Annotated in this window: 123 protein-coding genes and 7 pseudogenes; 57 read left to right on the forward strand and 73 right to left on the reverse strand. The window is 37.9% G+C overall.

What is annotated here, in order from left to right:
- Positions 1–511: 511 nt before the first annotated feature.
- Both AAHB12_RS08925 and AAHB12_RS08930 read right to left on the reverse strand, forming a co-directional pair.
- Positions 512–1,372, reverse strand: coding sequence for a VOC family protein (locus AAHB12_RS08925; RefSeq protein WP_342045036.1), 861 nt, complete (start codon positions 1,370–1,372; stop codon positions 512–514).
- 294 nt (positions 1,373–1,666) lie between these two features.
- Positions 1,667–3,238, reverse strand: a complete 1,572-nt coding sequence (locus tag AAHB12_RS08930) for a PTS transporter subunit EIIC (protein WP_342045037.1) — start codon at positions 3,236–3,238, stop codon at positions 1,667–1,669.
- Positions 3,239–4,504: 1,266 nt separating this feature from the next.
- On the opposite strand from AAHB12_RS08930, the gene AAHB12_RS08935 reads away from it, so the two are divergent.
- The 8 genes from AAHB12_RS08935 (at position 4,505) to pssA (ending at position 13,121) form a co-directional block, all read left to right on the forward strand.
- On the forward strand, positions 4,505–5,263 hold the full coding sequence (locus AAHB12_RS08935) for a MurR/RpiR family transcriptional regulator (protein WP_342045038.1): 759 nt from the start codon (positions 4,505–4,507) through the stop codon (positions 5,261–5,263).
- A gap of 37 nt (positions 5,264–5,300) precedes the next feature.
- A complete protein-coding gene (locus AAHB12_RS08940) occupies positions 5,301–5,798 on the forward strand; it encodes a PTS sugar transporter subunit IIA (protein ID WP_342045039.1) in 498 nt (165 codons plus the stop codon).
- Between the two features lie 194 nt (positions 5,799–5,992).
- Positions 5,993–6,994 (forward strand): carbohydrate kinase family protein, encoded by a 1,002-nt coding sequence (locus AAHB12_RS08945; RefSeq protein WP_342045040.1) that lies wholly within the window; start codon positions 5,993–5,995, stop codon positions 6,992–6,994.
- Positions 6,995–7,022: 28 nt separating this feature from the next.
- A complete protein-coding gene (locus tag AAHB12_RS08950; RefSeq protein WP_342045041.1) occupies positions 7,023–7,817 on the forward strand; it encodes an endonuclease/exonuclease/phosphatase family protein in 795 nt (264 codons plus the stop codon).
- A gap of 85 nt (positions 7,818–7,902) precedes the next feature.
- On the forward strand, positions 7,903–9,579 hold the full coding sequence (locus AAHB12_RS08955) for a glycoside hydrolase family 13 protein (RefSeq protein WP_342045042.1): 1,677 nt from the start codon (positions 7,903–7,905) through the stop codon (positions 9,577–9,579).
- A 403-nt stretch (positions 9,580–9,982) separates the two neighbouring features.
- Positions 9,983–11,410 (forward strand): IS4 family transposase, encoded by a 1,428-nt coding sequence (locus AAHB12_RS08960; RefSeq protein ID WP_342045043.1) that lies wholly within the window; start codon positions 9,983–9,985, stop codon positions 11,408–11,410.
- Between the two features lie 106 nt (positions 11,411–11,516).
- Positions 11,517–12,365 (forward strand): sensor histidine kinase, encoded by an 849-nt coding sequence (locus tag AAHB12_RS08965; protein ID WP_342045044.1) that lies wholly within the window; start codon positions 11,517–11,519, stop codon positions 12,363–12,365.
- A gap of 264 nt (positions 12,366–12,629) precedes the next feature.
- Complete coding sequence (gene pssA, locus AAHB12_RS08970; RefSeq protein WP_342045045.1) at positions 12,630–13,121, forward strand: CDP-diacylglycerol--serine O-phosphatidyltransferase; 492 nt, start codon at positions 12,630–12,632, stop codon at positions 13,119–13,121.
- Between the two features lie 437 nt (positions 13,122–13,558).
- Here the strand turns inward: pssA and AAHB12_RS08975 are convergent, their stop codons facing one another.
- Positions 13,559–14,722, reverse strand: coding sequence for an MFS transporter (locus tag AAHB12_RS08975; RefSeq protein WP_342045046.1), 1,164 nt, complete (start codon positions 14,720–14,722; stop codon positions 13,559–13,561).
- A 152-nt stretch (positions 14,723–14,874) separates the two neighbouring features.
- On the opposite strand from AAHB12_RS08975, the gene AAHB12_RS08980 reads away from it, so the two are divergent.
- The 6 genes and pseudogenes from AAHB12_RS08980 to AAHB12_RS09000 all read left to right on the forward strand — a co-directional run bounded on the left by AAHB12_RS08980 (position 14,875) and on the right by AAHB12_RS09000 (position 19,105).
- Positions 14,875–15,231 carry an MmcQ/YjbR family DNA-binding protein gene (locus AAHB12_RS08980; protein ID WP_342045047.1) on the forward strand — a complete coding sequence of 119 codons (357 nt, stop codon included), beginning with the start codon at positions 14,875–14,877 and terminating at the stop codon, positions 15,229–15,231.
- A gap of 158 nt (positions 15,232–15,389) precedes the next feature.
- A pseudogene (locus AAHB12_RS31710) lies at positions 15,390–15,914 on the forward strand (GntR family transcriptional regulator); the annotation flags it as partial.
- 21 nt (positions 15,915–15,935) lie between these two features.
- Positions 15,936–16,205: pseudogene (locus tag AAHB12_RS31715) on the forward strand (SMI1/KNR4 family protein); the annotation flags it as partial.
- A gap of 390 nt (positions 16,206–16,595) precedes the next feature.
- Positions 16,596–17,594, forward strand: a complete 999-nt coding sequence (locus tag AAHB12_RS08990) for a DUF3231 family protein (protein WP_342045049.1) — start codon at positions 16,596–16,598, stop codon at positions 17,592–17,594.
- Positions 17,595–17,812: 218 nt separating this feature from the next.
- The gene (locus tag AAHB12_RS31720; protein ID WP_129730436.1) at positions 17,813–18,130 is read left to right on the forward strand and encodes a sigma factor; all 318 of its coding nucleotides are present in this window, start codon (positions 17,813–17,815) and stop codon (positions 18,128–18,130) included.
- 177 nt (positions 18,131–18,307) lie between these two features.
- Positions 18,308–19,105: an HAD family hydrolase gene (locus AAHB12_RS09000; protein ID WP_342045050.1), complete on the forward strand. Its 798-nt coding sequence runs from the start codon at positions 18,308–18,310 to the stop codon at positions 19,103–19,105.
- A gap of 569 nt (positions 19,106–19,674) precedes the next feature.
- Here AAHB12_RS09000 and AAHB12_RS09005 read toward each other — a convergent pair.
- The gene (locus AAHB12_RS09005; protein WP_342045051.1) at positions 19,675–20,148 is read right to left on the reverse strand and encodes a CBO0543 family protein; all 474 of its coding nucleotides are present in this window, start codon (positions 20,146–20,148) and stop codon (positions 19,675–19,677) included.
- Complete coding sequence (locus AAHB12_RS09010) at positions 20,138–20,632, reverse strand: CBO0543 family protein (protein WP_342045052.1); 495 nt, start codon at positions 20,630–20,632, stop codon at positions 20,138–20,140. The genes AAHB12_RS09005 and AAHB12_RS09010 overlap by 11 nt, the downstream gene beginning before the upstream one ends.
- Positions 20,633–20,838: 206 nt before the next feature.
- Between AAHB12_RS09010 and AAHB12_RS09015 the strand changes: the two genes are divergently transcribed.
- From AAHB12_RS09015 to AAHB12_RS09035, 5 genes are all read left to right on the forward strand, one after another.
- Entirely contained in the window at positions 20,839–21,246 is a 408-nt protein-coding gene (locus AAHB12_RS09015; protein WP_129730428.1) for an NUDIX hydrolase, read from the forward strand.
- A gap of 259 nt (positions 21,247–21,505) precedes the next feature.
- Positions 21,506–21,865: a hypothetical protein gene (locus tag AAHB12_RS09020; protein ID WP_342045053.1), complete on the forward strand. Its 360-nt coding sequence runs from the start codon at positions 21,506–21,508 to the stop codon at positions 21,863–21,865.
- Entirely contained in the window at positions 21,856–22,431 is a 576-nt protein-coding gene (locus AAHB12_RS09025) for a hypothetical protein (protein ID WP_342045054.1), read from the forward strand. Before AAHB12_RS09020 ends, AAHB12_RS09025 begins: the two co-directional genes overlap by 10 nt.
- A 52-nt stretch (positions 22,432–22,483) precedes the next feature.
- The gene (locus tag AAHB12_RS09030; RefSeq protein ID WP_342045055.1) at positions 22,484–22,900 is read left to right on the forward strand and encodes a hypothetical protein; all 417 of its coding nucleotides are present in this window, start codon (positions 22,484–22,486) and stop codon (positions 22,898–22,900) included.
- Positions 22,901–23,262: 362 nt separating this feature from the next.
- Positions 23,263–24,450 carry a styrene monooxygenase/indole monooxygenase family protein gene (locus tag AAHB12_RS09035; protein WP_342045056.1) on the forward strand — a complete coding sequence of 396 codons (1,188 nt, stop codon included), beginning with the start codon at positions 23,263–23,265 and terminating at the stop codon, positions 24,448–24,450.
- Between the two features lie 560 nt (positions 24,451–25,010).
- Here AAHB12_RS09035 and AAHB12_RS09040 read toward each other — a convergent pair.
- Positions 25,011–26,243, reverse strand: coding sequence for a cytochrome P450 (locus AAHB12_RS09040; protein WP_342045139.1), 1,233 nt, complete (start codon positions 26,241–26,243; stop codon positions 25,011–25,013).
- Between the two features lie 396 nt (positions 26,244–26,639).
- On the opposite strand from AAHB12_RS09040, the gene AAHB12_RS09045 reads away from it, so the two are divergent.
- Positions 26,640–27,239, forward strand: a complete 600-nt coding sequence (locus AAHB12_RS09045) for a TetR/AcrR family transcriptional regulator (RefSeq protein ID WP_342045057.1) — start codon at positions 26,640–26,642, stop codon at positions 27,237–27,239.
- Positions 27,240–28,368: 1,129 nt separating this feature from the next.
- On the opposite strand, the gene AAHB12_RS09050 is transcribed toward AAHB12_RS09045, so the two are convergent.
- The 4 genes from AAHB12_RS09050 to AAHB12_RS09065 form a co-directional block, all read right to left on the reverse strand.
- Positions 28,369–28,638 carry a hypothetical protein gene (locus tag AAHB12_RS09050; RefSeq protein WP_342045058.1) on the reverse strand — a complete coding sequence of 90 codons (270 nt, stop codon included), beginning with the start codon at positions 28,636–28,638 and terminating at the stop codon, positions 28,369–28,371.
- A gap of 420 nt (positions 28,639–29,058) precedes the next feature.
- Positions 29,059–29,973: an ABC transporter substrate-binding protein gene (locus AAHB12_RS09055; protein WP_342045059.1), complete on the reverse strand. Its 915-nt coding sequence runs from the start codon at positions 29,971–29,973 to the stop codon at positions 29,059–29,061.
- Between the two features lie 22 nt (positions 29,974–29,995).
- Positions 29,996–31,012 carry a FecCD family ABC transporter permease gene (locus tag AAHB12_RS09060; RefSeq protein ID WP_446715531.1) on the reverse strand — a complete coding sequence of 339 codons (1,017 nt, stop codon included), beginning with the start codon at positions 31,010–31,012 and terminating at the stop codon, positions 29,996–29,998.
- Entirely contained in the window at positions 31,013–32,038 is a 1,026-nt protein-coding gene (locus AAHB12_RS09065; RefSeq protein ID WP_446715533.1) for a FecCD family ABC transporter permease, read from the reverse strand. It abuts the gene before it with no gap.
- 349 nt (positions 32,039–32,387) lie between these two features.
- On the opposite strand from AAHB12_RS09065, the gene AAHB12_RS09070 reads away from it, so the two are divergent.
- Positions 32,388–33,260 (forward strand): AraC family transcriptional regulator, encoded by an 873-nt coding sequence (locus AAHB12_RS09070; protein ID WP_342045060.1) that lies wholly within the window; start codon positions 32,388–32,390, stop codon positions 33,258–33,260.
- A gap of 204 nt (positions 33,261–33,464) precedes the next feature.
- Here AAHB12_RS09070 and AAHB12_RS09075 read toward each other — a convergent pair whose 3' ends face one another.
- Entirely contained in the window at positions 33,465–34,340 is an 876-nt protein-coding gene (locus tag AAHB12_RS09075; protein ID WP_342045061.1) for a LysR family transcriptional regulator, read from the reverse strand.
- Positions 34,341–35,024: 684 nt separating this feature from the next.
- Here AAHB12_RS09075 and iscB (AAHB12_RS09080) point away from each other — a divergent pair.
- From iscB (AAHB12_RS09080) to AAHB12_RS09110, 7 genes are all read left to right on the forward strand, one after another.
- Positions 35,025–36,362, forward strand: coding sequence for an RNA-guided endonuclease IscB (gene iscB, locus AAHB12_RS09080; protein WP_342045062.1), 1,338 nt, complete (start codon positions 35,025–35,027; stop codon positions 36,360–36,362).
- Positions 36,363–36,471: 109 nt separating this feature from the next.
- Positions 36,472–36,708, forward strand: a complete 237-nt coding sequence (locus AAHB12_RS09085) for a DUF2798 domain-containing protein (protein WP_129732131.1) — start codon at positions 36,472–36,474, stop codon at positions 36,706–36,708.
- Between the two features lie 299 nt (positions 36,709–37,007).
- Positions 37,008–37,346 carry an ArsR/SmtB family transcription factor gene (locus AAHB12_RS09090; RefSeq protein WP_129732129.1) on the forward strand — a complete coding sequence of 113 codons (339 nt, stop codon included), beginning with the start codon at positions 37,008–37,010 and terminating at the stop codon, positions 37,344–37,346.
- A gap of 20 nt (positions 37,347–37,366) precedes the next feature.
- Positions 37,367–37,876, forward strand: a complete 510-nt coding sequence (locus AAHB12_RS09095; RefSeq protein ID WP_342045063.1) for an SRPBCC domain-containing protein — start codon at positions 37,367–37,369, stop codon at positions 37,874–37,876.
- Positions 37,877–38,579: 703 nt separating this feature from the next.
- Positions 38,580–39,608: a glyceraldehyde-3-phosphate dehydrogenase gene (locus AAHB12_RS09100; RefSeq protein WP_342045064.1), complete on the forward strand. Its 1,029-nt coding sequence runs from the start codon at positions 38,580–38,582 to the stop codon at positions 39,606–39,608.
- 61 nt (positions 39,609–39,669) lie between these two features.
- Complete coding sequence (gene pckA, locus AAHB12_RS09105) at positions 39,670–41,259, forward strand: phosphoenolpyruvate carboxykinase (ATP) (RefSeq protein WP_342045065.1); 1,590 nt, start codon at positions 39,670–39,672, stop codon at positions 41,257–41,259.
- Positions 41,260–41,892: 633 nt separating this feature from the next.
- The gene (locus tag AAHB12_RS09110) at positions 41,893–43,395 is read left to right on the forward strand and encodes a malate:quinone oxidoreductase (RefSeq protein ID WP_342045066.1); all 1,503 of its coding nucleotides are present in this window, start codon (positions 41,893–41,895) and stop codon (positions 43,393–43,395) included.
- A 403-nt stretch (positions 43,396–43,798) separates the two neighbouring features.
- Here the strand turns inward: AAHB12_RS09110 and AAHB12_RS09115 are convergent, their stop codons facing one another.
- Positions 43,799–43,963 (reverse strand): hypothetical protein, encoded by a 165-nt coding sequence (locus tag AAHB12_RS09115; protein WP_342045067.1) that lies wholly within the window; start codon positions 43,961–43,963, stop codon positions 43,799–43,801.
- Positions 43,964–44,360: 397 nt separating this feature from the next.
- Entirely contained in the window at positions 44,361–45,203 is an 843-nt protein-coding gene (locus tag AAHB12_RS09120) for a helix-turn-helix domain-containing protein (RefSeq protein WP_342045068.1), read from the reverse strand.
- Between the two features lie 127 nt (positions 45,204–45,330).
- On the opposite strand from AAHB12_RS09120, the gene AAHB12_RS09125 reads away from it, so the two are divergent.
- The 8 genes from AAHB12_RS09125 (at position 45,331) to xerS (ending at position 55,016) form a co-directional block, all read left to right on the forward strand.
- Positions 45,331–46,326 (forward strand): Gfo/Idh/MocA family protein, encoded by a 996-nt coding sequence (locus tag AAHB12_RS09125; RefSeq protein WP_342045069.1) that lies wholly within the window; start codon positions 45,331–45,333, stop codon positions 46,324–46,326.
- A 20-nt stretch (positions 46,327–46,346) separates the two neighbouring features.
- Positions 46,347–47,288, forward strand: a complete 942-nt coding sequence (locus AAHB12_RS09130) for an aldo/keto reductase (protein ID WP_342045070.1) — start codon at positions 46,347–46,349, stop codon at positions 47,286–47,288.
- Between the two features lie 1,016 nt (positions 47,289–48,304).
- Positions 48,305–48,505: a cold-shock protein gene (locus AAHB12_RS09135; RefSeq protein ID WP_342045071.1), complete on the forward strand. Its 201-nt coding sequence runs from the start codon at positions 48,305–48,307 to the stop codon at positions 48,503–48,505.
- Between the two features lie 194 nt (positions 48,506–48,699).
- On the forward strand, positions 48,700–49,650 hold the full coding sequence (locus AAHB12_RS09140; RefSeq protein WP_446715534.1) for a TRM11 family SAM-dependent methyltransferase: 951 nt from the start codon (positions 48,700–48,702) through the stop codon (positions 49,648–49,650).
- A gap of 335 nt (positions 49,651–49,985) precedes the next feature.
- Positions 49,986–52,007 (forward strand): YhgE/Pip domain-containing protein, encoded by a 2,022-nt coding sequence (locus AAHB12_RS09145; RefSeq protein ID WP_342045073.1) that lies wholly within the window; start codon positions 49,986–49,988, stop codon positions 52,005–52,007.
- Positions 52,008–52,674: 667 nt separating this feature from the next.
- Positions 52,675–53,076, forward strand: a complete 402-nt coding sequence (locus AAHB12_RS09150) for a nucleotidyltransferase substrate binding protein (RefSeq protein WP_342045074.1) — start codon at positions 52,675–52,677, stop codon at positions 53,074–53,076.
- 14 nt (positions 53,077–53,090) lie between these two features.
- Positions 53,091–53,381, forward strand: a complete 291-nt coding sequence (locus AAHB12_RS09155) for a nucleotidyltransferase domain-containing protein (protein ID WP_342045075.1) — start codon at positions 53,091–53,093, stop codon at positions 53,379–53,381.
- Positions 53,382–53,918: 537 nt separating this feature from the next.
- Positions 53,919–55,016 (forward strand): tyrosine recombinase XerS, encoded by a 1,098-nt coding sequence (gene xerS / locus AAHB12_RS09160; protein WP_342045076.1) that lies wholly within the window; start codon positions 53,919–53,921, stop codon positions 55,014–55,016.
- A 606-nt stretch (positions 55,017–55,622) separates the two neighbouring features.
- Here the strand turns inward: xerS and gltP are convergent.
- Complete coding sequence (gltP, locus tag AAHB12_RS09165) at positions 55,623–56,888, reverse strand: glutamate/aspartate:proton symporter GltP (RefSeq protein ID WP_342045077.1); 1,266 nt, start codon at positions 56,886–56,888, stop codon at positions 55,623–55,625.
- Positions 56,889–57,343: 455 nt separating this feature from the next.
- On the opposite strand from gltP, the gene AAHB12_RS09170 reads away from it, so the two are divergent.
- The gene (locus tag AAHB12_RS09170; protein ID WP_342045078.1) at positions 57,344–57,700 is read left to right on the forward strand and encodes a tyrosine-type recombinase/integrase; all 357 of its coding nucleotides are present in this window, start codon (positions 57,344–57,346) and stop codon (positions 57,698–57,700) included.
- A 530-nt stretch (positions 57,701–58,230) separates the two neighbouring features.
- Here AAHB12_RS09170 and AAHB12_RS31725 read toward each other — a convergent pair.
- From AAHB12_RS31725 to AAHB12_RS09200, 7 genes and pseudogenes are all read right to left on the reverse strand, one after another.
- A pseudogene (locus AAHB12_RS31725) lies at positions 58,231–58,428 on the reverse strand (hypothetical protein); the annotation flags it as partial.
- A gap of 51 nt (positions 58,429–58,479) precedes the next feature.
- Positions 58,480–61,005, reverse strand: a complete 2,526-nt coding sequence (locus AAHB12_RS09175) for a GH32 C-terminal domain-containing protein (protein WP_342045079.1) — start codon at positions 61,003–61,005, stop codon at positions 58,480–58,482.
- Positions 61,006–61,302: 297 nt separating this feature from the next.
- The gene (locus tag AAHB12_RS09180; RefSeq protein WP_342045080.1) at positions 61,303–62,277 is read right to left on the reverse strand and encodes an ABC transporter permease; all 975 of its coding nucleotides are present in this window, start codon (positions 62,275–62,277) and stop codon (positions 61,303–61,305) included.
- Positions 62,274–63,821: a sugar ABC transporter ATP-binding protein gene (locus AAHB12_RS09185; RefSeq protein ID WP_342045081.1), complete on the reverse strand. Its 1,548-nt coding sequence runs from the start codon at positions 63,819–63,821 to the stop codon at positions 62,274–62,276. The genes AAHB12_RS09180 and AAHB12_RS09185 overlap by 4 nt, the downstream gene beginning before the upstream one ends.
- A gap of 63 nt (positions 63,822–63,884) precedes the next feature.
- The gene (locus tag AAHB12_RS09190) at positions 63,885–64,871 is read right to left on the reverse strand and encodes an ABC transporter substrate-binding protein (protein ID WP_342045082.1); all 987 of its coding nucleotides are present in this window, start codon (positions 64,869–64,871) and stop codon (positions 63,885–63,887) included.
- Between the two features lie 807 nt (positions 64,872–65,678).
- A pseudogene (locus AAHB12_RS09195) lies at positions 65,679–65,880 on the reverse strand (DDE-type integrase/transposase/recombinase); the annotation flags it as partial.
- Between the two features lie 46 nt (positions 65,881–65,926).
- On the reverse strand, positions 65,927–66,922 hold the full coding sequence (locus AAHB12_RS09200; protein ID WP_342045083.1) for a sugar ABC transporter substrate-binding protein: 996 nt from the start codon (positions 66,920–66,922) through the stop codon (positions 65,927–65,929).
- 914 nt (positions 66,923–67,836) lie between these two features.
- Here AAHB12_RS09200 and AAHB12_RS09205 point away from each other — a divergent pair.
- Complete coding sequence (locus AAHB12_RS09205) at positions 67,837–68,934, forward strand: ABC transporter ATP-binding protein (RefSeq protein ID WP_342045084.1); 1,098 nt, start codon at positions 67,837–67,839, stop codon at positions 68,932–68,934.
- Positions 68,935–69,192: 258 nt separating this feature from the next.
- Here AAHB12_RS09205 and pyk read toward each other — a convergent pair.
- The 14 genes and pseudogenes from pyk to AAHB12_RS09275 all read right to left on the reverse strand — a co-directional run.
- A pseudogene (pyk, locus tag AAHB12_RS09210) lies at positions 69,193–70,614 on the reverse strand (pyruvate kinase); the annotation flags it as partial.
- Positions 70,615–70,905: 291 nt separating this feature from the next.
- Positions 70,906–71,172 (reverse strand): phosphocarrier protein HPr, encoded by a 267-nt coding sequence (locus tag AAHB12_RS09215; protein WP_342045085.1) that lies wholly within the window; start codon positions 71,170–71,172, stop codon positions 70,906–70,908.
- A 130-nt stretch (positions 71,173–71,302) separates the two neighbouring features.
- Positions 71,303–73,087, reverse strand: coding sequence for an ABC transporter ATP-binding protein (locus AAHB12_RS09220; RefSeq protein WP_342045086.1), 1,785 nt, complete (start codon positions 73,085–73,087; stop codon positions 71,303–71,305).
- Positions 73,068–74,840: an ABC transporter ATP-binding protein gene (locus tag AAHB12_RS09225; protein ID WP_342045087.1), complete on the reverse strand. Its 1,773-nt coding sequence runs from the start codon at positions 74,838–74,840 to the stop codon at positions 73,068–73,070. Before AAHB12_RS09225 ends, AAHB12_RS09220 begins: the two co-directional genes overlap by 20 nt.
- A 175-nt stretch (positions 74,841–75,015) precedes the next feature.
- Positions 75,016–76,131, reverse strand: coding sequence for a Gfo/Idh/MocA family protein (locus AAHB12_RS09230; protein WP_342045088.1), 1,116 nt, complete (start codon positions 76,129–76,131; stop codon positions 75,016–75,018).
- A 15-nt stretch (positions 76,132–76,146) separates the two neighbouring features.
- Complete coding sequence (locus AAHB12_RS09235; protein ID WP_342045142.1) at positions 76,147–77,121, reverse strand: carbohydrate kinase family protein; 975 nt, start codon at positions 77,119–77,121, stop codon at positions 76,147–76,149.
- 151 nt (positions 77,122–77,272) lie between these two features.
- Positions 77,273–78,754, reverse strand: coding sequence for a glycoside hydrolase family 32 protein (locus tag AAHB12_RS09240; protein WP_342045089.1), 1,482 nt, complete (start codon positions 78,752–78,754; stop codon positions 77,273–77,275).
- A gap of 102 nt (positions 78,755–78,856) precedes the next feature.
- Positions 78,857–80,479, reverse strand: coding sequence for an ABC transporter substrate-binding protein (locus AAHB12_RS09245; protein ID WP_342045090.1), 1,623 nt, complete (start codon positions 80,477–80,479; stop codon positions 78,857–78,859).
- A 58-nt stretch (positions 80,480–80,537) separates the two neighbouring features.
- On the reverse strand, positions 80,538–81,419 hold the full coding sequence (locus tag AAHB12_RS09250; RefSeq protein WP_342045091.1) for a carbohydrate ABC transporter permease: 882 nt from the start codon (positions 81,417–81,419) through the stop codon (positions 80,538–80,540).
- 17 nt (positions 81,420–81,436) lie between these two features.
- The gene (locus AAHB12_RS09255; RefSeq protein WP_446715535.1) at positions 81,437–82,342 is read right to left on the reverse strand and encodes an ABC transporter permease; all 906 of its coding nucleotides are present in this window, start codon (positions 82,340–82,342) and stop codon (positions 81,437–81,439) included.
- A 568-nt stretch (positions 82,343–82,910) separates the two neighbouring features.
- A complete protein-coding gene (locus tag AAHB12_RS09260) occupies positions 82,911–84,245 on the reverse strand; it encodes an ABC transporter substrate-binding protein (RefSeq protein ID WP_342045093.1) in 1,335 nt (444 codons plus the stop codon).
- Positions 84,246–84,276: 31 nt separating this feature from the next.
- Positions 84,277–85,875: a response regulator transcription factor gene (locus AAHB12_RS09265; protein WP_342045094.1), complete on the reverse strand. Its 1,599-nt coding sequence runs from the start codon at positions 85,873–85,875 to the stop codon at positions 84,277–84,279.
- Positions 85,850–87,646, reverse strand: a complete 1,797-nt coding sequence (locus AAHB12_RS09270; RefSeq protein ID WP_342045095.1) for a cache domain-containing sensor histidine kinase — start codon at positions 87,644–87,646, stop codon at positions 85,850–85,852. The genes AAHB12_RS09265 and AAHB12_RS09270 overlap by 26 nt, the downstream gene beginning before the upstream one ends.
- A 284-nt stretch (positions 87,647–87,930) precedes the next feature.
- Positions 87,931–91,737 (reverse strand): GH32 C-terminal domain-containing protein, encoded by a 3,807-nt coding sequence (locus tag AAHB12_RS09275; RefSeq protein ID WP_342045096.1) that lies wholly within the window; start codon positions 91,735–91,737, stop codon positions 87,931–87,933.
- Positions 91,738–92,416: 679 nt separating this feature from the next.
- Between AAHB12_RS09275 and AAHB12_RS09280 the strand changes: the two genes are divergently transcribed.
- Positions 92,417–93,457, forward strand: coding sequence for a LacI family DNA-binding transcriptional regulator (locus AAHB12_RS09280; protein ID WP_342045097.1), 1,041 nt, complete (start codon positions 92,417–92,419; stop codon positions 93,455–93,457).
- Positions 93,458–93,474: 17 nt separating this feature from the next.
- A pseudogene (locus tag AAHB12_RS09285) lies at positions 93,475–93,805 on the forward strand (IS5/IS1182 family transposase); the annotation flags it as partial.
- 1,262 nt (positions 93,806–95,067) lie between these two features.
- Here the strand turns inward: AAHB12_RS09285 and AAHB12_RS09290 are convergent.
- Positions 95,068–103,401, reverse strand: a complete 8,334-nt coding sequence (locus tag AAHB12_RS09290; RefSeq protein ID WP_342045098.1) for a GH36-type glycosyl hydrolase domain-containing protein — start codon at positions 103,399–103,401, stop codon at positions 95,068–95,070.
- A 185-nt stretch (positions 103,402–103,586) separates the two neighbouring features.
- A complete protein-coding gene (gene dacB / locus AAHB12_RS09295) occupies positions 103,587–105,041 on the reverse strand; it encodes a D-alanyl-D-alanine carboxypeptidase/D-alanyl-D-alanine endopeptidase (protein ID WP_446715536.1) in 1,455 nt (484 codons plus the stop codon).
- A gap of 301 nt (positions 105,042–105,342) precedes the next feature.
- Here dacB and AAHB12_RS09300 point away from each other — a divergent pair, with 301 nt between their 5' ends.
- The 4 genes from AAHB12_RS09300 (at position 105,343) to AAHB12_RS09315 (ending at position 109,190) form a co-directional block, all read left to right on the forward strand.
- Positions 105,343–106,125, forward strand: a complete 783-nt coding sequence (locus AAHB12_RS09300; protein WP_129728329.1) for an amino acid ABC transporter substrate-binding protein — start codon at positions 105,343–105,345, stop codon at positions 106,123–106,125.
- 65 nt (positions 106,126–106,190) lie between these two features.
- Positions 106,191–106,850, forward strand: a complete 660-nt coding sequence (locus AAHB12_RS09305) for an amino acid ABC transporter permease (RefSeq protein ID WP_342045100.1) — start codon at positions 106,191–106,193, stop codon at positions 106,848–106,850.
- A 15-nt stretch (positions 106,851–106,865) separates the two neighbouring features.
- A complete protein-coding gene (locus tag AAHB12_RS09310) occupies positions 106,866–107,612 on the forward strand; it encodes an amino acid ABC transporter ATP-binding protein (protein WP_342045101.1) in 747 nt (248 codons plus the stop codon).
- A gap of 384 nt (positions 107,613–107,996) precedes the next feature.
- On the forward strand, positions 107,997–109,190 hold the full coding sequence (locus tag AAHB12_RS09315) for a hypothetical protein (RefSeq protein WP_129728326.1): 1,194 nt from the start codon (positions 107,997–107,999) through the stop codon (positions 109,188–109,190).
- Positions 109,191–109,407: 217 nt separating this feature from the next.
- Here the strand turns inward: AAHB12_RS09315 and AAHB12_RS09320 are convergent, their stop codons facing one another.
- The 9 genes from AAHB12_RS09320 to AAHB12_RS09360 all read right to left on the reverse strand — a co-directional run bounded on the left by AAHB12_RS09320 (position 109,408) and on the right by AAHB12_RS09360 (position 120,366).
- Positions 109,408–110,448, reverse strand: a complete 1,041-nt coding sequence (locus tag AAHB12_RS09320) for a Gfo/Idh/MocA family protein (RefSeq protein WP_342045102.1) — start codon at positions 110,446–110,448, stop codon at positions 109,408–109,410.
- Between the two features lie 15 nt (positions 110,449–110,463).
- Positions 110,464–111,204, reverse strand: coding sequence for an amino acid ABC transporter ATP-binding protein (locus AAHB12_RS09325; RefSeq protein ID WP_342045103.1), 741 nt, complete (start codon positions 111,202–111,204; stop codon positions 110,464–110,466).
- 15 nt (positions 111,205–111,219) lie between these two features.
- Complete coding sequence (locus tag AAHB12_RS09330) at positions 111,220–111,927, reverse strand: amino acid ABC transporter permease (RefSeq protein WP_342045104.1); 708 nt, start codon at positions 111,925–111,927, stop codon at positions 111,220–111,222.
- A gap of 15 nt (positions 111,928–111,942) precedes the next feature.
- Positions 111,943–112,644 (reverse strand): amino acid ABC transporter permease, encoded by a 702-nt coding sequence (locus tag AAHB12_RS09335; protein WP_342045105.1) that lies wholly within the window; start codon positions 112,642–112,644, stop codon positions 111,943–111,945.
- A 96-nt stretch (positions 112,645–112,740) separates the two neighbouring features.
- Complete coding sequence (locus tag AAHB12_RS09340; protein WP_342045106.1) at positions 112,741–113,604, reverse strand: transporter substrate-binding domain-containing protein; 864 nt, start codon at positions 113,602–113,604, stop codon at positions 112,741–112,743.
- A gap of 527 nt (positions 113,605–114,131) precedes the next feature.
- Positions 114,132–114,722, reverse strand: a complete 591-nt coding sequence (locus AAHB12_RS09345; RefSeq protein WP_342045107.1) for a hypothetical protein — start codon at positions 114,720–114,722, stop codon at positions 114,132–114,134.
- A gap of 516 nt (positions 114,723–115,238) precedes the next feature.
- A complete protein-coding gene (locus AAHB12_RS09350) occupies positions 115,239–116,192 on the reverse strand; it encodes a sugar ABC transporter substrate-binding protein (protein ID WP_342045108.1) in 954 nt (317 codons plus the stop codon).
- An 866-nt stretch (positions 116,193–117,058) separates the two neighbouring features.
- On the reverse strand, positions 117,059–118,834 hold the full coding sequence (locus tag AAHB12_RS09355; RefSeq protein ID WP_129728319.1) for a PhoX family protein: 1,776 nt from the start codon (positions 118,832–118,834) through the stop codon (positions 117,059–117,061).
- A 371-nt stretch (positions 118,835–119,205) separates the two neighbouring features.
- Positions 119,206–120,366, reverse strand: coding sequence for a tyrosine-type recombinase/integrase (locus tag AAHB12_RS09360; RefSeq protein ID WP_342045143.1), 1,161 nt, complete (start codon positions 120,364–120,366; stop codon positions 119,206–119,208).
- 497 nt (positions 120,367–120,863) lie between these two features.
- Between AAHB12_RS09360 and AAHB12_RS09365 the strand changes: the two genes are divergently transcribed.
- The gene (locus AAHB12_RS09365) at positions 120,864–121,859 is read left to right on the forward strand and encodes a helix-turn-helix domain-containing protein (protein WP_129728317.1); all 996 of its coding nucleotides are present in this window, start codon (positions 120,864–120,866) and stop codon (positions 121,857–121,859) included.
- A gap of 113 nt (positions 121,860–121,972) precedes the next feature.
- On the opposite strand, the gene AAHB12_RS09370 is transcribed toward AAHB12_RS09365, so the two are convergent.
- The 3 genes from AAHB12_RS09370 to AAHB12_RS09380 form a co-directional block, all read right to left on the reverse strand.
- Positions 121,973–122,116: a hypothetical protein gene (locus tag AAHB12_RS09370; protein WP_342045109.1), complete on the reverse strand. Its 144-nt coding sequence runs from the start codon at positions 122,114–122,116 to the stop codon at positions 121,973–121,975.
- A 104-nt stretch (positions 122,117–122,220) separates the two neighbouring features.
- Positions 122,221–123,654 carry a 4-hydroxyphenylacetate 3-hydroxylase family protein gene (locus AAHB12_RS09375; RefSeq protein ID WP_129728316.1) on the reverse strand — a complete coding sequence of 478 codons (1,434 nt, stop codon included), beginning with the start codon at positions 123,652–123,654 and terminating at the stop codon, positions 122,221–122,223.
- Positions 123,651–124,154: a cysteine dioxygenase gene (locus tag AAHB12_RS09380; protein ID WP_342045110.1), complete on the reverse strand. Its 504-nt coding sequence runs from the start codon at positions 124,152–124,154 to the stop codon at positions 123,651–123,653. Before AAHB12_RS09380 ends, AAHB12_RS09375 begins: the two co-directional genes overlap by 4 nt.
- Positions 124,155–124,372: 218 nt before the next feature.
- Here AAHB12_RS09380 and AAHB12_RS09385 point away from each other — a divergent pair, with 218 nt between their 5' ends.
- Positions 124,373–124,795, forward strand: a complete 423-nt coding sequence (locus AAHB12_RS09385; RefSeq protein ID WP_129728314.1) for an RrF2 family transcriptional regulator — start codon at positions 124,373–124,375, stop codon at positions 124,793–124,795.
- A gap of 583 nt (positions 124,796–125,378) precedes the next feature.
- Here the strand turns inward: AAHB12_RS09385 and AAHB12_RS09390 are convergent.
- Together AAHB12_RS09390 and AAHB12_RS09395 are read right to left on the reverse strand one after the other, a co-directional pair.
- Positions 125,379–125,525 carry a YjcZ family sporulation protein gene (locus AAHB12_RS09390; protein WP_129728313.1) on the reverse strand — a complete coding sequence of 49 codons (147 nt, stop codon included), beginning with the start codon at positions 125,523–125,525 and terminating at the stop codon, positions 125,379–125,381.
- A gap of 348 nt (positions 125,526–125,873) precedes the next feature.
- On the reverse strand, positions 125,874–126,743 hold the full coding sequence (locus AAHB12_RS09395) for a LysR family transcriptional regulator (protein WP_342045111.1): 870 nt from the start codon (positions 126,741–126,743) through the stop codon (positions 125,874–125,876).
- Between the two features lie 111 nt (positions 126,744–126,854).
- On the opposite strand from AAHB12_RS09395, the gene AAHB12_RS09400 reads away from it, so the two are divergent.
- Positions 126,855–127,571, forward strand: a complete 717-nt coding sequence (locus AAHB12_RS09400; protein WP_342045112.1) for an AzlC family ABC transporter permease — start codon at positions 126,855–126,857, stop codon at positions 127,569–127,571.
- Positions 127,564–127,869: an AzlD domain-containing protein gene (locus AAHB12_RS09405; RefSeq protein WP_342045113.1), complete on the forward strand. Its 306-nt coding sequence runs from the start codon at positions 127,564–127,566 to the stop codon at positions 127,867–127,869. Before AAHB12_RS09400 ends, AAHB12_RS09405 begins: the two co-directional genes overlap by 8 nt.
- Positions 127,870–128,295: 426 nt before the next feature.
- Here the strand turns inward: AAHB12_RS09405 and AAHB12_RS09410 are convergent, their stop codons facing one another.
- From AAHB12_RS09410 to AAHB12_RS09435, 6 genes are all read right to left on the reverse strand, one after another.
- Positions 128,296–129,387 carry an MBL fold metallo-hydrolase gene (locus AAHB12_RS09410; protein ID WP_342045114.1) on the reverse strand — a complete coding sequence of 364 codons (1,092 nt, stop codon included), beginning with the start codon at positions 129,385–129,387 and terminating at the stop codon, positions 128,296–128,298.
- 644 nt (positions 129,388–130,031) lie between these two features.
- On the reverse strand, positions 130,032–133,808 hold the full coding sequence (locus AAHB12_RS09415; protein WP_342045115.1) for an AAA domain-containing protein: 3,777 nt from the start codon (positions 133,806–133,808) through the stop codon (positions 130,032–130,034).
- 1,462 nt (positions 133,809–135,270) lie between these two features.
- Positions 135,271–136,176, reverse strand: coding sequence for a class A beta-lactamase (bla, locus tag AAHB12_RS09420; protein WP_446715537.1), 906 nt, complete (start codon positions 136,174–136,176; stop codon positions 135,271–135,273).
- Between the two features lie 313 nt (positions 136,177–136,489).
- Positions 136,490–137,827 carry an RNA-guided endonuclease IscB gene (gene iscB, locus AAHB12_RS09425; protein WP_342045117.1) on the reverse strand — a complete coding sequence of 446 codons (1,338 nt, stop codon included), beginning with the start codon at positions 137,825–137,827 and terminating at the stop codon, positions 136,490–136,492.
- Between the two features lie 531 nt (positions 137,828–138,358).
- Positions 138,359–138,751 (reverse strand): hypothetical protein, encoded by a 393-nt coding sequence (locus tag AAHB12_RS09430; protein ID WP_342045118.1) that lies wholly within the window; start codon positions 138,749–138,751, stop codon positions 138,359–138,361.
- Between the two features lie 834 nt (positions 138,752–139,585).
- Positions 139,586–140,920: a cytochrome P450 gene (locus AAHB12_RS09435; protein WP_342045119.1), complete on the reverse strand. Its 1,335-nt coding sequence runs from the start codon at positions 140,918–140,920 to the stop codon at positions 139,586–139,588.
- A 413-nt stretch (positions 140,921–141,333) separates the two neighbouring features.
- Here AAHB12_RS09435 and AAHB12_RS09440 point away from each other — a divergent pair, with 413 nt between their 5' ends.
- Positions 141,334–141,513: a small acid-soluble spore protein H gene (locus tag AAHB12_RS09440; RefSeq protein ID WP_129728305.1), complete on the forward strand. Its 180-nt coding sequence runs from the start codon at positions 141,334–141,336 to the stop codon at positions 141,511–141,513.
- A 186-nt stretch (positions 141,514–141,699) separates the two neighbouring features.
- On the opposite strand, the gene AAHB12_RS09445 is transcribed toward AAHB12_RS09440, so the two are convergent.
- The 3 genes from AAHB12_RS09445 to AAHB12_RS09455 form a co-directional block, all read right to left on the reverse strand.
- On the reverse strand, positions 141,700–142,386 hold the full coding sequence (locus AAHB12_RS09445; RefSeq protein WP_342045120.1) for a hypothetical protein: 687 nt from the start codon (positions 142,384–142,386) through the stop codon (positions 141,700–141,702).
- Between the two features lie 262 nt (positions 142,387–142,648).
- Complete coding sequence (locus AAHB12_RS09450; RefSeq protein WP_129728303.1) at positions 142,649–143,881, reverse strand: MFS transporter; 1,233 nt, start codon at positions 143,879–143,881, stop codon at positions 142,649–142,651.
- A 53-nt stretch (positions 143,882–143,934) separates the two neighbouring features.
- The gene (locus tag AAHB12_RS09455) at positions 143,935–144,969 is read right to left on the reverse strand and encodes an ROK family protein (RefSeq protein ID WP_446715532.1); all 1,035 of its coding nucleotides are present in this window, start codon (positions 144,967–144,969) and stop codon (positions 143,935–143,937) included.
- Between the two features lie 362 nt (positions 144,970–145,331).
- Here AAHB12_RS09455 and AAHB12_RS09460 point away from each other — a divergent pair, with 362 nt between their 5' ends.
- Positions 145,332–146,126, forward strand: a complete 795-nt coding sequence (locus AAHB12_RS09460) for an HAD family hydrolase (RefSeq protein ID WP_342045121.1) — start codon at positions 145,332–145,334, stop codon at positions 146,124–146,126.
- A 126-nt stretch (positions 146,127–146,252) separates the two neighbouring features.
- On the opposite strand, the gene pfkA is transcribed toward AAHB12_RS09460, so the two are convergent.
- The 3 genes from pfkA to AAHB12_RS09475 form a co-directional block, all read right to left on the reverse strand.
- Entirely contained in the window at positions 146,253–147,212 is a 960-nt protein-coding gene (gene pfkA, locus AAHB12_RS09465; protein WP_342045122.1) for a 6-phosphofructokinase, read from the reverse strand.
- Positions 147,213–147,342: 130 nt separating this feature from the next.
- The gene (locus tag AAHB12_RS09470; protein WP_342045123.1) at positions 147,343–148,785 is read right to left on the reverse strand and encodes a glycoside hydrolase family 1 protein; all 1,443 of its coding nucleotides are present in this window, start codon (positions 148,783–148,785) and stop codon (positions 147,343–147,345) included.
- 139 nt (positions 148,786–148,924) lie between these two features.
- Entirely contained in the window at positions 148,925–150,760 is a 1,836-nt protein-coding gene (locus AAHB12_RS09475; protein ID WP_342045124.1) for a beta-glucoside-specific PTS transporter subunit IIABC, read from the reverse strand.
- Positions 150,761–151,225: 465 nt separating this feature from the next.
- On the opposite strand from AAHB12_RS09475, the gene AAHB12_RS09480 reads away from it, so the two are divergent.
- Entirely contained in the window at positions 151,226–151,570 is a 345-nt protein-coding gene (locus AAHB12_RS09480) for a Gfo/Idh/MocA family oxidoreductase (RefSeq protein WP_342045145.1), read from the forward strand.
- Between the two features lie 265 nt (positions 151,571–151,835).
- Here the strand turns inward: AAHB12_RS09480 and AAHB12_RS09485 are convergent, their stop codons facing one another.
- The 6 genes and pseudogenes from AAHB12_RS09485 to AAHB12_RS09510 form a co-directional block, all read right to left on the reverse strand.
- Entirely contained in the window at positions 151,836–153,068 is a 1,233-nt protein-coding gene (locus AAHB12_RS09485) for an NAD(P)/FAD-dependent oxidoreductase (protein ID WP_342045125.1), read from the reverse strand.
- A 72-nt stretch (positions 153,069–153,140) separates the two neighbouring features.
- Positions 153,141–153,332: pseudogene (locus tag AAHB12_RS09490) on the reverse strand (L-dopachrome tautomerase-related protein); the annotation flags it as partial.
- An 86-nt stretch (positions 153,333–153,418) separates the two neighbouring features.
- A complete protein-coding gene (locus AAHB12_RS09495) occupies positions 153,419–154,186 on the reverse strand; it encodes an SDR family oxidoreductase (protein WP_342045126.1) in 768 nt (255 codons plus the stop codon).
- A 902-nt stretch (positions 154,187–155,088) separates the two neighbouring features.
- Complete coding sequence (locus AAHB12_RS09500; RefSeq protein ID WP_342045127.1) at positions 155,089–156,138, reverse strand: HupE/UreJ family protein; 1,050 nt, start codon at positions 156,136–156,138, stop codon at positions 155,089–155,091.
- Positions 156,139–156,242: 104 nt separating this feature from the next.
- Entirely contained in the window at positions 156,243–157,742 is a 1,500-nt protein-coding gene (locus AAHB12_RS09505; protein WP_342045128.1) for a phosphoesterase, read from the reverse strand.
- 999 nt (positions 157,743–158,741) lie between these two features.
- The gene (locus AAHB12_RS09510; protein WP_129731730.1) at positions 158,742–158,954 is read right to left on the reverse strand and encodes a hypothetical protein; all 213 of its coding nucleotides are present in this window, start codon (positions 158,952–158,954) and stop codon (positions 158,742–158,744) included.
- Between the two features lie 681 nt (positions 158,955–159,635).
- On the opposite strand from AAHB12_RS09510, the gene AAHB12_RS09515 reads away from it, so the two are divergent.
- Both AAHB12_RS09515 and AAHB12_RS09520 read left to right on the forward strand, forming a co-directional pair.
- Positions 159,636–159,830: a hypothetical protein gene (locus AAHB12_RS09515; protein ID WP_342045129.1), complete on the forward strand. Its 195-nt coding sequence runs from the start codon at positions 159,636–159,638 to the stop codon at positions 159,828–159,830.
- A gap of 191 nt (positions 159,831–160,021) precedes the next feature.
- The gene (locus tag AAHB12_RS09520) at positions 160,022–160,507 is read left to right on the forward strand and encodes a hypothetical protein (RefSeq protein WP_342045130.1); all 486 of its coding nucleotides are present in this window, start codon (positions 160,022–160,024) and stop codon (positions 160,505–160,507) included.
- A 244-nt stretch (positions 160,508–160,751) separates the two neighbouring features.
- On the opposite strand, the gene AAHB12_RS09525 is transcribed toward AAHB12_RS09520, so the two are convergent.
- The 3 genes from AAHB12_RS09525 to AAHB12_RS09535 all read right to left on the reverse strand — a co-directional run bounded on the left by AAHB12_RS09525 (position 160,752) and on the right by AAHB12_RS09535 (position 164,679).
- Positions 160,752–161,840 (reverse strand): GerAB/ArcD/ProY family transporter, encoded by a 1,089-nt coding sequence (locus AAHB12_RS09525; RefSeq protein ID WP_342045131.1) that lies wholly within the window; start codon positions 161,838–161,840, stop codon positions 160,752–160,754.
- An 85-nt stretch (positions 161,841–161,925) separates the two neighbouring features.
- A complete protein-coding gene (locus AAHB12_RS09530; RefSeq protein WP_342045132.1) occupies positions 161,926–163,101 on the reverse strand; it encodes a Ger(x)C family spore germination protein in 1,176 nt (391 codons plus the stop codon).
- 57 nt (positions 163,102–163,158) lie between these two features.
- Complete coding sequence (locus AAHB12_RS09535; protein ID WP_342045133.1) at positions 163,159–164,679, reverse strand: spore germination protein; 1,521 nt, start codon at positions 164,677–164,679, stop codon at positions 163,159–163,161.
- Between the two features lie 650 nt (positions 164,680–165,329).
- Between AAHB12_RS09535 and AAHB12_RS09540 the strand changes: the two genes are divergently transcribed.
- From AAHB12_RS09540 to AAHB12_RS09550, 3 genes are all read left to right on the forward strand, one after another.
- Positions 165,330–166,478 (forward strand): Gfo/Idh/MocA family protein, encoded by a 1,149-nt coding sequence (locus AAHB12_RS09540; protein ID WP_342045134.1) that lies wholly within the window; start codon positions 165,330–165,332, stop codon positions 166,476–166,478.
- Positions 166,479–166,493: 15 nt separating this feature from the next.
- Positions 166,494–167,375, forward strand: coding sequence for a sugar phosphate isomerase/epimerase family protein (locus tag AAHB12_RS09545; protein ID WP_342045135.1), 882 nt, complete (start codon positions 166,494–166,496; stop codon positions 167,373–167,375).
- 422 nt (positions 167,376–167,797) lie between these two features.
- Positions 167,798–169,216: a sugar porter family MFS transporter gene (locus tag AAHB12_RS09550; protein ID WP_342045136.1), complete on the forward strand. Its 1,419-nt coding sequence runs from the start codon at positions 167,798–167,800 to the stop codon at positions 169,214–169,216.
- Between the two features lie 344 nt (positions 169,217–169,560).
- On the opposite strand, the gene AAHB12_RS09555 is transcribed toward AAHB12_RS09550, so the two are convergent.
- On the reverse strand, positions 169,561–170,643 hold the full coding sequence (locus AAHB12_RS09555) for a DNA alkylation repair protein (RefSeq protein WP_342045137.1): 1,083 nt from the start codon (positions 170,641–170,643) through the stop codon (positions 169,561–169,563).
- Between the two features lie 294 nt (positions 170,644–170,937).
- On the opposite strand from AAHB12_RS09555, the gene AAHB12_RS09560 reads away from it, so the two are divergent.
- Positions 170,938–171,970 (forward strand): GIY-YIG nuclease family protein (locus tag AAHB12_RS09560; protein ID WP_342045138.1); only part of this gene is annotated, 1,033 nt, incomplete at its 3' end.

A 171,970-nucleotide genomic window follows, 5' to 3' on the forward strand; every position in this document is an offset into this window, starting at 1 on the left:
GGAGTGGTGCATTAAAAACCTTAAGAAAATAATCTAATATCTAATTGAACTATAATTCGAATATCAGATACTACCTAAAAATAGTGTTTGATATTCGTTTTTTATTTCCAGTGCCAGTATGCTCGATGTAAAGATTGTGAATGATTGCACTTAAATTAAAGGGTGTATTAGTTCAACAAGTTATGAGCGATTTTAGGACTAAGCCTATATTTTAGTTATTCAATTAAATGGCGCAATTGTTGAATAATTAAATCCCAATCTCTCATTTATATCACTGAGAGATTGGGATTTTAGTACTGGAATATCCTTAACGTTGTAAATCCACGTCTTGCTGGTAATACCCCATGCCCATCAACCTAACAGAAATAAATTACCCCAAAACGAGAAAATTGAGCAATTTGCACAAAATCTTTGTTTTGAGGTAATTCTAAATTCTTAACTTGATGGGTATGCGTCAGGGTCCCTAACAGATCATATTTGCACCAGAACCGAGAATACTCACTTAAGTATATTATTTAAATGTTTTTTGATTAAATTCTATTTTTTCATTATCGGGTCCTTTAACATGAAAAAACCTTACTTCAAAATCTCCAAAATCGATAAAACTAGGAACAGTCTCTTCAATAGTATAATTTGCTTCCCGCAACTCATTAAAAGCTTGATCAACATCAAGCACATCTAATGCAATATGATCAATATGTCCATCTGCCCTTGTTTTTATTTCCTCCAGATCTTCTCCAAACAGCTGATATAACTCTATGTGAAAACCGTTCAAATCCATAAAAGCAGCTTTGATAATTCCCTCTTCTCTTTTTACCTCTGCATTCATCACTTCAATAAACCCTAAATCCTTATAAAAACTTTTTGATTTGTTAATGTCAGTAACAGGTATGCCAAGATGAGACCATCCTTTTAACACGGTTTTATTTATACAATCTTCTGATGCTAAATTTTGACTCAACTCTACCGTTTCACCATTAGGCCCAACAAAATTTAGATATTTGACGCCCTTAGAGAAAAAATTCTCTAACAAAACAGGACCGTTTATGGTCGATGAATCTAATTGGGCCCCTTTTAAAAGAAATTCTTCCAGTGAATACTCAATATCTACTGTATCAATAGCTAAATGATCAATGTGCCCCTTGGATCTAAATTTTATTTCTTCATAATCCTTTTCAGAAGGCTGATAAGCTTCAATAACTAAATTTCCCAACTCCATAAATGTAACACTAACTTTTCCGTGATAATCAATAACTGTTTTATAAATTGTTTTGAAGCCGACAATTGTTTCATACCATTCAATTGTTTTATTCAAATCAATTGTAGGGATTCCCAAGTGTTGAACACCTGTTAGATTTCCTTTAAGCAGCATAATAACATCTCTCCTGTACCAATAATTATTTGCTTTTTCCAATGTCTCGGGCTGTGGGCAGTAAACAAAATTTGTATTCTTATATTCCTAGACAAGATTTTATTAATCATGGAATATAGCATAACCTCCTCTATATAAGATTACTGAAGAGGAGGTTATGAACAGGTATATCTAGAATACATATAAGTTAAATTTTGAATATTTAACTTGTTACTAAGATTTTATTACGCTTTCATTAATATTCGAAACACTCTAGGTTTAACTGCATTGTATTACTAATCATTTATATAATCATTAATTTAAACCAGCTAGATATCTATCAACAGAGTTCCTAACTCCATTTACCTTAGGTCCGTATACAACTTGAATATTCTCACCGTTCTTTATTACTCCTGCTGCACCTGTGCCTTTTAAAGTTGATTCATCAACTATAACAGCATCTTTAACCTTTACTCTTAAACGTGAAAAGCAATTATCAACAGATTCTATATTTTCCTTACCGCCAAGTCCTTGAACTATTTCAGCAGCTAAGTCTAAACCTTTTCCTGCTTCTCCTGAACGGTTGGACATTTTTTCTTTATAATCTTTTTTAGTGAATAATTTAACTTCATTATCTTCTCTACCAGGAGTCTTAAGTTTTAATTTTTCAATTAAAGCTTTAAAAACAACAAAATATACTCCCACTTGAACGAGTCCTACAGCTATATATATAGGCCATCTGGTTCTTGCAATTCCAGCGGGTAGATTATAAGATAAAAATTCTATAAGTCCACCTGCTCCATACGTTCTCACTCCAAGTAGTACCGCAATAGTTTCAAACAAACCATCCATTACAGAATGAACTAGCCATAATAATGGTGATACAAATAAGAATGTAAATTCTAAAGGTTCTGTAATACCAGCCAAAACTGATGTTGCTACTGCTGGTATTAAAAGTGCTTTTAGTTTAGTTTTATTTTCTGGCTTAGCTGTTTTATAGAACGCTAAAGCAGCTCCTACTAGACCAAATATTTTAACCATACCATACTGTAAATATTTTGCCGATGGATCGAATATCTTTATAGATGGATCAGTTAGCTGAGCTAAGAATATATTTGTAGCTCCATAATATGTTTTTCCATGTATAGTTAATTTCCCACCAATATCAGAATAGAGGAATGGTGTATTAACTAAGTGATGCAAGCCAGTTGGAATTAAAAATCTATTTAGGAATCCGTATAAAAATACACCTATAGCTCCTGCCTTATTTATGAAAGTTGTCAATGCTGAAATACCACTTGCAACAACAGGCCAAACATAACTTAATACGATTGCTAAGGTTAATAAAATTGGAATTAATACAATAAATACTAGTTTAGTGTTTCCATATGCCCCAAATGCCCCTGGAAACTCCTTATTATAAAATTTGTTATGAACAAGTGCTACTACTACTCCAAGAATCATTCCTAGGAAAACTCCCATATCAACTACTTGAAAGCCTAAAATGATTGTTTGTCCAGTTCCGGTTAAATCAGAAGCAACTTTATATTTTATTAATTTTCCTGTTAAGGCAAGCCACTGGTTGTTAGCTCCTAAAAAAACCAAAAAGGAAAATAATGCTATAAGTGCAGCCTCTGCTTTCTTTTCTTTAGCCATCCCCATAGCTATTCCCACACAGAACACAATCCCTAAATTCATTAAAATAGGCCAAAGACCACTGCCAATGTATTTACCTACATTGAGTACAAAACCTCCATTTCCCACAATAGTTGGGTTAGTAAGGATAGCGGAAAGTGCTAAAATTATACCTACAACAGGTAAGTATAAGACTGGAACCACTACTGCTCTAGCAAAAATCTGCATGCTGTTTAAAATCTTGTCTTTCATTGTAATCCTCCTGATCATATTGTTGTTCCATTCTTGTAAGCGATTTATTATTGTTGTTTTTCACCTCCCAACTTACTGTTAACGTTTACAGCATATTTATAGCATATTAAAAAAAGAGCAACAATAAGGTCCAGACATTATGGGCTCAATCACTGTTTTTGTTCCTTTTCTCATCTTCTGAGAATTTTCACATCACTTATTTATGCATGAAGTATCAGCCTGAAATAATCATATTAGCAATGAAATGATATTTACGAGACAAACTCAATTTTAGAAATCGGGGTGAAAGGTCAGGCTGTGTTCCATCAATCGTTTATAAAACGATGATGTATTGAGCGCACAAATGTGGATTACAATTAGATGAACACTTTCGTTGTCATATAAAGCAAACGAATGATTCATGGAGAAGTGAATTGTTAGATGCCACAGTAAACGGGAATCCAGTGTCTTCATAAATAAAGGATAAGAATAATGTGTCTAAAGGCATACAGACAGACGATATCTGAATATTTTTTTTATAGGATTAGTATTTGATTAAGAAAAAATTCCTTTCCATATGAGGACCTGAATTATTATTGTGGTCAGATATATTTATTCTAGGTGATATGGGATACACATAACTAAAAAACAACAGATGCTGCTTGTCTAACAAGCAGTTGGATTTCTTTAAAGTGGTATCATATTCTGTAATGTACAAGCCTCTGTATATTCCAAGCTTTTATAGGATGATTTTTACCTAGGAGCAAGAACAGTCATTAGATTGCTATTTCATATATATGTGGTCACATTTATGCCCCTTAAATGGATAATTCAAGAAATTCATTCTGGTGAATGTATAAATCATGAGAAAATTCTTACGGGATGTGAAAAAGAACAAAGAGTGTGATTGATACCATAATGCTTGCATATTATTGTTGCTGTTTTTTCTATATGATATAACTTGTGTTGTAAACGTTATTTTGCTATCCGAATTAGTCTGGAGTCCTGCAAATAAATATTGTTCCTTGCTTATTATGGAATTAATCGCTTTAGCTAGTAGACAGACATTTATTCATGATAAGGATAGAAGTAATTAGATGTTAAAGTTGAAAGTCATGTCAGCCTGCACAATTATGATGGAGGTTTCGGAATCTGTTTAGATTAATTAAGGAGTGAGAAATTAAAATTTTTTGTACCTTTTGCTCTGTTTCCTCTACCTAGTACATTGAAAAAGGTTTTATGGATAGACTAAACTAAACTAAAAAGAACTAGGAAGAGATGGGGAAAATGAAGATTGAAGAGTTAATTAATAAACATTATAATCAGCTGCATGAAAATGACTTTCATATTTTAAAGTACATTCTCAATAACAAAAGCTTATGTTATCAGCTAGGAATCAATGATTTAGCGGATAAGTGCAATGTTTCCCGTTCATCCGTTCTGCGTTTAGCACAAAAATTGGGGTTTAGTGGCTACAGTGAATTCCGTGTGTATTTAAAATGGCAGGATCAGGAACATGTGGATAGGGAAGTAAACAGTGTTGAAAATTTGTATGCAGATATACAGGAAACGGTAAAATATACAAAAACAAAAGATTTTCATGATATATGTAAGTTAATAGACCGATCCGAGCGAATATTTGTTTACGGAACAGGTAGCTTACAATTGAACTGTGCTGATGAGTTACAAAGAATGTTTCTTATATTACAACGACATTTATATGTTATAAGAGCATCAAAAGAATTCGAAATATTACTCCAAAGTTTAACAGATAAGGATCTTGTAATTATTATCTCCTTTTCAGGTGATACACCGGTAATATTTCCTGCCGTGCAATCATTAATCGCAAAAGGGGTACCATTTATTTCTATAACAAATCTCAAAAGTAATAAGTTAGCAACCTTGACTCCTTATAACTTATATGCAAATAGCTCAGAAATTCAGATAAGTGATGGAGTTCCCATTCATACATTTTCTTCTTTCTTTATTATTGGAGAGACGTTGGTCCGACACTATATTGAGTATCAACGTGCTATAAAGTCTTGAGTATACATTCCACTAACCAAAATAGGAGCTGATAGTAATGTTTAAAAATTTATTTCAAAAAAAAGCAAAAACTCAAATAGAAGAAATATATTCTCCTCTTACTGGAGAGATTATACCACTAGAAGAAGTCCCTGATCCGGTCTTTTCACAAAAAATGATGGGAGACGGTATCGCAATCATACCAAAAGAAGGGAAACTTGTTTCCCCAGTTGATGGTGAGATCGTGCAGGTTTTTCCCACTAAACATGCGATAGGGATTAAATCTGTGAAAGGTTTGGAGATTCTAATTCACGTAGGGTTAGAGACTGTTGAACTTAAAGGTGAAGGATTTGAAGTATTTGTAAAAGAAGGGCAATCTGTAAAAGCAGGTGATGTATTATCAAACTTTGATATACAATTTTTAGAGAGTAAAAATAAAGAGATTGTTACCCCTATTATTATTACAAATACGCAGGAAAAATTAGGTGATATGGAGCAAATCTCTACTTCAGAAGTGGCAAGACAAGAGTTAATTTTAAAGTGTAATTTAAAATAATGCATTTTAAATAATGAAACGGATTAAAAAGCTTAGATAAAACAATTTGTTTTTCCTAAAGCAGATTTAAGATTATTTAATTTTAATATTTTCACAAAAAGATTTATGTATTCCAGGTTGTAAAACATCAAAATTTTGACGCTATCTCAATATAAGAGCTAGCACGATGAAACGGAAAAAGTAGGGTGATACCATTGGGAAAATTATATTGTATAGGCGAAGCACTAATTGATATGGTTCCAGTCCAAAAAGGACTGGATTTAAAGGAAGTAGAATCTTTTACACGCGTACCAGGGGGAGCGCCAGCTAATGTAGCTGCTACTGTTACAAAATATGGTGGACGAGCATCCCTTATCACGAAATTAGGTACAGATGCATTTGGTGAATTTCTCATAGATACACTCAAGGATGTTGGGGTAAATACAGAGATGGTGTATCGTACAGACGAGGCAAATACAGGCTTGGCATTTGTATCTCTAAGAAAAGATGGGGAACGCGATTTTAGCTTTTATCGAAACCCTTCAGCAGATTTACTATTAACAAAAGATGAAATAAAAGAAGAGTGGTTTACGAGTGACGATCTGCTTCATTTTTGTTCTGTGGATTTAGTAGAAAGCCCTATGAAGTACGCACATATCAAAGCAATCGAGTACATCAAAGAAAAGGGAGGTATTGTGAGCTTTGACCCGAATGTACGCCTGCCACTATGGGAAAATGCTGAAACATGCCGACAAACGATTTTAGAATTTATTCTAAGAGCGCACATCATTAAGATTTCTGACGATGAGTTAACGTTTATTACAGGAATCGAACAAGAACAAGAAGCCATTCAATCGTTGTTCCAAGGTGATGTGGAAGTGATTGTATTTACAAAGGGAGCACACGGGGCTGCTGTATATACGAAACAAAACCAGTATATGTCACAAGGATACAAAGTGGAAGTTGTTGATACAACAGGAGCGGGCGATGCGTTTATTGGCGGTCTTTTATATCAATTACTACGTAATGGAGTGACACAAAGCAACCTACTATCTATCCTTCAAGCGAAACATGAGGAAATTCTTCAGTTTGCAAACGCAAGCGGGGCGTTGACTACTACAGGAAAAGGGGCCATTAGCTCTATTCCCACAAAGGAAGATATAAAGACATTAATTGGTACATCACATGTTCAAACCGCTGAAAGGTTTTTCACCTAATTCAAAGTTACTTGGAGGCATTGTACAAATGAAGTTGTTAACGTTAAACTGTCATTCCTGGCAAGAGGAGAATCAGATAGAGAAGATCAGATACTTGGCTCGGACGATTAAAGAAAACTCATATGATGTTATCGCATTGCAAGAGGTAAGCCAATTGATGGAAGAAGAACATGTATACAGTAACATTAAAAAAAATAATTTTGGACTTGTATTATTACAAGAACTTCAAAAAATTGGTGTCACTGAGTATTCGTTTGTTTGGGATCTCTCTCATATAGGATTCGAAGTCTACGAAGAGGGTTTAGCTATTTTAACAAAGCACCCCATTGTAGAAGATTACTCATTCTTTGTTTCCAAAGGTACGGATACTAACTATTGGAAAACACGAAAAATTGTTGGGGCTAAAATTAACTATAATAATACACCTATCTCCTTCTACTCATGTCATATGGGGTGGTGGCAGGATGAAGAGGAACCTTTTAAGTATCAAGCAGACACCCTTCTCGGGCATGTAAATAAAGATGAGTTGTTCTTTCTTTTGGGCGACTTTAACAACAGTGCTTCTCTCGAAGGAGAGGGCTATGAGTACTTATTAAGCCAAGGTCTTTATGATACGTACCATCTAGCAGAGGAAAAAGATGAAGGGATTACAGTCAAAGGAAAAATTGCAGGTTGGAGTAACAACAAGCAAGATTTACGAATTGATTTGATTTTGACGAACCATCCTGTTCAGATTGAATCTTCAAATGTAATCTTTAATAATATCAATAAATCAGTTGTATCCGATCATTTTGGTATAGAAATTAAAATAGGAATGCTGTGAGAAATGAGGAATGAATCTAACTCTTACTAATTAATAATTGTCAGAAATGCTTTAGAAAATATGAAAGTAAGAAGGGAAGATAGATATGGAGAAAAAATGGTGGAAAGAAAGTGTTGTCTATCAAATTTATCCTCGTAGCTTTATGGATAGTAATGGTGATGGGATTGGCGATCTACGCGGAATTACTTCAAAACTTGATTACTTAAAAGAATTAGGCGTAGATGTTATTTGGCTTTCACCTGTTTATAAATCTCCAAACGATGATAACGGGTATGATGTTAGTGATTATCAAGATATTATGGATGAGTTCGGTACTATGAATGATTTAGATGAACTTTTAGAAGGGTTGCATTCACGAGGGATGAAACTTATGATGGACCTTGTTGTCAATCACTCATCAGATGAACATAAATGGTTCATCGAATCCCGTAAATCAAAGGATAACCCTTACCGAGATTACTACATTTGGCGCCCGGGTGAGGATGGAAAAGAACCAAACAACTGGATATCATTCTTTAGTGGATCAGCTTGGAGATATGATCCAGAGACAGACGAATACTTTATGCACTTATTCAGCAAAAAACAACCAGATTTAAACTGGGAAAATCCAAGACTTCGTAGAGAAGTGTATGACATGATGACATGGTGGCTTGAAAAAGGAGTAGACGGCTTCCGTTTGGATGTAATCAATATGATTTCAAAAGTAGAAGAATTACCTGATGTGAAAGATATCCATGACTATGAATCACGAGGGGAACATTTTTTAAACGGTCCGCGCGTTCATGAATTTTTACAGGAAATGAACCGTGAAGTACTATCAAAATATGATGTGATGACGGTTGGTGAATGCCCAGGAACAACAACGGAAGATGCTAATCAATATGCTAACAGTGAAGGTACGGAGTTAAATATGATTTTTACATTTGAGCATATGGATATAGACTCGGAACCAAGTGGTAAATGGGATGTAAAGCCTTGGAAACTTTCGGATTTAAAAGAAGTGATGACTAAATGGCAAAAAGGCCTAGAAGGAAAAGGTTGGAATAGCCTTTACTTAAATAATCATGATCAGCCAAGAATGGTTTCTCGTTTTGGGAATGATACGTCTTACCGTGTGGAATCTGCAAAAATGCTTGGAACATTTCTTCATATGATGCAAGGAACACCTTATATTTATCAAGGTGAAGAAATAGGTATGACCAATGTTAAATTTGACATTAGTGAGTATAATGATCTTGAGATTCATAATATATATCGTGAAAGGGTACTTGAAGGTGAAGAGGATCACGATAAAGTAATGGAAAGCATCTACATTAAAGGACGTGACAACGCGAGAACCCCCATGCAATGGGATGATAGCGAAAATGCTGGATTCACAACAGGTACGCCTTGGCTAAAAGTGAACCCAAATTATAAAGAGATCAATGCAAAGGAATCACTAGAAGATTCAAATTCTATTTTCCGTTATTATCGAAATCTTATCAAGTTACGTAAAGAGCATGAGGTTATTGTATACGGCGATTATAATCTCATTTTAGAAGATCATGACCAAATTTATGCCTATATTCGTGTATTAGACAATGAAACATTGCTCGTAATTACAAATTTCTCCAGTGAAACTCCAGAGTTCCAATTGCCTGGTCATATTCAATATAATTCGAAACATTTATTAATTAACAACTATGAAGTAGACAAAAACGAAGATAATATCTCTTCTATCCGTTTAAAACCTTATGAAGCAAGAGTATATCTTCTGAAGTGAATCATGCAAAGACTCCGTTATTGAACGGGGTCTTTATTTATAGTTCTGGTGCAAAGACAATAAACGTAGGACATTCCTGCAAGATTACGGATTATGATGTATTACCGATTCTTTTAATGTTTGAATCACCAGTATCGGATCTCTTTAAAATCTACTGCACGATATAGATACATTCCAATTTCATTTTAGTCTTTCATTTCTGGAGATTTGACAGTATGACCTGTAACCCCACTCCTGCTTTTAACGCCTCACTAATGGTCTCTGAGGTGTACCACTCAATGTTGGGAGTTGGTTCTAAAATGCTTGCAGCCTCTCCCTTGGAAAACAAAATAAAACCACGCAGACGCGATTCCCTTCCTCTCGCAAAGAAACTCAAAAATTATTGATAAGGATGGCGTTTTTTATGGAGGCTTCATTACGCGAACAACTGCAACTCTTTGCCCAGGAATTATACCGTAATTTATCCCCTGAAATCCTTCATAGACTCGCAAAAGATGTAGGATTTGTCCGTCGGACAAGTAAATACAGTGGGCAAGACCTTGTGTCACTGTGTGTCTGGCTCAGTCAAGAGGTTGCATCTGCGTCTCTCAACCAACTATGCAGTGTATTAGAGGCTGCGACAGAGATACTCATCAGTCCGCAAGGACTGAATGAGCGATTCAATTCTGCCGCTGTCCAACTCCTGCATGACATTCTCACTGAACTGCTTCAAAAGAAGATTGCGGCACAACCCGCCATTTCCGGTGTTCATACAGAGCATTTTCGTCGTATTCGTGTACTGGATTCCACTGTATTTCAGTTACCCGATATATTTGCAGATAAATATGGAGGTGCTGGAGGCAGTGCTCATACTGCTGGTGTGAAAATTCAGTTCGAGTGTGATTTATTAACCGGAGACGTACTTCATCTGTATATAGGGGAAGGTAAAGAAAATGACCAAGTGTACGGCTCCCAGTGCATAGATTCCTTGGAAGAAGGTGACGTTCGTATTGGTGATCTTGGTTACTTCTCCTTAGAGGACTTCCGAACAATTTCTGAAAAAGAAGCTTACTTCCTTTCTAGGCTTAAACTCAATACACGAGTCTATTACAAGAATCCCAATCCAGAAATTTTTCGGAATGGTACAATCAAGAAGCATTCGGAGTACATTCAAATAGATCTTGAACAGCTCCTTGATACATTACAGCCCGGCGAAACAAAGGAATTGTCGGACGTATATGTGGGTATGTATGAAAAGTTGCCGGTCAGGGTCATCGTTTACCGGCTGACAGAACAGCTACGAAATCGAGAAGAGGATATGGCAAAGAAAGAGAAGAAAAAAGGTATCACCTACAAGGAAAGAAGCAAGCGCTTGAGTGCCATGAATCTGTACTGCACTAATATTCCTGCGGAATATGTGGAAGCAAGCCGGATTCATGATTTCTACTCCCTCCGCTGGCAGATTGAGATTTTGTTTAAAACATGGAAGTCCCTCTTCTCTATCCATGTATGCAAGAAAATAAAACTAGAGAGGTTAGAGTGTCATATCTATGGTCAACTTATCCGTATCCTTATCTGTTCGTCCACCATGTTTCAAATGAGGGAGTTACTTTTGCGGAAAAAGAAAAAAGAGCTTAGCGAGTATAAGGCAATGTATATGATAAAGGACTATCTGCCCCTCTTACACAAAGCCATACTACAAAATACCGAGCATCTCACGAAGGCATTTTTGCGTCTTTACACCCTTTTAGAAAAGAATGGACGGAAGTCTCACAGGTACGAGAAGAAAACGGTTTTTGATATTCTGGGAGTTGTGTACGAACGAACTAAGAGTACAAAACAAGTTGCATAAGCAAAAAAAACGTCCAATTTAGACGTTTCTTTGTCATGCCTATTTTTAAGCTAAACGTTTAGTTGTTCTTAAAGAATGGTTTTTCATCTGCCTACTAGCATTGTCGTTGCTGGGGGGAAGATGGTTATCAAATATTATTATGCGGCCTATCGCGAATATGATTCAAACCATGGAAGATATTGAACGCAGTGGCGTTCCAAAAACAATCATGATTCATAATCGAACAAGAGATGAACTTGAAAAGCTAGCTACAACATTCAATCTCATGATTAAGAGGCTACAGGAAAATTCAGAAAAACAAAAACAGTTTATTTCGGATGCCTCTCACGAACTAAAAACTCCGCTTACAGTCATTAGGAGTTATGCCAACTTACTAAGAAGACGCGGCATACAAAACGAAGAAATAACAGTAGAAGCAATTGAGGCAATTCATGCAGAAGCAACTCGAATGCAAAGAATGGCAGAAGCATTACTGGATTTAGCCGCGTCAGAAAAAGAAATGGTTTTAGAAATAAAATCATTGGATTTGATATCATTATGCCAAAGCATTCTACAACAATTTAGAAATGTGTATAAAAGAGAATTTATATTTCATTACAGTCAAGATCCTATTATTGTTAAGGCAGATGAGCTAAAGATAAAACAAGTCATCATCATATTGCTCGATAATGCCATTAAATATAGTTCTGACAAAATTGAAATGTTTTTGGAACAGAATGAAGACGATGTTGTGATACGAGTAAAAGATTATGGTATTGGTATACCTAATAAGGAAATACAACATATTTTTGAACGATTTTACCGAGTAGATAAAGCAAGAAGTCGAGAAACAGGAGGGACGGGATTGGGACTGGCTATCGCAAAAAATATTATGAAACAACATAAGGGAGAAATTAAGATACGAAGTGAAGAAGGCAAAGGAACAGAAGTGGAATTGTTTATACCCGCTTCCTAGTATAAAACAATCGAGCGGCAAGGTTCCAATATTATGGATTTTTTGAGTATCATGACTGGTATCTATGGCAGACATTTGGATCTATGGTTGCTTTCGGTACGAGTAGTGCGATTGCTGTAATCGCTGCCCTATTTTTTTCTTGTCGAAATTTGTGCAGGGAGAACAAAATTTTTTCATTCTATATTATGTATTTTAAGAATAACGGAAGAATATATAGAAAATGCTACATAAATGGGAAGTTTGATCAACTTAGGGGGGGCAACCTTGTTCAATCAGATAGTAAAAGCTGTACCCAATTTATTTACGATCGGAAATTTATTATGCGGCGTTTTTTCAATTACCTTGAATATGAGTGGGCTTTTAGAGTTGTCATCCATTTTTATTTTCTTTTCGGCTGTTTTAGATCTTCTGGACGGAAGGATTGCGAGAAAATTAAAAGTGAACAGTGAGTTTGGCGTAGAATTGGATTCCTTAGCAGATATTGTTAGTTTCGGAGTTGCTCCTGCACTTCTATTTCATTCGATAGCAGCACCATCTATTTTTACTTCTTTGGCATTTATCCTTTTCCCAACGATGGGGGCTTTAAGATTAGCTAAATTTAGTGTTAAACCAACCATTGGATATTTTAAGGGATTACCTATTCCAGCTGCTGGATTACCATTGGCTGGTATGGGGTTTTTTTCATATAGCAATGCATGGATTACCTTAATCCTCGCTCTCCTAATGGTAAGTCCAATTAGGTTTAAAAAACTTTAATTGGGGTCCCGCCTTCATGCCTATCAAGACTTTATGTAACTTGGTTGGAAGGGATCCCCTAAACCAAAAGAATAAAAATCATATAAAGAGTAAATATAATTTCAATGAGGAATTGCTAAAACATATTTCACCACTGGGATGAGAGCATATAAACTTTCTTGGAGAATATCGATTTAATGTAAACGATATGATAACATTGGAATTTCTTCGTCCATTGCAATCAACTTAGCAAAGTAAGAGCCGATTTTTTCTTAGAGTAAGAAAATCGGCTTTTTTAGAATATCCTTTTTACCCTCGTACACTATTCGGTTATCTTTATTCAGCTTATTAGTTAGTCTTATTAAGATTATACTATCCATAAACGTGAAACGTTTTATGTATTACGGCATACAAGGATAGCCTCGTATATGTAAACATGCTACTCCATTATTTATGTTCTATGTTGCTTTTCTTACGTTAAAAGAGAGCGTTCTAAATAACAAAATAGATGCAATGATAGCGATGACTCCATTTATAATGAATGAAACTTCAGCACCAAATATCTGCCATAACCAACCTGTAAGCAAAGAGGCCGGAAATAGACCAATACCCGTAATCATAGCATAAAAACCAAGTGCAGTTCCTTTATTTTCTGGATTTGCTAAATCAGCAACTAACGCCTTCTCAACCCCTTTAGTAAAAGCTGAATACAGCCCATAAAACGCAAAGAGAATAATGAGGCCAATCGTTGTATTTGCTTCTGCAAAGCCAATATATACAAATCCATATAACGCATAACCTACAGTTAGTAGACCTCTTCGACCGAATCGGTCTGACAATACTCCAGAAATATATGAAAAAGAAGACGCGATAAGATGAAAGAGTAGATATAATAATAGGACATGATTAGTAGAAACCCCTAAATCTGCTGCTCTTAGTAAAAGAAACGAATTTGATGAATTAACAATGGTGAAGAGAAATACAATAAACATTAATTTTTTTACATTCGGATTTAAAAGTTTCCAGTCAAGTTTAGGAATTGTGGTGGTTGGAATTTCCTTTACTACCGGTTCGTGTTTTCTTTCCTTGATACCCCATAGCAGTACCCAACCAATAATTACAGGAATTAAGGAATAAAGGAAAACATCATTAAAGTTCTGATTTGCATTGACTTGTAATATAAAATAAGCAGCTCCAATTCCGATAGAAGCACCTAACATATCCATCATTTGATGGAATCCAAAAGCCCTTCCTTGCTTTTTTGTTCCTCCAGCTTCAGATATAAGTGCATCTCTTGGAGCTGTTCGAATGCCTTTTCCAGTACGATCGATCAGTTTCCATATGAAAACACTGACCCAAGAGCTTGAAATAATTAAGAATATTCTTCCTAAACCGGATAAACCATACCCAACTACAGCAAGGCCTTTTCTATTTTTCAGAAAATCTGAACGCCGACCAGAGAAAAATTTCAAAACACTTGCTAGGCTCTCTGATAATCCATCAATCATCCCAATAATAAAAGGCCCTGATGAGGAAAGGAGAATTGGGATTAAAGGAGTTACCATATAGGTTCCCATATCTGTAAAAAAGCTAACCAGACTCAATATCCAAATGTTTTTCATGTTTCAATCGCCTCCTGAAAGTAATTTAATGTTAAAATAGCTGGAGATTGTGAAGGAATGTACCTAAATGAATCGGATCAGTGCAATAAAGAGTTCAAGGATTATAATTTAGGATGCAGCTTTATTCATTTATGTTAGAGAAGAGGTAAATAATGAAAAAGAGAGAGGAAGCTATCAGTTACTGTTTAAGAATGGGTAACACATATGAAGATTATCCATTTCGTGATAAGAATTGGACATTAATGCGACACATAGAAAGCAAAAAAGTGTTTGCGTGGATCTTTGAAAAAGATGACCGTATTTGGATCAATGTGAAGTGTGAACCCGGTTTTCTAGATTACTGGCGTCAGATTTATACTTCGGTAGTTCCAGCATTTCATCTTAATAAGGACCATTGGAATTCAATCATTCTTGACGGTACTGTTCCAGAGGAAGAAATTTACGAAATGATAAGACAAAGTTATATGTTAACTAAAAAAAGTAAGAGTAAAGTTAATTTCAATAAGTGAAGGCATTGATTCGGCAGTAAGGATCAATGCTTTTTTTGTGGAACTTACTATTATAAATGCGGTAGTGAGATAGAGAGCAAAGGTCAGCGGAATAAAGAAAATTATAATTGTTTTAGAAATGACACAATCATAAAATTGTATGAAAAAGGATGCGTATTATGCCGATTAATTCTTTTGAAAACTATCCGATGAGCTGGAAGCCGTCAATTGATAAAACTAAAAAGCCAATTTATCAAGCAATTGCAGGGCAATTGGAACAGGATATTTTAAACGGAGTTTTATTACCTGGAACAAAACTTCCCCCACAGCGAGAACTGGCCGATTATTTAGATTTAAATTTGAGTACTATTTCAAAAGCGTTTAAAGTGTGTGAGTTAAAGGGATTGTTAAGTGCATCTGTGGGGAGTGGCACATTTGTATCGTATGATGCGTTATCGAATGCGTATTTACTTGAAGATACAAAGCCGAAGCATTTAATTGAAATGGGAGCGACACTACCAGATAATGCTTCATATGAGCCACTACTACTCCAATTGAAAAATATGCTGCAAGAGACAGATTATGAAAAATGGTTTGGTTATGGTCGAGCAGGCGAAAGCCTTTGGCAAAAGGATGCAGCTATCAAGCTAATCCGAAGAGGTGGGGAACTAAACTTTCCTTATTTTTTGATAGCTGAGTTAGGTACAGAAAAACAAGAACTTCCTAGCATTGAGCCTATTCATTTTGAGGAAAACGATTTGAGCATACTATCATTAAAAGAGTTATTAGAGGCTACAAGTCTTCCAAAAGAGTTTATTGTACTGTGGACTGATTGTCATTTCTGGGTGGTGTTCGGTTATCGAAATCGAAAAGATAACCCACCAGTAATATATATATCCGAAAACTTTTTAGCTTCAACCCACAATACCACTGAATGGGAGTATTTCAAGATAGCAGATTCCTTTGATGATTTTTTAAAGCAATTATTTCGTTAACCTCATACTTCTGAGACTTGAATCTTATATCAACAAGTAGCCCTGAAAGGTCTTTCTACTTAGAAAGGCTTTTTTACACTGTAGGAAAGTATAAATTGCCAGCTAGAAGTGAATTCGACGTAGTCGGAAATTTTAGGAATACAGTATAAGTGCAACTACGCCTCTGTCTTCGCCCAAGAGCAGGGCTCGCCAGTCGGCGAGTTTTCTTTATTTTGCCGACAGAGAAGCTCCAGACGAATCGTTCGCATGTCTAAAACTTATCAATTTTGGATTTCCTCTTTAGAAAATGATATAAACAAGCTAAGCCTTTTTTAGCTTAATTGCGTTCATACATAATATTTGGAAAACGGATGACAATAAACTTAAATTACGACATCCTAAGGTGAAAAAATGAATCAAAACAACGATAGATTAACCTCATCAGAAATTGCGAATTTATGGACTCATTATATACGTGAGACTATGGGGATCTGCATGAGCAAGTACATGTTAAAGATCGTTCAAGATCCTGAGATACATAAAATTTTTCAAACTGCTCATGAGCTTTCTGAAAAGCATATAAACAAATTGAAGGAGTGGTTTCATCAAGAAAACTTTCCAGTACCTAAAGGGTTTAGTGAAGAAGATGTTAATTTGGATGCGCCCCCTTTATTTACTGATCTTTTTTGCTTAAATTATATTCACATTATGACTATGCATGGAGGACAGGCTTACAGCTTGGCATTGACTGTTTCGATTCGTCAAGACATTAGAGATTTTTATTACCAATGTAATATTGACAGTATGAACTTATATAACCAATCAATTGAGATTCTCATGGCAAAAAAACTTTTCGATAAACCACCACTCTATTCAACACCAGACAAAATTCATTTCATCAACACTCTTGATTATGTGACTGATGTGTTTGGTAACCATAGAACCATGAATGCTATTGAATGTGGTAATGTATATTTTAATTTGAAAAAAAGTTTGCTCACCAAAGGGTGTCTTATTGCCTTTAAACAAGTATGTACAGATAAAGGAGTAAATAAGTTTTTAGAAAAATGTATTAATGTAGCGAATAAACATATTGGGACATTTACAACATTATTACTTAAAGAAGACCTTCATTTACCTCATACGTTTGAATCAGAAATAACGAACTCAAATGTTGCACCCTTTTCTGATAAACTTATGTTGTTTCATTCAGGCTTTTTATTTGCTGCCGCAATATCTTATTACGGTTCTGCTGCGATTGCTAGTATGAGAGCAGATATTGCACTACAATGTGAAAAAGCAATTTTAGATGATTTACTGGTTTACGGTAGTTTCGGTAAATTAATTATTAAAAAAAATTGGATGGAGCAACCCCCTAATGCGGATGATAGGAAAATCATAAATAAATGAATATTGAGTTATAATGTAACTTCCGCTTTTTGATTTTATGTTAACCAGCTCTAGAATAGGAGCTGGTTTTTCCTTTCTTGGCATAAGAACAGTAAGGACCTCTCTTCCAACAACTATTTTAATGCTTCATATTTTGTTATTGGGACTTCTAACAAAAAATCGAACGATATTTTCCTTTCTAACCAATATATAGTATAAAGCACAAGGAGGGATCATTGGTGAAGAACCAAAATGAATATGACCAGCTCATTCAGCTCACTTTATCAGGTAAGAAAGAGGCATATGGTGAGCTGTATGAAAGAACAATTCAAGATGTTTATAAAACTGTCCATTTTCTCATAGAAGAACGGACAGATGTAGATGATTTGGTTCAGGATATTTATATCGAGGTATACCAATCCCTAAATCAATTTGACAGGAATAAACCATTACCTGTTGAAGTGGGGAGACTCCCTAAAGAGCTGCAAGGGGAATTTCAACAAGCAAGAGATTTTATAGACTATGTAAATAACAAACAGCAAGCAGTAAAGGAATAAGAATATATGTTTCAGAAATAGCTATCACAAAAACCAGTTAATGGCATAACATTTTTATCTTGCAGAGAACTGTCTTTTGCTTCCCGATAAACTTCATTCAATCTATACACTGAGTTTACGGTGATTTAATATTCAGATGATAGGATTGATTTAACAACGAATGAGGAGGCAGTAAAAATGAATGTGCGTGCAATATTTATTGATATGGATGGTACATTACTAAAAGCCTCAAACTACATTTCCCGCCGAAATATGGAAGCCATTTATAGGCTCATTAATCAGGGAGTCAAAGTTTTTCTAGCCACTGGTCGACACTATGAAGTAACCGCTCCCTACCATAAAGAAATTGGATTACAAACTCCGATGATCTGTTTGAATGGTGCCGCTATTCACGATGCAGAGACAGGAAGAGTTATGCAAATGAAAACCGTCCGATTGAACGAAGAACGATTTCACCATCTGACCGCTGAAAGTTCTTGTAATGTTATTATTCATACAGCAAACGGGCTTTATTGTAAGGAAACAAATGAAGAAATCGATTATTGGACAAAAGTGGGACAAGTTCCGCCACGGTATATTGGAGATTTAAGACAGGCAAATTATCAAGATGTTCTTAAATATAGTGTTCGAACAGGTGCACCACGTCCTGAATTATCTGCTTTGTTTGAAAAGGAAGCAGAAGTCATCGATTGGAATGACGGGTTTGAGATGGTTGCTCCAAATGTGTCCAAATGGTCTGGTATAAAAAGCCTACTTACCGAATTTCGAATTAGTCCAAATGAAGTCGTAGCCATTGGAGACGGACCCAATGATATAGAGATGCTTCGCCATGTCGGTATTGGTGTGGCAATGGGGAATGCTAGCGAAAAGGTTAAAGCAGCGGCTAATTTTGTTACAGGACACCACGAAAATGATGGACTAGCTGAGTTTATAGAACGTTATCTTCTTAAATCGTATGAATCATATGTGATTTAGGTTTTTTTATAATATCAACTGCTTCAACATTACTAATTACTTCTAATTTTTAATGTTCGCACACTTAATGCAATCACAAAATAGCTTCTATGTAGCTTTAGTAAAAAAGCACTCCTTCTTATTGTAGATAAGTCCTCGTTTACTTTAAGGGCATTACTTCACAAAAATTTAATCAAAAACGTTGATTTAACACTATAGCACCATTTCATTTTTGGTCATGGAACATCAGCTGCTGCAGTTGGTTGAACAACTTCGAGAAAGGAGCGTAGGCTCCTTTTTTATTTTATCGGTATACCGGTAAGAAGATCCTTCTTTCTTAGTAAAACCCCATTTTAAAATAATGGCAACAAATAAAACACAATTATTATAATTTGTTTTTTTATACTTTTATTATAATGATATCCAGCACAAAAACAGTTTTATGGTCCGAGAATGAGAGAAACCCGGTGTTGGCGCGGGTGCCCCAGGGAATCCACTTCCGAATAATGTGGGATTATGTTAACTTCTCATGTATACGATATACATTGTTCCTTGTTCATCAAACGTTACAGGATAGTGGTAATAGCATGTTAGTCCTTATTTAAATCTAACTTAAAGAACCATTTATAAAATATCCAAGCTAAAAATAATGTTGCATAAACGGAAAGCCATGTATAATACCATTCCCAATTAACATACGTAATAAGATTTGTATATTTTTCAATACATATTTCAGGTACGGTTAATCCAGTAGAAAACAAACTTACATATAAAAACTTTTTCAACTTTGACTTGGATTTTGGATAATAGATACAAAAAAAGATTGTAATGACGGGGTATTGAAAAAATTCATATAAAAAGCTGGTGCCGTTTACTTCTGCTAGTTCCCGAACAGGATATTCTAATAATTTCAAACCAACTGCAACAATCCCTAAAAACCATGTAATAGCTTGTTGAAATAAGAAGATTATGCTGGCATTCCTTAATTTTTCTTTTGGTATAAATGCTAAAGAAATCAAAGTAGACGCATATAGAATATATAAAATCAATTGGTCAACCTTCAATTGTTTCAAACCTTTCATAGTCGGGAGAGTTCATAAACCACAAAATATATTTACGGCATAACCATAATTCGATAATAAAATTAAAAAAGCTCCGTATAAGGCTTTCAATATTACTATTTACAATGTTACTGATTGTCCCTAACAAGAGCATAGCTGATAAAATGCAGCCCACCCAAAACAAGTAATGTAACAAACGTTTGATAAAGTGTGCTTCTTTTGGAAATCTAAGTTGGAATAGAACAGCAAAAAAAGGGAAAACTAAATATTCCATAGTCCAATTAATTTTAGTCGCATTTCCGAAAATCCTAAATGGAGGTTCGTATAAGCCAAAATAAATAAGGAAAATACTTAACAACCACGTTAACATCTGAAAAAATAACAGGGTAGCAATTGCTTCTCTAAGTCGATTTCGAGGGATGATTTTCCAAAGAACAAAAGGTAATATTATCCATAATAAGAGTATCAAATATAAATCTGAATTCATATTGGTTCCCCCTTTTTTGAACTAGTTTGTGATATAGCAGAAAAAAATATCCAATTTGTGAAATGTTGAGTAAGAAATGAAAAACTTTTAACTTCCGCTTTCGTTTGTTATGTCAACTATAAAACAAAAACTCATCATACATAGTCTATTCTCTTTAAAAAATAAATTAAATAAACTATTTAGTTCTAAGGAAGGGAGATCAAGATATGCCTTCACCAAAACATAGTATTTCAGCAGCTGCTATCGTTTTAAATGAGAAAGGGGAAATTTTGTTAATTAAAGGGCCTCGCAGAGGGTGGGAGATGCCAGGTGGACAAGTTGAAGAAGGGGAATCATTAAAAGATGCAGCAATTAGAGAAACAAAAGAAGAATGTGGCCTAGATATCATGATTACTAAGTTTTGTGGAGTGTTTCAAAATGTAGAGAGGTCTAAATGTAAGACATTATTTCTAGGTAAACCTATTGGTGGAGAATTAATAACCACACCAGAAAGCTTAGAATCTGGATTTTTCCCACTTGAAAAAGCACTACAGATGGTTACGTGGAAAAATTTTAAACAAAGAATTGAATACTGTTTAGACGAAAGATATCACCCTTTTTACATTGAGTTTTAATAGGCACTTATAGAACTTCCGTGTTCGAAAATCATGTAAACAAGCAATGTCCTCCAGCTAAGTGACCTGGAAGGCTTTTTTTTATAGGATTCTAGATACATTGATTCCCGATAATGCAGGATTATATAAACATGACATGTATAAGATATACATTGTTCACTGTTCAAGTAACGGGACAGAAGGTTTAACTTAGATTTTACAGATAATGAGATTTATATCGTATCACGGACAATAATAAGAACTTTTAGGAGTGATTTTATTGAAAACATTTGAGGCCTTAGAATGGCTTGAAAATAATAATAACCCCTCAGCATTAGCAACAGATAGGTTTGGCGAAACCATTCATGCAATCAAATTTGTTGAAAAACTATATGAACTTGAGGCGCTTAGAGTATGTGTTATTGGTATTCTAGATGAACCAGAACGAGTAGAGGAGGAGGGTGGATCATACGCTTCTTCTCTTTTTATAGAGTTACCGCAAGACAACAAAAAACGTAATCAGATTTTAGAATTCTATAAAAAAGAAATGAAGGACCATGGAATCGAAGAAGGAGAAGGTATTTTGGAATGGAATGAAAGTAAACTGCACGAAGGAAAACTGATTTTCGGTTGGAGTTAGTTTTGCTCCTACTCTCCCATAATGCTCCTTTAGAACGGGAAGGAACTTGCTGTTTAAGGAAAAGGATGAGGTGCAGAGAGATGTATTCTTGGAGAATAACGAAATACAATCCAGCCAAGAGAAACGAGAGTGGGCATTATACTGATTTGGATGAATGGACGTGCTTTTCTGAAATCGGAAAAAAGCTAACCATGGACGAATACTTGGATATTGAAAAAAGATATATTGATGCAATTATGATAGTTATGGACGAAATGAATATAGATAGCCTTTTTATAGAGAGCTTAGAACTATATCCTGAAGAGATAACAGTTCAGGATGCAAGGGAGTTCATATCAAAATTATGGGTAGGAAAAAAGATAAATAAATTAGAGATACAAGGTATTGCACAATTAACATTACGAAATGCAGTGTGGTGTAAATTAAGGTTGAGGAACCGATTTTTTGTTCATTTTGGTTATGACTATTATATGTTTATAGGTGTGTCTGACAGTTGTTCGAAAGCTTTGGAAAAGATAAAATCCATAGGCTTATATGTGGAGGATTATGATTCACCATATCTATAAACAGCTTTCTATATTGCAAATTATGATAATTAACTGTGTAGGGGAGGAACAAATGAAAGATTCATGGGAAGGATTACTGGACATATTAGAATTAAGTCAAGATGTAAGAGTGAAGGCAGAATTAAATGTATTACTGGAATTCCCTTTAGGATACCCAAAGAAACAGCTGTTGCTAAAATTATATGGGTCAGATGATTATTTTAGTATTGTCTGGTTCAAGCAATCGGCACATAATCCTAATATTTCTTATCTGAATAAAAAAGTGGTTAGTAAAAATGAGACAAAGTTTATTGAGAATATATGGTTAACATTAGCAGGGAATTATATTTTGTTTTTACCAAAATCATTCGATAGTAATAAAATTGGAAGCGGAGATGAGGAAGAACTTATCGGAAAAATACTAAGTACATATGGTCAATTGTTTTTAAAAACACCCGACGGAAATGAAATATTACTTATAACATGTTAACTTCCGCTTTCGAATCTTACGTCAGCCAGTCTAGTCATAGGGATGGGTTTTTACTCGTAAATAGAAGCATTTTTCACATAAAAAAGCCGGCTCACGTTTTTATGTTCATGAATCGGCTAGTGAATGTTATGATAAGAAGAAGTCATTATGATTTACTCCTTGTTTTTGATAACCTAAATTAAGCAACTTGTTTACAACCAAGTCCGGGCCTTTCCGTATGTCTCCATTACTTTTCCGTACTCTTCCATTGCTGAAGCGACTAAATTTAAAAGTTTTTTCATTTGAATTACCTCCTTAATGTATTGATTAATGGTAAAATTTACAATAGAATCTGAAAGAAAGATTTCAAGAAAAATAGGGGAGTGAGAGGTTTGAAAAGGCGTATCTGTATTGTAGGTAGTGGTACAGCAGGACTACAACTGGCTTATGCTCTTAAGGAAGAATTTGATGTAACAGTTATTCACCATCGCTCATTAGAGCAAATCAGAAATGGACGAGTCAGGTCTACTCAGGTTCACTTTGGAACAACAAGAATGAATGAAAATCGCTTTGCTATGCCAAAATGGGATGAACAAACTCTTATCGAAAGTATCCATATTAGTATTGGAGATCAAAAGCTATTTACGGGAATGCTGAAGGAACCAGCATTATCCGTTGATCAACGTTTATATTTCTCACGTTGCATGGAGGATCTTGCAGAGAAAGGGGTCTCTTTTCAGTTAAAAAAGGTAGTTAGAGAAGATATAGAAGCATTAACAGATGAATTTGATTTAATCATTGATTGTACTGGAAAATCAGGACCTCTTATGTCATTTCCTATTGAGGAAGAGTTATCTCCTTTTCAAACACCTCAGAGAAAATGTATCGTTGGTTACTTTTTAGGCATAAAACCAAATACTCCTCAGGGAATAGGCGTAACGGTTCTTCCTGAACTAGGTGAAATGTTTGAAATACCTGCTATAACAGAACATGGCCCTGTTACTATCTTATTTATTATGTCAATCCCAAACAGTGACTTAGACGTATTTCAAGGAATAAGAAAAGCAGAAGAGTTTACTCTCAAAATGAGAACCACTACACAGAAATTTTTTCCTGAAATTCACAAGCGAATAGAGGAAAGAAAGTTTGCTTTATGTGACGAACATGGCTTTCTTCAAACTGCTGTTACACCGGTTATTCGAAAACCATATCTTACCGTTAAAAATAAGTTAGTAGTTGGATGTGGGGATAGCGTATTTCTAAATGATCCTATTACCGGCCAAGGATGTAATCTGTCTTCTTATTGTGCAGAAAAATTGTATGAAACTCTTATTGAATGTAAGGATTCGGCATGGAATATACAGGTAGGGGAGTCCTATTGGAGTCGAACGAAACAGTTCGTAAAAGAGGTAACAGAATGGACAAACGCCATGACTTTACCATTACCTGAACATATTATTCAATTGTTACTTCAGGGTGCCCAGTCCCAAACCAAAGCGAATGACATTGCCGAATGGTTCGCTGATCCAAGAAAAGCCTATCAAGCTTTCTCTCTTACAACAACAATTTAGAAGGTATAACTCGCCCGTAAAAGCTTGATAAGCTCAACTAATCATCAGTGGGGGATGAAGGATTCCCCCACTAAGTAATTATTTACAATAGTGATGATTGATAATGAGGGAAGGGAAATTAGGATGCTTGCAAACAGAGTTAGAGAATTACAGGTACGATTTAAGAGGGCATAGCAAGAAAAGAGGATTATTCCTCATCAGTAACACTGGTGTTGAAATTTCACTTCCTGAACTTATTAACAAAACAATTTAACAGAGATAACGAGATGACTCAAAATAAAAAAAACAGTAAAATTAATATTGATAATATAAATTGAGTTAAATATATTAAATAGATGTTTAAAATTTCACTTACCGTAATTATTGTATAAAAACACAACAAAATTAAATAAGGAATAGTGTTTACTTGAAGGACCATATTAAGGCCAAGAATTGCAAATTTGCTGTTAGTAAGAGTAACTAATAAAACATTATTTTTAAAAGAAATAATAAAAAAGAGAACAATAGACGTAATCTAGAGTTCTCAAATTCATTAACATATCTGATTGATTTTTAAATCCTTACTTATAAACCTTCATTGGTAGATAAGTTAAGGACTGTCCCGTAGCTGAAGCAGTTAAATTTCTTTCTAATTGAAATTCTTCTACTGGTTCGATACGAGAAAACTTTTGTACGAATACCTCTAGTGCAATTTTCATTTCTAATCGTGCAAGAGGTGCACCCAAACAGAAGTGTGGACCATTTCCGAATGTTAAATGCTTTTTATTATTCGGACGACGGATGTCTATAGAGAAAGGATTATCAAACATATTTTCATCCATATTAGATGCACTCATCCACGCAATGACAACATCTCCTTTTTTCAACTGAGTGCCTAATAAATTATTGTCTTGTTTAACAGTACGATCCCTTCTTGACATATGAAAACGATATCGGAGCATTTCTTCGACTGCGTTTGGCACTAATTCCACATGATTTCTTAGTTCTCCATATAACGATTGATCATCATAGAGCAATGAATAGAAAGTATTGGCTATCGCATGGCTTGTTGTTTCAACCCCTGCGCCTAAAAGCAGCATTGTAGTTTGGACAATCTCCTCATCTGTAAATCTCTGACCTTCTACTTCAGCTCGAATTAAATCAGAAATAATATCATCGGAAAGGCTCAAACGTTTTTGAACGACAATTGGGTAAAGATATTGGAAATACTCTTTGGCAGCATTTTGTTTTGCTAGCTCAATGTCTTCCAGCCTTTCTTTGTCATAAGGTTGGAAAAGGATATCAACCCACTTTTTGAATTGATACCTATCTTGTACTGGTACCCCAAATAAATCCGTTATGACTAGACTAGGCAATGGGCCAGCTAAGGCTTCAACAATATTAACAATAGAGTTTTCTTGTATGGCTTCCACAAGTTCGGTTGCAATCTGTTGAATACGCGGTTCCCAGTTTTTTAAACTGCGGGGAGTGAAAGCTGCAGCTAACAAGGAACGTGCCTTTCGGTGCTGAGGTGGATCTAAGAGTGTAATATTCATAATAGGTGAAGTTTTTTCATGCTTGTTCTTAGCTCCAACAAAAATTGTTGTTCTAGGGCCCTCACTTGAAAAGAATTCATAGTTGCTTAACACCTGTTTAACATCTTCATATTTAAACACATTCCATGTATTCGTTTTTTCATGAAAATAAACAGGATGATTGTGAAGCATTTCTTTATACCAATTAATAGGAAAAAATTCTTCTGCACGTGATTGAAAATTAGTGATTTCATTCATTGGGATTACTTCTTTATTCATCATACTCTCATTCCTCCCTCAAAATAGATATATACAACCTACTTTGTATTGTCCTCTACTTTCGTCTTAAGCCCCTTTGGTAAATATTCTTGTTTTGATAATAGTCTTATTTAGATTATCATCTGAATTTTCCTCGGAGATTTGTTCCACACGTTTAATAAACCTTCACTGCCGGCTCGGTTGAAACCGTATATGGATTTATTTTACAATATGTAAGATAATTAACACTGTATAAAACAGATTATAGTTAGGGATTACTACTCTTGCAATTTACAATAAAACGAAAAATGTAAATTAGTTTGCATTAAACCTAATTGTGTTAATTAGTTAGAGAATACAGTACATTCTTGAAGAAATTGTATATTTTTATACCAAAGAGAAAGGAAAAGGGACATAATGGATAATTACAAGGGTCATATAGACCCCCGAATTCTTCGTACACGACATTTAATAAAAGAGGCTTTTGTTGATTTATTACAGGAAATGGATATTGAGAAAATGTCTGTTAGCCGTATAGCAGAGCGCGCTACAATTAGCCGTGTTACGTTTTACCTCCATTATCGGGATATGCCAGATATGTTAGAAAAGATGGCTGATGATATGATTGAAGATATTCAGCGCGCCGTGAACAGTCAGCCTGTGAACGAGGATTCCACCGACGATACGGATTTGGTAATGCTAGTGCGGTTGCTTGAGCATATTGCTGAACACGCTAAATTTTATAAGGTGATATTAGGTTCGAAGAGGGTACCTATCTTTACTGAACGCTTGTTAAATATGCTAACTGAAACGATAAATATAAGGTTAGAGGTTTTGGGGAATGATTCTTTCTTTTATAAAGCAGGAATTCAAAAAGAGATAGCTATTTGGCACGGATCTTCAGCTTTGATCGGCACTATAGTTTCTTGGCTGCGAAACGACATGCCCTACACACCTCATTTTCTCGCAAAACAGCACTACTTGCTCTATCATTATCAGGATAAAAGTTATAATTAACTAGATGTGGATGCTGGTGCTGGGTATATAGCTAAGGCTAAAGGGCATATCAATTGGGGTATAGCCTCAGGAACGATTGGTTGGTACTAATCTGCGAAGAAATTTTGTGTCCTTCAGCAAAATGAGATTTAGAAATCATAGCTCTGATAATCCATATATATTTTGTCTTGCTGTATAATCGGGCGCAATTGTTGAATACTTAAATCCCAATTTCTTATTTATATCACTGAGAGATTGGGATTTTTAATACTGAAATATCCTTAATGTTATAAAGTTGCATTTTGCTAGTGATACCCCGGATTTACTATGTTAGAGGTAACATGCCTGTTGTTAATTCACAAAACTCTAATACTACCAAATGGAAACAAATGTATCAGAAGGAAAATCGCCTATTTATTCTGCCATAAATCCAGTTATTCCTGGTTCAAAAAACTTACCAAAAGTTATTGCTATGCACGAAACTAGAAGTTTTTTATCTTCTTTCGAAGACGTGTGCCCACAGGATTGCACACTAGGGGACCGTTCTCGATCAGTCAATAAGGGCTATTCTTGTTCCTTATTACATTAATAAAGAAACTCAACTGAGATGACTCAAAATGAAAAGTAGTAAAATTAATATTGATAATGTAAATTTGAGTTAGATATATTAAACAGGATTTTAAAATTTCAATCACTGTATTTATATTAAAATTAAAAACATAACAAAAACTAAAGTAAGCAACACTCTAGTAGGCTTCTTTAGTCTTTTTCTTGATAAAGACTTACAATCCTTAGTCTCCCAAATAGAAGTCGTACTCTACATAGTATCAGTCACGAGTAAACTACAAGACAAAAAAGACATCGGAAACTTGGTACAGTAGGGGTAGCTGTGTTTCAGAAGGATAAATTAGTAGGGTGGTTGTTAAATCACTAAGAGGGACAGGACGAGGACTATTTATTGTGGTTTCGAAATGAACTGAAAACTTTCCTAACATTTTGAGTTATTATCTATTTTTTTGACAAAGGTCTTTGATCCTTTTTTGTTAGAAGAAGCCAGCTCTACAGGGTCTTGATTTAGTAACCTTCGAGCTAGCCTCTTTATTTATGTTTGACTAAGGACATGAGCGATATTGGCAGTCTGGTACAGCTCTCACGAAGGCGTTTCTTCATGTACATCAGGGTTGTCATGCGGCGGATGGGCGCCAGGGTATTTTCGGTCAGTCTCTTCGTGGGCATTTTTATCTGGGTAGTTAAATGCGCTATATGTTCTTTGATCCTCTTCCCAAGGAGTCGATTTTCCAAGCTCCTCATTGATTGGAGAACCGTAAGGACCTTCAGGCAGCTCTTCAGGAATGATATATCGGTGTCTTGCTTCAACAGTGGAAAAATCGGTATATTCCTTATTCGTTTTTTTAGGCAACAAAACCGCCCCCTTCAAGTGATATTTTAGAATATAGTTGTGCTCCCTTTTAATATGCTCAAAAAGACGATAAATCACCTAAAATGTCTGTTTTTTGTTCCACTGTAAGAAAGGATAAATTTCCAGCTAGACGCGACTTCGACGTAGTCGGAAATTTTAGGACTACGCCTCTGTCTTCGCCTAGGAGCAGGGCTCGCCAGTCGGCGAGTTTTCTTTATACTTTAAGAAATTTTAGAAATACAGTATAAGGGCAACTACACCTCTGTCTTCGCCCGGGGGGCAGGGCTCGCCAATCGGTGAGTTTTCTTTATAAAAGCCTATGGAATCTTTGTTCCATAGGCTTTACCATTGCAAGTTTTATGATACTATCAGAGGTGTTCATTAGATATGGTGAAAAATCTGAAAGTATTTTTCTGTTATTTATTTGGAAAAGATTTCTTTGGCCTGATCCATTGCCATTTTATTTCCTAATGCTGAATAGTCAAGCCATGGCTGATCTGAAATTACGTAAACATGGTTGCCTTTAACTGCTTTTAGCCCTTTCCAAAGAGGGGACTCTTCTAACTGTTTAAAAGCTGTTTGCGCTTCATCGTCGCTATTGACAACAACAAATATAGCATCAGCATCAAAATCGGGAAGAATTTCTTGAGAAATCACTTCGTAAGGCTGATTTGAGTCAAGCTCCTCAATGCCTTTAGCTGGTTTTAAGCCTAAATCTTCGAATAAAATTGGACCCATTGGACGCTTTGTACTAAATACTCGTAACTCTTTTGCTGTAACACGGATGGCCATTACTTTACTATCTTCACCAAGTTTATTCTTAATTAAGGTTTTCACTTCTTGTGATTGTTTTTCGTAATCTTTAATAAATTGCTCTGCTTGCGGTTCGCGGTCAACTAGTTTACCTATCGCTTTTAAATGATCTCTCCATGTCCCTTTATTAAGGTCAAATACTTCAGTGGGTGCAATTTTTTCATATTTTGATACATCTTGTCCAGCGAATTCCTCATCAAGGTAGATTACAGAAGGATGTAATTCAATCAATGCTTCCATGTCGGGATCCTTAACAGGTCCAAGTTTTTTCGTATCTTTCAATTGATCCTTTACGTGAGGAAGAAAGTCTTTCAGATCTCCGCCAATGACGGAACCAATGGGCTTGATGCCTAAGGCAAGTAAATCATTTGTTAAGTGAATAGAGAGGGATGCGATTTTAGTTTCTTTATTATCGCTTTTTCCTTCACTAGTCGACTTAGCTTCATTTGAAGCGGTTTGTCCGCAAGCTGACAATACAAGTAACAATAGAATACTGAATAAAATGGTAAGTTGCTTTTTCATGATTTTCTCCTTGTTGAAAAACTTATTTTGTTTTAGTTAGTAAGTAAAGAAAATAAGGGGCTCCTATGGCTGCAACGATTACACCCGCTGGAATAGCATTGGGCTGGAAAATAGAACGGCCCACTGTATCTGCAAGTACTAAAATCACCATCCCTATGAGTCCTGCGACTGGGAGAAAACCTTGGTACATAGGACCGACGAGACGACGTGCAAGATGCGGAGCAACTAGACCAATAAACCCAATGCCACCTACCATTGCTACACTTGCACAGGATAAACCAACAGCGGTTGCCATCATTAGCAGGCGCTGACTTTGAACGGAAGTACCAAGGCCGGCTGCCACTTCATCACCTAAGGATAAGGCATTTAAAGTCCTAGACTGAAACCAAGCAAAAGGTGCCAATACAAGAATCCAAGGAAAAAGTGCAGTGACATGTATCCAATCTCTTCCCCAAACATTTCCCACTAGCCATCTTGAAGCAAATGTGTAAGTTTCTTCATTAAGACGAAGGGATAAGAAAAGCGTAACTGCACTAAAACCGGCTGAAACAGCAATGCCTGTGAGAATAAGCCGGATAGGCAGTAAACCCTTGGTACGCTCATACGTAAGTAAAATAATAATGAAAGCCGTTAATAAACCGCCTAAAAAAGTAAATAACGGGATCAGAATGGCTGCATATTCATCTAAAGAATGAAAATATGTGACAAAAATAATCAGACCAAAGGCTGCACCCGAATGTAACCCTAAGATTCCTGGGTCTGCCAAAGGGTTACGGGATAATCCTTGTAATATCGCTCCAGAAATCCCCAGACCGATCCCGCCCAACATAGTAATCAGGATTCGAGGCATACGGTATTCATACAACACTAAAGAGCTTGTATAATCACCGTAACCAAAAAGAGTTTGGATCACTTGTAATGGAGCAATTTGAAAAGACCCCGTATTCAAACTGATTAATACGATACCAATACTAATCAGAATTAAGATAAGGGAAACAGTATAGGTTCTCTCGTTGTCTTTATTGACTTGGTATTTCACCTATAAATCCCTCCCAGTTTTACGAGCAATATAAAGAAAAAAAGGAACTCCTACGAGGGCTACCAATATACCAATTGCCAATTCACGAGGCGGGTTTATTGTTCTAGCTCCTAAATCAGCTATCATCAATAAGATTGAACCTAATAATGCTGACATTGGAATGATAAGTTTATAGTCTACCCCAACCAGCTTTCGAGAAATATGTGGAATAACTAACCCAATAAAACCTATTGATCCAACAGCTGAAACAGAAACTCCTGCCAAAATGACCGCAATGATAATAGAAAGTACTTTTATGAGAATTACGTTCATTCCAAGATTTCGTGCAATATCATCTCCTAAGGAAATAAGAGAAACAGAACGCCCCATCGCTATTGCCCAAATAATGGTGATGAGAATAACCGGAACCAACACCTTTAAATGATCCCACTTAATTCCCGCAACCCCTCCCGCGTACCAAAAAGCTAAGTCTTGGCTCAAATCAAAGTAAATCGCTACACCTGCACTAAGTGAATGTAGGAGTGCTGCTATTACTGCACCTGAAATAGTCAGCCGTATTGGTGTTATTCCACCTGGGGAAGAAGATCCGATGATAAAAATGAGTAAAGTACTAAGTACTGCTCCAATAAAAGAAAAAATCATCAGTAAAGAATACGGAATCCCTGGAAAAAAAGCAAAGCAAAGAGTTACAGTAAACATTGCTCCAGCATTAATTCCAAGAATCCCTGCATCAGCTAACGGATTACGGGTTACTCCTTGCATTAAACACCCCGCAACTGCAAAAGCTGCTCCGACGATTGCAGCACCTATCACCCGTGGAAGCCGCAGTTCATGGATAATCTGTTGCTCAGTTAATAGAGGATTATAATTAAAAATTGCTGACAAAACTGTATTGAAAGTAATTTCTTTTGCTCCAAGAGAAATAGCCAAAATTATGCATCCTAATACTCCAAAAATAGCAAAAATAAATAAAAACAGTATCAGAAAAGCATTTGAACGATCTTTCATGCACTTTTGAGAAGGGATATGTAACATCTTTAACTCAGCCTTTTTTCATAATTTATAATATTGATAATCATTATCATTTTGATATTATATTTCATAACTGTGTTTTGAAGCAATCTATTTTTTATGTAAAATTAAAAAAGGTTTTTAATACATACAAGTAAAACGCCCTTGAAGAAGCTAACTAAAACAGTCAATCTCTTAAAACTCACTTTGAAATATTGGCGATATTTCGTCAAGGAAAGAAGAAAAAGGGACATACGGAAGAACAGTTTAGTGGAGAAAGCATACATCCTGCATTATGGTGCACAAAATGTCGGGTGGAAAGCTTCGGCTCCTGTTATTCTATTGATATAAGGAGGGCATGACAGTGGATTTGCTTCAAAATATGAATAATGCAATGAAATTTATTGAGGAAAATCTTACGAATGACATTGATTTTAAGGAAGTAGCAAGACTTGCCTGTTGCTCGGAATATCACTTTAAAAGGATGTTTTCCTTTCTTGCGGGTATTACAATGTCTGAATATATACGCCGCAGGCGACTTACGCTTGCTGCTTTTGAGCTTAGAAATCATCAAGTAAAGGTCATTGACGTTGCGGTAAAGTACACATATAATTCGCCTGACTCGTTTACAAGAGCCTTTCAGAACCTACACGGTATCACACCTTCAGAGGCAAGAAATAATGGGAGCTCCCTTAAAGCCTATCCACCGATGACCTTCCAATTATCCATTCAAGGGGGCGATGAGATGAACTATCGAATCGAAGAAAAAGCAGCATTTCGTATTGTTGGAATTTACAAAAGAGTTCCGATCCTGTTTAAAGGGATTAATCCCGAGATTGCTTCTATGTGGAAAAGTTTAGATGAGAACAAAATATATGAGCTTAAAAAATTATCCAATACTGAGCCAATGGGGTTACTCAGTGCATCTGCGAATTTTTCTGAAGGCAGGATGGAGGAAAAAGGTGAGCTGGATCACTATATTGGCGTAGCAACAACGAAAGAGTGTCCCAATCATCTAACATCTCTTGAAGTGGCAGCATCTACATGGGCGGTATTTGAGGTAGTTGGACCGTTTCCTGATACACTGCAAAATGTATGGGGACGCATTTATTCTGAATGGTTTCCATCCTCGAACTATGAACAAACAAAAGGACCAGAAATCCTTTGGAATGAAAATAAGGATATTACTTCACCAACTTTTAAAAGCGAAATATGGATTCCGGTTTTGAAAAAGTAAGAATAGCCGCAAAATGGATTTAACTATGGATACTCATGTTGAATAGGCCAACTTTTGTTTTCGAGAAGTATGTGAATATAATGAGAGCCCTCCAGATCAGCTTAGCTAGAGGGCTCTCATTATAGGCTTCTAGATACATTGACTCCCAATGTTAACATTTTACTGTAGCTCTTTATTTTTTTATACAGCAAGTTTCATTAGATTTCATACAGGTTCATTTTTACTATACCTTTCAATGATAAAATCAATAAAATATCTACTTGCTATCGGCAATACTCTTTTATCCTTATATGTCAGACTAATTGTCCGAACAATAGCTGGGGAGATCGCTTTCGTGACAATAGTATACGGACATCTATTTAGGACAAGTTTCGGTAAAATAGAAATGCCAAGCCCTTGTTCGATCATGGACATAATCCAATACGCATCATGTACTCGGTATTGTATATTAGGTTCAAAGTTATTTTGTTTAAAAATAGTTAATGGTTCACTTATTTCTCCCTCATCTAAAAGTATGTAAGGTCCATTTGTTAATTCCTTCAATGGGACTTTACTGTGCGCAGCTAAAGGATGATCTACTGGCAATACGGCAAGCATTTCATCTTCTTGCAAGGGAGTGGTAGTTAGATTTGATACGGCTTTTGGATTTACAAAGCCAAAGTCTACGCTTCCTTCTTTAATCCAATTAGAGATATCCGTATAATTGCCTTGGTGTAATTCGAAATGAACAGCTGGGTACTGTTCCTTGAAATCTTTGATCAATCCGGGTAGCCAATGACATGCAACGCTAGAAAATGTGCCAATTCGAATAAGCCCACTTTGTAGTCCTTCCATCTCTTTGAGTTTTTCTATGAGCTCCCTATGTGAATTACAAATATTCTTAATATATGGCAAAAATTCCTCACCATCAGGTGTCAGTGTAATACCTTTTCGAGAGCGTAAAATAAGAGTGGTAGAAAGCTCTTCCTCTAATGAATGCACCATTTGGCTAATAGCGGATTGAGTATAGCCAAGTTCTTCAGCCGCTTTGGTAAAACTTCCTGTTTCTACGGCTTTGATAAAAGCATAATAAGAATTCACCCTCACTAGCTCCTTTGTATTAGGATTTCTAATAGTTTCATTATAAATATTCATTTTACTAATGTAAATGCAGGTGATACGATATAGCTACTGTTTTTGTGAATTGGGGCATCTTATGTTTTTATGAAACTTTCCATAGATACGGGATATGATTCAGCAATAATTTACAGCATGATGATTGGAAAGACTTGAAAAAGTTAACGGGGATATATCTGTTATTTCCATAAAATGAACATAGAGAAATGAGGCAACAAAAGAAACAAGGCTAAAGTGAGAAGGCTAAATGAAAAGATTTTGCTTTATGCTTTACTATGAGGTAGTAGAATTTGTTTTAATCTAATCCTCAGTGTAATAAATAAAATTAACCTTGGAATAGAGCGTGTAGTTAAAATTATTTGAGTCAACTACCCACCACTTAAACGTTAACACGTTTTTCCCATAAGGGGACTTCCGTTGGTCGAAAGTGGGGGCTTGTAAAAGCCTAGTTGTCTAGTCCCAGTCTCCGGTATATGGTGAGCCATAGCGAGTGACTACGTTGGGTAAGTCAATACGGCTTTGTGTGATTCCCAAGCACAATCTGTCGTTCAGGCTCTGTAACAGTTCTGAGAGGAGGAACGGTCAACCTGAGGCAAGAAGCTTATCCAACATGGACGAAGGGAAACAAACTCTAAGGAGGGACGAAACTTGCGAGTATTCGTCAGAAACTTACGAGGAGAGCCACTTACGCCTTGTTCGACTCGTAAGGCTAGAATTCTACTAAAAGAACAAAAAGCAATCATTGTAAGATATAACCCTTTTACAATTCAGTTATCATATCCAACTGGAGAAACAACACAAGAAACAAAATTAGGAATTGATTTAGGGGCAAAGCACATGAGAGCTGCCGTTGCATCCGATGAAAAGGTTCTTGGAAAAGCAGAAATAGAGCTACGTCAGGATGTAAAAAGCAACTTGGAAACAAAGAAAATCTATAGAAGAAGCAGAAGAAATCGTAAAACACGATACAGAAGGTCAAAATTCAGGTACAAAACAAAACGCGTGTATGTAGAAGGGAAAGGAAAAAAGAAAGGAGGATATCGTAAAATATCCATATCCTTCACTTTATCCCGTCCAAAGGGTTGGCTTCCACCTTCTATTCAGAGCAGAATACATAACACATTTCATTGGATAGATACCTTTTATTCATTCCTTCCAACATGTAAATTGCACATAGAAGTAGGAAAGTTTGACGTACAAAAGATGATGAATCCAGACATTCAGGGCAAGGAATATCAAGAAGGTGATACCTTTGGGTATTATGATGTACGATATTTTGTCTTTGCAAGAGACAACTACACTTGCCAAGTCTGCAAGAAAAAAGGCGGCATTTTACAAACGCACCATATCGTCTACAGAAGCCATGATGGTAGCAATGCAGCATCCAATTTGATTACGGTTTGCACAACTTGCCATACCCATGAGAATCATCAGGAAGGTAACATCCTTTGGAAGTGGATGGTTGAAAAGAAGAAAACCAAACGCTACAAAGAAGGACCCTTTATGAACATCTTTCGTAGAAGGGTATTTGATACGTACCCTGATGCTTACATTATATATGGCAGCATGACTACACCAAGAAGAAAAGAACTGCAACTCGAAAAAACACATTACAATGATGCCATTGCAATTACAGGGATAACCAACATCAAAGAAAATACAGCTCACGTTCTTTCCATCAAACAATTTAGGAAGAAAAAACGCTCTTTACATGAAGCAACCGCTAGAAAAGGCAGAAAAGAAAAAAATACACAATCCAAACGGAATGAAAAGAACACAAAAACAGTCGGTTCATGGTATTTGAATGATAAAGTTCGTGTGTTTGGACAAGTTGGCTGGATTAGTGGATTTAGTGGACAAACTTGTTATGTAAAAAACATACAAGGAGATTACATTACGGTTCCAGGCAAATCTTATAAACAGGTGAATTTGAGTCGTTTAGAATTGATTTGCCATAATAATAACTGGCAATTCTCAGTTTTGTAGGCTTGTGCCTACCGGAAATTCATCCCCCACCTACTCGTTGGGCTATGCCCTTCCCACTCCTTGAGGAGGGGGACTTCTTTCCGAAAAATCTGTTAAAAGGTGGAGAATAATGAATATTAATGCCAAATATAAAAATATTATTTTTGCATTTTTTATGGCTTTAAGTATGTCTCTTTTTGTTTCGTTTGTATTAGTCTCAATAAATTTTGGTTATAATCATACATTTTTTCATAACTGGTCAAAAATTTGGTCACAGGCTTTTATTTGTGCTTTCTTTGGCGCTTATTTTTTTCCAAGAGTAATCCAAAAAATAATGAGGAAAATTAAGTTCGTAGAAAAACCCTAGTAATGCAGAATGTTATTGCAGTGAGAGAAAAACCAAAAGATCATAAACAGTAGAGAATGAAAGTTATAAAATCCAAGGTGAACTTTAAAAGGGGTTAACAAGTATCTAGTAAGATGAATGTGTACGTGGGGGCGGAATACAGAGTAAACAAAGGGGGTGCTATGAGGCGCCCTGTATCGATTTCGTCTCTGTGCAGAACCTCTCTCGTTAATTTTATAGGGAGCAAAAATGGCGCTTGAATATTCCTTGACAGGAATATTCGTTTTGAGTTATATTTGGAGTGAAAGGAGAAAGCTTATATGGGTGTCAAAATCACAACAACTTTGAATGCACTTGCTGAGCCCAACCGACTAAACATTGTTGAGCTTTTGCGTAATGGTCCTCTTACTGTAGGGGAAATTGCTGAACAACTTAGTCTTCTCCAGCCACAAACTTCTAAACATCTCCGTGTACTTAGTGAAGCTGGATTCGTCGAGGTCCAAGCGATTGCTAATCGACGAATCTACAAGCTCCGGTCAGAGCCCTTCCAAGCACTGGATACTTGGCTTGAAACTTACCGCAGTGTTTGGGAGGAGAGACTAGACAATCTAGAGAATTATTTGCAGAAGCTACAATCCAAAGGGGACAAACAAAATTAAATATTTGGAGGGATTTTTTCATGCTAAACAAAATGATTTCCACGGTAGAGGGTCAGGAACTAATTCTGGAGCGTGTTTTTGATGCGCCGTGTGAGCTGGTATTCAAAGCATTCTCCGAGGCTGAGCATCTAAAGCACTGGTGGGGCCCTCGTGGATGGACGCTTACGGTTTGCAATATAGATTTTCGTCCAAGCGGCACTTGGCATTACTGCATGAAGTGCATTGATGAGAAACAAGGGGATTTTTACGGATACGAATCTTGGGGAAAAGCGGTATACCTGGAAATTGTAGAGGCAGAAAAAATCGTATATGTTGACTACTTCTCTGATGCTGAAGGCAATGAAGCGGAGAATATGCCTTCGAGCAAGAACACAATCACCTTTGTAGAGCATGAAGGCAAGACGAAGCTCGTCAGTCGGGCTCAATATGCTTCCACTGAAGCACTCAAGGCCGTCTTGGATATGGGAATGGAGCAAGGAATTACTGAAACTTGGGATCGTCTCGCTGAGCATTTGCAATCCCTTCAATAACAGCTTCATGATTGTTTAGAGAAAACTCGCCGATTGGCAAACTCCATCCTTGGACGAAGACAGAGGCGTAGTGTATCCCTGAAATTTCCCACTACGCCGAATTCACCTCAAGCTGGAATTGTATACTTTCCTGCAGTGTAAAAGGAATCTATCGACACTTCGCTAATAAAGTACGATTTAATCTAATAGAACTACGAGATCGTCAATTATATTATAATTATCTAATTCATTCTCATGTAAAAAAACACTGATATATATCCAGTGTTTTTTTACATGAAGAATAATCGGATTGAGTATTTTTATCATATAAAGAAATGGTAAGCAGCTATTTGGCTGCTTACTTTTTTTAATCACAAAAACCATTGCAAAAGTTACATAAGCTATGAATCTCCTCCAAAAACTACTAAGATAGGGTTACTAAAAAACAGGGGGATACATATTAAACTAACACAAGAAATGCAAACGCTTCCTTATGTGGGTATAAAGGAGACGACAGCTTGACTTTGTCAAAAAAAGAACTTCAAGTGGCATAGGGTACCTGCCATTCCTACCTGATTGGTAACATTTTTGAATGAAAATGCTCACTTTGAGTGAGTTATTAAAAAAAAATAAAATATTTAATGAATTTATTTTTAATTATGTTATACTATTTTCAGATCGAAAGAAAAATAGTATAACATAATAAAAGGTGGTATTTATTAATATGATCAATGTTGCTATTAACGGGTTTGGGCGTATTGGAAGAATGGTATTTCGTCAGGCAATCAAAGAAAGCTCATTTCAGGTGGTAGCCATTAATGCAAGCTATCCAGCAGAGACGTTAGCCCACCTGATTCAGTATGACACCGTACACGGGAAGTTTGACGGTACAATAGAGGTATTGCAAAATCACTTATTGGTGGATGGTAAGCTGGTTCAGCTTCTGAATCACCGTAATCCGCAGGAGCTTCCTTGGAAGGAACTCGGCGTAGATGTTGTGATTGAAGCAACAGGAAAATTTAATTCGAAAGAACAAGCAAGTCTCCACCTAGAGGCAGGGGCAAAGAAGGTCATTTTAACAGCTCCTGGTAAAAATGAAGATGTTACGATCGTAGTTGGTGTAAATGACAAGCAATTGGATCTGACAAAACATGATGTGATCTCAAATGCCTCCTGTACAACTAATTGTCTTGCTCCCGTCGTAAAGGTGTTAGATGAACAATTCGGCATTGAGAACGGCTTGATGACCACTGTACATGCATATACAAATGATCAGAATAACACCGATAATCCACATAAGGATTTACGTAGAGCTCGGGCTTGTGCACAATCGATTATTCCGACCACAACAGGTGCTGCTAAGGCATTAGCCAAGGTACTGCCACATTTGTCCGGCAAATTGCATGGGATGGCGCTACGCGTTCCGACTCCAAATGTATCGCTTGTAGACCTTGTAGTAGACGTAAAGTGTGATGTGACAGTGGAACAAGTGAATGATGCCCTCCATACTGCGGCGCAAGGATCGATGAAGGGGATTATAGAATTCTGCGATGCACCGCTTGTGTCTGTAGATTTTAATACAAATCCAAGTTCAGCCATTATTGATGGTTTATCAACAATCGTGATGGGAACCCGTAAGATCAAGGTTCTTGCTTGGTACGATAACGAGTGGGGCTATTCCTGCCGCGTAGTCGATCTTGTAAAGCTAGTAGCAGGTGAGTTGGCTGGCCGGAAACATATGCAACATATTTAAAGGGTTGACTCGATAACTATTGATAGAAATTTTTATAAAAAAGATAAAGGATGGTATAGATATGAGTACTGTGACTGCCCAAATAGAATTACATGAATTATTAAATAGAAGCAATGCACAGGTTCAATTAAGTGTTTCGCAGCTAATAGAAAAAGTATTAATGAGAGAAGAAGGAACATTAACTTCCACTGGTGCTGTTTCTGTTGCAACCGGTACATACACAGGTCGTTCTCCTAAAGATAAATTCATTGTAAAAGAAGCATCCACTGCAGATAAAATCGATTGGGGCCCTGTAAACCAACCGATTTCCCAACAGCATTTTGAACGTCTCTACACAAAGGTATTAGAATACTTACAAGAAAAAGAAGAACTCTTCGTATTTAAAGGTTTTGCTGGAGCGGATCCCAGCTGCCGTCTTCCTATTCAAGTGATCAATGAATATGCTTGGCATAACTTATTTGCCCACCAATTGTTTATTCGTCCGACAGAGGTGGAGCTCTCTAAACACGATGCACAATTTACAATCGTATCTGCCCCGACATTTAAAGCAGATCCAATTCTTGACGGCACAAATTCTGAAACGTTTATCATCGTTTCGTTTGAAAAGCGCATTGTACTGATCGGCGGTACTGAATATGCAGGTGAAATGAAGAAATCCATTTTCTCTGTGATGAACTACTTGTTGCCAGAACAAGACATTTTATCCATGCACTGTTCTGCAAATGTGGGTGAAGAGGGCGATGTAGCATTGTTCTTTGGCTTATCCGGAACAGGAAAGACAACGCTATCTGCAGATCCAGACCGCCAGCTAATCGGTGATGACGAGCATGGCTGGTCTGATGACGGTGTGTTTAATATTGAAGGCGGCTGCTACGCAAAATGTGTGAATCTATCTCGCGAGAAGGAGCCGCAAATCTTTGATGCGATTACATTCGGTTCTGTATTAGAAAATGTGAAGATTGACGAGAATACTAGACTTGCTAACTACGACGATATATCGCTAACTGAAAATACACGTGCCGCGTATCCCATTGACGCAATCGATAATATTATGCTTCCAAGCGTTGCCGGACATCCCAATACCATTGTGTTCTTAACAGCTGATGCGTTCGGCGTATTGCCTCCCATCAGCAAGTTATCCAAAGAGCAAGCCATGTACCATTTCTTAAGCGGTTACACGAGTAAGCTAGCCGGAACAGAGCGGGGGATTACTTCTCCACAAGTAACATTTTCGACATGCTTCGGTTCGCCATTCTTACCGCTTAACGCATCTCGTTATGCAGAAATGCTCGGAGAAAAAATTGAAAAACACAATGCAAACGTATTTTTAGTGAACACTGGCTGGACTGGTGGCGAATACGGCGTAGGTCAGCGTATGAATCTTTCCTACACACGCGCTATGGTAAAAGCAGCACTTAACGGTGAATTAGACAACGTGGAAACTGGAAAGGATGATATCTTCGGTCTGGAAATTCCGCTCCATGTTCCAGGTGTACCTGATGGTGTATTAATGCCAGAACAAACCTGGGCTGACAAAGAAGCTTATAAGGCCAAGGCATTAGATCTTGCCAGCAAGTTCAAAGAAAACTTCAAAAAGTTCACAGGCGTATCTGAAGAGATTGTTGAGCTCGGCGGACCTTTGAGCATATAAGCTGGACGGAAGCGACGAAGCTAATACAATAAAGCAAAAGAAAACATAGCAAGGAACTTTTTGTAAGCAGTCTATATAGACTGCTTACTTATTTTAGTTGCAAAGTACATTAATCAAATGTATTTGTTACACTGTAGCAACTACACCTTTGTCTTCGCCCACGGGCAGGAGGCACCAATCGGCGAGTTTTCTTTAAATTACAAAAGGTCTTAAAAAGTTACATATATATGAATCTTCAAGAAAAATCAACAACAGAAAAGCAATTAAAGAAGGTAACATCGAACAAAGGATTGATAGTGAAATTGACATCATACTAAGGATAATACTAAAGAGAGATTCAATTATTACATTGGGCAAACCAAAAGCCTTAACCTTTGTGAGAAGCTGAGTGCCTTGGTTTTTGTGTGTTTCTAGGGTTTTGTGGAGAGACTTCCCACTTCTTTACCGGCTTTAAATGGTTTATAATTATCAGATAATAGTAGATATTTTAATCTATAAATAATTATAATAGATTATGATGCAGTTATAATTGAGATCGAAAAGATGTGTTCCTAGGCGGCGCCTTACTGTTTGTAACAACTAAGCAGGAGTGCTTACTCTTTTTGCAAATATAGAGGATGAAGGAAGGTTATCATGAGCAACATACAGAAAAAAACAGACGTTATCTTAATTGGTGCGGGAGTCATGAGCGCGACTTTGGGATCATTACTGAAAGAATTAGCACCGGAATGGGAAATCAAGGTGTTTGAGAAACTCGCAAATGCAGGAGAAGAAAGCTCTAACGAATGGAATAATGCGGGTACAGGCCATGCTGCACTGTGCGAGCTTAACTATACATCCGAAAAATCTGACGGATCTATAGATATTAGCAAAGCTATAAAAATTAATGAACAGTTTCAGCTTTCAAGACAGTTTTGGTCTTATCTTGTAAACAACAATGTGATTCATAATCCGCAGGACTTTATCATGCCAATACCTCACATGAGTTTAGTACAAGGGGAAAAAAATGTAACGTTTTTGAAAAAACGTTTTGAAATGCTGTCAAACAATCCGCTGTTTCAAGGGATGGAGTTTTCCAATGATCCGGAAAAGCTAAAGGAATGGATTCCGCTTATCATGGAAGGCCGGACATCGAATGAACCGATAGCGGCAACAAAAATCGATTCCGGAACTGATATTAACTTTGGTGCTTTAACACGTATGTTGTTTGACCACTTAGAGAGTGAAAACGTCGAGATAAACTACAAGCATAGTGTTAAGGATATTAAACGTGCTAGCGACGGCTCGTGGGAAGTGAAAGTGCATGATATCGATAGCGGTAAAATTGAATACCATAGTGCAAAGTTCGTCTTTATCGGCGGTGGGGGCGGAAGTCTGCTTTTACTACAAAAAACTGGTATTCCTGAATCGAAAAATATTGGCGGATTCCCAGTAAGCGGACTATTTATGGTATGTAATAATCCAGAAGTTGCAGCACAGCATCATGCAAAAGTATACGGTAAAGCTAAGGTTGGTGCTCCTCCAATGTCTGTTCCGCATCTTGATACAAGATATATGGACAACGAAAAAACATTGCTGTTTGGACCGTTTGCCGGTTTCTCACCAAAGTTCTTAAAAACTGGTTCAAATTTTGATTTGATAAATTCCGTAAAACCGAATAATGTCTTCACTATGTTGGCGGCGGGTGCAAAAGAGATGTCATTAACAAAATACCTGATTCAGCAAGTTATGTTATCCAACGAAGATCGCATGGAAGAATTACGCGAGTTTATTCCGAACGCCAAAAGCGAGGATTGGGATATAGTGGTAGCGGGTCAACGTGTGCAAGTTATTAAAGATACTGAGGCCGGCGGTAAAGGAACACTTCAATTTGGTACGGAAGTTGTTAGTGCCGCTGATGGCTCGATAGCTGCATTACTCGGTGCTTCTCCGGGTGCTTCTACTGCCGTTCACGTTATGCTTGAGGTATTAGAAAGATGCTTCCCGCAACATATGAAAGGGTGGGAACCAAAAATAAAAGAAATGATTCCTTCTTTTGGCGTGTCGTTAGTGGAAAATCCAGAGCTTTTCCAAGAAATTCATACTTCAACAGCACAGACGCTAGGTCTAGACGAAAAAGAATTAGCCTATAGTTAATTCTTTGGATATAGAAACAAAGGCATTTTAATGAAACGTTTAAGCGACATTGAAAATAAAACATAGAACCTTTGATCTATCTTTGGATTGAAGGTTCTTTTTTCAATTGTGCAGTTAGAGAGGCTGTGGTGAATCCTGCCACAAATAACAGTGAAATATATAACATTGTACTTGAAATCATAGATCACATTACACCCATTATTATAACCAAGAACGTCTATTATAACCAAGAACACCTCTAGGGCAAATTAAATGACCAGTGTCCAGTGTCATAATAATGACTGTAATCTGAGAGCTTAGCCCATTCATTTGAACAAGAGGTTCACTAAAGCTAAACTTCCTGATTATGAAAAGAGAGAGAAACAGTTGTTTTGTATAGCGCTGCTAGCATCGACTGGGATTACTATTTCTTTTTCTCTTCTGTAACCGATAAGATATAAGCCCCTGCTCCATATTCTCCTCGAATGGTTTTTCTTGCGTCCACAGGTGTTCTCGCGGTGACTGACTTGATTTGCTTTTCTCCCTTTATCTCCATTTCAACAACAAAGCATTTTGATCCACATCTCATGAGGATCCCTCATTTCTTGGGCGTTCACCCCATTTTACATCATTGTAAACGAAATCCGTTTGAAAAGGAAATTCCTACGGTACCAGACTTTGGAATTCAAGTTCTGCCCTAAGGATCTTGAAAGAGGAGGTAACATCGGCATCGTGTGGGACAGTAACACTCAAACGTATATACTGAAATCGCAAGTGGATCTGAGTCAATAGAACAATGCTCAGTATTTTAAAGGATTAAACGAAAAAAGACAGTCTAACATTCAGAGGGAAATTCGAAAGGTGGACTGTCTTGAAGCTATTTATCACAAGTCATATAAATGGAAATCTGAATTTTTGATCATGTATAAAGAGTAATCAAATCGATACTAATATATAAGAAGAGGTAACAAAGTACCTTCCTATTTCTATGTTTTAAAAGGATACAGCTGGCGGTAGCTGGTAGGCGTCATTCCTTCGTGTTCTAAAAAACGTTTATTAAAATAACTTATACTCGGATAGCCCGCTTTTAGAGCAATTTCTTTAATGGTCATTTCTTTCTTATCCAGCAGCCATTGCTTGCTCATTTGAAGCCGGCATAATGTAATAAACGCCATTGGCGTCATTTGTGTAGCCCGTTTAAAAAGGCGGCAAAAATAATAAGTGCTCACACCTGCTTGGTCTGCCCAGAAATCCAATTCAAATGGTTCACAAGCTTTACTTTGCATTAAGGGTAGCAAAGATTGAATTCGATCGTCTAATTCCTGCCTTCGATCAGAAGTTCGAGGCACTACATTTGTAATAAACTCCATTAAGAAGGTATAGGTAAGAGTGGACAAACGGGACAAATGCAAAAAACTATTCTTCTCTGCTTCAAGGAGAAGCTGTTCATGTGCTTCTTCTAATGGCTGACTATGTTGAACATTCCAAAGCGAATGTCGATGAAACCCTTTTTCCGATAAAAATGGATTGAGGATACTTCCATAAAAATGAACCCACCGAATATTCCACGGGTCATGACGGCTGCTGTAATAACGCTGTTCCTGCATAGGAAAATACAGAAAAGCATCCCCGCGCTTCAAGGAAAATTGTTTTCCGTCAATTTCTACAAAACCAGATCCAGAGACAACAAAATGGATACTAAAATTATTAAGCGTTCCGACTTTCCGGTCTACCTGATGTTCGGGCTCATCCCAATACCATCCGATTGATTCTGGGAGTACCATATATTCATGATCATTAAGTGTGGGTAATAAATATTGTCTTTGCATTTGCTATCACTCTTTTCATAGCAATATTGTTTCATATGTAGGGCAAAAAGATGTTATTTTTATTTTATTATGAGTTTAATATAATGACAATATAGTATTACTTACATACATAGAGGAGAGGAACGTAATGAAAAAAATTCGTTGGGGTATTATCGGGTGCGCCGGAATTGCGAAACGCTCAGTTATACCAGGAATCCAGCAATCTGAAACAGGCGAAGTCGCTGCGATTGCTAGTCGCGGATTGGACAAGGCCAAGCAAACAGCTCAACAATTGGATATACCGATAGCTTATGGAAGTTATGAAGCATTGCTTACTGATCCTACTATTGAAGCCGTTTACATTCCGCTGCCTAACCATCTGCATAAAGAATGGGCTATTCGTGCAGCAGAAGCCGGCAAACATGTATTATGCGAGAAGCCATTAGCAATCAATGCAGATGAAGCACAAGAAATGGTCGAGGCTTGCGAAAACGCTGGCGTTGTATTTGCTGAAGCGTTTATGTACCGGTATCATCCGCGGTATACCACAATTTGCGACATTGTTAAATCGGGTGAAATAGGAGAGCTTCGCGGAATTCATAGTACATTTACCTTTAATAATTCAAAGGACATGAGCAATGTTCGTTATCAACAAGAGTGGGGCGGCGGCTCATTATATGATGTTGGTGTTTATCCGATTAGTGCAGCACGCATGTTGTTAAACGAAGAGCCGCAAGCTGCAACTGTTCACGCTTTATTTTCTGAAGAGCATGATCATGTAGATATGATGGCCTCTGGCATTTTGGAGTTTAATCGCGGTGTGGCCTTAACCTTTGATTGCGGAATGTGGGCAGATTTCAGAAATACGCTCGAAGTTTTGGGGACAGAAGGACGAATTGAAGTGCCTAGCGCTTTTGTAGTGAATCAGGATGAACGAGATAACTTTTTTGTATATACAAAGGATGGGCGCAGAGAAGTGGAAGTCCCTCGCTTGAACCAATATAGCCTGCAAGCGGACGCATTAGGAAGAAGCATTCGGAACGGAGAACCACTTCCTTTTCCAGCGACCGATGCCGTCCTAAATATGAAAGTTTTGAATGCTTGTTTAACATCAGCTAGAGAACGCCGCCGTGTTGAAATTTAATTATATTGGAGGTCAAAGTAATGAAAACGATTACGGTTACAGGTTTATCAAAACCAGTAACGACTCTGATTCAAGGCTCTGATTATTTTAGACCAAGCGTTTATGAAAAAGTTTGTAATGTGCTGGATCGTTATGTTGCAATAGGCGGGAATACGATTGATACTGCCCATATTTACTGTGGCGGGGAGAGTGAACTGGCAATTGGCCAATGGATGAAAGACCGAAACAATCGTGAGGACGTCGTCATTTTGACGAAAGGGGCTCATCATGATCAGAACGGTCCTCGCGTAAATCCTGAAGCAATTTCAAAGGATCTTGTTGAGAGCTTAGAAAGGCTTGGCACAGATTATATTGATTTATATGCGTTGCATCGTGATGACCAGAGTGTCCCGGTTAGCATCATTATTGATGCCTTAAATGAACATATTACCGCCGGAAGAATTAGGGCGATTGGTGGGTCGAATTGGACGGTTCAACGGTTGCAGGAAGCGAATGAATATGCGGCTGCTAATGGATTAGTTGGCTTTACTTTTAGTAGTCCAAATTTAAGTTTAGCCAAAGCGAATGAACCATTTTGGGAAGGTTGTGTATCAGCCGATGCCGCTGATTGTGAGTGGCATAAAAAATACCAGCTTCCAATTTTATCGTGGTCTTCCCAAGCAAGAGGTTTCTTTACAGGTCGCTTCACGCCAGAAGCTCACAGCAATGAAGATCTTGTTCGCGTTTTCTACAGTGATGACAACTGGGAACGTCTGCACCGTGCTGAACAATTGGCAAAAGAAAAAGATGTCAGCACAATTCAAATTGCTCTTGCCTATGTGCTTAATCAACCATTTCCAACATGCGCCCTTATCGGTGCGCAAAATGAAGTAGAGTTGATCTCTTGTTATGAAGGATCTAAAATTGTTTTAACACAAGCAGAGTTAAGATGGTTGGAGCACGTTGAAATAAGTGTGAGATAAACACTCATAGAATTATATAGCAAAAAGTCGGAGTTTCCAGGTTGCTTTTACCCTGAAAGACGAAAGGGGAATGTTCAAGTGTTAATGCTCCTGCGAAAACCAGGCATGGCCAAAAAGTTTATGTATATGAGTGCTTCTGTCGTATTAGGATTATCTCTATTCGCATCAAACTCTGCAAAAAAGAAAGAAAATACAGACAAATAATCTTGGCTACGGTTAATCGATAAAAACCTACAAAAAGACAAGGGGTAGAACTAGCTTCCATTCTACTCCTTGTCTTTTCTTATTAATTCAGGCATAAAATCCTTCCATCCACTTTTATGTAAGTGTTTAATATTTAAGTTTGATAAATATTAATTATATGAGATAATAAAGAAAACTAGTAGTAATATTCAGATTAATCTAAATCATCTAAGCCTATTTATAGTTCAAGTACAGCAAATATAGGTGACTTTATGTATCTACATTTTGCTGTGCTTTTTCTATTCACTTGTTTAGGAAGAATTCTAGATTTTATAACTAAACTTAAACATTTGTAGAAACTGAGAAGGTTCTATTGGAACATTAGGTATGAATATAAGGATAAATATTATCTGATTACCACAAATTCAAGGGAATGAGAGAGTTATCGAGCTGTAGTGATAAGTAAACTTACCTTAAAATGTTTATGCTTACATAAATAAGAGAGAGTAATGTCAAAAAGGACAAAACCTAGTGTAATTGTTGTTAGATGGATACTATCTGTTAACTGCACAAATATTGACACGTAATAGCGGGATCTATCAATTGAAAAATACATGAAGGAAATTATGCACCTTATCTTTTAAAAAATGTCAGGTTTAAGCTCTATTGATTTTCTTATTTGCTTTTCTACATTTTATCTGTTATGCTGAACAAGCATTATTTTTGTTCGGTCTGTAGAGATAGAATAAGTATTTAAACTTTTCGTCTTTGATATCTAATTGAGCAATTATAGTAATAAATCGTGGATTATATCCACACAGGAGGAAATACACATGCAACAAGGTACAGTAAAATGGTTTAACGCAGAAAAAGGTTTTGGTTTCATCGAAACTGAAGGTGGACAAGATGTATTCGTACATTTCTCAGCTATCCAAGGCGAAGGGTTTAAATCTTTAGATGAAGGTCAAAAGGTAAATTTTGACACTGAACAAGGTCAACGCGGACTTCAAGCTACTAACGTAAAGAAAGCTTAATGATGAAAGGGCTCTATATCATATTAGAGTCCTTTTTTATTTATAAAAAGCGGTTGATGATTTAAACACATATACTTTAGCTTATATCAACTTTAATGATACTCACAGTATCGTTCACCAGAGTTATGAACAAGAAAACATATTGTAAGTATCTAAAGAGAATGAATAGGGTGGATGGTGTTAAGATGGAGCCAATGTTACATATTTATAATTATGCATACCGAGAAGGAGAGGACGCTTTATGTGCTTTAGAGATGCGCTCTTTGTTTGGGAAAGATTCACAATCAAGTACATTGGAAAGTAACTTGAAAGTTGATCCAAGCCGAAGTCCATTTATAAGGGAAAGGATCGATGTAATCTACGAGGGTTATCATTTACAAGATATCATAAAGCAAGTACAAGACCTACCTATAATAGAAGCGACGTTTAAAGTTATTTTCATTCAAAATGGGAATCTTGCTGAATCCGAGAAAGTAGATTTTGAACAACGGCGTACGATTGAGCGGGAGATTGGCTTGCATATTCCTGGTGAACCAGACCTATTGAATCCGGAATTGTTATTTGGAATTATGAAGATAAATGGCCGATGGGTATTTGGTCATTATCACAAGAACAAGGCGGCCTGGTTACACCATCAGAAAAAGCCGCATAGTTATTCCACATCACTCAGTACACGTGTGGCCAGAGCAGTAGCTAACATTGCTGTTCCTGATCCAACTGGAATAAAAGCAATTGATCCTTGCTGCGGAATTGGAACAGTATTAGTCGAAGCATTGTCGATGGGAATTGACATTGTCGGTAGTGATATCAATCCCTTAGTACTTCCTGGAGCACGAGAGAATATAGCACATTTTGGCTTAGTAGGAGAAGTGACTCGTAAGGACATCCGAAGCATTTCCAGCAGTTATGATGTAGCAATTATTGATATGCCCTATAATGTATTTTCTGTAATAACACCTGAGGAGCAACTTGAAATGCTCGAAAGTGCCTGGGAATTTACGGATAAAGTGGTAATCGTAACACTTGAACCAATCGATTCCATAATAATAAAAGCTGGATTTGAAATCGTAGACCGCTGTGTTGTAAAAAAGGGGATGTTCACTCGGCAGATTATCGTTTGTGAAAAATCATCTGGTAAGATTTAATAGGATTCATTACCAATTCTCCCCAACGTACTGAGGCTTGGACACTCGTATCGAGCTATACTCCAATCATAATTAGAATATATAGTTCTTAGCGGATTTTTAAATATGCTAAGAGCTTTTTTATTTTTTTGTTGTTTAAAAACTCAAATAGCTTAGAAAACTTTGGGAGTTTAGATTATGCATTTAATAATACTGCCAACGATGAAATAACATTTGCTTATATAGCAGAGTTTATTCCTGCACGTCTTTATAAATATAGAGAAAGTGTTTAGAGAAGAATAAAGGGGGATAAGACAAACAGGAAGGCTATTTAAAACAAGAGTAGGAGGAGAGAGATGAAAAGCATTTGGTATATCTATAAAACAGATTTACAAAGTGTATTTACAACACCTAAATTGGCGTTATTAGTCGCAGCACTTATACTTCTCCCCTCTGCTTATGCATGGATTAATATTAAAGCTGTTTGGGATCCATATAGCAATACGGCTGGTATTCGAGTTGCTGTCAGTAATGACGATGAAGGAGCAGAGGTACAAGGGAAGGCTATCAATGTAGGGGAAGATACTGTTAAAAACCTCAAAAAAAATCCTAAGCTTGGTTGGGTCTTTGTCAGTCGTAAAGAGGCCGAGAGAGGGGTGAAGTATGGGGACTATTACGCATATTTGCTGATTCCAAAAGACTTCTCTAAGAAATTGACTAGTATTTTAGAAGTAAATCCCCAACAACCCGTCATTGAGTTTGGTGTGAATGAAAAAATAAATGCTGTTGCACCAAAGATTGCAAGCTCAGGGGCCTCCAGTATAACCTCACAAATTAGTCAGGCTTTTACCAAAACCGTTGGTGATGCTATTTTCTCTGGATTTCATACTGCCGGTGTAGAACTTCAACAGAAGTTGCCATCTATTCAGAATGCAGAAACACGCATTTTGGAGTTAGAACAAGCATTGCCGCAGATTGAAGAAATGGGGAACAAAGCAATTGAATTGGAGCAAAAGTTGCCGGACATTCGACAAAAAGCACAAAAAATTATTGGACTCAAACAAAGAATACCTGACATTCAAAAAGCAGGTGACAGCATTCTAAAGGTGGAAGCGAGCTTGCCACTCGTACAAGAAGCAGGCAATAAAATTGTAGAGTTGCAAGGGAAAGTGGCAGATATGCAGCGTACCACAGCAATCATGACAGAAGTAGAGACAAACTTGTCTGCTATTGAAGCAAATATAAAACAAGCAATTGAGAATGCAAAAGCAGCTAATGATTCACAAGCCGATACCTCAGGAAATCAAGAACAGTTGGCGCGTCTTCAAGAAGATCTTGTAAAGATTCATGATACGATACGAACAATCCGTGCAGACCTTCAACAAAGGGTAGATCAAGTTGTCAAAGGAATCAACGCGGCAGCAAGCTTTGTGGAAAATGATTTACCCGCCGTAGAACAAAAAATCCACCAGGCTGCTACGTTCGTACGAAATGATTTACCTAAGCTTGAAGACGATATTAGAAAAGCGGCAGATTTGGTTCAAGAAAAGCTTCCTGCATTTGAGGGCGCAGTTCATAAGGTCGCAGATTTTGCTCGAAACGACTTACCTAGTTTTGAACAGAAGATAAGAAACGCAGCAGATCAAATCCGCAAATTTCAGGGCAGTGTCAACATAGGTGATGTTATTTCTTTCCTTATGCACGACCCACAAAAAGAGAGCAGTTTCTTAGCGAATCCCATTTCATTGCATACAAAGCGAATATACCCGATTCCAAACTATGGTGCGGCTATGACGCCACTATATACGATGCTGGCATTATGGGTTGGGGGAACCATTTTAATTTCTTCTCTGCCCGTAGACGTACGGAACCCAGAACGTGTATACAGAAATCATCACATCTATTTCGGCAGGCTTTTGACGTTCCTTACTGTTGGTGTCTTCCAGGCAGTTATTATAGCATTGGGGAATTTGTTTTTACTCCATGTGTATATCGTGGATAAACTCTGGTTTGTATTGCTCGCAGTTTTCATTAGCATGGTGTTTGTCGTGATTACTTATACGTTACGTTCGGTATTTGGCAATATAGGGAATGGTATGGCGTTGATTTTCCTCGTCCTTCAAATATCTAGCTCAGGAGCAACCTTTCCGGTTAGCATGACATCTCCTTTCTTTCAGAAGATTAGTCCCTTTATGCCATTCACCCATGCGGTGAGTATGCTGCGTGAGGCAGTCGGCGGTATGATCCCCGAAATCGTGATACAAAATGCTTTAGCCCTTAGTGTATTTATTATCATTTGTTTTGGCATTGCTCTGTTGCTAAAACGATCTCTGAGTCAGGAAGTCGTACTAAACAGGGGGGATAGTAAACTGGATTGAAACATGGGGGTTCATAAAGTAAAAAGTCTTGGGAATACAGGGAGATATGCTCAATTACTTCATTTAATCTCCTGTACATTGAATCTTTTTACGCGATAAAAGAGAAGGGATCTAAGGAGTATTCATAAAAAACGCTATCCTTATCAGTGATTTCAACAAAAAGGATAGCGTGCTTTCACTACAATTTAGTAATAGTCGTTCGACTTCCAAATTGGTTACGAAAACAGGGGTAAACCAAATCGGGCTCTTAAATATGTCGAAACATTAAAATGGACTTATATAGATAAATAAAATACTTCTATAGAAAACTCCTTTAAGAACTACGGGTACGGTTCATCCATTAAACTGTTATTTTAACATTATACAGTGCTATATACAGATAATTAAGAAGTGTATAAATGTCTTTATTCCTTAGCAGGATATTTTCTAACTTGAGATAAAAGAGAAGGGAAAGATTATAGACATGAGGTTATAACTCAATCCTTTCCAATTTCGCATTAAATATTAATTTAACGCAGAATTAAAGTGATAAAAATAAAACAAAGTGGTATAATTGTATATATCTACCTACAATAACAATTTGCAAGCGTGAGCACCGATTGTTCTAGAAATCGGCACTTGTAGTAAAATACATTGCGAAACATAATGAGATGGTGAGGTGCAAAAAATGACAGAAAAACTAAGGTATAAACTAGAGAATTACGAAAAGGCACTTTATCGTTTAAAAGAAGCTGTCCAACTTCCGCTAGAACAATCTATTGTACTCGATGGAATCATTCAACGTTTCGAGTTTACATATGAAATGGCATGGAAGCTAATGAAATCTTTTTTAGAATATGAAGGCATTACGGAAGTGAATTCGCCACGCACTGTATTTAAAGAAGCTTACAGCGTTGGCCTGATTAACAGTGCGGACGATTGGCTTAGTATGATTACGGATCGTAACATGACATCCCATACATACGATGAACAGATGGCTTTCCTCGTATGTGAGCGTATTACAACGCAGCATGTACACGTTCTAGATGCATTATTTCACTCTTTAAAAGAAAGGTTACAATCTATATGATACAGGATAACGTAATGCAACAAGTTATTTCTTTGCTTACCTCATATCCAGGTGTAGAAGAAATATATCTATTTGGCTCTCGCTCTAATGGTACTGCTAGCGAACGATCTGATTATGATATTGCTATCAGAACAACTGGAATTTCTGATAAAGAGTTCAATCTACTAGCTCTACAGGTTCAGGAAGAAGTCTTTACTCTTCATAAAATTGACATCGTCCATCTCAACACCCTTAGCAACCCTGTATTGTTGGATAACATTATTCATAAAGGGCAACTTTTATTTAAACGAGTTCCACAATCCTAATTAATGGTGTCTTTCCTCTAGACGTATTGAAGAAGTAACAAAGGAAGTATGACTTCCCTTATTGGATAGCTGTTAACCTGTCCTGATGTAAACACCACTCGAAGGAAGGAAATTTGCAAGAATCTTTTGCACTTCTGGGCAGTTGACGCAGTATAATCATAATATGAACCTAAGCTATGTATCCCTATGGCTACTTTATAATTGGGGTGACCAACATGGCCACGTGTGAACAAGTAACACTCATAAAGGAGTTTTTAATTACAAAGCTTTCCCCATTTGTCAAACAGGTACTATCCTACGAAGCTTGAGTACAGGAACTGTTACAATTCAGGAGGAAAACACGGGGGCTTATGCTTGGGCCTGACTCCCCCTCCCTTCCTTCAAGTTTAAACCACATTTTCTTAAAATAGATTGTGTCTGTCTTAGAAAATATAGATAACCATAAATTTATTATGTAAACCATTATGCATTAAAATTGTATTTAATGCGAAGTTCGATATATTTCGAGAAAAATCGATTATATAAGGAGTGTCTATTTTGCGTAGAGAACAATCTATTCACCTAGAGCGTTTGCATGCCAATATGCAAGAGTTACCCTGGTACATCCAGGAGTACATTGACGCAAAGGAAGACTCGGCCTCCCCCTCTACCCTACTCGGGTATGTACATGATTATAAGCATTTTCTGCAATGGCTTATAGCAGAGGGGCTTACTGAGCAGCCAGTTATCGGTGATATTCCATACTCTGTTCTAGAGCTGTTACGTCGTAAAGACGTAGAAAACTATATAAAGCATCTCAATCGACGAAAGAAAATGAATTCGGATAAGGAGGATATTAAGAATCAAAAATTAAAAAAAGCAACTGTTCTCCGTTCTATATCAGCCTTAAAGTCCCTCTTTCATTACTTGACTACGATAACAGAAGATGAAAAGACTGGCGAACCATACTTCTATCGTAATGTTATGGCAAAAGTAGAAATAACAAAAGAGAAAGAAACCATTAATGCAAGAGCCAGTCGTATGCGCAGTAAAATACTACATAATGATGATGATCGCAAGCTATTGGAATTTGTAGCAACAGAGTATGAACAACTCATAGCTGGTACGAGAAAGGAAATCTATTATCGTAGAGATCGGGAACGTGATTTGGCCATCCTTTCCCTATTCCTTGGATCAGGAATACGTGTAGGAGAATTAGCTGACTTAAAATTAGATAAGATTAATGAAAATGAAAGACTCATATCTATCATTCGTAAAGGCGGTAAAGAAGATTCTATTTGGATCACCCCCTCTGCCCTTTCAGATTTACAGGCTTATCTACAGGTACGTAAAGAGCGATATAAAGCCACAGACGATGAGCAGTCTGTATTTCTAACATTACAGAACGGATCATGTCAAGCTATGTCCATACGCGCTATCCAAAATATGGTGGATAAATATACAAAAGCCTTTAACATCCGGCTTACCCCCCATAAGCTGCGGCATACATTTGCAACGAACTTCTACAACAAGGAAAAGGATTCCTTACAAGTGATGATGCAACTAGGACATTCTTCTACAGACACGACTGTATTATATACACAGCTAGGAAATGAAACATTAAAACAGTCATTAGAACGTTTGGATGAAGATTGAATTTCAACAGTTACTCACTACGTTCCGATAAAAAAATAAGAGGCAATTTAAGCCTCTTATTTTTTATCCAAAGGGAGAATTCAAGAACACAGTGCTATTACTCATTATATGATTGTATAAATGTCCAGAAGTAAGAAAAAAAACACAAAACAAAGGGGCAATCCATCCCTTTTTCATTATTCGCCCCCTCATGATGGTATCGATAGATGAAAGCTAGAAAGAACTTCAGTAAAGTATCTCGTATTAAGAAAATCTGAGGAATGACTTATCATAGCTGATTTTCCGTTAATGGTTTTAAAGATTTGTTCCAAATATCCTATCACGGTAGTACTCTAACAGCCCTCAGAAACTGGATTCAGCAACTGTCAGCTATCTATCTGTTTCCCACTATAACAAATTGCTCAGGATATAACATTTTAAATCTTTGGTTATAGATATTCAGTATTTTTAGTTTCCTTTAAACATTGAAAGGCGGTAACAAATAGAAAATAGAGCTCTCCAACACAACGCTTTCCATAATTTTTGGAAAGCTCATTGCGGAAGAACTCTAAATTATAAAGAGTACCTTAGATATCACTCATGAGCATTCATAAAACGTATTGATTATTAAGATACCTTTTGCGTTTCTCTTAAATACTCTTGGCCTTTTGTTTTGTTGTATTCGCCTTCCCACTTGGACATCACAACCGCTGCGAGAGAATTTCCCACTACGTTTACAGCTGTGCGAGCCATATCAAGAATACGGTCGATACCTGCAATAAACGCTAATCCTTCTGCAGGAATACCTACAGAGCCGAGTGTTGCTAATAATACAACGAAAGAAACGCCTGGTACACCAGCAATCCCTTTAGAAGTTACCATCAGCACAAGAAGAAGCGTAATTTGCTGGGAAATCGGCATATCAATACCATACATTTGCGCTAAGAAAATGGCTGCAATCGCTTGATATAGTGTTGATCCATCTAGGTTAAACGAGTAACCTGTCGGAATAACAAAGGATGAGATAGCCTTCGGACATCCGAATTTCTCCATCTTCTCCATGATTTTTGGTAGAACAGTCTCTGAACTCGCTGTAGAGTAGGCCAAAAGCAGTTCGTCTTTTAGAATTTTCAGGAACTGGAAGATATTGATTCCAGCTATTTTCGCTACGATGCCCAATACAACGACAACAAAGAAAATCATAGAACCGTATACTACTAGTACTAGTTTTCCTAAAGGGATAAGTGATCCAACGCCAAACTTAGAAACCGTTACACCAATCAGTGCAAATACACCAAATGGAGCGAACTTCATCACTTGATTTGTTACATAGAACATCGCATCTGCTACACCTTGGAAGAAATGAAGCACTGGCTTGCCTCTTTCTCCGATTACAGCTACGCCAAGTCCAAATAGAACAGAGAAGAAAATAATTGCAAGCATGTCGCCTTTTGCCAATGCATCCATAATATTTGTAGGAACAATCTTTACAAAAGTATCGGCCATAGAATGACTTTGTACTTGCTCACTTGTGCTCACATACGTAGAAATATCTGTTTTTTGCAATTGTTTCATATCTACGCCAGAACCAGGCTGGAATACATTTGCAACCAATAATCCTAGTGCAATTGCAATTGTTGTGATGATTTCGAAATATAATATTGTTTTACCGCCCAGTTTACCAAGCTTTTTCACATCGCCGACACCGGCAACACCTACTACGATACTTGACACAACGATTGGAACAACAATCATTTTAATAAGACGAATGAAGATATCGCCAATCGGCTGTAAATAGGTAGCAATTGCAGGATTTCCATAAAATATGGCACCTACAGCAATACCTACAATGAGACCAATTAAAATTTGCCAAGCCAACCCTATTTTTTTCATATTTGTCCCTTCTCCCTTCCTTACTACCTTGTGAATCTCCTATTCCTTCAGAAGCTCAGAAAAAATCTTACAGATGAATTTAAGCGCTTTCATTCATTGCTATTGCTCTAGAACAACATATCTTTAATGTATAATAAAAACTACATAAACAAACAAAAAACTACAAAAATAATATTTTAATTCTCTAATTATTTAAAATATTAAAACGAGGTTAGTGTTCGTCGTCATCAAGCTGAGGAAAAATGGCTCTGGTGCAAACCTGAATGTTGTCAAAATACAATGAAAATGCCAAGCATAATATTATTTTCCATCACAAAAATTCGCTATAAAGTGTTTAAGCACGAATATTATCTTCTATTTCTTGAACCGCGATATATTGAAATGTATTAAACAGATTGGATGCCGGAAAAGGCTAGTTATAAGCCAGCAACCATTGCGAGAAAGAGCATTGTCATTTGAGAAGCTTTTTACGCTGGTTACATAAAGAAGGATATCTCCAAACACCGCTGCACTCCTATTTTGTGAGTTCCGCTGTGAAGCAGAGACATACACCGAATCGGGATTTAACCTATGAGGAGGTAAAAATGTTGTTGGAGTATTGGAAACAGAAAAATCATCCGATCAACTACGCAATCCTTACACTATTAGCTACTACAGGACTAAGGATTCAGGAAGTATGTAAGGCTAAATGGTTGGAACTCTTTTATGATTCATCGACGGGGCATTACTTTTTATCCAGTAAGGAGAAAAATAAAAAGCATAGAGACGCACTTATCTTTCCTTATGTATTGGAGGCTCTTAAGAACTGGTAGAAGAAGGCGGAGACTGCCAGTTGAATTAAACAGATTAGATGAGACACCTCTTATTCCTACTAGGAATAAAGTTTTATGATTATACGTATCTAAGCCACTATGTAAAGAAAATTATTAAAGAAACGCAACTTCCCAAAACCTAGTGATATCACTCCACACTGGTTTCTCCATTTCTTTACGAATCATCATTAGATAATGGAGCCAATCTAGAATACATCAGACAAACATTAGGCTACTCCATGTTAAAAACGACATTAGGATACTTAAACAAAAATGTAGAGCGGAAAAATAACTCAGCATTAGTATGGAAGCAAAAGGAGTTTTAATAACCTTCTAACAAAAATAATTTACTCGTTCCCTAGAAGGTGGTTTGTTCGATAAGTGCTCATAAAGTTTGTATCCATTTTTAATCAAGTACAGAATTAATTATTTAATAGATCATTTATTTTCATTCTTTCGCTACCATTAAAGGATAGACAAAATACAGGCTATCGAATGAAACGACAGCCTGTATAGGTACTTGATTACTCTTATTGTTTTTTAGAATTATATTTAATCTGATTGAACACAGTTGTAGAGTGCCATACATTTAATCCCGTATAGCCTTCTTTAAATGCTTTGTCTACTGTATCAATAACAAGCTTGTTATCCAGGTAAACTTTAATACTTTCACCTTTTGTAACAACTTTCAGTTGGTAATCTGTGTTTGCTTTTAATTGTAGTTTTCCATTGTCATTGTAAGTAGTGAGATCGCTTCCTCTTCCATTAAATTATGCGGTCTAATCATTCCAGGCTGACCGCAACTGGTTCACTGTAAACGATTGGAGATGAGCGGTTCCCTCTGTTGCAAACACGGCCATTCCGTCGCTACTCGGATCCGGGAAGATCTGGTCTGTCAATACAACCTTACCATCCTCTGCGAACACCTCAATGGAGGACCAATCGACAAGTATTTTAAGATTTAGCTTACCATTGTTTATTGCGAGCGGGGCCCGTTGAATTCCTGGAAAGTCAGAACTAAAGTTCACATCACCAGATCGAGTTCTGTCAATGTAGACCTCTCCAGTGGCGCTATCGTAGCCTACTACTGTCTCTTGACCGTTTCCAGTCCGCAATTTCAAGCCATAAGTTTTGGCAGAACTCGCCTTGAAAGTTGCATTGATCTCGACAGCTTTTCCTTTTGCCGATAATGGGGTTGTACCCTCTGAAACTTTAAAGTTCTCAAGATGGACAGTTGGCCCTTGGCGAAGTTCATTTAGTTGATTAACAGGCTTTTGAACCAATTGCAATTTACCATTTTCCTCTTGGAGTTTCAGTTCACGCGGTACAGTCGTAGCACTACGCCATGGTGAGGTTGGAATGGAACCCGCATACTGCCAATTATTCATCCAGCCAATCATAATTCGCTTTCCACCGGGTGCATTGTTATACGTAACCGCAGCGTAGTTGTCCTTGCCAAAGTCGACCCAGTGCGCTCGCTCTAAGGCAGAAAGAGCTGGCTCATTAGCCATGGTAAACTGATCCGCAAGGATGTGCCCCCAACCGCTTGTATTTTGATCGGATATCTCGATGTGTGCTGTCTTACCTAATAAATCGTGGACATTCCAGTGGGTCCAATCCAAGCTTTCACTGTCTTGGCCCGTACTACTTTTCACGACTTTTCCATCTACTATCAGTTTTACTGAAGTATCCTGCGCCCATGGTGATGCTGGTTGGCTGGAGAAAGTGATTTGGTCAGTAAGAATATGGCCCCAGCCTCCTGAATTCTGATCTACAATCTGGATATTAGCTGTCTTCCCTTTGTAAGCGCTAACATCCCATGCCTTCCAGTTCAAAGACTCGCTATCCTTGCCAGTTGCAGTTTCCACGACTTTGCCGTCCACAACTAGATTAACACTGGTTGGGTTTTCCCCACCCCAAGGATGATTACCACCGCCAACTAGCAGGTTTATATATGGTTCGGTGATTGTGAACGAAGGTGAGGTAATGGTTCCGGTTGACGAATCTCCATTAAAAAATGTATTCACAAGTTTGTTGCCTAGGTAACTGCCAACTGTCTGCTGGCCAGGAAGTGTACCAGCAACCGGCTCAGTCCCGCTGAAGTCTCCTGTGGCTTTCCAACTATCCCCATACGTATTACCTTCAAAATCAGCAAAGATATTCCCAGTAGGGATAGCGCCGTTCACTACTGATCCTTGAACGTAGGGGTGATTGCCCCCGCTAATCAGAAAGTTGATGTAATCCTTATCTATAGTGAAATTGGATGAAGTCAAAGTTCCTGTTGATCCGTCATAATTATGAAAACTATTAACGAATCCTGATCCGACCCAACCATCCACAGGCGACTGTCCTGGCAAGTTCCCAGTAACTGGAACGTCACCGAATGCAGTTCCAGAAACAGTCCAATCATCAAATGTACCATTATCAAAGTTACCAAGCTTTTCGCCGGACGGTGGTGTATAAGGTTTGTCATCCGAAGTAAATGTCGTTCCATCGAAATCACCTATGAAGTACTGAACGCCTGAGCCGCCAGCGATCCCGCCTGGGCTTAGATTAACCATAAGAACCCACTTCTGTTTTCCCGGGTTACTAGGATCCGGTAGTGGGAACAGGTCTGGGCATTCCCATACGCCACCAGCCGCACCAGCAGGCCCAAAATCACTCAAGTGCTTCCAATTTTTAAGGTCCGGGGAGCTGTAAAAACTAACTTTGTGTTGATCTGATAGGGCTACAGTCATCAACCATTCATGACCAGGCTCGTACCAGAACACCTTGGGATCACGAAAGTTGGATGAGCCAATATCAAGCACTGGGTTACCTGCGTACTTTGTGAATGTTCGTCCTGCGTCTGTGCTATAAGCCAGCGACTGCGACTGCTTACCCGTTACCTTGTCAGCACTTGTATAGATTGCTACTAAGGCAGGGTTACCAGGTTTACCAAATCCGGTGGTGTTATTGGTATCAACAACGGCACTGCCGGAGAAGATCATCTCTTGCGCATCCTGAGGGATCGCAACGGGAAGTTCGGTCCAATGAACCGAGTCACGGCTTACTGCATGCCCCCAGGACATATTGCCCCAAGTATTTCCTGATGGATTATACTGGTAAAATAGATGGTACTCCCCATTGTAGTAAACCATTCCATTCGGATCATTCATCCAGTTAGCTTCTGGAGAAAAATGAAATTGGTTACGATAGTTTTCTTGGTAGTATCCCGGATCCTCTGCAAATGCGGGGACCGCTAATGATAAGGCAAAGAAAGATGACATCCCTACTGTTAACAGCTTTTTCACAGGTTTTTTCAAGTCGTTTCACTCCTTTAATTTTTTACATCACTCGACTTATGCTTGTTCAGATTGGTTTTGCAAACAATCAAGTAATACAGCGGCAATGATGACTCCACCTTTCACAACGAGCTGCCAGTAGTAGCCGACATCAAGCAGTGTTAAGCAGTACAGATTTTTAGCGTAAGCATAAGCATGTGTTAGAATGTTTCTCTCAAAAAACGCTTGCTACATTCTATTCCAAAAGCAAAGTGCTGTTGTTTTTGGTTGTATTATATAGCAGTCGACTTTCCACATTTTGCATTTTATAGTCTACGATTATTTAGATCGAAGTCGGTCTAAAAGAACGGCAAGAATGATGACTGCTCCTTTTATGACAAGCTGCCAATAATAGCTAACGTCCAACAAAGTAAGGCCGTTACTAAGCACTCCCATAATCAATGCCCCGATAATCGTTCCTTGAATCTTTCCGACGCCTCCAGTAAAGCTTGTTCCGCCGAGAATAACAGCGGCAATCGCATCCAGTTCAAAACCAACACCGGCTGTTGGCTGTCCGGAATACAGTCTGCCCGCAAGTACTACACCTGCAAGTCCCGATAAAAGACCACTGATTACATACACTTTAATGAGCGTAGCTCCTACTTTAATCCCAGTAAGACTGGCAGCTTCTTCATTTCCGCCGATCGCATAGACGTGACGTCCAAACATCGTATATTTTAAAACGAAGAAAGTAATGACATAAATAAAGGCCATAATGAAAATTGGTGTAGGAATACCTACAATGCCCCCCGCGCCAAAAAACTTAAATAATGGATCTGTCAATACAATTGGATATCCTGCACTGATTACATAAGCAAGCCCCCTGATGTATGTAAAGCTCCCTAATGTTACAATAAATGCCGGCAGCTTTACTTTAGCTGTTAGATAGCCATTTACAAATCCAGCCGCTACACCAACTGCCACGCCGGCTGCCATAGCGATAATAGCATTGACTCCCTGCTGCGAAAGCATAACAGATATAACACCGGACAATGCGACTGTAGAGCCGACGGATAAGTCGATACCGCCAGTCAAAATGACAAATGTCATTCCAGCTGCTAAAATAGCGATAATCGAAATTTGCTTTAAGACATTAAGAAGATTATTTACTTCTAGAAAATTAGGGGTAAGAACTGAAAGAACGACACTCATTAACACAAGAATTACGATCGTGCTATACTGATTCCATAGCTCTTTAACATTCCATTTTCCCTTTGCACGACTAGTCTGTAAAACCGGTACGTCTGTTTTCATGCTATCTCTCCTGTCGCATAATACATAATTTTTTCCTGAGTTGCTTCAGCTCTTGGCAAGTTCGCTCTGATTTTTCCTTCATGCATAACTAGAACCCGATCGCTTACACTCAATATTTCTGGAAGCTCGGAAGAAATCATAAGAATAGCCATTCCCGACTTCGCCAACTCATCAATAATTTTATAAATCTCAGCTTTGGCCCCTATGTCAACACCGCGAGTCGGTTCATCCAGAAGCAGCACTTTTGGCTGAATGAGAAGCCATTTTGCCAAAACAACCTTTTGTTGATTGCCGCCGCTTAAATTAATTACCTTTTGTTCAGGAGATGAAACTTTAATACGTAGCTTCTGAATATAATCTGCTGCCTCTTGCTGAATTTCTCTCCAATTTAAAATCCCTGAATGGCTATACTTTTGCATCATTGTCATTGCTATATTCTCTTTGACAGACAAATCGAGAAACAATCCTTGTTCCTTTCTGCTTTCTGGTACAAGGGCAATACCATTTTCAATTGCATCCCGGTGAGAAGCAATGTCTACCTGTTGCCCATTAATCAAAATGTCCCCTGATTTATTGGCAACAGATCCAAAGATGGTTCGAACAAGCTCGGTTCTTCCCGCCCCGACTAACCCGGCAAGTCCTACTACTTCCCCTGGATATACCTGCAGGTTAATCTTGTCTATCACTTTATTATCAGATAGCCCCTTAACTTCCAAAACAGGAACCTTCTCTGCTACCTCTACACTGCCATTCAGTTGTCGTTGGAATATATCCTTCGGTTCACGTCCTACCATTAATTTCACTAAATGATCCGGATTTGTCTCTTCAATAGGCAGACTGCTGACCCACTGGCCATCCCGAAATACAGTACAGCGGTCGGAAATTTTGAAAATCTCATCCATTCTGTGCGAAATATATACAATCGCTACACCTTTGGCTTTTAACTGATCAATAATAACAAATAACTTATCAATTTCTTTATCTGTAAGAGTTGCTGTTGGCTCGTCCATGATTAATACTTCTGCTTGAAACGAAAGTGCACGCGCAATTTCAACCATCTGCTGCTCCGCTATGCTCAAGGATGACACGAGCGTTCTGGAATCTAACGTTGAACCGATAGATTCCAGAACAACTGCCGCTTTCTCATATACTTCTGTCCATTTCACCATACCAAATTTATTTTTTGGTAAAACGGTTCCCATAAAAATGTTTTCAGCAATGGATAAGTTAGGAGATAACTTCAATTCCTGATGGACCACACTAATTCCATTCAATTTCGCTTCTAAAGTATCTTTCCACGTCACATTTCTATTCTTATACTCTATCATTCCGGAATCTGGCTGATACACGCCACATAAAATTTTCATCAAGGTAGATTTTCCTGCGCCGTTTTCCCCCATCAGCGCATGCACTTCCCCTTTATACAGCTCCAGCTGCACGTTATCAAGCGCCTTCACTCCAGGGAATGCTTTGCTTATACCCGACATTTTAAGAATAGAATTCCCTTTTGTCAGAGGACGAGCTGTCATTTCAGCCTGTTTCATAATATCCCTCCTTCTATATATTATTGCAGTGCGAATGCTCGGTAATCGCTAAGTTCCCTAATCTTACCAGCCTTTATAGCTGCTAACTGTCTCTTGTGTTACTAGTTCTACTGGTACCTTAACCTGAGATTCTACTTTGTCACCTTTAATAATTTTCATACCGATATCAACAGCTTTTTTTACAATTTCGTCAGGATGTTGTGCGGATGTAGCAACAAAGCTTTTGTTCTCTTTAAGAGCATCTACTGCTTCTGGAGCACCATCAACTCCAACGATAAAAAACTCTTTATCGCGTTTCGCTTGCTCAGCAGCAATTTTCACTCCGAGTGCTTCAGGGTCATTGATCGCAAATACTGCATCAATTTTTCCTGATGAATTCGCTTGTAAAATATTTTCCATTACTGTTAACGCTTTTTCTCTGTTACCTTCACCATTCTGCTTCGCTACAACCTTCACATCTGTTCCTTTAATTGCATCTTCGAATCCTTTAATACGGTCTATTACAGCAGTTACTGGAGGACCATCAATAATTGCGATATTCCCTTTGTTTTGTAAGCGTTTCAAAAGATATTCACCAGCAAGCTTCCCTGCTAAGTAATTATCAGAAGCTACAGTTGCGCTTACTCCGCCGTCTGCACCAACATCAACTGCGATAACTGGAATGCCTGCTGCCTTCGCTTGTTGTACAGCTGCTGCAATTCCTTTAGAGTCTACTGCGTTTAAAAGAATCATATCTACCTTTTTTGTAATAAAATCTTCTACCTGTGCCATTTGCTTCGATAAATCATAGTCAGCGCTTACAACAATCGCCTCGCCACCAAGTTCCTTTGCAGCCTCTTTAGCACCTTTTGACATAGAAACAAAGAATGGATTACTTAACGTACCTACTGTTAAACCTATTTTTAATTTTTCCCCGCCTTTACTCTTTTCAGAAGCTTTTGGACTGTTTGAGGCTTCTTTTCCTCCTGTATCAATTGCATTACAAGCGGTTAAAGCAGCCATAAATAACATGACAATCAAAATAAGTGAAGATTTGAGATAAGCTTTCATAAGTCCCCCCTGTTTGTTAAGTTTTTCCCCTTATTAAATGAAGTTTTAAATTAAAAAAGCCATCACCTCCTAAAATATTCATATTGTATTGTGTCTTTTAAAGCAGAGATTGCATTTGCTATATCAGATCCTTTAACAGTAGTTTTGATAATAGCATTAGGCTCCTAAAGACATAACACCCCTGATTGGTCCTTGATTAACATTTATATCCTATAAAACGTTTTCAAAAATGCTCAAATTAACCTTCATCTACCTTCCCAGCAGATAGTCTTTTCTCACCCGGCTTAAGGAATAAAACTAATACATCCGTTAGTTCATTTCCCGAAATTCCTTCAAAGACAACCCCCAGACAGCTTGTACTAGAAAAGATATAAATTCAATAAATGATTTTCCTAGAGCTATTGCCTCAAATATACTTGTTCCTTCTCATTAGCTAAAGCCCCCAAGGAAATCGCTTACATTCGCTTGTGAAGATTACTTTTCATAAATATCGCTTTTACACAAGATAAGTAGAAGCTACTAGCTTCCCTATTTCCATATATTTGTACTATCGACATTTTTTACTATAACAAACCAATTAGATATAAGATTTCAATATCTTTGGTTCTTAATGTTTAATATTTTTGGTTTTTTTAACACTAAGAATCGGTAACAACTATAAAATAGAGCTCTCCAACACAACGCTTTCCATGAATTTCAGAAAACGCAATGCTAGAGAGCTCTAAACAGTTCTGGTGCAAACATGATTTTTTAGAAACATAGAAACTCAATATCCTTTTCATCTGTGAATTAAGATACTACTCCAAATCATTTATGTATGAATTTAATCTCGCTTTGGATAGACTTCATCCCCCGCTGAAGTTGTCCCTTTTTCAGCATATACATCACTTCCACTCCGTATAGGGATCAGCTATTCGAAACGTTTTGAATCCTAGCATAGAACGGATTCGATTTTTATAAAACTATGATCTTGCTCTACCATGTTATTCAAGTATTTTTGTTGTCTAAGTTATATACCTTCTAACCTGTCAAAAAGAAATACCAATAGCTAGACTTCACCTCAACAATTGTTTCAGGAAGTCTAGCTTCAGTTTCGCATTATCCTTGGTGATAATATCTATACCAGTATCAATATTTTTTGCAACTTTTTCTCCTTTTATCACTCTCAATGCAGTTTCCACGCTTATATACCCCATATCATAAGGATTCTGTGCTATTGTACTAGTTAAAGTTCCATCTTTGATTAACTCAACCATGTCACTAGTTCCATCTGCTCCCATGACCGGCATGTTATACCCATGTTCCTTAATAACCTCTAGAGCACTTAGTGCCCTTATGTCATTTAAGGCAAATACACCTTTAACATCAGGATGCTTTCGTAAAATCGTTGTCATTACTTTTTTAACAGATAAAAGTTCATTGGGTAACGTTACTGTTTCTGTTTCTGTTGCAATTCTACTTCCTACATCATCTAAATTAAATTTATCAATTTTAATTCCTGCATCTTCTAAACTAAGTTTAGCTCCTTTGATCCGTTCACTGAAAACTGGATGGATTAAATCCCCATCAGAAAAGATAAAGGCCACTTCATCTCCAGGTTGTAACCCTGATGCTAGTAATTCCCCTGCTTTTTTGCCCAACTCAAAGTTATCGGTACCAATATAAGCCGTTTTATTTTTCAAAGGAGCATCTGTATCTACTAACAATACGGGAATATGATGTTTGTCAAACTCCTTTAAGATAGGAAGATTAGATGAAAGAATTGGAGAGACAATTAATACATCTGGTTTTTCTTTAAGAACAGTTTCTAATATCCTGTTCTGTTCTTCAACAAATCCGTCACGAGTTGCGATCACTTGACCATCTATACCAAAATCCCGAAACCCCTTTTCTGCCCCTGCTTTAATAACGTTCCAATACTGTGTGTTTAATTCATTTAAAACAACGACCACTTTAGGCTTATCATCTTCTTTAAGGAGCTTAACTGCATATCCTACTAAGGAAGCAAGAAAAAAAACACAAAGCAAAAGGATGATCCATCTCTTTTTCATTATTCACCCTCTCCTCATGGTGCTATAGACAAATGAGATATAGAAAGGATTTCATTAAACTATCGCGTATTAAGAAAACCTAGGAGATGACTTGTCGTAGCTGATTTTCCATTAATAGTTTCAAAAATCTATTCCAAATATCCCATCACATTGATAATAATAAGTACTATAAAGATCACCTATATTAGCTATTGGTATCCATAAAACCTATACGTATCCAAAAGAAACAATCACAGCCCCGATAATAACCCTTTTCCCAATAGAAGAGATCTTGGATAATATGACCAAAGGCTAAAAGGATACGGTAAGAACTGGGAGACTTTCACTAATCCCTAATAAAAATTGAATTCTAACAGCCCTCATCTACAGGATTCAGTAACTGCCAGCTATCTATCTGTTCCCCACTATAACAAATTACTTAAGATATAACGTTTCAAATCTTTGGTTATTGATATTCAATATTTTTAGTTTCTTTTAAACATTGAAAGGCGGTAACAAATGTAAAATAGAGCTCTCCAACACAACGCTTTTCATACCCTTCGGAAAACGCGGAACTGGAGAACTCTAAACCATGAAGAACCTTATATATATCACTCACGATTATTCATAAAATGTATTGATTAATAACTAATAATAAAACGTTTGGTTACTACCTCCGTCCAAAAATCCCACATTTAGGTATAAGTTGAAAATGGTTCAAAAAAACTTGTAAGAAGATATACTTTTAAAAAATCATATTTGCACTAGAACCGTATATATGACCTTACTTCTGCAAGATTCCTCCTCTTAAGTTTGTAAACGTTGCACAAATGAAAGCGGTTTTTTCATTCAATTTTCCTATTTCCAGCTTGGACCACTTGGGATACACTTAGTAATAAGGAAAACGATTTCAGTTTATGCAGGGGGCAATCAAAATGGCTGAATTAAAATTGGATCATATTTATAAAATTTACGATAATAATGTAACAGCAGTAACAGATTTCAATCTTCATATTGCAGATAAAGAATTCATCGTATTCGTAGGCCCATCTGGCTGCGGTAAGTCCACAACACTTCGCATGATCGCAGGTTTAGAAGAAATCTCTAAAGGCGATTTCTCTATTGATGGCAGACGTGTGAACGATGTAGCGCCAAAAGACCGTGACATCGCGATGGTATTCCAAAACTACGCGTTATATCCTCACATGAGCGTATATGATAATATGGCATTCGGTCTGAAACTTCGCAAATTTGATAAAGCGGAGATTGATAAACGAGTAAAAGAAGCAGCTCGTATCCTTGGACTTGAGCAATACTTAGATCGTAAACCAAAAGCTCTTTCCGGCGGTCAACGTCAGCGTGTTGCATTAGGACGCGCGATCGTTCGTGACGCAAAAGTATTCTTAATGGACGAGCCTTTATCTAACCTTGATGCAAAGCTTCGTGTATCCATGCGTGCAGAAATTTCTAAGCTTCACCAACGCTTAGGTACAACAACAATTTACGTAACGCATGACCAAACAGAAGCGATGACAATGGCAACTCGTCTTGTAGTTATGAAGGACGGACTCATTCAACAGGTCGGAACACCAAAAGAAGTGTACGAAAAGCCAGAAAATGTATTCGTAGGCGGGTTTATCGGTTCTCCTGCGATGAACTTCTTCCGTGGTGCATTAACAGACAAAGGCTTCAAGTTAGACAATGTTGTCTTATCTGTTCCAGAAGGTAAAATGAAAATGCTTCGTGAACAAGGCTATGTAGGACAAGAAGTAATTATGGGAATTCGTCCAGAGGACATTCATGATGAGCCTGTATTCATTAACGCAGCACAAGGCTCCGTTGTAAACGCAAAAATTGAGGTATCCGAGTTGCTAGGCGCAGAGTCTATGCTCTACTCCCAAATCGGCGGTCAAGATTTCGTAGCGCGCGTTGATGCACGTACGGATTTCAAACCTGGTCAAACAGTAACACTAGGCTTTAACATGAACAAAGTTCATTTCTTTGACGCTAACAGCGAGCAACGCATTCGATAAAATAACAATAACCCGTCTCTGAAAATGAGAGACGGGTTATTGTTATTTGCTGAACCTTAATAGAAAAATTTTGCTCACAGGCAGGACACATTGACATAGAAATCCTCCTGAAAAAGGACCCTATAGCTATTATTTATCCTTTTCGTCATTTATCTCCCTCCTAGAGGGGATATCATCAAGATTTTACGATTTTACAACGTTAAGGACAAACATGTCCCTGCATATGAGTATTTCCTCCTCAGTTTATTCGATGAGTTACTCGCTGATAACGTGAACCTTCATCAAGTTTGTAGCTCCTACTTCACCAACTGGTACGCCTGCTGTGATTACAACCGTATCACCAATGTCTATAATTCCTGCATCTATTCCTGTCTCGATTGCTGTTTCTAGTAGTTCATCTGTAGAAGTTACCTGTTTCTTCGCAAGATAAGTTTGTACCCCCCATACAAGAGCTAGCTTACGGCATACTCGTTCATCGAATGTAACTGCTACAATCGGGGATTTCGGACGATATTTCGCAACCATTTTTGCCGTATAGCCGCTCTCTGTTGGTGTTACAATCGCTGCTACATCTAATGTAATCGCTGTATGTGCTACAGATTCACTGATTGCATCTGTGACTGTAGGTTTTGCTTCTTTTAGGCGCTTGCGGAACACGTCTTGGTGTTGTAACGAACACTCTACACGAGACGCAATGGTCGCCATCATGTTTACGGATTCAACCGGGTAAAGCCCTGCAGCAGTTTCACCTGAAAGCATAATAGCATCGGTGCCATCAAAAATGGCATTTGCCACATCACTTGCTTCTGCACGGGTCGGACGCGGATTGCGCTGCATAGAATCCAGCATTTGCGTTGCTGTAATTACCGGTTTTCCTAATACATTGCACTTCTGAATTAAGCTTTTTTGCACAAGAGGCACTTCTTCTGGCGGGATTTCTACACCCATATCGCCGCGCGCTACCATTAAGCCATCCGATACTTCCAGGATAGAATCTATATTATCAATACCTTCTTGATTTTCAATCTTTGAAATGATTTGAATATGCTGTGCATTCTCCTCTTTCAATAATTCACGTATCTCTAAGATATCTGATGCCTTACGCACGAAAGAAGCAGCAATGAAGTCAACGCCTTGCGCAATACCAAAAATGATATCTTGGACATCCTTTTCTGTGATACCAGGAAGTTTAATGCTTACATTTGGTACATTTACCCCCTTTTTATTTTTTACCATACCGCTATTTAACACTTTCGTGCGAATTTCGCCGTTTGCTTTTTCAAGTACTTCTAATTCAATTAAACCGTCATCGATTAGGATGCGGGACCCAGCTTCTACATCATCGTAAAGTCCTTCATAAGAAACTGAGAATCTCTCTGCTGTTCCGAGTACCTGCTCTGTAGAAATCACAACTTCTGCGCCTGCTTTCAGTTCAGCTTGTCCACTTTCGAAGTCATGTGTACGAATTTCCGGACCTTTTGTATCCAGTAAGATTGCTACTGTCTTATTTGCTTGCTTTGCGGCTTCACGAATATTTTGAATGCGTACTGCATGCTCTTCATGGCTTCCATGTGAAAAATTCAGACGAGCTACGTCCATTCCAGCCTCAATTAACTGCACTAACTTCTCAACACTTTCACTTGCTGGACCAATTGTACATACAATCTTTGTTTTACACATAACATACCTCCATATATTTCTGGAAACGTTCCTAAATTTTTGGCACTAGTATATCTTTAAATTCATTTGTAATGACGTTATGAATGAATTTACTCCTAACTCGTTTACTTCAGCTACCAAAGGGCTATCCCTGACACCCACTTAAGATTATTTCTCGCCAAAACCTTAAACAGCATCACTCCTTGCTCAAAAGGAATTTTCCAGGACTACTAGAGCCCCACTAAGAGCTAGCTTTAAAGAGCTGTTTCTTTATTTGGACAGGAAAGACACTGCCCAACATTTCCTTTGTTATTATTCCACTAGACCTTCTTTTTGCATTATGTCTTGTAAAGCGGAGATTGCATCTGCTGCATCGGAGCCTTCGGCGGTAATTTTAATACTAGCATTTTTGGGGATTCCTAAAGACATAACACCCATAATTGATTTTAAGTTAACTGTTCTACCTTTGTACTCTAAGTTAATACCAGCGTGGAATTTGCTGGCTGCTTGTACCAATTTTGTTACTGGACGAGCATGAATTCCTGAATCTGCTATTACTACGAATTGTTGTTGTACCATGTTTACGAATCTCCTTTACTTACTTTAGTATATTTACAAGGTTGTCTTCGTCGAGAACGACTCAATTTTTCTTGAACACATTCCATATTTCATACATATCGTAATCTTTTTTTGTTTTTCATTTACACTTCTATGATCCTATCTCTAAAGAGTAGCTTTGAGAATTACACAGCTTCCAGTAATGACCCTTCTTTTTCGTTAACTCCTCGTGTGTTCCCTCTTCTAGAATTCTGCCCTTCTCAATAAATAAGATTTTGGTAGCCTTCTGGATAGTAGAGAGCCGGTGCGCAATAATAAAGGATGTTCTGCCTGAAAGTAAAGTCTCCAACCCCTTCTGCAAAGCAAGCTCCGTTTCTGTATCAATGCTTGATGTTGCTTCGTCTAGAATCAAAACTCTAGGATTAGCTAATAGTACTCTGGCAAATGAGATGAGCTGTCTTTGCCCGGAAGAAAGCCTTGTGCCTCTCTCGTTCACTTCAGTTTGATACCCATCCTTCATACGGCTGATAAATGTATGGGCCTGCACTGCTTTAGCTGCTTTGATTACTTCTTCATCGGTTGCATCAAGTCGACCATAGCGGATGTTATCCATGATAGTCCCTGAAAAAATAAATGGATCTTGAAGCATAATACCCATTTGCTTTCTAAGAGATGGGATGTTGACAGTCTTGATGTCAATCCCATCAATTTTTATTTGTCCGCTTTTCACATCGTAAAATCGGCTAATTAAACTAACAATGGTGGTTTTCCCAGATCCTGTCGCTCCAACAAGCGCAATTGTATCTCCCGGATTCACCTTAAAATGGGTATGGTCGAGAATCTTTTCTTCTCGTTCATAACCAAAAACAACATCCTCAAACTCTACCTTTCCTTTGATCGTTGGAAGTATAACAGCATGAGGATCATTTATCATAGCTGGTTTTTCATCAATCGTTTCAAAGATTCGTTCCAAGTAGGCCATCGCATTGATGATAGCATTATAAAAATTCCCTATATTAGCTAATGGCATCCAAAACATCCACATATACCCAACAAAGGCAATCAAAGACCCTACAGTAACCCCCTTCCCAATGGAGGATATCCCAATGATATAGATGAAGGATACGGTAAGAACTGAGATATTCTCAATCGACGGCGATAGCAGGAACTGGATTCTAACAGCCTTCATCCATGAGCTTCGGTAGCTGTCAGATACTTCATTGAAAATTTTCTTATTTTCTTCTTCCCTGATAAACGCTTGAGTAATCTTAATCCCATTGATACTTTCATGAATATATGCATTCATATTTGATTGCTTGTTGCTTAAATCCTGCCAAGCTCTCCGCTGAGCATTTTTGATGGCAAATATAATGATTGCAAGAATTGGAAATCCTGCCATTGCCATAAGCGTCAGTTTTACATCAATGACAATCATAAAACCAACAATAACAGTAAGACTAAAGAGATCAGTAATCAGGTTAATGATTCCATTGGAAAGTAAATCACTCAAGGAGTTCACATAATTTACCACCCTGACTAGAATCTTACCATGGGGCCGACTGTCATAATACGAAAAAGAAAGTTTCTGCAATTGGGTAAATAAATCTTCTCGAATATGCTGGATTACTCCCTGCCCGACTTGTGACATTATTCTAACCCTATACTTCATACACAGCCCGGTAACAATGATAGCTATTAAATAAATGCCTGCCAGCATAGCAAGACCCAATATATCATTACCTGGAATTTTTTCATCAATAGCAAGCTTAATCAAATACGGACCAATTAGGTTTGCCCCACTCGCCATGAGCATCAAGAAAACAGTGAGAATCATCTGTTTTTTGTGAGGGGTCAAATAACCTAGCAATCTTTTAAAATGAACGAGTCTAAAGGGAGACTCCAGCTCCTCGTCAACATCAAATTTGTTGCGTGCCATTTACGATCACTTCCTCCTCACGATGCATTCCATCAAAATTTCCATATTGGTTTTTATATACGTTATAGTAGTAGCCCTTTTTCATAAGCAATTCTGTATGCTTTCCTCTTTCGATGATTCTGCCGTTTTCCATTACCAAAATCAAATCTGCCTCTTTAACAGAAGAAATGCGATGTGCAATAATAAAGCAGGTTTTGCCCTGATTAAAGGTCCTCAGAGTTTTTTGGATACGAAGCTCCGTTTCCATATCAACACTGGAAGTTGTATCATCGAGGATCAGAATGGCCGGATCCTTTAACAGTGCCCGCGCAAGAGCAATCCGCTGTTTTTGCCCGCCTGAAAGACCCACTCCTCTTTCACCGATAATCGTGTCATATCCATCCGGCAAACGGGTAATGAATTCATGAGCTTCGGCCATTTTTGCCGCTGTTTGAACCGATTCAAAGGAGGCATCAGGAACTCCATAGGCAATATTGCCTTCAATCGTATCTGAAAAAAGAAAGATATCCTGCATAACCATCGCCATATTTTCTCGCAATTCTCGGATATTCCAATCCTTAACGTTATGTTCACCAACAAGAACTTCTCCCCTGTCAGTGTCATAAAATCGGCAAAGAAGGTTGATTACTGTCGATTTTCCAGCACCAGTCGGTCCAATCAGTGCTACTGTTTGCCCGGGCATTGCTTTAAAACTGATATCGGTTAATACCTGCTCTTCACCATAGCCAAAGCTAACATGATTAAATTCCACTACACCAAGAGAAGTGTTTATCTTTTTAGAATTAGCGGGATTTACTATTTGGGGTTCTGTGTTCATCAAGTCTTCAATTTTCTCTGCGGAGGCAATAAATCTTTGCACATCATTGATTAGCCAACCAGCCATACGCATTGGATTATTCAAGGCCCAAATAAGTGAATTAAACATAACTAGTTCCCCAATCGTAAGAGAACCTCGAATCACCATAATCCCGCCTGCGAAAATCATTAAAACTGTAAGCAATCCGGCAAGTGAGTCAAGAATCGGTAAATACTTTTCCCAAACTTTTGCGGACTCGAGATTTTTCTCCTTAAAAGCATCATTTTCTATAGAAAACTTTTCAATTTCATAATCTTCTCTGGCAAAAGCTTTTACAACCCGGTTTCCACTTATGTTTTCCTGTACAACCGAGTTTAATTTTGAAAACTGTTCTCGAATTGCCGAAAATGTAGGTTTAACGTCATACGATAGCCTATAAGCAAACAATCCAATGATAGGAGTAACAGTCAACAGTGTAAGTGCCAAGGGAACATGAATATAAAACATAAATCCAATAGCGAACAATAATGTGGTAATATTTTCAAATATTATATAAATGCTCCACGCAGTAAAATGTCGCACTGCCTCTATATCACCCGTCATTCGGGCCATAATATCTCCTGTTTTTGTCCTATCATAAAAGCTGAAATCTAATCGTTGGAGGCGATTATACAGCCGCTCCCTGATTTTGAATATCACACTTTGTGAGGCACTTTCGAACATCAGTTGATAACCGTAACGGATGGCAGCTTTACAAAACGTTACGCCAACCATTGCCCCTAGCAAAGGCCATAACAAATCTTCATTATGACCGTAGATGACCCTATCCACGATCTTCCCTGCAAAATAAGGATTAAGCATATTTAAGCCAGAAACGACCAAGACGAGTAAAAGTCCCATGAAATATCTAGCTTGAAATTTCTTAATATATCCCCATATCCATCGCAAGCTTTGCATTCTTCCATTCCTCCTTCCTTGGTGTATCAATCACATAAGTATAACTCTTCCACTATTAGGAGATTTCCGACACATAAGACGTGGTGATTAACACCACGTCTGTAGTTCACGTTCATCACCCACTTAGATTCCTTGAGTATAGCTCTTTCCTTTCATTGTCTATTCAGACGGAATACTATACTGGTAATTTCATCTCTTCAAAAACTGTATCTTCATAGGTATGTTTTTTACCATTTAGTATGTCTTGAACTTTAACCGGCTGACGGATCGTTGCCGATTCAAGCGCAGCAAATACAACACTTAATGCTTCTAGACCTTTCTCAGCACTCGAAATAGGTGTCTTATTTTCAGTAATTGCTTCCCATAATTCCACATAGGAATGAGCAAATGGATGTTCAACAATGTCCGGGGCATAACGTTCAATCAATTCTGACATCAGAATCTTGCTCCCGTCTTCAAGAGCTACATGTTGTCCTGGGCGGAGGCATCCTCTACTTCCATAAACCCACACTCCTCCGGTTCCTTCACCATGAGTTGATGTTGCACACATCCAATGTCCAAGTCCACCATTTTTAAATTTGAATACTGTCACTGCTGTGTCTTCTGCAGTAGGGTTAATTGTCACCTTCCCATTACTTAACTCTTTTTCAAAAACTTCTGTATAGGCGAACACCTCATCAATTGAACCATTGATTTCAGTAAAGAAATGAGTTCGATGAACACCATGATCATTAATCCATCCTGCTCCAGCTTGACCTTTCATATGCCGCCACGGCGTACCAGCAAAAAATCCTCGATTCAATGTGACAGTTGCATAATCCATAATTAAAGATACAGATCCTATCACACCTTCTTTTACGGCTCTTGCTATCGCAACATTTTCCGCCCCTAATACACTTGGTTCGGATAAAGTTAACACTCGATGGTACTTCTTTGCATCAGCGATCATTTTTCGACCAAAAGAAGGGGAAATAGCTAATGGCTTTTGCATTTGCACATGAACGCCTGCAGCAAAGCAATCTTCTGCTACTGTATGATGCAGGTCATGGTTAATCAAAACGGACACGGCATCTAATTGTTCTTTCTCCAACATCATACGATAATCCGTATATACAGCAGGGCGCTTACCTAATCGTTTTTCCACCTCTAAAGCAAAATTTTCAGCTCTTTCCTGCTGAATATCACAAACAGCTGACAATTCAAATGTTTCTAATCCTTTTCTCTTTAACTCCTCCAAGCCTTCAACATGTGCAATCGAAATAACACCACAACCAATAAAACCTAATTTCACGGAAATTTTCCCCTTTCAATTTTTAATTCCCTCTAATAAAACTTCCTCGATGTTTGGTATCGCAGAAATTGCGCCTATCTTCGTGCAAACCATTGCCCCTACTTTGTTACTAAAGTAGATGATTTGTTTTAGATGTTCAAAGTCTTCTAAAATTCTTTTTGGCTCTGTTTCTTTCGCCAACTGGTAAAGGGTAGCCCCTACGAAGGCGTCTCCAGCACCAGTAGAATCGATTGCCTCCACTTCAATACTAGGAACTGTTTCAAAGTTTTGCCCATTTGAGATAAATGTCCCTTTTTTTCCTAACGTTACAGCAACTGCCTTTGCTCCCGTTTTATGAAGAGCCTGAATTCCTTCTTCTAAATCATTCAACCCTGTTATAATTTTTAATTCATCATCACTCACTTTTACAAAATCAGCTAGAGCCACTCCCTTTTTAGCTAAATAAACAAAGCTATCCTCTCTTCCTTTCCAAAGATCACTTCGAAAGTTAGGATCAAACGATATAAACTTACCTTGTTCCTTTGCTATATGCATCAGCTTTAAATAGGTGGATTGAAATGGATTAGTTAATAGAGCAGTTGCTGAACCAAAATGAATAATGTGATGATTCATGATTTTTTCTTTATTCAGATCGTTTTCAGTTAAGAAGGCATCTGCGCCACGATTAAAAACAAAATCCCTCTCTCCACTTGCCTTTAACGAAACAAAAGCTAACGTAGTTGGATGCTCATCATCTAGCACAAGCATAGAGGTATCAATATTCAATTCATCTAGGGTTTTCTTTAAAAAATGCCCAAATGGATCATTGCCAACCTTACCACTGAATAGAGCACTACCCCCTAATTTCACAATCGCTGCACAAACGTTAGCAGGCGCGCCCCCTGCTTGTTTCTCAAAATTTTGACCTTCGACTAAATCAATATCCACATCTGTACAGAAAAAATCGATTAACAATTCTCCAATACAAACTACTGCTGAATTTGTGCTCATAACTCTCAACCGTCCTTTTAGATTATTCACTTTAAACATGCTCCTCTATATCAAGAGGATTCTCAGATATTAATTTAGAACATTTTCACAAAAACAAAGCTCTAACCAGATTATTTCGATTAGAGCTCTGCCTATTTTTTAAAAGAATGAATTACTTACTCCATATTGAATCAAGTTCAGTTAATGTGCATAAAGGCACATCTGTATTTCCTTCGTTTGAAAACAAAGTGATTGTTTCATATGGATGATTTGGGAACAATAAGCTCGTAACAGCTACCTTGCCATCATTCGCAAACACCTCTATGGATGAAGTATCAATAAAGATTTGAAGGCTGATCCTGCCATTTTCCATCTTCAATGAAGCTTCTTGTATTGCCGGAAATGACTCTGAAAAGCTATTTTCTCCAGAATTGGTTCGGTCAACTGATAATGTCTCCTTTACCACGTCATAACTAATAATCGTCTTTTCCGTTTCAGAACCTTGAATCACAATACCAAAGGAGCTTGCATTTAGTTTTTCGAATTCAACATTCACTTCCATTAACTGACTGAACATGTTAAAAGAAGAAGGATTGTTGGATTCAATTGTAAGATTTTGATAAGCTTCTGTAGCTTTTCGAATGGAAGCTATTTCTGATACAGGCTTCTGAACCAGACGAATTCCATCTTCACTAGAGGTTAAAGATAGTTCTCTTGGTAACGTCATCGCGCTTCGCCATTCTTGAGTTGGAACTTGATTCGCATAACGCCAGTTGCTCATCCAGCCAAGATAAATTCTTCTTCCATCTAGTGATGGTATGTCAGACCAGCTTACACCTGCATAATTATCCCTGCCATAATCCAACCAAAGGATTGTTTCATCAGGATTGTCATTTACAAAGGTAGTTCCATCAAAATCACCGATAAAATATTTTGTTCTTGATCCTTCTTTAGTTTTTGGATCATCACCAAGACTTAGAAACATCACCCATTTTTGATTGTTTTCATCACCATCTACTGACAATTTAAAGAGGTCTGGACACTCCCAAACACCGCCATGTGATCCAGCTTTATTTTTAAACTCACTTCCATATTCCCAGTCCCTTAGGTTAGGGGATGTATAAATGGTTATTGATTGTCCAGTAGCTAATACCATCACCCATTTATTCGTTTCATCATGCCAAAACACTTTTGGATCACGATAATCAGTAATATTCACATCAGAAAGCACAGGATTCCCTTCATACGTAACCCAAGTTCTCCCATTGTCTTTACTGTATGCAAGACTTTGTCTTTGACGCGGACGATCCGAGTCTGGATACGTACCAGCACTTGTATAAATGGCAACTAACCCAGGCTGATTATCAAAAAAGCCAGATGTATTGTTCCAATCCACTACCGCACTTCCTGAAAAAATGGCTCCATGCTCATCTGGATACAATGCAATCGGCAGTTGTTCCCAATGAATTAAGTCTTTACTAACCGCATGCCCCCAGTGCATTGGCCCCCAAGTTGTGCCGAATGGGTGGTATTGATAAAAAAGGTGGTACTCATCGTTAAAAAATACCATTCCGTTTGGGTCATTCATCCACTTTTCTTCTGGTGAAAAATGAAATTGGGGGCGATACTTTTCTTTATACAGTTCTGTCATCATTTTTTCTCCTTTTCATACGTTTTATATTAATGAAGGTACAAGCAGATTGAGGATGTACCTTTGTGCTGTATATCCCCAATCCAAGAGCCTTTTATGAATCTATTATTTTTTGTTTCTGTCGTATCCTGCTTGTTTAATTTGCAACCACTCTTTTAATCCTAATCGATCTAGTTCGGCTAGATAGCTTGACCATTCTTCATCCACTTTTCCATTTGTAATCCATTCAGCACGTTTTCGATTTACATAAGCAGTCAAATCTGCTTCGATAGTCGAAAGTTTCTTTAGTTCATCTAATGAGAAAAATACTTTTGGATAAATATTATCGGCTGTCATGTGAGGAACCATGACTTCTTTCATTAAACCTAATCTCCAAGCTGCATCATCTGGTTTAGTAGTAATGTTTCCGTAATATTCATCTAAAATCGCTAATGGTCCGCCGATACTCGTTTTTTGTCTTAACTCTACTGGTGCTGCCCCTTGTAAAGGTAAATGCTTTAACATTCCTGTAGCTTGATCTAATTCAAAGATATTTTGTTGCGTTTTATCTCCATAAGTACCCCAGTTATCTTGTACAGATTGATGCGGTTCATATAATTGATCAATCCATTTTGCAGTTAATTCAAGGTTTTTATCAGCACTCGTAATAACCGCTCGTCCTCTATCGAAGCCCATTCCATTTGTTCTCGTTACATTAACATGGCCATCTGGACCCGCTAGCGGCGACATTAGGTCATATTTGTCATTCATACCTGTGATATTCGCTTTATCCCATGTGAAATACAATCCATAACGCTCATCCTTACCCTTTGCAAGATACGTATTCCAGTCCTGGTCAAAAGCCTCAACATCGATTAAGCCTTCTTTATACAATTTATTAAAGAATTTAATTCCTTCTTTATATCCTGGATCTGCTGCTGTGTAGATGACTTTTCCATCATTGCTTACAACGGTGTGATCCCAGTTATCACCTAGACCAAAGGAGCCGAATAAAAAGGCTAGATCTTCTCCTCCCTTATTAATCATGAAGGACATTGGGATTTCATCAGCTTTCCCATTTCCATTTGGATCTTTTGTTTTAAAAGCAATTAATACTTTTTCTAATTCATCCGTAGTTGTAGGCATTTTTAATCCTAGCTTATTTAGCCATTCTACGTTAATCCAAGGAAAGCAGTCGACGGACTGTATGCTTTCTTTACCTGTCCCTAATTCTTCAATCCAAGGGAAGGAGTAAATATGTCCATCAGGAGCAGTCATCATCGATTTATACTCAGGTGCATCTTGTAGAACTTTCTTTAAGTTCGGCATGTATTTCTCGATTAAGTCTTCAACTGGAACAATAGTGCCATCTTTAGCTAATTTTAATAAATCATAATCACTATAGCCTGCATCTATAATTGCATCAGGTAGATCACCACTCGCAACTGCTAGGTTTCTTTTTTCAACGAAGGCATCAGATGTGTAGTTCTTCCAATTCACATGGATACCTGTTTGATCTTCTAGACGCTGATACACTAACTTTTTATTTGGATCAGAAGGAGCCAATGGCGAACTTTGTGTCATAAAGTTCAATGAAACCTTTTCCTTTAATGGAAAACTAACTTGTGATAGCTTATAATCTTTTGATGCTGCTTCTCCTTTGTTACTGTTCGTTTTACTATTGCTGCAGCCAGAAGCCACTAATATAGCAGCAAGCGAAGTAAACATTACCTTTTTTATATTTTTCATACAGCTTCCTCCTACGTGTTATTTGTAAGCATTTGCAAAAATAAATTTTATTCGTCCATTACTTCAAAGAACCAACCATAACACCTTTTTCAAAGTACTTTTGGAAGAACGGATACATGACAATTAGCGGTAAACTAGAAATTACAATAGATGAGTATTTAATCATTTCCGAAAGCTTTTTCAGTTCGGCCATTGCCAGTTGATCGCTAATCATCCCCGGACTTGCTTGGTTTTGAATTAATATCGATCTTAAAACGAGTTGTAGTGGATGCAAACTTGGATCTTCGAGATAAATCATTGCATCAAAATAAGAGTTCCATTGACCGACAAATGCGTACAATGCTAAAACGAAGATGATCGGTTTCGAAAGCGGTAACACTAATTTAAAAAAGATTAGCAAATCTGAGGCACCATCCACTCTGGCTGCTTCATACAATTCATTTGGAATTCCCTTAAAGAAAGTTCTAGCTAAAATAATATTCCAAACATTTATAGCGCCTGGCAGTAAAATGGCCCATACAGTATTTAGCATTCCTAAGTTTTTTACTACCAAGTATGTTGGAATTAAACCGCCGCCAAAGAACATCGTAATCACAAACATTGTCATAAAGACATTTTTTCCAACGAAACCATTAACTGATAAAGGATAGGCAGCACAAATGGAAACCATCACAGTTATAACAGCAAATCCTACCGAATACAGAATGGAATTCATAAAGCCTCGTACCATCGCAGGATTTGATAAAATGATCTTATAACCTTTGAGACTCCAATCTGAAACATTGAAGGATATACCTTTATTCAATAGCACTGTCGGATTCATAAATGATGCAATTACTATATAGACCAAGGGAACTAACACAATCAAAACCGCTAAGCATAGAAAGATATTATTAACACCCAATATCATTCGATCTACGCGAGAGTGCTTTATTTTCATATCAAGACTCCTTTACGTTAATATAAACCTTCTCCTTCATTCAATTTCTTCACGACCACATTCACCACAACGAGTAAGATAACGTTAATCACTGAATCGAATAAACCAATGGCTGATGAATAAGCGTAATCCCCTGCTTGTAAACCCTGCTTATATACATAGGTGGGTATAATTTCAGATGTTGGTAAATTCATTGCTGTTTGCATCAAATATGCTTTTTCAAAACCGATCGCCATAATACCGCCTGCACCTAAAATAAGCGTAATAGCCATTAATGGTTTCAGCGTCGGCAGGTCGATATGGATGATTCTTTGCAGAAGATTTGCTCCATCAATCGTAGCTGCGTTGTGTAATTCCGGATCAACATTAGCTAAAGCAGCTACGTAGATAATGGATGACCAACCTGCAGCTTGCCAAATTCCAGATAAAATATAGACTGTTCGGAAATATCCTGGGTCTGACATGAACATGATTGGTTCTCCTGTTATAGAGGTAACAATGTGATTAATTGGACCGTTTGGTGATAAGAAAATGAATGTCATACCAACAATAACTACTACAGATATAAAATTTGGTGCATATAACACGAGTTGAATATTCTTTTTAATAGCTGCTCTTCGTACTTGATTCAGCATGAGTGCTAATATAATTGGTACTGGAAAACCAAGTATGAGACCAAACAAACTAAGCTTGATCGTATTCATAAAAATCGGACCGAAGTTTGGTGAAGTAAGAAAGTCCTTGAAATGCTTGAGTCCAACCCAATCACTTCCTGTAATACCTTTCATTGGACTAAAATCTTTAAAAGCAATAATTGCCCCGTACATCGGCACATATTTAAAGATAATAGTAAGAATAACAGCTGGTGCAATGAGTAGATAAAGAAAATAATTCTTCTTTATATAATCAATTTGGCTCTTTATTTTCGATGCTGTTTTCTTTTCGACATTGGTTTGTTTTACCTTTAATAATTCTTGCAATCGCTTAACCTCCTATCTAATAACTTAAACAAAAATTTTATGCATTCACACATTAAGAATGGGAAAATCATGTTATAGGGTGTGTGCCTTTTATGAAAAAAGAACCGAGGAACATCTTCCTAGAAATCGGTTACATTTTCCCATGAATCCTTTTCCCTCTCTCGTTGTTGTTGCCCCCTTTCGTTGTTGTTGCTTAACATGTTTTGAGTATAACAAAATGATTAGAAGGAAGATTTCAATATCTTTGGTTAAGGATATTTAAAATTTTCGGCACTTGAAATCGGTTACAAAAAACTAACCTTGTCAAGCTTCACCCTGATGAATCAGTAAGAGATAAACCTTGAAACATAAAGTGTATCCAATTCGAACAACCTGGTTAGCAATTGCCAAGCTGCACTTATACCTTATTCTTAATACTCCCCTCCATGTCAAATTCATCCTAACTTAAAAAGTTATTATATTCCAAAAATACAAAAAACCCCCTAGTCACTTAACTAGAGGATTGCCTATATTAGGGTTTCTGAATTTCTTTTAGACCCATATTAATTTTTCTTACTGCTTCCTTCGCTGAAGCCGCTACATCTTTTCTACCAATTCCAACATCTTCAAATAATGTCTTGATTGCATCGCTTACAACAGGATAAGCGGGAGTGACCGGGCGATTTCTTGAAAACTGTTGTGCTTGTTGCAAAAATATATTTTTAGGGTATTCATTAAATTCAGGAAACTCTTTTGCTACAGAGTATCTTACAGGAATATCCCCAGTTGCCTTTACATATGTTTTTATTCCTTCATAGCTTGTAGCATATTTGACAAACTCCCAAGCCTCCTTTGGGTATTGGGACTTAGATGAGATTCCGAGCGACCATCCTCCGTTCGGAACAACCTGATATTTAGCCTTTGGTAAAGGAGCAATCCCAAAGTCCTCTCCTAGCTTAAGATTTGGATTATTATTTACCAAATCTGCTAATCCCCAAGAGCCAAGCACAGTCATAGCAAGCTTGCCAGTTTCAAAGGTGCGAGGAGGTAATTCAATTGCCGCAACTCCATCCTTATGATATAAATCTTGGTAAAATTGTAATGCCTCTAACGCTTCTTTTGAATCTAAATATCCACTTGCAGTGGTTCCATCAGGGCTTAAAACACTTGCGCCGAACTGCCAAAGGAGCGGCATTTTAAAATAAGCGGCAGTTTCCCCTTCGCCAAATCCCTGTGCTGGATCAATCCCATAAACTCCCTTATCTGGATTGTTTATTCTTTTGGCAATTGCCAATACCTCCTCCCATGTCAGAGGTTTGTTTGGATCCTCCGATGGAAAAGGAACTCCGGCCTCTCTGAAAAGATGCTTGTTGTAAAATAGAGCAACACTGGATTCAACAAGAGGAGCAAGGTAAATTTCTTCATGAAATCTCATTCCTCTTAGCGTAGATTCAGGAATATCCTCAATATTCCCTTCCTTTTTCATGTACTGGTCTAAAGACAATAGTGCTCCTGCATTTGCATAAAGAGCCAAGTTGGGACTATCTATAGCCATAATGTCAGGGGGAGTTCCAGCAGCAGATTCAGTTCGCAACTTTAATTCGTAGTCACCATAGGGTATGAGCTTCATATCAATCATGATGTTAGGATGCAGCGCTTCAAAAGCAGAAACTATATCTTCATATGCTTTATTTTCTGCCGGGTTTCCGTAATTTCGCCAGAAGGTCAATTGTACTTTGTTTGAAACACTCGTTTCATCATCGTCATCTTTTGGGTGGCTAGAGAATGTATTAAAAAACGACAATGCATACCCAGCGATACAAAATAAGATAAGGGCAAAAACACTTATTATTAACGATTTTTTCATCTACATTCCCTTCTTTCCAAGTTTCATTTCATCATTCAGCTGTATTTATGGAATTACGGAATTCAACAGGTGTTTGACCAAAGTGTTTTTTAAATACCGTACTAAAGTATCCGGAGTTAGAAAAACCAACTAAATTCGCTACATCAATTATTTTGAGTTCTTTATCTTTCAGAAATTGCTGAGCTTTATCCATTCGCAAATTAACAAGATAATCGCTAAAATTTTGTCCAACATAATTTTTAAAAGTCTCTGATAAGTACGCACTATTGATATGAAATAATTCAGATAACGAAGTAAGAGAGATTTCACTTGCATAATGCTGATCCAAGTAATGCCGAACATTATCAATGATTAATTTTCCATTCGAAAAACGGGTCAGACGCACCTTTTCAATAATGGACTGTGCTAATTGGATGAACTGCTCTATGACTTTACGTTGGGAATTGAGCCCCCAAATGCTCTGCTGACAACTCCACATCGTGTTCTGAATGTCTTTTGTTTCAGCATCATATTTTCTAGCCAGTGAGCCTAATAAAAATAGTACTCGATTAGCAACAAATGAAAAGGACAAAATGGATTGGTCTTCGGTGTTTCCTAGCGCATTGTGAATATTCTGTTTAAAAGCCTCAAAATTTACATTCTCAATCGCATTTGTTAACCTTTTCTCTAAATCAGGTGAAAACTTAAATAGTTCTTCCTTCATGACCGTCGCATCGATCACCTGTGATTTTGAGCCCAATTGACTTTGACTCCAGGAAAGTAAGCTTGAAATATAGCCATTTTTAAGCTCTGCAAGACCTGTCACAGCATTCCCAATTCCTATTGCCGTTTCTAGATTCAGAAAGGTTTTTACGTTTTGTTGAATCTTCTCGACTAAACTAGAAACACTATCCAGACCCCTAGAATCTACAAGATATAAAAAATGAACGACAAATGCATAGCTTGGGTCGTAAAACGAATATGTTCCTGTATGCTCTTTCGCTATTTCTTTGCATAACATCTGAAAAGGGAGCCAGAGTTCCTTTAATCTATTTGAACCCCCGTCACGCTCCCTAATTTCCACTGTTACAAACTGGACTGCAGCATTTTCGGTTGCAAGATTTTCTAGCTGCAGCTGATGCAATCTATCAATCACCATATTAAGCTGCAGCCACTCCCCTTTGACTAAATGCAGTAAATATTGCTCTTGTACTTGTTGCAACTGTGTGTGAACAAGCTGATGCAGCCGAGCTGATTCAGCCTGCTTTCTCTTTTCATCCTCAACTTCTGCACGGATTTTTCTCAACACCTCTACTAATTCATCAGGGGCAACAGGCTTTAATAAATAGTCTTTAACCCCTTCCTTCATCGAACCTCGCACATATTCAAAATCAGAGTATCCCGATAAAACAATTACTTTTACTTTTGGGAATTGCTCATGACAATGTTTAGCTAATTCAATACCATTCATAATAGGCATTCGCATATCTGTAATGACCACATCAACATCCATGCTTCGAAGCAATTCGAGGGCCTCTTGACCATCAGAAGCTTCTGCAACAATTTGAAAGCCCTCTTCCTCCCAATCCACCTTCATTCGTAAGCCCTTACGAATTTGAATCTCATCATCCGTTATTATGACTTTCATCATGGCTATCACCCCTATGCAAGTTTATGCGGAATGTAATCCTTGTTCCCATATTCTTTTCAGATTCAATCCCATACGAAAAATTTCGGCCATAGTAAAGCTGCAGTCTCCCGATTACATTTTTAAGCCCAATACTGCTTCCTTTACTCTCTAATACATTTCTGGTTTCATTATTCTTTTCTTGGTTCAATAAGTTTGCGATCACTTCTTCAGACATTCCTACACCATTATCTTCTACTAAAATAAATATTTGATTTCCAGCCTTCTCCGTTTTGATTTTTATTTCAACCTCTTTATTTCCTACAAAGCCATATTTAACCGCATTTTCCACGAGCGGCTGTAGAATAAATTTAATGATCGGAAGTTCTTTCGTTTCAGCATCTTCTTCAATCACGATAGAAATCGTATCCTCATAACGCAGCTTTAATATATTAGTGAAATTTCGGATATAATTGATTTCTTCTCCCAAATTCACTACATCACTTTGGGTATTCAATGAATATCTCATCATCCGGCCTAAATAAACACTCACATTCATTACATCCTTATTTTTTCCTTGGGCAGCCAATCCTCCAATAATCTCAAGAGTATTATTCAAAAAATGGGGATTGATTTGTAATAATAACGCTTTGTATTCTGCATCTTTTCTGCGAATATTTGCCTCATATTCCGTTTCTATCAAATGCTTTAATCGATCAATTGTATGACCAAACATTTTTATAACATACCCGACCTCATGATTATCAGATTTAATGGTAGGCATAAAGCGTTTGGCTCCAGCAAATTCACCGCGTTCAACAAATCTCATTGCCTTTGTAAGCTTGCCAAGAGGGCTTACGATATTGGAAGAAAGCATAAAGGAAGCTATGATTGTTAAAATAAAAATAACAGCGCTTATCAGCAACAAATCTCGTTGCAACTGCTCAATTTTTGAAAACAATTCAGACTTCGTTACTTCACTAATTAAAATCCAATCACCCACTCTTAACTTTTGAAAAAAAACGAGATGCTGCTCTCCTTTATAAGCAGTTTCTATTAAACCTTTTTCCCTCTTACCATTCGTTATTTCTGCCAAGCTTTTTTGTAATACATCCTTAGGAGTCTTTACCTGACCAAGTAATACATTTGTCCCCTGCTTGTCCAACAAATAAACGCGACCATTTTTTCCAAGAGTGATTTTATTTAACGCAGTTTGGAGCAAGGATGTGGGAACATTCACTTTAATCACTCCATACCTTTCAAATGTATACATATCAAACAACGGAAGAAGGTAGCTATTTTGCATACCTTGAAATGGCTGAAATGGATCTATATGTGCTTTTACCCATCGCTGGTCATGCTCTGTAAAATCTTTAAACCACCTCGTATTCTGCAGAGAAGGATTATTCCCCCAAATGCCTGTACCATCATTAAGAACGACGGAGATGGAAATTCCATTTGAATTATTAATCGTGATGGAGGATAACTGCTTTTTGAGTTGGTTTTTCGTTAACAAATTCTGTTCCTTAAGCGAACCAGCAGAATCCTTTTCTAGCTTCATCCAATCTTGCGTTGTTTGATTCACAAGAACCTGTTTTCCAAACTCTTCTGCTTGTGTCGTTACTGAATTAATATAAAGTGAGTACTGATCCATCATTTCTACGGTTGAATCCTGAACTTGCTCTTCCATAATAGATGTAAACCAATTTGGGATAATGATTGATAAAATAATAAATGGAATCGTTAACAGCAAGGTGAATATAAGCATTAAACGATTTCGTAAAGAAAAAAACATGTACCTCCCCCCAAACAATAAGAAACCCCCTGCATAATATAATCAAAAAAGAGATGACTACATTTTCAAATCAATATATTAATTGAAACATACACCTTCCTAACTTACTACGGAATTTTTCAGTATTAATTATTTCCAGCGCTGAGTCAAATAAGAATACCACAGTCAAACTGACCGTGGTAGACCAGGATTCTATACATTCTTATCTTTTTAAAAATGCCACATTGGTCATTAAGAATCAATACGTGCTTTTTAACAAACGATATTTTTTCTCATTTCCTTTGTTATTGTATATCAGACGAAAGTGTCCACTGCTGGCGCTCTAGATCAGGATTCACACCATTAAGTGCCAAAATTCCCTCTCCTGATATTTCGAGTGCCTTGCCATTATGAACAGAAGTGATTCTTACAGTTCCATTATCATTTTTGGTAATAATCCAGCGCTGATTATTATAGCCAAGATAGTTGTACAGCTGAATTTTATTTTGCCCTGAATCCAAATCAAGTGCTTTGCCGCCCTCTGTACGTATGGAATAAGAACCATACTCATCGCCTGTTGGAATTAAAATCCAGTTTGTAGCTTTATCTGCATCAGCCGCAGTCACAGGCTCACCGTTCTGAGAATTAGCAGTGTAAATTGCTTTGCCTGTTGTTACGTTCGTAAAGCTTGTTACGGCTAAGTTGGCTTCTGATACATTGCTGACATTGACATTCTGATAGGAAGCTTGACCTCCAAATACATTTAAACCAAAATGGCCTTCTGCAAAGGTTCCATCCCGTAAATCCATGATTTTCTGACCATCCACATAAATCTGGATGTGAGGACCTTTCGCTTCAATTTTCACCTTATATACCTTTCCAGGCTGAATAAAAGCAGGAACTTTTCCAATTACCATACGTTCCTCAAAGCCACCGTCAATCTTATAAAAAAGACGGAAAGCCTTCATATTCGGATCAAGGTTGAAATAATAGCCGCTTCTCCCATCTTCACTTGTCCGGAACAAAATGGAACCTGCTCCTCCTGTTTGTCCCAGTATCATATCCGCTTCATAAGTAAAGTCTCCTGCAGTTTCCTTTGCAATATAGTTTGCATCACTTGTATACGTACCACGAATTCCGTTTTCGGTAATTGTCCATTTGGAGGCAGAAAGATCTGATTTCCATCCAGTCAGATTAGTATAGAATTCACCTTCGTACACTCTTACAACTACACTTGCTGAGGCCTTTCCATTTGGTGTAGAGGCTGTAATTATCGCTTCTCCTTTACTTCCGGCTTTAAGTACCGCTTTGGAGTTAGTAGAGGAATCAACCTTCACCACACCCGAATTACTAGATTTCCATATAATTGGCTGAGTTCCCTTTCCTTTTCCATTCCCCGCGGAAGCAAATAATGTTAGAGCATCGCCAATACCCATCTCTCTTTGATTTGTATCCATTACAATGCTTGTATCCTCATCCGCGTTTTGGCTCCAGGTGTTTGCAAGGGAATGTACTTTCAATGATACAATATTCACATCGCCTCCCTTGGTGTAGAAGGTCATACTACGGCTTGAAGGATCAGGGAAAATAACATCAGAAAAAACAACTTTTCCATCATTCGCAAATATTTCAATGGACGAATCATCTACAAATATATTCATTTTAATACGTTTATTATCCGGTTTTAATGGAGCTTCATGTAGAGTGGTAAAAAGGCTGGAGAAATCAGTTTCTCCTGACCTAGCACGGTCAACAAATATTTGCTGATCTGCTGTTTTGTATCCAACGATTGTTTTTTGATCAGCACTTTCACGAACTTGAAAACCAAATTCGGTTATTGTGCTAGTAGAAGGAATTTCAACCTCAGCTTCTATTTCAAAGGCTCCTGAAGAGATTCCTTTCAACAAGTTTGAAGCATTATCCGGATTTACTATTTTGTTCTGTGTCTGGGAAATGGTACTGCGAATCGCCTGTAGTTCTTTAATTGGAACTTGTGCAAGTCTTATCCCTTCGTCCGTTTTCACCAATCTTACTTCCCTTGGAATGGTCAGTTCTCCCTTCCAGCCTGTAGTCGGGAAAGCGAATGGATAATCCCAGTTGGTCATCCATGCCATCATCACACGGCGGTTATCCGGCATATTAGAGAAGGACATTGCGGCGTAGAACTCTTTTCCGTAATCCGTTTTTAACACTTTACCTGCTGCATTATCATTGATGAATTTGCCATCAGCTGTCAAATGCCCTACAAAATACTCCGCATCGGATCCTTGCGTCTTCGGATTTGCCCCTGTGCTTATCATTAGGACCCATTTTTTCTCCTCTGTACCGTCTACCTGAAGTTCGAAGAGGTCAGGGCATTCCCATACACCGCCGCGAACATAATTTCCATAACCAAAATTATCAGTAAGCTTCCAATCAATTAGGTTAGTAGAAGTAAAGAAGCGAATGTGATCTCCTCCAGATACAACCATGACCCATCGATTGTTTGCATCATCTCGTACTACTTTAGGATCACGGAAGTCCCAACCTCCTGGATCTTCTCCATTCTTGCCTGGATTCTCAATGACAATTGGATGTTCCGTTGAATACTCCCAAGTACGTCCCTGATCAGAACTGTAAGCAAGACCAATACGCTGATTACCATTAGGTCCATCTGGATTAAAGGAAGTATAGTACGCAATAAGACCTTTACCACCAGAATTAGTGAATAAACCGGATGTATTATTCAGATCAGCTACAGCAGAACCGGACCAAACATGCCCGTGCTCATTCCATGGCAAAGCAATGGGGAGGCGTTTCCAATTCACCATATCTTTACTTACTGCATGAGCCCAAGTCCCCCCATCTTGATGGAATAAATGGTACTCGCCTTCGTAGTAGACTAGCCCGTTCGGATCACTTACAGAGCCACGGGCTGGAGTATAATGAAAATCTGGTCTATACTTTTCTTTGTAATAGCTGGATGTTGGGACAAGATAAATATCCTGGAAGTAAGCAGAACCCGATGTTACAGTAAACCCAGCAAATCCAGTTCCATAACTGATATCCGTAACCTTTACAGCTGCCTCAGAATATCCATCAACATAAAGCTCGATTTGATTGCCGTTTGTTATCACTTCAAGGTGGTGTTTGGTACCCTCTTGAGTTTTATAGGTGCGGTCGGATGTTTGGAGAACCGTACCGTCAGCCTTCTTCAATTGTGCTTTGACAGTGCTTCCTTCTTTAATAAGTGCGGCCTGGTAACCAGCTGTTCCTTGTTCATTCGTACGAAATGCAAGTGCTGCTTCCGATGAATTTTGATCGAACAAAACATTACCTTCAAGCACAAAGTCACTTGTACTAGTATTGTAGATTTGTTTGGCTTTCACACCATCAACAGCACTTCCCTTCAGACCTTTAATAGATGGTTCCCAGCTCCCTTCCTTATATAGGGATGAACCTAGGTTTGTTGAAAGTTCGCTCACTTTTACATTTTGAAACAATGCTGCTCCATCCCACACATTAAGGCCAAGAAATCCCTTCTTATATGTAGTATCATTAATATCAATAATTGGAGTATACTTATTCCCCCAATAAACTTTAATATTATCTCCTACCACCTTCACCTTCAGATGATAGATTCCGCCCTCTTGTAGCGTCACTTGGCGTTCCTCTTTTAATTTCTTGTCATCACGAGCGTCACGAAGACGAATGATTCCTGCATTTGGAACGATTTGCAGCATGTATGAGTCCCAGCCATCTTCACTAGAACGGAATACTAACGTGGCATCAGCATTCTTGTCTATTACTTTTACATCTGCTTCATAAATAAAATTTTCAGATATAACACTTGATATAGCCATGACATTCTCTTTCGGTTCTGAAGTAAGCAAAAGTCCCTGTTCCGTGTCCTCTAGCGTTCCTTTCTCTTTGATTTGCCAATCCGTTAGATTAGTAGTTGCTTTGGATACGCTTTCAAAAATGATCGATCCCTCCCTCATTTCTTTACTTACCGTGTCATTTGATTCAATTGCCCTGCCTGTCACAGGATGAATAAGAAGCGTTCCCACGGAGGCGATGATAAGTACGGTTGGCACAAATACAGAAGTCCATTTTGTCAAAGTTGATTTCATCCTCTACCCTCTCTTCCATAATAGGTTTATCCCAAAAATGGCCTCAGCAAAACTCCTTGATAGAGGAAGATCATAGAATTTTCTCTGATCTCACTTCATCAATCTTGTCAATATTTGTGCATTTATTCTTGTTCTTGGGGCGTAGGCTCCTGATTTGCTGGCCCAGCGCTTTTTGTATGATCCCGCAATTCAGCCCACTGTACGAGACAAGAAGCCACAATATATTCATCTCTTCGATGTGATTGCTATATCCATCTACAGCAAGGGAAATAAAGGGCTTTCATTTTTCCCCTTACTTGCTGCAATTACAATTTATCAAAGCTATGAAATTACGTCAACAAATTTTGTAAAATCTTTATTTTACATTTGTAAATATAAAATCTCACAAAACATCATCCTGTCATTATATTATTTATACACTAAATGTTTTTTTAGATTTTCAATAACAAATAATATAAAGAAAACTCCTGAAGAACACAGAAAACGTATTAACACTCCATAAAAAGAGGATCATTTTGATACTTTAAATTTTACATTTGTAAACTATATTATCTATTTGTAAAACTTCAGTTGCCATTTTTCACGATCTAATATACATTTGATATAGCAAAATAAGATTATGCTTATTGGAATCTTTACTTAATTAAAGACTATAAAAAGCAAGGGTGAACTTAGATACATGGCGAAGGAAAAAATAACTATTCAAGATATCGCCGATGCGCTTGGGATTTCCAGAAATACGGCTTCTAAAGCTTTAAACGGAAGCAACAATCTCCCTGAAGAAACACGAAACAAGGTCATAAAAAAAGCAATTGAGTTAAAATATAAGCAATTTGCTCTTATGGATAGCAGTACGCTACTCTCCAAGAATTCAGGGAATATCGCATTATTAACAGCAAATTTGCCTAACACATCTCATTTTGGTTCAAGATTGATAAGTGGGCTTGAAAAGCAAATTAGTTCTCAAGGATACAATCTGTCCTTTCATATTGTAAGAGATATTGACCAAAAGTCTTTGACTTTGCCTAACAATTTCGATGCGGCGAATGTTGACGGTATTATCTGTATTGAATTATTTGATTTAAACTATAGTAATCTCGTTATGAGTCTTGGTATCCCTACAATCTTTGTAGATTGTGCCGCAAACATTTGTTATCCTAAATTCAAAGCCGATTTGCTCTTAATGGAGAATCAGCACAGTACCTATCAACTTACCAAAAAACTAATTGAAAACGGATACTCAAGTTTTGGATTCATTGGAGATTATAGTCACTGTCTTAGTTTTAACGAGAGATGGCTCGGCTTTAACCGTGCTTTAATAGAGGCCGGAATCCCTCTGGAACTTTCACAATGTATAGTGGGGGATGATTCTCTCTTCTTTAGGCCTGACTGGATAGAAGATCGCCTGCAGAAGATTACAAACCTCCCTTCTGCTTTTGTCTGTGTCAATGATTTTATAGCAGTAAACATGATGAAGGCACTGAAAAACATGAACCTCTCTATCCCTAAAGATGTGGCCATCTGTGGCTTTGATAATGGACCAGAATCAGATATTGTAGAGCCACCTTTAACAAGTGTCCATATTTATAGTTATGAGATGGGGATTAAAGCAGCAGAAATGCTACTATCTAGAATTAATAATCCGGATCAACCCTACCAGGTTTCTCATATGTTCACAGAGCCAATCATTCGGGATTCAACACCCTTAATAAGCCGATAATACAAGCAATTGTATAGAATAAAGATGCTGGTATGTTTGTGTGTAAGGCCAGCATCTGGCAACCGGAAAGAACCCGACCCTTAGGTATTACTTTGATGTGAAGAAGTGCCAGACATGTCCGTTTCAAGAAGGGTGTTACAAAAAAGTAGCCAAAGGCAAAACGTATTCTGTATCCATCAAAAGTACGGAACAGGCAGGTCAGGAAGCGTTCCAGAACAGTGAGCTAAAACACCAGCACGGGTATAATGTTGCATCCTTCTCGACCTCCTTGGCATGGAATTACAGGGGGCCATGGTCATTTTCGCGGTGAACCTCAAGCGGATTGCGAAACTAATAGAGGGAGAATAAGCAGCAACAGGCTGCAGGTAAGCATAAAATAGACGACAGAAAGTGAATGAACTGCATCCACATTGTTAGTTGTCCAACTAGGAAGTTCTCATCCTCGCCCACATCCGCGCATTCCCCTGATATATAATATAGGGAATTTATTTTTTGATTTAAAATGCTCCACAAGAAATCCTTTATTCTTCCCCTCAGTCTTTCCTTTAAAAATAAAAAAGGTTGCTCCCTACACATGAAAACAACCTTACTTTTTCATCGTTATCTTTTAACTGCTTTTAATAGCCAGTCTCCTTTTTTCGTCTTGATAGTGCCGACGTTGAATTTTTTCCTTTTAGGAGAAGCTGACTTGCCTTTTGTAACTGTATTTTATTTATTTCACCCTAATTTGAATTTCTTTATACGTTCAATCATGTATTGGAACCCGTATAAGAAAAACGATTTATAAAAGAAATATAAGAAAAATTGAAAATGATTAATTCGAACTAAACGAGCAATTTTTATTTTTTCCAGTATTCTTATGTAAATAAAAGCGAAGAAAGCATGTGCAGCAGCATTAAGCAATAAAAACTTCTTAAAGTTTCCAAATGACGATCTTAATAACCATAAAGAACTTACTAGGAAAGGACCAATATTAAAGGGAAATTCTCCAGAAAGATATGAATGTGGTTTATTATAAAAAACCCACCATGCCTTTTTCTTTACAATCTGAACGTTGATTGCTTCAAAAAGGACAACTAGCAGTGATGCAGGAAGAAATCTTTTTATATTATGTTTACCCAAAAAAGGTAAGGATGACCATGAAAGTAAAATCATTGTAATGCTGACCAACCATTGTTTTTTCAATGATATATTAATGTAAACTCCTTTTCCCTTAAAGTTTCCTCTTGCTTTTTTTATATTCCCTTAAAATTAATTCATTTATGATAGCTCTCCTCCATCTCGGGTTCACCTTCATAATTAATGGCTATAAGTAAGCGATGTTCACCTTTAAATCACTGCATAGAGGTAAGTTGGTTAGATCAATGTCACGAACAACTGATAAGTGTAAATGTCCCTTTACCGTTTGCTGTGTGCAGTAGTAAATGAATCGACTGCTAATCAATCATTGGAGTTACCAATAAAAGTAGGAAAACGCTACCACCTATTCAAAGGAGAGGTCATTTACTCTCTGATGGCTATTAATTTGCGGTCAATTCCTTAACTAAAAGTGCTATTCAAATGAAAAAAAGCTAAGGAAATCAACTTTCCTTAGCTTTGATTAATCATTTCTACATTCTTAATTCCACATGATGATCGTGCCCATCATCCAGCAATTCCACATACGGTCCTGCAGAAGTGTCTTCTTCCGAAATCGGAACTTGCACACCATCAACAGTTAATCCACTTTCACCATCCGAATTATTCATGACGGTAATCCTATAATGAGTACCACCGAATCGGTAAGTTACTGAAAAACCTGGCCACTCGCTTGGTATACGTGGATCAAGATAAAGACGAGTTTCTCGTCGCCGAATCCCAAGTATCCACTCAATTCCAGCCTGATAGAACCATCCTGATGCCCCCGTATACCACGTCCACCCTGCATGTCCGTGATTTGGTTCTGCCGTATACACATCAGCAGCAATCGCATAAGGTTCACCCACATACCTTTTTACTTCTTGGTCGGTACGGGTATGAGTTATCGGATTAAGCATTGTAAACATCTCCATTGCTTTATCACCGTTGCCAAGCTGACACGAAGCAATGATGCCCCAAATAACTCCATGAGTATACTGGGCACCGTTCTCCCTAATTCCTGGCGGGTAGCCTTGAATGTACCCAGGGCTTGGCTCGGTCCGATCGAAAGCTGGGGTCAATAGCTTAATAATAGCCAGATCCTGTTCCACCAGCTCCCGGTCGAACGAATTCATTGCTTGGATAGCACGGTCCCTTGGTGCTGCTCCTGAGATAACTGACCATGATTGAGCAATAGCGTCAATTCGGCACTCCTCATTTTCAACTGAGCCGAGCCATTGTCCTGCATCGGTAAAAGCACGTCGGTACCACTGACCATCCCAACCGTGCTCGTTAAGAGATTCGGCTAACTGCTGGTACATTTCCTTAAATGCTTTCACACGTTCAACATCGCCGCGCTGACCGCAAATTTCAGTGAAACGGTTCAATACGTCACAAATAAACCAGCCAAGCCAGACGCTTTCGCCTCGTCCTTTCACGCCAACCTGATTCATGCCATCATTCCAATCTCCCACTCCGATTAATGGCAATCCATGCTCCCCAATCCGGCTTAAAGACCGATCAATTGCTCTTAGGCAGTGCTCATATACCGTGCCCGTTTCAGAAGAGCGTACGGTCGGTTCATAGCGTTCATGTTCATCCTCAGTAAGCGGTTCACTCGTTAGAAATGGTGCTACTTCGTCCAAAACCGTTCGATCACCAGTATGCTCGATATAACGTGACACCACATATGGCATCCATAATAAATCATCTGAAAATGTCGTTCGAATCCCACGTTCTGTTTCTTCATGCCACCAATGTTGCACATCGCCCTCTACATATTGATGGGATGCGTGGAGGATGATTTGTGACCTTGTTTTTTCCGGCATTGTATGCAAGAGCGCAAGTGAATCTTGCAATTGATCGCGAAAGCCAAATGCTCCTCCAGCTTGATAAAAAGCAGTTCTTGCCCATATTCGACAGGCGAGCGATTGATATAATAACCACCCGTTTAACAAAAAGTCTGTTTCCTTCGATGGTGTTGACACTTGAATTTGGCCTAAGTGATGGTCCCAAAAAGCAGAAACCTCCTCCATCGCTTGCTCACAAGCTGAAGGTTGACTGTATTTCTTAGCTAACTGTAAGACGTCCTCTTTAGAATCGTCACAGCCCAATAAAATATAGACAACCTGTTCCTCACCTGGCTGTAGGGTGAGCTTAGTCTGAACCGCACCACAAGATTCGTAATGCGTGCCTGTCCGACACGATAAGCCAACACGCCCCATTGCCGCTGGATGTTCCATACTGCCATTTCGTCCGATAAATTCCTCGCGGTCTGCCGTCCAGGTTAGCTTGTAAGAATGATCGGAAGCAGAAGCAGAACCACTTGCTTGCTCCGAAGCAGCCTCGGAACCTGTATCTGTATCTTGTTGTGGATAAATCCCCAAAAATGCGGTCGCATCCCGGAAAATTTCTTGATACATGTTTTTGGCTATCATAAGGCGCTCAGACTCAATCCATTCGGTCACAATAAATGGTGCATTTGCTTGGCGCTGTACTCCTAAAACCCACTCGGCATAATAGGTCAAAGAAATTTGCCTTTGCTCTGAGGTCTTGTTCTGCAGCGTCAGCCGGATGATTTTTACAGGATCTTTTAATGGCACGAATACAAGCATTTCATGTTTAATGCCGTTTCTTTCGTGGTCAAACTTTGTAAATCCTTTGCCATGCGTTACCTTATATGGCTCCTTTGAATGGACTGTGGATGGTGTGAAGGACCACACCGCACCACTTGCTTCATCCCTTAAATAACCTGTTTCCGTCGGTGGATCCAGAACGGGATCATTCGACCAAGGTGTTAGCTTGCATTCACGGCTGTTTCGCCACCATGTATAACCCGTTCCCATCTCGGAAATGAGGCAGCCAAAATTAGGATTGGCAAGGACATTAATCCACGGTGCCGGTAAATGATTTCCATTTTTTATCATGATCCGGTACTCTTTTCCATCAGGAGAAAATCCGCCCCAGCCATTAAAAAATAACCATTCTTTTGTTTCTTCTTGGATTGCTTGTCCAGAAGAAAAAGTCTTATCCGTAGCTGAAGGAAGCGGAATAAGTTGCTTTGGCAATTCACTCGTTGTTTCAACCTTTTGTAGCTCATTTTCCGTGCCAACCTTAGGCAATCGCATTTGCGTTGCTAAACTGGCTCCGCCTGCACGGAGTTCGATCCGAGCTACTGCCCGTAACAATGCTTTATCCTGCTCACCCAATTGATTAGAGGCAATGACATATACACCGGACAAACCTGCTCCAAAACGATCAACGCCATGCTCTGCCGCCTGCTGAAGTGCCTCTTGCAAGTGTTGGTGATAGCCTTCCTCCGATTCGTTAAGGAGAACGAGGTCGAATAAAAGACCAAGCCGCCGGATGTATTCATGACCCGCTAACATTTTTACAACGAACGGCATTTGGCTGCGGTCTTCAACTCGCAGGAGGGCGACGGGTCGATCACCAGATACCCCAAAGCCCCAGAGTCCAGACTGGCCTTTTGTATTGCTTAAAATATTGTTCATCCGATCCTTCTTCAGCGGGGATGTATATAAAATTTGTCCTGCCAGCCTTTGAAAATCAGTTGCCTCTCGATTCGTTAAATGCAGATTACGAATTTCGATCTGTGCTCGATTCCATGATAATTGAAACGCCCGTTCAACTGCTTGATCAGGAGTAAACTTGCGCACAATTTCGATCGCATCTTCCCTCGTCTCACTAACTGAGGTAACGGCAACCAATCGAATTTGTTTACCTGGTTCAATGCAGATGCGCCGTCTCATCACAAAGGCTGGGTCGGCCACAGAGCCAACCTTGCCACGAAGGCGAGTCCGGATTCCTTTGGGCTCGGATAGTTGATAGCCCCGACCAATGAAGCTAGAGCGGTCTGTTTCAAATTCAATCGTCCCAAGAGTATTACCGTCAACCATAAGTGAATGGGCTGACCAAAGTGCCTGGTCCTTCGCTTCGCGAGGTCTTCGGCCAGCTACAAGGCAGCCTGATTCAGCATCGAAAGCAGTCCGTATAAACAGCTTGCTAAAGGCAGTATGAGCAACATCTGCTATTGGGTTTGACAAAGCTGGCTCAACAAAAGTTGTAACCTCCAGAACTTTTGATTGTTCACCGCTATTTGTCAAAGTGATTCTGCGCAGCTCCGCATTCCATTCTGATGAAACGCAAATCTCCATATTAGTCTTAATATCCCCATCAACACGCATAAACGTTGCACGGTCTAGCTCAAATTCTACACGTTGTTCCGAAGCTTCCAGTTTACATGGTTGGTAAGATGGCGACCATAGCTTATCTTGGGAGACATCCCTAATATAGACATAGCTCCCCCACGGATCCATTACTGGGTCTTCACGCCATCTAGAGACTAATAAACCTTTGTACTGGTTAAAACCACTGCCGGTATTCGTTACGACTGTTGTGAACGAACCATTTGAAAGAACGTTGACCTCAGGAACCCTTGTGTCAGGTGAAATATATTCCCTTACTGTTGCAACATCCTGAGCGTTTCTCGGATAAGGCTCGTGTACACGCCCCAAAGCTGGATGCTTAATATACTTAGGGTTTTTCGGAATTCTTTCTTGTAAGAGCAATTCCGCTGAACGTATTTGTTTATTGCGATGAAATCTCTTCACCATTGTTTTTGGCTGTAATAGGTTCGCCAGGGTTAGTAAGCTCATTCCTTGGTGATGGGCCATAAAACTTTGAATTACCTCATGGCGCTTCCCATTCGGCAGCCGTTCTTGTGTAAAATCCATTGCTTCATAAAATCCATATTTTCCTCGGCCATTTAACTCCTCCATTTTTTTTAAAGCAGTTAAAGCCTGAGTCTTTGCAAAAGGCAGCGCCATGATTGTGGCGTAAGGCGCGATGACCAAGTCCTGCTCAAGTCCCCGTTTGAATCCGAGGCCCGGAACACCGAAGGCCCGATATTGGTAATTCATTTGATAATCAAACGCATAGTAGCCCGATTCAGAGATCCCGAACGGGACTCCTCGCTGGTGTGCATATTCAATTTGGCGATCAACAGCCGCTGCGTATGTTTTTTCCCATAATGTATTACGGTACGTCCTCATTAACAGCCATGGCATTAAATATTCAAACATCGTCCCAGTCCAGGATAAGAGGACGGGGTGTTTCCCAACTTTGGTCATCGTTCTTCCAAGTACATGCCAGTGGGAGACTGACACTTGACCAAGTGCAATCGCGACAAAGCTTGCAATTCTTGCCTCAGAGGCCATTAAATCATAAAGCACTTCATCTCGGGTGTTTCGATCAGCATGATATCCTAAAGTAAATAGATTGGCTTTATAATCAAATAGAGGCCGGAAATTAGTTTCTTGAATCAATTTTTCGATACGTTCAAGCAACAAGTGACCCCTCTCCTGCCAATTAACGCTTGCCTTCTTGCCATTCGGTCTTCCCGAAACATCCGGTGCGATTTCTTCAGAAAAAGCAATTTTCAGCATTTCATCATTATGAGAGTAGTCAGTCGGATGTTTCTTTTTATTGTAGGGTTCAAGCCACTCTGCCAACCCTTCTTTTACGGTAATAAGACAGCCAACTAAGTTTCCTGAATCAACTGTTGATACATACCTTGGTAATAACGGATTCAGTGTCTCTGTGTCATACCAGTTGTATAAATGCCCTTCCCATTTTTCCATCCGCTCAAGCGTCTCTAATGTACGCTCCAGCCGTAAAATTAACCCTGGGGTATCAATAAACGCAAAATCTCTTGCTGCTAAAGCGCAAGTAAGATACAACCCAATGTTAGTAGGAGAGGTGCGATGGGCCACCCCGTTTGGCGGTGCCATCTGCACATTGTCAGGCGGCAGCCAGTTCTCTTTTTCAGTAACGTAATCTTCATAAAAAGCCCATATTTCCTGAGCCAAGTTCGTTAGTTCTTCCCTCTCATCATCTGAAAAAGTAATATGATCCTGTGGAAAAGGCTCGTTTAACCACTTAATCACAAATGGAGCGCTTACCCACATCACAATTAGTGTAAACCCAATGATTCGAACCACTATAGAGTCATTAAATAATATTGCCGCCAAAAACAGAATACAAAGACCATAGCCTCCCAACATGCCTTGGAGGATAGGAGCACCATTCTTTTCACTATTGCGATTCTCCTCATCTGATGTGACCCATTCGAGCAATCGTTTTTTTGAAAATATTAAACGATACAACGTTCTGCCAATTGCATCGAGCAAAAGGACAGCTTGAAACGGCAGGGTGACAATCCCAAACAAAACTTGACTCGCCGTGTTCAAAATACCGCGCAGATTCAGCAAACCGGGCTTAACGGTGAAAAGCTGGCGAAGAACTGGCAGGAACCAAGTTGCAGCCACCAAAGCTATCCAGCGAAAAGGTGAACCTGGAAGGACTGTAACTGCTAAAAGAAGGGTGATAAACTGTGTCGTAGACAATAGACTCCGCCGCATATTATCAATAATTTGCCAACGAGTCAGCACAGACAAATCAACTGGCGCCAGTTCACCCCTTCGGTTATTTAATCTTGGCAGCAACCAAAGTAAAAGCTGCCAATCTCCTCTTACCCAGCGATGCTGCCGCTTTTGAAAGGCAATGAACTTCGCCGGATGATGATCAATTAATTCGATATCTGATAGTAGACCTGCACGCAGGAATCCGCCTTCAAGCAAATCATGACTTAACACCAGGTTATCCGGAACCCGTTCACATATGACTTGATAAAACGTATCAACATCGAATATTCCTTTTCCGGTAAAAATCCCTTGACCAAGCCCATCCTGATACGGGTCAGAAACAGCAAATGCATATGGGTCAACCCCTGAATCTGTTGACCAAAGACGGGCAAAACGCGATTTCATCGAGGCCTCATGACTCATACTAATTCTTGGTTGAAGCACACCATATCCTTCTACTACTCGAGTCTTCGCTTCATTTAGAATCGGCTGATTATATGGTAAATACAGTGTCCCGATCATTCGTTGAGCACTTTCAAGTGGTAGCTGCGTATCAGAATCGAGAGTAACGATATAACGGACATCCTTAAGTAAAGTCAAATCTGCTTCGATAAAAGCAAAGCTGGTATCCTTTCTCCCTTTTAGCAGCTCCACAAATTCTACGAGCTTTCCCCTCTTTCTCTCCCATCCCATCCATATACCCTCAGACGGGTTCCATTGCCGCTTTCGCTGAAAGAGATGAAAGTTTGTGTTGGGATAGGTATTCCGCAATCTCTTAATTTCTTGTTTTGCTGCTGTTAAAATAAATTCATCCTGTTCGAGAGACTCTGTCTCCGCATCCTTGAAGTCACCCAATAATCCAAAATGGAGATTGGCGTCTCGATTCGCCAAATAATGCAATTCAAGCCGTTCTGCTAACTCCTTCACTTCAGCTATGGATGACCAGATAACTGGAATCACAACCATCGTTTTCGCATCAGCGGGAATCCCTTTTGAAAAATCACATCGCAATAATGGGATTGGACTTTTGACTCGTTCAATGAACCAATGAGCTGCAGTAACCGCCCACTCCATCGCAGGGAACAAGAGAACTACTAGGATTGCTAGCCATTGCAACGATGAAAAAAATTCACCCCAGCCTATCCAAATTGAAAGGCCAAATAAGACAATAACGAAATAAGCTGCCAGCATATTAAAATACGTCCCCGTAGCACGGCGCATTAACCCTGTTTCTGGAAGAGCCCGGGGTTTGCCGCATATCTTTAGCGCTTGTCTCAATTGCATAATGCCATTGGGTTCTAATAAGTAATATGCAACAAACATTGGCTGATTTCTTTCCTCGCTATTTCCCTCTGCTCTTGCTTGCTCCACAGATAGATTCTCTCCATATGTATCCGCGAGCTCCACTGCCTTTGCTGCCACAAGGTTTTCGGGTAGGTTTAAGCGTCTCGCTAGCTGCTCGACCCTCTTTCGGAGAGTATCACGACTCGAGAAGTCCAATTGCGTATAAAAGCCTGTTCTCTCTTTCCGCAGTGACTGTTCAACCATGCTAATTTGCTCAAAGGTTTCCTTCCAATCCCAGCGAGAGAGCTTACGCATACTTGTAATTAGATTTCCTGTTGTCACTTGAAAAGCTGCTTGGAGCTGAAATTCATATGACAATATGTGATCAAGGCTCTCAGGTCCATTTTCCAATTTACAAATGAGCCATTCCCCAACTGTCGCTGTATAATCCACTCGTTCGCGCAGATGTTTTACCAAATGGACAATCATTGGACCGGAAAGAGGCATTTCTTGTCCAGCTTCTTCTAATACTTGCTTCATTTTTTCGGGAGTGATCTCCGATACCTTGATACCGGAAAGCAACTCTTCAGCCAACAAACAAACATCGCGTCTTTCCTTGACCGTATCCATGATGTCGGCCAGACGACGAATCAAAGCCACCCTCATAATAAGCGGTATCGCCCAAACCTCAGCAATTGTCAGTACGGAAACCTCCTGATAGGACTGAAGATAGGAAATAAATGAATCCATATCCAAATGCCCGTCGTTAAATTGGAGATAATCTGTACAAATAGAAAAAACCCTGGAATCCCCCGTTTTTTTGAGGTGGGGTAAAGAATTAACAAAACTTTTCGTTAAATTTTGGTTTACTACAAGTACTTGCTCTTCCAAAAACTCAGCATTATCTAATAACCATTCCTCAGCAGGCTGTGAACAGGAGGAACGATTATCTCTTAAGTCGTTAACAAAGCTGCGTAACTTCTCTAAGTCGGATTCGTTAGACCGTATAAAGCGTGCAGAAAGCTTTCGACTTATGAAAGGATCGTGCTTTAATGCCGCTTTATGTGCTTCTTCTCTTAGCTGCTCTTTATTAAAAATCATTTATATTTCCCCCAAAATAGGTTTTCTAACAACGTGTCATATTGATAAAACTACCCATTGTGGCTGGAAAATATACGGAATGATTCTATATGTTAATTTGTATTCGATGATGAGAAAGGGGGATTCTCGCCTGTTTTTTAATAAAAAAAGAGCTGAATGTTTATCTACAGCTCCCTTGCATCTATTTAATGTCTTGCGATTATTTCTACTATTTTATCCTCGATTTCTTTTCCTTTTTCTTCATCAAGCAGGTTATTTAATAAAATGGAAAATATCAGTGTTTCTTCTTTTTTCGTTTCCACATAACCGGATAAGGAAGTAACAGTTGTAAGGGTTCCTGTTTTTGCTTTTACGTTTAGAGATTCCATTCTTTTTCTCAAGCTTCCTCCTATCATCCGGTCGCTATTACCAGCGACAGGCAAGGATTTTAAAAAAGAGGGAAACCATTTTTCCTTTTGAACATGAAACAGCAGGTTCGAAATTTCATTAGCGGGAATTAAGTTAACATGAGAAACGCCTGAACCGTCTCTGATCACTAATGCATTTGGATTTACACCTAGCTTGGGCAGCTGCTCATTTAACACTGCTAGCCCTTTTTCCCAGCTGCCTTCTCCTTTCCTTATTTTCCCCATTTCCTTAACTAAAATTTCCGCATGTCCGTTATTGCTAAGTTTCATAAAAGGTATGAGAAGTTCAGACAAGGGAATAGATAGATGACTTGTAAGGATATGAGCATCCTTAGGTGTCTCTCCAACCTTAGCAGTTCCCAAAAGTTTGATCCCTTGTTTTGCTAATTCTTGCTTAAAGAGATCAAGGGCAAATTGAGTCGGTTCCCAAACTGCTATCCATTCTTTTTCAATTTTTGCTCCGATAGGTAGAAAGCCCTTAACGATTATGGTATTTGAACCGTGTTTTCGATCAATTGTAAGCTCCGTTTCTCCATCAGAAGATATGGTCACTGCTTGATTGATGATATGTATATCATTTGTTTTGTGTGAGAGCTGAATTTGTGCGGGATCCCCTACTTCCAAACCTGGGGATACCTCGACAAGGATCGTACCAGAATCAAAATCTTTATTTGGAGAAACTGTAAGTGCCGAAATTTGAGATCCATAATAGGCGTACTCATCACTCCAGATTAAATCAGGAGATAAACGAACATCGTCGAACCAGCTATCGTCTCCTATGAGGTCTCCTTCGATGATACTGATTCCAGAATTGGCAATATGTTTAGCCATTTGATTGAGATCTTCTCTTAAAAGTGTTGGATCACCAAAACCTTTTACATACAGATTTCCCTTTAGGATATTTCCCTTTCTCTTTCCTTCTATTCTGACTTCAGTCTTAAATTGATACTCTTCACCTAAGACTGATAAGGCTACTGCTGAGGTAAGGAGCTTCATATTTGAAGCAGGCCTCATCCGGATATCTCCATTATGCTCATATAAGATTTCCCCAGTATTTGCCGATCGAATGCTTATTCCCGCAAGCCCTCCTTTTAAAAGTGGTTCTTCCTCTAAGATTTGATTGATCTCTGCTTGCAAACTTTGATCTGATTCATTTGCATATGAATGGGAGGAAGGCGGTAAAAAGGCCGCCAAAATTGAAAATACCAAGATATGTATGCCGCTTTTTCGTATAATGTTCAACTGTTTCCACTTCCAAATTGTTTTTAGTACATATCTTTTCCTGTTCACTCGATTCTATTACACCACTGGAAACGTGCTGGATAGATACGAACCCAATCAAGAGTGTTGTTTCCTGATAGACTCGTTTGGATTGCACTTGCTCTTCCTCCTCCATCCCTTGCTAAGCAAGGAGGCATATACAATCTACTTCATATTGAATTTATAGTATTATAGTGTTAAACTGTTATAGTTTACTGATATATTAATGCATTAAAGCAAAATAACGTTCAATTAAAGGTGGTATTGTACAAACATGAAACAGTTAGCAACTATTATCTTAGTAATAGCAGCGGTATTCACAGTTATCGCCGGGTGCTCTAAATCACCGGAAACAGCTGAGAAAACGAACAATACGCTGGTAATCGGAATCGATGATAAATTTGCACCGATGGGATTCCGAGATGAAAATAATGAAATTGTTGGGTTTGACATTGACTATGCGAAAGCAGCTGCGGAAAAGATGGGAAAAGAAGTCAAATTTCAACCGATTGATTGGCAAACAAAAGAAGCTGAGCTAAGCAGCGGCCGAATTGATCTTATTTGGAACGGGTATACCATTACAGATGCACGTAAAAAGAAAGTTCTGTTCACAAAACCTTATTTAAAGAATGCTCAGGTTGTTGTTACGTTAGCTGACTCCAAAATTACTAAATTAGCTGACTTAGAAGGAAAGGTTGTAGGCCTTCAATCACTTTCTTCAGCATCGGATGCCTTGAATGCTGATCCAATCAAATCTAAAATCAAGACGGTAACAGAATTTGCCGATAATGTTTCTGCCTTAAACGACTTAAAAAGCGGGCGTTTGGATGCAGTCATTATTGATGAAATTGTGATTGATTACTATATGACGAAAGAAAAAAGCACATTTAAGGTGCTAGATGAGTCTCTTGCTCCAGAAGAGTATGGAATAGGTGTCAAAAAAGGAAATGAAGAATTATTGAAACAACTTCAAACAGCGCTTGATAAGCTAAATGAAGACGGCACGGCCGCTGAAATTTCGAAAAAGTGGTTTGGTGAAGATAAAGTATTAAAGTAATAATGAATATAAGACAAAACAGGTTTCCTTTGGAAACCCTGTTTTGTTTTTGGAGGAATCTCTTTATGTCTTTTGATTATGTTACTTCAATTCTTGCACCCCTTTTGGAAGGGGCACAAATGACAATCCTTTTATTTTTGATTGCCATTGTAGTGTCAATTCCACTAGGGTTCTTATTAACACTCGCTATAAAGAGCCAATTTAAACCTCTTTCCCTGTTTGCTCAGGGCTATGTTTATCTGCTGCGCGGAACCCCGCTCTTGCTCCAGCTGTTATTTATCTGTTTCGGGCTGCCGATGCTGCCTGTAGTTGGCGAATATTTGGTACTGGATCGTTTTGTCGCTGCCTGTATTGGTTTTATTTTAAACTATGCAGCCTACTTTGCAGAAATCTTTCGTGGTGGTCTCCTGGCTATTGATAAAGGTCAATATGAAGCGTCTCAGGTTCTCGGCTTAAACAAATGGCAGACGATGTTAAAGATTATCCTGCCGCAAATGTTCCGCATTGCCCTGCCAGCCGTAGCAAATGAATCTGTCACACTCGTTAAGGATACGGCGTTGCTTTATGCGGTTGCTGTACCTGAATTGCTGCACTTTGCCCAAACGGCTGTTAACCGCGACTTTACTATTATGCCATTTTTCCTTGCCGGTCTTATTTATTTGTTCATGACCCTCGTATTAACGTTGTTCTTTAAATGGCTTGAGAACCAGTTCAAATTTGAATAAGAAGGAGTGATGAATATGGCGATCATTGAGGTATCCAATTTAAAAAAGTCGTACGGTAAGCTTGATGTATTAAAACAAATTACCTTTGATGTAAATAAAAACGATGTAGTAGCAGTCATCGGTCCCTCTGGTTCTGGCAAAAGCACGATGCTTCGCAGTCTGATCCACCTTGAAGAAATTGACGGCGGCAGCATTTGTTTGTCCGGCAATCATTTGGTGAAAGATGGCGTATACGCAAAGCCTCATGAGATTAAACAAATCACAGGAAAAATGGGAATGGTGTTTCAGCATTTTAACCTCTTTCCTCATCTGACTGTCAAAGAAAACTTGGAGCTTGCTCCGAAAATGCTAAAAAAGGAAACTTCGGCTGAGATTCAACAGCGAAGCCAAGAGCTGCTGGAAAAAATCGGTCTCACTAACCGGGCAGCAGCTTATCCTGCGAACCTGTCTGGTGGCCAAAAACAAAGGGTTGCCATTGCAAGGGCGCTGATGATGAACCCGGAAATCTTGTTGTTTGATGAGCCTACCTCAGCCTTGGATCCAGAATTAACTGGTGAAGTATTACAAGTAATGAAGGATCTTGCGCAAGAGCAAATGACAATGATTGTCGTAACCCATGAGATGGGCTTTGCCAAGGAAGTTGCAAATAAGGTCATGTTCATGGACAATGGAGAAGTTGTCGAATCTGGTTCCCCTGAACAGCTGTTTATGAAACCGCAATTTGAACGGACAAAAACGTTCCTAAACCGCAGTTTGAAATAATTGCTGCCGCGTTTTGGGACAAGCAAGCACAAAGATTGCTTCATAGATTTATACCTCAACTAGATTCAATATGTAATCCAAATCGGTTTTTCTACATTTTCAGGCAGATTTCACCCGTTCGTGAAATCTGCCCTTTTTCGCTTAAAGTGCAAGGAAACATATAAAAGGCTGGAGTGCAAAGTACCCCCTCTCTCATGCAGTTAAGAATTGTATGAACAGTACATTCTATTCAAAGGGGATTAAATAGGGTTCTGATGCAAATATAATTTTTGGAAAACATATCCACTAGGTACTTGGTACTTTTTCTCTAGCGTTGAGTATATATTCTTGTTACTATATTTAATGATGATTTGATGACTTTTTAAAGGGATGGAGAGTAACAGAATGAAAAAACGATTATTTCCATTACTATTGATTCTGGTAATGGTACTCACAGCTTGTAATAACAAGGTAACAATTCAGAACACATCGGAGAAAAAACAAACTGTTGAAAAACCAAAAGTAAAAGAGACGGACCCGTTTAAAGAAGCATCATTCCTACGAGATCCAAGTAAAACATATACATATGAATATAGTAATGGATACGTTTCAATTGAAACAATTGAAAAAGATAATGGCAGTGAACAAATATGGAATATGGACTTAGGTGAATCCGGCACACAGCAAAATATTTATCAGGAGAGTAATGAAGGTCTTTTTGTTGGGATTGTCGATAGTGAAGGCTACACTGCGATTGTTTATCCTATTAAAGTTGGTGCTTCATGGGAAGTATGTACGGACCCGGAGGATTGCACCAATTATAAAATCGCTGAACTACTAGACTCTTATCAAACACCGGCAGGGAAGTTTGAACATGTTGTGGTGATTGAAGCAGACGATGGGGGTCGTACATACTATGCGAAAAATATCGGTCTGCTTGCATATATTGATAAAAATGGAGAGGTCATTTCACAGCTAAAATCACTGCAAGAGTCCGGAAATGCAGCCGCACAATCATCAAAAATTGATCCCACAAAAGAAGTATATAATTGGGATAATGTGAAGGATACAAATGGGAAGAGAGCAAATGTGAAAATCGTGGCCGAGCAAGATAAAACGTATCTTTCAGATATGTCTTGGGCAGGTGCACAGGAAGGGGACACTATTCGCGAGGGTAGCTATAAACTGTTGATTAACGACATCCCTCAAGACGTTAAAATTGGAGATTGGGTGTTTAACATGAACAAGAACAGCGGTGAGGTGATTGGAGATGCTCCAAACCTAATCGTTGTGAATCAGACGGAGGCCTCCAATTCTTATAGTAGCAAGATATTCTATATCCATGATGGAAAAATGGTGGAAGTGAAAAACTCTGATGGTACCAGCGACTTTTCTCACAGCGGAGACCATATTTATCCAATCAGTAAGGATACCTTCATCATCTCCTGGTACAATAATGCTGATGTTGAAACCTACTACGAAGTATTTACATATAAGATTGTCGACTTCGCATCTGGAAAAACCAATCTGATTAAGGAAGAACAAGTAAGCCTAGATAAATCTGAAGCTTTTTTTGCACCGCTAAAGAAATATAGATAAATTGATAGGTAACCATTAAAAAGCAAACTTGATTCTGAACTGCACCCCAATCGTTAGCTTTTTTTGTCTAACAATTGGGGTGCAGGCATGTCAACACCCATTTGGCAAAGCACATCCGGGTGCGATCATTAACCGATTGCTTGGAATTTGATCATAAGCTGCTTTTACACGATTGATCATGTATGACAATAATTTAGTTTGGTCATTGATTCTCAAGTCATTTTCTCTCTCGACTAGTAAGATCAGTTTCTATTTCAACTTCATCTAAATCAACCCATCTTTCTTCGGAATTCGAAAGATAAATAGCATCCAATGTCTTCATAACCGCTAGCCCATCTTTTCCCGTAATGATTGGTTCTGTATCATTTTCAATGGCATCAAGAAATTCTCCGACAATAGTAGTTGGTTCCATGACAGATTGGGGCAGTTCATTTGCAAAGGTATAAACATTTTTTTCTCCATTTTCCTTCTCCACGATCACAGAATGCTTTTCCCCATATAGGGTAATCGCTCCTTCCGTGCCAAACAATTGAGTCATGCGATCATTACCGTTATAACTTGTTCGGCTAGAAATGAGCACACCCCTTACACCATTTTGATATTCCAGAATAGTCATCGCGTTATCATCACCCGAGGCTTTTAAATTTGGATTTAAATTTGTTAAATGAGCGAATACTCTTTTAACATCCGAGTCGATGAGATAGCGCATTAAGTCAATTCGGTGGGATCCCACTTCGGCAATGGAACTTTTCCAATCTTCACTGACGGACTCCTCTTTATCACCAACACCTAGGAATGTACGAAAGGTCAACAGTTTCCCAATTTCATTTCGATCTAGCAATTCTTTAGCTTTAATATGGGGCCTGTATAACCTTTGGGCATGGGCAATCATCAACTTTTTGCCGCTTTTTATGGCCGCTTCTGTCATGATTTTGGCCTCGATTGCATTGACTGAAAGTGGCTTTTCACAAAGAACATGTTTCCCGGCCGCTAATGCACTCATGGTTAACTGGAAATGTGAAGGGGCAGGAGTGCTAATGATAACGGCATCCACTAAATCATCTTCCCAAATTTCCTCCAGTGTCTGAAAGGCTTTGCCCCCCAATTTCTCGGTCACAGATAACGTCCTTTGGAAGGTACGATTATAAAATCCATATAGATTGCCGCTTTTACTTGCTGTTAAAGATGGAATATGTCTAGAAAATGCAATGCTGCCACTTCCGATGATAACTATATTGACCATTTGGAGATCAAACACCCTTTCCCTGCTAATTTAGTAATCCCGTAGAACACGTTTTAAGAATTGTTGGGTCCTTAATTCTTTTGGCCTTTCAAAGATTTCTTGAGGTGTTCCCTCTTCTACTATTACTCCTCCATCTATAAATATTACTTTATTGGCTACATCTTTAGCAAAAGACATTTCATGTGTCACCACTAGCATAGTTGTTCCTTCATTTGCTAGTGTTTTCATTACAGCGAGTACTTCACTGACTAATTCAGGGTCAAGTGCGGAAGTGGGTTCATCGAATAAAATTACCTCCGGGTTCACTGCCATAGCACGGGCAATACCTACTCGTTGCTGCTGTCCGCCTGAAAGTTGAGATGGATAGAAATCACTTTTATCTATTAAACCAACCTTTTCGAGCATTTTCTTAGCAATGTCCGTTGCTTTTTCTCTTGGAACCTTTCGACCAATAATGAGACCCTCCGTTACATTTTCCAAAGCTGTTTTATTATTAAATAGGTTATAGTTTTGAAAGACAAATGCAGTTTTTTTACGGATTTTTAAAATATCTTTTTTACTGGCCCTATTAAATTCGGTTTTAACGTCACTTACTTGAATCGAGCCTTCATCAGCCTTCTCCAAAAAATTGATGCAGCGAAGGAGGGTTGTTTTCCCTGATCCGCTTGGACCTAAAATGACTGTTACATCACCTTTTTGAATCGTTATATTAACACCTTTTAAGATTTTGTTATCCCCAAAGGCCTTTTGAATATTTTTAACTTCGATCATGAATTCACCCCATTCTTAGACAGATAATGATTTATAAACCTTTATTTTTTTCTCGAGCAAATGAAATAAGAATTCAACAATGGAACAAACGATTATGTAGATGATCCAAACATCAAGGTAAGCTTCAATATAGTTATATCCGAAGGAAGCCTCTACTTTTGCTACAGCTGTAATGTCCTTTATCGTCATCAGAAAGGCAAGTGATGTGGCTTTTATCAGATTGATGGTGGTCGTACATAGATTTGGTAAGGCCGCCACCAAGCTCTGCGGAATGATAATTCTTCGATATGTTTGGAAATTCGTTAACCCCATTGCCTGCCCTGCTTCGAGCTGACCTTTATCGACTGTAAATAAAGCGGAGCGAAAAACCTCCGATAAATTGGCTGTAATATTTAATGAAAAAACAATGTAGGCATAGATAATTGGATTAAGGTCAAATACGTTAATCGAACTGTGAATATGGGCTAAATAAGCAGACAAAATGCTGGGTACAAGGCTATACATAATAAGGATTTGAACCACAATCGGTGTTCCCCTGATAAAGGAGATATACAAAGTACCCAGTTTTGCAAGGATAGGGACATTCTGCATCCTTATGATAGCAAGCAAAAAGCCAAGTGGTATTGAAATTAGGAGTGTAATCCCTGTTATCTTTAAGGTGATGGGTAACCCCGAAAAGGTTGAAATAAAGGTTTTTAGAAAAAATTCAGTATTAAATATCACTTGATTTCACCTCTCTTAAACGGTTTTCGCTAGTGTTTTTTCCTTAAGTTTAAGCTCTAACAGGGCAATGCATCTGCCTATCAATATCGAAATAAACCAATAAAGTAATGCTAGACCAATATATATTTCTTTTGCATGGGCGCCATAATGATTTGAAACAATTAAATTGGCTTTGCCCATAATATCAATAAATCCAATTGTGAAGGCAATTGCTCCTTCATGAAAAAGCGCGATTAATGCATTGCCAAGGTTCGGAAGGGCAATCACAAAGCATTGTGGAAGAATGATTCTTATAAACGTCTGCATGCCGCTTAACCCAATACTTATCCCTGCTTCATATTGACCTTTATCTAACGATTCATAGGCTGAGCGCATTACTTCAGCCATAGCCGCCGCAAATAATAATGAAAGTGTAATAATCACAAATACCCCTTTGTAAACTTCATTCAGATTAAGACCAAGTCCATTTAGGAGTTGTGGCAACCCGTAATAGACGATAAAGAGTAACACAACGGCGGGAGTACATCTCAATAGATTGGTGTATCCATAACCGATGATTCTCCAAAATCTATGCTTACTTAATTTAGCGGCAGCCACTAATAAGCCAAGCAGCACACTAAAAACTAAGGAGATGATCATAATCAATATGGTTTCCCCAAGATAAGGAAGAATTTCAGGAAGATGATGAAAAACATATGAAAAATTAAAATCTATCATTAGGATGGCCCACCCTCCTTTTCTCCACATTGATTTAAAGACCCCTCTTCAGATACAGTATTTAGGTACATCTGAAGAGGTTTAGTGAAGAGTCTTTTATTCTACTAATTTAATTGTATCTTCACCTAGATATTGAACTGCTAACTTGTTTAGCGTTCCATCTTCTTTCAACTTTTTGATTACACTATCAAAATCATCTGCCAGTTGTTGCTCTTTATTATTGAAAAGGGGATATGTTTTAATTGCTGTGAATTGATTAAAGACTAATTTGCCATCCAAATTTTTATACGGTGCACCTTGTTCTTTTACAGATTTCTCAAAAGCAGTTTTAATGGCCATAAATGCATCGTACCTCTTTTCCATAAGCCAAGCAGCCCAATCTAAAACGGTAAAATTCTCTGAGTTTTCCAGTTTGATAGGATCATCTGGATGTTCTTTGTTGTAATCTGTAATAACATTGTACTGTGCATTTTGTGGGGCAATTGGGATTAATTTTGCATTTGTTTTCGCTAGATCAGCTAAATTTTTAATCCTGTCTTTGTCTTCAGCTCGTACCACAAGTCCGGTTACACTTCCTCCAAAGAATTCTTTAGGATAAATATATTTTTTAGCTCTTTCTTCTGTATAGAACGCTCCCTTGGTACCTGCTTGATATTTTCCAGTTTGAACACCTATTAATAAATCATCATCTGTTGTAGCAACATATTTAAACTTATATTGTGGCAGCTCTTTATCTACTAGCTTCATTACTTCTATTTCATATCCAGCGGGATTACCATTTTTATCTTCGTAGTTTTGTGGTGCTTCATTGTTAGCAAAGGCAATGGTAACAGTTTTTACATCTTGATTTCCCTTATTTCCTTCATCTGCAGAAGAGGAAACTTTATTGCTTGACGAGCAGCCTGAAATAAAAAGTATCAACATTAAACTAAACGGAAAAATTTTCTTGAAATAACTCATCCTACCTCATCTCCCTAACATTTTATTTTTAATAACATAGACACTTAAGAACGATTGATTAGTTTACGGGGGTTTAACCAAATATCTGATTCTTACACAAATGAATCACAACCCTTTCAAATGACTGCTATGATTGGTAGTCTTTTTCTTTATTGATGATTTCAATTGGATCCAATCAAAAATAGGTATAATAAAAATCTGCATACAACAAGTTAAGTACATTAAACACATGTGTTTAGTCGGAATGAAATAAATACAAAAGGCCCCTGTTCTCATGAAATATAGAAAGGGGCCTTCGGTAGTCCGATCAGCATTTTTATTATATTTAAAACAATTCTTCTAGCCTTAAAAACACTTTATTTGAATGCAATATTAATATTTAATTAGTATTTTATTCCTACTTTTCCAATTAGTCAAGTAAGGATTTGGCTTTTTTATCTTTTAATAGTTATAAATTATTATTAACGAGTACAGTATAGTCAGCTGATTTAGCTTCTTTTTTTGAATAAAATTAAGCTATTGTCCTTTTAATGATGAGAATGCTCATACATTTTGCTTTCCACAGGGCGATCATTAATCTGTTTTTTGAAATAATTACCATTATAAAAAGCGGCTATCAATACAATAACTGATAAAATAACCATCATGGATATTAAAGTGTAAGAATTAATAATAGTCGGAGCTTTATCACTACTTTTTCTTACAATATTACTAATGAGAAGAAAGATTAAAGATGCAACAATAATATATAGGAAATCCATAAATACTAACATTATCTGATATTTCCCTGAAGGCAGCATTACTCCCAGCATTGCCCCCATCATGCTGCCCATAAGTGAAGCTGCCATTCCTTCAATTGTAACCAATAAGCCTAACTTGTTGCCTAAAAAGTATCCCACAATCAAACTTGAAATGACTGCAATCATCGTTGAAGTAGTTAAATTATTGTTATAAACAATGCCAGAGATTAATCCAATAACCAAACTAGACACCATTCCCAATGACATCACTATAATCATCCCTGTCGTTCCTGTTAATTTATCTGTATTGAAATAAATTTTGCAAATCAAGTAAGCAGTATAACCTAATACTATTAAGATACTTATAATTAATAACATCGACTCCCCCCTGAATAAACAAGCTTCCGTATCCTCTTCTCAATTGCTGTTTTTTGTTTATATAAAGAGAGGCAATAAAAATGGAATATAGAAATGCATAGCGCTAAAACTTTTTTATAAACAGATCCATGTGAAGAGAAGGGCTAGAAAAGAGGGATACGGCTTCTTGTAAATAATGGCTAAAAACATCCACCTGTCTTTGACACTTCGTAAATGTGATGGAAGCAAACATTACCTTGGTATCGTTAGTACAATTTTGGTAGCACAAATATGAAATACACCCTATTGTATGTTCGATACGATAACTGTTATTACCAAATCATGAAAACAAAAAGGTCCCAACAGGGTTTACCCTGCTGGGACTTACGGTTTTTAAACAAGTGTAATAGCTGAATTGCGAAGCTATCACACCCCGGTTTTCACGATATACACCCCTTATGTGTTACTTCCTGATCTAACCTAGTTACTTCCAGTAAAAACCTCATAACTTTATTAATGAATGACCAAGGCGATACTTCATTTCAACAATTCTTTCAGGAAATCCAGTTTCTGCTTCACATTATCTTTGGTGATAAGATCTACACCAGTATCCACACTTTTTCTAAATTGTTCTCCCTCTAGCACTTTCCGTGCAGTTTCAACACTTATATACCCCATATCATAAGGGTTTTGTGCTACTGTACCGGGTAGTGTTCCATCTTTTATTAACTCATTCATTTTAATAATTCCATCTGCTCCGATGACTGGCATTTTATATCCTTGCTCCTTAATGACCTTTACAGCACCTAGCGCCAGAATGTCACTTGTAGCAAAGATTCCTTTCACATCAGGGTAATTCTGTAAAATTGTTGTCATTGCTTTCCTAGCTGGCAAAGCTTCATTTGGTAAATCTACTTGTTTTGCTACAATTTTAATCCCTGCATCTTCTAAACTTGATGTAGCCCCCTTTATCCGTTCAACCGAAACTGGACCGTTTAGAGATCCGCCAATAAGGGCCACTTCGTCTCCAGGCTGCAGCCCTGAAGCTAATAGTTCCCCTGCCTTTTTGCCTAATTCAAAGTTATTGGTACCAATATAAGCAGTTTTATGTTCCAAAGGAATATCTGTATCTACTAGTAATACGGGAATCTTATGTTGAGCAAATTTCTTTAAGGCAGACATGACTGCAGGTGATTGGAATGGAGAGACAATTAATGCATCTGGCTGTTCTTTAAGAACATTTTTTAAAACATACTCTTGTACATCTTTTTCTGATTTGAAACCAGGTGCCACAACTTTACCATCTATATCAAACTCTTGAAATCCCTTTTCCGCTCCTGCTTTCACAATATTCCAATACTGTGTATCTAGGTCTTGTAAAACAACAACCACTTTAGGTCGATTGTCTTTTTTAAGGAATTTGACTATACATCCTATTACAGTAGCTAGAAGAATCGAGCTAATTAATAGAATGACCCATTTCTTTTTCATTATTTATTTTCCTCCTAAAAGGGCTATCATTAAATTTTTTCGATTTTATCACGTTGAGGACAAGCAGATTCAGATGCAAATATGATTTTTTAGAAGTATAGAATCTCGATATCCCTTTCAACTGTGGTTATGATGCTACTTCAGACAATTTATGTGTGGATGCAACCTCAGTTCGGGCAGAAATGTTTCTTCAATACCTTCCTATGACTTTATCAACAGGAAGCGTTTTCGGACAAGCTAAAATTTTAAAAACATTAACTTTTTACAAATCTCCTAAACGTAAAGAGGATATCTCAAAAGGTAGATCATAGCGCTACCTTTTGAGACATCCTCTTCTAGCCAATTCCTTCCTGCTTACCAATTTTGTTTAAAAGTTCTTGATTCACATCACAAATCGCACTCACTTGAATGGAAAGCCTCCTTACTCACTATTACATCCCTTATTAATCTTTTCTTACAAGCAGCGAACAGCACTCCACATGTCCAGGGTGCGGCAACACATGAGATGTTGGTGGGAATAATTTATAAATTAATTATTGTTTATAATCTGTTTATTTAGGATTGATGCTTTTGGCATTAAAACCCCATTAGCGAAAGTATTCACAATCTTCTTGTTTAATTAATTATAATCTAATAAAATACAACTATTCAAATAAGGAAATCCCCTATTGGGTACTTACCCTTATTTCGTAAATAAACAATTCCAAGTTGTATATGCTAAGCTATTATTGTTTTTTGACGTAAAACCACGTTGAAAGCTTTTTGAAACCCTAGGCCTAGCCTAAGGTTTTCACCTCTATAAAAAAAAGAGCAGTCTTGCTTACAATTACAAGACTGCTCAAAATATATACTTATTTAGCGTTTTTTTACTTATTGTCTACATCCAAAGATGGAAGCCCAGCGATGTACCCTACATATCCCGGGTTTTGTGAACTGTTCATGAGATAAGTATGACCATCCAGATTTTCGACCATTTGTAATCCAGTGGATTCCCCGCCGCCTGGAACGGAAAGAATTCGGGAAAGCTTCTTGGTATCTACATTGTAAGCCCAGGTATAATTATTTTCATGATGATCAGAATCTTCAGCAATAAATAAAGTTCTCATTTCTTGAGAATAGACAATGTTATCCGGGTTGGCAATCTTGTCTACGTTAGCTGTATTCCCATCTTGATCTGGAGTAACTAAGTCCTCACCCATTACAAGACCTGCCATACTTACAGGCACATAATGACTGTCAATTTTTCCGCCATCATTTGTTTTACGATTTGGTTTGAAGGAAATCTCATATACTCCGCCTGCACTGATTTTCGGTAATTGAATATCATCAGCAGGTGCGGTCGGTTCAGCAAGCATTGTGTTTTCCTGATAGGAGATGGCCACGTATGCCTTATTGTCTTTTTCGTTGAAATCGAGACCTTCCATCTTATTAAATTCTACTGTTGCACCAACGTAAGCCGCATAGCGGTGTGTTTCTAAGAAAGCAGCCGCTTTTTCCATTCCCGGCTTCACTTTCAACCATTCCACTTTTTTGCCGTTAGCAGGTGTTTTGACTGGTGTGTACCCTTCTGCTTGTCCTTTAACTGCATCATCAGTCACGTCGAAAATATCACTGAATTTAAGGGTATCCGCCATTTTTTGAATTTCTGCATCTGTTGCATGACCAAGCTTAATCCATTCAAGATTTGCCGAGCCGCCATTGTCTGTACCAGTCTGAATCCACTTTGCAGCATATAGTGTACCGGCTGATAAATCTTTTTCCTTGTCAGCCACATACATAAAGAATCCGCCCGGATTGCTGTCAATGCCATAAATCACCGTTCGATTATCAGGCATCACCTTCACCCGCTCAAATGCCATACGACCCATGCTGTAATGCTTTACAACACTTGTATCCCCATTTGCATTTACAGTAACTTCTGGGACATGACCATAATAATAAGGATTACCTACAATGGTTGGATCGTTATAATAGTTTTGCATATACTTGGTTACCGATGATGTTTTCGGATTCGCTTCATGTGCCCTTGCATCCGGATCGGTCTCTTCGGAACCAAGATGCGTATTCCAAGGAGTCAACAATCCGGCACAAGGTTTCCAAATGCCGTGAACGGAAGAAAAATCAATTGGTTTAATATCAACAACTGTAAGTTCGCCCGTTTCCGGATCCATTTTTACAGTACTTAGACTCATCGTTCCCGGGTTTTCAAGCCCATTCTGGTTTTTAGGCATTGATTCATAGTGGCTGATTAAATAATACGTGTTTGCTGGTAACCCAGGTACCTTCATTAAACTATTCATGTCAGGTGCAGTTGATGTATACGGTGTACCATCTGCCTTAGTCATAATTTGACCCTTTGCATTTATCGTGACACCGGCTGTGTTACCATTGATGACATCACCAGGCCTGAACAATGTTTCATAGCTTAGAGGAAGTGTTTTCTTGCTTCCATTAACATATGTAACTTCTACAGAAGCCTTTGAATACATCAGGTTATTTTTCTCATCATCCGTTTTTGGTGCATCCATTCCAATGAATTCTACCGATTTGATTTTCTGTGGTTGAGCAGGTGCAGCTAAAATGGAACCGACGGAAGAAAGTAAAAAAGATGCTGCCAGTGTAGGTATAAGGTACTTTTTCAATTCTCTTCACTCCTAGTTTATAGTTTTTCCAATCATTTGCTTCCCTCCAATTTTAGAAGACTAGTATTAATCACCTGTTATATAATGATAAACATAATGTAAATGTTTCATAAAACTTTTTGTAATTTACATTACACACACCATATATACAGACATGCTTGGCGTACAAACAAAAAAAGCAATCCAATTCATAGAATTGAACTACCAATTGATTTGCCATTGATGCAAGGATTCCCTATTTAAATAAAGGCCCCTCAGAATGGGACCTTTATGCTACTGTTACATCTTTAATTAACTTACTCTAATAAGTAGTGAACAGGATTCCACATGCGCCGAGTGTGGAAACATTTCAGTATAGGAAAACAACTTCATTATTTAAGCTTATCAGCAAATCCCACACCCACATTATTCTTACGTTTCATATACTTCTCTAAATAAATTTGACTTGTTTTTATACTTTCATGTCCCAAGGTGTGCATTAAATGATACAAATCTGCATTCCCTTCTTCTACGGACATAATTGCGAATGCATGCCGAAATGTATGGGCTGTTACAGGATTCTCTCGATATTTTAAGAATTCTAATCCTGTTTTTGCTACCATCTCCGTTACTTGATTGGAGAGTATTCGAAAATTATATATTTTTCCATTTCGATTCAGGAGCAATGGCATTATATCTCCTGTTTTAATATCCGTTTCATATCCTCTTCTTTTTCGAAATTCACATATGCATTGAAAAAGATAATCTGAAATAAACAAATCCCTCTGTTTATCACGTTTCCCAGTTACACGTAACCAGTATTTCCCCTCTGCATAAAACAAGTCTTTTACTCTAGCCTGACATAATTCTTGAATACGTGCCCCTGTACTGGCTAAAGCAAGTAAAATTGTATAGCTGAAGATATCTCGCTCTTGTCGATAATACTCTAGAATTTGCATCACTTCTCCATATGAGAGATCTCGATTGGGCCGATCTTCACTCCGCACATTTGCTTTTTGTAACTCCTCATGTAAGGGTGCCTCAATATAAGACATGGTATATAAATGTTTTAAAAAGGAGCGAATGATTGTTACTTTTTTAGCTAATGTTGCCACTGTGTATGGCTTTCCTCCTCTTCCTAACTTTGCTGTCTTTAACCAATCATTATAACGCCGGATATTCCAAGGGGCTAATACTTGAAGAAGTGATCCCTTCTTCTCAACCTCCTCTCCCCTTATATCAAATACATCTGCATCCTTGATGAGCGTCTGACAAAATGTTAGTAGCTCTTTTAGATATATTTGCTTTGTGTCTCTTTTTCGATTCTTCTTCTCATCCATATCTCGTTCAAAGTGTACATAGTAATAGATCACTTCCATATCACTTAGATACTCATATTTCCTTCTTCCCTCTTTTTCCGCTAATTCTATCTTTATATTCATTGTATGGATGTATTTGTTATCTATTAAAATGTTTATTGCATCATGGATGTTGTTTTGTATGAGATGGTTATGTATAAGGTTCTGATTGGTTAGATCATTAATATTTGTTATATCTAATTTATCCACATAAGCCCTTCTTTCTATTTGTTTATCTTGTATGACTTTTCATAGATATGTTAATTATAACATACCTATAAAACCCTTATTATTACTATAAATATTTAATTACATAAGTCTTCCTATAAGAATGGTCTATTCTTACTGATATAACCTACTTATTAAGTATTTTATAAATATCTTGTATTTCTTTTATTTGTTACAAGTAATTATCTTGTTATCAATATGCAATTTATTACTTATTTAACCTTTATCTTTAAATTAAAAATAACTTTTCATTAATAAATAAAAAGAAATGAATGATACATTATCTAATAGTTTACTTGTAATAAATAAGTGTAAGTGAAAGTTAGTGCGTGATATACTAGAATTAGAACTATACATGCTTCTTTTCTTTTATACATCTTTTATTTGTAAAGTCAGATATTGAATATTACATAGTTTGAGAAAATATATAACTGAATAGATAGAATGCTAGGAGGATCTAAAAAATGAGTGAGAATTTATTATTTATTCAAGAGGAAACCGTGACAACCAAACAGGCAGCACAATTGTTAGGGGTAAAGGAAAGTACGATTCTCCGGTATGAAAAAAATGGAATGCTTGCATCTTTGTATCCAGATTCTTGGCAGCAAGATGGTACGAAAATTTTTTATAAGAAGGATGTAGAGCAACTCCTTGAGCAGCAGCAAAAACCTGGATTGACTACTAAAGAAGCAGCCAAGATTTTAGATGTAGCCCCTTCTACTATTATTAAGCATATCCAAAAAGGAACACTGCAGGCAGAATTACAGAAATATAGAGGAAGAGATACGTATTTCATTCAAGAAGAGGAATTAGAGCGTTTCATAGATAATAATCCGATTTCTTCCTATATATATGAGCGAAAAACATTCATCGCAAATGTGGATGACACAGAAGTGTACTTGTTTCAGCCATTTGTAAATTTTGACAACAAGTTAGCACGTATTATCTCTGTAGAGGGAGAAGGAAAGGTATTAACAGAGCAAGAAGAAGTATTTCCACTGCATGAACTGAAAACTCGTGGATATAAACCTAAGGTTGTAATTGAACGTGGTTCTTATAATACGAAGCGTGGGTATGTTTCGTTTCTCTTTAAAAAACCGGCTTTTCTTCAATCCCCGACGTATACTATGATCGAGTGGCTTTATCAATATCAAGGGGCAGCGAATATTCGAATGGAGGTAAATGGGGATAATATTAAAATAGAAGTAAAACCATTTTTGTTAGAAATCAATCCGCTGCAATATCAGGAAGAGATTAGGTATATGCATCGGCATGTTGTGGATGGGGAAATAGCTGTGCGCCATAATGGAGTATTATTGGATAGTAAAATTGAAACTCTTTCTTTCTATGTAGATAAACAATTTAAGGATCAGGTAAAGATGCTTGCTAAGGAGCAAGGTGTGGGATTAGAGGAATTTTTGTTGAATGCTGTAAGGGAGTATATAAATATTAATAAATAAGAGTACACTAGCAGCCCTGATTTGGGCTGTTTTCTCATTTTCTTACTGTAGTAAGAGCTTCCATTCCAAAAATCCCCTCAATGTATAATATCCGCGTTTTGCCGTCAGGGCTCCTAGAAGCTGTTATCGTCGTGGCCACTAAACCAAGCCACACCGATACCGATAATAATAAGTAGAATAAAGGAGAACAAGCGATAGCGTAAAACCTTTACTATATCCATGTCCACAATCAGTTCCACAAGTAACTCCACCATCACTCATATACTTTCTTCTTTCATTTCGAAAGGTTAATTATGGAACTTTATCTAGGGTACTTCATTATATTTCCCCCTGTTGTATTTGGGTACAAGTCAGTTATAGGTTAATTAATATACTTTTCCACCATCTGCTTAAGTCTAGTTTTATCAAAGTTATTATACTGATTTGCCGTATTACGAATTGGGTCTCCTGCATAGAAACGCTCATATAATTCATGTCTGGACCCTAATGGACTTCCAATCAAGTCCCAGGCTAGTTTAAATAGTTTTGTCCTTTTTTCGGCTTCTATAGCAGCGCCCTTAAAATATTCCTTCAAAAGCGGGGACAACGGACCCTGGAAATCATGAACACTTGAAGGTAATTGAATAAATCCTCCAGCTCCTATAAGCTGTAATATTTCTAGCGCACGTGGATAATATTTGGCCCCCAGGTTTCTTGCTGTTTCAATATAAGTAAAGTCCGGGGTAAAGGTTCCATATTGGTCGACTTTTCCTTGAAACTCGGAAGCTATTAGTAAACCATTGATTGTTTTAACCTGCATGATCAATTCTCCGATCTTTTCCTGGACATGCAGATAAGTATTGGCTCCTATAGCGTCCGCAATTTCATATGCAAGAGCCGCCACAAATTCCAATTTTGTTCCCAACCGGACAATAGCCTGGTGATACGCTAAGCTATTCGATACGGAATCGGATTTGATTTGCCATATTGCTTCTGGGTTATCATGAAGTAAAACACGTTCCCACGGAACAAAAACATTATCGAAAATTAATAACGCATCCATCTCATCATACTGGGAACTGAGTGGGGAATCTGCTTTTTTTGAAGGCTCTGAGGCAAAGGATTCACGGCAAACTAGGTGCAAGCCTGGAGAGTTTGCTGCGACAATAAGCATGTGGGCTAGGGGCTTCTGCTCTTCTTTTAACATTCCAAGCGGATAAATAATCAAGTCATTGCTATATGGAGCTGCGGTTCCAACCATCTTGGCCCCGTTTACAAATACACCATCTTCTGTCTTTTTTGTAATTCTTAATAAGCCTAAATTTTTTACTTCTGGGACAGGTTGAATAGAACGATTAATTTGGGGATCCCGCTGCACAACGCTTAAAAAAAGATGGCGATCTCTTGCTTCTTCATAGTAGGTTCTTATTTTTCCGGGGAAGTGTTGATCAAATCGTTTATACTCTTCTCTCGAAGCATACCATCCCGTCAACCTGGATCTCGCATAATCAGATAAACGGCTCATAACACCGTCTGTTGCTTGGCTCCATACTTCAAAGGCTCTCCTTCTTTTCATTAAATCCTCATAAGAGTGAGGAATCAAAAATGCCGTATGGACATATTCATGTGTTTTGGGACTAATATATCCAATGGAGTCCCTTATATCCGGATCTTCAAACATGTCAAATAAGCTGGAAATGGTCGATAAAGTACCTGTAAAATTTTGATTTTTTGACACATCAACAATTTTTCCATCCAACCAGACATTTCTTCCGTCCTGTAAGCTTTGAATAAATTGTTCTTTGATACTTGTCATGTTTTCCCCTTCCAATCTTCCTCAATGTTTGTACTCGGAATGTAAAGTTGTCCTCCATTTAATGGTGAAGAATATACATGAAATGTAACAACGGGTGAAAATGTCGGATTAAGCATCATATGGATGGTATCGCCATTCACATGAAAGACATCACCTCTTGAATATTTTTGTATTTCTTCATATATAGGATAAGATTTATTTTCCTTTTTCTTATACACTACGTTTAACAACTCCCCTTCTACTATGACAATACACCCGATAGAAGTACCGTGGTCATGGACTAATGTTTTAGCCAATGCTGGTAAATAAATAACAATCACTTCTGTATTTTTATTTTTGAATATAACATTCCTTCCGTATTCAAGGTTCTCGGGCTGCTTTAGAAAATGGGCAATTTGATTAATATTTAAATTTAAATTCTTAACAGTAAGAGCTAAACTTTCATGTTTAAAAGATGATAAATTATTAAACGTTTCTTTAATCTCATCTAGAAAAGCCAATTGTTCCTTTCCTTTCCTTTCTTAGTGAATTCTATTTATTCTCAGTAAAATAAACAATTGTAGAGAAACATGATAAACTTAGTCGACTTTCTAGATTAGAATATGAAAAATTTGCTTGGACGTGCTTAACTTTTATTTAAATGGACGTGCTCCATGTATATATTTTTTTCAGAGAAATAGCATGGTAAAAAAGCCTTTTCTTAAGGAGGGAGCACGATTTGAAAATATCCAGTAAAGGAGAATATGCTTTAAGGACTCTTATAATGTTAGGGAAAAATGAAAACAAGCTCATTCAGGTTAAAGAAATCGCTGCGGAAACATTAGTTCCTTCACAATACCTTGAACAAATATTACTGCAATTGAAAAGTCACGGGTATGTAAAAAGCAAACGGGGAATTAATGGAGGCTATATATTGAAAGTACCAACAAATTTAATTGTCATTGGGAAAGTGATACGTGATCTCGAAGGACCGCTCGCACCAATGAGCTGTGTAAGCGTCACTGCTTACGAATATTGCCCGTTGGAGGAGAAAGCATGTGTCTTAAAACCGCTCTGGGGACTAATTCGAGACGTAGTGGCAGACCTATTGGATCACACAACCTTGAAGGACCTATTGGAGGGAAATATCTACAAAAATTAGGCGGCTACTCTCCAAGCCCTTAAAAAAATTTACATTAAGATAAAGGAGCTAAAGGAGTAGAAGTCGTCGCTAAAACTTTATATTCAACAATGTCCTTCATTTTTAGATACCATAAAATTATTATGTTAACTATAGCTATCTTCAAAATAACATCACTGAATCAGAGCTAGATTTGACTCACGTACTATTAGACACTTACAAAAATAATGTTAGTAGCGAACTTGTTAGTAAAATACCTTTGGATGGCAAAATTGCATCAAATATATCAACTTTATCAATAAAATCATATAAAAACTGATAAAAAGAGCCACCATATCAACTAACTGAATTAACTACAACTATTATAAATCCTAGTCGTCCCTGGAGGTTGCTGATTCGAATCTAGTCGGTATCATACAAATGAGAAGCCCTGAGTCCTTGGTTAAGAAAATACTGACCTGATTTGTCTACCTCCTATATCGGAGATTACGTGAACTAGCAGCCCAAATCAGGGCTGCTTTCTCATTTTCTTACTGTAGTAAGAACTTCCATTGCAAAAATCCCCTCAATGTATAATAATATCCGCGTTTTGCCGTCAGGGCTCCTAGAAGCTGTTATCGTCGTGGCCGCCAAACCAAGCCACACCGACACCGATAATAATAAGTAGGATAAAGAGAACAAGCATTAGCGTAAGACCTTTACTATGTCCATGTCCACAATCAGTTCCACCAGCAACTCCACCATCACTCATATATACTTCCCTCCTTCATTCCGAAAGGTTAATTATGGAATTTCATCTAGGTTAATTCATTATATTTCCCCCTGTTGTATTTGGGTACATATCACGAATAAATGATGAAATCGCCCATTTTTTACGTTTCTATTCTCTGGTTGGCGCTTTTATGCCATCAAGGTCATTTGTTTATGTTTCTTTTTATTTATGTGATTTGCTCAACTCAAGACATGAAGACGCATTCTGTACAGTGAAAAACACTATCAATATATTCATAACTTAATAGAGTACGTGTACAAATGAATGAAAAATAAAACACCACCCTTATTAGTTATTCAACTAAGAGGGTAGCGCATTTCTCCTCTACTACCCTTTGTAATGAAACTGTTTGATTAGAAAATCAATAAAGTACCTGCTTGATATTGGTAATGTCTTTTTGTTTTTAAAGGCTATTCCGATTGTCCTCCTAATAGATGGCTCAATTCGTTTTGCGACAAGCCGATAGCTCACCTTCTTTAGTACCATCTCTGGTAAGATCGAGATACCTAATCCATTTTCCACCATAGACATAATCGTATAATCATCATGTACATGATATTGAATGTTGGGGTATAATCCTTTTTGCTTAAATATTTCTAACGGTTCGCTTAGTCCTCCCTCATCTAATAAAATAAACGGTTCATTCACTAAGTCATCAACTGAAATAGATTCTCTGCTTGCAAGTGGATGGTCAAAGGGCAACACAGCAAGCATCTCATCGGTTGTTAGTGGAATGGTTTCCAAGTCTGTGACGGCATCTGGGTTCACAAAACCAAAATCAACACTACCTTCTTTAATGTATTGAACAATGCTTGTGTATTCCCCTTGCTGTAGGTGGAAGTGGACTGAAGAGTAGCTTTTCTTAAATTCTTTCATAAAAATTGGCAACCAATTACTAGACACACTAGAGAATGTCCCGATTCGAATATTACTGTTCTCTAACCCTCGCATTTCCTTGCTTTTCTCGATTAGTTCCCTATGGGCATAGCAGATGTTTCGAATATATGGCAAAATTTGCTCCCCGTCTGGAGTCAGACTAATTCCTTTTCGGGAGCGGAAAATTAACGTCGTTGATAGCTCTTCCTCAATTGCATGGATCATTTGGCTAACCGCTGATTGTGTATAATCGAGCTCATCTGCAGCCTTTGTAAAACTTCCTTTTTCCATTACTTTTAGAAAGACTTCATACCGATTCATAATTATCTCCTTTTGGATTAATTTTATTAATACAACTATTATAAATATTAATTTTACTAATGTAAATTCGTCTGATAGAATCAAAGAAATTTAACATCAGGGGGATTGGACATGAACACAAAAGGAGCGTTATGGAGAAAAGGAGCAAAGGACGGGCTGCCAATTGCATTTGGTTACCTTGCCGTAGCGTTTAGTTTTGGCATTTTAGCAGCGAAAGCAGGGATTACCTCGATAGCAGCCGCACTTATGTCATTAATAAATCTAACATCTGCTGGACAATTTGCCGGCCTAACATTAATAGCAGCCTCGGCACATCTTGTGGAAATTGTGGTCACACAATCGATTATCAATTCACGCTACTTTCTTATGTCGGCAGCATTATCGCAAAAAATAGATACACAAACATCACTTGTTCATCGAATGATCATGGCTTTCGGAATTACCGATGAGGTATTCGGTCTGTCGATATCGGTAAATGGGAAATTAAGTCCGTTCTATACATATGGCGTTATGAGTGTTGCGATTCCTGGTTGGACACTTGGTACGTTTCTTGGTGCCTATTCCGGAGACGTCTTACCAGCGAACGTGGTAAGTGCATTAAGCATCGCACTTTACGGTATGTTGCTAGCTGTTATTATCCCTCCAGCGAAAGGAAATAACGTCTTAACTGTACTAATTTTACTTTCGATGATAGCAAGCTTTTTCTTTAGTGTGATACCAGGTTTAAAAAGCATTTCATCGGGTGTAAAGATTATCGTATTAACCTTTGTTATAGCAGGAACGGCTGCCTATTTGTTTCCGATAAAGGGAGATGTAGCCAATGAATAGTGTCTATTTCTATGTGCTAGTTATGACTGCAGTAACTTATCTCATTCGTGTGCTGCCACTAACATTAATACGAAAACAAATTAAAAATGTCTATATCCAGTCCTTTTTATACTATGTGCCATTTGTTACATTGGCTGTCATGATATTTCCAGCGATTCTAAATGCTACTGCTACAACCACCTCCGCCCTTGTTGGATTCGTCATTGCTGTAGTACTAGCTTATAAGGGTGCAAGTTTGTTTCGTGTATCGCTGTTTGCTTGTGTCGCTGTGTTTTTGGTGGAGGCCTTTGTTTTATAAATAAAAAAACAAAGTATTTCCCTTTCCTGACTTTTATATTATCTATGGAACTTAAATATTCATTGTTATGCTAAAGGGCAGAATTGTTGAAAATAACGACCTTCAACAATCGGGCATTTTTATGGAGTAATGAAAAAGAGCCCAATTTCCCTATTTTAATACAGAGAAATTGGGCTTTTTAGTATCGAAATTTCCTTAGCGTGCGAAATCCGCATTTTGTTGGCGGCAATCATTCTACTAAAAGGATAACGTATTTCTCGCATATGGAGGATATTTATTCAAATTAGTTTGATGGGCAGGGGGTACTGATGAAAAAAGGCGGATATTATACGCTAAGATTTTTCCGTGAAGGTGAATCCCTGCTGTTCTTGCGCTACCAAAGCAAAACCAGCCCTTTAAGGTCTAGATAGTTAAGAAAGGCCACAGTCACTTCCACCACAAAGCATTAGGGTATTGTGCTGAAGGGATTTGTACTGGCTCTCCAATCTTCGGTACCACAATCTCCACATTCTTCTCTTTTGTTGCTTTTATCACCCGCTCAATAGGATCATTCCAATCATGCAACGCTAGAGTGAAGGCACCCCAATGTATTGGAAGCAATACCTTCCCTTTCACATCCAAATGAGCCTGTACTGTTTCTTCTGGCATCATATGGATGTTAGCCCAACGTTCGTCATATTGACCGCATTCCATAAGTGTCAAATCAAACGGACCGTATCGTTCGCCAATTTCCTTAAAATGCGTAGCATACCCGCTATCGCCACTAAAATACACTCGATCCTGCTGACCAATAATGACCCATGAACACCATAAGGTTGCATTGCGATCAAAGAGGCTACGCCCTGAAAAATGCCTTGCCGGAGTACAGATAAGCTGAAGTCCGTCTAGTTCGGATTCCTCCCACCAATTATGTTCGGTGATATTTTCCGGTGCGACACCCCAACGTACCAAATGGCTGCCAAGACCGAGCGGCACAAAGAACCGTTTCACCTTATCCTTCAACTTTTGAATGGAGCGGTAATCAAGATGATCATAATGATCATGAGAAAAAATAACTGCATCAATTATTGGGAGTTGATTTAGATCAATGGGCACATCTTTGCTATAACGTTGGTTACTCATGAACGGAATAGGCGAAGGGGTCGGTCCAAGCATTGGATCGAGCAGCAACGTCTTTCCCTCCATTTCCAGCATTAGTGCTGAATGTCCAAACCACGTCACCCATGTTTGCTTGTGGCGCTGTATACTTCCAAAATTCACGTGCTGCATGGGAATAGGCGCAATCGGCTTCCGATTTGGGTTGCCCTTTACATAATCCCGCAAAAGCGACAAAATATCTGCCATTCCCATACCCATTGAGGTAGGAGTTTGGTTTATGAAACTCTTCCTGTTGAAGTTCGGAAGCTGGCGGAAGAGTTGTATGTCCTCTTTGGACATTTTTGCTCCAAAGGATGGGTAATAAGCTAAGAAAGATACGATACCGAATATAACGGCTGCGCATATAATGAAAATCGTCATTTGGTTATTCTCCATATCTTTATATATATCGACATATTTCCTCCATTACAGGAGCCTGACGGCAACATGTAGATACTACACGATATCATCCTGAAAATGTAGCGAATCTGGTATCATAAATTGCTGAAAACATGCATTTATCCCTATAACAACATGGGGAAGTGGATGATCGCTTCACTATTCCTAACATCCCTGAAATAATAGAATCTATAAATCCAATTAGGAAGATTGTAATTTAAAAATTAATATTCATGTTGTTCCCCTCTTTAGAAAAGCTATTTATGAAGAGCTTCTTCCCATTCCAATAAATCAGATATTACTTTCCCTAAAATAAAGGAGATAAAGGAGTAGAAATCATCGCTAAAACTTTATATTCAACAATATTCCCCATTCTTAGATACCATAAAATTATTATGTTAACTACAGCTATCTTCAAAATTACATCACTGAATCAGGGTTAGAATAACCCAACCGTTCTGATATCACTTTCGCATGTACTTCCTGTGATATACAAACTACAAGGTCATGATTTGTGTACGCTGCCTCGCTTTGTGCTTTTTCAAAACAGCAACAGTCTCATCCTTAGATATAGATAAAGACCGAAATGAAACTCACTCCGATCTTCAATCTACATATGATTCCGACTAAGAAGTCACTTTTTCGCGAACTTCCTCTTTTTTCATTAATTGCTTAATCATATGATCAATCCGTTCGATCTCAGCAGATGGGTTTTTCCACCAGTTCCGGCTCCAGATTCTTTCGATATTCCAGCCTCTTGATTCTAGAAAACGTTGCCGGTAGACATCTCTTTCTTTTGCATTTGGAGAGCTGTGATACATAGCTCCATCACATTCAATTCCGAGTACGTATCGTTGAGGGTCTCCCGGATGAACCACAGCCAAATCAATGCGATAGCCTGACATTCCCACCTGTGTAGTAACCTCATAACCAAGATTTTTGAGCTGGTTGTACACTTGTTCCTCAAATGGAGAATCAAAATGAAGTTCTTGTTGCTGAACTTGTGTATTTACGCTTTCCCCAATTTCTTGGATTACACTCTTTACTTGGTCATGCTGCAAATTGGAAACGGATTTTACATACTTTAAGTAAGATTTTAATAGGCGAGGTCCAATGTGTGCTGTATTAGAAACATTTAATTCCTCTGGCTCGACGCTAGACACCACAATAATCTCTTCTTTTGCACGAGTAACTGCAACATTTAATCGATTTTCCCCGCCTTGTTGATTTAACATACCGAAACGGTTAAAGATTTTCCCTTCCTCATTTTGAGCATACCCAATGGAGAAAACGATAATATCTCTTTCATCCCCTTGGACATTTTCAATGTTCTTTACAAAAATGCGCTCATCTAACTCTTTGCCCATAATTTGTGTATAAAGAGCATTAAATTCAGGATCCTCCTGTAGTTTCTTATCAATGATATCTAGGATTTTATCTTGTTGCTTGGCATTAAAAGTAATGACACCAATGCTTTTTCCAACCCTTCCGATCAATAGTTGTTTTAACGTTTCAACTACCTGGATAGCCTCTATTTCATTACATTGATTAATCCAGCGGCCCTGTACCTTTTTCCAAAGCAAAGCAGGAGGTGCTTTGAACGGCTCCACATTTGGCGCGATTTGTACCTGCCCATGATAAAAAGCATGGTTAGAGAAGTTAATTAATTCTTCAGATTTCGAACGATAGTGCCATTGCAGAATCTTTTCAGGAAACCTACGCTTTGCCAAGTTAAGCAAACTTTGCGATTCATCGATATCATATGCTGCGTCCTCATCTTCATCGTTAATAACTGAGACTTGGAACATATTAAAAGGAGGCAGCTGCTTCTCATCCCCTGCGACAATTACCTGTTTACCTCGATAAACAACTGGAATTCCGCTTTCCACTGTACATTGTGAAGCCTCATCAAAAATAACCACATCAAATAATCCTTCTTTGAGTGGGAAAATGGACGAGACAGTTTCTGGAGATGCAAGCCAAACCGGTAATAATTCCAATAAACCATTTTGAACATAAGCATCCACTAAACGTCGTAAAGGCCAAATCTGCCTCTTTTTCGTTACTTGATGGTTAAGGTCTTTCATTGCTTTTGTTTCTTGAGTCTTTAATCGAATCGATGTCTCTCCTAATTGATGACGTAAGAATTTCTTCGCAATCTCCCTCTTTTCATCAATGGCTTGAGCAAATAAGTCTCGAATGCGATTAAATTCATTGGATGATACCTTTTGCACATCTGGATATTGTTTTTCGATTTGGTCAATCCAATGCACATAGGCAGAATTTCTCACCATATTTACCCATAGCTCTGGAAGAGAAACTACCTGTTCATCTACTCTAAATGCTTTTTTCGTTAGTTTTTTGATCAAGGTTTTAGTCAATTCTGAACTACTTTCGAAAAAAGAGTCCATTTGCCGTAAATCATCAAAGTCCCGGTGAAGATATTCCAACATTTTATCCAGTTCCTCTATCGGAATGTCCCCTTGAGAAATACGTTCTTTCATTTTCTCAATGACGTCGTCCTTCATATACCTTTTAAGCTTCTCTATTTCTTGTGACATCTTCAGTGTTTCATTTGCTAATTCATATATAGTTTTTAATCCTTCTCGAACCTGTAGCCATTCAGAAGAATTCAAGCCTTTAAATTTATTTCCATGTAAAAGCTCTTCAATAACTTGTTTACCTGTAAAGGATGTCCACCACCATAGACGTAGTCCTTGAAGTGTTCGTTTCTTAACTGGATCTAGATCTTCATATATTTTTTCAATCTTGTTATTCACTAACCACGTATAAGCAGGTGTGATTTTATCATGATTGAGTGTTTGGATAAATAGGACAGATTGCCTCGCTCTCTCTAACACGACATTTAATGTTTCCGTTACCGAAAGTTTGTCCTTCATCTCAAGCTTAGTAAACGATTTTCTCATCTTTAAAGGATAATGCTCTGCTCCAAAACGTTCATACCATTCCCCATATGTATAAAGAGCAATTAGAGTATCTTCTAGAACCTCTTTGTTTAGTTGAGACAGGATATCCGATAAATCAACATACGTGTCTGCTTCTTCCATTGGTTTTGCTTTACCATATAAGTCATATAATCGATATCCAAAATCCTGATATTCAAATAATGCTTTTGCAATTCGATTAAGTAAAGATTCGTGTGCAGCAATTCGTTTAGATGTATTTTCTAATTCTTGCGCGGCCTGTGCAAAAAATGGTTCAGGTTGGCTAAGAATTTGTTGGATTTTTGCATAGAGCTCTTTACGGTCATTCTTTTCATCATGAATCAGTGCCACATGTTGTGAGAGATTCAAGCTATCTAAACGTTGATAAATAACATCTAATGCAGCGCGTTTTTGACAGACCACTAAAATCTTTTTCCCTTGGTGAAGTGCGTCCGTAATTAAATTGACGATAACCTGAGATTTACCTGTACCAGGAGGCCCATGCACAACCAATCCTTTTTGAAACCGGGACTCTTTTAATATTTCTTCCTGAGAACCATCAGTTTGTAATAAGTACAGCTTATCCTCCTCGTGAATCACTGTATCGCGTTCCTGCTGTTCCGCCTCGATAGGTGTTCCTAGAGTAGAGTTGTCACTCATCCAATCTTTCGGTTCGATTAATTCTTCAACTAATGCTAAATCCCCTTCCTCACTCCATTTTATTAGCTCTTCGTAATCTTTGACTAAAGAAGAACCACCTTGTGGGAAATTTCCTAATACGGCATACTCTAAGATGGACATGTTAGCTAGTTCGGGAATCTCATCCTTCTTGTACTCTTTTAGTTTGGTGATACCTGTTGGTTCAAAAGCAACTGCTTGATCGAACTTTTTAAGCCAATCCACCCATTGTTGAAAATCCTGCTTAAGAGCTAATTCACTCGCTTCTTCAAGCCATTCATCCGAGAAAGAGATACCGTTTACCTTCTTAAATGCTAAAAAGAGGGTTCGATTAATTTGCGATTCACCCTCCCCCCTCTTTAACACCCATTTTTGATGATCAGTATTCTCTTTTTCTAACCTTACTGGATAAAGGAACAATGGTGCTTGAAAAAATGTACCATCTAGCATGGTCCCTGCAACAAAAGGATATCCCAGATAAAAGTCATAAACTCCTGACTCGTCTTCAATTCCTTTCATATTGCGATACAGATCTGTAAGTTTCTTAGATATACTCAAGGACTCTTCTTGACTCATCTTTGGATATAAGACGGAAATATCTTGTTTAGAGCTAGATAAAATCTTTTTAACAATCTGCTCCGCTAATCCTTCCTCTAATCGTTTATCCAGTTCAGCTAAGTCAAAGCTCCATTTATTATATAATTTCAGTAAGCGGATTGAACGGTTTCGTTTGCTAATATCGTTTAGCTTATCCCGCATATGTCCTAATTTTTCTTTCATGGTTATCCTCTTCCTCTATTGAATAATTCTGTATGGTAATTATATGCAATTTTCATCTTTACTATTTCTGAAAATAAGTTTCAAGATTTGTCATGCGTGTAGTAAGAAAAGTACGTTCTCGTTCGATATATATTGTTAGTTATTAGAGAAGAGAAACCTTTCAAAAACGGATTTGACAAGGAAATTAATATTTAAGGGACAAAAGAGTCCTCGATATCAGAGAGAAAGGGTTTCTCATATGCAATTTTTAGTATAGCACTTTATAGAAAAATATTAACAGACTAATATCTGATTTTACTCTTTCCCCTCACACATATGTACCACCTTTAGAAGAATAAAAAATATTAGCTTCTAGGATAATTGTAAAAATGCGTTCTTGCATTGTAAAATGGGAAATTCTTATTTTTTATTTCTTCCAAAGCTTGTGGCTATTTTTATCGTAGTGGCTTTTTTAAAATCTACCTTGATTGTCTTTTATTATTTTTTTGAAGCTAAAGCTAAATGATTAACTTGATAAGTGAATTGTATGAGAATTTCGTCTTCCTCAAAAGCTAACAAACTGTTAAATACAGGATTACAAATTGTCATCCCCCACTAAAACTACACTTTGCAGAATGTAATAATGATGCCTGATAGCTAAGTAGGTTAGGCTCAATACGTTTGTTTTAGATACAAAGGTACAAATAAGTCTTATGTCTTATTTAATAGTTATTAAATATTTTTAATTCGATACGTGAAATTTTAACCTTTAATCAAGTCTACACTTGACTGTTACTCCATCGACTCCACTTGCACCTTTATTTTTATAGCCACGCAAGTAGGCTTCATTCATATTTTGATTACTTAGAATTGTTTCTAAAAGTTCCACACTCGTTTCTCCTTTCCTCTCACGTAGTAAGTGATAGCTCCCATTTTGGTTATTCTTTGAGATATTATGCTCATACTTTACCATTAACACATTCGGAGTACGTCACTTACGCATTTGTGGCGTTGAAACACTATAAATTGTTCGGCCCTTCATGAATGTATTTCATTACTATGGCTTCTGCTAACTTCTTGTGACTACCCTTTTCCGACTGTACTACTATCCGCAAGATCTCCCAGGGTAAGACAACTATCTTTCCTCTTTTACTCGCCTGATTTACTCTACAGAGTTACGCACATCTTTTTGGACTTTGACTTGTTGTGGAGTCTCATCCCTTTATAGAGCCTTGGTATCAGATTTCTGTTCGTCGAGCCAAGATTTTATTCCACGCTTCCTCCAGCCCTTACCTCACGATAAGTACCTTGCGCTTCCTTAGTGATTGATCGATGTGTACCCCCACAGTTGGACTTTCACCACCTAGATAGTTGCCATGCCTGGCACACACAAAAAAGAAGCAATTGGACATTGCTTCCTAAAACTAAAAAGTATCTAATGTCTAAACGTGTATTTTTCCTTATTTTGATACTCGCCCCTAATTCACTTGAAGACATTGAGTGCGATCTTGGCAGCCTTTGCTATAAGTTCATTATTATAGGTAGCATTCTTAGTATCATGGGTGGATAGAATCGCGATGATGATGGGGTCTCTATTCGGCGGCCAAACGATGGCAATGTCGTTTCGCGTTCCGTAGTCTCCTGCTCCGGTTTTATCGCCTACCTCCCAGCCTTTAGGTACGGCCGCACGGATCAGTTCGTCTCCAGTAGTGTTCCCCCGCATCCAATCTGTAAGGATTGTACGCTTATCATTCGGGAGCACGTCATCGACCGTGAAAGCCTTCAGGTTGGTGACAAGTGCTCTTGCTGTACTTGTATCACGGATGTCTCCTGGGATGGCACTGTTCAAATCAGTCTCGAAGCGATCAGCCTCGGTGACATTATCGCCGATTTGCCTCAGTGCTTTTTCGAATCCATTAGGGCCGCCCAGTTTCTGCAATAAAAGGTTCCCTGCGGTATTATCGCTGTAACGGATAGCAGCATCGCAGATTTCCCTAAGGGTCATCCCGGTATCCACGTGTTTCTCTGTGATTGGCGAATACGTGACTAGGTCATCTTTGGTGTAGGTGATTACCTCGTCCAGTTTGTCAATCGAGTTTTGCTGCAGCACTACCGCTGCAGCCAGAGCCTTAAAGGTGGATGTGTAAGCAAACCGTTCATCAGGTCGATAGGCTACCGTACGATTTGTGCCAGTGTCAATAGCATAGACGCCGAGCCGAGCATCAAACTTTTTCTCAAGTTGCACGAACTTTCGACTAGTCGCATGACTTGTACTTTTTGTTTGCTCTACTTTTTCTTTTGCTTCCGTCTGCTTTGATCCGTCTCCAAAGAAACTTAAGCTTACAAGACTTAAGCTTAATAGTCCAACACGCGTCCATATTTTTAACATCTTTACACCTTTCAAAAGGATCAGTCCTCCCATATCCTCGAGTGTGTGTGATCTTGGTTCAAGACCTAAATTTAACAGATTTTTCGGAAAGAAGTCCCCTCCTCAAGGAGTGGGAAGGGCATAGCCCAACGAGTAGGGAGGCTGCTGAAAAAGTCCTTGCTCTGAGCAAATAAAGAAATTTCTATCAATATACAGAAATAAAAAGGGTATATTAATCTACATATAGTAGTTGTCTAACTTCTTTTCTTCGTTAAATGGACTTTTTCAGTGCCCTCACGAGTAGGTGGGGGATGAATTTCCGATAGGCGCAAGCCTACAAAACTGAGAATTGCCAGTTATTATTATGACAAATCAATTCTAAACGACTCAAATTCACCTGTTTATAAGATTTGCCTGGAACCGTAATGTAATCTCCTTGTATGTTTTTTACATAACAACTTTGTCCACTAAATCCACTAATCCAACCAACTTGTCCAAACACACAAACTTTGTCATTCAAATGCCAGGAACCAACTGATTTTGTATTCTTTTCATTGCGTGTAGCTGTTCTATTCTTCTCTTTTCTGCCCTTACGTGCAGTTGCTTCATGTAAAGAGCGTTTTTTCTTTCTAAACTGTTTGATGTAGAGAACGTGATCCGTATTTTCTTTGATGTTTGTTATCCCTGTAGCTGCAACGGCATCATTATAATGTGTTTTTTCCAGTTGAAGTTCTTTTCTTCTTGGTGTAGTGATGCTGCCATATGTAATGTGAGCATCTGAATACTGATCAAATATCCTTCTACGAAGGATGTTCATAAAAGGTCCTTCTTTGTAGCGTTTGGTTTTCTTCTTCTCAACCATCCACTTCCAAAGAATGTTACCTTCCTGATGATTCTCATGGGTATGGCAAGTTGTGCAAACCGTAATTAAGTTGGATGCTGCGTTGCTTCCATCATGGCTTCTATAGATGATATGGTGTGTTTGTAAAATGCCACCTTTTTTCTTACAGACTTGGCAAGTGTAGTTGTCTCTTGCAAAGACAAAATATCGTACATCATAATACCCAAAGGTATCACCTTCTTGATATTCCTTGCCTTGCATGTCTGGATTCATCATCTTTTGTACGTCAAACTTTCCTACTTCTATATGAAGTTTACATGTTGGAAGTAATGAATAAAAGGTATCTATCCAATGAAACGTGTTATCTATTCTGCTCTGAATAGAAGGTGGAAGCCAACCTTTTGAACGGGATGAAGGAAAGGATATGGATATTTTACGATATCCTCCTTTCTTTTTTCCTTTCCCTTCTACATACACACGTTTTGTTTTGTACTTGAATTTTGACCTTCTGTATCGTGTTTTACGATTTCTTCTGCTTCTTCTATAGATTTTCTTTGTTTCCAGGTTGCTTTTTACATCTTGACGTAGCTCTATTTCTTTTTTTTCAAGAACTTTTTCACCAGATGTAACGGCAGCTCCAATGTGCTTTGCACCTAAATCAATTCCTAATTTTGTTTCTTGTGTTGTTTCTCCAGTTGGATACGATAACTGAATGGTAAAAGGGTTGTATCTTACAATAATTGCCTTTTGTTCTTTTAGTAGAATTCTAGCCTTACGAGTCGAACAAGGCATCAGTGGCTCTCCTCGTAAGTTTCTGACGAATACTCGCAAGTTTCGTCCCTCCTTAGAGTTTGTTTCCCTTCGTCCATGTTGGATCAGCTTCTTGCTTCAGGTTGACCGTTCCTCCTCTCAGAACTGTTACAGAGCCTGAACGACAGATTGTGCTTGGGAATCACACAAAGCCGTATTGACTTACCCAACGTAGTCACTCGCTATGGCTCACCATATACCGGAGACTGAGACTAGACAACTAGGCTTTTACAAGCCCCCACTTTCGACCAATGGAAGTCCCCTTGTGGGAAAAACATGTTAACGTTTAAGTGGTGGGTAGTTGACTCACAGCCTGATTCTATCAACTTGATTCCATAATAAACACGGAAGAACAGTGCAATGTTCATGATATTTTTATGTAATAATTCAGAATACTCATAGAATTTTCTGCTTTAATAGTGATAGAGGGGGCTAGAGCTACGATATACCGCAAAGCAACTTAGTTCTTCTACCCTTTATTCACAGGCTAAAGCGCATCTGATGCCTTTTCATTCAAGAGCGAGATGAAACCACAATCAACCTTTGTAACTTTCATTTCTCCTTTCTTACTAAATAGCCCAACAAAAAATACATCATACTAATACATAAAATCATAAATTCATATGTTCTTCCTAATGCTCCTATAGAAATAAAAAAGATAATAAGAAAACAAATTCCAAGTACCAAACAGAATCCAAAGTAAACGATTCTCCATACATTCCGGTTTAATCCAAAAGGACCTGCTCCGGTTATTACGCCGACTATGAGAAGACCAATAAGAATGACTAAAGTAAGCCTATCAGTTGCTGATGTATCGATTTCGGAGTTGAGCGCTTTCCCTAAGGATGTACCAAGTAAATACAGAAAGCCATATCCTAACGTAGCAATGATCGTTAATATCCCTAAGACAATCCCGATCTTTTTTGATAGTACATATTTCCCCATTAGCTCACCCCATATGGTATAAATCCCCACACTTTTATAACATGCCTAGAAAAAGTTTTAAATTGATTTTATACAAGGTAAGGGAGCTAAGCTACTTTGCAATATACCGTAGCTGGGGTCTGTGTAGCAACCGAACCAAATCTTACGTTAAGTATTAGCGGACATAATATTGAATAATACATATATATTTTACAAATAAATAGGTTAAAATGTAATATTTTTCCTATAATCTGAATAATCGGGATATTAAAGTAAGGGACTTATTAAGGTTTTGCACTTCCCTTGCTTTTTGGGTGTTGTGCTGGTCAGGGATGTTTGGGGGCAGAGCCACCACATCAGCGTGTAGACATATGGAGCAAGAGAAGCACAACGGACGGATGAGCACTCCATGCCCATCAAACTAAGAATAAAGGATACCCCCAGAACGAAAATTTTGTGCAAATTTCTCACTTTTATCGTTTTGGGAGTAGTTTGTTTTTTTATGTTGATAGCTATAGGGTAGCGACGTCAAAACACGAAAAACTTACAATAATACATATTTTGGAAGCGAAAATCCGATTATCCTTACGTGAACTGCAATGAGGGTACGGTGCTTTCTACGATATAGAAAATGCCATTATGCTTCTGTGCTGGAATGAAGAAGATTCGCTGGAATCAAAGTATATGCATTACTTTCTGAACAATAACAACCTCTTTATCACACTCTTCATACCAAGACTTATGTCTCCTGTACGACCCCCTGCTAGTGCAACCACCTTGGCACCTGCTGCTATTCCCCTCTTCACTACCGCATCTCTATAGATCAATATCCTTTATAAATAACACTTCGGCGTTCTATATACGTTTTATAAGCTTCATATTTAAAGTCTTTGGTTTTAGTGTAATCATTGGTTCAGGCTTGACTTCATTAATGGTTTGCAATTTATATTTTTGCCCAAGCGTAGCTAAAACAAGAACAGCCTCTAACATTGCAAAATGGTTACCAATACATACTCTACTCCCCCCGCCAAATGGAAAATAGGCAAATTTAGGAACACCCTTTAAGGTACCATTTTCAAACCTTTCAGGATCAAACATGGGCGGCTCTTCAAAATAACGCTTGCTTCTATGTAAAACATACTGAGATGCTAAGAATGTATCTCCTTTTTTGAAGTTGTAGCCGCCTATTTCTACATCCTCGAAAGCTTGTCTAGCAGTTTGGTAAGCTGGCGGAAAAACACGCATAGACTCCTGAATAATTGCTTTTGTATAGGTTAATTTACCAAAATCCTCTAACATAGGCGTACGATTACCCAAAACTGTATCTATCTCTTGATGGAACTTCTCCTCGACATGTGGGTTTTGGGAGAGCAAGTACCATGTCCATGACAAAGCGTTAGACGTTGTTTCATGACCTGCTAAAAAAAACGTCATAACGTGTTCATAAATCTCCTCGTCTGTCATTCCAGCCCCGCTTTCCTCATCTTTTGCACGAAACAGAGCAGCAAGTAAATCATCCGTTTCTTGTGTTTCTAATCCCCTTCTCTCCGTAATAATAGGTGCCACAGCGGATTGCAGTTTTTGAATACTGTTGGCTACCTGCTGTTTAAACAACGCCATATCTGTTATTCCTCTATAAGCACTGCTAATTACTTTTGAGAAGGTAGTAAACGCTTCGTCCACTTCTTCAATTTTACCTTGATCTATATTGGTACCAAACATTGTCTCCGTAATAATATTTAATGTAAGTTTCATCATGTCTTTTGAGACATCTGTCTGTTGAAGGTCTCCCTCCTCCCACTGCTTTGTTAAATTTAAAGCATTCAGCACCATAGTATCAGCATAGCCCGATAAACTCCTCATATGAAAAGAAGGTTGAATGATTCTCCGATCACGTTTATGTTTCTCCCCTTCACTTGTTAGTAAACCCTCACCTAATAATGGTTTAAAGAAGTTAAAAGCTGCCCCTTTTACAAATGATTTTTGTTTCGTCTGCAGAACTTCCTCTGTATACTCAGCATTTAAGATAAGATACCGATTCTCTCCATTATGGAATGGAATATTAATAAAGTCATAATCATCCTCATATTTTTCTACTAAATAATCTAATGTGCCAAGTACATTGGTTTGATAGTCTTGATAATCTCCTGTTAAAGCCGTAACTACTCTAGCTTGAGTTATTTGAGACATATATAATCCTCCTTTGAAAATTTTCACCTCTACCATTGTATACTAAATAAGAAATTGTGATTTTATATTCCTTGTATTTTTTAAGTTTTCTTCTTCAAAATTTGATTGAAGGATTACAGAATCCCTGAAAACCAAGCCCTGTTGTTCTATGGAAAAACTACATCGCTAATCTCTCGCATCTAAAATGTTAAGCATAAGGCACTTTACCAATCCTATACTTAGCCGGCCCATCACTCCGATGTTCCTCGTTCAAAGTAAAAGCAACTCAGAAAATCTGGATTGCTTCCATAAAGTAAAAAGTAATACAAACATGATTTAGTTATCCTTGTTTAAAAATACACCTTCAACAAGTATATCTAAGTAATCTGAAGCAAATAATTATAACTGTTGTAACTCAAAAGGAGGTGGCTATAATGAATGCACAACGAGCGCAAGAAATCTCTGCTTCACCAATCATGGCTAATGTAACCTGTCAGGGGGAACGCATCTACATTGAACATGTGGATGAACAAAACGGAACGGCTACAATTCATTCCCTTGATAACCCAAATAACAAACAAAGTGTTCCTGTATCCAACTTGATGGAACATTAATTTTATTTCTTTGTCTCCTTTAACTATCCTGACCTTATAATACGAACGGGACAGGATAGTTTTAAAAAAAACTTAAGTTTTGGACAAGTTAGGTTTAAAAATGAACTCACTATAAAAAAGTCAGTCCGGATGACGCAAGGTGCTTCCTCACACCTTATATAATATTTAAATAAAATCTTCTTTCACTCAATATTGCTTATTGAGCGAAAACATAAATGTCTTTGCAGTTGGATCATAGTGTACATAGTATCTATATCCATTCCCAAAAGCTTCGTAATCTTGGGTCAATATATTCCCTCCGTAGCCGAGATGCTCCAGAAGTTCAGAAGTCTCTGTACCTCCACTCAATCCAAGCCACCAATTTAAAAAGGTACCAACAGTTTGATAAAATTCATCGATATCTTTTGCTGCTGACGATCCGTTATCCAACCCAATCGTGACTTCCATAATTTCATTTGTTTTAGCATGAAATGCAATTGTAAATGACATACCATTTGAGAAGACTGCTCTGAATCTAGTACCATCTTCAAGATGGTCTATATCCCCCACTTGATGAAGTTCGTACCCAACTTGATTCGCATATGCATTAAAATTAAGTAAAAATTGCTCCATCATTGCATCAGGAAGAGCGTTAGGTTCAAGAAATGATAATGGGATTGGTGTTGGCACTACATATTGCTGCGGCTGTGGATTTGGAGCTGGAGCTGGTTTTACATCTGGGTTCGGATTAGGCTTTGGTGAAGATGCTGGTTTCGGTTGTTCAGAATTGGAATTAGTTTTTCCATCAGAGGTATTATTACTGAAACACCCTGTAAGAAGCAAGAATGATAACAGAAAAAATGAAACAAGCATTACAGTTTTCCATTTTTGCATCCAATCATCTCTCCCGATTGTTAAAGTAAAAACACCTGCAACATTACAATATGCTCACATAAATGTTCACTTGCTACCGTATACAACTGTATCTTACAATTTTATTGGCTCTGCAAAATTCTAAGAAGCATGCAAAAATCGAAAAGTTATTTATTTCACGTTTAATCAGAACAAGGGTGTCCCAAAAGTTATGGGCACCCTCGTTAATGTATTTGATTTATCTCATGTTAGCCCCTTTGTTATCTGTTGAATCCCTACATGATTAAAATGCTGTTGAGCTTGCATCTTTCCTTTTGAATACTTCCTTCTTTGTCAGTAAGGTATTTAATTTTTCTGAACTTAGGAGCATCGCTGCAACAAAAACAACAATACAAAATGGGAAGATTCCTATTGTTGAATGGGATGCAATAAAACCAAGAAGAGGTGGCATGAATGTACTACCTGTATAGGCAACAGCCATTTGATAGCCCATAATTGTTTGGGAATGCTTCTTCCCAAAACGTGCTGGTGTTTCATGCAACATACACGGAAATATCGGTGCTAATCCTAAGCCAATCATAATAAAACCTACAAGCGAGAAAGTGGACGGCAATGGTAGGAATAGAAATGTTGCACCAGTCAATGCTATTATTTGCCCCATTCGGATGAGAGTACGGTTACTCATTTTAAAGGTAATAAAGCCTGTAATAAATCTACCAATTGTTATTCCTGCGTAATATAAGGAAACCCATTGTGCAGCAGCCGCTACGGGTAACTCCTTGACATTTACCAGAAAGCTACTTCCCCAAAGACCTACTGTTGACTCAACCCCACAATAAAACAAGAAGGAGATCAGAGCTAGTTTAACTCCTTTAATTTGTAAAGGCTTTACATGTTTAGCATCTTCATGATGAAATACACCTTTTGAATCCTCTGGCTCTTCATGTAAGTTGATATCGCTGCTTTTTTTCACTCTATTCCATAAGGGCAAGGTGAAGAGAAGGATGACAGTTAACGTGAACTGAATTCCAGAGATTGCAAGATACCCATTTCTCCAGGAATGTTGTTCTGAAATAAACTGAGCCATAATGATAGGACCAAAAGTAGCTCCGACTCCCCAAAAACAATGTAACCAACTCATATGGTGTGCCTTATAATGGGTAGCAACATAATTGTTTAATCCTGTATCAACAGATCCCGCACCTAATCCAAGTGGGATGGCACATACAATTAACCAAACGACGGATGGAGCAAAATGAAATCCTAGCAAAGCACCAGCAGTCATTAAACAACTGACAAATGTGACATTGCCAGTGCCAAACCGTTTAAGTATCTTTCCGCTAGCTAAACTGGAAATAATTGTACCGCCGGCAATCGTCATAAAAAGCAATCCAGCAGTCTCAAGTGGGGCCCCATAGTCCGATTGCATCACAGGCCATGTTACCCCCAATAATGAATCAGGCAAACCTAAGCTGATAAAAGCCAAATAAATAATGACCAAAAGGAATGTTGTCATATGTAAATCTCTCCTTTAACTATTTAATGGTCAATGGTACTTTCCGATTTGTTTTACCTGCTTATTCCATTCATCATGAGATCAAGTCCAAGACTTTGTAATCCATATAAATAGTCTTGTTTCCAATCACTCATTGTAAGCACTGGAAGATGTTCTGACGGGACATAGTTTGAGCTGCCTAGGGCAATTTTGTCTAATATTGCTTTTTCAACTTCATCATTACAAAAAATAATAGTATGAGGGTTAATGATAGCTACAAGCGAGGCGACTAACCTGCTAATTGCATCAATCTCATAATCCTCATGAATCGTTATTTTTTTAGGGCCATTTCCGGTTTCCAAAGCTTGCCGAAAATTGCGGTCATTATACTGAGGGACGAATGAAATCTCTCCTGAGAAAAAAGTACTTCCTCGCACCACATCTCCATTTATCATAATCCCTGCTCCTGGGCCATTTTGACCAGAATACAAATAGATAAGGGATTGCTTATCCTTAAGTCCCTTATTATTGTGATATCCGAGAACAGCAGCATTCATATCATTCTCTACCACGACAGGTATCGAAAAATGTTCCTCATAGTATCCTTTTAAATCAAAATTTTGAAACTGCTCGTATCCTGGTATATAGAAAATCCGGCCATTATCGACCGCACCAGGAACGCCAATTGCCATAGAATTGATCTTCGGATATGTAGTCATTATGTTTTCAATGCACGTAGTTAATACATGTAAACCATCATCTATCAATACACTCGGCACTTTTCCTTGTTCTTTTACTTCTCCCAGACAGTTGAAAATTGTAAAATTCGTCTCGGTTCTCTCTAAAAATATTGCCAGACCTAGCATATGCTCAGGATTGTATGTATATCTTTTGGCCCTTCTCCCGCCGCTAGAATCATCTAAACCGACTGAAAGAATTTCCCCATCCTTCTCCATCTGCGTTAGGAACTTACTTATTGTCGGGAAACTAATTCCTAATGTATGGCTGAGTTCAACTTTTGTTGCGCTTCCAAGTTTTAAAAGAGTTGTACGAATACCACGAAGAATCACCTTCTTCATGGATTTAGGAGTAGCTAATAATTCATCCACTAGATTCACCACCTAAAAAATAAACTTATTAAAGACCTTTAATAAGTAACGGTGTTAATATACCACATACAATTTTTGAAAACAATAGCTTTTCAAACCACTCCTCAGTTACTTAAACTGTTAAACCTTCTCTATAACTCAATCTTAAGATACCTACTTCATAAGACACATGTTGTTACATCTGTGTAACAACTGACTTTTCGTGTTATTAAAAACTAGATGCTCCTGACTTATTTACCGTCCTAATCAACGCAGATACAATTCATTCATAAGTACTTTTACTTTCGCTATTAAAGAAGAAAAAGTAAAAAAGGACATTCACTAAAATTTTTTCAAAAAATAGAAGTGTGAGGAGAAAGCTTATGATTAAATTAGTGTTAACTGATATGGACGGAACCTTCTTGAATAATAGCGGCGATTTTAACTGGGAACTGTACAAGGATGTAAAAAAGATAATGAGAGAAAAAGGAGTTGTTTTTGCTCCTGTTACTGGCAAGCAATGTGAACGCGTAGAAGAGTTATTTGGTGATGATGCAGATGGTTTATGGATTTTAGGGGATAGCGCAACTCGAATCAAGCATAACGGGGAATTTATTTATGAATCTCTGCTCAGTAATACATTAGGACTAGAAATTATCCGTTTACTTGAGGAAATAAGCTTAGAACATACGATTATTGCTTGTACAAGAAACGGTGCAGTAATAAAAGAAAACATCCCTCATGAAGAAGCAGCTATTGTTAGAAGGTCCTATGCGCAAGTAAGGCAAGTTTCTGATTTTAATGAAATAACAGATGATTTTGTTAAGATTACCATTCATGATCCATCGTTTAATTGTTTTGAGACTAGGGAAAAACTATCTCCGTTTTTTGAGTCGGCCTATATTGTTGCTTCTGAAGCTGCTTGGATCGATATAGCGAATGCAAATGTTCATAAGGGTACTACCGTTGAACATTTGCAGCGTTTATTGAATGTTACTCCTGAAGAAACAATGGCATTCGGAGATGGTTACAATGATTTAGAACTCATGACTCGCGCAACATATAGCTTTGCTGTCCGAAATGCAGTTCAAGAATTAAAGGAGGCTGCAAATTTTATTACCCGTTCAAATGAAGAAGATGCTGTGATGAAAACAATCATTCAAATGTTATCGTTATAATAACAGGGTCTCCTTTTTGAAAAATTGTATGCATAACGTTCTTTCTACAGGTATATACAAAAACACAGTAACAACAAGGAGTTTCAGTCCTTGCTGTTACTGTGTTTTAGATGAAATAGATATCCTTTATATAGATAAACTTCTAGCCAAGTGATAAATAGATAAGTCAATGGTATGCTTATCGTTTGCTGCTTCCTCAAAGGGAGCATGAATTAACTCACTATTTTTCCAGCCGACCATAACTCCTTTTTCACCTTCAACTAATAAATCAACAGCTGTTGCCCCCATTCTGCTGCTCATCATTCGATCATAGGCAGTAGGAGCGCCTCCACGCTGAAGATGTCCTAATACTGTTACCCGAGTATCCAATCCCGTTTTCTCTTCAATGATTTGTCCAATTTCAGTTCCTTTACATACTCCTTCAGCAACAATAATAATGCTATGCATTTTTCCACGTCTGCGGCCTTGTTGAATACGTTCAATCACCTCATCTATGTCATAGTTGTGCTCTGGAATAATAATAGATTCTGCACCTGCACACATTCCTGCCCAAAGAGCAATGTCACCTGCATCGCGACCCATAACTTCAATCACATACGTACGTTCATGGGAAGAGGCTGTATCGCGAATTTTATCAATTGCCTCCACCGCTGTATTAACAGCTGTATCAAACCCAATTGTATAATCCGTTCCGGCAATATCATTGTCGATGGTTCCCGGAATGCCAATTGTCGGGAAGCCTTGCATAGTGAGCTTACCAGCACCTTGGAAAGATCCATCTCCTCCAATGACAACTAATCCATCAATGCCAAATTTATTTAAACATGCTATCGCTTTTTGCTGTCCTTCCACTGTCTTAAATTCCTCACTACGTGCACTTCGTAGGATGGTTCCCCCGCGGTGGATAATATCACCCACGCTCCCAAGGTCCATTTTGATAAAATTCCCCGCCATCAAACCCTCGTATCCATTTAGTACTCCATATACGTCCAGTCCTTTAAAGATACCTCTTCGAACAACGGCACGAATAGCAGGATTCATTCCCGGTGCATCCCCACCACTTGTTAACACAGCAATCTTCCTCATACTTTCCCCTCCAGCTTATGTAGACTACACTTTTTATCAATCTCATTAGAACCAAGAAACTTAAAATTAAGATAATAAAAAAAGAGATAAGAAGGTAGGTATTCTTATCTCTTTTTTGAAATGGTATAATTTACAGTTCTTCCCCATTCGTCGCAATTACATTTTTGTACCAGAAAAAGGATTGTTTCTTTTTGCGGTCCAATGTCCCGCTGCCATCATCATGCTTATCAACATAGATAAAGCCGTAACGCTTACTCATCTCACCAGTTGACGCACTAACTAAATCAATACATCCCCATGAAGTATAACCCATCAGTTCTACTCCATCCTCAATCGCTTCACCCATTGCTTTGATATGTTCGCGAAGATAGTCAATTCGGTAATCGTCATTGATTGAACCGTCCTCCTCTATCTTATCGTAGGCTCCAAGACCATTTTCCACGACAAATAACGGCTTTTGGTAGCGATCATACAATTGGTTTAAAGAGATTTGAAGACCAATCGGATCAATTTCCCATCCCCATTCACTTGCTTTTAAGAATGAATTTTTAATTCCGCCTAAGATATTCCCTTGACCCACCTCTTCAGGTGTTTTATTCTTCTTCTCTGTACGAGACATATAATAACTAAAAGCGATATAATCAACTGTATTTTCTTTCATGAGTTCAAGATCGCCTTCTTGAATTTCAAGCTTGATTCCATGCTCTCTCCAGTATCTCTTCATGAAGGCTGGATACTCCCCGCGCACTTGTACATCGCCGCAGAAATAGTTAAATAGCTGTTCTTCCTTTAAAGCATAAAGTACGTTTTCTGGATTGCAGTCAACAGAATAAGTTGGAAGGTACACAATCATACATCCGATTTGAGCGCCAGGAATCATCTCATGGCAAAGCTGAACTGCTCTCGCACTTGCGACGAATTGATGATGATATGCTTGGAAAGTTGGCTGATAATGGTCTTCTTCGTTTTGAATCGCAAACCCCAGTCCTAAGATTGGCATATGGAGACTGCTGTTGATTTCATTAAATGTCATCCAGTATTTTACTTTATTTTTATACCGGTCGAAGAGTGCTGTTACATATCTTTCAAAGAATGTAACCAATTCACGGCTTCTCCAGCCCCCATATTCCTTTACAAGGTGAATGGGTAGTTCATAGTGAGAAATCGTGACAACCGGTTCAATGCCGTATTTAAGCAGTTCATCGAATACGCGGTCATAGAACGCTAACCCTTCTTCATTTGGAGTGAGCTCATCGCCTTTAGGGAAAATGCGTGACCATGAAATTGACAGACGAAATGCTTTAAAGCCCATTTCTGCAAAAAGTGCAATATCTTCCTTGTAACGGTGATAAAAATCAATTGCTTCGTGATTTGGATACGTATATTTTTCTAGATTCAACTCAAAATCAAAACCAGGATCTTTCAATACTTGTAGTCTTACTTTCCCACCTGGTAAAACATCAGGTGTATTTAATCCTTTACCACCTTCAAGATATGCACCTTCTAGCTGGTTAGCAGCCGTAGCCCCTCCCCATAAAAAACCTTCCGGAAATTGTTTGTTCAATTCAGCCATTTTCTTGTTCCTCCTTATAATCAATCAAATAAAAGAGATTATCCATGTAAAAAAGGTAATGATTTCAGCCCACACGGCTATGCCATATCAAAATAAGTGAAAGGAAGGGATTCTTAATAAGCCCCGCTCCATGATGAACTTAAATGACAAGTGTCAGCAAACCTTCTTTTGCTTCAATCCTTTGTTGATTTGTTTCTACTATCTCGTGATACTGGCTCGTATTTGTAATAATCACTGGTGTTGTGATCTGATAGCCAGCTTCTTTAATCTTCTCAATGTCAAACTCAACTAATAAATCGCCTTTCTTCACACGATCTCCTTGTTGAACCTTTGGTGAGAAATATTTTCCTTCTAGTTGAACTGTATCTATCCCAACATGAATTAAAATCTCTGCACCTTCTTCAGATGTAATCCCGATTGCATGTCCTGTCGGGAATAGGATAGACACAACGCCATCTGCCGGTGCAAACACTTTACCTACTGTCGGTTCAATTGCAATCCCTTTTCCCATCGCTTCTGATGCAAATACTTGATCATCTACTTCGTTTAATGCTTTGATTGCTCCAGTCAATGGGCTCACAATCGCTTCTTTTTTCACAAGCGGCTGTCCTGCTTCTACTTTGTTATCAGATACTACTTCCTTTTGCTTTTTGTCTTCAAATCCAAGTAATACTGCCATTAATGCTGCACCTGCAAAAGCAATTCCAATCGCGATGATGTGTATTCCCATCGGTGCGAAGGCTGGGATAGACAAAGCGCTTGGGAATGCATACACCACTGCTTTTGTTCCAAACATACCGTTAATTGCGCCACCAACAGCAGCAGTGATGATAACATACGGAATGGTTCTTTTATAACGCATCATTAAACCGTAAAGAATTGGTTCTGTTACACCGGATAATAAAGCTGGAACTAAAGTTGATGCTCCAAGTGTTTTTACGTTTTTATCCTTTGCTCGTAAGAAAACACCAAGTGCTAAGCCTGCTTGTGCAAGTGGAGCAGCTGCAAGCATTGCAAAGAGCGGGCTGCCTCCATGTGCAAGCTGATCTAAAAGAATCGGTACGAGTCCCCAATGAAGACCAAACAGTGTCAAGAATGTCCATCCTGCACCCACAACAGCCCCTGTCAAAATACCACTCTTTGTGCTCAAGAAGTCAATCGCTGCGCCGATCGCATTCCCGACATTGACCCCAAATGGTCCAAAAGCTATCACAGTAAGCGGTACGATAATTGCTATTGATAGCATCGGAACCAAGAACATTTGTAAATCTTTATGAATTATTTTCTTAAGGAACTTTTCTAAAACAGCATAGATAGATACGGCTATAAAGACTGGAAACACAGAAGATGAATAATCCATCAATATAACGGGAATGCCGATAAAATCTGTACTTTTAGCTGCAGCTAGCAAACCGGTGAAATTCGGTTCGAGCAGCGCTGCCCCAATTGTACCGCCAACATACGGGTTTGCACCGAGCTTCGTTGCAAGTGTAATCCCTAAAAAGATCGGTAAGAAATAGAAAACCGCGTTTCCAGCGGCGGATAGAATAAAATACGTTCCGCTTTTGGCTGATAATAGTCCTGCCATTGTTAAAATCGTTAACAACGCTTTCAGCATACCTGCTCCAGCAAGTGCACCTAATAGTGGTGAGAAACTGCGTGAAATGACTTCGAAAATGCGGGCCCCAATGCTTCCCTTTGGTTCATCTGATGAAGCAGCTGCCGCACCTACGTTTGCGATTTTTGTAATTTCCTTGTATACATCGGCAACGTGACTTCCAACAACAACCTGAAATTGTCCGCCACTCTCAACAACGCTGAGAACTCCATTTAAATTTTCAAGTGTTGCCTTATCTGCCTTTGCGCGATCCTTTAGTTTAAAACGCAGGCGAGTGGCGCAATGCACAAGACTGGATACATTTTGCTCGCCGCCAACAAGTCTAACAATATCTTTTGCTAAACCATTGTAGCTCATGTTCTACACTCCTTTTGTGATTAGAATTTCCTTTTAAAATGACTGCTATTAAAGAAAGAAAAAATGCGGGTATTTCTGTTACAAAAAAGAAAAACCTGAATTGATTCCATTGCTACGGATAATAAAATCCCCCGAGCAAGGAACATCAATTCAGGTTTTGCCTGCCTAACCAGTAACAATCCTGTGTAACAAGTTGTTTATTCATTTGTCGCACCACTGTAAAACACCACATCCTTCTTTCAAAGGGTATAAAAAAACCTAAATCACCACAGTATATGGACATGTATATACACCTAGAGTTAGGAATACATACCCCTATTCTGTGAGCGATTTAGGTTTTGCCTGCTTAACCAGTAACAATCCTAAAATAACTCGAATATTCAAGTTAAATATTGTGTTTAGTTGATGAGTACAATCTAACATGATTAAAATAAGTTGTCAACGTTTTCTTTTTAATTAATTCATATCGAAACAAGTCGAAATGCAGGATATGGGTATGATATTCGCGCTAAAGTAATCGGTACTGAAGGGACCATCCAAATTGGATCATTAAGGAAAAATGATATTAAAATCCTAACTCCAGATGGAAAGAATAGTCATCATATTGTTCATGAATACCAAACTAGATTTAAGGAGTCCTTCGTCATTGAAATGGAACATTTTGTTGAGTCCGTACTGAATAAATCCACTCCAGCGTGCACAGCGCTAGATGCTTTAAGAGCACTAGAGATTGCAGAAGCAGCTGATAAGGCATGCAAAATGAATCAAGAAGTCAAAATTGAAAGAAAAAACATTTTAGTGCACATGTGAGGGAAAAACGTTGCTGTAGGTATAAATGTTGTTTGATTGAATTACGCTGCCATTAAAATTAATGATTCTGGTGCAAAAAACCTAAAATAATTTCCATTCATTTCTAAAGCTTGAACATACTGATCACACACCGTTTGTGGAGTAGTATGTCCAAGCTTTAATGATTTTTTGCACCAGAACAGACTGAACCACTAACCTTACATCACTAGAATATCGCTGTTCTATGTTCTAACAACCTATTTTCCCAATCAATCTCTAACACTCATTATGAGCTTGACCGCATAATTCGTGCGAGCTCTTCTTCTAAAGCAACGGGCTCATTTGCATAATTATAAATCCCTAAAAGTTTCTCTATCGCCAAAGGATGGGAACTGATTAGCTTGTTGACAGCATCTTGTTGTTCAGATACGGGCTCATTCTTGGAAAATTGGCATCCCATATGAAAACGAACCATAAACTCAGCTTCTATTGCTTTTTGATATTCTTCAGACATTTGCTTCCATAGATTGGATTGTCCCTTATATATTGATAAAATATTGGACAATATACGTGCTCCATATATAGCATCATGGATACCCTGCGCCATGCCAGGGTCTTTAAAACAAACCGCATCCCCAACCAACGCCCATCCTTTTCCCATTCCTTCATACCAATAGTTATCATATCCGAGAATCCCTTTGATTGGTTCTACTAGTTCTGCATTTTGTAAGCGTGCACCAATCGTTGTGTTTGGAAAGTGATTTGTTAAAAGCTTACGTAGGCAACTTTCCGGATTTGATTTTAATCCTTCTATCAATGCCTTATTATCTAACGAAAAAATCCCAATAATAACATATAAACTATCATTTGTCGGAAAGAGAATAGCCGTATTATCCTTTATCTTATATACCTCAAATTTAGGAACATTATCGTGAAGAAATCCGGAGAAATATCCGAAATAGATACCAACTGATGCCGGAATACTGATTTTGCGTTCGCTTTTTACTAACTTACGAATAATGGAGGATCGACCGTCTGCTCCAACTACCAGGCGAGCTAAAAACTCTTGTTTCTTGTTATGGCTATCTACACCTTTCACACCTATAATTGTCTCGTCATCACGGATAACATCTGTCACACGAAACCCTTCGATAACAGTTACATTCTTTTGAGCTTTGGCGTGTTCGAGCAAGATATAGTCAAGATGCGTTCTTCTAATACAATAACAGTTCTCCTCTCCATCAACCTTAGGCATAGGACCTTCTATCACGGTATCTTCAAACTGAAACTTGATATCCCGTACCGGTTGTACATTTGTTGCCAATAACTTGTCTATAACACCCATCTCTCGAAGAAGAGCGACAGTGTTATTGAAAAAAGTATGTGTAGATAATGTGTCGCTTGGAAAAGTCGAACGGTCTACTAACAGCACATGAAAGCCTGCCTTAGCAAGATTAATAGCCAGGGTGGAACCAGCACACCTAGCGCCTGTAATGATGACATCATATGTCTTATTCACAGTATCACCCCATTTTTAAGGATAATAAATTACTTGTTCTTATCCGGTAAGCATAGCTCTACAGTTGAAAACTAAGACGGATTGAAAAACATTCACGTTACCGACTATATTCCACTCCCAGCTTGGAAATGCCTCTAATAATGGCTTTCCATTGTTCATTACAATCCTGTTCATGGTAGCTGGAATCCCATAGGCCCAGCGTGGAACGAAAACATAATAATTCTCTTGATAATCAACCTTGATTCCAGCGGGCATACATTTTTTTTAGATCTATTATCAGGGACAAACAACATATCCTAGAGGTACAGCAATACATGCTATACCTCTAGGATATGTTGATTTTATGCCCACTATTTAATCGTATTACCACCATCAACTACAATATTTTCACCCGTAATGAAGTTCGTTGCATCACAAGACAGGAATAAGGCAATAGCTGCAACTTCTTCAGGGTATCCAAAGCGTCCAAGTGGAATTTCTTTTTTCGCTTTTTCACCTTTTTCTCCAGCCCAAGCTTTTTTTCCTAATTCAGTTAAAATAACAGTAGGTGAGATAGCATTTACTTTAATATCGAATTGGGCCCATTCATAAGCAAGCACTTTAGTCATTCCAAGAATCCCAGCTTTACTTGCAGCATAAGCCACATGATTATCTAAGGCAATAAGTGCTGCTTGAGAAGCTAAGTTGATAATGTTTCCGCCATTTCCTTGCTCAATCATGATACTTCCGACTTTCTGACACATTTTAAATGATCCAGTTAAATTAAGATCAATCGTTTTTTGCCAGTAAGCATCAGAAATATTTTCTGCATCATCGAGTAAGGCAATACCAGCACAGTTTACTAGAATATCAATCTTACCAAAGTATTCTCTAACTGTCTGGATTGCCCTGTCCATACTCTCATTATTAGTAACATCACATTGTACGCCGATGACATTTTCTGCACTCAATTCCTTAGCTACATCTTTCACATCATCTTTCAGGTCAAAAACAGCAACTTTTGCACCTTTTTCTAAGTATAATTCTGCTACGGCCTTTCCAATTCCACTTGCTCCACCTGTTACAATAGCTACTTGGTCCGTAATATTAAAATTCTTATCATATCCTTGAAAACTCATAAATCGTCTTCCTTTCTATTAGCACATTTTGTTTGCGTTTTCATTATGTTAAAAAATTTCTTTCTAGAGAAAATCTATTTGATGAAATAAACATTATATCGATACTTAAGTAATCCAAAATATTGATTCGTTATTAAATAGTTAATTAACTATTTTCATTTTAATACTAATTTTATCGTTATTCAACATTTGTTTTCGTTTTTATTTAATTAATTTTTGTTTATTTTCGTTTATTACTAATGATGAGTGAATTAAATTTAAAATACTCCCAAATTATAAGAATAGATAGAAAGACATCAACCTCAACAAGAGAATTAACTTGTGCAGAAATCGCTTTTGTTGTCTTCATTGGTGAGATATAAAAGTAATCACAGCAACATGCTATCTTTCACGTAGTAACAGCATAATAAAAGAACATATTAGTAGACTAAAAACAATCAAATGAATGATATATAGATATATGAATATCAAGTTATTGACAAAAAGTGTGTTATTAACGTTGTAAAGAAAACACTTTCGTTAATATCTAGAGAGATTTAACCTATTTAGACTTTCGAAATCCCTTTATGTTACCCTCCCTTAAAGAAAGCTCGCCGATTGACAAGCCCTGTTCTTGGGCGAAGACAACTTATACTGTATTCTTAAAATTTCCGACCACATCAAATTCGCTTCTCGCTGGAAATTTATACTTTCTTACAGTGAAATAAAAACCCTTTTTGTTAAAATTGCTCAACAAAAAGGGTTTTTATTCTAACGTTTAAATTCAATACTTAAATTAGTTTCTTAAGCTTCGATAAGAGATTTTTATCCCGTTTGGAAAGGATCTTTCTGTTAAACCCTTATTAAGCTATTACAACCACATTAATAGCTTGGACAAATAAGAATCCTGACAGGTTGTATCATTAAAAAGCTCGCTGGAAAAACCATAACAGCCCAAACGCTAAAATCCCCACAGAGGTTCCTTGGATTAACCAGTTAGCCGGCCTTATTTTCTTAATCAGTCGTATTAACGGAAACACTAGTGATACAATTAATAATTGCCCGATCTCGATTCCAATATTGAAAGATAAAAGTGAAGTTACCATGTGACTTTCATCTAATCGCATTTCTGATAAAATTCCTGCGAATCCAAATCCGTGGATGAGTCCAAAACAAAAAGCAATCCAGGGCTGATGCTTGGAATTTTGATCAAATATGTTAATAAGTGCGACATAAATAATGCTTAATGCAATGGCCGATTCAATTAATTTACTTGGCAACTGCACGATTTGTAAGGTCGCAAGTGCCAGTGTGATACTATGTGCAATTGTAAAGGCAGTAACCAGAGAGAAAATATGGCGTATTGTTTTTGCACCGAAAAGCAAACTAATGACGAACAAAATATGATCATAACCGGTAAAAATATGTTCTAATCCAAGCAGCAAAAACTGTTTCGCGTTTTGTAGAAAGCCCATTTCTCCAACTTCTAACTCTCTTGCCTCATATGAAAGAATTTTTTCTTGTTGTTTTCCATTCATTTTAACTGTTACAAAATTGGCATGGCTGGGATCAGAATCATCAAAGAATATATTATAATTGAGGACAAGCCTTCCAGGCGCATGGTCCATTTCATAAGTCAAATTCATCACACCAAACTGCCTATCCTTTATCGTCTCCACATCTGTTTTTTTCACGATTCCTTCAATCAGAACACCATCTGCATACAGCTTTATATGAGAATTTAGATATTTCTGTAGGACATCCGAGTTAATTGATTGTTGTTGACTTATTTCTTTATTCATCGCATGCCCTAATTCAGTAAGGTCCAGCTTCAGTTCGTACTGAAGTGTCTTCCCCTTCACTTCGATAGTTGAAAAGCCTTCACTGTTATTTGTATGTGCAGATGCTGATGAAGAAAAGAAATAATGAAATGTAAGCAAAATAAGCAAAATGGGGATCCATTGTTTTTTCATTATACCCAAACCCCTTCTTATAGTTTCCTTCCCCGATGTATACGGAATATAATTCAAAGACGAGAAGCTACTACACTCCTCGCCAAATTTCTGTCTCTTCTAATCTATTTATTAGCCTTCACAAAGATTGGATTAGAGTAAAACCAAAGATCCGTCCAAGGATTCTCACCGCGAGGATCTACTTCTGGCTCTAATTGGTCAGTGTTTGTTCCACGTACACGAATGTATGAATCTTTATCTACGTTCTTTAATGTGTATGAGATCGTAATATATTCACCGTCTTGCTTCCAATCACCTTCGTAGAAACGTTTTACTACTTTTGTTGTCGGATTGGTAGCTGTTGAACGATCAGAAACTTGTCCAGTTACTTCACCAACGATTAGATCCACGCGTTTTACCTTTGGATTATCACCATGAGCATTGTTAGCATTTGGATCACGAAGTCGAATAGTCACTTCCACATCGGACTTCTTACCTGGTAAAGAAATTGTTTCCCCAATAGCTGCTGTATTACCGTTCCCTTTTCCGTTGCCAACTGCAAACGCCTTTATATCTAGTTCAGAGACCAAATCACCTGTTGTGATAAAAATGCGACCGTTGCGCAGGCCATCCATAATATCTTGGTAATCTTTTTCTGCTTTTACGTAAGTTTTAGAGTATTCCCCCGGCCAAAAATCACTTCCTCCATCTCGCCAGTTAACATGGGAGTCGGATGTGGATGTTACCCACCAGTGTCTTCCTTCCCCTAACATAGAATCCCATAAACCGCCAACCTGAGCGGTCATTTGATCAAATCCACCCATAGTTGCAGCATTTCCGTATCCGCCACGAGTACCATTCGAGTCAATAGATCCGTCTTGATTTATAGCACCTGCCTGATGACCCGGAGCGCCTTCCATGCCAACGGACACATTAGGTGCTGTATCGTTCCAGTTACGAAATTCCTGCGGTGTATCTTGCCCCCATTGTCCATAGCCCGTTGCGGAACGTGCTGGGTGGTTCGCAAACAGTACTGGAGGCTCGTCCAATTCTTTCATATAGTTCAATGCAGCAATCATATTAGATTCAGTATCCCGCGTTCCGTCATTTGGATATGGCTCACGCTTATTAAATTGACTTTCAATGTCGTAGAGTGTCTGTGACTCATTGTCATTCTTAGGAATGATGAGTGAACTATGATCAGCGGCAGGCGTATCAAATTCCATTCCGTAGAACTGAAGAACCTCCGGAACTGCCTGGCGAGACTTAATTAGCTCAGGGTATGCTTGTTCTAAATTCACTTTAGAATGGTTAGGACCGCCATGATCCGTTGTAACCATCCAATCAAGCCCATACTTCCTAGCATTTTCAGCATTTTTTACAGTTGGGTAAATAGCATCTCCACCCTGGATAGGAGTTGGAGGGTTTGTAGAATTGTCCCAGCCGACACTCCATTCGCTATGTACATGATGATCACCAGCAAGCCAAGCTCTATCTTTCTTTGACTTTTCTTCAGCTTTGGAGTTTTGGATATCTCCGTAAAAAGCCTGTGCCGTTAAAGCTGTAGTGGTAAGTACTGTTGTTGCTAACAATGGAATAGATTTCTTCTTTAATTGAAACCTCACTGCCTATCAACTCCCCTTATAATCTATTATGACATTTAAATATTAAACTGTTTTTGCAAATGTAATATTAATGAGCCTTATTAAAATTGTTAATTTGTTGTATTTTTTGTAAATTTTAAAAATATCTTACCCAAACGTCCTTCCCTACAGTGTTTAATGATATTTTTGTTTTTAATCTAAATATACAGTAATTGAAATTATCAAAACCATCGTTTAATATGATTAGATTGTCATTAAAATTAAGGGGGCTGGTGCAAAACACTCACATGCTTGCAATAGCTTTACATCCCAGACCATATTTTCATAATTGATACCCGTATGTCTTTTTTCTGTATGGAATTCATGGCGATCCCCCCTTTTTTAAAATAATACAGTTCCCGTTGACTTGCATGGAGCCGTCCTTTAGCTGTTTTTTAAAATAATATTTTTTATCTAAATTTTAATAATTTAAATACGGTCAATGAAATTCTTTGCGTTCTACCTCCAAATACAAATTATATATCCCCTATTCCTTTAATCATTACTTTCTTCCAACATACATATTGGTGAAATTGTTTTTTAATCCTATTCATACATCCCACCTTCAGTTAACATAATAATATTATAGAAAACTAAAAGACCGATTTCCCTATTTAGGTATAAACGCAACTTGTATGCTTGATTAATTAACATGCTCTTCATCTTACTTATGATTAGGATCCTTCCCGCATGTAATTGAAGCAAGGGTATCCTTTCGGTAAAATCTGCTAGGTAGCTTTGTATCGATTTGAAAAAAGGAAAATCGGAGTAGTTCCACCACATGTCTATGAAATTCAGATAATTCATTATCCCAAACGCAAAAACACTATCTTTTCTTGTCATGCTGCAGAAAGAATAGTGTTTTCCGTTTTTGTTTCCATCACACATCCTTGTAAAATAATAGTGTCGATATTGCGATGGTTTTGAGGTTTTTGTACCCAACACACCATTAGCAGGATTCAATGTATGTAGGAAACTGCCTTATAATACTGATTTATTTTTAGCTTTAGTCATTATCCTGTTATCTTTCTCTCTTGTTGAACTGCCTTTCTTTAACTCTTCCCAGATAGGAAAACCATCTTTATCAAAGTAAAGATTGTATAGAACTCCAGCGTCGTCGCGTTTCGTATTACGAAAATCACAAGTAACAACAACTAAGATGACTAGCAGTAAAACAAATATAAGAATGCCCATACCTATCCTCCATTTTCATAGATTCCCTACTTCCCGAACAACCTCGCCCGCAGAGAGTGCCTAGAACGCTTCTATTCTACGGCTGCATGAGTCTTTGTAATAACAGAACGTCTTTATTATAAAGAATGCTAGAATTATTTATGCCACAAACGATACCTAGATTCCTTGAATGTTAAACAATACTTCCTTAACCGTGCTATCCAACTTGTAGAAACTTAGATACTTCTCTTTACTCCAATACGTTGGCTCCATCCCTCCCTTCCCTTCCTCTATCTGTTATTCGGTTGCTATGAAATGTTATCCTGCCATTATAGTATGGATATTTTTAAGTAAATACTGGAAATATCTACTGTTTAAATGCTAGAGAAGCGGACATACTCAAAAGACATATACCCACTTACAAAAAACATGACTTTGCCGAAGACCCTTTTGACGATTATGGGAGAGAGCAAAATACGCGGGCGTATGATCCACTGGGCGAATAGATGCATACGCTTCGTTTCATCGACATTATGAGAATATTCAAGCAGCTTTTCAGTGATCCAACGTGGATGATTGAGAATAAAACACCTGAGGAATGGGAGGTCCCTATGTATATTTCGCTGTAAATTGGTAACCCTTATTAACGTTTTCTTTTATAAAATCAATAAAAATACATAGAACAAGAGGAGATAGTAGCAAATGAAACTTTTATACAATACGCGAAAGAGAGAATTGAAAAAAGAAGCTCTGCAGAAGGAAAAATTGCAAGTAGAGCGGTACATACAGCGCATTTATCATGAATTTGGGATAGAAATCAAGTATATTAATTGGATTTCATTGTCAGAAGACGATGCAAAAAATCTATATACTTTCTATAAACAAAAAAGGAAATAAATGCAGTTATAAAAAATGTCTATCGTTAGTCGATTATGCCTGGATACAACATGTTATCCAAGAAAACAGACCGCAAGTAAAGTCTTAAAAGGAATTTATAGGCTAACTGGGGAGCTATCTACACACGAACAATTTTGGGAATGATTTAAACAACGAATAATCTGGAGGTGCATATGCAACAGGATACCCTAGTGTTATATGATATTTCTGAAGAAGAGGTAGAAAAACAAGATTTTAGCGGGATTTTGAACACACTACGAAAAATGGAGAGCCAACATCCGAATCCTGCAAAGAAACTTATTCTTTCCTTCTCTGATTTTGAAGATTCTCATAAGGAAATTTGGGCATTTTCTAAGGTAAGAGCATATGCTGAAGTTCTTGTATTTCAACTATTCCCCGGCATTTTCTACTATCTATCTGAAGAATGTTCTTCAAGAACTACCATGCTTAATCTTATAGCTAATGTACATATTGGCGAAAATAGTATAGGATCTTCCAGAGAATATAGACAACAAAATGGGCAAGCTGATACGCAACTACCCATTCAAGTATCCTTGCCTATTCACAAAGCCTTGCAACTGGTAGAGGGAACACTTGCTTATGCAGAAATACACCAAAAGGAAGCAGAGGCACACTATATTGTAAAATGGATTCAAAGTTATGTCCTCTCTCACTAGAGGTAAAAATGTTCCTAAGACTTGCCCCGCTTGATGAGTATAACGTTCATTCTATTGAAGTTTGACTCATCTGAGTAATACATTTAATTTCTCATCCTTTTTATTGCAAATGATAATAACTTATAAAAAGCGATACTGTTCAGTATGAATAAATATACAATCCCCCCAATGAATAGAATACTCACTATGAACCCAGGATCTTGTAGTTTCTGTAAGATCATTTTTACCACTCTCCTTGTGGTTATTAATTGGTTATTTTTTTGTTTAAAATAATTATAATCAAGATATATACAGGTATTATTTGGTATATCATCATAGTGTACGGCCATAGCGCCGCTGCTCCTTCTGTTATCGCCCGCTGATGCGGGAGAGTTTTGAGATGAAAAAATGAATATCCAATTATACATATACCAACCAAAATAATCATGAATTTTTGATTCTTCACATTGAAGAGATACGATAAAGCTAACACAGCTCCATAGAAGTTAATAATCATTTTAAAAAGACCGCCCATAAAAAGGATAGCAATAAGAAAAACATCAAGATTCATGATAATGTCCCCTAGATTAATGGATAAAATAACTTCCAGCAAAGGGACCACAGAGTTTGCTGCTAGGCCCGTACCCAATACAGAAATAATAGTAATTTGAGAAAGCATAATGATAATTCCAGCTAAACTAAATGCTAAAAAAGATGTGAATCGAATAGACTTCTTTTCAGCTACAAATTTCCATAAAAAAAGAAAAACGACTATTTCACCGAATGGAAAAATTGTTACCTGAGGGAGTGCTTTTAAAATCGGAGTCATGCCATTTCTTAAAATCGGTTGTAGTTGAGTAATATCAAAATGCTGAGAGATTACACTTAAAACGAGAGATGTCAGAAGAAAAAATAAAAAAGCTGGCAATAGCATCTCAGCCGTTCGGGGTACAACCTGTTGCCCAATTAGCAGCATATAAATGACCGTCACTATGAAAACTCCGCCTATAATAAATGGCGGGGTATTCATAAGGGATGTAATTCTCATGATTTCTCCGAATTCAAAGAAATTTAAACATGCTTCATAAAATAGGTATCCTGCATACAAAAAAATCAAAGGTTTTGCAATCCATTTTCCCAATAAAATATTGATAACTTCAGCCAAATGATCTTCAGGAAAATGTTTGGTTATTTCCGTATATACCCAAAGTAAAATAAACCCAATCAGCATAGCAAGAAAAATAACGATCCACGAATCTTGCTTTGCACGATCCCCCAATAAAAACAGTGTTGTGCTTCCTATTTCATATAGTAAAATGAGGCAAAAAAGCTGATTTTTTGTAATCTGTTTCATTTCTTTATTCTCCATGCCGGCCATTATTTTTCAATTGATTCATTTCGGTTCAAATCACTAAAGTAGTATTTTATATTACTGAGCTTTAAAAAGGACCCTTCATTTCTCTAGCTCCTCTGATCGTCACGTCAACCTTTACAATCACTTGAATATCCGAAAGCTGTGCATCCCATTCTTTTTTCGTTTCATTCCATTTCGCAGGGTATTTTTTATTAAGAGCGCTGCCAAGCCCTAAAAAATCGGACCGGAGCTTTTTAGCTTTATTCACTGCTTGCATAACTTCTTTTCTAACAAGCTTCTCATTCTCTTGTTCCATGTTTCTGAAATACCGGAATCTTTCTTTAGAAGACTTGAGTTGGCCTCTCCCCTGTTCTTCCACAATCACGGCCTTTTCATGAATATCAATTATAAAAGATATCCTGTTTTCTTTTAAAACAGGTTTAATTTTCGCGCTTGCTTTGATGATTTCAATAGATGCCGATTTTCCTTTCTCAATTAAGGAAGGGAGTACAATAATTCCGCTGTTAACCTTTCCAGCTATCCAATTATATCCACGTGTCTCGGTTTCATTCAAATAACCAACTAACGTATCCTTTCTAAAAACAGCTCCACCAGAGAGCTTAATATAATCTGTTTTTGTTTTAGAGTTTTCTTCTACAGGATAACTATTTTTTTGGATCATTTGAAAGGAACCTGCAACAGGATAAATACCCGTTCCCAAAACCTTCTTATAAAACTCCAGTATCGTTAAATTAGCGGAACTATAATTAAATTTTTGATTTTCAATGATTCCTTTTAAATAATTAGCTTGTATCGTTTCAACTCCTTCCGGTTTCACCCCCAAAACCTCCCTCGCCTTTACACCTTTAGCAATACAAAGCCAAACGTATCCGCGAACTTCTCCTCCCCGCTTTAAAGAATCTAGGATGGGCAGCAATCCTTCTTTGGCAAGGTCGTCACTAATTACAATAACCTTATTATGAGCATAATGGTTTTTTCGATCAAATTCTTGAAGCATTTTCCGAATGGCCTGAAAAACGGTTTTTCCTTTATTTCTCACCAGTTTAACGGAAGATTTCTCTATTGAACCTTCCCCTTGAGCCACTTCGGGATTCACCACTTGGGCTGTCACTAAAATATCTCCTTTAGGCCCTTTATCAATGCCAATTGCCAGAACAAATCCAAGCTTTTTAATTTCTTGTTTGTCCCAACACCCTGTCAGCAAAAACAAAGAACATAAAATGAAACCGACGCGCTTCAATCGTATCCCTCCACCAAGAACCTTTTCGGTTAAATGATCATTCAACTGTTCAGTCGATTAAGGCTTTTTCTTTGTTAGCTGTAAAGGGGCTCTAATGATAACATCTTTCCAATCACCCCAGATTGTAGGCGCTAATGGGGCTAAATAAGGCGAACCAAAAGATTGTAAAGAAGTCATATGGGCAATAAAAAGAATGCTGCCAATCAAAATCCCATAAAACCCCAACACTCCCGCTAAGAATACTAATACCAACCGTGAAAAAACAATAATGTCATTTAACGGTGGAATGACCATACCAGAAATCCCCGTAAACGCCATAATAATCACTATCGGTGCACTTAAAAAACCTGCTTCAACTGCAGCCTGACCAATGATTAAAGTTCCAACAATCGTAGTAGCGGATCCAACCGCTCTTGGCATGCGAATGCCAGCTTCTCTGAGCAATTCAAAAGCCACACCTATCATAATGACTTCAAGAATGACTGGGAATGGTACTTTTTCTTCTGCAGAGGCAATCTTAGTTACTAAAATACTCGGAATCATAGCTTGATGATAGCTTGTCAAAGCCACATAGATTGCAGGTATATTTATGGTTAGAAATAAAGAAACAATCCTTAATAAACGCATCAAGGATGAAAGATAGGGTCGGGAATAATGGTCTTCACTTACTTGTATATTTTCAATAAAAAGATGTGGAACAGTTAAAACAAAGGGAGTACCGTTACAAAGAATAGCAACCCTTCCTTCAAGCATTTTCGCTGCAACAAGATCCGGCTTTTCACTGTTCCCAATCGTGGCAAAGAGCGAGTAAGGATGATCTTCAATAAGTTGTTCAATATAGCCAGATTCTAAAATGGAATCCAGCTCAATCCGTTTTAATCTTTCTTTGACCTCTTCTATCACTTTTGGATTCGCAACGCCTTTTATGTAACCAATGCGAATTTTAGTATGCGTTTCCTTCCCAAGTGTTAGTTTTTCAAATGTAAGATTGGGATTGATAATTTTTCTTCGAATTAAGGCTGTATTCACCTCAATATTTTCCGTAAATCCTTCGCGAGGTCCTCTTACAGTAACCTCAGTATCTGGTTCCGTAACACTTCTTGATTCAAATCCCTGTGTTTCAATAGATAACGCCGCACTGCATCCGTGTATAAATACCATAGTTTGCCCGGATAACACGCCGTATAATGCGTCTTGCATTGATTGTATCTCGTTCAAACTACTAACATTTAAAATGTTATCCTTGACGATTTGAAGTACGTTTTCAAACGGTTCCAGCATATGTTCATTTGTAAAATTCGCTTCCATCAAAGGCTTTAAAATGTTATGGCCAATATATTTATCATCAACTAAGCCTGACATATAACAAATAAAGATTTTTATTGGTTTCAGTACAAATCCTTGAAATTCTCTGAAGACAATATCATCATTGGTTCCTAATCTTTCTTTGACTATTTTCATGTTACTATCTAGATCCGTATGAATGGTATGGGAGAAACAATCGACTTTTTGTTTTGGTTGTGTGGATGTGATGCTTTTTTTTTCATTCTTTAAATAAAAACGAAATTTTTTGAACACCTACATCACCTTTCATTGATTATTCCAACCTATTAGCCCCGCCCATTAACAGATATATAAGAGGGGTTAATAGATCTTCCCTCCTTTAAGTACATACACTTGTTTCTTATTCTCATAACAAAGATTGGAATATGTATTAGTAAAACAGACGATTAACATAACTAGCCACCCGTAGTACTGATAGTAAAGTCTCTAATGTTATCTCCTTTTAATTAGAGGCACCGCTTATATGTACATTACTGTTTCCAATAAATACTTTAGTTATTCAGAAGACGATTGTCAGACTAACCTAAGTACCTATATAAATCCTTAGTTTCGTGATTGAGTCGAAATAATAGAAGAAGCAGACTATTTATCGCTCATACAATCATTATGCGCTGTCCATCAGTACGGTCCTGAATGAGATAAGCGAGTCGCTAGACTGCGGAAGGCAAAGACCAATGAATGCACCTATAGCCTGCCTTTGCTTCAGAAGGAAACACGATTGATTGCTATGCCAGCAAATTTTTGAAAACGCTACCTCAGGAAATATTAAAAGCAATATTATTAAGTAAATAAGCAACATAACTTAGTGTAATTGCATTTTACCTGTACTAAAATGAAATAGAGAAAAGCAATAAACAATAGTAAAACTAAAAGGAGAGAGACATATGAAAGAAGTAAGAATAGGACTTGTTGGTGCTGGATGGATGGGGAAAGCTCATACTAACTCTTTTGCAAACGCTCTAATGTTATTTGGACCTGAGTCTGGAAAACCTGTTTTTGAAGTTGTAGCTGATGTAAATGTTGAGGCAGCCAAGCTGGCATGCGAAAAGTTTGGATTCTCAAGATGGGCTGAGAACTGGCAAGAAGTTGTTACAGATCCACAGGTTGATGTTGTCGATATTGCTACACCGAATGCTTTCCACTATGAGGTTGCAAAAGCAGCTTTGGAAAACGGCAAACACGTGTATTGTGAAAAACCACTTACCCTTTCTGCAGAGCAATCAAAAGAATTAGGTGCACTTGCTAAACAAAAGGGCGTTGTGAATTATGTTGGGTATAACAATGTTATGAATCCTGCAAACGCTTATATTAAAGAACTTGTTTCTTCTGGAAAACTCGGCAAAATTATGAGATTCTCTGGAACGTACGATCAGGATGGATTGCTAGATCCAACATTGCCAATCACATGGCGTCATATTAATAAACATTCCGGAAGCGGTGCGCTTGGTGACCTTGGTTCTCACCTACTTAGCATTTCCCAGTTTATCCTTGGTGATATCAGCAGTGTAAACGCTTTATCCAAGATTGTGATCCCTCAAAGACCAAAACAAGCGGGTTCCTCCGAGCTTGCTGATGTAGAAAATGATGACTTGATCACAATTCTTGCCGAATATGAAAATGGAGCAGTCGGCACGATTGGGGCAAGCCGCGTTGCGACAGGACGTAAAAATTATCTAGCATTTGAAATTCAGGGCACTGAGGGTTCTGTCTACTATTCCCTAGAAAGAATGAACGAAGTAAATGTCTACTTTACGTCCGATGACAGTGCTGACAGAGGTTTCAGAAATGTATTTCTTGGACCTGATCATAAAGGATACAGCGCCTTCTATCCTGCATCCGGAATTGCAATCGGATACAATGACATGAAAGTGTTAGAGGCACATGAATTGCTTTCTGCTATTACAGCAGGTACACCATACGCATGTGATTTTGAGTTCGGCTGGAAAATTGACAGAACTGTAGACGCTATCTTAGAATCTGCCGCAGAAAAGCAATGGGTAGAAGTAGAAAAGAAACCTGTAGAAATTATTTAAGCGAGGAGAGAGAATATGAACATCAAAGTTGGTACAGCACCAGATTCTTGGGGAGTATGGTTTCCAGAAAACGAAAAACAAACACCTTGGGAAAGATGTATGAATGAAATGGCTGAGTCTGGATATGCAGGGATTGAACTCGGCCCATGGGGATACCTTCCTAATGAATACGATAGATTAAAGGAAGAACTTGAGAAACGAAATCTTGAGTTAACCGCAACAACGCTTGTGGGCGATCTTACATCCGATCGTAAGACAGAGGAACTGATTGCTTTACTCGATGAGATGGCCGTGCTTCAATTACGATTTGACAGTGCAAAATACGTGGTTTTAATTGACGATTGCTATACCGATCTGTTTACCGGTGAATTGGTAAGACCACAATTTCTAAACGATGCTGAGTGGGACAAGTTTATCACTAATATCCTAAAAATACGGGATCACGCGAAAGCCAATTATGGTTTAGAAGTGGTATTTCACCCACATGCCCAAAGCCATATTGAAACAGAAGAGCAAATTGAAAAACTCTTGCAGGATACGGATATTAATCTCTGCCTAGATACAGGCCATCATGCGTATGCAGATGGAGATCCGGTTGCCTTTATGAGAAAGCATCACAAACGAATTCCGTATCTTCACTTGAAAAGCTGTGATCTAAAGGTAAGAGAAAAAATGCAAGAAGAGAACTGGTCCTTTGCGAAAGCGGTAAGTGAGGATATCATGTGCGAGCCTGAGCTAGGTGTTGTGGATATGACAGCCTTCGTGAAAGTATTAGAGGATATCGACTTTAGCGGTTGGGCCATCGTGGAACAGGATATGTATCCTGCGCCTTTTGAGAAACCATTCCCAATTGCGAAAAGAACAAGAGAATATTTAACAAGAATCGGCATGGATTGATCATTGCTGTTTGAGAGACTGCTGAGAGCCTGTTCGAGAGGCTCTCAGCAACTCTGAATCTAAAATGATGGCTATTAAAAATAGTGTTATTTGGTAAAGAGTCCTTATAAATTTCATAAATGCTAGAAAGGTGTTCAGGGCAATGCTATTGAAAAAAGCACTAGATCTAACAAAGAGTATACATGAATATCGTCGGAATATAAACGATGTATCAATGAATAAAGAAAGTACTAGTCCAGAATTAACAATGTGCCGAAAATTAGATGGCGAAATTAGAATGTTACAAAAGATTTTATCTGGAGGACATTCTTCAGTAAGCAGCTAATATAAGCAGGAAAAATATTTTGGATAAAGCGTTCATTTCGTAAAATTCTTTTAAATGTAACAATACATGCATTACTAACAGAAAGGGGTAGTTTAACATGGAAAGTATCAGGAATACTGATAATTCAGTTGAACTGGAATATGATAAGAAAAAGGACCCTAGAAAGTTTTTGAAACTAATCACCATTGTATCCACTTTTGGCGGGCTATTATTTGGGTATGATACAGGGGTTATTAACGGTGCGCTTCCATTTATGGCTAGACCTGACCAATTAAATTTAAACCCTTTCACGGAAGGTTTAGTAGCAAGTTCTTTAGTATTAGGTGCTGCTTTTGGTTCCATATTCGGCGGGCGCTTATCGGATACTAGAGGGCATCGAAAAGCTATTATGTATCTGGCGATTTTATTTTTCCTTTCTGCACTTGGTTGCTCCATCGCACCAAATACAAATATATTGGTTATTTTCCGTTTTCTATTAGGACTTGCTGTCGGTGGTGCCTCTGTAATCGTTCCATCTTATCTTGCCGAAATGTCACCTTCAGAACGGCGTGGTAGATTGGTTACTCAAAATGAATTAATGATCGTTACGGGCCAATTTCTTGCTTACGTATGTAATGCAGTGATTGGAAATGTTTTCGGAGAAGCAGGACATGTATGGCGTTATATGTTAGTGATTGCCTCATTACCGGCTGTAGCGCTTTGGATTGGAGTATTGATTCTGCCTGAAAGTCCTCGTTGGTTAGCATCTAAAGGAAGAATGGCTGAAGCACTGAAAGTACTTAAACAGATTCGCAGCGAAAGTATCGCTGAACAAGAATTGAAAACGATTAAAACACGTATTTCAGAAGAGAAAAAAATAGCAAGAGTAAAATTTAAGGATTTGAATACACCATGGATTCGACGCATTGTCATTCTCGGTGCGGGAATTGGAGCTATCTCGCAATTAGTAGGGATAAACTCTATCATGTACTATGGAACACAAATTCTGCAAAATTCTGGTTTTGGCACAAAAACAGCATTGATTGGAAACGTAGCAAACGGAGTAATTTCTGTTATTGCAGTTATTGTTGGGATGTCCATCATGCACAAAGTGAATAGACGGACAATGTTTTTGACAGGTTTAATAGGTGCAACAATTGCGCTTATTGCGATCGGGATTGCTACGCTAACGCTTTCCGAATCTCCAATGTTACCATATATAGTATTATCAATGACAATCCTATATTTAGCTTTCTTTCAAGGAGCTATTGGTCCCATGACATGGCTGACATTATCCGAAATATTCCCTGCACGCTTACGTGGTATGGGTATGGGTACGGCTGTTTTATGTTTATGGATTTGCAACTTCTTAGTAGGATTATTCTTTCCAGTTCTTCTAGAAGGAATCGGACTTTCAGCAACATTCTTCTTATTTGCTGCGTTTGGTATTGGAGGAATCATTTTTATAGCAAAATACTTACCTGAGACAAGAGGATTGTCCTTAGAACAAATAGAGGATAATTTTAAGGCTTTATAGGAACTAATTGGTGCTGGATGATACAGTCTATTGTAAACGCTTTAACATCCATCAGGCTGAGCTAGGAACTTCTAGTATATCACCTATCACAGCCACTACTTATATGGTGAACTGAAGCCAAAAAGTTAAACATGAAGGCTAGGCAGCTTTCTGGGCATAAGTCGGTATTGAACCGGACTTATGCCTTTTTTCTTAATCTGTTTATGATTGTAATAGTATCTAAGCCTCTTCTACTTTGCCGTCGGCTCCAAGACCGTTTTCCACGACAAGTAATGGCTTTTGGTAACGATCATACATATGAATCAACTTCTACATTTTCTACTAAAAAAGCAAAAAGAATTTGCTTACCTCACCATAAAATCAAATGAGTTTCTTACTGCACCATTAATAATAATGGATAGTGAATGAACTCCTTCGTAATGTTTCCTGGTAGTCAAATCTTTAAAGGAATGTTTTCTTGAATAAGATTTAGTCTCCCCGCTTTTTATTTCCGTTTCCGTTATCTGAAATACTTTTTTGCTCCTATGCCCTTTAGATTTAACATAATCAATTGCATATTCAATCCTTATTTTAGTATGCTTTTCAGATTTGACCTGAAATGAGAAGGAAATCTCTTCTCCAATTGAAATACGATCAGGACTACAAGTGAACTGCAGGAATTGAATGGATTCATCATCCTTGTAACCAAAAATAGACAACACCCGCCTATCCCCTTTTTTCAACAAAGTACGGCAGGCATGCTTTACAATCCAGTCTGTATATGCATGCTTTCCATACCAATCCAAGGCAATTTGGATAACCAATTCCGGATGTGTTTTTGAGATGTCATTTAGATTATTGGCAACACTTTTGCGAACATAAAGTGATGAATCTGTTTTTAATTGCTCAAGTACAGGAAGAATTGGAGCGGGATCTTCCTTAAATTGCGGCAATGCTTGCCCCCAAGGAAGACTTGGTCTGCATCCCTCACTTGCAAGCCTTCGAACATGCCCATTAGGATGCTGCGCCCAAGCATTCATCTGACGCATCATTCTCTCTGGATCGCGGATGAGGAATGGCCTTATAGCAAACTCAGCTGATGACCTCTGCGTAAACCGTTCCAAAGCTTTCATAGAAAGCTCCCAATGTTCCTGATTTTGCCCGTACACTTCCACAAAGTCAGGAAAGAACAGATAAGGAAATCCTGTGCATTCCTCATCAATTTTAAATAAAACGTTCAATGCCTCTTCGTATTTCTGAGGCAGGTACTTTCCAAGAGATACACTTATCCGACGTATTCTGGCTTTCAATTCTAAAATATCCCAATCATTACCTAAAACAGCCGCAACAAATCCCTCAATATCGAAAGCACTATACGCCTCCCTGACCTTCCTGGCAAATTGGTAAAGAAATTCCTTATTATATATAGCTTTAAGTGGTTCTGCCATGTGTATTCCCTCCTATTCAGTTCAAGTATGTTATCTTTGTACACCCCTTAAAACACCTCACCTAGTATACAAAAATATGTAGACAAGAAACCAGGATCTCCCGCTTCCTTTGAGGTTAGAGATCTATGTAAGGGTTCCGTCCTATAGCTATCAAACTAAAACCCTATCGAAATGTATCTTAATCCAATGTCGTGATAAAATAATAGATAACATATTATCTTAGCAAAGGGATGAACTAACATTAATCTACAAGAAAAGGTAAAAAACCTGTCCTTATCCCCTGGAGTTTATCTTATGAAAGATTCACTTGGCCAGATCATTTATGTGGGAAAGGCTAAAAATTTAAAGAATAGAGTTCAATCTTATTTTCGAGACTCAAAAAGCCATTCTCCAAAGGTTAAAAAGCTTATAAATCACTTAAAAGATTTTGACTATATACTTACAGATACAGAATTTGAGGCTTTTATGCTGGAATGTAAATTAATCAAGGAATTAAAGCCAACATATAACAGAATGATGAAAAACCCACAATCCTTTACCTATATCGCCATCAACATGAACGAGGATTATCGCGACATTGAGATGACTTATAGCCCCATTGAAAATGATGGCAAACTTTATTTCGGCCCATTTACAAGCAAGAGCACAGTGGAAAGAGCAATTCAAGGTGTAAAAGAATGCTTTAAAATAAATTGCAGTAATCCTTCTCGAAAGAATACCGCATGCTTGAATTATTCTTTAGGTTTGTGCATTGGCAGATGCCTTGGGGGTTCTGCAGTGAAACAGTACAATGAGATAATAGACAAAATGATCGCTTTGCTGACAGGCACTGACATGAGTATTCTCGAAGACATGGAGCAAATGATGGTAGCTGCTTCTGAGAAGTATGATTTTGAAGCTGCTTCAAAATATAGAGACAATATAAGTGCAGTAAACTCCCTATTATCTAAAGAAAAGGTTATAGAATTCACAGAAGGAAACCACAATATCGTCACCATCGATCCCTTAACCGATTCTACTATTAAACTTTTTCTCATTAAGAGGACTAATGTGCTTTTTAGTCACAAATATTCACTAGAAAGCAGCTATATTGAACAGCTCAGTGAAGAAATAAAAACAAACATTTTAACGTATTTCAAAAGCAATGATCTAAATTCATCGATTGCTGTTAGCAGAGATGAAATCGATGAAGCGCAGATTATTTATAGTTATTTAAACAGTAACAACTGCTCCCATCTAATCATTCCAGACAAATGGCTTGACTCTGAGAACCTTTTCAACATAAATCTAGCACTTAATACAGTATTGAGAGGCCAAAAAGAAAACT

The organism is Bacillus sp. OTU530 (genome assembly GCF_038440375.1).

Bases quoted from the DNA above. Each gene is read 5' to 3' on its own strand.
- AAHB12_RS09200 (WP_342045083.1), bottom strand. From the start codon at position 66,922: ATGAAAAAGAGATGGATCATCCTTTTGCTTTGTGTTTTTTTTCTTGCT.
- AAHB12_RS09445 (WP_342045120.1), bottom strand. From the start codon at position 142,386: ATGCAAAAATGGAAAACTGTAATGCTTGTTTCATTTTTTCTGTTATCA.
- AAHB12_RS09365 (WP_129728317.1), top strand. From the start codon at position 120,864: ATGAGTGAGAATTTATTATTTATTCAAGAGGAAACCGTGACAACCAAA.
- AAHB12_RS09550 (WP_342045136.1), top strand. From the start codon at position 167,798: ATGGAAAGTATCAGGAATACTGATAATTCAGTTGAACTGGAATATGAT.
- AAHB12_RS08955 (WP_342045042.1), top strand. From the start codon at position 7,903: ATGGAGAAAAAATGGTGGAAAGAAAGTGTTGTCTATCAAATTTATCCT.
- AAHB12_RS08950 (WP_342045041.1), top strand. From the start codon at position 7,023: ATGAAGTTGTTAACGTTAAACTGTCATTCCTGGCAAGAGGAGAATCAG.
- AAHB12_RS09265 (WP_342045094.1), bottom strand. From the start codon at position 85,875: ATGATGAAAGTCATAATAACGGATGATGAGATTCAAATTCGTAAGGGC.
- AAHB12_RS08935 (WP_342045038.1), top strand. From the start codon at position 4,505: ATGAAGATTGAAGAGTTAATTAATAAACATTATAATCAGCTGCATGAA.
- AAHB12_RS09225 (WP_342045087.1), bottom strand. From the start codon at position 74,840: ATGCAAAGCTTGCGATGGATATGGGGATATATTAAGAAATTTCAAGCT.
- AAHB12_RS09390 (WP_129728313.1), bottom strand. From the start codon at position 125,525: ATGAGTGATGGTGGAGTTGCTGGTGGAACTGATTGTGGACATGGACAT.
- AAHB12_RS09040 (WP_342045139.1), bottom strand. From the start codon at position 26,243: ATGAATAAAGAAGTAATCCCAATGAATGAAATCACTAATTTTCAATCA.
- AAHB12_RS08990 (WP_342045049.1), top strand. From the start codon at position 16,596: ATGAATCAAAACAACGATAGATTAACCTCATCAGAAATTGCGAATTTA.
- AAHB12_RS09250 (WP_342045091.1), bottom strand. From the start codon at position 81,419: ATGAAAATAAAGCACTCTCGCGTAGATCGAATGATATTGGGTGTTAAT.
- AAHB12_RS09270 (WP_342045095.1), bottom strand. From the start codon at position 87,646: ATGTTTTTTTCTTTACGAAATCGTTTAATGCTTATATTCACCTTGCTG.
- AAHB12_RS09540 (WP_342045134.1), top strand. From the start codon at position 165,330: ATGAAAGAAGTAAGAATAGGACTTGTTGGTGCTGGATGGATGGGGAAA.
- AAHB12_RS09500 (WP_342045127.1), bottom strand. From the start codon at position 156,138: ATGAAAAAACAATGGATCCCCATTTTGCTTATTTTGCTTACATTTCAT.
- AAHB12_RS09545 (WP_342045135.1), top strand. From the start codon at position 166,494: ATGAACATCAAAGTTGGTACAGCACCAGATTCTTGGGGAGTATGGTTT.
- AAHB12_RS09100 (WP_342045064.1), top strand. From the start codon at position 38,580: ATGATCAATGTTGCTATTAACGGGTTTGGGCGTATTGGAAGAATGGTA.
- bla (WP_446715537.1), bottom strand. From the start codon at position 136,176: ATGTTAAAAATATGGACGCGTGTTGGACTATTAAGCTTAAGTCTTGTA.
- AAHB12_RS09130 (WP_342045070.1), top strand. From the start codon at position 46,347: ATGAAAACGATTACGGTTACAGGTTTATCAAAACCAGTAACGACTCTG.
- AAHB12_RS09430 (WP_342045118.1), bottom strand. From the start codon at position 138,751: ATGGGGAAATATGTACTATCAAAAAAGATCGGGATTGTCTTAGGGATA.
- AAHB12_RS09495 (WP_342045126.1), bottom strand. From the start codon at position 154,186: ATGAGTTTTCAAGGATATGATAAGAATTTTAATATTACGGACCAAGTA.
- AAHB12_RS09280 (WP_342045097.1), top strand. From the start codon at position 92,417: ATGGCGAAGGAAAAAATAACTATTCAAGATATCGCCGATGCGCTTGGG.
- AAHB12_RS09335 (WP_342045105.1), bottom strand. From the start codon at position 112,644: ATGATAGATTTTAATTTTTCATATGTTTTTCATCATCTTCCTGAAATT.
- AAHB12_RS09135 (WP_342045071.1), top strand. From the start codon at position 48,305: ATGCAACAAGGTACAGTAAAATGGTTTAACGCAGAAAAAGGTTTTGGT.
- gltP (WP_342045077.1), bottom strand. From the start codon at position 56,888: ATGAAAAAAATAGGGTTGGCTTGGCAAATTTTAATTGGTCTCATTGTA.
- AAHB12_RS09260 (WP_342045093.1), bottom strand. From the start codon at position 84,245: ATGAAAAAATCGTTAATAATAAGTGTTTTTGCCCTTATCTTATTTTGT.
- AAHB12_RS09440 (WP_129728305.1), top strand. From the start codon at position 141,334: ATGAATGCACAACGAGCGCAAGAAATCTCTGCTTCACCAATCATGGCT.
- AAHB12_RS09015 (WP_129730428.1), top strand. From the start codon at position 20,839: ATGCCTTCACCAAAACATAGTATTTCAGCAGCTGCTATCGTTTTAAAT.
- AAHB12_RS09470 (WP_342045123.1), bottom strand. From the start codon at position 148,785: ATGGCTGAATTGAACAAACAATTTCCGGAAGGTTTTTTATGGGGAGGG.
- AAHB12_RS09125 (WP_342045069.1), top strand. From the start codon at position 45,331: ATGAAAAAAATTCGTTGGGGTATTATCGGGTGCGCCGGAATTGCGAAA.
- AAHB12_RS08975 (WP_342045046.1), bottom strand. From the start codon at position 14,722: ATGAAAAACATTTGGATATTGAGTCTGGTTAGCTTTTTTACAGATATG.
- AAHB12_RS09350 (WP_342045108.1), bottom strand. From the start codon at position 116,192: ATGAAAAAGAAATGGGTCATTCTATTAATTAGCTCGATTCTTCTAGCT.
- AAHB12_RS09120 (WP_342045068.1), bottom strand. From the start codon at position 45,203: ATGCAAAGACAATATTTATTACCCACACTTAATGATCATGAATATATG.
- AAHB12_RS09010 (WP_342045052.1), bottom strand. From the start codon at position 20,632: ATGAATTCAGATTTATATTTGATACTCTTATTATGGATAATATTACCT.
- AAHB12_RS09435 (WP_342045119.1), bottom strand. From the start codon at position 140,920: ATGTCTCAAATAACTCAAGCTAGAGTAGTTACGGCTTTAACAGGAGAT.
- AAHB12_RS09275 (WP_342045096.1), bottom strand. From the start codon at position 91,737: ATGAAATCAACTTTGACAAAATGGACTTCTGTATTTGTGCCAACCGTA.
- AAHB12_RS09555 (WP_342045137.1), bottom strand. From the start codon at position 170,643: ATGGCAGAACCACTTAAAGCTATATATAATAAGGAATTTCTTTACCAA.
- AAHB12_RS09510 (WP_129731730.1), bottom strand. From the start codon at position 158,954: ATGGGCATTCTTATATTTGTTTTACTGCTAGTCATCTTAGTTGTTGTT.
- AAHB12_RS09205 (WP_342045084.1), top strand. From the start codon at position 67,837: ATGGCTGAATTAAAATTGGATCATATTTATAAAATTTACGATAATAAT.
- AAHB12_RS09310 (WP_342045101.1), top strand. From the start codon at position 106,866: ATGGCGATCATTGAGGTATCCAATTTAAAAAAGTCGTACGGTAAGCTT.
- AAHB12_RS09460 (WP_342045121.1), top strand. From the start codon at position 145,332: ATGATTAAATTAGTGTTAACTGATATGGACGGAACCTTCTTGAATAAT.
- AAHB12_RS09145 (WP_342045073.1), top strand. From the start codon at position 49,986: ATGAAAAGCATTTGGTATATCTATAAAACAGATTTACAAAGTGTATTT.
- pckA (WP_342045065.1), top strand. From the start codon at position 39,670: ATGAGTACTGTGACTGCCCAAATAGAATTACATGAATTATTAAATAGA.
- AAHB12_RS09475 (WP_342045124.1), bottom strand. From the start codon at position 150,760: ATGAGCTACAATGGTTTAGCAAAAGATATTGTTAGACTTGTTGGCGGC.
- AAHB12_RS09400 (WP_342045112.1), top strand. From the start codon at position 126,855: ATGAACACAAAAGGAGCGTTATGGAGAAAAGGAGCAAAGGACGGGCTG.
- AAHB12_RS09150 (WP_342045074.1), top strand. From the start codon at position 52,675: ATGACAGAAAAACTAAGGTATAAACTAGAGAATTACGAAAAGGCACTT.
- AAHB12_RS09515 (WP_342045129.1), top strand. From the start codon at position 159,636: ATGAAACTTTTATACAATACGCGAAAGAGAGAATTGAAAAAAGAAGCT.
- AAHB12_RS09525 (WP_342045131.1), bottom strand. From the start codon at position 161,840: ATGAAACAGATTACAAAAAATCAGCTTTTTTGCCTCATTTTACTATAT.
- AAHB12_RS08980 (WP_342045047.1), top strand. From the start codon at position 14,875: ATGAAAAAGAGAGAGGAAGCTATCAGTTACTGTTTAAGAATGGGTAAC.
- AAHB12_RS09215 (WP_342045085.1), bottom strand. From the start codon at position 71,172: ATGGTACAACAACAATTCGTAGTAATAGCAGATTCAGGAATTCATGCT.
- AAHB12_RS08960 (WP_342045043.1), top strand. From the start codon at position 9,983: ATGGAGGCTTCATTACGCGAACAACTGCAACTCTTTGCCCAGGAATTA.
- AAHB12_RS09300 (WP_129728329.1), top strand. From the start codon at position 105,343: ATGAAACAGTTAGCAACTATTATCTTAGTAATAGCAGCGGTATTCACA.
- AAHB12_RS09345 (WP_342045107.1), bottom strand. From the start codon at position 114,722: ATGTTATTAATTATAAGTATCTTAATAGTATTAGGTTATACTGCTTAC.
- AAHB12_RS09450 (WP_129728303.1), bottom strand. From the start codon at position 143,881: ATGACAACATTCCTTTTGGTCATTATTTATTTGGCTTTTATCAGCTTA.
- AAHB12_RS09090 (WP_129732129.1), top strand. From the start codon at position 37,008: ATGGGTGTCAAAATCACAACAACTTTGAATGCACTTGCTGAGCCCAAC.
- AAHB12_RS09290 (WP_342045098.1), bottom strand. From the start codon at position 103,401: ATGATTTTTAATAAAGAGCAGCTAAGAGAAGAAGCACATAAAGCGGCA.
- AAHB12_RS09110 (WP_342045066.1), top strand. From the start codon at position 41,893: ATGAGCAACATACAGAAAAAAACAGACGTTATCTTAATTGGTGCGGGA.
- AAHB12_RS09405 (WP_342045113.1), top strand. From the start codon at position 127,564: ATGAATAGTGTCTATTTCTATGTGCTAGTTATGACTGCAGTAACTTAT.
- AAHB12_RS09000 (WP_342045050.1), top strand. From the start codon at position 18,308: ATGAATGTGCGTGCAATATTTATTGATATGGATGGTACATTACTAAAA.
- AAHB12_RS09245 (WP_342045090.1), bottom strand. From the start codon at position 80,479: ATGAAAAATATAAAAAAGGTAATGTTTACTTCGCTTGCTGCTATATTA.
- AAHB12_RS09085 (WP_129732131.1), top strand. From the start codon at position 36,472: ATGAATATTAATGCCAAATATAAAAATATTATTTTTGCATTTTTTATG.
- AAHB12_RS08930 (WP_342045037.1), bottom strand. From the start codon at position 3,238: ATGAAAGACAAGATTTTAAACAGCATGCAGATTTTTGCTAGAGCAGTA.
- AAHB12_RS08940 (WP_342045039.1), top strand. From the start codon at position 5,301: ATGTTTAAAAATTTATTTCAAAAAAAAGCAAAAACTCAAATAGAAGAA.
- AAHB12_RS09235 (WP_342045142.1), bottom strand. From the start codon at position 77,121: ATGAGCACAAATTCAGCAGTAGTTTGTATTGGAGAATTGTTAATCGAT.
- AAHB12_RS09375 (WP_129728316.1), bottom strand. From the start codon at position 123,654: ATGACAAGTATCAAAGAACAATTTATTCAAAGCTTACAGGACGGAAGA.
- AAHB12_RS09325 (WP_342045103.1), bottom strand. From the start codon at position 111,204: ATGATCGAAGTTAAAAATATTCAAAAGGCCTTTGGGGATAACAAAATC.
- AAHB12_RS09140 (WP_446715534.1), top strand. From the start codon at position 48,700: ATGTTACATATTTATAATTATGCATACCGAGAAGGAGAGGACGCTTTA.
- AAHB12_RS09045 (WP_342045057.1), top strand. From the start codon at position 26,640: ATGGATAATTACAAGGGTCATATAGACCCCCGAATTCTTCGTACACGA.
- AAHB12_RS09055 (WP_342045059.1), bottom strand. From the start codon at position 29,973: ATGAAAAAGCAACTTACCATTTTATTCAGTATTCTATTGTTACTTGTA.
- AAHB12_RS09315 (WP_129728326.1), top strand. From the start codon at position 107,997: ATGAAAAAACGATTATTTCCATTACTATTGATTCTGGTAATGGTACTC.
- AAHB12_RS09415 (WP_342045115.1), bottom strand. From the start codon at position 133,808: ATGAAAGAAAAATTAGGACATATGCGGGATAAGCTAAACGATATTAGC.
- AAHB12_RS09305 (WP_342045100.1), top strand. From the start codon at position 106,191: ATGTCTTTTGATTATGTTACTTCAATTCTTGCACCCCTTTTGGAAGGG.
- AAHB12_RS09095 (WP_342045063.1), top strand. From the start codon at position 37,367: ATGCTAAACAAAATGATTTCCACGGTAGAGGGTCAGGAACTAATTCTG.
- pfkA (WP_342045122.1), bottom strand. From the start codon at position 147,212: ATGAGGAAGATTGCTGTGTTAACAAGTGGTGGGGATGCACCGGGAATG.
- AAHB12_RS09115 (WP_342045067.1), bottom strand. From the start codon at position 43,963: ATGAGATGTGGATCAAAATGCTTTGTTGTTGAAATGGAGATAAAGGGA.
- AAHB12_RS09395 (WP_342045111.1), bottom strand. From the start codon at position 126,743: ATGAATCGGTATGAAGTCTTTCTAAAAGTAATGGAAAAAGGAAGTTTT.
- AAHB12_RS09155 (WP_342045075.1), top strand. From the start codon at position 53,091: ATGCAACAAGTTATTTCTTTGCTTACCTCATATCCAGGTGTAGAAGAA.
- AAHB12_RS09190 (WP_342045082.1), bottom strand. From the start codon at position 64,871: ATGAAAGCTTATCTCAAATCTTCACTTATTTTGATTGTCATGTTATTT.
- AAHB12_RS09185 (WP_342045081.1), bottom strand. From the start codon at position 63,821: ATGAAACAGGCTGAAATGACAGCTCGTCCTCTGACAAAAGGGAATTCT.
- AAHB12_RS09180 (WP_342045080.1), bottom strand. From the start codon at position 62,277: ATGAAAACAGACGTACCGGTTTTACAGACTAGTCGTGCAAAGGGAAAA.
- AAHB12_RS09220 (WP_342045086.1), bottom strand. From the start codon at position 73,087: ATGGCACGCAACAAATTTGATGTTGACGAGGAGCTGGAGTCTCCCTTT.
- AAHB12_RS09030 (WP_342045055.1), top strand. From the start codon at position 22,484: ATGAAAGATTCATGGGAAGGATTACTGGACATATTAGAATTAAGTCAA.
- AAHB12_RS09410 (WP_342045114.1), bottom strand. From the start codon at position 129,387: ATGACGATTTTCATTATATGCGCAGCCGTTATATTCGGTATCGTATCT.
- AAHB12_RS09240 (WP_342045089.1), bottom strand. From the start codon at position 78,754: ATGATGACAGAACTGTATAAAGAAAAGTATCGCCCCCAATTTCATTTT.
- AAHB12_RS08925 (WP_342045036.1), bottom strand. From the start codon at position 1,372: ATGCTGCTTAAAGGAAATCTAACAGGTGTTCAACACTTGGGAATCCCT.
- AAHB12_RS09340 (WP_342045106.1), bottom strand. From the start codon at position 113,604: ATGAGTTATTTCAAGAAAATTTTTCCGTTTAGTTTAATGTTGATACTT.